At 46.0% G+C, this 230,686-nt stretch carries 178 protein-coding genes, 24 tRNA genes, 12 rRNA genes, 2 pseudogenes and 1 riboswitch; of the genes and pseudogenes, 75 read left to right on the plus strand and 141 right to left on the minus strand.

The features are described 5' to 3' along the window. Window positions 1-22: 22 nt before the first annotated feature. The 3 genes from J8Z23_RS14445 to argC form a co-directional block, all read right to left on the minus strand. A complete protein-coding gene (locus J8Z23_RS14445) occupies window positions 23-1,237 on the minus strand; it encodes an argininosuccinate synthase (RefSeq protein ID WP_017821738.1) in 1,215 nt (404 codons plus the stop codon). Window positions 1,238-1,321: 84 nt separating this feature from the next. Next, window positions 1,322-2,113 carry an acetylglutamate kinase gene (gene argB / locus J8Z23_RS14450; RefSeq protein WP_434634042.1) on the minus strand — a complete coding sequence of 264 codons (792 nt, stop codon included), beginning with the start codon at window positions 2,111-2,113 and terminating at the stop codon, window positions 1,322-1,324. 21 nt (window positions 2,114-2,134) lie between these two features. Next, a complete protein-coding gene (gene argC / locus J8Z23_RS14455; RefSeq protein ID WP_268854063.1) occupies window positions 2,135-3,139 on the minus strand; it encodes an N-acetyl-gamma-glutamyl-phosphate reductase in 1,005 nt (334 codons plus the stop codon). Between the two features lie 144 nt (window positions 3,140-3,283). Here argC and argE point away from each other — a divergent pair, with 144 nt between their 5' ends. The 3 genes from argE (at window position 3,284) to J8Z23_RS14470 (ending at window position 8,291) form a co-directional block, all read left to right on the plus strand. Next, window positions 3,284-4,420, plus strand: coding sequence for an acetylornithine deacetylase (gene argE, locus J8Z23_RS14460; protein ID WP_434634045.1), 1,137 nt, complete (start codon window positions 3,284-3,286; stop codon window positions 4,418-4,420). A gap of 272 nt (window positions 4,421-4,692) precedes the next feature. Continuing rightward, window positions 4,693-7,326, plus strand: a complete 2,634-nt coding sequence (gene ppc / locus J8Z23_RS14465; RefSeq protein ID WP_012841346.1) for a phosphoenolpyruvate carboxylase — start codon at window positions 4,693-4,695, stop codon at window positions 7,324-7,326. A 425-nt stretch (window positions 7,327-7,751) separates the two neighbouring features. Continuing rightward, window positions 7,752-8,291: a PadR family transcriptional regulator gene (locus tag J8Z23_RS14470; protein ID WP_005395734.1), complete on the plus strand. Its 540-nt coding sequence runs from the start codon at window positions 7,752-7,754 to the stop codon at window positions 8,289-8,291. Window positions 8,292-8,361: 70 nt separating this feature from the next. Here J8Z23_RS14470 and metF read toward each other — a convergent pair whose 3' ends face one another. The 3 genes from metF to J8Z23_RS14485 form a co-directional block, all read right to left on the minus strand. Next, on the minus strand, window positions 8,362-9,264 hold the full coding sequence (gene metF / locus J8Z23_RS14475; RefSeq protein ID WP_046874624.1) for a methylenetetrahydrofolate reductase: 903 nt from the start codon (window positions 9,262-9,264) through the stop codon (window positions 8,362-8,364). Between the two features lie 261 nt (window positions 9,265-9,525). After that, complete coding sequence (locus J8Z23_RS14480) at window positions 9,526-11,934, minus strand: bifunctional aspartate kinase/homoserine dehydrogenase II (RefSeq protein WP_164667092.1); 2,409 nt, start codon at window positions 11,932-11,934, stop codon at window positions 9,526-9,528. Between the two features lie 12 nt (window positions 11,935-11,946). Then, a complete protein-coding gene (locus J8Z23_RS14485; protein WP_114324092.1) occupies window positions 11,947-13,110 on the minus strand; it encodes an O-succinylhomoserine (thiol)-lyase in 1,164 nt (387 codons plus the stop codon). A 225-nt stretch (window positions 13,111-13,335) separates the two neighbouring features. Between J8Z23_RS14485 and metJ the strand changes: the two genes are divergently transcribed. After that, the gene (metJ, locus tag J8Z23_RS14490; protein ID WP_005381353.1) at window positions 13,336-13,656 is read left to right on the plus strand and encodes a met regulon transcriptional regulator MetJ; all 321 of its coding nucleotides are present in this window, start codon (window positions 13,336-13,338) and stop codon (window positions 13,654-13,656) included. Window positions 13,657-13,769: 113 nt separating this feature from the next. On the opposite strand, the gene J8Z23_RS14495 is transcribed toward metJ, so the two are convergent. The 12 genes from J8Z23_RS14495 to fkpA form a co-directional block, all read right to left on the minus strand. Then, window positions 13,770-15,047, minus strand: coding sequence for a malic enzyme-like NAD(P)-binding protein (locus J8Z23_RS14495; RefSeq protein WP_006742766.1), 1,278 nt, complete (start codon window positions 15,045-15,047; stop codon window positions 13,770-13,772). 203 nt (window positions 15,048-15,250) lie between these two features. Then, window positions 15,251-15,727 (minus strand): bacterioferritin, encoded by a 477-nt coding sequence (bfr, locus tag J8Z23_RS14500; RefSeq protein ID WP_005395745.1) that lies wholly within the window; start codon window positions 15,725-15,727, stop codon window positions 15,251-15,253. Window positions 15,728-15,828: 101 nt separating this feature from the next. Then, a complete protein-coding gene (locus J8Z23_RS14505) occupies window positions 15,829-16,017 on the minus strand; it encodes a (2Fe-2S)-binding protein (protein WP_031780493.1) in 189 nt (62 codons plus the stop codon). A 331-nt stretch (window positions 16,018-16,348) separates the two neighbouring features. Next, window positions 16,349-17,533: an elongation factor Tu gene (gene tuf, locus J8Z23_RS14510; RefSeq protein WP_012841343.1), complete on the minus strand. Its 1,185-nt coding sequence runs from the start codon at window positions 17,531-17,533 to the stop codon at window positions 16,349-16,351. A gap of 153 nt (window positions 17,534-17,686) precedes the next feature. Then, window positions 17,687-19,786, minus strand: coding sequence for an elongation factor G (fusA, locus tag J8Z23_RS14515; RefSeq protein WP_005397643.1), 2,100 nt, complete (start codon window positions 19,784-19,786; stop codon window positions 17,687-17,689). 75 nt (window positions 19,787-19,861) lie between these two features. Next, entirely contained in the window at window positions 19,862-20,332 is a 471-nt protein-coding gene (gene rpsG, locus J8Z23_RS14520; protein ID WP_005382796.1) for a 30S ribosomal protein S7, read from the minus strand. Window positions 20,333-20,433: 101 nt separating this feature from the next. After that, a complete protein-coding gene (gene rpsL / locus J8Z23_RS14525; protein ID WP_004399892.1) occupies window positions 20,434-20,808 on the minus strand; it encodes a 30S ribosomal protein S12 in 375 nt (124 codons plus the stop codon). Window positions 20,809-20,985: 177 nt separating this feature from the next. Continuing rightward, window positions 20,986-21,261, minus strand: coding sequence for a sulfurtransferase complex subunit TusB (gene tusB, locus J8Z23_RS14530; RefSeq protein ID WP_046874530.1), 276 nt, complete (start codon window positions 21,259-21,261; stop codon window positions 20,986-20,988). Between the two features lie 7 nt (window positions 21,262-21,268). After that, a complete protein-coding gene (tusC, locus tag J8Z23_RS14535; protein WP_005397648.1) occupies window positions 21,269-21,625 on the minus strand; it encodes a sulfurtransferase complex subunit TusC in 357 nt (118 codons plus the stop codon). After that, window positions 21,622-22,017, minus strand: a complete 396-nt coding sequence (gene tusD / locus J8Z23_RS14540; RefSeq protein WP_005397650.1) for a sulfurtransferase complex subunit TusD — start codon at window positions 22,015-22,017, stop codon at window positions 21,622-21,624. Before tusD ends, tusC begins: the two co-directional genes overlap by 4 nt. Beyond that, on the minus strand, window positions 22,014-22,736 hold the full coding sequence (locus tag J8Z23_RS14545; RefSeq protein ID WP_031780643.1) for a helix-turn-helix transcriptional regulator: 723 nt from the start codon (window positions 22,734-22,736) through the stop codon (window positions 22,014-22,016). Before J8Z23_RS14545 ends, tusD begins: the two co-directional genes overlap by 4 nt. Before the next feature lie 143 nt (window positions 22,737-22,879). Next, the gene (fkpA, locus tag J8Z23_RS14550; protein WP_005397659.1) at window positions 22,880-23,662 is read right to left on the minus strand and encodes an FKBP-type peptidyl-prolyl cis-trans isomerase; all 783 of its coding nucleotides are present in this window, start codon (window positions 23,660-23,662) and stop codon (window positions 22,880-22,882) included. Window positions 23,663-23,790: 128 nt separating this feature from the next. Here fkpA and J8Z23_RS14555 point away from each other — a divergent pair, with 128 nt between their 5' ends. Further along, window positions 23,791-24,777 carry a WD40 repeat domain-containing protein gene (locus J8Z23_RS14555; RefSeq protein ID WP_046874532.1) on the plus strand — a complete coding sequence of 329 codons (987 nt, stop codon included), beginning with the start codon at window positions 23,791-23,793 and terminating at the stop codon, window positions 24,775-24,777. Beyond that, window positions 24,774-25,001, plus strand: coding sequence for a SlyX family protein (locus J8Z23_RS14560; RefSeq protein ID WP_005381455.1), 228 nt, complete (start codon window positions 24,774-24,776; stop codon window positions 24,999-25,001). The genes J8Z23_RS14555 and J8Z23_RS14560 overlap by 4 nt, the downstream gene beginning before the upstream one ends. An 82-nt stretch (window positions 25,002-25,083) precedes the next feature. On the opposite strand, the gene J8Z23_RS14565 is transcribed toward J8Z23_RS14560, so the two are convergent. The 5 genes from J8Z23_RS14565 to kefG all read right to left on the minus strand — a co-directional run bounded on the left by J8Z23_RS14565 (window position 25,084) and on the right by kefG (window position 29,392). Continuing rightward, window positions 25,084-26,025: an isoaspartyl peptidase/L-asparaginase family protein gene (locus tag J8Z23_RS14565; RefSeq protein WP_134648342.1), complete on the minus strand. Its 942-nt coding sequence runs from the start codon at window positions 26,023-26,025 to the stop codon at window positions 25,084-25,086. Between the two features lie 130 nt (window positions 26,026-26,155). Further along, entirely contained in the window at window positions 26,156-26,692 is a 537-nt protein-coding gene (slyD, locus tag J8Z23_RS14570) for a peptidylprolyl isomerase (protein WP_047010415.1), read from the minus strand. A 92-nt stretch (window positions 26,693-26,784) separates the two neighbouring features. After that, entirely contained in the window at window positions 26,785-26,985 is a 201-nt protein-coding gene (locus J8Z23_RS14575) for a YheV family putative zinc ribbon protein (protein WP_005381449.1), read from the minus strand. A gap of 33 nt (window positions 26,986-27,018) precedes the next feature. Continuing rightward, window positions 27,019-28,815, minus strand: coding sequence for a glutathione-regulated potassium-efflux system protein KefB (kefB, locus tag J8Z23_RS14580; protein ID WP_046874533.1), 1,797 nt, complete (start codon window positions 28,813-28,815; stop codon window positions 27,019-27,021). After that, window positions 28,799-29,392 (minus strand): glutathione-regulated potassium-efflux system ancillary protein KefG, encoded by a 594-nt coding sequence (gene kefG, locus J8Z23_RS14585; protein ID WP_053807776.1) that lies wholly within the window; start codon window positions 29,390-29,392, stop codon window positions 28,799-28,801. Before kefG ends, kefB begins: the two co-directional genes overlap by 17 nt. A 209-nt stretch (window positions 29,393-29,601) precedes the next feature. Between kefG and J8Z23_RS14590 the strand changes: the two genes are divergently transcribed. The 6 genes from J8Z23_RS14590 (at window position 29,602) to crp (ending at window position 35,214) form a co-directional block, all read left to right on the plus strand. Beyond that, window positions 29,602-31,521, plus strand: coding sequence for an ABC transporter ATP-binding protein (locus J8Z23_RS14590; protein ID WP_085344618.1), 1,920 nt, complete (start codon window positions 29,602-29,604; stop codon window positions 31,519-31,521). Continuing rightward, complete coding sequence (locus J8Z23_RS14595) at window positions 31,518-32,006, plus strand: TIGR02444 family protein (protein WP_005397673.1); 489 nt, start codon at window positions 31,518-31,520, stop codon at window positions 32,004-32,006. Before J8Z23_RS14590 ends, J8Z23_RS14595 begins: the two co-directional genes overlap by 4 nt. An 87-nt stretch (window positions 32,007-32,093) precedes the next feature. Further along, window positions 32,094-33,101 carry a hydrolase gene (locus J8Z23_RS14600; protein WP_046874535.1) on the plus strand — a complete coding sequence of 336 codons (1,008 nt, stop codon included), beginning with the start codon at window positions 32,094-32,096 and terminating at the stop codon, window positions 33,099-33,101. Window positions 33,102-33,134: 33 nt separating this feature from the next. Then, on the plus strand, window positions 33,135-33,347 hold the full coding sequence (locus tag J8Z23_RS14605) for a YheU family protein (protein ID WP_005397677.1): 213 nt from the start codon (window positions 33,135-33,137) through the stop codon (window positions 33,345-33,347). 124 nt (window positions 33,348-33,471) lie between these two features. After that, window positions 33,472-34,341 (plus strand): phosphoribulokinase, encoded by an 870-nt coding sequence (locus tag J8Z23_RS14610; protein ID WP_005397679.1) that lies wholly within the window; start codon window positions 33,472-33,474, stop codon window positions 34,339-34,341. Between the two features lie 240 nt (window positions 34,342-34,581). Continuing rightward, window positions 34,582-35,214 (plus strand): cAMP-activated global transcriptional regulator CRP, encoded by a 633-nt coding sequence (crp, locus tag J8Z23_RS14615; RefSeq protein ID WP_005381432.1) that lies wholly within the window; start codon window positions 34,582-34,584, stop codon window positions 35,212-35,214. Window positions 35,215-35,359: 145 nt separating this feature from the next. Here crp and J8Z23_RS14620 read toward each other — a convergent pair whose 3' ends face one another. The 6 genes from J8Z23_RS14620 to J8Z23_RS14645 all read right to left on the minus strand — a co-directional run bounded on the left by J8Z23_RS14620 (window position 35,360) and on the right by J8Z23_RS14645 (window position 44,306). Continuing rightward, window positions 35,360-36,151, minus strand: coding sequence for a DUF1338 domain-containing protein (locus J8Z23_RS14620; protein ID WP_434634080.1), 792 nt, complete (start codon window positions 36,149-36,151; stop codon window positions 35,360-35,362). 249 nt (window positions 36,152-36,400) lie between these two features. Next, entirely contained in the window at window positions 36,401-37,858 is a 1,458-nt protein-coding gene (gene astD / locus J8Z23_RS14625) for a succinylglutamate-semialdehyde dehydrogenase (protein WP_434634083.1), read from the minus strand. Window positions 37,859-37,886: 28 nt separating this feature from the next. Then, window positions 37,887-38,906 carry an arginine N-succinyltransferase gene (gene astA / locus J8Z23_RS14630; RefSeq protein WP_005397686.1) on the minus strand — a complete coding sequence of 340 codons (1,020 nt, stop codon included), beginning with the start codon at window positions 38,904-38,906 and terminating at the stop codon, window positions 37,887-37,889. Window positions 38,907-39,015: 109 nt separating this feature from the next. Then, window positions 39,016-40,227 carry an aspartate aminotransferase family protein gene (locus J8Z23_RS14635; RefSeq protein ID WP_005397689.1) on the minus strand — a complete coding sequence of 404 codons (1,212 nt, stop codon included), beginning with the start codon at window positions 40,225-40,227 and terminating at the stop codon, window positions 39,016-39,018. 361 nt (window positions 40,228-40,588) lie between these two features. Further along, window positions 40,589-41,176 (minus strand): aminodeoxychorismate/anthranilate synthase component II, encoded by a 588-nt coding sequence (locus J8Z23_RS14640; protein ID WP_301640750.1) that lies wholly within the window; start codon window positions 41,174-41,176, stop codon window positions 40,589-40,591. Window positions 41,177-41,351: 175 nt separating this feature from the next. After that, complete coding sequence (locus J8Z23_RS14645; RefSeq protein ID WP_434634089.1) at window positions 41,352-44,306, minus strand: ExeM/NucH family extracellular endonuclease; 2,955 nt, start codon at window positions 44,304-44,306, stop codon at window positions 41,352-41,354. A 546-nt stretch (window positions 44,307-44,852) separates the two neighbouring features. On the opposite strand from J8Z23_RS14645, the gene J8Z23_RS14650 reads away from it, so the two are divergent. After that, a complete protein-coding gene (locus J8Z23_RS14650; protein WP_330944669.1) occupies window positions 44,853-45,227 on the plus strand; it encodes a hypothetical protein in 375 nt (124 codons plus the stop codon). 55 nt (window positions 45,228-45,282) lie between these two features. Here J8Z23_RS14650 and trpS read toward each other — a convergent pair whose 3' ends face one another. From trpS to nsrR, 5 genes are all read right to left on the minus strand, one after another. After that, window positions 45,283-46,299: a tryptophan--tRNA ligase gene (gene trpS / locus J8Z23_RS14655; RefSeq protein ID WP_005395367.1), complete on the minus strand. Its 1,017-nt coding sequence runs from the start codon at window positions 46,297-46,299 to the stop codon at window positions 45,283-45,285. 115 nt (window positions 46,300-46,414) lie between these two features. Further along, entirely contained in the window at window positions 46,415-47,101 is a 687-nt protein-coding gene (locus J8Z23_RS14660; RefSeq protein ID WP_434634093.1) for a phosphoglycolate phosphatase, read from the minus strand. 99 nt (window positions 47,102-47,200) lie between these two features. After that, window positions 47,201-47,947, minus strand: a complete 747-nt coding sequence (gene rlmB, locus J8Z23_RS14665; protein WP_005395369.1) for a 23S rRNA (guanosine(2251)-2'-O)-methyltransferase RlmB — start codon at window positions 47,945-47,947, stop codon at window positions 47,201-47,203. Between the two features lie 70 nt (window positions 47,948-48,017). Further along, entirely contained in the window at window positions 48,018-50,522 is a 2,505-nt protein-coding gene (gene rnr / locus J8Z23_RS14670) for a ribonuclease R (RefSeq protein WP_434634096.1), read from the minus strand. A gap of 115 nt (window positions 50,523-50,637) precedes the next feature. Further along, window positions 50,638-51,063 (minus strand): nitric oxide-sensing transcriptional repressor NsrR, encoded by a 426-nt coding sequence (gene nsrR / locus J8Z23_RS14675; RefSeq protein WP_005387939.1) that lies wholly within the window; start codon window positions 51,061-51,063, stop codon window positions 50,638-50,640. A gap of 156 nt (window positions 51,064-51,219) precedes the next feature. Here nsrR and hmpA point away from each other — a divergent pair, with 156 nt between their 5' ends. Continuing rightward, window positions 51,220-52,404: an NO-inducible flavohemoprotein gene (gene hmpA / locus J8Z23_RS14680; RefSeq protein ID WP_434634099.1), complete on the plus strand. Its 1,185-nt coding sequence runs from the start codon at window positions 51,220-51,222 to the stop codon at window positions 52,402-52,404. 84 nt (window positions 52,405-52,488) lie between these two features. Here the strand turns inward: hmpA and motX are convergent, their stop codons facing one another. Together motX and J8Z23_RS14690 are read right to left on the minus strand one after the other, a co-directional pair. Further along, window positions 52,489-53,124, minus strand: coding sequence for a flagellar protein MotX (motX, locus tag J8Z23_RS14685; RefSeq protein ID WP_005387944.1), 636 nt, complete (start codon window positions 53,122-53,124; stop codon window positions 52,489-52,491). 219 nt (window positions 53,125-53,343) lie between these two features. Further along, entirely contained in the window at window positions 53,344-54,660 is a 1,317-nt protein-coding gene (locus J8Z23_RS14690) for an adenylosuccinate synthase (RefSeq protein ID WP_005395372.1), read from the minus strand. 172 nt (window positions 54,661-54,832) lie between these two features. Between J8Z23_RS14690 and J8Z23_RS14695 the strand changes: the two genes are divergently transcribed. After that, window positions 54,833-55,018: a DUF2065 domain-containing protein gene (locus tag J8Z23_RS14695; RefSeq protein WP_005381383.1), complete on the plus strand. Its 186-nt coding sequence runs from the start codon at window positions 54,833-54,835 to the stop codon at window positions 55,016-55,018. 62 nt (window positions 55,019-55,080) lie between these two features. On the opposite strand, the gene hflC is transcribed toward J8Z23_RS14695, so the two are convergent. The 8 genes from hflC to tsaE form a co-directional block, all read right to left on the minus strand. Then, entirely contained in the window at window positions 55,081-56,061 is a 981-nt protein-coding gene (gene hflC, locus J8Z23_RS14700; RefSeq protein WP_005395373.1) for a protease modulator HflC, read from the minus strand. A 2-nt stretch (window positions 56,062-56,063) separates the two neighbouring features. Then, complete coding sequence (hflK, locus tag J8Z23_RS14705; RefSeq protein ID WP_005395374.1) at window positions 56,064-57,269, minus strand: FtsH protease activity modulator HflK; 1,206 nt, start codon at window positions 57,267-57,269, stop codon at window positions 56,064-56,066. Window positions 57,270-57,314: 45 nt separating this feature from the next. Beyond that, window positions 57,315-58,604 carry a ribosome rescue GTPase HflX gene (gene hflX / locus J8Z23_RS14710; protein WP_005381380.1) on the minus strand — a complete coding sequence of 430 codons (1,290 nt, stop codon included), beginning with the start codon at window positions 58,602-58,604 and terminating at the stop codon, window positions 57,315-57,317. A 38-nt stretch (window positions 58,605-58,642) separates the two neighbouring features. Beyond that, the gene (hfq, locus tag J8Z23_RS14715) at window positions 58,643-58,906 is read right to left on the minus strand and encodes an RNA chaperone Hfq (RefSeq protein ID WP_005381379.1); all 264 of its coding nucleotides are present in this window, start codon (window positions 58,904-58,906) and stop codon (window positions 58,643-58,645) included. 193 nt (window positions 58,907-59,099) lie between these two features. Continuing rightward, the gene (gene miaA / locus J8Z23_RS14720; protein WP_005395375.1) at window positions 59,100-60,032 is read right to left on the minus strand and encodes a tRNA (adenosine(37)-N6)-dimethylallyltransferase MiaA; all 933 of its coding nucleotides are present in this window, start codon (window positions 60,030-60,032) and stop codon (window positions 59,100-59,102) included. Continuing rightward, on the minus strand, window positions 60,029-62,041 hold the full coding sequence (mutL, locus tag J8Z23_RS14725; protein ID WP_301659834.1) for a DNA mismatch repair endonuclease MutL: 2,013 nt from the start codon (window positions 62,039-62,041) through the stop codon (window positions 60,029-60,031). Before mutL ends, miaA begins: the two co-directional genes overlap by 4 nt. An 18-nt stretch (window positions 62,042-62,059) precedes the next feature. Further along, window positions 62,060-63,775: a LysM peptidoglycan-binding domain-containing protein gene (locus J8Z23_RS14730; RefSeq protein WP_085344841.1), complete on the minus strand. Its 1,716-nt coding sequence runs from the start codon at window positions 63,773-63,775 to the stop codon at window positions 62,060-62,062. Beyond that, complete coding sequence (gene tsaE / locus J8Z23_RS14735) at window positions 63,769-64,233, minus strand: tRNA (adenosine(37)-N6)-threonylcarbamoyltransferase complex ATPase subunit type 1 TsaE (protein WP_005395381.1); 465 nt, start codon at window positions 64,231-64,233, stop codon at window positions 63,769-63,771. Before tsaE ends, J8Z23_RS14730 begins: the two co-directional genes overlap by 7 nt. Before the next feature lie 278 nt (window positions 64,234-64,511). On the opposite strand from tsaE, the gene queG reads away from it, so the two are divergent. Beyond that, window positions 64,512-65,639, plus strand: coding sequence for a tRNA epoxyqueuosine(34) reductase QueG (queG, locus tag J8Z23_RS14740; RefSeq protein ID WP_301659833.1), 1,128 nt, complete (start codon window positions 64,512-64,514; stop codon window positions 65,637-65,639). Between the two features lie 619 nt (window positions 65,640-66,258). On the opposite strand, the gene J8Z23_RS14745 is transcribed toward queG, so the two are convergent. From J8Z23_RS14745 to orn, 13 genes are all read right to left on the minus strand, one after another. Continuing rightward, window positions 66,259-66,335 (minus strand) — tRNA-Met (locus J8Z23_RS14745). 59 nt (window positions 66,336-66,394) lie between these two features. Then, a tRNA-Gly gene (locus J8Z23_RS14750) sits at window positions 66,395-66,470 on the minus strand. Window positions 66,471-66,505: 35 nt separating this feature from the next. Further along, window positions 66,506-66,581: transfer RNA gene (locus J8Z23_RS14755), tRNA-Gly, on the minus strand. Between the two features lie 36 nt (window positions 66,582-66,617). Then, window positions 66,618-66,693, minus strand: a tRNA-Gly gene (locus J8Z23_RS14760). A gap of 30 nt (window positions 66,694-66,723) precedes the next feature. Then, window positions 66,724-66,800 (minus strand) — tRNA-Met (locus tag J8Z23_RS14765). Window positions 66,801-66,842: 42 nt separating this feature from the next. Beyond that, a tRNA-Gly gene (locus J8Z23_RS14770) sits at window positions 66,843-66,918 on the minus strand. Window positions 66,919-66,948: 30 nt separating this feature from the next. Next, window positions 66,949-67,025 (minus strand) — tRNA-Met (locus J8Z23_RS14775). Window positions 67,026-67,067: 42 nt separating this feature from the next. Continuing rightward, window positions 67,068-67,143, minus strand: a tRNA-Gly gene (locus J8Z23_RS14780). Window positions 67,144-67,173: 30 nt separating this feature from the next. Next, a tRNA-Met gene (locus J8Z23_RS14785) sits at window positions 67,174-67,250 on the minus strand. Between the two features lie 42 nt (window positions 67,251-67,292). Beyond that, window positions 67,293-67,368 (minus strand) — tRNA-Gly (locus tag J8Z23_RS14790). Window positions 67,369-67,398: 30 nt separating this feature from the next. Beyond that, a tRNA-Met gene (locus J8Z23_RS14795) sits at window positions 67,399-67,475 on the minus strand. Between the two features lie 42 nt (window positions 67,476-67,517). Then, window positions 67,518-67,593, minus strand: a tRNA-Gly gene (locus J8Z23_RS14800). A gap of 156 nt (window positions 67,594-67,749) precedes the next feature. After that, complete coding sequence (orn, locus tag J8Z23_RS14805; protein ID WP_434634108.1) at window positions 67,750-68,295, minus strand: oligoribonuclease; 546 nt, start codon at window positions 68,293-68,295, stop codon at window positions 67,750-67,752. Between the two features lie 127 nt (window positions 68,296-68,422). Here orn and rsgA point away from each other — a divergent pair, with 127 nt between their 5' ends. From rsgA to J8Z23_RS14825, 4 genes are all read left to right on the plus strand, one after another. Further along, window positions 68,423-69,487: a small ribosomal subunit biogenesis GTPase RsgA gene (gene rsgA / locus J8Z23_RS14810; protein ID WP_109170177.1), complete on the plus strand. Its 1,065-nt coding sequence runs from the start codon at window positions 68,423-68,425 to the stop codon at window positions 69,485-69,487. Window positions 69,488-69,603: 116 nt separating this feature from the next. Continuing rightward, window positions 69,604-70,461: an archaetidylserine decarboxylase gene (asd, locus tag J8Z23_RS14815; RefSeq protein ID WP_005395389.1), complete on the plus strand. Its 858-nt coding sequence runs from the start codon at window positions 69,604-69,606 to the stop codon at window positions 70,459-70,461. A gap of 167 nt (window positions 70,462-70,628) precedes the next feature. Beyond that, window positions 70,629-72,044 carry an SLC13 family permease gene (locus J8Z23_RS14820; RefSeq protein WP_012841332.1) on the plus strand — a complete coding sequence of 472 codons (1,416 nt, stop codon included), beginning with the start codon at window positions 70,629-70,631 and terminating at the stop codon, window positions 72,042-72,044. Between the two features lie 132 nt (window positions 72,045-72,176). Beyond that, the gene (locus J8Z23_RS14825; RefSeq protein ID WP_005395397.1) at window positions 72,177-73,064 is read left to right on the plus strand and encodes a DMT family transporter; all 888 of its coding nucleotides are present in this window, start codon (window positions 72,177-72,179) and stop codon (window positions 73,062-73,064) included. Between the two features lie 82 nt (window positions 73,065-73,146). On the opposite strand, the gene gpmM is transcribed toward J8Z23_RS14825, so the two are convergent. Then, window positions 73,147-74,679, minus strand: coding sequence for a 2,3-bisphosphoglycerate-independent phosphoglycerate mutase (gpmM, locus tag J8Z23_RS14830; protein WP_005395398.1), 1,533 nt, complete (start codon window positions 74,677-74,679; stop codon window positions 73,147-73,149). A 547-nt stretch (window positions 74,680-75,226) separates the two neighbouring features. Between gpmM and J8Z23_RS14835 the strand changes: the two genes are divergently transcribed. The 5 genes from J8Z23_RS14835 to J8Z23_RS14855 all read left to right on the plus strand — a co-directional run bounded on the left by J8Z23_RS14835 (window position 75,227) and on the right by J8Z23_RS14855 (window position 79,678). Next, a complete protein-coding gene (locus J8Z23_RS14835) occupies window positions 75,227-75,661 on the plus strand; it encodes a rhodanese-like domain-containing protein (RefSeq protein WP_005395399.1) in 435 nt (144 codons plus the stop codon). Between the two features lie 247 nt (window positions 75,662-75,908). Then, window positions 75,909-76,373: a protein-export chaperone SecB gene (secB, locus tag J8Z23_RS14840; protein ID WP_005395400.1), complete on the plus strand. Its 465-nt coding sequence runs from the start codon at window positions 75,909-75,911 to the stop codon at window positions 76,371-76,373. Window positions 76,374-76,568: 195 nt separating this feature from the next. Further along, on the plus strand, window positions 76,569-77,606 hold the full coding sequence (gene gpsA, locus J8Z23_RS14845; protein ID WP_434634115.1) for an NAD(P)H-dependent glycerol-3-phosphate dehydrogenase: 1,038 nt from the start codon (window positions 76,569-76,571) through the stop codon (window positions 77,604-77,606). 78 nt (window positions 77,607-77,684) lie between these two features. Continuing rightward, window positions 77,685-78,506 (plus strand): serine O-acetyltransferase, encoded by an 822-nt coding sequence (cysE, locus tag J8Z23_RS14850; protein ID WP_005395410.1) that lies wholly within the window; start codon window positions 77,685-77,687, stop codon window positions 78,504-78,506. Between the two features lie 26 nt (window positions 78,507-78,532). Continuing rightward, window positions 78,533-79,678 carry a murein hydrolase activator EnvC family protein gene (locus tag J8Z23_RS14855; protein WP_048626686.1) on the plus strand — a complete coding sequence of 382 codons (1,146 nt, stop codon included), beginning with the start codon at window positions 78,533-78,535 and terminating at the stop codon, window positions 79,676-79,678. Window positions 79,679-79,751: 73 nt separating this feature from the next. On the opposite strand, the gene J8Z23_RS14860 is transcribed toward J8Z23_RS14855, so the two are convergent. From J8Z23_RS14860 to epmA, 4 genes are all read right to left on the minus strand, one after another. Next, on the minus strand, window positions 79,752-80,708 hold the full coding sequence (locus tag J8Z23_RS14860) for a DHH family phosphoesterase (protein WP_434634120.1): 957 nt from the start codon (window positions 80,706-80,708) through the stop codon (window positions 79,752-79,754). Between the two features lie 144 nt (window positions 80,709-80,852). Beyond that, complete coding sequence (locus J8Z23_RS14865) at window positions 80,853-81,488, minus strand: TetR/AcrR family transcriptional regulator (protein ID WP_005395413.1); 636 nt, start codon at window positions 81,486-81,488, stop codon at window positions 80,853-80,855. 21 nt (window positions 81,489-81,509) lie between these two features. Next, window positions 81,510-81,884 (minus strand): VanZ family protein, encoded by a 375-nt coding sequence (locus J8Z23_RS14870; RefSeq protein WP_012841329.1) that lies wholly within the window; start codon window positions 81,882-81,884, stop codon window positions 81,510-81,512. 9 nt (window positions 81,885-81,893) lie between these two features. Next, window positions 81,894-82,865 (minus strand): elongation factor P--(R)-beta-lysine ligase, encoded by a 972-nt coding sequence (epmA, locus tag J8Z23_RS14875; RefSeq protein WP_434634123.1) that lies wholly within the window; start codon window positions 82,863-82,865, stop codon window positions 81,894-81,896. A 435-nt stretch (window positions 82,866-83,300) separates the two neighbouring features. On the opposite strand from epmA, the gene frdA reads away from it, so the two are divergent. The 4 genes from frdA to frdD are packed head-to-tail and all read left to right on the plus strand — an operon-like array spanning window position 83,301 to window position 86,632. Beyond that, entirely contained in the window at window positions 83,301-85,100 is a 1,800-nt protein-coding gene (gene frdA / locus J8Z23_RS14880; protein ID WP_047010259.1) for a fumarate reductase (quinol) flavoprotein subunit, read from the plus strand. Continuing rightward, window positions 85,100-85,858, plus strand: a complete 759-nt coding sequence (locus J8Z23_RS14885; RefSeq protein ID WP_005381489.1) for a succinate dehydrogenase/fumarate reductase iron-sulfur subunit — start codon at window positions 85,100-85,102, stop codon at window positions 85,856-85,858. Before frdA ends, J8Z23_RS14885 begins: the two co-directional genes overlap by 1 nt. A 2-nt stretch (window positions 85,859-85,860) precedes the next feature. Beyond that, a complete protein-coding gene (frdC, locus tag J8Z23_RS14890; protein ID WP_005395419.1) occupies window positions 85,861-86,244 on the plus strand; it encodes a fumarate reductase subunit FrdC in 384 nt (127 codons plus the stop codon). Window positions 86,245-86,254: 10 nt separating this feature from the next. Beyond that, window positions 86,255-86,632 carry a fumarate reductase subunit FrdD gene (gene frdD / locus J8Z23_RS14895; protein WP_005395421.1) on the plus strand — a complete coding sequence of 126 codons (378 nt, stop codon included), beginning with the start codon at window positions 86,255-86,257 and terminating at the stop codon, window positions 86,630-86,632. Window positions 86,633-86,732: 100 nt separating this feature from the next. Here the strand turns inward: frdD and J8Z23_RS14900 are convergent, their stop codons facing one another. Further along, window positions 86,733-88,136: an SPFH domain-containing protein gene (locus tag J8Z23_RS14900; RefSeq protein ID WP_005395423.1), complete on the minus strand. Its 1,404-nt coding sequence runs from the start codon at window positions 88,134-88,136 to the stop codon at window positions 86,733-86,735. A 265-nt stretch (window positions 88,137-88,401) separates the two neighbouring features. Beyond that, the gene (gene efp, locus J8Z23_RS14905) at window positions 88,402-88,968 is read right to left on the minus strand and encodes an elongation factor P (protein ID WP_005395425.1); all 567 of its coding nucleotides are present in this window, start codon (window positions 88,966-88,968) and stop codon (window positions 88,402-88,404) included. 32 nt (window positions 88,969-89,000) lie between these two features. On the opposite strand from efp, the gene epmB reads away from it, so the two are divergent. Next, window positions 89,001-90,023 (plus strand): EF-P beta-lysylation protein EpmB, encoded by a 1,023-nt coding sequence (gene epmB / locus J8Z23_RS14910; protein WP_005381502.1) that lies wholly within the window; start codon window positions 89,001-89,003, stop codon window positions 90,021-90,023. A 95-nt stretch (window positions 90,024-90,118) separates the two neighbouring features. After that, complete coding sequence (locus J8Z23_RS14915) at window positions 90,119-90,616, plus strand: MgtC/SapB family protein (protein WP_005395427.1); 498 nt, start codon at window positions 90,119-90,121, stop codon at window positions 90,614-90,616. Window positions 90,617-90,715: 99 nt separating this feature from the next. On the opposite strand, the gene J8Z23_RS14920 is transcribed toward J8Z23_RS14915, so the two are convergent. The 3 genes from J8Z23_RS14920 to J8Z23_RS14930 all read right to left on the minus strand — a co-directional run bounded on the left by J8Z23_RS14920 (window position 90,716) and on the right by J8Z23_RS14930 (window position 93,610). After that, entirely contained in the window at window positions 90,716-91,279 is a 564-nt protein-coding gene (locus tag J8Z23_RS14920; protein WP_005395435.1) for a VC2662 family protein, read from the minus strand. 316 nt (window positions 91,280-91,595) lie between these two features. Beyond that, window positions 91,596-93,242: a chaperonin GroEL gene (gene groL, locus J8Z23_RS14925; RefSeq protein WP_005381509.1), complete on the minus strand. Its 1,647-nt coding sequence runs from the start codon at window positions 93,240-93,242 to the stop codon at window positions 91,596-91,598. 77 nt (window positions 93,243-93,319) lie between these two features. After that, window positions 93,320-93,610: a co-chaperone GroES gene (locus J8Z23_RS14930; protein WP_005381516.1), complete on the minus strand. Its 291-nt coding sequence runs from the start codon at window positions 93,608-93,610 to the stop codon at window positions 93,320-93,322. A gap of 240 nt (window positions 93,611-93,850) precedes the next feature. Here J8Z23_RS14930 and J8Z23_RS14935 point away from each other — a divergent pair, with 240 nt between their 5' ends. Continuing rightward, complete coding sequence (locus J8Z23_RS14935; RefSeq protein ID WP_434634131.1) at window positions 93,851-95,233, plus strand: MATE family efflux transporter; 1,383 nt, start codon at window positions 93,851-93,853, stop codon at window positions 95,231-95,233. A 102-nt stretch (window positions 95,234-95,335) separates the two neighbouring features. Here J8Z23_RS14935 and pfkA read toward each other — a convergent pair whose 3' ends face one another. The 3 genes from pfkA to J8Z23_RS14950 form a co-directional block, all read right to left on the minus strand. Next, window positions 95,336-96,298, minus strand: coding sequence for a 6-phosphofructokinase (gene pfkA / locus J8Z23_RS14940; RefSeq protein ID WP_005397529.1), 963 nt, complete (start codon window positions 96,296-96,298; stop codon window positions 95,336-95,338). A 284-nt stretch (window positions 96,299-96,582) separates the two neighbouring features. Beyond that, window positions 96,583-97,491, minus strand: coding sequence for a CDF family cation-efflux transporter FieF (gene fieF, locus J8Z23_RS14945; RefSeq protein WP_005397530.1), 909 nt, complete (start codon window positions 97,489-97,491; stop codon window positions 96,583-96,585). A 111-nt stretch (window positions 97,492-97,602) separates the two neighbouring features. Further along, a complete protein-coding gene (locus J8Z23_RS14950) occupies window positions 97,603-98,115 on the minus strand; it encodes a CpxP family protein (RefSeq protein WP_005397532.1) in 513 nt (170 codons plus the stop codon). A gap of 190 nt (window positions 98,116-98,305) precedes the next feature. Between J8Z23_RS14950 and J8Z23_RS14955 the strand changes: the two genes are divergently transcribed. The 4 genes from J8Z23_RS14955 (at window position 98,306) to trmL (ending at window position 101,790) form a co-directional block, all read left to right on the plus strand. Then, window positions 98,306-98,995 carry a response regulator gene (locus tag J8Z23_RS14955; RefSeq protein WP_005397534.1) on the plus strand — a complete coding sequence of 230 codons (690 nt, stop codon included), beginning with the start codon at window positions 98,306-98,308 and terminating at the stop codon, window positions 98,993-98,995. Further along, the gene (gene cpxA, locus J8Z23_RS14960; RefSeq protein WP_434634135.1) at window positions 98,995-100,389 is read left to right on the plus strand and encodes an envelope stress sensor histidine kinase CpxA; all 1,395 of its coding nucleotides are present in this window, start codon (window positions 98,995-98,997) and stop codon (window positions 100,387-100,389) included. The genes J8Z23_RS14955 and cpxA overlap by 1 nt, the downstream gene beginning before the upstream one ends. A 176-nt stretch (window positions 100,390-100,565) precedes the next feature. Next, window positions 100,566-101,174 (plus strand): superoxide dismutase, encoded by a 609-nt coding sequence (locus tag J8Z23_RS14965; RefSeq protein ID WP_301579767.1) that lies wholly within the window; start codon window positions 100,566-100,568, stop codon window positions 101,172-101,174. A 136-nt stretch (window positions 101,175-101,310) separates the two neighbouring features. Continuing rightward, window positions 101,311-101,790, plus strand: coding sequence for a tRNA (uridine(34)/cytosine(34)/5-carboxymethylaminomethyluridine(34)-2'-O)-methyltransferase TrmL (trmL, locus tag J8Z23_RS14970; protein ID WP_005382381.1), 480 nt, complete (start codon window positions 101,311-101,313; stop codon window positions 101,788-101,790). 69 nt (window positions 101,791-101,859) lie between these two features. On the opposite strand, the gene J8Z23_RS14975 is transcribed toward trmL, so the two are convergent. Continuing rightward, window positions 101,860-102,378, minus strand: coding sequence for an FxsA family protein (locus tag J8Z23_RS14975; protein WP_005397539.1), 519 nt, complete (start codon window positions 102,376-102,378; stop codon window positions 101,860-101,862). 430 nt (window positions 102,379-102,808) lie between these two features. Here J8Z23_RS14975 and aspA point away from each other — a divergent pair, with 430 nt between their 5' ends. The 4 genes from aspA (at window position 102,809) to J8Z23_RS14995 (ending at window position 108,540) form a co-directional block, all read left to right on the plus strand. After that, a complete protein-coding gene (aspA, locus tag J8Z23_RS14980; protein WP_005397540.1) occupies window positions 102,809-104,260 on the plus strand; it encodes an aspartate ammonia-lyase in 1,452 nt (483 codons plus the stop codon). Window positions 104,261-104,435: 175 nt separating this feature from the next. Continuing rightward, window positions 104,436-105,743, plus strand: a complete 1,308-nt coding sequence (locus J8Z23_RS14985) for an anaerobic C4-dicarboxylate transporter (RefSeq protein WP_005382378.1) — start codon at window positions 104,436-104,438, stop codon at window positions 105,741-105,743. Window positions 105,744-105,904: 161 nt separating this feature from the next. Then, window positions 105,905-107,716 carry a protein-disulfide reductase DsbD gene (locus tag J8Z23_RS14990; protein ID WP_395192043.1) on the plus strand — a complete coding sequence of 604 codons (1,812 nt, stop codon included), beginning with the start codon at window positions 105,905-105,907 and terminating at the stop codon, window positions 107,714-107,716. Window positions 107,717-107,910: 194 nt separating this feature from the next. Further along, window positions 107,911-108,540, plus strand: a complete 630-nt coding sequence (locus tag J8Z23_RS14995) for a response regulator (RefSeq protein ID WP_005397542.1) — start codon at window positions 107,911-107,913, stop codon at window positions 108,538-108,540. Between the two features lie 2 nt (window positions 108,541-108,542). Here J8Z23_RS14995 and J8Z23_RS15000 read toward each other — a convergent pair whose 3' ends face one another. Next, entirely contained in the window at window positions 108,543-110,288 is a 1,746-nt protein-coding gene (locus tag J8Z23_RS15000; RefSeq protein WP_047010251.1) for a potassium/proton antiporter, read from the minus strand. Between the two features lie 520 nt (window positions 110,289-110,808). Between J8Z23_RS15000 and J8Z23_RS15005 the strand changes: the two genes are divergently transcribed. The 5 genes from J8Z23_RS15005 (at window position 110,809) to J8Z23_RS15025 (ending at window position 115,533) form a co-directional block, all read left to right on the plus strand. After that, window positions 110,809-111,072, plus strand: coding sequence for a DUF4212 domain-containing protein (locus tag J8Z23_RS15005; RefSeq protein WP_005397548.1), 264 nt, complete (start codon window positions 110,809-110,811; stop codon window positions 111,070-111,072). Between the two features lie 12 nt (window positions 111,073-111,084). After that, a complete protein-coding gene (locus J8Z23_RS15010) occupies window positions 111,085-112,812 on the plus strand; it encodes a sodium:solute symporter family protein (protein ID WP_005397550.1) in 1,728 nt (575 codons plus the stop codon). Between the two features lie 256 nt (window positions 112,813-113,068). Beyond that, the gene (locus tag J8Z23_RS15015) at window positions 113,069-113,551 is read left to right on the plus strand and encodes a hypothetical protein (RefSeq protein ID WP_012841321.1); all 483 of its coding nucleotides are present in this window, start codon (window positions 113,069-113,071) and stop codon (window positions 113,549-113,551) included. Window positions 113,552-113,752: 201 nt separating this feature from the next. Beyond that, a complete protein-coding gene (locus J8Z23_RS15020) occupies window positions 113,753-114,130 on the plus strand; it encodes a hypothetical protein (protein ID WP_048626674.1) in 378 nt (125 codons plus the stop codon). A 17-nt stretch (window positions 114,131-114,147) separates the two neighbouring features. After that, entirely contained in the window at window positions 114,148-115,533 is a 1,386-nt protein-coding gene (locus tag J8Z23_RS15025; RefSeq protein WP_301659616.1) for a class II fumarate hydratase, read from the plus strand. A 94-nt stretch (window positions 115,534-115,627) separates the two neighbouring features. On the opposite strand, the gene J8Z23_RS15030 is transcribed toward J8Z23_RS15025, so the two are convergent. Both J8Z23_RS15030 and J8Z23_RS15035 read right to left on the minus strand, forming a co-directional pair. After that, window positions 115,628-119,059, minus strand: a complete 3,432-nt coding sequence (locus J8Z23_RS15030) for a hybrid sensor histidine kinase/response regulator (RefSeq protein ID WP_301613619.1) — start codon at window positions 119,057-119,059, stop codon at window positions 115,628-115,630. Window positions 119,060-119,194: 135 nt separating this feature from the next. After that, window positions 119,195-120,382, minus strand: coding sequence for a 3-phenylpropionate MFS transporter (locus J8Z23_RS15035; RefSeq protein WP_203343701.1), 1,188 nt, complete (start codon window positions 120,380-120,382; stop codon window positions 119,195-119,197). Between the two features lie 230 nt (window positions 120,383-120,612). Here J8Z23_RS15035 and J8Z23_RS15040 point away from each other — a divergent pair, with 230 nt between their 5' ends. The 11 genes from J8Z23_RS15040 to J8Z23_RS15090 all read left to right on the plus strand — a co-directional run bounded on the left by J8Z23_RS15040 (window position 120,613) and on the right by J8Z23_RS15090 (window position 131,631). Further along, on the plus strand, window positions 120,613-122,439 hold the full coding sequence (locus J8Z23_RS15040; protein WP_434634142.1) for a DUF294 nucleotidyltransferase-like domain-containing protein: 1,827 nt from the start codon (window positions 120,613-120,615) through the stop codon (window positions 122,437-122,439). A gap of 35 nt (window positions 122,440-122,474) precedes the next feature. After that, on the plus strand, window positions 122,475-123,104 hold the full coding sequence (locus J8Z23_RS15045; protein WP_005382363.1) for a 3'-5' exonuclease: 630 nt from the start codon (window positions 122,475-122,477) through the stop codon (window positions 123,102-123,104). A 237-nt stretch (window positions 123,105-123,341) separates the two neighbouring features. After that, window positions 123,342-125,294 (plus strand): acetate--CoA ligase, encoded by a 1,953-nt coding sequence (gene acs, locus J8Z23_RS15050; RefSeq protein ID WP_167426160.1) that lies wholly within the window; start codon window positions 123,342-123,344, stop codon window positions 125,292-125,294. Window positions 125,295-125,597: 303 nt separating this feature from the next. Further along, window positions 125,598-126,047 carry a type II 3-dehydroquinate dehydratase gene (aroQ, locus tag J8Z23_RS15055; protein WP_005397842.1) on the plus strand — a complete coding sequence of 150 codons (450 nt, stop codon included), beginning with the start codon at window positions 125,598-125,600 and terminating at the stop codon, window positions 126,045-126,047. A 61-nt stretch (window positions 126,048-126,108) separates the two neighbouring features. Next, window positions 126,109-126,573, plus strand: a complete 465-nt coding sequence (accB, locus tag J8Z23_RS15060; RefSeq protein ID WP_434634145.1) for an acetyl-CoA carboxylase biotin carboxyl carrier protein — start codon at window positions 126,109-126,111, stop codon at window positions 126,571-126,573. A 14-nt stretch (window positions 126,574-126,587) separates the two neighbouring features. Continuing rightward, window positions 126,588-127,931 (plus strand): acetyl-CoA carboxylase biotin carboxylase subunit, encoded by a 1,344-nt coding sequence (gene accC / locus J8Z23_RS15065; protein WP_005397839.1) that lies wholly within the window; start codon window positions 126,588-126,590, stop codon window positions 127,929-127,931. A gap of 165 nt (window positions 127,932-128,096) precedes the next feature. After that, window positions 128,097-128,984 carry a 50S ribosomal protein L11 methyltransferase gene (prmA, locus tag J8Z23_RS15070; protein WP_005382507.1) on the plus strand — a complete coding sequence of 296 codons (888 nt, stop codon included), beginning with the start codon at window positions 128,097-128,099 and terminating at the stop codon, window positions 128,982-128,984. 139 nt (window positions 128,985-129,123) lie between these two features. Further along, window positions 129,124-130,092, plus strand: a complete 969-nt coding sequence (gene dusB / locus J8Z23_RS15075; RefSeq protein WP_301657791.1) for a tRNA dihydrouridine synthase DusB — start codon at window positions 129,124-129,126, stop codon at window positions 130,090-130,092. 23 nt (window positions 130,093-130,115) lie between these two features. After that, the gene (gene fis, locus J8Z23_RS15080; protein WP_000462885.1) at window positions 130,116-130,412 is read left to right on the plus strand and encodes a DNA-binding transcriptional regulator Fis; all 297 of its coding nucleotides are present in this window, start codon (window positions 130,116-130,118) and stop codon (window positions 130,410-130,412) included. Between the two features lie 249 nt (window positions 130,413-130,661). Next, window positions 130,662-130,865 carry a helix-turn-helix transcriptional regulator gene (locus J8Z23_RS15085; protein WP_074534750.1) on the plus strand — a complete coding sequence of 68 codons (204 nt, stop codon included), beginning with the start codon at window positions 130,662-130,664 and terminating at the stop codon, window positions 130,863-130,865. A gap of 319 nt (window positions 130,866-131,184) precedes the next feature. Then, window positions 131,185-131,631, plus strand: coding sequence for a YagK/YfjJ domain-containing protein (locus tag J8Z23_RS15090; protein ID WP_375792658.1), 447 nt, complete (start codon window positions 131,185-131,187; stop codon window positions 131,629-131,631). Between the two features lie 132 nt (window positions 131,632-131,763). Here J8Z23_RS15090 and J8Z23_RS15095 read toward each other — a convergent pair whose 3' ends face one another. The 19 genes and pseudogenes from J8Z23_RS15095 to zntR all read right to left on the minus strand — a co-directional run bounded on the left by J8Z23_RS15095 (window position 131,764) and on the right by zntR (window position 155,707). Beyond that, entirely contained in the window at window positions 131,764-132,189 is a 426-nt protein-coding gene (locus J8Z23_RS15095) for a hypothetical protein (RefSeq protein WP_139309195.1), read from the minus strand. An 89-nt stretch (window positions 132,190-132,278) separates the two neighbouring features. Beyond that, window positions 132,279-133,499 (minus strand): tyrosine-type recombinase/integrase, encoded by a 1,221-nt coding sequence (locus tag J8Z23_RS15100; RefSeq protein ID WP_029855171.1) that lies wholly within the window; start codon window positions 133,497-133,499, stop codon window positions 132,279-132,281. 287 nt (window positions 133,500-133,786) lie between these two features. Beyond that, a complete protein-coding gene (locus tag J8Z23_RS15105) occupies window positions 133,787-134,944 on the minus strand; it encodes an MFS transporter (protein WP_006743001.1) in 1,158 nt (385 codons plus the stop codon). Further along, the gene (locus J8Z23_RS15110; protein WP_301659618.1) at window positions 134,941-136,512 is read right to left on the minus strand and encodes an ABC-F family ATP-binding cassette domain-containing protein; all 1,572 of its coding nucleotides are present in this window, start codon (window positions 136,510-136,512) and stop codon (window positions 134,941-134,943) included. Before J8Z23_RS15110 ends, J8Z23_RS15105 begins: the two co-directional genes overlap by 4 nt. A gap of 942 nt (window positions 136,513-137,454) precedes the next feature. Then, window positions 137,455-137,531 (minus strand) — tRNA-Asp (locus J8Z23_RS15115). Window positions 137,532-137,577: 46 nt separating this feature from the next. After that, a 5S ribosomal RNA gene (gene rrf, locus J8Z23_RS15120) occupies window positions 137,578-137,694 on the minus strand. A gap of 164 nt (window positions 137,695-137,858) precedes the next feature. After that, a 23S ribosomal RNA gene (locus tag J8Z23_RS15125) occupies window positions 137,859-140,748 on the minus strand. Between the two features lie 322 nt (window positions 140,749-141,070). After that, a tRNA-Val gene (locus J8Z23_RS15130) sits at window positions 141,071-141,146 on the minus strand. 30 nt (window positions 141,147-141,176) lie between these two features. Next, window positions 141,177-141,252 (minus strand) — tRNA-Lys (locus tag J8Z23_RS15135). 2 nt (window positions 141,253-141,254) lie between these two features. Next, window positions 141,255-141,330, minus strand: a tRNA-Glu gene (locus J8Z23_RS15140). Window positions 141,331-141,420: 90 nt separating this feature from the next. Beyond that, window positions 141,421-142,973: ribosomal RNA gene (locus J8Z23_RS15145) — 16S ribosomal RNA — on the minus strand. Between the two features lie 316 nt (window positions 142,974-143,289). Next, window positions 143,290-143,406, minus strand: a 5S ribosomal RNA gene (gene rrf, locus J8Z23_RS15150). A 164-nt stretch (window positions 143,407-143,570) separates the two neighbouring features. Next, window positions 143,571-146,460, minus strand: a 23S ribosomal RNA gene (locus J8Z23_RS15155). Between the two features lie 287 nt (window positions 146,461-146,747). Then, window positions 146,748-146,823 (minus strand) — tRNA-Glu (locus J8Z23_RS15160). 90 nt (window positions 146,824-146,913) lie between these two features. Then, window positions 146,914-148,466 (minus strand): 16S ribosomal RNA (locus J8Z23_RS15165). The 16S, 23S and 5S rRNA genes sit together here with 5 tRNA genes alongside, the layout of an rRNA operon. Window positions 148,467-149,283: 817 nt before the next feature. Next, on the minus strand, window positions 149,284-151,419 hold the full coding sequence (locus tag J8Z23_RS15170; protein WP_408681184.1) for a lysine decarboxylase CadA: 2,136 nt from the start codon (window positions 151,417-151,419) through the stop codon (window positions 149,284-149,286). A 117-nt stretch (window positions 151,420-151,536) separates the two neighbouring features. Beyond that, a pseudogene (gene cadB, locus J8Z23_RS15175) lies at window positions 151,537-152,879 on the minus strand (cadaverine/lysine antiporter). A 697-nt stretch (window positions 152,880-153,576) separates the two neighbouring features. Further along, complete coding sequence (gene cadC, locus J8Z23_RS15180) at window positions 153,577-155,145, minus strand: lysine decarboxylation/transport transcriptional activator CadC (protein ID WP_258645587.1); 1,569 nt, start codon at window positions 155,143-155,145, stop codon at window positions 153,577-153,579. A 163-nt stretch (window positions 155,146-155,308) separates the two neighbouring features. Further along, a complete protein-coding gene (zntR, locus tag J8Z23_RS15185) occupies window positions 155,309-155,707 on the minus strand; it encodes a Zn(2+)-responsive transcriptional regulator (RefSeq protein ID WP_005397290.1) in 399 nt (132 codons plus the stop codon). Between the two features lie 265 nt (window positions 155,708-155,972). Here zntR and purH point away from each other — a divergent pair, with 265 nt between their 5' ends. Both purH and purD read left to right on the plus strand, forming a co-directional pair. Then, window positions 155,973-157,565 carry a bifunctional phosphoribosylaminoimidazolecarboxamide formyltransferase/IMP cyclohydrolase gene (purH, locus tag J8Z23_RS15190; RefSeq protein ID WP_048625618.1) on the plus strand — a complete coding sequence of 531 codons (1,593 nt, stop codon included), beginning with the start codon at window positions 155,973-155,975 and terminating at the stop codon, window positions 157,563-157,565. A 294-nt stretch (window positions 157,566-157,859) separates the two neighbouring features. Next, entirely contained in the window at window positions 157,860-159,149 is a 1,290-nt protein-coding gene (gene purD, locus J8Z23_RS15195; protein WP_434634154.1) for a phosphoribosylamine--glycine ligase, read from the plus strand. A gap of 82 nt (window positions 159,150-159,231) precedes the next feature. Here the strand turns inward: purD and J8Z23_RS15200 are convergent, their stop codons facing one another. Continuing rightward, complete coding sequence (locus tag J8Z23_RS15200) at window positions 159,232-159,930, minus strand: DUF1481 domain-containing protein (RefSeq protein WP_171058463.1); 699 nt, start codon at window positions 159,928-159,930, stop codon at window positions 159,232-159,234. Between the two features lie 39 nt (window positions 159,931-159,969). Further along, window positions 159,970-160,242 (minus strand): nucleoid-associated protein HU-alpha, encoded by a 273-nt coding sequence (gene hupA / locus J8Z23_RS15205; RefSeq protein ID WP_005382524.1) that lies wholly within the window; start codon window positions 160,240-160,242, stop codon window positions 159,970-159,972. A gap of 253 nt (window positions 160,243-160,495) precedes the next feature. Between hupA and J8Z23_RS15210 the strand changes: the two genes are divergently transcribed. After that, on the plus strand, window positions 160,496-161,629 hold the full coding sequence (locus tag J8Z23_RS15210) for a hemolysin family protein (RefSeq protein ID WP_048625620.1): 1,134 nt from the start codon (window positions 160,496-160,498) through the stop codon (window positions 161,627-161,629). Window positions 161,630-161,709: 80 nt separating this feature from the next. Here the strand turns inward: J8Z23_RS15210 and J8Z23_RS15215 are convergent, their stop codons facing one another. Continuing rightward, a complete protein-coding gene (locus J8Z23_RS15215) occupies window positions 161,710-162,297 on the minus strand; it encodes a YjaG family protein (RefSeq protein ID WP_005382520.1) in 588 nt (195 codons plus the stop codon). A gap of 66 nt (window positions 162,298-162,363) precedes the next feature. Between J8Z23_RS15215 and J8Z23_RS15220 the strand changes: the two genes are divergently transcribed. Next, window positions 162,364-163,287, plus strand: coding sequence for a D-2-hydroxyacid dehydrogenase (locus J8Z23_RS15220; RefSeq protein WP_434634158.1), 924 nt, complete (start codon window positions 162,364-162,366; stop codon window positions 163,285-163,287). A 2-nt stretch (window positions 163,288-163,289) separates the two neighbouring features. Next, window positions 163,290-163,862: a uracil-DNA glycosylase family protein gene (locus J8Z23_RS15225; RefSeq protein ID WP_434634161.1), complete on the plus strand. Its 573-nt coding sequence runs from the start codon at window positions 163,290-163,292 to the stop codon at window positions 163,860-163,862. A gap of 236 nt (window positions 163,863-164,098) precedes the next feature. Here the strand turns inward: J8Z23_RS15225 and hemE are convergent, their stop codons facing one another. Next, window positions 164,099-165,166: a uroporphyrinogen decarboxylase gene (gene hemE, locus J8Z23_RS15230; protein ID WP_006743188.1), complete on the minus strand. Its 1,068-nt coding sequence runs from the start codon at window positions 165,164-165,166 to the stop codon at window positions 164,099-164,101. A 248-nt stretch (window positions 165,167-165,414) separates the two neighbouring features. Beyond that, entirely contained in the window at window positions 165,415-166,212 is a 798-nt protein-coding gene (gene nudC, locus J8Z23_RS15235) for an NAD(+) diphosphatase (protein ID WP_006743187.1), read from the minus strand. A gap of 177 nt (window positions 166,213-166,389) precedes the next feature. Here nudC and J8Z23_RS15240 point away from each other — a divergent pair, with 177 nt between their 5' ends. Next, entirely contained in the window at window positions 166,390-166,881 is a 492-nt protein-coding gene (locus tag J8Z23_RS15240; RefSeq protein WP_031780615.1) for an Rsd/AlgQ family anti-sigma factor, read from the plus strand. Between the two features lie 187 nt (window positions 166,882-167,068). Here J8Z23_RS15240 and rpoC read toward each other — a convergent pair whose 3' ends face one another. From rpoC to J8Z23_RS15305, 13 genes are all read right to left on the minus strand, one after another. Then, window positions 167,069-171,271, minus strand: coding sequence for a DNA-directed RNA polymerase subunit beta' (gene rpoC, locus J8Z23_RS15245; protein WP_005397277.1), 4,203 nt, complete (start codon window positions 171,269-171,271; stop codon window positions 167,069-167,071). A gap of 103 nt (window positions 171,272-171,374) precedes the next feature. Next, complete coding sequence (gene rpoB / locus J8Z23_RS15250) at window positions 171,375-175,403, minus strand: DNA-directed RNA polymerase subunit beta (RefSeq protein WP_005397275.1); 4,029 nt, start codon at window positions 175,401-175,403, stop codon at window positions 171,375-171,377. 252 nt (window positions 175,404-175,655) lie between these two features. After that, the gene (gene rplL, locus J8Z23_RS15255) at window positions 175,656-176,024 is read right to left on the minus strand and encodes a 50S ribosomal protein L7/L12 (RefSeq protein ID WP_005397273.1); all 369 of its coding nucleotides are present in this window, start codon (window positions 176,022-176,024) and stop codon (window positions 175,656-175,658) included. A gap of 57 nt (window positions 176,025-176,081) precedes the next feature. Beyond that, window positions 176,082-176,576: a 50S ribosomal protein L10 gene (gene rplJ, locus J8Z23_RS15260; protein WP_005397270.1), complete on the minus strand. Its 495-nt coding sequence runs from the start codon at window positions 176,574-176,576 to the stop codon at window positions 176,082-176,084. Window positions 176,577-176,869: 293 nt separating this feature from the next. Next, window positions 176,870-177,571 (minus strand): 50S ribosomal protein L1, encoded by a 702-nt coding sequence (rplA, locus tag J8Z23_RS15265; protein ID WP_005384683.1) that lies wholly within the window; start codon window positions 177,569-177,571, stop codon window positions 176,870-176,872. 4 nt (window positions 177,572-177,575) lie between these two features. Then, complete coding sequence (gene rplK / locus J8Z23_RS15270) at window positions 177,576-178,004, minus strand: 50S ribosomal protein L11 (RefSeq protein WP_005384682.1); 429 nt, start codon at window positions 178,002-178,004, stop codon at window positions 177,576-177,578. 164 nt (window positions 178,005-178,168) lie between these two features. Beyond that, on the minus strand, window positions 178,169-178,717 hold the full coding sequence (gene nusG / locus J8Z23_RS15275; protein ID WP_005384681.1) for a transcription termination/antitermination protein NusG: 549 nt from the start codon (window positions 178,715-178,717) through the stop codon (window positions 178,169-178,171). Window positions 178,718-178,730: 13 nt separating this feature from the next. Then, window positions 178,731-179,111, minus strand: coding sequence for a preprotein translocase subunit SecE (secE, locus tag J8Z23_RS15280; RefSeq protein WP_005397258.1), 381 nt, complete (start codon window positions 179,109-179,111; stop codon window positions 178,731-178,733). A 266-nt stretch (window positions 179,112-179,377) separates the two neighbouring features. Continuing rightward, window positions 179,378-180,562 (minus strand): elongation factor Tu, encoded by a 1,185-nt coding sequence (tuf, locus tag J8Z23_RS15285; protein ID WP_012841309.1) that lies wholly within the window; start codon window positions 180,560-180,562, stop codon window positions 179,378-179,380. A gap of 102 nt (window positions 180,563-180,664) precedes the next feature. Then, window positions 180,665-180,740, minus strand: a tRNA-Thr gene (locus J8Z23_RS15290). Window positions 180,741-180,753: 13 nt separating this feature from the next. Then, window positions 180,754-180,828, minus strand: a tRNA-Gly gene (locus J8Z23_RS15295). A gap of 35 nt (window positions 180,829-180,863) precedes the next feature. Continuing rightward, a tRNA-Tyr gene (locus J8Z23_RS15300) sits at window positions 180,864-180,948 on the minus strand. 36 nt (window positions 180,949-180,984) lie between these two features. Continuing rightward, a tRNA-Thr gene (locus J8Z23_RS15305) sits at window positions 180,985-181,060 on the minus strand. Window positions 181,061-181,265: 205 nt separating this feature from the next. Here J8Z23_RS15305 and coaA point away from each other — a divergent pair. After that, window positions 181,266-182,189: a type I pantothenate kinase gene (gene coaA / locus J8Z23_RS15310; RefSeq protein ID WP_005398335.1), complete on the plus strand. Its 924-nt coding sequence runs from the start codon at window positions 181,266-181,268 to the stop codon at window positions 182,187-182,189. 7 nt (window positions 182,190-182,196) lie between these two features. Here coaA and birA read toward each other — a convergent pair whose 3' ends face one another. Then, entirely contained in the window at window positions 182,197-183,162 is a 966-nt protein-coding gene (birA, locus tag J8Z23_RS15315; protein WP_053809528.1) for a bifunctional biotin--[acetyl-CoA-carboxylase] ligase/biotin operon repressor BirA, read from the minus strand. Continuing rightward, entirely contained in the window at window positions 183,159-184,202 is a 1,044-nt protein-coding gene (gene murB / locus J8Z23_RS15320) for a UDP-N-acetylmuramate dehydrogenase (RefSeq protein WP_434634175.1), read from the minus strand. The genes birA and murB overlap by 4 nt, the downstream gene beginning before the upstream one ends. A 101-nt stretch (window positions 184,203-184,303) precedes the next feature. Between murB and J8Z23_RS15325 the strand changes: the two genes are divergently transcribed. Together J8Z23_RS15325 and pssA are read left to right on the plus strand one after the other, a co-directional pair. Further along, window positions 184,304-184,735, plus strand: coding sequence for a GNAT family N-acetyltransferase (locus J8Z23_RS15325; protein WP_243328470.1), 432 nt, complete (start codon window positions 184,304-184,306; stop codon window positions 184,733-184,735). Between the two features lie 71 nt (window positions 184,736-184,806). Further along, entirely contained in the window at window positions 184,807-186,147 is a 1,341-nt protein-coding gene (gene pssA / locus J8Z23_RS15330) for a CDP-diacylglycerol--serine O-phosphatidyltransferase (RefSeq protein ID WP_031780707.1), read from the plus strand. 481 nt (window positions 186,148-186,628) lie between these two features. Here pssA and J8Z23_RS15335 read toward each other — a convergent pair. From J8Z23_RS15335 to J8Z23_RS15375, 9 genes are all read right to left on the minus strand, one after another. Further along, window positions 186,629-186,705, minus strand: a tRNA-Asp gene (locus J8Z23_RS15335). Between the two features lie 46 nt (window positions 186,706-186,751). Further along, window positions 186,752-186,868 (minus strand): 5S ribosomal RNA (gene rrf / locus J8Z23_RS15340). A gap of 164 nt (window positions 186,869-187,032) precedes the next feature. Further along, a 23S ribosomal RNA gene (locus tag J8Z23_RS15345) occupies window positions 187,033-189,922 on the minus strand. A gap of 262 nt (window positions 189,923-190,184) precedes the next feature. After that, window positions 190,185-190,260: transfer RNA gene (locus tag J8Z23_RS15350), tRNA-Ala, on the minus strand. Window positions 190,261-190,302: 42 nt separating this feature from the next. Continuing rightward, window positions 190,303-190,379, minus strand: a tRNA-Ile gene (locus tag J8Z23_RS15355). Between the two features lie 66 nt (window positions 190,380-190,445). Next, window positions 190,446-191,998 (minus strand): 16S ribosomal RNA (locus J8Z23_RS15360). Between the two features lie 316 nt (window positions 191,999-192,314). Further along, a 5S ribosomal RNA gene (gene rrf, locus J8Z23_RS15365) occupies window positions 192,315-192,431 on the minus strand. 164 nt (window positions 192,432-192,595) lie between these two features. Further along, window positions 192,596-195,485, minus strand: a 23S ribosomal RNA gene (locus J8Z23_RS15370). 295 nt (window positions 195,486-195,780) lie between these two features. Continuing rightward, window positions 195,781-197,333, minus strand: a 16S ribosomal RNA gene (locus J8Z23_RS15375). Window positions 197,334-197,888: 555 nt separating this feature from the next. On the opposite strand from J8Z23_RS15375, the gene J8Z23_RS15380 reads away from it, so the two are divergent. Further along, window positions 197,889-198,344 (plus strand): RNA-binding protein, encoded by a 456-nt coding sequence (locus J8Z23_RS15380; protein ID WP_031780357.1) that lies wholly within the window; start codon window positions 197,889-197,891, stop codon window positions 198,342-198,344. Here J8Z23_RS15380 and murI read toward each other — a convergent pair. The 3 genes from murI to btuB are packed head-to-tail and all read right to left on the minus strand — an operon-like array spanning window position 198,307 to window position 201,729. Continuing rightward, the gene (gene murI, locus J8Z23_RS15385) at window positions 198,307-199,110 is read right to left on the minus strand and encodes a glutamate racemase (RefSeq protein WP_012841305.1); all 804 of its coding nucleotides are present in this window, start codon (window positions 199,108-199,110) and stop codon (window positions 198,307-198,309) included. The genes J8Z23_RS15380 and murI overlap by 38 nt on opposite strands. 40 nt (window positions 199,111-199,150) lie before the next feature. Then, window positions 199,151-199,834, minus strand: a complete 684-nt coding sequence (locus J8Z23_RS15390; RefSeq protein WP_434634180.1) for an ATPase — start codon at window positions 199,832-199,834, stop codon at window positions 199,151-199,153. Between the two features lie 59 nt (window positions 199,835-199,893). After that, complete coding sequence (btuB, locus tag J8Z23_RS15395) at window positions 199,894-201,729, minus strand: TonB-dependent vitamin B12 receptor (protein WP_301659805.1); 1,836 nt, start codon at window positions 201,727-201,729, stop codon at window positions 199,894-199,896. 56 nt (window positions 201,730-201,785) lie between these two features. Beyond that, window positions 201,786-201,983, minus strand: a riboswitch (cobalamin riboswitch). Window positions 201,984-202,169: 186 nt separating this feature from the next. On the opposite strand from btuB, the gene trmA reads away from it, so the two are divergent. Continuing rightward, complete coding sequence (gene trmA, locus J8Z23_RS15400; protein ID WP_301659806.1) at window positions 202,170-203,279, plus strand: tRNA (uridine(54)-C5)-methyltransferase TrmA; 1,110 nt, start codon at window positions 202,170-202,172, stop codon at window positions 203,277-203,279. A 210-nt stretch (window positions 203,280-203,489) separates the two neighbouring features. Here the strand turns inward: trmA and J8Z23_RS15405 are convergent, their stop codons facing one another. Beyond that, window positions 203,490-204,431: a hypothetical protein gene (locus J8Z23_RS15405; RefSeq protein ID WP_104969916.1), complete on the minus strand. Its 942-nt coding sequence runs from the start codon at window positions 204,429-204,431 to the stop codon at window positions 203,490-203,492. A 444-nt stretch (window positions 204,432-204,875) separates the two neighbouring features. On the opposite strand from J8Z23_RS15405, the gene J8Z23_RS15410 reads away from it, so the two are divergent. Beyond that, window positions 204,876-205,520, plus strand: coding sequence for an inovirus Gp2 family protein (locus J8Z23_RS15410; protein WP_104969917.1), 645 nt, complete (start codon window positions 204,876-204,878; stop codon window positions 205,518-205,520). A 41-nt stretch (window positions 205,521-205,561) separates the two neighbouring features. Here the strand turns inward: J8Z23_RS15410 and J8Z23_RS15415 are convergent, their stop codons facing one another. Together J8Z23_RS15415 and J8Z23_RS15420 are read right to left on the minus strand one after the other, a co-directional pair. Then, a complete protein-coding gene (locus J8Z23_RS15415; RefSeq protein WP_104969918.1) occupies window positions 205,562-206,008 on the minus strand; it encodes a hypothetical protein in 447 nt (148 codons plus the stop codon). 109 nt (window positions 206,009-206,117) lie between these two features. Then, the gene (locus J8Z23_RS15420; protein WP_104969919.1) at window positions 206,118-207,107 is read right to left on the minus strand and encodes a GTPase family protein; all 990 of its coding nucleotides are present in this window, start codon (window positions 207,105-207,107) and stop codon (window positions 206,118-206,120) included. 77 nt (window positions 207,108-207,184) lie between these two features. Here J8Z23_RS15420 and J8Z23_RS15425 point away from each other — a divergent pair, with 77 nt between their 5' ends. Then, a complete protein-coding gene (locus J8Z23_RS15425) occupies window positions 207,185-207,394 on the plus strand; it encodes a helix-turn-helix transcriptional regulator (protein WP_104969920.1) in 210 nt (69 codons plus the stop codon). 58 nt (window positions 207,395-207,452) lie between these two features. Here J8Z23_RS15425 and J8Z23_RS15430 read toward each other — a convergent pair whose 3' ends face one another. From J8Z23_RS15430 to J8Z23_RS15460, 7 genes are all read right to left on the minus strand, one after another. Further along, window positions 207,453-207,884: a DUF2787 family protein gene (locus J8Z23_RS15430; protein ID WP_046874361.1), complete on the minus strand. Its 432-nt coding sequence runs from the start codon at window positions 207,882-207,884 to the stop codon at window positions 207,453-207,455. 38 nt (window positions 207,885-207,922) lie between these two features. Then, a complete protein-coding gene (locus J8Z23_RS15435) occupies window positions 207,923-208,372 on the minus strand; it encodes a DUF2787 domain-containing protein (protein ID WP_258615183.1) in 450 nt (149 codons plus the stop codon). After that, the gene (gene radC, locus J8Z23_RS15440) at window positions 208,369-208,836 is read right to left on the minus strand and encodes a RadC family protein (RefSeq protein ID WP_046874363.1); all 468 of its coding nucleotides are present in this window, start codon (window positions 208,834-208,836) and stop codon (window positions 208,369-208,371) included. The genes J8Z23_RS15435 and radC overlap by 4 nt, the downstream gene beginning before the upstream one ends. Window positions 208,837-209,090: 254 nt before the next feature. After that, a complete protein-coding gene (locus J8Z23_RS15445; RefSeq protein WP_258615185.1) occupies window positions 209,091-212,318 on the minus strand; it encodes a type I restriction endonuclease subunit R in 3,228 nt (1,075 codons plus the stop codon). Between the two features lie 16 nt (window positions 212,319-212,334). After that, window positions 212,335-213,264: a COG2958 family protein gene (locus tag J8Z23_RS15450; RefSeq protein WP_024701639.1), complete on the minus strand. Its 930-nt coding sequence runs from the start codon at window positions 213,262-213,264 to the stop codon at window positions 212,335-212,337. Then, window positions 213,264-214,625, minus strand: coding sequence for a restriction endonuclease subunit S (locus J8Z23_RS15455; RefSeq protein ID WP_434634190.1), 1,362 nt, complete (start codon window positions 214,623-214,625; stop codon window positions 213,264-213,266). The genes J8Z23_RS15450 and J8Z23_RS15455 overlap by 1 nt, the downstream gene beginning before the upstream one ends. Beyond that, window positions 214,615-216,318: a type I restriction-modification system subunit M gene (locus J8Z23_RS15460; protein WP_434634193.1), complete on the minus strand. Its 1,704-nt coding sequence runs from the start codon at window positions 216,316-216,318 to the stop codon at window positions 214,615-214,617. Before J8Z23_RS15460 ends, J8Z23_RS15455 begins: the two co-directional genes overlap by 11 nt. A 222-nt stretch (window positions 216,319-216,540) precedes the next feature. Between J8Z23_RS15460 and J8Z23_RS15465 the strand changes: the two genes are divergently transcribed. Then, window positions 216,541-217,413 (plus strand): hypothetical protein, encoded by an 873-nt coding sequence (locus J8Z23_RS15465; protein ID WP_226977480.1) that lies wholly within the window; start codon window positions 216,541-216,543, stop codon window positions 217,411-217,413. A gap of 63 nt (window positions 217,414-217,476) precedes the next feature. After that, the gene (locus J8Z23_RS15470; protein WP_104969926.1) at window positions 217,477-218,265 is read left to right on the plus strand and encodes a hypothetical protein; all 789 of its coding nucleotides are present in this window, start codon (window positions 217,477-217,479) and stop codon (window positions 218,263-218,265) included. A 172-nt stretch (window positions 218,266-218,437) separates the two neighbouring features. On the opposite strand, the gene J8Z23_RS15475 is transcribed toward J8Z23_RS15470, so the two are convergent. After that, complete coding sequence (locus J8Z23_RS15475) at window positions 218,438-220,000, minus strand: sensor domain-containing diguanylate cyclase (RefSeq protein WP_213971073.1); 1,563 nt, start codon at window positions 219,998-220,000, stop codon at window positions 218,438-218,440. Window positions 220,001-220,368: 368 nt separating this feature from the next. Between J8Z23_RS15475 and J8Z23_RS15480 the strand changes: the two genes are divergently transcribed. Continuing rightward, window positions 220,369-221,904, plus strand: a complete 1,536-nt coding sequence (locus tag J8Z23_RS15480) for a putative bifunctional diguanylate cyclase/phosphodiesterase (protein WP_104970084.1) — start codon at window positions 220,369-220,371, stop codon at window positions 221,902-221,904. A gap of 117 nt (window positions 221,905-222,021) precedes the next feature. Further along, a pseudogene (locus J8Z23_RS15485) lies at window positions 222,022-222,231 on the plus strand (IS5/IS1182 family transposase); the annotation flags it as partial. A 31-nt stretch (window positions 222,232-222,262) separates the two neighbouring features. Here the strand turns inward: J8Z23_RS15485 and J8Z23_RS15490 are convergent. The 3 genes from J8Z23_RS15490 to J8Z23_RS15500 are packed head-to-tail and all read right to left on the minus strand — an operon-like array spanning window position 222,263 to window position 226,186. Continuing rightward, window positions 222,263-223,108, minus strand: a complete 846-nt coding sequence (locus J8Z23_RS15490; RefSeq protein WP_086046846.1) for a dimethyl sulfoxide reductase anchor subunit family protein — start codon at window positions 223,106-223,108, stop codon at window positions 222,263-222,265. A gap of 1 nt (window position 223,109) precedes the next feature. Beyond that, entirely contained in the window at window positions 223,110-223,730 is a 621-nt protein-coding gene (locus tag J8Z23_RS15495) for a DMSO/selenate family reductase complex B subunit (protein WP_005393756.1), read from the minus strand. Window positions 223,731-223,741: 11 nt separating this feature from the next. Beyond that, window positions 223,742-226,186: a DmsA/YnfE/YnfF family dimethyl sulfoxide reductase gene (locus tag J8Z23_RS15500; protein ID WP_104969927.1), complete on the minus strand. Its 2,445-nt coding sequence runs from the start codon at window positions 226,184-226,186 to the stop codon at window positions 223,742-223,744. A 191-nt stretch (window positions 226,187-226,377) separates the two neighbouring features. Between J8Z23_RS15500 and J8Z23_RS15505 the strand changes: the two genes are divergently transcribed. Then, on the plus strand, window positions 226,378-226,953 hold the full coding sequence (locus J8Z23_RS15505) for a TorD/DmsD family molecular chaperone (protein ID WP_005393760.1): 576 nt from the start codon (window positions 226,378-226,380) through the stop codon (window positions 226,951-226,953). Continuing rightward, window positions 226,946-227,467, plus strand: coding sequence for a ferredoxin-type protein NapF (gene napF / locus J8Z23_RS15510; protein WP_104969928.1), 522 nt, complete (start codon window positions 226,946-226,948; stop codon window positions 227,465-227,467). Before J8Z23_RS15505 ends, napF begins: the two co-directional genes overlap by 8 nt. 585 nt (window positions 227,468-228,052) lie before the next feature. On the opposite strand, the gene J8Z23_RS15515 is transcribed toward napF, so the two are convergent. Both J8Z23_RS15515 and J8Z23_RS15520 read right to left on the minus strand, forming a co-directional pair. Continuing rightward, on the minus strand, window positions 228,053-228,964 hold the full coding sequence (locus tag J8Z23_RS15515) for a sensor domain-containing diguanylate cyclase (protein WP_192943661.1): 912 nt from the start codon (window positions 228,962-228,964) through the stop codon (window positions 228,053-228,055). A 434-nt stretch (window positions 228,965-229,398) separates the two neighbouring features. Continuing rightward, window positions 229,399-230,667 carry a tyrosine-type recombinase/integrase gene (locus J8Z23_RS15520; RefSeq protein WP_104969930.1) on the minus strand — a complete coding sequence of 423 codons (1,269 nt, stop codon included), beginning with the start codon at window positions 230,665-230,667 and terminating at the stop codon, window positions 229,399-229,401. Window positions 230,668-230,686 lie beyond the last annotated feature (19 nt).

Raw genomic sequence — 230,686 nt, forward strand, 5'->3', positions numbered from 1 at the left:
CTCAATCCGAGATGTGGAGAGATTATTTCTTCTGGCTGTTCAACGCACGGATACGGCTTGATAGCGAGTAAAGACGGATGAAACCACCCGCATGGCTTTGGTCGTAAACCTCATCTTCACCAAAAGTCGCGAACTCTTCTGAGTACAAGCTGTTGTCAGAACGTTTTTGCGTTACCGTGGCTTGGCCTTTGTAGAGCTTAACAACCACTTCACCATTCACGTCTTGCGCTAGCTCTTCTGAAGCGGCAAGGATCGACTTACATAGCGGCGTAAACCAACGACCATCGTACACAAGGTGAGACGCTTTTAGCCCCAGCTCTTCACGGAATTCGAATGATGATTTGTCTAGCACGAGCTGTTCAACGGCACGCAGCGCTTCCATCATGATGGTGCCTCCCGGTGTTTCATAGCAACCACGAGACTTCATTCCAACAAGACGGTTTTCCACGATATCGATACGGCCAACACCGTGCTTAGCGCCCTTCTCGTTTAGGTAAACCAGTGCGTTGTATGGTGTCATCGCTTCACCATCAACTTCGACCACTTCACCTTTTTCTACTTTCAGCGTGACGTATTCCGCTTCATTTGGCGCTTGCTCTGGGTCGACAGTCCACACCCAGCAGTCTTCGTTTGGTGCGTTCCACGTATCTTCTAAAACGCCGCCTTCCGTCGAAATGTGCCATGCGTTTGCATCACGTGAATAGATCTTAGTAAGAGACGCAGAGCAAGGAATATTACGCTCAGCGAGGTAATCCAAACACTCTTCACGGCTCACTAGGTCCCACTCACGCCAAGGTGCAATCACTTGTAAGTCTGGTGCTAGTGCTGCGAATGCACCTTCAAAACGTACTTGGTCGTTACCTTTACCTGTACAGCCATGACACAGAGCGTCCGCGCCCACTTTACGTGCCACTTCAACCTGCGCTTTGGCAATGATTGGACGCGCCATTGATGTACCTAGCAGGTACTTACCTTCGTAGTACGCGCCAGTTTTTAGCGTTGGGTAAATGTAGTCTGCGACCATTTCTTCTTTCAAGTCAGCGATGTAGCACTCAGAAGCACCAGAGGCTTTTGCTTTCGCTTCAATGCCTTCTAGCTCTTCGGCACCTTGACCAACATCGGCAACGAAAGCAACGACTTCACAGTCGTAGTTCTCTTTTAGCCACGGGATAATTACTGAAGTATCTAGACCGCCTGAGTATGCGACTACCACTTTATTTACGTTCACTTTGCTCATGTTTTTTCTCCAAACTTAACTGGCGCTGCGCTCGGCGGTCAGTGCCAACTACGACTTCCTAATATTGAATTCTTTTGCTGATGCTTATTGAGGCAAGAATTGCGTTCCAATACTTTCACCAGCGAATAGCTGTACTAATTTTTCTGGGTAACGCCAGGTCGCGACTTCGATAGGACGACCAAGATCATTGGCCGCCTCCAAAGCAGCTTTCACTTTGACGATCATGCCATCGGTGATCACATGTCCATCGATCAACGAGTTAGCTTGCTGCTCTGACAGGGTTTTGATCAAATGCCCTTTGCCATCGAGTACACCACTCACGTCTGATAACAGGACCAACTCCGCATCTAATGCGCCCGCAACCGCGACTGCTGCTTGATCAGCATTCACATTCATCATCTGGCCATCTTTGGTTAAACCAATTGAACTGATGATCGGCAGTGCACCTGTGTTTAGCACCGCTTGTAATAGTGCTGAGTCACCCGGTGATGCTTTGCCTACCGCGCCGAGTTCTGGGTCAAGTTCTTCAACAAGACACAAACCACCATCCGCAAGGCTAAGACCCACAGCGTTAAGACCATCCGCAATCGCTTGACCTTGAAGCAGCTTGTTTGCGGTACCTGCAAGCGCGCCTGCAATCACCGGAATTTGATCGTAAGGCGTTACGCGTAAACCGTTTTTCTTTACGGTTTCAAGCTGAAGCTTTGCCATCAACTCATCAACTAGGTAGCCACCGCCATGAACGATGGCGATTTGTCGCTGTGCCGATTTTTGGTAAGCCGCAATGGCACCAAAAAGTTGGCTTAAGGTTTGAGTGCAAGATAGAGCAGCACCGCCTAGCTTAATGACTAAAGGAGCTTGATTGGTTTGCGTCATCGCATTTCCCTCTTTCAACGACTACAGCAACGCTGTCAGTTCTGGGTAACCATAATGAATATTGAGACATTGCATCGCTTGACTTGATGCACCTTTGAGTAGATTGTCGATGGCTGAAATCACAATGATGTGTTCGCCTTGTACCTTCCAGCCGATATCGCAGAAAGGGGTATTTTCGACATCCTGAATACGTGGAATGCCATCGCCTTTTAAACGCACGGCTGGCTTTCCTAGATAAGCTTGTTCAAATGCTTGAGCGACTTGTTGCTCTGTAACGCCTGATGCTAGCTTCATCGTGATAGTGGCAAGAATGCCGCGTTTAAAGTTGCCTAAGTGCGGAGTAAAAATCACATCGCAACCTAAGTGCTGAGCAATTTCTGGTTGGTGACGATGAGTAAATACACCATAAGGTTGCAAGCTCACTTCACAGAAACTGTTCACCATAGAAGCTTTACGCCCAGCTCCGGACACACCGCTGGTCGCGTTAATGACAGGCCATTGATTGGTATCCACTAATGCATTTTCGAGTAGAGGTTTGATGGCTAACTGCGAAGCAGTCGGGTAGCAACCTGCTACAGCAACTAAGGGAGCAGTTTGAATTGATTCCTGGTTCCACTCTGCTAAGCCGTATGCAGCTTTATCTAGCCAGTTATTATGTTGATGCTCGAAGCCATAAAAGGTGTTGTAAAAACCTTCACTTTGGACGCGGAATGCCCCCGATAAATCGAATACCTGACAGCCTGCCTCCAAGAAAGTTGGGGCTAGATCGTGGCTCACCTCATGAGCCGTTGCGAAAAACACCACATCCGATTCTTGAGCGATTTGCAGTGGATCCGTTAGTGGCGAGACCGGCATATCAATGATACCTGCTAACTTACCGTGCAGCTGCGCAATATTCTTTCCTGCATCAACACTGTTGGCGGAAACGTATAAACCTGATAGCGTGAGTTGTGGGTGTTTATTAACCATTAACGCTAACTCTGCGCCGGTGTAACCGCTGGCTCCAATAATCGTGGTTTTTAGCATTGTGTGACATCCATATACTTAAAGGCTCAAATGACTATTCATATTTAATTTTTGCTTTATTTTGATTTTTTATTCATTAAATATGATTTAATATGTGTTTTACATTTTTGTGGTCTGTCTGTCAACAGGAGATTTGAAGAATCCATGCAATTACCAACTTTTCTAGAGGTCTATGAAGGACTCATCAGCACCTCTTCTATCAGCTCCACGGATCCGAGCTGGGATCAGGGCAATGCAAAAGTCATCGAAAAACTCGCATCTTGGTTTAAAGATCTGGGCTTCAACGTTGAAGTGATCGAGGTGGAGCCAGGCAAGCACAATATGATCGCGCGTATGGGAGAGGGTGAAGGCGGCCTTTTACTTGCTGGCCACAGTGATACCGTGCCATTCGATCAAGGGCGATGGAACTTTGATCCACATAAGCTGACTGAAAAAGACAATCGCTTTTACGGTTTAGGCACGGCAGACATGAAAGGCTTTTTTGCTTTTATTTACGAAGCCGTCAAAAAAGTCGACTGGAGCAAACAAACCAAGCCGCTATACGTGTTAGCCACTTGTGACGAAGAAACCACCATGTTGGGTGCACGACATTTCACCGTAAACGCCCCTTTTAAGCCGGATTACTGCATTATTGGTGAGCCTACCAGCCTCGTTCCTATTCGCGGCCACAAAGGTCATGTGGCGAATGCAATTCGGGTCACGGGTAAGTCAGGCCATTCATCCGATCCTGCCTTAGGCGTTAACGCGATTGAGATCATGCATGAAGTGATGTTTGCCATGATGCAACTGCGCGATAAATTGGTGAAAGAATACCACCACCCGGGTTTTGCCATTCCAAGCCCTACCCTAAACCTTGGACACATTCACGGCGGTGACAGCGCTAACCGTATTTGTGGTTGCTGTGAGCTGCACTATGATGTTCGCCCGCTACCAGGGATCAGCCTGGATGGCCTAGAAAATATGCTGCGCGGAGCATTAAAAGAAGTCGAAACAAAGTGGCCTGGACGCTTGGAGATAATTCCGTTACATGAACCAATTCCGGGTTACGAATGCCAACATGACCACCCATTTATCGGTGGTGTTGAAGAGATCTGCCAAACCAGTTCAGAAACCGTGAACTACTGTACTGAGGCGCCCTTCTTACAACAGCTCTGTCCAACCTTAGTTCTTGGCCCGGGTTCAATTGACCAAGCGCACCAACCGGATGAGTTTCTCTCATTTGATTTTATCGATCCCACAATTGATGTGCTTTCAAAGGCAATGGTCAAGTATTGCTGTTAATACGCGAATAAACTCAAAAGTCAGTGCAGCTCGATTGAGCTGCATCTTTTTATCTTCACAATTTAGCGCTAGCCTTAACACTTCTTTAACTTGTTATTTTGTAATTAATTTTCACTTCTTATTCTACAGCTGCCGTAAATTTGCTCTAAATCAGGAGACAGCGGAATAATTGCAAACTTAGTCTGCTTTATTTGACTATAACTGGTGCTTTTCGCTAGATTGGAGTCTTAACAAGGACAATGGATGTAGTTTTTTTACGAGGCAGGACGACAATGAACGAGAAATACGCCGCACTCAAAAGTAATGTGCGCATGTTAGGCCACTTATTGGGTAACACCATTCGCGATGCCCATGGCGAAGAAATCTTCGAGAAAGTGGAAACCATTCGTAAATTATCCAAATCAGCTCAAGCAGGAAATCAAGCAGACAGGGATAGCTTGATCGAAGAAATCAAACATTTACCTGATGAGCAACTAACGCCCGTTACCCGTGCGTTTAACCAATTTCTAAATCTCACCAATATTGCTGAGCAATACCACACGATTTCACGCCATTGTGAAGAGCACATTTGTGAACCAGACGCGATTAACTCGCTGTTTTCTAAACTGGTACAAAACGATGTGAGCAAACTGGACACTGCGCAAGCGGTTCGTGATCTGAATATTGAATTGGTATTGACGGCTCACCCAACGGAAATCACGCGTCGCACGATGATCAACAAGTTGGTCAAGATCAACGAGTGCTTATCAAAGTTGGAACTGAGTGATCTTTCTTCTAAAGAGCGCAAGAAAACCGAGCGTCGTTTAGAGCAACTGATCGCGCAAAGCTGGCATTCAGACGTAATTCGACAACAGCGCCCTACTCCGCTGGATGAAGCAAAATGGGGTTTTGCAGTCGTTGAAAACTCACTATGGGAAGCGGTGCCAGACTTCTTACGTGAAATGCACGATCGCTTGAAATCTTACTTGGGTGAAGGTTTACCAATTGATGCTCGCCCTGTGCACTTCTCTTCTTGGATGGGGGGTGACCGCGACGGTAACCCGTTCGTCACTCATAGCGTGACGCGTGAAGTATTGCTTCTGTCTCGTTGGAAAGCCGCAGATCTTTATCTCAATGACATCAATGAGTTGATCAGTGAACTGTCTATGACGGTTTCAAACGATCAAGTTCGTGAACTTGCTGGCGAAGATCAACACGAACCATACCGCGCTATCTTAAAACAGCTTCGCACCCTGTTGAATGAAACCAAAGATATTCTCGATGCTAAGATCCATGGTCAAAAACTGGCCGTTAAAGCTCCGTTGCAAAAAGTCGAGCAACTTTGGGAACCTCTGTATGCCTGTTACCAGTCGCTAAATGAATGTGGCATGGGTGTGATCGCAAATGGCTCTCTACTGGATACATTGCGCCGCGTAAAAGCATTTGGTATTCATCTTGTTCGCCTTGATATCCGCCAAGAGAGCACGCGTCATTCAGACGTATTGTCTGAATTAACCCGCTACTTAGGCATTGGTGATTACGAACAATGGAGCGAGCAAGATAAGATTGCTTTCCTAACCAACGAACTCGCATCTAAGCGTCCTCTTCTGCCTCGTGATTGGGAACCATCAGAACCTGTCAAAGAGGTTTTGGACACCTGTAAGATTATTGCAGCACAACCGCGTGAAGCATTCGGTGCCTACGTAATTTCTATGGCACGCACTGCATCGGATGTGTTAGCAGTCCACCTACTTCTGCAAGAAGCTGGCTGCCCATATCGTATGGATGTTTGCCCATTATTCGAGACACTAGACGACTTGAACAATGCAGAATCGGTCATCAAACAGCTGATGGGTATCGACCTATACCGTGGCTTTATCCAAAACCACCAAATGGTCATGATTGGTTACTCTGACTCAGCGAAAGATGCGGGTGTCATGTCTGCAGGCTGGGCTCAGTACCATGCGATGGAATCGTTAGTAAAAGTGGCGGAAGAAGAAGGTGTTGAACTGACTCTATTCCACGGTCGTGGCGGTACAGTAGGCCGCGGCGGCGCACCAGCACACGCAGCACTTCTGTCTCAACCACCAAAAAGCTTGAAAGGTGGTTTGCGCGTAACAGAACAGGGCGAGATGATCCGCTTTAAACTGGGCCTTCCAGATGTCGCCGTAAACAGTTTTAACCTTTACGCGAGCGCGATTCTAGAAGCCAACCTATTGCCACCACCAGAGCCAAAACAAGAATGGCGCGACTTAATGGAAGTGCTATCAGAAGTTAGCTGCGAGTCTTATCGCAACGTAGTTCGCGGCGAGCCTGACTTTGTGCCTTACTTCCGTCAAGCGACACCAGAGCTCGAGCTCGGTAAGTTGCCACTTGGCTCTCGTCCTGCAAAACGTAACCCGAAGGGCGGAGTGGAAAGCTTACGTGCAATCCCGTGGATCTTCTCGTGGAGCCAAAATCGTTTGGTACTTCCAGCATGGTTAGGTGCGGGTGAAGCGATTCAATACTCGATCGATAAAGGTCACCAAGCGCTGCTCGAAGAGATGTGTCGTGAATGGCCGTTCTTCTCCACTCGCCTTGGCATGCTAGAAATGGTGTACTCGAAGTGTAATATCGATATTTCTCGCTATTACGATGAGCGATTGGTGGATGAATCACTCCGTCCACTCGGTGAAAAGCTTCGCGCTCAGCTTCAAGAAGATATCAAAGCAGTACTGAATGTAGAGAACAACGAAAACTTGATGCAGCATGACCCTTGGGGACTCGAATCGATTCGCTTGCGCAACATCTACGTTGAGCCATTGAACATGCTACAAGCCGAGTTGCTATACCGTACACGCCAAACCGAAGAAGCATCTGCAAACCTAGAAGAAGCGCTAATGGTGACAATTGCTGGTATTGCAGCTGGCATGCGCAACACAGGCTAATCGCTTCATTTGTAATAAAAAAGCTGAGCAAGTGCTCAGCTTTTTTTTGGCGCTGGATAATTGCGCAACCAAAGGGCAGTTTAATAAACTATAAAAAACCCAAAAATTACCACACAAAAAGAATAAAAAACCACAAGTTAACACTATTGATTATTATGTTAGTTTTTTAGGGTAATTTTGTCCTACTATTCCACTTCATGCTTATTATTTATATACTACTTGCCTGCTGAGAGCTCATAAATCCAATCATACCTGCTCCAGCCATGATGGGACTCCCCATCTCTCTAGGTGATAAACGGCTTTAAGGTGACAGGACCAACATTGTTGGTGCTACTTATACATTAAAAAACTCAAGTGCCAGAAAGAGCACAGCTGAAAGTATAAGTAGCTTGTTTACAAGTTTATTGACCATTTGGATTGAAGACATGTCATTACCACACGTAATCTTAACTGTTCTTAGCACTCGCGACGCAACCGGTTACGATATCACTAAAGAATTCTCTGCTAGCATCGGTTACTTCTGGAAAGCAAGCCACCAACAAGTGTACCGTGAACTCAATAAAATGGCCGAGAAAGAGCTGGTTACTTGCGTATTAGAACCCCAAGAAGGCAAACCAGACCGTAAGGTTTACTCCATCACAGATGCTGGTCGCAGCGCTTTAGGAGAATGGTTTGATCAACCAACTGCACACCCGACTGTTCGTGATGAATTTTCAGCGAAATTGATGGCATGTGCCGTTCAACCATCAACACCTTTCCGTGATCAACTCGCCGAACTGGTTGAAGAGTCTCGCAAACTGGTTTCTCACTACAAAGAAATTGAAGCGGCTTACTACGCAACGCCGTCAACTTTAGACAAACAAGCTCGCCTAGAGCGTTTAACGCTTCGTCGTAACCTACTGTTACGTGAAACGTGGATCACGTGGGCTGAAGAAGTCCTAACAGAACTTGAAGTGATTGGTTAATTTCCTTTTACTTTGATACAACGAAAAAGGCTTGCCACTCGGCAAGCCTTTTGTCTTTTTGAAACCCGATTTATGCACCTACTGCAGCGCGAGGACGAACGCCTAGCGTATGACATAAAGCGTAAGTCATCTCTGCACGGTTTAGGGTGTAGAAGTGGAAATCCTTAACGCCTTCACGACTAAGTACGCGCACCATATCAATAGCTTGGCTTGCTCCCACAAGCTGACGAGTCACCGGATCATCATCCAAGCCTTCGAACTGTTTACTCATCCAGCCTGGTACTTTCACATTGTTCTGCGCAGCAAAACGAGAGGCTTGCTTAAAGTTCGACACTGGCAAAATACCAGGGACAATTTCCACATCAATTCCTGCCGCCACACAGCGATCGCGGAAACGAAGGTAAGACTCGACGTCAAAAAAGAACTGAGTAATTGCACGGTTTGCACCTGCATCTACCTTACGTTTTAGGTTCAATAAGTCAGACTGCGCACTTTTAGCTTCAGGGTGAACCTCAGGAAATGCGGCTACTGAGATATCAAAATCGTGACGTGATTTCAGCAGCTCAACCAGATCCGAGGCATACATGTCAGGCGCACCGCCACCAGGAGGAATATCACCACGCAGAGCAACGATATTTTCAATGCCATTATTCCAGTAATCATCGGCAATATTAATCAACTCTTCGCGAGTCGCATCAATACAAGTGAGGTGAGGAGCAGCAACCAATCCGGTTGTTGCTTTGATTTCTTTAATGATGGAGTGCGTTCTGTCACGCTCGCCAGAGTTCGCGCCGTAAGTCACAGAAACAAATTTAGGTTGGAGCGTTTTAAGACGGTGCACTGAATTCCAGAGTGTCTCTTCCATCTTAGCGCTGCTTGGTGGAAAAAACTCAAATGATACATTGATGTTGTCTGACAACTCAGCAATATTCTGGTTCAAGGCGTCAATATGGCCTGCGTGCGTGTATCCCATCTTACTCTCCCTGTGGCACTCCGCCACGAAAACAAATTCCTTAAATCGACGTTTAGACGTCTATATGTCTACAGAATGTATTGAATACGATTTAATGTCAACCTTGTAATTATGAATTTTTCTCAAGTTAATAATGAGGATAGTTCAAGTTATTACTTGAACGTTATTTCACCACTTATCACAAGCCGATACTTCAGTATGGCACTGAAGGCAAAATAAAAAACCCTGGTCGGGTTCCAGGGTTTTAGGTATCTCGCAACTTTAGAATAAACCGGCTAATCGGTTGAGGTCGGATTGAATCGCGCCGGCTGTCACTTCTCTTCCTGCGCCAGGCCCTCGAATAACGAGTGGGTTATCTTTGTACCACTTACTTTCAATGGCAAAAATGTTGTCGCACGGCAGTAGGTTGGCGAGCGCATGTTCACGAGATAACGCTTCTACTCCCACCGTCGCTTTACCATTTTTTTCTAAACGAGCAACGTAGCGAAGCACTTGGTCGTTTCTCTGTGCTTTTGTCAGGCGCTCTTGCAGTATTTCACTCAACAGCCCTCCGTTATCGAAGAAGTCATCGATGCTAAGTTTTCTTAATTCTTCTGGTACCAGAGATTCAACCTTAACGCTGCCCGGCTCAATATCGAGACCAGACTCTCGAGCTAAGATAACCAGCTTACGCATCACATCTGAACCATCTAAATCAGAACGAGGATCAGGCTCTGTTAAACCTTGCTGCCAAGCGAGGTCGACTAAATCATTAAATGGTACTGAGCCGTCAAATTGTTGGAATAACCATGATAACGTCCCTGAGAAAATACCCGATAGAGCAACGATCTCATCCCCACTTTCACGTAGATCTCGCACGGTATGGTTTATTGGTAACCCTGCACCAACCGTCGCGTTGTACAGCCAATAACGACCAATTTTAGCGAATGCATCTTGAACCTGATGGTAATACTGACTATCTGCCGAACCCGCCACTTTGTTAGCGGAAATCAAATGAATGCCCTGCTGCGCAATTTCTACATAGCGCTGAGCTAAGTCTTTACTCGCTGTCACATCAAGCACTACGGCTTCATCGTAATTTTTTAGCGCTCCTAATTGAGTCAACCAAGACCCATCGTTTGCTAGGCTTTCATCATCAAATCGTTCAGCAACACTTGCTGCATCAATACCTTGCTCATCGAACCAGTAGGTTTGACTATCCACGACCGCGACAAGGTCGAAGCTCATGCCATGACGTTTTTCGAGCTCACCTTTTTGAGTTGCAAATAAATTTAACCAACTAGAACCAATGTTGCCCTTGCCACATAAAGCCACCGCCACGCGCTTTTGCGCTTGGAACAACTGGCTATGAATCGTTTGAACCAACACTTCGGTATCAGTACGACGCAAAACGGCGACTAAACTCAGCCCCGACTCAGTTTCAGAAATAAATTCAACCGGAGAGTGTTTTAACTTCTGATAAAAACCAAAACAATGGTTGGCGTTTTTCGTAACGCCAGCGCCTACCGCCGCTAAGAGAGAGTAGCCTTCTTTGAGCTTAATCTCCGCTTCAACCGCAAGCTCTTGTAAGTGTTTCAGTGCGCCACCGGCAATTTCTGCGGTATACGCCAAGCGCAACGTGTGTTGATCGGGCTGTGCCTCAAATGCCAATGGCTCCAATTGCGCTCGCTGCAACGCTTGTAATACATCATTCTGTGTTTTTTCGAAGTCGTGCCCATGCATGAAAGACAGCTGCACCAATAAAACATCATCCAGCGAGGTAATAATTTTAGCGCCACGGCCAGACGCTAAGACACGCTCAATACGAGTAGAGCCCGATTCCGGCAGATAGCTACACTTGAGGTTGAGATCCATAGTACTTTGCGCCACAGGCTGAAGTGTACGACTGTGTAGGACTGGGGCGGCTAAACGGGCGAGTTCGCTGGCTTCATCCAATCGAAGTAACGGTAACAGACACGCGTCTGCCACCAAACGCGGATCGGCACTATAGACACCGGCAACGTCACTCCAAATGGTGACCGTGCTCACTTCAGCCAGAGCACCAATGACAGTTGCAGAATAGTCAGAGCCATTACGACCAAGTAAAATGGTTTCGCCCGCCTCGTTCTGAGCCATAAAGCCAGTAATTACCACACGTTTATGATTGTGTTGCGCGAGAACTTCTTTTATCAAAGGATATGAACGAGCGCGATCAACTTCAGGTTGAGTCCCGGCTTCCGCACGTAAAAACGCTCGTGCATCTTGTGCAACAGCGGGGATAGAACGTTGAGATAATAACGCGGCCAATAGGCGAGCAGACCAAACTTCTCCGTGTCCTAGTACCGCGGCTTTTTGCGCGCCAGTGAGTGGTGCTGTCAGCTCAGATAAGGTACTGAACTCATCATGCAGTAACGCTAATAGCTCTTCTTGTACTTCATTTTCCAACAAGTTTTCTATTAGCTCCGTTTGGAACTGCCTTAGGCTTTGAAGTGCTTCATGCGCGATTCGGCCATCTTTGTCTAACCCTTCCAGGAACTCAATCAAGCGGTTAGTGGTTTTTCCTGCCGCCGAGACGACCACAAGATCATTTTCCGTCGAATACTCCTTAAGAATATCCACAACGCGTAAATAGCATTCTGGGTTTGCTAAGCTACTGCCACCAAACTTATGCAGCTGACGTTGTAAAGTCATTATTATCGTCTCCTATTGTTGGGCAGCTTTAGCGAATGCTTGCTCTAAATCTGTGATGAGATCTTGTGCATCTTCCAAGCCGACAGACAAACGCAATAGTTGATGCGACACCCCCGCTTCTGCCAGTGCTTCCTCTCCCATAGCGCGATGCGTCATGGATGCCGGATGACAAATCAAGCTTTCAACTCCACCTAATGACTCAGCCAATGAAAACAGTTGGAGCTCTTTAACGAACACTTTTAACTGCTCAAACGAACCGGCAAACTCAAAGCTCAGCATAGAGCCAAAGCCCGTTTGCTGCTTTTTAGCAATGTCATGACCTGGGTGCTCCGGCAGGCTTGGATGATAAATGGTTTTAACTAACGCTTGCTTCTGGAGATAAGCCAGTACCTGCTGTGAACTCTCTTCATGCACTCGCATGCGAGCACCAAGTGTACGAATGCCTCGCAACGTCATATAACTATCGAAAGGTGTGCCAGTCGCACCAATGCAATTTCCCCACCATGCAAGCTCTTCTGCATGCGCTTCTGTTTTGGTGATGATCACGCCACCAATCACGTCTGAATGACCGTTGATGTACTTCGTTGTGGAGTGGATAACAAAATCCGCACCTAGCTCTAAAGGTTTTTGGTACACGGGTGTCAAAAAGGTATTGTCCACCGCAACTAACGCGCCGACTTGTTTCGCTTTTTCACAGGTAGCTGCAATATCCACTACGCGAACCAGAGGGTTTGACGGAGTTTCTAGCAAAATGAGTTTTGGTTTCTGTGCTAATGCTGCATCCAAAGCTTGCTCGTCTGATTGATCGACAAACTGAACCTTAAAATCGCCTTTGTTGGCTCGGGTATTAAAAAGACGATAGGTGCCGCCATAACAATCGTGAGGAGCAATAATGAGATCATCAGGGCCAAGAAAAGCGGACACCCATAAATTTAATGCCGACGTACCGCAGTTCGTGACAACCGCTCCTTTTCCAGACTCGAGTTCAGATAACGCACTTTCCAACAGTCCGCGGTTTGGATTTCCAGATCGCGTGTAATCATACTTAGGTACTTCACCAAAAGCAGGAAAACCATAGTTAGTGGAAAGATAAATAGGTGGAACGACAGCGTGATATTGGCTGTCTGATTCAATACCAGTGCGTACTGCAATGGTCGCAGGTTTGCGAGAGCTCATGGGTGTATCCTTTCACGGGTAATGACTTCTAAATAGGAATGCGCTATATCTAATGAGTAAAATAAAGTGATCAACACGCTTCCTTTGCTGTTCTGTTCACTTTACTCGTCAAAAAATGAGACGTCAACACTTCTAGACGTCTATATGTCTTTGCTTATGGCGGTAAATGCAGCTAAAATCAGCACCTAAATTATTTTTAACCGATTACATAAATGAAGGTGTGCAATGGCTGACTGGAATGGCGAATACATTAGCCCATATGCAGAGCACGGCAAAAAAAGCGAACAAGTAAAAAAAATTACCGTCTCTATCCCGCTAAAAGTTTTAAAAGTGCTAACTGATGAGCGTACTCGCCGTCAGATCAATAACTTACGCCATGCAACCAATAGTGAATTACTATGCGAAGCATTTTTGCACGCGTATACAGGTCAGCCACTTCCAACAGATGAAGACCTTCGTAAAGACCGTCCAGATGATATTCCAACAGAAGTAAAAGCACTGATGACGGAAATGGGCATCGAATTTGAGTCGTTTGACGAAGAGTAAAAAAGCGAGGCTGGAGGCTTCAGATAGCAATTCTTATCTCGAGCCAAAAGAATGATATAAAAAATGGGACGCGATTGCGTCCCATTTTTTGTACATCACATCTAATAGATATATTACTCTGCCATGTAGTTTTCAGGCATCTCGATACGAGCAACACCTGAATCAACTGCCGCCTGAGCCACAGCTTTTGCAACACGTGGTAGTAAACGTGAGTCCATTGGTTTTGGAATGATGTAGTCTGCACCAAACTCAAGCTTATCGACGCCTGCGGCCTTCAATACAGTTTCAGGTACAGGCTCTTTTGCTAGCTCACGAATCGCCTCAACGGCTGCAAGTTTCATTTCATCATTGATTTCACTTGCGCGCACATCAAGAGCACCACGGAAGATGAATGGGAAACATAATACGTTGTTTACTTGGTTCGGGTAATCACTACGGCCAGTCCCCATGATCAAATCATCACGAACAGCGTGGGCAAGTTCCGGCTTAATTTCAGGATCTGGATTCGAACATGCAAATACGATTGGCTTATCTGCCATCAGCTTCAACGCTTCCGCTGGCAATAGGTTTGGACCAGATACACCTAGGAACAGATCCGCGCCTTCAATCACATCTTCTAATGTGCGTTTGTCCGTGTTGTTTGCGAATAGCTGCTTGTATTCATTAAGATCATCACGACGAGTGTGGATCACACCTTTACGATCCAGCATGTAAATTTTTTCGCGCATTGCACCACATTTAATCAGCAGCTCCATACACGCAACAGCTGCAGCGCCAGCGCCAAGACAAACGATCGTTGAGTCTTCAAGCTTCTTACCTTGAAGTTCGATCGCGTTCAGCATGCCTGCCGCCGTTACAATCGCAGTACCGTGCTGATCATCGTGGAATACTGGTACATCACAACGCTCAATTAAACGCTTTTCAATCTCAAAGCAATCTGGTGCTTTAATATCTTCAAGGTTGATACCACCAAAGGTGTCTGCAATGCTTGCGACAGTATCAACAAATTCATCGATCGTGCGGTGCTTAACTTCAATATCAATCGAGTCAAGGCCAGCAAAACGTTTAAACAGTAACGCTTTACCTTCCATCACTGGCTTAGATGCAAGTGGACCTAGGTTACCTAGACCCAGGATAGCGGTACCGTTAGAAATAACAGCAACCATGTTGCCTTTCGCTGTGTACTTGTACACGTTATCAGGGTTTTGTGCGATTTCACGCACTGGTTCTGCAACACCAGGGCTGTAAGCAAGGGCAAGATCACCCGCCGTTTCCGCAGGCTTTGTCAATTCGACAGCAATCTTCCCTGGAGTTGGATAAGCATGGTAATCCAATGCTTTTTGGCGATGTTCTTCTTCTGGAGTGGCTGCTTGGCGATTGTCTTCAGACATGGACGTTTCTCTTTTTTATTTTTAGGTAAGGGGGCATAAATTCTATCGGATAGAAATCAAACTTCATAGGCAAGATTGCGAGCAATATCCTTAAAAAGCCGATAATAAAAGAGATTAGACCAGATAGCGGGGATAAGCACCTGATTTTCGAGTCAGGTGCTCTTTTCTTCTTACAATTGAAGTGCGCAAAATCCTGGACGTTATTACTCTTCGTCTACGTATTGCGCTTGGAGGTAGTTCTCAATGCCAGACATTTCAATCAAGCCAAGTTGCGTCTCTAGCCAGTCAACATGCTCTTCTTCATCTTCAAGAATATCTTGAAACAGATCGCGAGACACATAGTCTCGAATGTCTTCAGCATAGGCAATCGCATCTTTTAAATCTGGAATGGCGGCCATTTCAAGCTTTAAGTCACACTCGAGCATTTCTTTAGTGTCTTCACCTATCATCAACTTGCCTAAATCTTGTAGATTCGGTAAGCCCTCAAGAAACAAAATACGCTCAATCAGATGATCGGCATGTTTCATCTCATCGATAGATTCGTGATATTCCTTATCTGCTAGGTGCTTTAACCCCCAGTCCTTATACATTCGAGCATGAAGAAAATACTGATTAATAGCGATGAGCTCATTTCCGAGCACTTTATTGAGATGTTGGATGATGATTGGATCGCCTTTCATGACAAAAACCTCCTCTTTAGCTTCATTTAAATGTAGAAGCAAATGAGAAGGTGTCAAAACGCTAGGCAAATAATTACTTAATTACTGCATGCTCACAGTAATTAGCTAGCTTGTTTGAATACCGTGTAACTGGTTTCCGCTAAAATATCCTTGGCCTGTCTGATGCACTTACCACATTGGCTACCCAATGCTGTGCATTTTTTGATTCCTTTAATATCCGTTACGCCTTCATCTATCGCCAACTTCCTAATTTTCTTGTCGGAGACCCCATGGCAAAGACAAACGTACATACTCAAAAACCTATTAAATTAACCTGTAGCAACCAATATAAACAAGAATAATTCTTGTTACCAGTCGCATTGATAGGTCTGCTCAGAATATTTTGTTATATAGATTTGGTGACAGTAGGCCAAGATCAGAGAGTTAGGTGTTACGACCAAAGGTGTTGAAAAATATAGCCGGTAATATTCTGTTTTTAAATTAAAAAATTAACGTATTTCCTACGAACACTTATAACCAAATATAATTTAGATATAAAAAAGGGAAGCCTAAGCTTCCCTTTCTCGATGCGCTTTCTTCATAAAGAAGAAGAGTGCAAGATTTCGTTTAATTCGTTATGAATTAGTCGAAGATCTTAGCAACAACACCAGCACCTACTGTACGGCCACCTTCACGGATCGCGAAACGTAGACCTTCGTCCATTGCGATTGGTGCGATTAGCTCAACAGTCATCTGTACGTTGTCACCTGGCATTACCATTTCTACGCCTTCTGGTAGCTGGATGTCACCAGTTACGTCAGTTGTACGGAAGTAGAACTGTGGACGGTAGCCTTTGAAGAATGGAGTGTGACGACCACCTTCATCTTTAGACAGTACGTATACTTCTGATTCGAACTTAGTGTGTGGAGTGATTGAACCAGGCTTCGCTAGTACTTGACCACGTTCAACTTCGTCACGCTTAGTACCACGTAGAAGTGCACCAACGTTCTCACCTGCACGGCCTTCGTCTAGAAGCTTACGGAACATCTCAACACCAGTACATGTAGTAGTAGTAGTGTCTTTGATACCTACGATAGCAACTTCGTCACCTACAGTTAGGATACCACGCTCGATACGGCCAGTTACTACTGTACCACGACCTTGGATTGAGAATACGTCTTCGATAGGCATTAGGAATGGCTGATCTACCGCACGCTCTGGCTCAGGGATGTAAGTATCTAGAGCTTCAGCTAGTTCAACGATTTTCGCTTCCCACTGCTCTTCGCCGTTTAGTGCGCCTAGTGCAGAACCTTGGATAACTGGTAGGTCATCACCTGGGAAATCGTATTCAGATAGAAGTTCACGAACTTCCATTTCTACTAGTTCTAGTAGCTCTTCATCGTCAACCATGTCACATTTGTTCATGAATACGATGATGTATGGGATACCAACCTGACGGCCTAGTAGGATGTGCTCACGAGTTTGTGGCATTGGGCCATCTGTCGCAGCAACAACTAGGATACCACCGTCCATCTGTGCAGCACCAGTGATCATGTTTTTAACGTAGTCCGCGTGTCCTGGACAGTCAACGTGTGCGTAGTGACGAGTTGGAGTGTCGTACTCAACGTGAGAAGTTGCGATTGTGATACCGCGCTCACGCTCTTCTGGAGCGTTATCGATAGATGCGAAGTCTTTAGCTACACCGCCGTAAACTTTAGCAAGAGTAGTACAGATAGCTGCAGTTAGAGTTGTTTTACCGTGGTCAACGTGGCCGATAGTACCAACGTTAACGTGCGGTTTCGTACGTTCAAATTTTTCTTTAGACACGATCGTGTTCCTTCCTAGTTATGATTCGTCGTGATCATTATTGATCGACGACGCGCCAGAAATTGTTATTTTATGCGCCAACGCCCGTTAGCGCAATATTTGGACGCCCTGATCTCGCAAAAAGTCGTAAACTTTTTGTAGTTCAATCGTCAATTAGTAACCACGCTCTGCAATAATTTTATCTGCGAAGTTTTTCGGCACTTCAGCGTACTCGTGAAACTCCATAGAGTAAGACGCACGGCCTTGAGTTGCAGAACGTAGATCAGTTGCGTAACCGAACATTTCAGATAGTGGTACTTGAGCACGGATGATCTTAAGACCAGCCACACCTTCGTCCATGCCTTCAATGATACCGCGACGACGGTTTAGGTCACCAACAACGTCACCCATCCAGTCTTCCGGAGTGGTTACTTCGACATTCATCATTGGTTCTAGAATCACAGGTTGTGCTTCTAGTGCACCTTTCTTGAATGCCATCGAGCCAGCGATCTTAAACGCCATCTCGCTTGAGTCTACATCGTGGTAAGAACCATCAAATAGTGTAGCTTTAATATCTAGTACAGGGTAACCCGCTAGAACACCACTATTCATTTGTTCCTCAATACCTTTCGATACCGAACTGATGTATTCCTTAGGAATCACACCACCCACGATTTCGTCTACGAATACGAAACCTTCTCCAGGTTCAGAAGGCTCAAGTTTGACCCACACATGACCGTATTGACCACGACCACCTGATTGACGAACAAACTTACCTTCAACTTCCGCTTTACCACGAATGGTTTCACGGTAAGCAACCTGAGGTTTACCAACGTTACAATCAACGCTGAATTCACGCTTCATACGATCAACGATAATGTCTAGGTGAAGTTCACCCATACCTGAGATCAGAGTCTGACCTGATTCGTCGTCCGTTTCCACGCGGAATGATGGATCTTCCGCAGCCAGTTTACCTAGCGCGATAGCCATTTTCTCTTGGTCTGCCTTAGAACGAGGTTCTACAGCAATCTGAATAACTGGTTCAGGGAACTCCATGCGCTCTAGAATCACTTTGTGGTTCTGATCACACAGTGTGTCACCTGTTGTTACGTCTTTCAGACCGATAGCAGCAGCGATATCACCAGCGCGAACTTCTTTTACTTCTTCACGCTTATTCGCATGCATCTGAACGATACGACCGAAACGCTCTTTCTTCTCTTTTACAGAGTTGTAAACAGCGTCGCCGGAGTTTACTACACCAGAGTAAACACGCATGAACGTTAGCGTACCCACGAATGGGTCAGTCGCGATCTTAAATGCTAGCGCAGAGAATGGTTCGTTGTCGTCAGCGTGACGCTCAACTTCATTTTCTCTTTCGTCAACACCTTTAATTGCAGGTACGTCAACTGGCGATGGCAAGAACTCGATCACAGCATCTAGTACCGCTTGAACACCTTTGTTCTTAAACGCACTACCACAAGTGGCCAGTACGATTTCGTTGTTTAGTGTACGAGTACGTAGAGCTTGTTTGAGCTCAGCTTCAGTCAATTCACCTTCTTCAAGGTACTTGTCCATCAGCTCTTCGCTAGCTTCAGCAGCAGATTCAACCATGTGGTTGCGCCACTCTTCAGCAAGTTCGATCATGTCAGCTGGGATGTCTTCGTAAGTAAACGAAGTGCCTTGATCGGCTTCATTCCAGTTGATCATCTTCATCTTGATAAGGTCGATGACACCTCTGAACTCATCTTCTGCACCAACGTTCAGTTGGATTGGAACAGGGTTCGCACCAAGACGATTTTTAATTTGGTCCACAACGCGTAGGAAGTCTGCGCCCGCACGGTCCATCTTGTTTACAAATACCAAACGTGGAACGTGGTATTTGTCTGCTTGACGCCATACAGTTTCAGACTGAGGTTCAACACCAGATGAGCCACAGAACACAACCACAGCACCATCAAGTACACGAAGAGAACGCTCTACTTCGATAGTAAAGTCAACGTGTCCAGGGGTATCAATGATGTTTACGCGATGCTCAGGGAACTGTGCTTCCATACCACGCCAGAATGTAGTAGTCGCAGCGGATGTGATAGTGATACCACGTTCCTGCTCCTGCTCCATCCAGTCCATGGTTGCTGCACCATCGTGAACTTCGCCGATTTTGTGAGAAAGGCCAGTGTAGAACAGAATACGCTCAGTTGTGGTTGTTTTTCCTGCATCTACGTGAGCACAGATACCGATATTACGGTAGCGCTCAATAGGAGTTTTACGAGCCACGATTGTATCCTCTTACTAAGGTGTACCTTAGAGTATAGAAAAGTGCTGCGAGAGAACCTCGCAGCACAGAAGGTATTACCAGCGGTAATGAGCGAACGCTTTGTTTGCGTCAGCCATGCGGTGAACGTCTTCACGTTTCTTAACCGCAGTACCTTTGTTCTCAGACGCGTCTAGCATTTCAGCTGCTAGGCGTTGAGCCATAGATTTTTCACCACGCTTGCGCGCAGCTTCAACCAACCAACGCATAGCAAGTGCGTTACGGCGAACCGGACGTACTTCTACAGGTACTTGGTAAGTTGAACCACCAACACGGCGAGATTTAACCTCTACCGCAGGGCGTACGTTTTCAAGAGCTTCTTCAAAAATAGCTAAGTGGTCTTTACCAGACTTTTCAGCCATAGCATCTAGTGCAGTGTAAACGATTTTCTCTGCAGTAGATTTTTTACCGTCAACCATTAGGATGTTAACGAATTTTGCCAGCAATTCAGATTTGAATTTTGGATCTGGAAGGATCTTACGCTGACCAATGACGCGACGACGTGGCATGGATTTATCTCCGTTGTCTTCTTCAGGTTTTATCCAAAACTTTTCAGTTTTTTCAAAAAATTAAAAATAATTTAGTGTTTGGCCTTACTTAACGGAATCCATTAAGACTTAGGACGCTTCACACCGTACTTAGAACGACCTTGTTTACGGTCGTTAACGCCAGCACAGTCAAGTGCACCGCGAACAGTGTGGTAACGTACACCCGGAAGGTCTTTTACACGACCGCCACGGATTAGTACAACACTGTGCTCTTGAAGGTTGTGACCTTCACCGCCGATGTACGATGTAACTTCGAAGCCGTTTGTCAGACGTACACGACAAACTTTACGAAGTGCTGAGTTAGGTTTTTTAGGTGTAGTAGTGTAAACACGAGTACATACACCACGTTTTTGTGGGCACGCTTCTAGTGCAGGCACGTTGCTTTTAACAACTTGCTTTGCACGAGGCTTACGTACCAACTGGTTAATAGTTGCCATTAACTAGCTCCTGATTTACTTGAAAGTAAGCTTTGTGAAAAATCTATCCCCAACTACCATTGCAGTTAGGGACGCAAAATTCTATGCAGCAGTGAGAGGTGTGTCAAGAAATATACGGATCTTTTTTGTTCAATTAGGACAATTCATCCGTAAAGCTTTAGCGACAGTAAATCACGTTCAATCCCAAGTAAGCGATTTATCCTGTTTAACTGTGAGCTCAACGAAGCCTGAGTAATTCACGATCGTCAGTGATGGACTGATACGATTCGCAATACCGCGAGCGTGAATATCGCTCTCTAGCACAAATACACTGCGGTTTTTTAGGTGGGAGAACGCTTTATGCTGCGAGTTAGCAGCGTACACGGCATCTTCTATAAGTAAGATGTCATCCTGTGTACTGCATAAGGGCATGGCGTCTTCTAGAGCGGAGACCGTTTTTATAATATGTAGCATAACTTCCTCAGAACGACAGTAGCTTGCCAGCGTGTTGCAACTTATCTTTGAGCTGCTCTGAGCTTAACGCTTGAGCTTCAATGACTAAATCCGCTTGAGCCAAACCTCGCTGAGCTAATGACTCTGAGCACACAAAGACTTGTTCGATATCGTATAAATCGAAAAGCTTCAGCATCGGCGCATAATCTTTGCTCAAGATCTTACTCGGTTCTTGCCCTAGTAGAAGCTGGTAAACCCCATCTCCCATGAAAATGACGCTGATATCTTCACAGTAAGCCGACGCGGCTAACAGTGCATCCACACCTTCACGACCAGCCGCACTGCCATGCGGTGCGCTACGAAATAGATAAGTTAGCTGACTCAAAACTGTACCACTCTGTCTTGGGTTAACATCGCTTCGGCTAAGCTACCTAAGCCGGCTTGCTCAAAACCTTCCGCTAGATTGCTCTGGAGCAAACCATGTTGATTCGCTTCTTCTTCACTTACGATCCCGCGACGCAAAGCCGCAGCAACACAAGTTTCTAGACGAACACCATGCTCTTTTGCCAAAGATTGCCATGCCTTATTGAGATCAAATTCGTCGTTGGCAGGCACACTCAAAGCAGTACCATTGGTCACGCCCTCTTGATAAAAGAAAACGCTCACTAACTGATGGCCTTGCTCAATCACCGCCTTGGCGAACTGATAAGCACTGCGCGCTGACTGGCTACCATAAACAGGACCGTTCACCACCAACGTGTAAGTCAGTTTACTCACTTTTCATCGTCCTCGGTTTTACGTTGACGAATGTATAAGTAGACGGTGTGTTTTGAAATGTTAAGACGATCTGCAACGCGGTTGATGGCATCTTTAATATCGAAGATGCCTTTGTCGTACAATTCCATCACGATTTGGCGATTCTTGGTGTTGTTCGATACGGATTTATCCGCATTGATCTCTTCGATGGTGCGTTCAACAGTTTGGTCCACCAGCTCTTCTACGTCACTAGCAAAGTTAACCGAGGAAGCCGCTTCTTTTGCTTCTTGCGTTGGCATGAAAGATTGAAGGACTTGCGAGAAGGGCGCGTCCAAGTTGACGTTGATACACAACAAACCAATCACGCGATTTTCACCATTACGAATGGCAACAGTGATCGACTTCATCAACACGCCACCTTTTGCACGGGTAAAGTACGAACGTGAGAAGTTGCGCTCCGAGCCTTCGATGTCTTTTAGCATTTTAAGCGCTAAATCAGTGATCGGTGAGCCGACTTGGCGACCCGTGTTTTCACCATTAGCGATTTTAATTGCAGAGGTATTTAAGTCTTCTAGCGAGTGAAGAACGATTTCACAAAAGGGACCTATCAGGCTGGCGATACCATCAACGACCGCCTCATAAGATCTTAAAATGATTTTGTCGTGCTCGGTAAACGGCATCACGTTAACGGATTCCATTTCGAGCAACATCTCCGCGTTTATTGTTTCTGTAGTTGTCATAAGCCTTCGAGCGAAAAATCAACAAATTGGTGTAAGTTTATCAGAAAATTTGAAAATCAACCTAGCAAACTCACCAACTAGTGACCTAGAACAAAAAAGGCCCGTTAAACGGACCTTTTTCAATAACTTATCGCGGCTTATTGTTATTGCTCTGCGTTGTCGTTCTCGACTTTTAGCAGCTCAACTTCAAATACTAGCGTTGAGTTAGCAGGAATGCTTGGTGTGTCTTGATCACCGTATGCTAGCTCTGGCGGGATAACGAATTTGAATTTAGAACCCACAGGCATTAGCTGAACACCTTCTGTCCAACCTGGGATTACACGGTTAAGTGGGAATGTTGCAGGTTCACCACGATCGTAAGAGCTATCAAATTGCGTACCATCGATTAGCGTACCTTTGTAGTGTACTTGAACCGTATCAGTGTCTTTTGGCTTCTCACCTTCAGCAGGAGTAATAACTTGGTATAGAAGACCTGTATCTGTCTTCACTACGCCTTCTTGCTTCTCGAACTCAGCACGGAAATCATCGCCAGCTTTTTTTGCTTCAGCTGCTTTCTCAGCCGCTTGTGCTTGCATCTTTTCAGCAACACGCTTATCTAGAGATTCTAGTGCTGCACGTGTTTCTTCTTCATTCAATTCAGCATTGCCTTTGAAGACGTCTTCGATACCTTTTAGTACCAAGTCTTTGTTAAGATTAATGCCGATTTCGCTTGGCTTGTCGATGCTTGTGCTTAGGTAGTTAGCAAATGAAACACCGATTGCGTATGCCGCTTTATCGTCGTCGGTTTTAAAGTGAACCGCTTTACCGGTTTCTGCTTGAACTTGTTCTGCTTGAGGTGCGGCTTCTGTTTTAGTTTCTTCTTTCTGACAACCTACCGCTAGCATAACTGTTGCAGCAAGTAGCGACACTTTTAAAACTGATTTCATTAAATTCTCCCAATAATGGCTTTGCCATTGGTTGTTGTGCACAAATCTTCTATGAGACTAGTGAAGACAATCGTTATACCAATATACTAGCTATATGTCTTAAGACACAAACCGGATTATTAGATGTGATGCAAAGAATTTCTCATTTATTCCTATATTTAATTGTCATCACCACGTTAAATGGTTGCTTTTTCGCCGAGCGTGAAGTGCACCGTTGGCCGATAGAGCCTCAGGGTGCGACGAGCTTCGCACTTAGCAGAGATGGACGATTTGCTCTGCTCTATTCTCAGCAACACCATTTGATGCTGTGGGACCTAGAGCAAAATGAACAACTAGCCAACCTGGGCGAGCTCGATGCCGATGCCAACGTGGTATCCCATATTCGTATCTCAGACAATGGTCGCTATGCAGTCACAGCAAGCCAAATGAACTTCGCAGTTTGGGACTTAGGTTGGACGCAATCCGAAGGCCTTTGGTCTATTTCTGATGCGCTCATTCGCGACGTTGATATCACCAGTAACGGTGAACAAGTTCTGCTCGGGTTATCCAACGGTAAAGCAATTTACGTCAACTTAGTCACCGGACGTCGCTTGGAGTTCCTTGCGCATCGTGAAAAAGTCAATTCCGTCGCCATTTCTCCTAATGGCCGCTTCGCACTGACTGGTGGTAATGACTACAAAGCGTATTTGTGGGACACCGAAACCGGACAAGTGCTGCGGACCTTCGAACATGAACAACGGGTTGTTCGTGTTGCCCTGCAACGAGATGGCAAGTTAGCAATGACATCCGATGGCGGAAACCAAGCGGTAATTTGGGATTTAAAAACTGGACAAGAAGTCACACAGTTGAGCAGTTGGTCGCGCCAATTGATCTTTTCTACTGCGCGATTTTCTGACGACGGAACTCAGTTAGTGACAGGAACGCCTTCTGGCCGCGTTTCAATATGGGATACTCAAACCGGAAAACGGATTGGCGGATTTGAAGTGGAGCCAAAAAAAGACACTCGCCCTCCCCGTGCGGTCGTGTATGATGCAGCCTTTGATTCAAAACAACGCGTAATTACTGCTACTTCAGCAGGTATTGCCCAAGCTTGGCAGTTAGAGAACGGATCATGACAGAAAAAATCATTCAGCAATTGGAAGCACGCATTAATGACTTAGAATGTCAGCTTGCGTTCCAAGAACAGACTATTGAAGATCTGAACGGTGCCTTATCGCAGCAGCAACTGCAAATTACCAAGATGCTCGATCAGATGAAATATGTGGTAGGTAAAGTAAAAAATATGGACTCGTCGAATTTAGCCGATCCGTCAGAAGAAACCCCACCACCGCATTATTAAAATGCAGGCTCAAATAGCATAAAGCCCAGAACGTGTTCTGGGCTTTGTTGTATTGATTACTTAAGAGGCACTCAAGAGGAAGCTATTCGTCAGCGTAGATTTTGACGCTCAACTCGCCTTGAGTGTTGATGCCAGCTCGGTACATACCAGAGCTGTTCATCGCAAAGTGCAGCTCACCTTGCGCGTCAATTGCGATTAAGCCGCCTTCGCCGCCCATCTCTTTCAGTTCCCCCTGAATAATATGCTCACAAGCAGTATGAATATCTTCTTGTAAGTAACGCATCCGCGCGGCGACGTCTTCTGCGACACGTTTACGGATAAAAAACTCACCGACACCCGTAGTTGAAACTGCGACAACGCCATTTTCGGCCACCGTGCCACAGCCTATCAAAGCCGAATCCCCAACTCGATTGTATTGCTTATTCGTTACGCCACCCGTACTGGTGGCAGCGGCTAAGTTGCCTTGTTGGTCCAATGCCACCGCACCAACCGTACCGTGCTTACGGTCATCTGGATAACGAGACTCCGACAAAGCAAACTGTCCTTTCTCACGCATCGAAAGCAGTTGCTCATAACGGCGATCAGTAAAGAAGTAATCTTGCTCGGTATACTCATGGCCTTGTTCAAAAGCAAACTTCTCTGCGCCCTCACCCACCAACAACACGTGATTGCTGTTTCGCATCACGTCACGAGCGAGCTCAATTGGATTCTTGATATGACGAACGCCAGCGACCGCACCTGCGGCTTGGTTTCGACCATCCATCACAGAGGCGTCCATTTCTACCATCTCGTTGTTGGTCAGCACCGAGCCTTTACCAGCATTAAAGTTAGGCGAGTCTTCCAATACTTTTACTGCAGCAACAACCGCATCCAAAGCGTCGCCGCCTTTCTCTAGAATTTGATGGCCGGCTTTTACCGACGCTTCCAAATCAGCCAAGATCGATTGCTGAAGTTCATTGCTCATCTGTTCACGTAAAATGGTGCCTGCGCCACCATGAATCGCAATCGAGAAAGGTTTTGTCATCGCTTTTTCCATGAGTTGTTCTTTTCTTCTATGCACTACACCTTAGATAAACAAAAAGCGCAAGTTGAAACCTCAACTTGCGCTTTTCAAAGCTTTACTAGATAAGATTATCTAGTGAAGGAGCTTGTGATTAGTGAGAACCACAGCTGCCGCCGCCACAGCAGCCTTCATCATCGTGATCATGGTCATGACCACAACCACCAGCTTGATGGATATGACCGTGTTCGATCTCTTCTGCTGTTGCTTCACGTGTAGACATAACTTCTACTTCGAAAGTTAGTGTTTGACCAGCTAGCATATGGTTACCGTCAACAACCACTTCGTTGCCATCAACTTCTGTTACTTCTACAGGGATTGGACCTTGGTCAGTGTCAGCTAGGAAGCGCATGCCCACTTCGATTTGGTCAACGCCTTGGAATACGTCCGCAGGAACGCGTTGTACTAGCGCATCGTTGTGCTCGCCGTAAGCTTCTTCAGGAGCTACCGTTACTGAGAACTTGTCGCCAGCCACTTTACCTTCAAGCTCTTTTTCAAGACCAGTGATTAGGTTGTTGTGACCGTGAAGGTAATCTAGAGGCGCTTCTGCTGTTGATTGATCAACAACGACACCGTCTTCCAACATTACTTTGTATGCAAGGCTTGCAACAACGTTCTTTTCAATTTTCATACTAACTCCAGGGAGATTAATTGACTTAACCTGAATGGGGTTAAGTACTGAGATATCTGGGTGTATTATGGGGATCAATTATCGAAGTTCAATTATTCCGGCTTAAAAATTCCGATCATTTCCTGATCTGAGTGTTTATTTTTCTCTACAGATTGCGGTTTACGCTGCTCAGTAAACTCACACTCGACACACTCAACTAACTCGATATTATTTTCAATCCACCAGCGCAGGGTATCTTGCTGGCTGCAATTTGGGCAGCTAGCGCCGGCAATAAAACGTTTCTTGATTTTCACGCTATTTCCTTAGCTTGAGTCTTGGCTCAAGTACTACTTCCAATGATTAGGTGACTGATGGTCGCTCTCCATCTCACGACCAAAAATTTCTTCTAGCTCTTTGCGTGCCTCTTTCGCTCTCTGAGCCAATTTCTTATCTTCATTGTGCTGAGGCAATAAGTCCTTAAGCATAGCATTATCTAACTTACGAAAATGTGCTTCTGCCCGCTTTGCTTGATAAGGGTGCATACCAAGTTCTACGAGCGCTTGACGACCGAGATCCAATGCCCCTAAAAATGTTTCACGAGAGTAATTCTCAACACCGTGGCTCATTAACTGATACGCCTCGACACGGCTTCTTGCTCGGGCTAGCAACTTAAGTTTCGGGAAGTGCACGCGGCAGATATCAACGATGGCCATCACCTCATCAGGTGAATCGGTACAAATGACCAATGCTTCTGCTTTATCTGCGCCAGCAGCCCGCAAAAGATCAATTTGGGTAGCATCACCATAAAACACTTTGTAACCATACTTGCGCAGTAGGTGAATTTGGCTGGCATCACTTTCTAATACCGTCACTTTGATTTTATTGGCATACATTAAACGTCCGACGATCTGACCGAAACGTCCAAAGCCTGCAATGATCACACGTGGCCGACGATCCACTACTTTCGTGGTCATGCCCTCTTCTTCTTGATTCAGGGTATGAGCAAACCATTTTTTTTGTCCCATCAGCAAAAGTGGTGTCGTCACCATGGATAGACTGACCACCACCAACAGAAAAGCCACTTGCTCTTTGGATAAAATGCCCTCTTGGCTCGCTGCGGTAAATATGACAAAAGCAAACTCACCACCTTGGCTTAAAATCGCGGCCATACGGCTTCTCGCTTTGGCTCCGACACGGGCAGCTCTCGCCAATGCATACAAAACCAAGCCCTTAACCACGACCAAAGCCACCACCGCGCCCAGAATCTCTAAAGGGTGTAATGCCAATAACCCCAAATTTACCGCCATGCCAACCGCGATGAAGAACAAACCCAACAACAAACCTTTAAACGGCTCGATAGCGATTTCCAATTCATGTCGATACTCACTCTCAGCCAGCAGAACGCCGGCTAAGAAAGTCCCTAGGGCCATAGAAAGCCCGAGCTTTTGCATCACGACAGAAATCCCAAGCACGACCAATAGTGCGGCGACGGTAAAGAGCTCACGAACGCCGCTCATCACAACAAAACGAAATAGTGGACGCAATAAGAAATGACCACCAATCAACAGGGCCACCACACTGCCTAATACCGTGAAGACATCCAACCAACTACCGCCACTCTGCCCGCCAGCAAGCAAGGGCAACATTGCCAACATTGGGATCACGGCAATATCTTGAAAGAGCAATACCGCAAAACCAGACTGACCCGTTTCGGTGCCATTGAGCCCTTGCTCTTCAATCACTTTAAGAGCAATTGCCGTCGAGGACAGCGCCAACCCCATCCCAATCACCAAACTCACTTGCATGCTTACGCCGAACATACTGACGACACTGCCGAGCACGGCGGTCGTAACCACCACCTGCGCGCCGCCTAAACCTAGAATCGGTCCTCGCATTTGCCACAGTTTTTTAGGATTTAGTTCAAGGCCGATCAAGAACAGTAACAACACGACCCCAAGTTCAGCAAAGTGCAAAATAGCATCAACATCACTGATTAAGCCAAGACCCCAAGGGCCAATCAACACACCGGCAAGTAAATAACCTAAAACCGAGCCAAGTCCGAGACGCTGAGCAATCGGCACCGCGATAACCGCAGCCGAGAGAAAGACCACGCTACTTTGAAGAAACTCACTGGTTATCGCCATACTGACCTCCTTGGTCTGTTGCTTCCCAGTTTTCAAGTGGGTTGTTCAACCACCGACGATACAATTCGGCGTGCTCATACCGCTCAATATCCGAGACATTACGCGACCAATACAACACCAAAGGTTCAATCCAGTGCATTTGACACAAGGCGGCCGTCAGTTCAAACGGTTGTAAGATTTGCTGTAATGGATATTTGTTGTACCCCTTCGCGCTAAAGGCCTCTTCTTTCCCCCCCGTTGTAATCACACTGCGCCAGTATTTTCCCTCTAGCGCCGAACCTCCGCCAAAAGCAAAACCTTTGCCCAGCACTCGGTCCAACCACTCTTTTAACAGGGCTGGGCATGAATACATATAAAGCGGGTGATGAAACACGATCACATCATGCGTGAGCAACAACTCATGTTCATAATTCACATCAATAAAGAAGTCAGGGTAAACACCGTAAAGATCGTGCACAGTGACGTGCTCAAGCGACTGAGCTTTTTTAATCATCACTTGATTAGCAATCGAGTTATGTGGCTCTGGATGAGCATAAATGACCAGAACTCTTGGGAGAATAGACGGTGCAACAGCCAAATGGTCGTCCTTGTGGTTATTTTTATCCGTTATCAAATTGTTATACTTTTTTGTACAGCATAATGCAATTAAAGCGAATCAATCGACTTTTCCGGCCAATACCCCTACTATTCACCGCTAGATATATACCCAAGTGGCTTTAACAACGATTGAAACCACTTCGCTATGTAACCAAGCAACGCGCACTGCGCAAAGTGAATGAAAACTTTATGATTACCTTCTCTGATATTCAGTTACTGCGTGGCGGTAAACCTCTTTTAGACCAAGCTTCAGCGACTATCCATCCTGGCGATAAAGTCGGTCTTGTGGGCAAAAACGGCTGCGGTAAATCAACGCTATTTGCATTGCTGAAAGATGAACTGTCGATTGATGCGGGCTCATTTAGCCAACCTCAACATTGGGAACTGGCCTGGGTCGCACAGGAAACGCCAGCGCTAGAGCGCACCGCACTAGAATACGTCATTGATGGTGATCGCGAGTACCGAGCGCTCGAAACGCAGTTGGCTGAAGCGGAAGCACAAGACAACGGCACCTTGGTTGCCGAGATCCACGGTAAAATTGAAACCATCGGCGGTTATAGCATTCGCGCTCGCGCGGCAGAATTGCTCGACGGTTTAGGTTTCAGCCAAGAGCAAATGAGTTGGAGTTTGACTCAATTCTCAGGTGGTTGGCGTATGCGCCTTAACTTAGCTCAAGCGCTATTGTGCCGTTCTGACTTATTGCTACTCGATGAGCCAACCAACCACTTGGACTTAGACGCAGTTATGTGGCTTGAACGTTGGCTACAAAACTACCCAGGCACACTGATCCTGATCTCGCACGACCGTGACTTCCTTGACCCCATTGTTGGCCGTATTATTCACATCGAAAACCAACAATTGAACGAATACACGGGTAACTATTCGTCGTTCGAAAACCAACGAGCGCAAAAAATGGTGCTGCAGCAAGCGATGTTCGAGAAGCAACAGAAACAGATGTCGCACATGCAAAGCTACATCGACCGTTTCCGTTATAAAGCCTCTAAAGCACGCCAGGCTCAAAGCCGTATTAAAGCTTTGGAGCGCATGGAGAAAGTGTTACCCGCTCAATTCGATAACCCATTTAGCTTCCAATTCCGTGAGCCCGCGGCGCTGCCAAACCCAATCATGATGATGGATGAAGTATCGGCAGGCTACGGTGACAACCTGATCTTAGAGAAGATCCGCTTGAACTTGGTTCCTGGCAGTCGCATTGGTCTACTCGGCCGTAATGGCGCGGGTAAATCGACCTTGATCAAATTGCTCTCTGGTGAGCTTAACGCGCAAGGTGGCGATCTGACTTACTCACAAGGCGTAAAAATAGGTTACTTTGCCCAGCATCAATTAGAAACGTTGCACCCAGAGGAAACGCCGCTGCAACACATGATGCAGATCGCGCCGGATCAAACCGAACAACAGCTACGTGATTACCTAGGCAGCTTTGGCTTCCAAGGCGACAAAGCACTGGAGAAAGTCGCACCGTTTTCGGGTGGTGAAAAAGCCCGTTTAGTGCTGGCCTTAATTGTGTGGCAAAAGCCAAACCTGTTGCTACTTGATGAACCAACCAACCACTTGGATTTGGACATGCGTCAGGCATTGACGATGGCACTGCAAACGTTCGAAGGTGCAATGGTGATTGTTTCGCACGACCGTTACCTATTGCGTGCTACAACCGATGACTTGTACTTGGTGCACGATCGTCAAGTTGCGCCGTTCGATGGTGACTTAAACGACTACTACAAGTGGTTAACCGAGCAACAAAGAGCGGAACGCAAAGAAGCACAAGCTGCACAGCCAGCCAAAGATAGCGCCAACAGCGCGGCAGCGAAAAAAGAGCAGAAACGTCGCGATGCAGAATTTCGTAAGCAGACGGCGCCAATTCGCAAAACGCTGACACAATTAGAAAATAAAATGGATAAGTTAGGTGCAGCACTGGCCGAAGCTGAAGAACAATTGGCAGATAACTCACTGTATGAAGCCGAAAATAAAGCTAAACTTAACCAAGTGCTGGCTCTTCAAGCTTCTAGTAAGGCAGAGCTCGAAGAAATTGAAATGGAATGGATGTCTGCTCAGGAAGAACTGGAGCAGATGGAGCTAGAGTTTAATCAATGAGTAATCAACACGCTGAATACACACTCACCCTAGAACACCTTTGGCAGTTCAGTCTGCAGTTTTATGGTGTGCGAGAAGTGAAAGAAGCGTGTTTATCATTGCAGAACAATTATCACGGCAACGTGAACCTACTCCTGCTGCTCAGATGGCTCGATGAGCAGCAACTCATTTTCCAAGAAAAAGACTGGCCTCTGGTACAAAGCTGTCTGGGCCGAAGCGAAACCTTACTGCACTCTTTTCGCGACTTACGTCGCCATCTTAAGTCTCAAGTCAATGACGCTTTATATCGTGAAACCTTGCAGTTTGAGCTGCAACTAGAAAAGCAACAACAAGCGGATTTGGTGAACTGCATTAACTCGCTCACGCTGGTCAAAAATGATGGCGCCCCACTCACGCTGAGATACTGTCGTCAACTTGGTGGTGAGCATTTGCAACAGGCCTTTGCTATTCCGGTGCCAAACATTCACCCACCAAAACGCCCATAAATCTGTAGAATACCTATAATCTTTATAAAGGATTATATTAATAAGTTCTTCAACTGACACCGAAGAACCGCATAAGAGCAGTTAGGTATGACACAATTTTTCGCAGCCGCCGGGATCAAAAACCCGCATCTTCAAACGCTTTTACCGCGTTTTATTCGCAAAAAAGCGTTGTTTACGCCGATTTGGCAAACCCTCGATACATCCGATGGCGACTTTCTCGATCTCGCATGGAGCGAGGACCCAACCCAAGAACCTGCGCAAAAAAAGCCGATTTTTGTTTTATTTCATGGACTAGAAGGCTGCTTCTATAGCCCTTACGCCAATGGCCTAATGAATGCATTTGCTCAATCCGGATGGCTGTCGGTGATGATGCATTTCCGCGGTTGTAGCGGTAAGCCAAACAAGAAAGCTCGCGCCTATCATTCTGGTGAAGTGACTGACGCCCGCCACTTCTTAGAGCACCTTGAGCAACGCTTTCCTGATAACCCCAAAGTTGCGGTTGGCATTTCTCTTGGCGGTAACATGTTGGCGAATTATTTAGCCCAATACAAAGACCACCCCATTTTGAATGCGGCGACCATTATCTCAGCACCTTTAGACTTAGCAGCGTGTGCGAACCGTATTGAACAAGGCTTTTCGAAAGTGTATCGCCGTTACCTACTCTCTTCGCTCAAACGCAACGCATTGCAAAAACATCACTTGTTGCATGGCGAGCTCGCTTTGTCCTACAACTCAATAAAACGTGTCACACGATTGTATGAATTCGATGATTTGATCACGGCACCACTGCACGGTTTTAAAGACGCACAAGATTATTACGATCAATGTTCTGGCTTAAGTAAATTACAACAGATCACGCTACCGACACTGATCATTCACGCCAAAGACGATCCATTCATGACCGACGATGTGATCCCGAAATTTGTTCTGCCAGATAATATTGATTACCGTCTCTTTGAGCACGGTGGGCATGTTGGTTTCCTTACCGGTTCAGCGCTCAAGCCGAAATTTTGGTTGGAAGAAGCGCTGCCAGCGTATTACGAAAGTATTGCCGCAGATTACCTTTCTGCTGTATCCAAGCAGCGAAAGCAGTAAACTAGCCGCTCATCATAAAAGTTCGAGGTATTTATGATCATTCCATGGCAAGACATTGCGCCAGAAACATTGGAAAACTTAATTCGTGAATTCGTCTTACGTGAAGGCACGGATTACGGAACCGTCGAGGTTTCTTTGCAAGACAAAGTGGATCAAGTAAAAACTCAATTAGAAAAAGGCGAAGCGGTTATCGTGTTCTCTGAACTGCACGAAACCGTCGATATTCAGGTAAAAACAAAATTTTAGACCCTTCACATTTTACCGTACCCCACTCAATGACAAGGCATTGTTACGTGCTATAGTGGGTTATCGACCGTGCAGTAGCAGCCTACTGCACATTACAGGTAAGTAATTTTCGACAAGGTTTGTCATGTCAGCTAAACACCCAATTATTGCGGTTACTGGTTCATCCGGTGCCGGCACGACCACTACATCTGAAGCCTTCCGTAAGATGTTCAATATGATGAACGTTAAACCCGCATGGGTTGAAGGCGACAGCTTCCATCGCTTTACTCGCCCTGAAATGGATATAGAAATCCGTAAAGCGCGCGAGCAAGGTCGGCACATTAGCTACTTTGGCCCTCAAGCTAATGACTTTCCAGGATTGGAAGAGTTTTTCCGTAAATATGGTCACGATGGCGCAGGCAGCGTACGTCGCTACCTACACACCTTTGACGAGGCCGTACCTTATAATCAAATGCCTGGTACCTTCACACCGTGGCAAGACTTACCGGAGAACAGTGACGTTCTCTTCTATGAAGGCTTGCACGGCGGTGTTGTGGATGGCGATGTTAATGTCGCGCAGCATGTGGATTTCTTGATTGGTATGGTACCAATCGTAAACTTAGAGTGGATCCAAAAGTTTGTGCGTGATACTCGTGACCGCGGTCATTCACGAGAAGCAGTAATGGATTCTATCGTGCGCTCGATGGACGATTATCTTAACTACATCACGCCACAATTTTCTCGCACTCATATTAACTTTCAGCGCGTCCCAACGGTCGATACCTCCAACCCACTTAACGCGAAAGGTATCCCAAGCCTGGATGAGAGCTTTGTCGTAATTCGCTTGCGTGGGATAAAGAAAGTCGACTTCCCATATCTCCTGGCTATGATTGATGGCTCATTCATGTCACGCCACAACACGATTGTCGTGCCAGGCGGTAAGATGAGCTTTGCAATGGAGCTCATAGTTCGGCCTATCCTACAACAGCTCATCGAAACAGGGAAAATTGGCTAAAAACCTGCCTGCGAAGATGTTTACTTTTCATACCGTGATCATGTGCACAGTTTTGCTTACAAAATCTCAATCATGGCACGATTAAAATCAAGAAATCGTTTTCGAAAAAGGATACTATTTCTTACCGAAACACAAGAGAGCTTGCAGCATATAAAAAGTGCTCTTATTCTAGTAGGCCTAATTCAGGCTTAGCTAAAATATGGATAGCGCAAGCGTACCCTGCAGAGGAAGTGAGATATTATGGTTCTAGGTAAACCTCAAACCGACCCAACATTAGAGTGGTTTCTTTCACACTGTCATATTCATAAGTACCCTTCAAAGAGCACGCTAATTCACGCGGGCGAAAAGGCAGAAACTTTGTACTACATCGTTAAAGGTTCTGTTGCGGTTCTTATCAAAGACGAAGAAGGTAAGGAGATGATCCTTTCTTACCTAAACCAAGGAGACTTTATTGGTGAACTTGGTCTATTCGAGGAAGACCAAGAGCGCACAGCTTGGGTTCGTGCTAAATCTCCTTGTGAAGTTGCTGAAATTTCTTTCAAGAAATTCCGTCAGCTTATCCAAGTAAACCCAGACATCCTAATGCGCCTTTCTGCGCAGATGGCTCGTCGTCTTCAAGTAACTAGCCAAAAAGTGGGTGACCTGGCGTTCCTAGACGTAACTGGTCGTATCGCTCAGACGCTTCTGAACCTTGCAAAACAACCAGACGCAATGACTCACCCAGACGGCATGCAAATCAAGATCACTCGTCAAGAAATCGGTCAAATCGTTGGCTGTTCTCGTGAGACAGTAGGTCGTATCTTGAAGATGCTAGAAGAGCAGAACCTAATCTCTGCGCACGGTAAAACTATCGTGGTTTACGGTACTCGTTAATCTCAAACCAGAGTGACGCGAACAAAATTATAAAAGCCACCAATGGCGACATTGGTGGCTTTTTATTTGTCTTGTAACCACATTAAGCTCAGAGCAACAAAAGACTAATGAGCAAGTTGGTTAGCCGAAAGGTTAACCCTAAAAGTTAGCCATTCGTACTTTCAAAGATTTTGTCCGCTGAAGCCGCCACAAAACCTGGGTACAGCTCACCGTTTTCCATCGGGTAGCGCTTAGCAAACTCGTAAAAGCCACCAGGGATAATTTCAGTGCCTTCGCTAAAGCGAACCGCCACTTTATCCGCCATGGTCGATGATTGTTCTAGCAGCACCTCAGGAGTGCCCTTCACTTCCCCGCCGTTTTCATTAATGGTAAATCCGGCCGTACGTAAGTGATCGTTTACTTGCTTCACTTCTTCGTATTCATTGAGCTGGTTAACGCTCACCGTGAAGTGGTTTGCGCCGTAACCATGCGCCGCCAACCAAGATGCGTACTCACTTTCTTTAGCCAACGTTTGGTAGTCAGCAAAGCTTAAATCCCACAAGCGTCCACCATGTAAGAATGCGCTATCGTTCAGCTTGCCTGCATCGACTTGTGCCACCAGCTTTTTCACAATCTCTTGCAGCTCAGGTGAACACTCCTCAACTTTTAGCTCACTAATAAAGACTTTAGGTTGCTTCGGATCAGGGTGTTCATAGTGTTTAGCAACCAGCTTTTTACTTTCGAAAACGTAGTCACCACATGCCTGGTAGCCAATGGCTACAAATGGTTTAGCTAAGGTTTCGATACCAAGAGGCGCAATATTGAAGGTACGTAAAGCTATATGATCATTAATCAGAGGCTCATCTTCTTGAAGCAGCTGATGTACTTTCGCAGCAGAGGGGCAAAGACGTTGAATGTAATCTTGCCATAGCGGTTCAAATAACACATCGGGCGTCATAACGACTCCTTGTTACGAGATGTAGAGTTAAAAGGTAAGCGGAAGTTGACTGCTCGTTCACAACGAAAAGTTGTCCAGAATAATGAACGAGCAGCCATCAACCTGTGACGGTAAATGCCAGTCAGTCAACACGCTTTTCCGAGTCTTTGCTCACTTTCCGTGTTCTGCCAACGATCACTACAACCCATACCTAAATGATTCGCCGGCAAGGTGAGCCGCAATACATGGTTGCGACTCTGTTATTAAAACTTATAGCGCCACACCTGGGCTTAATGTTGCAGGCAAGATAGCCTCTTGACCTTCCATTGATGCCATCGGGTACGCACAGTAGTCTGCTGCGTAATAAGCGCTTGGACGTAGGTTACCTGACGCACCAGGGCCACCAAATGGCGCATCACCACTTGCACCTGTGAGCTGGCGGTTACGGTTCACGATCCCTGCACGAATATGGTCAACGAAGTATTCCCATTCTTGGTCGTCAGTTGAAACTAAACCAGCAGAGAGACCAAAGCGCGTGTCGTTCGCCAGTTCTACGGCTTTTTCTAGCCCTTCGTAACGCACCACTTGCAGAAGTGGACCGAAGTACTCTTCATCTGGTAGCTCAGCAATGTTCGTTACATCAATAATGCCCGGAGAAACAAACGCCGCCTCTCCTGCTTTAGCTTCAATCAAGCTTTCACCACCAAGTGATTGAAGGTTCGCTTGTGCATCGAGAATGAACTTGGCTGCGGCAACGGAGATTTGCGGCCCCATAAATGGCGCAGGCTCTGCAAATGGTTGGTCTACGCGAATATTCTTCGTCGCTTCAACCAGTTTCGTGATGAGCGCATCACCTTTCTCACCCAATGGCACGTACAAACGACGAGCACACGTACAACGTTGACCAGCACTGATAAACGCTGACTGGATGATGGTGTACACCGTGGCATCCAAATCACCGTATTTATCAGAGATCACCATCGGGTTATTACCACCCATTTCTAGTGCTAACATCTTGTCTGGTTGACCCGCAAATTGACGGTGCAATACATGCCCCGTGTTCGCGCTGCCCGTGAACAGTACGCCATCAATGCCTTTCGCATCAGCAAGCGCAATACCGGTTTCTTTCGCACCTTGGACAAGGTTGATCACGCCTTTCGGCAGACCTGCTTCTTCCCAAAGTTTCATAGCTAACTCGCCAGTCCAAGGCGTTTGCTCGGATGGCTTGAACACAACGGTGTTACCCGCTAGTAACGCAGGCACAATGTGACCATTTGGTAGGTGACCAGGGAAGTTATATGGGCCAAATACCGCCATCACGCCCAGTGGGCGATGACGTAACACAATTTGGTTGCCCGCCGCTTCACGGCTCGCTTCACCGGTGCGGTCATGGTAAGCACGAATAGAGATGGCAATTTTACCTGCCATTGCCGCTGCTTCAGTGCGCGTTTCCCAAATTGGCTTACCAGTTTCTTTGGCAATGACTTCGGCGATTTTTTCGCTGTTCTCTTTTACTTTCTCAGCAAAAGCCAACACGATCGCTTCACGCTCTGCAAATGGGCGTTTTTTCCAGTCAATAAACGCTTCACGCGCTGCAGATACCGCTTGATTCACCTGCTCTGCCGTTGCACCGTTGCCTTGCCAGATCACTTCTTGGTTGTAAGGCGACAGAGACGTAAATGCTTCACCCTGACCTTGTACCCATTCACCTGCAATCCAATGTGTCATTGTTTCTATCCTTAAATTCTGTCGTCTGTTACTGCGGAAGAAGGCGAACAAAGTCCCCTTCCTCAACCAAAAGTGCATCCGCAACGTCTGGTGCGATCATGACGCTTTGCGTTTCAGCGTCATACGCCGCTTTGGTGACTGCTGCGCGGAAGTTTTCGAACGATGAGTTGCACATCAAGAAGTCTTGCGTACTGCTATGTTGTGCAATTTTCACTTGCGCACGGAACGAGTGACGTACCGATTCAATATTGCGTAAGTCACATTCAACGGTTGGACCCGCATCGAAAATATCCACGTAGCCACGGTTAGTGAAGCCTTCACGCTCAAGCAGCTTTAATGCTGGGCGAGTATTGTCATGCACTTGACCAATGACCGCTTGCGCTTCTGGACTCAACAGGTTGATGTAGATAGGCAGCTTCGGCATTAAGTCAGCAATAAAGCCTTTCTTGCCGATACCTGTCAGGTAATCCGCAAGCGTGAAATCGATGGAGAAGAAATGCTCTTGTAACCATTGCCAGAACGGCGAGTTGCCTGCGTCGTCTGAAACACCACGCATCTCCGCAAAGATCGTTTCAGAGAAACGCTCTGGGTGCTCAGCCATCATGAGGAAACGACACTTCGACATGAGACGACCATTCAGACCTTGGCGGAATTTCTCACGCAAGAACAAGGTACAAATTTCGCTGTTACCCGTGTAGTTATTACCAAAAGTAAGCAGTTTGACGACATTATTGACGCCAAGCTTTGGTGACGAGTGCACCACTTTACTAATGTGATACGAGTAAAATGGGACATCCCAGCCGATAGATGCTTCGATTCCGGTGGTACCCGCAACCTCACCCGTTTCAGAGTCAAAGCCGACCATCAGGTAGCCTTCATCACCTGGTTCTGCCACATCTGGCTTACCAAAGCTGTACTCTGAGTGTTTGATTCGATTGGTTAACAGTTCTTCGTTAACCGGTAGAGATGTAAATCCGTGACCAGACTCCACCGCACAAGTGTGCAGCGCGTCATAATCCGACATCGCGATAGGGCGAACTACTAGCATCAATACTCCCTCCAGATGCAAGAAGATCCTAACTATATTGTAGGAACAATTCCCCCATCAGAGATCCTTGATGGGGGTGTCTGCGTTGACGTTGAAACTAATATCGCGCTTAAACTAAAGTCGCGATCGCTTTATCCAGTTTCGCCAAGCCTTCTTCAATTTCTTGTTGTGTGATAACGAGTGATGGTGTGAAACGTACGACATTGGCACCCGCAACCAATACCATGAGACCTTGTTTGCCTGCAGCGACGAGAACATCACGTGCGCGGCCTTGCCATTCTTCATTCAGTGCAGCACCAAGCAATAGGCCTTGACCGCGCACTTCTGAGAAGATGTTGTACTTAGCATTGATCTTCTCTAGACCTTCGCGGAACATCGCTTCGCGTTCTAGCACACCAGCCAACACTTCAGGCTTAGTAACTTCGTTCACAACTGCTTCTGCTACAGCACACGCGAGTGGGTTACCGCCGTATGTTGAACCGTGCGTACCGACTTTCATGTGCTCTGCTAATTTTGCAGTAGTCAGCATTGCACCGATTGGGAAACCGCCACCGAGTGATTTCGCGGTGCTTAGAATATCAGGTGTAATACCTAAACCTTGGTAAGCGTAGAAGTTACCTGTACGACCATTACCGGTTTGCACTTCATCGAAGATCAGTAGCGCGTTGTGTTTGTCACACAGCTCACGTACTGCTTGAGCAAACTCAGGCGTTGGTGGCACGATACCGCCTTCACCTTGTAGCGGCTCCATCATCACCGCACATGTGCGATCAGACATGTGTGCCTGTAGTGCTTCGATATCATTGTAAGGTAAGTGGGTAACGTCTCCAGGCTTAGGACCAAAACCGTCAGAGTAAGCCGCTTGACCACCAACCGTTACGGTAAAGAACGTACGACCGTGGAAACCTTGTTTGAATGCGATAATTTCTGATTTCTCAGCGCCATGAACGTCAGCAGCGTAACGACGTGCCAGCTTAAGTGCCGCTTCGTTCGCTTCTGCGCCAGAGTTAGCAAAGAATACGCGCTCAGCAAAGCTCACTTCTGTTAGCTTTTTCGCCAGACGAAGTGCTGGTTCGTTCGTCATCACGTTACTTAAGTGCCAAAGCTTGTTAGCTTGCTCTGTTAATGCGTTTACCATTACTGGATGACAATGGCCAAGACAGCTCACTGCAATACCACCAGCAAAGTCGATATATTCATTACCTTCCTGATCCCAAACACGTGAACCTTCACCTTTAACAGGGATCATTTCCATCGGGTTATAGCAAGGTACCATTACCTCATCGAATAAACCGCGCTCTACTTTAATTTCCGTTGTCATTGCACATTCCTTCTTGATACCGCATGCGTAGCAGATAAGCGAATTTAACCGGCTCTCTTTGCCAGCAAATAATGTTTTGCATTTAAGCTATTGCGGCATTGTATTTACATTTAATTAACCATTTCAATAGTGATTTATTCTTTTCGTTCTCGAAAGCAACTTCCATTAATCACTGCTTATGACTATTTATGCATCAAGAAAGTAAAATAGAGAAGCGATTTTTTATAAATGTTATGTAATACAGGGGATAGAAGGTTTAAAAAGACATGAATAGACAAAGAGGCCAGAATGAACCGCATAGTTTTGCAATCCACTCACCTCGGCAAAAAGATGAATGATTTGTTAAGAAAAGTGATCGCGATCAGATCGCTTTACGTGCTAAAAAGTTCGCGAGCAACTCGTGACCTTGCTCTGTTTTGATCGATTCTGGGTGAAACTGCACTGCATCAATTGGCATGGTTTTATGTTGGTAACCCATGATTTCGTCCATACTTCCATCCGGCAGCTCAGTCCATGCGGTCAGTTCAAACACATCGGGTAACGTACCGTTTTTCACCACGAGAGAGTGATAACGGGTTACGGTGAGTGGGTTATTCAGGTTTTTAAACACACTGCGACCATTGTGACGAATAGGTGACGTTTTCCCATGCATCACTTGTCGGGCGCGCACGACTTCCCCACCAAACACTTGCGCTATCGCTTGATGACCAAGGCAAACACCCAATATTGGAAGCTTACCAGCGAAGTATTCTATAGCTTGTAGAGAGATACCTGCCTCGTTTGGCGTACACGGTCCAGGTGAGATCACCAAGTGAGTTGGGTTCAACGCTTCAATCCCTTGAATGTCGATTTCATCGTTACGCACGACTTTTACGTCTGCACCAAGCTCGCAAAAGTATTGGTAGAGGTTGTAAGTGAAAGAATCGTAGTTATCGATGATCAACAACATAGAGTGTCAGCTGCTCCAATCCGTTTAGGCAAGACTTAAGAGATGATTGTCTGGTTTGCGACAATTAAGGGCGGTATTTTGCAACACCAAACTAGAAAGGCAAGTCTTTGTGCAATAAAAAGGCCAGCATCGGCTGGCCTTTGGTCTTTACAGCTGTATTTTAGGAGATAAAGGCTTAGTTGCGGCGACGTACTAAGCCAAGTCCAAGCATCGCGAGTAGCGCGCCAAAACCAAACGAACCACCATCTGAGTCCTTCGAACCTTCTGCACCCGTTTCAGTTTGCGTCATTGAGACATCACGAACAGAGCTAAACTTAACGACGTTGCCTGTCGAGTCTGTCACTTTCTCTTCTAACTGGTAATTACCTTGTTCTGGCGCTTGTTCAAACTCAATATTCACGCTGCGTGCGTCAATGTCAGTTTGAGTCAAGGTTTGGCTAGCCGAGTAAACTTTTGCACCACTGCTTGTCGCGGCCGCTTGTGTGGATGCTGTTAAGTTCACTGTCACAATATCGCCCGCAACCGCAGTTGGTGGTAGACGTACATCAATAGCTAAGTTTTCACCCGCTTTCGGTAAATCGATATCATCATCTGGCAAATCAATAGCAATAATCACTGGATCATGATCAGACGCTGAGAACGCATCTTTATACTTCGGCATGTCACCCGTGTATTTGCTGCTGTATTCAAACAAGTTACTTTCTAGGGAGTTGATGTGCCAATCTTCAATCGCCACCACCTTTTGCGCTAAACTGCTGCTTGCCAATGCATGGTCCAAGTTCCCCAACTCACCTGAATAGGTGTACGAGAACGTATCAGCGCCATGCAGCAAGGTGTTTAAATTGTGCAGACCGTAGCCTTTTTCAATCTTGGTTTTCTCTACTTGAAGCTCACCGCCACCAATGGTTGTGTAAGCGGCAGTGTAGATATCACGGCCGTATTTCTCTTGTGAGTAATCAGTGAGGGTAAGTAACGGATCTTCTTTGCCGTAAGCGTTCAAATCGCCCATAACGAGCACATCGCCATCAATATCTTTCAGCGCTTCACCAACGACTTTCGCAGCAGAAACACGGAAGTTGTTGCAGTTACCTTGCAGATCCGCGGGTTCTGAGTCTTCTACACCAGCAATCCACTCTTCAATACATTCAGAACCTTTCGATTTAAAGTGGTTCACGACCACTGAAAAATCTTCGCCAGTCTCTTTCACTGTAAAGGTCTGTAATAAGCTATGGCGTTGATATTTGTCGTATGCAGGGTTACTTTCAGTGCCCTCTTTACGAGTAATGGTGTTCTCTGCAATATGTTGCTCTGGCGTCACAATGACTTTTGCTGCTTCTTTTGGTGTTACTGCGTTAGCACGATATAAGATCGCCACCATGATCGCATCACTGCCAAAGTATTCCTCTTGGTATTTATCTTGCTCTTCGATTTCGACATACGTGTAATGATCTTCCACGTCATCAATCTCAGCGTTTAAAGCATCAACCAAGTTTTGGATAGCACTACCATCACCAAAGCCGTTGTTTTCCACTTCCATCAAGCCAATGATGTCCGCGTCCATCTTGTTCATCGCTGAAACGATTTTCGCTTGCTGGATCAAGAACTCATCAAGGTTTGTTGCGCCACGATTTTGCCCGGTTGGGTTGTCGTGCCCGCTGTCAGCAACCGAAGTGAAGTAGTTAAGAACGTTAAAGCTCGCCACTCGTAAATCAGAATCGGCTATGGCTGGCGCCGCTTTACGCGCAACGTCAAAGTCATCACCTGACGTGACAAAGTTGCTGCTATCGACTTCATTGGTCGCAATTAGGCGGTACTCGTTGTAGCTGTAAGCCACAACACCTTGCAGACCTTCGACACGAGAGCCTAGGCGAATGTGCTGCTCTGAAGAGCCATTTTGGTCAAGATCTTGTGCAAACGTTGGGAAATATGGGATTTGACCATTTGGCGCTTTGCTATCCGATTCCAAGTAAATACGGTTGGCCGCATTCTCTTTGGCAAGGGCAACCGCAGCGTCACTCTCTGCTGCATGCAATTGAGTCGGCTTAAACAACGGTGCTTCATGAGACAACATCATGTTGTTGCGTCGAGAGTCATAATCGTAAGAAAAGTTACGAGTAACGAAAAGTTCGCTAGCCGAGCTGAGCTCAACTTGCATACCTTCATGACGCTCTAGTGCATCACGTAGTGTTTCCCCTTCCTTAATCGTTAACGGAGTAACCAAAGAGGCGTTTGATGTGCCTGTTTTTACATAACTGTTTGCATCAGAAGAAAGCTGAGTGTTGCTGTAGTACTCTTGTACTTTCCCTTTCACACAAACAACATCACCGGCTTTCAGTTCTGTATCGGCAACATCAGTGTGAATAAACAAACCTTCAGATGTCTTGTCGTTGCCATCATTCTCAAGTGCTTGCAGGTAGAAGCCTTTAGTTAAGCCTGTTGTTACAGCACTGACCACACCAGTTACGAAGTGATCTTCGGTCGTGATGTAAGGGTAACCATCAATAAATGGAGAAGAAGCACCTTCACCTTGAATCTCTTGGATGGTGGTAAAGGCTGGTTCTTGTCCATCTACTTCACAAGCAAATGGCGCAGGTGGCTCAGTTGTATTTAATTCTCCTAAACCATCAATATTATCTTTAGGTAAGGCTGTCCACTGAGTGGATTGGTAGGTAGTTGAAGGTGTAAGCGCATCACTGTTACGAACTAACGTGGTGTCTTTAGCGAAATCCACGTCCCCCATCACACCTAATATATCGTGCACTTCCCCATCTTTAAGAAGTGCCAACGGATCGTCGCCATTAAAGTTCGCTACATTTTTATCAGTGTAATCCGCAACCGCCTTTATTGCTTCGCTCGCATCGCCATGAGCAAGTACATACACTTGCTTCGCTTGTAACGTTACGTCACTAAGATCAAGAGTGCTGCCCCACGAGCCGCCACCATTCGAAGATTTTGCTAATTCATAGCCTGTGAGTGTCACCGCAGTATCACCTGTATTGGCGATCTCGACCGCTTTATTATAAGCGCCGCCTTCCACATACTGGGAAATAATAATCTCTGCGTTCGCGTTTGCGCTAAGTGCACTGGCGATGGTTAGTGCGAGTATTGAGGGTTTGATTAACGTGTCCATTGTCATACCTGATATTTATGTAAATGCAAACTTAGCTCTGATCAGAGCCTACCATTTGCGTCTACTATCAGGTTTATTTATGAAATAAATAAGAATGAGCAACTAAAGCCGTGAAATGAATCACATGTGAATGTAAGAAAATATGCCAGAACATCCCATTCAAACATTTTTTGTAATAAATACAGAGCGCTATTGATAAACAAATCAAAATTTAGATTAATTACTCAGTTTATTTTTTCACTTCATGTTAAGGAGTAGAAAATACATCGCTCGTGAAGTGGCTTATTAACCAAGCTCACTTTGTTATAAATGAAAACATAATTAACCACTAATTTAGAAAGCTTTGATTTTCATTTTTATAGCCATATCTAAACTTAAGTCATCTATTATTCGCTCGGCTTTTTCTTACGCATGACCCCCATACTTCAAAATTTTCATCATTTGCTCAATAACTTCTCCTTATTCACTAGCCAAATTCATACACAAAAGATATAACACCTGCGCGAGACATTAAGATCTCATTAGCTGTAAACCCAGGAACGATAAATGAAAAAAACTCAACGCAGTGCGCTAGCTCTCTTCTTACTTGGCTTGATAACGGGATGTCAATTGACCGCCAGTGAGCCACTTCAACCTACCGCGAATCAAAACATCATCGAATCAGCCAAAAATGAGCTGGATGGAATTGAAGAGTTAGAGGTCAGTGACGAGGGTGTTATTACTTTTACCCAGCGTCTAAGAACACCAGGAACCTACTGGATCCCAGCGAGAATTAAAGAACTTAGCTACGATATATCATGCGTGCAGCTCAGTTACTTCATTGATAGAGGCATGGTGGTGAAGTCCGCCTTTTTAGGTGCTCGAGGACGTGTTGAATATTACGATATGGAACGTTGCATGAAAGACACGCCATTCCAGTAAAAAGTATAAAAAAAGCTCCACCAACGTGGAGCTTTTTGTAATCTATTCTTAGCGACTATGGGCGAGCGACAAAGCCTACCGCTTTGTATGCTTTCTTCAGCGTTTCAGCAGCGCGAGCCGATGCTTTTTCTGCACCTTGCTGCATTACCTCATCCATGTAAGCACGATCAGCGCGAATACGATGGTATTCTGCTTGAATTGGCTCCAGCATTGCTACAACCGCCTCGCCAACATCTTTCTTAAATGGGCCATACATTTCTACGCCTTTGTACTTGGCTTCGATATCTTCAAAGCTCATGCCTGTCGCCGCAGAGTAAAGTCCCATTAGGTTCGCGATACCCGCTTTGTTCTCAATATCATGGCGAATGCTTGGTGGGGTTTCGGTGTCTGTTTGCGCCTTGTTGATCTTCTTGATGATCGACTTTGGCTCTTCAAGCAGAGTAATCACGTTCTTACGGTTATCATCTGACTTCGACATTTTCTTCGTCGCGTCTTGAAGACTCATCACACGTGCATTGACTGTTGGAATGTACGGCTCAGGAACGGTAAAAATCGGACTCTCTGGTGAGTAGATGTTGTTAAAACGCGTTGCGATATCACGTGCTAACTCAAGATGCTGTTTCTGGTCGCTACCAACTGGCACTTGGTGTGCGCCGTAAAGCAAAATATCTGCTGCCATCAACACAGGGTAATCAAACAGCCCCACGTTTACGTCATTTGCGTAACGTGCCGATTTGTCTTTAAACTGAGTCATACGGCTCAGCTCACCCATTTGCGTGTAACAGTTAAGAAGCCAACCAAGTTGAGCATGCTCTGGTACGTGTGACTGAACAAATAGCGTGCTCTTCTTCGGATCAACACCAACTGCCAGACAAATTGCCAGTGCGTCTAATGTCGCTTCATGTAGGGCTTTAGGATCCTGACGAACCGTAATCGCATGAAGGTCTACTACACAGTATTGGCAATCATAATCGTCTTGCATCTGCTGCCATTGACGTAGAGCACCCAAGTAGTTACCGATACTTAGTTCACCTGACGGTTGAACACCACTCAATACAATGGGTTTGCTCATTAGAATGATTCCTTTGACTTCTTAATCTAATTAAAATGAAAAACCGTGCGGCTTTTAGCGCACGGTTTACTCAGTGTACTCATTAACAAGTATTTTGGAAGATCTTTTGTTGCCGTTATGCAGAAACAGCGACGACTTCCAGTAATTCCGCGAGGCAGTTCGCCACTACGTCAGGGTTCGAAGCTGAAATGGGCTCGCCATGGTTATAACCGTAAGTTAAACCAAATGAAGCACAACCCGCATTTTTCGCCGCCAAGATATCGTTTTTCGAATCACCAACCATCAGCATCTCTGCTGGTTTTACCTGGTGCTTTTCCATTAGCCAGTTCAGCGCCACCGGGTTTGGTTTTTTCTCTGGAAACGCGTCACCACCTAATACGTCTACGAAGTACTTGGCGATGTCATGCTGCTCTAGAATTTCTGGTACGAATTTCGAGGGCTTGTTCGTCACAATCGCCATCGTAAAACCAGCTTGGTGTAGCTCTTCAAGCGTCTCTTTTACTGTTGGGTAAAGGTGACTTAGCTTATGGCCGCTTTGCTTGTAGTATTCATCAAACAGCTCACGCGCTTTAGCACGCAGCTCATCACTCAAATCACTGCTGATGGTCATGCTTTGGCTTAATGCACGTCCAATCAATATATCTGCACCATTACCAACGTAATCACGCACCTGCTCTTCTGATACAGAAGGATAGCCTAACGCCTGAACTGCTTGATCGGCCGCTACGGCAAGATCTGGCACGCTATCAAGCAGTGTTCCATCCAGATCAAAAGCAATCAATTTAATATCTTGTTGGGTCATAAATTCCCTAGCTAAAATAACACAGGATGGTTCCCCATCCTGTGTGCTTAATCTTGATGTCACTCAGTGTCACACTCAGCGACGCTTAGTGTGCTCGCCTTATTTTTGGGCAGCCAAACGCTGACGAACCGCTTCAAACAAACAGATACCAGAAGCCACTGATACGTTCAAGCTTGATACACTGCCCGCCATAGGGATCTTAATTAAATCATCGCAGGTTTCGCGAGTAAGACGACGCATACCATCACCTTCAGCACCCATCACGATAGCAAGAGGACCAGTAAGCTTAGCTTGATAAATGTCGTGCGTAGCTTCACCAGCCGTACCCACAAACCAAATCCCTTTTTCCTGTAGCGTACGCATTGTACGTGCAAGGTTGGTTACACGAATCAAAGGCACAACCTCTGCAGCGCCACATGCTACTTTACTTACCGTTGCATTCATTGGTGCAGAACGATCTTTCGGTACGATGATCGCCGCAGCGCCTGCCGCATCTGCGTTACGCAAACACGCACCAAGGTTGTGCGGGTCCGTCACACCATCTAACACTAACAGTAGCGGTGATTCATGCTGCGCTAAGATGTCATCAATGTCGTTCTCGTTCAGCTGTTTTGCTGGTTTTACGCGAGCAATGATGCCTTGGTGATTTGCACCACGCGCTTTATCATCCAGAGTTTTACGCGTCATTTGTTGAATAGAGACACCACAAACCTGAAGATCATTTAGGATTGGCATTAGGCGATCATCTTGACGACCTTTTAAAACGTATGCCTCGATAAAACGCTCTGGTTCGCGCTCCAATACCGCTTTCACTGCGTGAATGCCGTAGATAAATTCGTTACTCATTGTTTAACCTGTTGTTCGGGTCGTATTGCCTGCGCCAGCTGAGTTTGAACTGAGCTGGCGCTTCAGCCTACTACGCTTCTTTTTTAGTGCGCTTGGTTTTCTTCGGCTTACTGTGTGGCTTTTTTTTACGTGCTTTTTTCACTTTAGGCTTCTTTTTGCCTTCGGCGTCATCACGTTTGGGGCCATTGCGCTTACTCACTGCGCCCGTTTCTTCTGGACGCTTAGTTGGCTCTATCGCAGGAACTGCGCGAGGCGCGCCACCTTCTTTCGATGAAGAGCGAGTCGCAGCGCGTTTTTTATCTTTCGCTTTGCGTTTTGCTTCCGCTGCGCGTTTCTTCGCAGTCTTACCTTCACCACGTAGCTTACGACTTGTTTCGACCAATTCAAAGTCAATTTGCTTATCATCGAGGTTAACAGCCAGTACTTTTACTTTTACTGCATCACCTAAGCGATAGATGTTACCGAAACTTTCACCAATAAGTCGTTGACCAATAGGGTCAAATTGATAGTAGTCGTTCGCAAGGGTAGAAATATGCACCAAACCATCGATGTGCAAATCCGTTAAACGTACAAAGAAGCCAAAGCTAGTGACATTAGCAATCACACCGTCTAGCTCATCACCGACGTGGTCTTGCATATATTCACACTTCAGCCAATCCGCAACATCACGTGTGGCATCGTCCGCACGGCGCTCTGTCATCGAACATTGTTCACCGTAAAAGTCCATATCATCGAACGAGTAATGGTAGCCACCCGTTGGTGTCCAGCGATCTTGATTACGACCTTCTTCTTTCGCAATCAGATACTTGATTGCGCGGTGAAGTAACAGGTCAGGGTAACGACGAATTGGCGACGTAAAGTGCGCATAGCGTTTCAGTGCCAATCCAAAGTGCCCCGCGTTATCTGCGTTGTATACCGCTTGCTTCATTGAGCGCAGCAGCATGGTTTGAATCAACTCTTGATCTTGACGCCCAGAGATTTGACGTGCGAGATCAGCATAGTCCGTTGGTGAAGGCTCTAGACCACCTTTTAGCTCAAGACCAAGTTCACTTAAGAAGTCACGGAAACCTTGCAGGCGTAATTCACCTGGAGATTCGTGGATACGATAGAGCGCAGGCTCTTTCGCTTTTTCTACCAGAGATGCCGAAGCAATGTTGGCTAAAATCATACATTCTTCGATGATCTTGTGCGCGTCATTACGAATCACTGGCTCAATGCTTTCGATTTTACGTTCCGCATTGAAGATAAACTTGGTTTCAACGGTTTCAAATTCGATTGCACCGCGTTGATCTCGTGCATCTTTCAGCACTTTGTACATCTTGTGCAGCTCTTCTAGATGAGAAACAAGCGGCTGGTAGCGCTCACGTAGTTCTTCATCCCCTTCTAGAATCGCGCTCACTTTGCTATATGTGAGACGAGCGTGCGAGTTCATCACGGCTTCGTAGTGCTTGTAGCCCGATAGTTTACCCGTCTCTGAGATGGTCATTTCGCACACCATACACAAGCGATCAACTTGTGGGTTAAGTGAACACAAACCATTTGATAGCACTTCCGGTAGCATTGGCACTACTTGCGATGGGAAGTACACCGAGTTACCACGGTTGATGGCTTCTTTATCCAGCGCAGAGTCAGGGCGAACGTAGTAACTGACGTCAGCAATCGCTACCCATAAACGCCAACCACCTTCTTTGTTCTTCTCACAGTAAACGGCATCATCAAAGTCTCGTGCGTCTTCGCCGTCAATGGTCACAAGTGGTAACTCACGTAGATCCACACGACCAACTTTGGCTTCTTCTGGTACTTCTTCGCCTAAGTTTTCGATTTGTTTATCGACGGCCTCTGGCCACTCGTGAGGAATTTGGTGTGTACGAATCGCAATTTGCGTTTCCATACCTGGTGCCATATTTTCACCAAGTACTTCAACCACTTTACCCATCATGCCACGTGAGCGTGAGCCACGATCAGTAATTTCAATCATGACCACGTTACCCATGCGTGCACCCGCTTTGTGCTCATTTGGGATCAGAATATCTTGGCTGATACGCGAGTCATCAGGGACAACATAGGAATAACCATATTCGAGGAAGAAACGACCGACGATTTGAGCATTACGCTCCTCTAACACTCGAACCAAGCGCCCTTCACGACGACCGCGCTTGCTGTTGTCTGTAGGTTGCACTAAAACAAAGTCACCGTGGATGATGTTCTTCATTTGATGGTGCGGTAACAGAATATCATCATCCTTGCCGACGCTGCCTTCTGGACGCACCCAACCGTGGCCATCACGATGACCAATCACGTAACCTTTCACCATTTCAAGTTTTTCAGGCAATGCGTAGCACTGACGGCGGGTAAACACCAGTTGACCATCTCGCTCCATCGCACGTAGCCGACGACGCAACCCTTCGTATTGCTCTTCGCCCTCAAGCTTTAGTGCCTCAAACAAGTCATTGCGATTCATTGGAACGCCCGCTTGCTCTAGAAACTCGATGATAAACTCTCGGCTTGGAATTGGATTTTCGTAATTTTTGGATTCACGATCTGCAAAAGGATCGTTTGGAATATTGTCTGACATAGGCACGCCTATCTAGCAAGGAAGGTATATGGCTAGTATATCTGAGTCTCTCGATAAGCTACAGAATTGCTTTGAAAAAAGAATGATCGAGATCGACTCTAGACGTGCAAATGAGTTAAGGACGAGCCAGTAAGATCAACAACTCAGAATTGTCGCTAAGCAAGGATTCGATCGTGCAATCATCCAGCTCCGCCAAGAAGGCACTTTTTGCTTTTGCCAATTTATCTTTGAGGCGACAGGCAGGGGTAATATGGCAAAAATCTACGCCGCAATTGACCAAATCTAACGGCTCTAAATCTCGCACGACACCACCTACTGTGATTTCAGAAGCAGGTTTCATCAGCCGAATACCACCGTTTTTTCCACGCACGGTGTGGACATAACCTAGCTGCCCTAAACGGTTGATAACTTTGACCATATGGTTACGTGACACACCAAATAAATCCGTCACTTCAGTGATATTAGTTAACTCATCTTCCGGCAACGAAGCCAAGAAAATTAAGGTTCTCAACGCATAATCAGTAAAGCTCGTTAACTGCATATTCTCTCCCAAAGTGCGACTCAATAACTCGCTGGTGACACTAAAACGCCAAACTGAGCTATCGATAAAAGTGTAAATCTTTTCTTGATCGAAAGATACATTTGAGATACAACTTTAAACATGCATTATAAATACAACTTAAAGTAGGAAGCCCATATGCTCAGCAATCAAACCATCGAGATCGTCAAAGCGACCGCACCACTTATCGCCGAAACGGGACCAAAACTGACCGCGCACTTTTATGAACGTATGTTTACTCATAACCCTGAGTTGAAAGATATTTTTAACATGAGTAACCAGCGTAACGGCGATCAGCGTGAAGCGCTATTCAACGCCATCTGCGCCTATGCTGCCAATATTGAAAATTTGCCAGCCCTACTTGGCGCAGTAGAAAAAATTGCGCATAAACACACGAGCTTTTTGATCACAGAAGATCAGTACCAAATCGTTGGTAAACACTTACTTGCGACGATTGATGAGTTGTTTAATCCAGGTCAGGAAGTGTTGGATGCTTGGGCTGAGGCTTACGGCGTACTTGCGAATGTATTTATTCAGCGCGAAGAACAAATTTACCAACAAAATGAAGCTTTGGAAGGCGGCTGGCGCGGTCTACGCGAATTTGAATTAGTCGATAAACAAATCGAGAGCGAACACATTTGCAGCTTTGTGTTTAAGCCAACCGATGGCCAAAAAGTGGCACCGTATAAACCGGGACAATATCTTGGCATCTATATCAACAGTGACCAGTTAGAAAACCAAGAAATTCGCCAATATAGCCTATCTTCTGCGGTCCAAGAGAACACCTACCGTATCTCAGTAAAACGTGAAGAAGGCGGAAAAGTGTCGAACTACCTGCACGATAACCTGAACATTGGCGAAAAAGTGCAGCTTGTGGCCCCTGCCGGTGATTTCTTTATGGATGCCGAACCACAAACACCCGTTGTTCTAATTTCTGCTGGTGTGGGACTTACTCCAACGCTGTCAATGCTAGAAAGTCTCTCAGCACATCAAGCACCTGTAACTTGGGTTCATGCAACCGAAAATGGCCAACAGCATGCTTTCAAGCAACACGTGAACCAACTAGTCGCGGCGAAAGAAAACATGAACGCGCTCGTTTGGTATAACCAACCAACGGCAGAAGACAAGCTAGGTGAAGACTTCCACTTCACGGGCTTTGTCAATCTGTATGAAATTGAAGCTGCATTAAAGCAAGATAACGTGCAGGTGTACTTCTGTGGCCCTGTAGGATTTATGCAGCACGTAGCGAAACAGCTATTAGAACTTGGCGTACCAGAAGAGCAATTCCATTACGAATGCTTCGGTCCACACAAAGTCGTTTAATCGCTCAAGATTACTCTTCGGGAAAACAACAAAGCCCACATTATGTGGGCTTTGTTGTATGAAGTTGTTTGCCTTGATAGGAGGTTACCAAAAGGTGTCTCGCCGTTTGGCTCGAGCAATAACGTTTTGTGGCATGCGCTGCTCAAGGCCATTTCTCAATACAGTGATACGCTTATGCTGCCGCTTATCTGCTGTGACAGAGTTATATAACCAACGATACGCATCTTCGTAATCAAGTGGGCTGCCGTAATCACGCAGGAGCAATTCGGCTAAATGAATACGCGCATTTAGGTTTCCCATTGAGGCGGCTTCTCGCAAGTAAGGAATTGCTCGTTCTTTATCTTGCTGCACTAAAGTGCCACGCGAATAGTATCGGCCAATCTGCTCTAGCGCGGCAGGTAATCCCTGATGTGCTGCATTTTCGATGTAGTAAAGGCCCAGTTCGACATCTTGCTCGACACACACACCCCACGCCAACATGTCGCCGTACAGAAATTCATAAGCGGGCAAGTTAATTCGAGTCGCACGAGCAACGATATCCTCCACCAGCTGGCAGTTATCAGCGCGCACACGTTGTAAGTGCTTATTTTGCTCAATAAGCTTTATCAGCTCTGCTTCGGTGTAGATAGGAACTGGCGCCCCCACATCAGCAACATTGGCTTTCGCTGTGGTAGCTACCAAGGTCAATAACAGTGAAGCAGCCACTGTTCGTAACTTCATAAACGTACTCTTTAAGGTATCTAAGAAACCAAAGATCGATGAAGGATCTCCTCTGCTTGATAACCTTATCGGCAAAAGCCAGTTAAGCTTTAGACAATTTTTGCCTCTGACTTAGACTCAGCGGCAAAAATTTGCCATATGAGAATCACTGCCGTTTTTTGTTCAGATACAAAAAAGCCGACCAGAAGGTCGGCTTTTGCAATCTTTAACGACTATCAATTAAGCTTCGAATGGATGAACCTTGATGATAGTTTCGTTACGGTCAGGACCTGTTGAAATGATATCTACAGGCACACCTGTTAGCTCTTCAATACGCTTGATGTAGTTAAGAGCCGCTTGTGGTAGATCTTCTAGCGCTTTAGCACCGAATGTGTTCTCAGACCAACCAGGCATAGTTTCGTAGATTGGCGTCGCTTTTTCGAATGCTTCAGCAGCCATCGGAGAAACTTCTAGCACAGAGCCATCTTCCATCTTGTAACCAGTACAGATTTTTAGCTCTTCTAGACCATCTAGTACGTCTAGTTTAGTTAGACAAAAACCAGATACAGAGTTGATTTGGATTGCACGACGCATAGCAACAGCATCGAACCAACCAGTACGACGTAGACGACCAGTTGTCGCACCGAACTCGTGGCCAACTTCACCTAAATGCTTACCAATTGGATCTTGCTTATCTAGACCGTCGTATAGTTCAGTCGGGAATGGACCTGCACCAACGCGAGTACAGTACGCTTTCGCGATACCCAAGATGTAACCGATGTGACGAGGACCAAAACCTGAACCTGCAGCAACACCACCAGCAGTCGTGTTAGAAGACGTTACGTATGGGTAAGTACCGTGGTCGATATCAAGTAGCGTACCTTGTGCACCTTCGAACATGATCTTATCGCCGCGCTTACGTGCTGCGTCTAGTTCGTCAGTTACGTCGATAACCATTGAAGTAAGTAGCTCTGCGTAGCCTTTTGCTTCTTCAAGCACCGCTTCGTAGCTTACTGGTTCCGCTTTGTAGAAGTTAACGAGTTGGAAGTTATGGAACTCCATGACTTCTTTTAGCTTCTCAGCGAACGATTCCATATCGAATAGGTCGCCAACGCGTAGACCTCGACGAGCAACTTTATCTTCGTATGCTGGACCGATACCACGACCTGTTGTACCGATAGCTTTTTTACCGCGAGCGATTTCGCGAGCTTGGTCCATTGCAACGTGGTAAGGAAGAATTAGCGGACATGCTTCAGAAATGAAAAGACGCTCGCGTACTGGAATACCGCGCTCTTCAAGAGGTTTCATTTCTTTAAGTAGAGCTTCAGGTGATAGTACAACACCGTTACCGATAACACATTTTACGTTATCGCGAAGGATACCTGATGGAATTAAGTGAAGAACGGTTTTTTCACCGTCAATTACGAGAGTATGACCTGCGTTGTGACCGCCTTGGTAGCGTACCACGTATTTTGCATCTTCAGTTAAAAGGTCTACGATTTTACCTTTACCTTCGTCACCCCATTGGGTGCCTAGAACGACTACGTTATTTCCCATCTTTCCAAGTCTGATTGCTAGTTAAAAATGGATTCTAGCACCGAATCACGCTTCTTGCAGTCATTTTTTGTTCACAGAGTTGCTACCAGAATGTCATCTTGCTGCTTTGCTCATTTTGAAATCAGCATATCACTGATAGTATTTAGTTTTCTTTATTCGACTGGAAAGCGGTATGTCTGAATCCATATGGTTGGCGATTGGGCTCGTCTTGATCGTGGAAGGCATTGGACCACTCATTGCTCCAAACGGTTGGCGGAATATGGTGGCTCAATTAAGTGAACAGCCCAACAATCAGCTACGACGCATCGGTGGCTGCCTAGTAGTTGCTGGAGCCGTAATCGCCATAATGATGAGCTAGCACTTAGCATCAGATACAAAAAAGGCTCCCTAAGGAGCCTTTTGTTTCATTTGACGCTGAGATTATTTCTCCATGCCGCCCTTCGACTGGTTCATGTATTGGAAGAACTCACTCTTCGGATCAAGTACCAGGATATCGCTCTTAGAGCTGAAGGACTTCTCATACGCACGTAGCGAACGTAGGAAGCTAAAGAATTCAGGGTCTTTGTTGTATGCTTCAGCATAAATCTTCGCTGCTTCTGCATCCGCTTCACCTCGTGTTACACGAGCAGTCTTATCAGCTTCAGCTAGAATGGTTGCCACTTCTAGCTCAGCTTGAGCACGAATAACTTCCGCTTTCTCACGACCTTGAGAACGGTGCTTACGAGCTACAGACTCACGCTCTGCACGCATACGACGGTAGATAGACTCACTGATTTCATCAGGCAGGTTGATTTTCTTCATGCGGAAATCAACAACACGAACACCCAAGTCTTTCATCGCGCTTTCACGCGTGTCTTTCAATACTTCAGACATAATTAGGTCACGTTCACCATCAATCTCAAGCGCTTCACGTGCCGCTTCAGTTGCGACAACATCTGCACTTGCATCTTCTGGTAGTACATCATCGTTACGTGGACCAGATACAATCTGTTTGATTTCACGAGCACCGATTTCAGAACGAAGCACATCCGTTACTTTACGCTCAAGTAGTGCCTCCGCCGTTAGCGAATTACCACCGCCTGTCGCTAGGTAGTAACGACCAAAGTCTTCAATACGCCACTTCACGTAGGTATCAATAATAACGTCTTTTTTCTCAGACGTTACGAAACGGTCTGCACGGCCATCCATCGTTTGGATACGTGCATCAAGTTGTTTCACACGGTCAAACAGAGGCATCTTGAAATGCAAACCAGGCTCGTAAATTCGAGTGATGTCGTTGTTGTCTTTAAGAACACGACCAAATCGAACCACGATACCGCGCTCACCTTCAGGAATCACAAACAAAGACATCAACATTAATGCCAGTGCGATTACCAATACAGGGATCATTAACTTACGCATTCTTAGTATCTCCCTTGACGTGAACCTGTTGAACGAGACTGCGTGTTCGAAGTGTCTTCTTGTGTACGCTCAGACTCCAGTTGAATTTGATCGTAGGTTGAAGATGACTTCGATTTACGTTTGGTGTCTGCCTGACCTTCTTGGCCCGCCAACTTATCGATTGGAAGGTACAGAAGATTGCCGCTTGATTCAGAGTCAATCAACACTTTCGAAGTGCTTGAGTACACTTCTTCCATTGCGTCAATGTACAGACGATCACGCGTTACACCTGGTGCTGCTTGGTATTCTGGTAGTAGTTTTTCGAACTGTGCTACCTGACCAAGAGCCTCGTTCGTGACACGCTCATTGTAACCTTGTGCTTCTTTCTTCAAACGTTCAGCACGACCCGTTGCCTTCGGCAAGATTTCGTTCTTGTATGCTTCAGCTTCACGGATGAAACGCTCTTCATCCTCACGAGCTGCGATTGCATCATCAAACGCATCTTTCACTTGCTCTGGTGGACGCGCAGACTGGAAGTTTACGTCAACAAGTACCAGCCCCATATCATAGCTATCAATGATTTGGTTCAGTGTTTCTTGCGTAGTTTGACGAATTTGCTGACGACCACTGGTTAGAATGCTATCCATCAATGAGTCACCAATTACTGCACGTAGTGCAGAATCCGTTGCTTGACGCAAGCTATCGTCTGCATTGGTTACACGGTACAAGTATTTGTACGGGTCAGTCACTCGGTACTGAACATCCATCGCGACTGTTACGACGTTTTCATCTTTAGTCAGCATTAGACCAGATGCACGTAGTGAACGAATCGCTTGTACGTTTACCGCTTCGTATTCATCAATAAAACGAGGGCGCCAGTTAAGGCCTGGGTCTACGATACGATCGTATTTACCTAAACGCAGCACAACACCACGCTCTGCTTCACCGATGGTGTAAAAACCAGCGAAGAACCAAACTGCAACAGCAATAAGAGCAATCACGCCAAAGCCAATTGCACTACCACCACCGCCGCCGATTGGAGAACCACCGCCGCCTTTTTTACCAAACTTGCCACCCAGTTTTTGACTCAGTTTATTGAACACTTCATCTAAATCTGGCGGACCTTGATCTCGGCCACCAGGACGCTGGCCACCACGATTATTATTACCCCAAGGGTCATTATCGCGGCCATTGTTGCCGTTGTTATTTCCAGGCTCATTCCACGCCATTAGAAAGCTCCATCATTTGATATGACGTTATACTGTAGCAGTCCTTTAAGTGACTATAAAGCCAGTCAAAACTGCCCCTTCTCTTTTTTCAAGTCTAGACCAATCTACTTGCTGCATTCGAATATCGATCAACAAGTTACCATCCTGGTCATATTCCTCACGTTGAATACACTTCATTTGGAAGAAGGTACTACGGAATCGTCCTTGATACTGTGGAGGAATTCGCAACTGATGCTCGACCATTTGTGACGCCAGACGTTCCGTCAGTGCCTCAAACAGGACATCAATGCCCAACCCATCCATTGCTGAAACCCAAACTGCGCGAGGTACGCCTTCCTCGTCTCGTTCTATACGTGGTTTCTGCGAATCTAGATTGTCGATTTTGTTCATGACAACCAGAGTCGGCACTTCATGTGCGTCGATCTCTTCTAGTACTTCATGAACAGCTTGAATATTCTCACGAAAACGCTCATCACTGGCATCAACAACATGTAACAAAATGTCAGCTTCTTGCGTTTCCTGCAAGGTTGCCTTGAAGGCCGCAACCAAGTCGTGAGGCAAATGTCGAATAAAACCAACCGTGTCTGCCAAAATGGCAGGCCCAACATCTGCTAACTCTATCTTACGTAAAGTCGGGTCCAAAGTAGCAAATAGTTGATCAGCGGCATACACGCCAGCTTCTGTAATACGGTTGAAGAGTGTCGACTTACCCGCGTTGGTGTAACCCACAAGTGAAACCGTTGGGATTTCAGCTCGATTTCGGGCGCGGCGCCCTTGTTCACGCTGCTTCGCTACTTTGTCTAAGCGTCGCAGGATGGCTTTGATTCTGTCACGCAATAAGCGACGGTCGGTTTCCAGCTGGGTTTCACCCGGGCCACGTAAACCGATACCCCCTTTCTGCCTTTCAAGGTGCGTCCAACCACGAATCAAACGAGTAGAGATATGACGAAGTTGAGCCAGCTCTACCTGTAGCTTACCTTCGTGTGTTCGAGCTCGTTGAGCAAAGATATCGAGAATAAGACCAGTGCGGTCGAGAACTCGACATTGGCACAGTGCTTCGAGGTTACGTTCTTGGGCAGGAGAGAGGGCGTGATTAAAAATCACAATTTCGGCACCTGTCGACTGTACCGCAGTAGCAATCTCTTGGGCCTTACCCTCTCCGACATAGTATTTCGGGTGTGGGGATTGACGACTACCAGTTACCACTTGTAGCGCCTCTACCCCAGCAGAAGAAACCAGCATTTCGAACTCAGCCAGATCTTCCCATTCACCTTCTTGCGTGAAGTTGATATGAACAAGTACGGCTCGCTCACCGGATTCATAACGGTCAAACAAGCAATCAACTCCTTATTTTAAAAATACTCGATGAAGAATTAATCTTCTGATTTCTCTTGTGGACGCTCACCTTGTGGACGTTCACCGCTGTGATGGCTCACTGGACGAGCCGGCACAACTGTTGAGATCGCGTGCTTGTACACCATTTGGTTAACAGTATTCTTCAGCAGGATCACAAATTGATCGAACGATTCGATCTGACCTTGTAGTTTAATACCATTCACAAGGTAGATAGATACCGGGATACGCTCACGACGTAGCGCGTTTAGAAATGGGTCTTGTAGAGATTGCCCCTTAGCCATTTTATTTTCCTTATTTAATTTGTAGTTGTAATTATTTAGCTAGTGGTGCAATGCAAAAGATACTGCTTTTGCATCTGAGCTAAACGAATCAAAAATGCACTCTAAGTAATTAGCAGCATAGTATAAAAACCGCCAACAACAGATCCTTTGAGAGTGCGTTCACGCAAAAACGATCACATTATACACAGCTATGTCAATCAGATGCTATTGCTTCCGACATCGTTTCTAATGCCTGTTCAATGTTCTCGCTATCCAACCAAGTTAAGTCATCCCAGCTGCGTAACCAGGTGATTTGACGCTTGGCCAATTGACGAGTCGCGCATACGCCACGAAATACTGCTTCGTCACGTGTACACTCCCCATCTAAATACTCCCACATCTGTCGGTAACCGACGCATCGTATGGAAGGAAGATCGGGGTGAAGATCTTTTCGCGAATGTAGCGCTTTCATTTCTTCTTCAAAGCCCGCTTCCATCATCTTTTCGAAACGAAGTTCAATTCGACGGTGAAGTTCTGCCCTATCCTTGGGAGCTATTGCAAACTGCTTGACTCGGTATGGCAGGCTTTCACCTTTCGTTTGAGTCAATTCAGTCAAAGTTTTACCTGAAATACGAAAAACTTCCAATGCCCGAGATAAACGTTGGGGATCATTGGGATGGATTCTCGCTGCTGACACAGGATCAACCTCTTTGAGTTCATCGTGCAACACTGACCAACCTTTAGTCAATGCTTCTTGTTCAATTTGCTGACGAATTTCAGGATTTGCAGCAGGAAGTGGGGATAAACCTTCAAGTAGCGCCTTATAATACAGCATTGTCCCACCCACTAAGAGTGGAATTTTTCCTTCTGCAACAATATCATCCATCGCTTTCAATGCATCACGACGAAAGTCGGCTACAGAGTAAGATTCGCTCGGATCCAAAATATCAATCAAGCGATGAGGCGCTAAACTTAACTCTTTTTCATCCGGTTTCGCCGTACCGATATCCATCCCTTTATAGATCAAAGCAGAATCAACACTGATGATCTCAACCGGGAACTTTTGACGAAGACGAATCGCCAACTCAGTTTTGCCTGATGCAGTTGGCCCCATTAAAAATAGCGCCAAAGGTAGTTTATCTGTCATGGTTTTAATTTGGCTATCGTGGCAGAGAAATCAACAGCGGATACAAATTTTGTATCTTCTAATGGCAATTGACCATCTCTTAGCTGTTCAAGTTCCGCAATAATTTGAATTGCTTCAGAAAAAGTATAATGACTCTTCACTGTCGTGACCTGCAATGCGAGCCAATCTATCAACTCAGACAGCATCTGAGCCGTTGCTATACCTTCCTTCACACAAGATTGCGCGTAAGATAACAGATCTGGTACTAGATTTTGTAAGTTTTGTTGACGTAGCGGCGCGGGAACGCCCATCACCATTAAGGCTTGCTCATTTCTCGCTTTCAATTGAATGCCAAGTAACGCCAAATCTTGTTGATAATCTCGAGCCAGCTTCACTAACTCGGCCTCTAACTTAATAGAAAGAGGAACGAGTAGAGGCTGTGCTTTAAGCGCGCCATCGCTTGGAGTGAGCTGACCTTTTACACGATAAAATTCCGCTCTAGGTAACGAGACTAACGCCGCCCCACTGTCACTGCTCATCAAAACAAATTGCTCATCGACCATCACTAGCGCTTTGCCTAATGCATTAATCGATGGAAGTGATGCATGCGAAGTTGCCTTTTGGGGCACTATCGGCGTTACGGGTTGAGACTCAAACTCGGGCGTTTTCAACAACTCGTGATAAGCGCGCACTTCTTGCTTGCTTGGTGCTGGCTCAACATGGTGCTCTTTATTGTGATTCGGCTTTGGTGCGGGTTTGGACTCCACCCAATCATTACGTTTGAATGACTCAACTACGCGCGCCTCTCGCACGGAGGTTTCACAAGGACCGCTATTACGAGGCTTCACTTCATAATCACTGCGTCCAGGATAAGCCGGTGCACTTTCTATCGCTTGATAAACACGCTCTGGAACTGCTGAAGATGCTGGCCTTTGCACTTTTTCAGGCTCAGGCGAATGCTCAACCTCTTCGGACTCAGTCGGTTCCACACGATGAAATGCGGATTCATTAACCTGTGGTTTATCAATCACGGCGCTTTGCGCAAGTGCATCCGCCAAAGCTTGATAGATGAAATCATGCACTAAGCGAGCTTGGTGAAAGCGCACTTCATGCTTAGCGGGGTGAACATTCACATCCACTTGGTGCGGGTCTAACTCAATAAAGAGCACATAGGCAGCGAACTGATCTGGCTTTAAGCTCATTTCATAGCTTTGACGAATCGCGTGATTGATTAATTTGTCACGCATCATTCGGCCATTCACATAGCAATACTGTAAATCGCTTTGCTGCCTTGCTCCCTCTGGAGTGGTAATCCAACCATGTAGCTTTAACCCTTGATGCTCAAGCTCGATTCTGAGCATATGCCGCACAAACGCATTACCGCAGACAGCTGCAATACGTTTTTCGGTTTGAAGCTGATTTTTCGCCGCGCGATATTGACGGATGATCTTGCCGTTATGACGCACATTGATGGTGACATCAAAGCGACTTAACGCAATGCGTTTCAATAACTCATCAATATGAGCAAATTCGGTTTTCTCCGTACGAAGAAATTTGCGACGCGCTGGAGTATTAAAAAATAAATCCAACACCTCAACAGTCGTACCAATCGGGTGCGCTGCAGGCTTAAGCTTCACCTGCATATCACGCCCTTCGGAGTAGGCACTCCAGGCTTCTTCTTGTGCCGCAGGACGCGATGTGAGCGTCAAACGCGAGACTGAGCTAATACTGGCTAACGCTTCACCGCGAAAACCTAGACTCATGATGGCTTCAAGATCATCCAAGGTATGTATCTTAGATGTAGCATGACGACTGAGCGCTAAGCCGAGTTCATCTTTCGCGATACCTTTGCCGTTATCACGAACACGAATCAGCTTTGCGCCTCCTTTCTCGATATCAATATCGATTCGAGTTGCGCCAGAATCAAGACTATTTTCAACCAGTTCTTTAATCACAGAGGCGGGTCTTTCGACCACTTCCCCTGCTGCGATTTGGTTTGCAAGTCTAGCTGGCAAAATTTTAATCGTCATAATGAGTTAAAAGCTCACCTACTTGTTTGGAATGATAAGAACTTGCCCAACCGCCAGCTGATCAGAGCGTAAGTTGTTCGCTTTACGAATGCTCGAAACGCTGACGCCGTATTTGGACGCTATTTTACCAAGGTATTCACCTCGAGAAACTTTGTGCTTACGGATCGGCTTGTCTTTGACAGCAACGGTTATCTTCAACTTTTGTCCTACCCACAAGGTATCTGACTTCAAGTTGTTCTCACGGCGGATATCTGAAACCTTCACTTTATAGTGACTCGCGATCTTACCTAAGAACTCACCTGACTTAACCTTGTGAATAATGGTTTCTGTCTCAACAGTAATCGGTTTACTTGGCACTTTAATCGTGCCAGCAGAAGGGATTTTGAGCTTCTGACCAATTGCCAACCCAGTCGACTTCAAGTTGTTTGCCGACATCAGCGCTTTAGAGCTAAGCCCATATTTATTCGCAATCACCGATAACGACTCGCCACGTTTTACGGTATGCACCATTGGCTTCGCTGAAGGCGAGAATACCGTACCCTCTGGTGGATTATCTTTTAAGTACTTAACGACCGCCTTGGTGATCGCCTGAGCTAACTTATCTTGGTGCGCTCGTTGAAACAGCAACCGCTCTTCTGTTGGGTTAGAAATAAAGCCCGTTTCCACTAATACAGACGGAATCTGCGGAGAGCGTAAAACAGCAAGGCTAGTATTAATCGGTTTGGTGTTATGCAGGTGCGCAACACGCCCCATCTCACCAAGGATTTCTGTTGCCAGCTTATACCCTTCTTTTTGTGAATGACTAAACTGCAAGTCCAACAAAGTTTGGTTCACGTTACGATCTTTGGTCTTAGTGAAGAACGCATTACCCGAACCACCTAATATTTCAGATTGTTTCTCATGGTTCTCAACCCAGCGAGCAATTTCAGTATTTGCACGACGGGTATTCAGTACGAAAACCGAACCTCCGCGAGGCTTCGGTGAGGTAAACGCATCAGCGTGAATGGAAATCAGTAAGTGCGCATCATTTTCACGGGCAATGGCCACACGACGGTTTAGATTCACAAAGTAATCTCCGGTACGTGTCATACGCGTTTTAATCCCAGGCGTAGCATCAAGCTGAGCGGCGATTTTTCGTGAAATACTTAATACTGCATCTTTTTCATACTTACGGCGTGAAGGGCCAATAGAGCCAGGATCTTCACCACCGTGACCAGGGTCGATAACGATCAAGACTTCTTGAGCTCTTTGTACTGAACTCATGTCTTTACTGGTCGCCGCAGGCTTGCTCGGTTTAGAAGCTGAAGTCGATGCTTTCTTACCGTGCGGCAGGTCAATCACCAAACGGTGACCATATTGCCCGCCAGGTGTTGGGCTTAATTTAAACAATTCTGCTTGAACGCTCTTTTTCAGTTCAAACACCAAACGGTAGGTGCCCTTCTCTGGCGGAGAGCTTTTTCGAACTAGCTTTAAAACCGGGCTGTCCGTAACAGTAACAGGCAGTTTGGCCTGCATGGTCGTGCTTTTTAAATCCACGACAAGACGATCCGGTCCGGATAAAGAGAAATAGGAATAGTCAGCTTCCGAGCCTAAATCGATGACAACACGCGTTTCATCAGGAGAAGGCCAAACTCGAAAACTCTTAACGACGTTAGCAAATGCTAAATTGGGGATGAGAAGGAGAAAAGTGGCGACAAACGTCGCCACTACTCTAAAATTTGAAAAACTCAACATAGCTCCAATCGACTGAGTAACTGCACACCATAATCATTATTAGCTGTTAGTTCGGCTACACGCTGCTCACCTTGGTAGCGAATGTTCACATCAAGATCCGGTTGTGGCAACAAACCATGCCCTTTTTCAGGCCATTCAACCAAGCAAATTGCATCATCTGTGAAGTAATCTCGAATCCCCATGAACTCAAGCTCTTCAGGATCCGCAAGACGATAAAGATCGAAATGGTACACTTGCCACTGATCCAACTGATACGGTTCGACTAGAGTATAAGTTGGGCTTTTCACGTTACCTTGATGGCCAAGAGCACGGACAAAACCACGACTAAAGGTTGTTTTACCTGCACCCAAATCACCATGCAGATAAATTGTGGTTTGTTGCGAACAAAGGTGAGCCAGAGCGGTACCTAGTGCAACCGTTTCGTGCTCATCTTTTAAATTGAATTGTTTCGTGCTCATTGATGCTTCTCTAACTAATGATCGTTGACTATATAAAAATCAAAAGAACAGGAATAGTAAACCGTGTTGGTTTTGAGAGACAAGCTTTCAAATGTCATATGTGCGAAAAAAGTATCCAAGGAACGGTATCTTAATCACCTTAGTATCGACCTAGATTTAGAATATATGCAAATGACTTCAATAAGCAGTATTCACAAGCATCAAAAACGTCCCTAACTGGGTAGCACCAAAGCCAGAGATCCGTTAAGATCCGCCCCCCTTTTATTCCGGTGGTTAGCATGAACTACGAACAACTCGCACAACAAATCAAAATTTGGGGAAAAGAGCTCGGCTTCCAAAAAGTTGGGATCTGCGACGTTGATCTGAGTGAGCATGAAGCCGCCCTGCAAAAATGGCTCGATGCAGGCTATCACGGCTCAATGGACTGGATGGCTCGTCACGGTATGATGCGAGCTAGACCCAATGAGCTACTCCCGGGAACCGTTCGTGTGATCAGCGTTCGGATGGACTACCTACCACCAGAAGCACAATTCGCTTCAAACCTAGCGAATAAAAATCATGCCTATATTAGTCGCTATGCATTAGGGCGTGATTATCACAAGCTCGTCAGAAAACAACTGAATAAACTTGGCAAACTTATTGAACAAGAAGTTGGTCAGTATGGTTACCGACCTTTCGTCGACTCCGCACCAATATTGGAGCGACCACTTGCCCAAAAAGCAGGCTTAGGCTGGACAGGGAAACATTCCCTGATTTTAGATCAAGACTGTGGCTCGTGGTTCTTTTTAGGCGAGTTACTTATCGACTTGCCACTTCCCGTTGACGAGCCAAGCGTTGATCAGTGCGGTAAATGCAAAGCATGCATTACCTCATGCCCAACACAAGCCATCGTTGAAGACAAAGTTGTTGATGCTAGACGCTGCATCTCTTACCTCACCATCGAGTTCGATGGCGTGATCCCTGAAGAGTTTCGCAAGCCAATGGGTAACCGCATTTATGGCTGTGATGACTGCCAATTGGTTTGCCCATGGAATCGCTACGCCGACATAACGGAGCAGAGTGATTTCCATCGTCGCGATAGTTTCAAAAACCCGGATCTCGTAGACATGTTTAACTGGGATGAAACGACTTTTCTAAAAAATATGGAAGGCTCCGCTATTCGTCGCATTGGTCATATACAGTGGCTGCGTAATATTGCTGTCGCACTTGGTAATGCAGAATACAGTCAACGAGTCATTGATGCGTTAGAAAGTCGACAAGGTGAAAATAAATTACTTGATGAACACATCAAATGGGCTTTGGCCGAGCAACTGAATCAACTCCCCATTGAGAATAAATCATCTACAGAGACGAAAAAGCAGCGCTTAATAAGAATAGTCGAGAAGGGGCTACCAAGAGACGCATAGTGCGTAGTCTATATGCAAGAGATTGAAAGCACTTTTACATGTTCAATTCATGACCTTGTTCTCAATTTTGTAATGTGGAAAAAAATTTGAGATTCAAGAAAAACAAGCTAGCAGAAAAAAGTTAAACACAGCTTGGAGAAATGACTAGGATCAAAAAAATACCAGTTAATGATCGTATTTTAACGTATCCGATCCGACAAAAAACTTATTTTTCTCTTATTTAACAAAGACTTAATCAATATTTCGTTATTATTTCGACTTTCCTTCAGCGAAAAGATCTTTCTTCTCCATCGCAAAAAGTCAAGCTAAAAACACTTTATCAACTAACTTATCCACAGAACGACGTATGTGGATAACTCTGTTAATTAAAGTAGATAAAACATGCAGAACCTCATCATGCTTGTACGCCAGCCGATTCATATCGTGTTTTAAACACAAACGAAATCGTCCGACATCATATGATGCGGATAAAATTTAGTTTTTGGGGATTCATGCTTCGCAGCATTATGAAAAGAGCGATGTGATTGGTTGCGAGAAGCAGGAATTGAATCAAGCGGCGCATCCGTCGACGACTTAGGATTGTGCTAATAAATAAGCATTCAATCTATCGTCTTGTATTTGGTTGCGGGGGCCGGATTTGAACCGACGACCTTCGGGTTATGAGCCCGACGAGCTACCAAGCTGCTCCACCCCGCGTCCGAGTGCTTCATCTTTGTTGATGATGAAGGCTTTGCTTTCATTTATAAAAAAGAAACTGGAGCGACACACGAGGTTCGAACTCGTGACCTCAACCTTGGCAAGGTTGCGCTCTACCAACTGAGCTAGTGTCGCTTTTGTCACCGTTAAGCACGATGAAGGCTATATATTGGAGCGACACACGAGGTTCGAACTCGTGACCTCAACCTTGGCAAGGTTGCGCTCTACCAACTGAGCTAGTGTCGCATTTCGTCACCGTTAAGCACGATGAGGGCTATATATTGGAGCGACACACGAGGTTCGAACTCGTGACCTCAACCTTGGCAAGGTTGCGCTCTACCAACTGAGCTAGTGTCGCATATTAACAGCAGTCGCTATTAATGGAATTTGGTTGCGGGGGCCGGATTTGAACCGACGACCTTCGGGTTATGAGCCCGACGAGCTACCAAGCTGCTCCACCCCGCGTCCGAATTGTGTCACCGTTAAGTACGGTGAGAACTATGAAACTGGAGCGACACACGAGGTTCGAACTCGTGACCTCAACCTTGGCAAGGTTGCGCTCTACCAACTGAGCTAGTGTCGCATATCAACAGCAGTCGCTATTGATAGAATTTGGTTGCGGGGGCCGGATTTGAACCGACGACCTTCGGGTTATGAGCCCGACGAGCTACCAAGCTGCTCCACCCCGCGTCCGAATTGTGTCACCGTTAAGTACCGTGAGAACTATGAAACTGGAGCGACACACGAGGTTCGAACTCGTGACCTCAACCTTGGCAAGGTTGCGCTCTACCAACTGAGCTAGTGTCGCATATCAACAGCAGTCGCTATTGATAGAATTTGGTTGCGGGGGCCGGATTTGAACCGACGACCTTCGGGTTATGAGCCCGACGAGCTACCAAGCTGCTCCACCCCGCGTCCGTATTGTGTCACCGTTAAGTACCGTGAGAACTATAAAACTGGAGCGACACACGAGGTTCGAACTCGTGACCTCAACCTTGGCAAGGTTGCGCTCTACCAACTGAGCTAGTGTCGCATATCAACAGCAGTCGCTATTAATAGAATTTGGTTGCGGGGGCCGGATTTGAACCGACGACCTTCGGGTTATGAGCCCGACGAGCTACCAAGCTGCTCCACCCCGCGTCCGTATTGTGTCACCGTTAAGTACCGTGAGAACTATGAAACTGGAGCGACACACGAGGTTCGAACTCGTGACCTCAACCTTGGCAAGGTTGCGCTCTACCAACTGAGCTAGTGTCGCATCAACAACGTTTCCGCTGTTTAGGGCTGCGAATTATAAGAGCATTTTTTTGTGATGCAAGTCCTTCCTTCAAAAAAACTTTATTTTTTTACTGAACGATGAAAAAGCAATCAAAAGCGATATAAATTACAACAATTTGGATCGCAACCTTAACAGTTAAATCTTGAAAATAGTACCACGATAGTACTTAAGTTCTGCAATCGACTCGCGAATGTCGTCCAAGGCCAAATGTGTTCCCTGTTTTGTGAACCCATTTAATACTTCAGGTTGCCAACGACGCGCCAATTCTTTAAGAGTGCTGACGTCAACATATCGGTAATGAAAGAACTCTTCTAATTCCGGCATGTGTTTGTACAAGAAGCGACGATCCTGCCCAATGCTGTTACCACATATTGGCGACGCCCCTTTCGGCACCCATTTTTCTAAGAATTCAATGGTTTGTTCGACCGCATCTTGTTCTGAGATTTTACTGTTGCGAACGCGTTCCACCAAGCCGCTTGCCGTATGCGTATTGGTGCACCAATCGTCCATTTTCGCTAGCTCTTCTTCCGGCTGATGAATCGCTAATACTGGACCTTCAGCCAAAATATTTAGCTCGCTATCCGTGACAATAGAAGCAATTTCAATGATTTTGTGCGTTTCAGGATCAAGCCCTGTCATCTCTAAATCAACCCAAATTAGGTTTTGATCGCTAAAGGACATGGTTACGCCGCCTATTTGTTTATCGATAAAAGAGGTACTATACCTCAAAATACGGGAAACACGATACTCACTCAGAGCCAAGATCACGGCTCAACCATTTGAGTAAATTCACATAAAGTACAGAATTGTGGCAAAGAAGAAAAAGTTAACCAAAGGTCAAGTGCGACGCGTACGCAGCAACCAACAAAAGCGTTTAAAAAAGCAAGAAGAGTCCATCCAGTGGGATGAAAACATGCTAGGCGCAAGCAAACAAGGTCTCGTGATCACTCGTTTTGGCCAGCACGCGGATATTGAAGACCTTGAAACAGGCGAGATTCAACGCTGTAACCTTCGCCGTGGTATCGAATCTTTAGTGTCTGGCGATCGAGTTTTATGGCGCGAAGGCTTGGAGTCTATGGCTGGCATTTCTGGCGTTGTTGAAGCGGTAGAACCTCGTTCTTCAGTGCTCACTCGGCCAGATTACTACGATGGCCTAAAGCCCGTAGCTGCCAATATTGATCAAATGGTCATTGTCTCCTCGGTACTGCCCGAGCTATCACTGAATATTATTGACCGTTACCTCGTAGCATCAGAAACACTGAATATCGCACCATTGCTGATCTTAAACAAAGTCGATCTTCTAGAAGCCGATGATCGTGCAATGTATGAAGAATGGCTCAAAGAATATGAACGCATTGGCTATAAAGTGCTTCTGGTCAGCAAGAAATCTGGAGAAGGCATTGCTGAACTAGAAACTCTGCTGCGTGACCGAATTAATATCTTTGTTGGTCAATCAGGCGTAGGGAAATCCAGCTTAGTCAACGCGTTAATGCCGGAACTAGAGAGCGAAGTGGAAGAAGGCGAAGTTTCCGAGAACTCAGGTTTAGGCCAACACACCACGACAGCAGCGCGCTTGTATCATATTCCGACGGGTGGCGACTTGATCGACTCGCCTGGAGTGCGTGAATTTGGGCTTTGGCATTTGGAAGCAGAAGAAGTAACGAAAGCATTCGTTGAATTCCGACCATACTTAGGCGGTTGTAAGTTCCGAGATTGTAAGCACAATGACGACCCTGGCTGCCTTCTACGTGAAGCTGTTGAGAAAGGGGAAATCAACGAAACTCGCTTTGAAAACTACCATCGCATTTTGGAAAGCATGGTTGAAAACAAAGCAAACCGTCAGTATTCACGCAATAAGAAAGCCGATCTGTAATTAAGTTAAGACTGTAACTGTGTAAAAAGTCTTCACCTAATACTGACAAGCAAATTAAATTTCAGTAACATCACGCGCCCTAAAGCGCGAATCTAACAGAAGTATCGGAATTAAAGATGGACAAGTTTAAAGTTGGATTGCAGTACTGGATCCCACAACACGGCCTCACTCGCCTAATGGGTAAACTGGCTTCAGCAAAAGCTGGCGGTCTAACAACAGCAGTTATTCGTTGGTTTATCAAACAATACAATGTGAACATGGATGAGGCGAAGCACTCAGATCCTAAGCATTTTAAAACGTTCAACGAGTTTTTCGTTCGTGAGCTAAAAGAGGGCGCACGCCCAATTTCTGAAGGCGAAAACGTCATCACTCACCCAGCCGACGCTTGTGTTAGCCAATTTGGCCCTATTGAAGATGGTCAACTTATCCAAGCAAAAGGTCATCACTTCTCAGCGCAAGAACTGCTGGGCGGTGACGCGAATTTAGCAAACGAATTTAAAGATGGATCTTTTGCCACGCTGTACCTGTCTCCGCGCGATTACCATCGTGTACACATGCCGTGTGACGGCACACTGCGCCAAATGATTTACGTGCCTGGTGACCTGTTCTCGGTAAACCCACTTACGGCAGAAAACGTTCCAAATCTATTCGCACGTAACGAGCGTGTGGTGTGTATCTTTGACACTGAGTTTGGTCCAATGGCACAAGTGCTTGTTGGTGCGACAATTGTTGGCAGCATTGAGCAAGTGTGGGCAGGCACGATCACTCCGCCTCGTGGCAATACTGTCTACAAATGGGATTACCCAGCTGAGGGTGACAAGGCCGTGATCTTGAAAAAAGGCGAAGAGATGGGCCGCTTCAAACTGGGTTCTACTGTTATTAACCTGTTTGCCAAAGACGCGATTGAGTTTGACGCAAGCATGGAAAACGGTAAGCCAACCGTAATGGGCACACCTTACGCCTTGAAAAAATAAGCAAAACCCCGTTAAAAGAGCCCTTTCTCAAGGGCTCTTTTTATTGATAAAAAGCAAAATTCCGTTCAAAATTTAGCCTCTATTTCTCAAACTCATACCTGCCTCTAAGACCTTCATTCCACAATCAATTATCCTGCGCTTAGGATGAATATTTAGAGGGGCAGCCAATGCCAAAGATGAGTGTAAACACGCTGGCGAAATTGCTGGTGTGCTTTTTAATTCCGCTCGGTGTTTTGATGATGCCGATTGATGCTATTCCTATTGATGATCTTACTTTAATTCAGCATCGCCTGTTGGCTATTTTTCTTCTTGCTGCCCTACTTTGGGTTCTTGAGCCGGTCCCCGTTTTTGCTACGTCCATTCTTATTATCGCTCTTGAACTGATCATGATATCGGATAAAGGTTTGCATCTATTTCGCAATCCACCAGCGGGGCATGATTTGGGAGAGTTAATTGCTTACACCGATATTTTCTCTGCCTTCTCTTCACCGATCATTATTCTTTTTATGGGTGGGTTTGCCCTCGCCATCGCGGCTTCCAAATACGAACTCGACAACAATCTCGCCCGAGTGCTACTAAAACCATTCGGCACACAACCTAAGTTCATCATGCTGGGTTTGATGCTCATTACCGCCGTTTTTTCAATGTTCATGTCCAACACTGCCACGACTGTTATGATGTTGGCGCTGCTTGGTCCAATCGTCGCTTCTGCACCTAAAGGGGATTTAGGGATTAAAGCGCTGGTGCTGTGCATTCCAATTGCCGCGAATACTGGCGGCATTGCAACTCCGATAGGTACGCCACCTAACGCAATAGCGCTCCAATACCTCACCGGAGAAAACGCCATAGACTTCCTATCCTGGATGACAATGGGCCTACCATTTGTGCTGATACAACTCACTGTTGCTTGGTTTTTGTTGCAGAAGCTGTTTCCGTCCAGCGAACCAGAAATGAAACTAAAGCTGGATGGTACGTTCAAAAAGAGCTGGCGCGCGATCGTCGTCTACATCACTTTTGCACTAACCATTGTGCTTTGGATGACGACAAAAGTGCACGGCATGAACACGTATGTTGTTGCGATTATCCCGCTGGCGGTGTTCACGTTAACGGGCATTATGGGAAAAGAAGAACTCAAGCTGATTAACTGGGATGTTTTATGGCTGGTTGCCGGTGGTATCGCAATTGGTATTGCCTTAGACAAAACAGGCTTAGCCGAAGCATTAGCACACGCCATTGATTACAGCTTACTATCACCATTTGCCGTTGTCTTTGCCCTATCGGTCGTATGTTGGTTAATGGCGAACTTTATGTCTAATACCGCAACGGCAAACTTATTAATGCCTATTGCTGCCGCTATTGGTACATCCATGCCAAGCCTTATTGCGGTTGGTGGCCTACAAGGTTTACTGGTTGTCGTCGCATTCTCCGCATCACTTGGCATGATCTTACCGGTTTCCACGCCACCAAACTCTTTGGCTTATTCAACAGGCCTAATCGAGAGCAAAGACATGGCGAAAGTGGGGCTGATTCTTGGTTTGATTGGTCTATTTATCGTGTATGGCGCAGTTCTGGTGCTGTTTTAATCGATAAGCTCCGTGACAGAGCTTGTTGTCATGGAGCTGTTCGCCAGCTATTACCCTCACAGAGCAGCTTTTACATCCATTAAATTTCGTGCATATTAAGACTCCTCAAATCTACAAGGACGTCGACACATCATGGGTTACGAATGGCTTGCTTTATGTGCCGCTTTTCTGTGGGCAGTTTCTAGCCTTATTTCTGTCATTCCTGCACAACACCTAGGCGCTTTTTCTTACAGCCGCTGGCGCATGGGCTGTACGGCCGTAATCTTATCAACAATGGCCTGGATAACTGGCGGCTGGTTAACGGTTTCTTGGGAACATGTAACGCCAATGATGGCGTCGGGTCTGATTGGAATTTTCATCGGTGATACCGCTCTGTTTGCGTGCTTGAATCGTATGGGACCAAGACAAGCCGGACTACTGTTTTCCTGCCATGCGGTATTCTCTGCCATTTTGGGCTACTTCTTATTTAGTGAAGTCATGACCACAATAGAACTACTGGGCGCATCCTTGGTATTTAGCGGCGTAGTGATGGCGATATTCTTTGGTCGAAGAGGCCAAGTGAATAACGTCTTGGAAGAAATTAAAGGTAACATCTGGGTGGGCATTGGACTTGGCTTAACCGCAGCAATGTGCCAAGCATTGGGCGGCATCATCGCCAAGCCAGTAATGCAAACCAGCATTGACCCCGTTGCGGCTTCTGCTATTCGAATGATCAGTGCATTTTTCGCCCACAGCATGTTGTTAGTTCTGGGGGTCAAAGTCGCTCGCTCGACGCAACACATTACTTGGCGAGTATTTGGTATTACTGCGCTTAACGGTTTCTTGGCGATGGCCGTCGGCATGACGCTGATCTTATACGCACTGCAAGAAGGAAATGTAGGTATGGTTGCACTGCTATCTTCAACCACGCCAATTATGTTGCTACCACTGCTCTGGATTTACACTAAACGCCGACCAAATCGATTTGCATGGTTGGGCGCAGCCCTAGCTGTGATTGGTGCTGGCATTTTGGTTCAATAACCTTACAGACCAGCCCTTGTTGCCAAATACAAAAAAGCCCGAGTTTAAACTCGGGCTTTTGTCATTCTGAGTTGTCAGTTAATTATTTAACTAGCACTTCACCCGTCATTTCTGCTGGGATTTCTAGACCCGCTAGAGAAAGCATGGTTGGTGCAAGGTCAGACAGTTTGCCGCCTTCTTTGAACTCAACCGCTTTATCACCTACGTAAATAAGAGGAACCGGTAGGTTAGTGTGCGCTGTGTGAGTACCACCCGTTTCTGGGTCAACCATCATTTCTGCGTTACCGTGGTCCGCAGTGATCAGTAGCTGACCGCCAACTTCTTTGATTGCTTCAACTACTTTGCCAACACTTTCATCTAGCGCTTCGATTGCTTTCTCTGCTGCTTCGTAAACGCCAGTGTGACCAACCATATCTGCGTTCGGGTAGTTACAGATGATAGTGTCGAACTTACCAGACTTGATCGCCGCAACCAGTTTCTCTGTAAGCTCAGGGGAGCTCATTTCTGGCTGAAGGTCGTAAGTGGCTACTTTTGGAGAAGCAACAAGCTGGCGCTCTTCGCCTTCAAATTCGTTTTCAACACCGCCGTTGAAGAAAAACGTTACGTGCGCGTATTTCTCTGTTTCAGAGATACGTAGCTGAGTTTGACCTTGCTTAGACAGCCACTCACCGTACGTGTTTTCTAGAGACGCTGGTGGGAATGCGATTGCTAGAGGGATATCTGCCGCGTATTGAGTCAACATAACGAAGTTAACTGCCGGGAATACCGCACGCTCAAAACCATCAAAGTCAGGCACGAATGCGCGAGTGATTTGACGAGCACGGTCAGCACGGTAGTTCATGAAGATAACCGCATCACCGTCTTGCATGATTGCGTCTTCTTCGCCTTCCGCTTTAATTGCTGTCGCTTTCACGAACTCATCGTTCTCTTCACGAGCGTAAGCGGCTTCTAGACCAGCAACGGCGGTTTCTGCTGTAAACTCAGCTTTCGCTTGAGTCAGAAGATCGTAAGCCACTTGAACGCGATCCCAGTTGTTGTCACGGTCCATAGCGTAGTAGCGACCTACTAGAGAAGCAACACGACCTTTACCTAGTTTCGCGAATAGATCTTGGAAACGTTGTAGCGAGTTTTCAGCACTACGTGGTGGCGTGTCACGACCGTCTAGGAAACAGTGTAGGTAGATTTTCTCAGCGCCACGAGCCGCTGCCATTTCAACCGCTGCGTAGATATGGTCTTCATGAGAGTGTACGCCACCTGGAGACATCAGACCCATGATGTGTACCGCTTTCTCTGCTTTAACAGCAGCATCAACTGCTTCAACAAGCGCTGGTGTTTCAGCGAACTCACCGTCAGCGATCGATTTAGTGATACGAGTTAGATCTTGGTATACAACGCGACCTGCGCCAATGTTAGTGTGACCAACTTCTGAGTTACCCATTTGACCATCAGGAAGGCCAACATCCATGCCTGAAGCAGAGATTAGAGTGTGTGGGTTATTCGCAATCAGAGCATCCATTACTGGTGTTTTCGCATTCGCAATTGCGTTACTTGCTGTGTCTTCACGGTAACCGTAACCGTCAAGGATAACTAGAGCCAGTGGCTTCTTAGCTGACATAGTGATGACCTCATCAAATTTAAGTAACTTTTGGCGTAGGGCCTCGCTGCCCTATCTAACCTTGAAACAAAACTAGCGTAATTTTACTACACTTTTTAACCAAAACTGTAGGTTAAGATCAAATAATGTTTGCGATTTATTGTTGCTATCTTACAAGTTAAGCGAACAACGAGTCAGTGCCGACAAACGTGTTCCACAAGCATAGTCATTCCTAATACGCTTTGTACACCCCAGTCTAGGTTCGGTTTTCTTACGCTTCTGATTCTTGTTTTTGCACCTGAAACAGCGCTTATTTAACGCATGATCGAACAAGATTGGTTAGTACCTATTGTTCGCTTTTTTCGGTAAAACAAAAGTCACCTAAGTCGATAAATCCAATAGGCAAAAACAATCAAGCTACCATAGTCCAAGGCACGGATGGCAATAACATAAAGGGTTTATAGAGATCTCAATTATTCGTTAGAAAATTTTAACCCTCTCGCCTAAGAGGCTTAACCCCGCTATACTCCTGCTTTATTTTTCCGCCAACAGCGTAAGAGCTCAAGACATGCAAGAGTACATTGAATTTTTCCAACAGAACATGATTCTATCTTTGGTTTGGGTAGGTCTTCTTGTCGCCTTTATCATGAACATCGTGAAGTCAGCGACGGCCGCATACAAAGAAATCAACGTAAACCAACTGACTCATCTTATGAACCGTGAAAACGGCGTTGTAGTGGATATCCGCACAAAGGACGAGTTCAAAAAAGGTCATATCACCGACTCACTTCACATTTTACCGTCAGATATCAAAGCGGGTAACTTTGGTAGCCTTGAAAACCACAAATCAGACCCAATCATTGTGGTATGCAAGACAGGGCAAAACGCTCAAGAAAGCGCGAACCTATTAGTAAAAGCAGGCTTTGAAAAAGTAAGCCTACTGAAGAACGGCTTGATAGCATGGAACGAAGCGAACCTGCCTTTAGTACGTGGTAAAAAGTAATACCCGGCAGCTTCGATAACGTGGCAGAGGCAAAAGACAAGGTACGCATTCAAGCGTGTTTTTGCCAAGCTTCGTGGATAATAAACTGAGCAAATTGAAAGCAGTTGAAGCATTAAGTTGTGACGCTTTGCACGTAATACACGCTTCATCTAGTCAAGGTAGATTGGCTCAGTTAGTCTCGGGACATACCAGTTTTCTGAGTTTAGACGTTTCTAGGCTCTACAAATATTTATTTAAGGATTAAAAAATGGCTGAAGCAGCACCTCAAGAAGCACAACAAAACTTCGCAATTCAACGCATCTTCCTAAAAGACGTTTCTTTCGAAGCGCCAAACTCTCCAGTAATCTTCCAAAAAGAATGGAACCCAGACGTTAAACTAGACCTAGACACTCAAAGCCGTGAGCTTGGTGAAGGCGTTTACGAAGTTGTTCTACGTCTAACCGTTACTGTGAAGAACGAAGAAGAGACAGCGTTCCTATGTGAAGTTCAACAAGGTGGTATCTTCACTGCTGAGCAAATGGAAGCAGGCCAACTTGCACATTGCCTAGGCGCATTCTGCCCGAACATCCTATTCCCATACGCTCGTGAAACTATCTCAAGCCTAGTGGTTAAAGGTACGTTCCCTCAACTGAACCTAGCGCCAGTTAACTTCGACGCGCTATTCATGAACTACCTACAACAGCAAGCTCAACAAGGCGAAGCTGAAGCGTAATTCACGTTTTGTAAGTGACGAATAGCCTGAGTGCTGACGTCACCGACTCTAATAAAATGCACAGAGCGTCTACCATCCGATGCAATGTGCATTTTTTATTTCTGACAAAAGTTCCTAGTTCCTAATCGCCAGAAGGCGTAAAATTTGACGATTAGGAACTAGATTCTACTAGTAGAAAGACAATTAGGCGGTAGCATGACACAAGCAAATACAAACAATGCTTACGGTAAAGACATCGCAATGACGGTGATTGGCGCAGGTTCATACGGTACCTCTCTGGCGATCTCACTCGCTCGTAACGGCGCGAACGTAGTCCTTTGGGGACACGAGCCTGAGCACATGGCACGTTTAGAAGCGGATCGCGCGAACCACGCTTTCTTACCTGACGTTGATTTCCCTGAAAGCTTGATCATTGAATCGGATTTAGAAAAAGCCGTACAAGCAAGCCGAGATTTATTGGTTGTGGTTCCAAGCCATGTTTTTGGCATCGTGCTGAACAGCTGTAAGCCTTTCTTACGTGAAGACTCTCGTATCTGCTGGGCAACCAAAGGTCTTGAGCCAGAAACGGGGCGTCTGCTGAAAGACGTCGCTTATGACATTATCGGTGAAAACTACTCACTGGCTGTATTGTCTGGCCCAACGTTCGCCAAAGAGCTCGCGATGGGCATGCCTACTGCAATTTCAGTTGCGTCTCCTGATTCTGAATTTGTCGCTGACCTACAAGAAAAAATCCACTGCAGCAAAACCTTCCGCGTGTACGCCAATAGTGACTTTATCGGCATGCAATTGGGCGGTGCGGTGAAAAACGTTATCGCAATTGGTGCGGGTATGTCTGACGGCATCGGCTTTGGAGCCAACGCGCGTACTGCATTGATTACTCGTGGTTTGGCCGAAATGAGTCGTCTTGGTGCTGCGCTTGGTGCAAAACCAGAAACCTTCATGGGTATGGCTGGTTTGGGCGACCTTGTCCTAACGTGTACCGACAATCAATCACGCAACCGCCGCTTTGGTTTAGCGCTAGGTCAAGGTAAAGACGTCGACACGGCACAAGAAGAAATTGGCCAAGTCGTAGAAGGCTACCGCAACACGAAAGAAGTATGGATGCTCTCTCAACGCATGGGCGTTGAGATGCCAATTGTTGATCAAATTTATCAAGTATTGTATCAAGGGAAGGATGCACGCCTGGCAGCGCAAGATTTACTTGCTCGTGACAAAAAAGCCGAAGGAAAGTAGCACTCTACGCCCCTTCGCACCTCATCTGAGAAGAATAGAAGTTGTCGGGTCACGGAAGAACCACTCAGGATATTGAGAATGAAACACTGCGAAAAACAAAAAGTCTGGAACAGAATTGTCTCAGAAGCCCGCGAAATGTCAGAGCAAGAGCCAATGCTGGCCAGCTTTTATCATGCCACCATCATCAAGCATGAAAGTTTCTGTGCCGCGCTCAGCTACATTTTGGCAAACAAGTTAAACACGGCATCGATGCCAGCAATGGCAGTACGTGAAGTGGTAGAAGAAGCGTTCTCTGCCGACCCAACCATTACCGATTGTGCCGCTTGTGACATTTGTGCCACGGTTAATCGCGACCCTGCAGTTTCGATGTACTCTATGCCGCTGCTGTACTTAAAGGGCTACCACGCTCTGCAAGGCTACCGCGTGGCAAACTGGCTATGGAAGCAAGGGCGCCATGCACTGGCCACCTACCTGCAAAACCAAATTTCGGTTGCGTGTCAGGTAGACATTCACCCGGCAGCACGCATTGGTAGCGGCATCATGCTCGACCACGCAACGGGAATCGTCATCGGTGAAACTGCAGTTATCGATAATGACGTCTCAATTCTACAAGACGTTACCTTAGGCGGTACGGGTAAAGAGTGCGGCGATCGTCACCCGAAAATCCGTGAAGGTGTGATGATTGGTGCAGGTGCAAAAATTCTTGGCAATATCGAAGTGGGCGAAGGCGCGAAAATCGGCTCTTGCTCTGTGGTATTGCAAGCAGTACCACCACACACAACTGTGGCGGGGGTTCCTGCGAAAATCGTCGGTCGTCCAAAAACGGACAAACCTTCTCTCGATATGGATCAAGGCTTTAATGGTAAATCACAAAGCTTTATCCATGGGGATGGTATTTAATCGTCAACAAACCTTTTGACAACAACGTGGTAGGTAAATCTCAAGTGCGAAAACAAAATCACCCTGTTCTACGCTCGGCTATTTTATTAACTTGTGCTTTATCTGCCACATATCCCCTCGCCTCTTCTGCCGCTAGTCAACAAGAGCTCAAAGGCGTATCAAGTGAGATAAGCCGTCAACGCAAATCTCTCTCGTCCCAAGAAAAGCAACTCAATGAGCTACAAAAATCGCTCAAAGAGCAAGAACTTGGCATTTCTAAACTTGAGCGCGAAATAAGACAAACCAAATCTGAGCTGGCACAAGCAGACAAAAACATAGACAAGCTAGAAGAGAAAATTGCCTTGCAAGAAGCGCAGCGCCAAGAGCAAGAGGAAGAGCTCAAACAGTTGCTGCAAACGTATTACGTGACCGAACGAGCAAAAGCCAATGGGCACTTGTTGAACCAAGGTGTGGAAGAAGACCGCATGAGTCAATACTTCCAGCACTTAGCCAAAGCGCGTGCGGAAGTGATTGATGCAATCACCAAAACCACTCAAGAATTGGCACACAACAAAAACCAGCTTGAGCTAGAAAAAGAGCAAATCGAGACGTTACTCAAACAGCAATCTGAGAAACGTACTGCGCTGGCAAGTACACAATCCAAACGTAAGCAAACCCTGAATAAAATTCAGAGCAGTATCAAGAACGATAAACGCTACCTTGCTGAACTGCAGCGCAACGAAACACGCCTAAAAGCCGAGATCGCCAAAGCGGCTAAGCGTAATGCCGTGCCAATGGATGGACTGGGCAAACAGCGCGGTAAACTGCCATGGCCACTCAAAGGTCGTGTATTACACAACTTCGGTACTCGCCAAACCGGGCAAGTAAACTGGAAGGGAATGGTGCTTGCGGCCAATTACGGTCAACAAGTGAAAGCCGTTTACCCTGGTACTGTCGTATTTGCTGAGTATTTACGCGGTTATGGCTTAGTGGTATTGCTTGACCACGGCAAAGGTGACATGACGCTCTACGGCTACAACCAAGCGTTGACGAAAAAAGAAGGCGATCGCGTGACCGCTGGCGAAGTGATCGCTCTTGCGGGTGATACTGGCGGGCAAGATCGCGCATCACTCTACTTCGAAATTCGCCGCAACAGTGAAGCGCAAAACCCGAAATCTTGGTTGAAGCGCTAATTATCTGACTCATCGACTTATAATAAAAAAGGAGCCACTCGGCTCCTTTTTTGTATTCATATTTTGGCAAATGCTATGCGTAGTACGTTTCTACCGCATCAATAAAAGCACTTACATCATCTTTACTTAAGGCGTTGATGCCTGCCGCCGCTTCTCGGCCGCCACCAGTTGGAAACTGCCCACAAACGGCAACGGCGCCTTGTTTGTTGTTCAACGGGGCACGTAGAGAGACCGTGTAAGTGCCATCTGCATTTTCGGTGAGTACTGCATGAGCAGAATCTGGGTTTTGATTTGCCAGCCAGTTGCCATACACACCGCTGATTCGACGTGATGCGGCCGTGTTTGGTAGTTCGAACACCTTTAGCTTACCGCTCTCATGCGTGGCAGGCACTGCCAGAGCGGCATCCATATCTTGTTGGTAAGCAGACTGCAGTTGGTAGTAAGGCGAAGTTTTATCTTCAATTACATCAAATGGCGACGTGTACTTCAGCAAGGCTTGGTACAAATCCGCTGGATGGAAATGTAAGTCATCCACTTTCGAGCCGTAACCGTTGTAATTAATCAAAGTGCCCAGCTCTTTAAGCTGCGCTTTCTGCTCGTGTGACAATCCGACCTTGTCAGCCAATTCATCCGCTTTCGCGATCATGTTATCGCCATAAGCCGCCGTAATCGCCCATGTGTGAAAACGTCCATTTAGCAATTGATCGACAATCAACGCCGTACACATATTGGCATCGAGATCGATGTGCGCATCCAAGTTGCCATGCTGAGGAATATCACCCGCCTTATGGTGATCGGCGTAAAACACGTGCGCGCCTTGAGCCAATGCTTGCTCTAGGCCTACCATGTTCTTTTCCATCGAAATGTCTAACACCGTTAGCTCATCACCCGCTTGCACGTCTACTTTTTCCATCAGCTTGATGTGGCGCTTTACACCAGTAATTAACTGAGCCTCGATAGGATCAGCCAAGCGTAATTGTAGAAGCGCAATGATGCCATCAGCATCGCCATTAAAAATGTCGTAATTCATGGAGCGATAGTTCCTTTATCGAAAGTCATATCCCAGAGAGGGCTGAACGGTATGAGGACTATTGTGCGTGGCATATTTGACAAGTCAACTCGAGCCACGACTCGAAAATGAGAGTGACTCTCGAAATATTAAGCAGTTTGACGTTTAACTGTGTAGATTGCTGACTGCATCTTCCAGTAACAGTAGCTGCTCTAACCCCTGCTCAGTTGCTAATGGCTTAACGACATTAAGCATCTGCAACATCCCTTGCTTCACCATTTGCTCAGTGATGCTGGTTTTCGAAGCCATTGCAGATTGATACGCCAACCAGCTACACGCAATCAAATGCAACGTACACACCAGTGACTTCAACTGCTGTTGATCAACATTAAGCAGCTTCAGCGATACAAACTCTTGCATGATCGCAATGAGGTTCGCTTGCAGCTTTTCTTGCACATCGATGTACTGCTCATGTAACTGCTCATCTCGTGACAAGATCTCAGGTAGATTCGCGTAGAAAAAGCGGTATTTCCACATTAGCGTAAAGATGGAATCTAGGTAGCTCTTCAGCATAGTCAGGCTTTCTTGTGAGCCTTGAATAGGGGTAAATCTTTCTAAAAGTTCTGCTGAATAAAGCGCAAAGATCTCACGAACGATTTCTTGCTTATTACGGAAGTGGTAATACAGATTACCTGGGCTAATTTCGATGTGATCGGCAATGTGATTGGTGGTGATGTTGCGTTCACCATGTTGGTTGAACAACTCCAGTGCCGCGTAGACGATTTTGTCGCGCGTTTTCATTGTTATCGTGTTCCCTCTTCATTAACGAATCGAGTATAGCGACTTCACCAACCTAGGTCGATAGAGGCTCCAAATACGGTAACATAACAGACCAGTTAGAATACCCGTTGAGTTGGCGACAAGGTCTAACCAAGAGGTTTGTCTTCCGACATACCCTTGTAGCCATTCGATGACAGCACTAAATAATAAGATACTAATCGCCACCGCCCAACGCTGACGCCAACGCCACACGCAAAAGCAACCTAAAAACGCAAATCCGCTGTACGCCATGGCGTGCTGCATTTTATCAAGATACGCAATGTTGCCCCAGTCTTGCAACTCGCCCGAGCTCAACGATAAGTAAGCGATCAGTATTGCGTAGCTGAGAATGACCAAACGTGCAGCAGCCAAGTTCATTGAATATCCTTATGCGACTGGGAATGGAAAAGCCGTCACTTGATCAATGTGGTCACAGCCGAGCGCTAGCATGATCAAACGATCGATGCCTAACGCAACACCCGCACAATCTGGCAACCCTGCCTCCAATGCGGAGATCAAATGATAGTCGATTGGCTGCGGTTTTAAACCCATGTCGAGACGCTTCGCGTTATCTTGCTCAAAACGCGCCAGTTGCTCTTTCGGGTTATCGAGCTCATGGAACCCATTTGCCAGCTCAATTCCCTTAAAATACACCTCAAAGCGATCCGCAACACGATGGTCTTGAGGATTGATTTTCGCAAGCGCCGCCTGTGATGCCGGGAAGTCGTACACAAAAGCAGGCACATCCTGACCAATTTTGTGTTCGACTCCCACGCTAAATAGCAATTGCAGTAACGTATCGCGATCTTCTTCAGGCTCTGCAATGTCACTCAAACCCAGCTTGCTTGCTGCCGCTTTCAGCTCCGTCATCGAGCCTTCTAGTGGGCACACACCCAACACATCAATGAAGGCTTGTTGATACGTCATGCGCTGCGCTGCGCCACACTTCAATACCAGTTGCAACAGATCATCCATTTCATCCATCAATTTATGATGGTCAAAGCCAACGCGATACCACTCCAACATCGTGAATTCTGGATTGTGGTAACGACCATTTTCTTCGTTACGAAATGCTTTGTTGATTTGATAAATACAACCGCTGCCAGCCGCCAGCAGGCGCTTCATGTGGAATTCAGGGCTGGTCATAAAGAACAGCTTGCTACCATCGGCGTAACCCGGGCCAACAAACTCGGTTTGGAAAGTATGCAAATGAATGTCGGTCACGGTTGCGTGACTCATGGCTGGCGTGTCGACTTCCATCACCTGTCGATCAGCGAAGAATTGGCGAATCGACGCGATTAACGTCGCACGTTGACGAAGTTGGTCAATGGAAGCAGTAGGTTGCCAGTTGGTTTGCATAACAAGTCTCTCAAACTTTAATTCAGCGAGGAAAGTCTCATTCTACATGCTTTTTACTCTTCAAGAAGAGAGGAATATCCCTTCTTCTTTTTACTAACGTGCTCGCCTATTTGAGGCAAGTATTACTCGTGCCGCAGCACAAAAAACACTCAGTTAAAATCCTATTATCCATGCGGTTAATGTCACGCAACACAGGTTTAACATCCCTAATGTTAATGCTTGAGGGCCAAAACCTCGATGCCGTGATAGCAGTCACATAACCTATAAATTCTATGCCCTTAAGTGCATTACCGAAGCAAAAACCCAATTACATCAATTTTTCTGCCATGTGGCTCATCTACACTAACCCTACTACTTTTGGGGAGTTCTTTTTAAAGAGTGCCTCGTAATGACAATAACAAGCGGATTTCCGCAATCACACACTGGAGGATAACTGTGCAAATTATCACCACAGATATCGCAGTCATCGGCGCAGGCGGCGCTGGTCTTCGTACTGCTATTGCAGCGGCTGAAGCAAACCCAGACTTAGAAGTCGCTCTGATTTCTAAAGTTTATCCAATGCGCTCCCACACGGTCGCTGCAGAGGGTGGCTCAGCAGCAGTTATCAAGGATGAAGATAGCTTAGACAACCACTTCAACGACACTGTTGGCGGTGGTGACTGGCTATGTGAACAGGACGTTGTTGAATACTTTGTAGAGAACGCGACTCGCGAAATGATCCAAATGGAGCAATGGGGTTGCCCATGGAGTCGCAAAGAGAACGGTGAAGTCAACGTACGCCGCTTTGGTGGTATGAAGGTTGAACGTACTTGGTTCGCTGCAGATAAAACTGGCTTCCACATGCTTCATACGCTATTCCAGACATCCATGAAGTACAGCAACATCAAACGCTTTGATGAATACTTTGTGGTGGATCTGCTTGTTGATGAAGGCGAAGTTCAAGGTCTGATTGCTATTCACATGTCTGAAGGCGAGCTTGTTACTATCAAAGCAAAATCTGTTGTTCTAGCAACAGGTGGCGCGGGTCGTGTTTACCACTGTAACACCAATGGCGGTATCGTAACGGGCGATGGTATGGCAATGGCTTACCGTCACGGCGTTCCTCTACGTGATATGGAATTCGTTCAATACCACCCAACAGGTCTTCCTGGTACAGGTATCCTGATGACGGAAGGTTGTCGTGGTGAAGGCGGTATCATCGTTAACAAGAACGGCTACCGTTACCTACAAGATTACGGCATGGGCCCTGAAACTCCAGTTGGCCAACCAAAGAACAAATACATGGAACTGGGTCCTCGTGACAAAGTTTCTCAAGCTTTCTGGCACGAACAACAGAAAGGCAACACCATCAAACACCCACTGGGTGACGTGGTGCACCTAGACCTTCGCCACCTAGGTGAAGAGTACCTACAAGAGCGTCTACCATTCATCTGTGAGCTAGCAAAAGCTTACGTGAACGTAGACCCTGCAAAAGAGCCAATTCCAATTCGTCCAACGGTTCACTATACCATGGGTGGTATCGAGACAAACGGCGGCTGTGAAACTCGCATTAAAGGTCTATTCGCGGTTGGTGAATGTGCGTCTGTTGGTCTTCACGGTGCAAACCGTCTAGGTTCTAACTCACTGGCTGAGTTTGTGGTATTTGGTCGCGTAGCGGGTGAAAACGCAGTGAAACGCGCTGAAGAATTCAAAGGTTGGAACGAGTCTGCAATCGATGCTCAAGTGAAAGCAGTTGAAGAGCGCATCGCCAAACTGATGAACCAAGAAGGTGATGAGAACTGGGCAAACATCCGTACTGAAATGGGTCATACCATGGAAGCGGGTTGTGGTATCTACCGTCAAGAAGATTTGATGCAAGAAACCATTAACAAGATCACCGAACTAAAAGAACGCTACAAACGCATCAGCATTAAAGACAAAGGCAAAGTGTTTAACACTGATCTTCTGTACGCAATTGAAGTGGGTTACGGCCTAGAAGTCGCAGAAGCGATGGTTCACTCTGCGATTCTACGTAAAGAATCTCGCGGTGCGCACCAACGTCTGGACGACGGTTGTACAGAACGTGATGACGTGAACTTCCTAAAACACTCACTTGCTTTCTACAAACCAGATTCAGCGCCAAGTATCGATTACAGCAATGTGACTATCACTAAGTCACAACCAAAAGCTCGTCTATACGGTGAAGCAGCAGAAAAAGCCGCAGCTGAAGAGAAGAACGCAGAGGAGCAAGCATAATGTCAGCAAATCGCATTCAAAAAGTAGACATTCTGCGTTATGACCCAGAAAAAGATGCAGAACCATACAAGCAAACATTCGAAGTGCCATTCGATGAAACCATGTCTGTGCTTGACGCACTGGGCTACATTAAAGATCACCTAGACAAAGATCTGTCTTACCGTTGGTCTTGCCGTATGGCGATCTGTGGTTCTTGCGGCATCATGGTGAACAACGTACCGAAGCTTGCTTGTAAGAGCTTCCTACGTGATTACCCAGACGGTGTGACTATCGAGCCTCTAGCAAACTTCCCAATCGAAAAAGACTTGATTGTTGATATGACACCGTTCATCGAACGTCTTGAAGCGATCAAACCATACATCATTGGTAACGACCGTAAACCAGAAGACGGTACGAACTTGCAAACGCCAGAGCAAATGGCGAAATACAAGCAGTTCGCTGGTTGTATCAACTGCGGTCTATGCTACGCGGCGTGTCCTCAGTTTGGTCTAAACCCTGAGTTCATCGGTCCTGCGGCACTAACGCTAGCACACCGCTACAACCTAGACAGCCGTGACAACGGTAAAGATGAGCGCATGAAGCTTATCAACGGTGAAAACGGTGCTTGGGGTTGTACGTTTGTTGGTTACTGTTCTGAAGTTTGTCCGAAGAACGTTGACCCAGCAGCGGCAGTAAACCAAGGCAAAGTGGAGTCTTCTATGGACTTCGTGATTGCTATGTTGAAACCTGATGGTTCACCAAAGAAAGTGGAGGCATAAGGATGAGCAATCGTAAACCTTACGTTCGTGAAGTAAAACGCACTTGGTGGAAGAACCATCCTTTCTACCGCTTCTACATGCTACGTGAAGCGACTGTGCTGCCTTTGATCCTATTCACTCTGTTCCTAACTTTCGGTTTAGGTTGCTTGGTGAAAGGCCCTGAAGCATGGCAAGGTTGGTTGGATTTTATGGCAAACCCAATCGTAGTCGCAATCAACATCGTTGCGCTGCTAGGTAGCCTATTCCACGCTCAAACTTTCTTCAGCATGATGCCACAAGTAATGCCAATTCGTTTGAAAGGCAAACTGGTGGACAAGAAAATCATCGTATTGACTCAGTGGGCCGCGGTTGCGTTCATCTCACTGATCGTTCTCATCGTGGTGTAAGGAGCTGAGCATGAAACCGAATTATAGTGTAAACACATCACCAAAACGTTCTGATGAGCCAATCTGGTGGGGTCTATTTGGTGCTGGCGGTACTTGGTTCGCTATGATTACGCCAATCACGGTATTGGTACTGGGTATCTTGGTCCCACTAGGCGTGATTGATGCAGAAGCGATGAGCTACGAGCGTGTCTCCGAATTCGCAACCAGTATCATCGGTGCGCTATTCATCATTGGCACCCTAGCTCTACCAATGTGGCATGCGATGCACCGTGTACACCACGGCATGCACGACCTTAAATTCCACACTGGTGTGATAGGTAAAATTGCATGCTATGCATTTGCAGGCCTCATTACTGCACTAGCCGTTATCTTTATCTTCATGATTTAAGATACTGACTAAAAAGAAAAGCTGGCTCTATGCCAGCTTTTTTATTGCTTTGGGTTACCCATGATCTTTTTGCTTTTTAAGCTTTTGACCACCCATGATCTTATTGCTGTATGACCTTCTTCGTTTGGTCCATAAGACCCAGAGCACCAAAACCAGTAATCACATCTAGGTTTGTTTTCAAGCCCGTTTCTTCGCTACCACCAATGTAGTTTTGTGGCATCTGAACTTGGAAGTTTTGCAAGTTGTTGTACAACGAGTTCGCTACGTCTCGATTCAACTCTGCCAAGTAAACTTCACGGTTTGCCCCTAACGCCGAGTACTTCGCTTTTAGGACTTCAGATTCTGCACGACCTTTCGCCAATATCGCTTTCGCTTCAAACTCAGCAGAAAGTGCGTTCGCCTTTTGAATGGCTAAGTTAGCCTCTGCGATAGCTAGCTCTTTCTCCTTCTCGACTTCAGCAAGTCGTTTGGTTTTTTCCACTTCAACGATTTCACGCTCTGCAATCTGACGTGCAACTTCCACTTCTTTTTGCTGAGCAATAATAGCGAGTTCTTTACCACGCTGAGCGTCTTGCACTTCACGTGTTCGTTGAATCTCTTTGCGTAACTGCTCGGTCTCTGCTTGTGCTTTTGACGTTTCTTGCTCCTGAATCGCGCGAATACGATCCGCCACTAAACGCTTTTTATCCGCCAATAGCTGATCTAACTGCTTTTCTGGCTGTGGATCACCAATGGTCACCTGCGTCACTTGAATGCCGTATTGTTGTAACGGGTTGTCTTGACGAATTGGTTGCCCGGTTTTATCTACAACTGGCACCGTTTTCCAAACCAGTTGATTGGTACGCTGTAATTGGTTCGCATTGGCCTGATTCGCCCCAACAGGCGCAAGATCCAACTCTTCCACTTCAACCTGACGTCGCTCTGTTAGATAAATCCCCTCTCGCAACTGATCGCCAAGTTTCGATTTGAACTGGTTCAAACCACCTTGGAAAAACTCTTCACCCGTGTATTGGGTTGCGGTAATCACCGTTACGTTACGTGCGTTCTTTACAAGCAGCGCATCGATCAAGTTACTGTTGTTGCGGAACTCTTTGTGCATTTTCTTCACCGCTTCAGGGTCATTACTGAGCTTAAAGCGGAATGTTACGGGGATCTGACCAATGTAGGTGTCGGCAAATCGAACCTGAATCGCATCAAGACGTTGATAAAAATCTTCGCCCTTGCTGTTACCGAATGACACAGTGATCACTTGGTCATACTTGGTGATTTTGGACAGAAATGGCATGCGAAAATGAATGCCAGGTTCAGTAAACACATCCAACTCACCAGTGATATTGTTCTGATGCACGTAGCTGTAACCTGCATCGGTCATCAGCACAGAGCTATTAATCGTTAAGCCTATTGCCAACAGCGGTACGCCAAACACCGCAGCTTTCAATCCTTTGTGTAGTAACTGACGTCTTTCTTCCACCTTTAAACCCCTTCCTAAGCCTCTGCTTTCCATTTTGTTCTCCTTTTTGGATTGTTACTGAGTTAAATCGATAAAAATCAGATTGCTATGCAACTCAACAACAAGAACTAATGTATCAAAATGTTACATTAAGGAATAATCGACAGATTCATGAAATAAATAAGATTTTTACGAATAATACAAAATCATCGAAAATTTGCGGAGGATATCGATTTTCTATGCAGGGACATTCAAGAGAGAATTACAGGCAATAAAAAAGGCCGCCGAAGCGACCTTTCAAACAATCAATCTAAAGTGCTTACTTCACACGGCCTACGTATTCAGCCGTACGAGTATCAACGCGAATCACTTCACCAATTGAGATGAACAGAGGAACACGAACAACAGCGCCAGTTGATAGCGTAGCTGGTTTACCGCCAGTACCTTGAGTATCACCTTTCAGGCCTGGATCTGTGTCTACCACTTCTAGCTCAACGAAGTTTGGTGGAGTAACAGTAATTGGGTTACCGTTCCAAAGTGTGATCATACAAGTGTTGTTTTCTACCAACCACTTAGCGTTGTCACCTACCGCTTTTGCGTCTGCTGCGATCTGTTCAAACGTTTCACTGTTCATAAAGTGGTAGAATTCGCCGTCTGAATATAGATAATCTAGGTCGATATCCATTACGTCTGCCACTTCACAAGTGTCACCAGACTTGAATGTTTTCTCTAGCACTTTACCAGAAAGAAGTTTACGAATTTTAACGCGGTTGAACGCTTGGCCTTTACCTGGTTTAACGTATTCGTTTTCCAGAATTACACAAGGCTCGTTATCAAGCATTAACTTAAGACCGCCTTTAAATTCATTGGTGCTAACTGTAGCCATTTTTTCCTCTTACATTCTTAGAGCTAAATTCAATGCCGCACATAATAACCCGAAAAGTCGAATCTGTTGAGCAAAACTGGCTCAAACAGTTGGCGAATGGGATCTCTGATCCTGCAAAATTGCTCGAAATACTGGAAATTGATCCTTCACCGTGGCAAGACGGGTTTGCCGCGCGCAAGCTGTTTGCACAGCGTGTACCGCAAAGTTTTGTCGATAGGATGGAGAAAGGCAACCCTAAAGACCCTCTTTTACGTCAGGTTTTACCATTAAGTGACGAATTTGAAGTACATCCGGGCTATTCCAACGATCCGTTAGAAGAGCAGGATAATGAAGTCCCTGGTCTGCTACACAAGTATCGCAACCGCGCCTTAATGATCGTCAAAGGTGGCTGCGCGGTAAATTGCCGTTACTGTTTTCGTCGTCACTTCCCTTATCAAGAAAATAAAAGCGGGAAACAAGCATGGACAAAGTGCTTAGAGTACATGGCGCAGCAACCAGAGTTGAACGAAGTCATCTTCTCTGGTGGTGACCCATTAATGGCAAAAGACGATGAGATTCATTGGCTTTTAGAGCACATTGCTCACATACCTCACATCAAACGTCTGCGTATTCATAGCCGTTTACCTGTGGTGATTCCCGCTCGAGTCACTGATGAACTATGCCAACTGCTGCAAGCATCAAGGTTGCAAATCATCCTCGTGACTCACATCAACCATGCCAACGAAATCAATGACGAATTTGCTGAACAGATGTTCAAGCTCAAAAGAGCAGGCGTTACGCTTCTAAACCAAGGCGTTCTGCTGAAAGGCGTGAATGATTCGGTAGAAGCTCAAGTGGCGTTAAGTGAAGCCTTATTTGACGCGGGTATCTTGCCTTATTACCTCCACGTGCTTGATAAGGTGCAAGGCGCGGCGCACTACTTTATTTCGGACGAAGAAGCAAAAGCCATTATGCGTGGACTCATCACGCGTGTATCGGGTTATCTGGTACCAAAACTGACACGAGAAATTGGTGGCAGGCCAAGTAAAACGCCATTGGATTTGCATTTAGAATAGGTCCTGACGCTCAATTAAATTTGTCGTCACGACCGTTCCTTTTTGTTCGCTTTGCACGGTAAGTCTATGCATACTCCGCTCTTTTGGAGGTCAAGATGCATACAGCACTCGAACAAATTTTCGATCTTGGCCCATTCAGCTGGCCTGCCCTACTATGCTGTGCCATTAATGGGCTAATGATCGGTATCGAACGCCAAACTCGTGGTAAACCTGTTGGCATTCGCACGGCAATTCTTATTATTTCAGGCACTTACCTGTTTATGTCGATGGCAGTATCGTTATCGCCAAATACACTCGATCAAGCACGCGTGCTTGGTCAGATTATTACTGGCGTCGGCTTCTTGGGGGCAGGGGTGATGATGACACTCGATGGAAAAATCCACGGCGTAACATCCGCAGCGGTTATTTGGGTACTGGCAGGATTAGGGTTGATGATCGGTTTGGGTTATTTAACGCAGTCGGTGGTCATTACCCTACTGGCTTTAACGGTGTTGCTGGGCGTGGATAAAGCAGAAAACCACATCAAAGCATTGCGCCGAGGGGTTCACCAAAGAATTCAACAACGCAAAACCTCATCCCGCTTAATTAAATAGTTAACGCGCCGATAACTCGCTTCACCCCATCAGTAATTAAAAAGCCCTCGACGAATATCGAGGGCTTTCGGTATCTAAAGATTCTGACTTGCTCAGGGATTATTTAGCGAAGTTGATGAGTGGGAAACACTTGAAGAAACCGTTATCCGCACAGTTCAAAAGACCAATTTGTACGCCATCAATTTGATCGGTCATGTTGAAGAAGCCAAACTGGAAGTTAGACTTTTTAGAGATACTCGCTAAGCCTACATCCGCCATGGTGTAGCCTTCAGAATAGTTCACCGCGCTCCAGTTCAAGCCTTTTACATTGTTCGTAATGTTGACAGCACCCAAGTTAACACCCGTCGTCTGACCTTGGTTCCAGTTAACTAAGCCTAAAGACGCACCTTTCATTTCTTGGTTTACCTTTGCTGCACCAAAAAACAGACCGAAGTTCACACCTGTCGTACGATCCGTTTCTGACATACCAAGCAGTGAAAAGTCGACACCTTTAACCTCATTCACCTGTCCATGCAACACGGCTAAACGAACACCACCAACTGACGAGTTAGAAGGTGCGTTTGTGTTGTCGATAGTAGAGAACATCACAGGTGTACTGTCAGCAAGAGCAACTGGTGATGCGATAGCGGCTGCAACCGCCAATGACGTCATAAGCTTTTTCATTTTCATCTCCATGATGGGAAGCAACAATTTACAACATAGTGTAATGTTCAGATTTTGCGCTATCCACGTTCAAAAAGTGTTAGCGGTAGGTCAGATTTAACCATCTGACTCAAAAGAAAAAATTTTATCGCTTCTATTTTCATGTTTTTCCACTGACATTTCTTGAACTCGCCTCTCACAATCGAAGCCACATCAGAATGCTATATTTCTCGGATAACGCACATAAAAAAGTCGAGGCAAATGCCTCGACTTTTAAAGGTTTGGTCGGTTATCTTTCCGCTATAAGGATTCCCTTAGAGCAAAGAGATAAGCTGGCTTACATCATTCCACCCATACCGCCCATGCCACCCATGCCGCCCATGTCAGGCATCGCTGGTGCGTCTTTTTGCGGTAGGTCAGTAACCATTGCTTCAGTCGTGATCATCAGACCCGCAACCGATGCTGCGAACTGTAGCGCAGAACGAGTTACTTTCGTTGGGTCTAGAATACCCATCTCTAGCATGTCGCCGTATTCGCCTGTTGCCGCGTTGTAACCGTAAGAGCCTTCACCCGCTTTCACGTTGTTCGCAACCACTGAGTCTTCCTCACCTGCGTTCTTCGTGATTTGACGGATTGGCGCTTCCATTGCACGTAGTGCAACGCGGATACCAACGTTTTGCTCTTCGTTGTCACCCGTTAGGTGAGCAATCTTAGATGCCGCGCGGATAAGTGCAACACCACCACCAGCAACAACACCTTCTTCAACCGCTGCACGAGTTGCGGCTAGCGCATCTTCTACACGGTCTTTCTTCTCTTTCATTTCAACTTCAGTTGCTGCACCAACTTTGATTACTGCAACACCGCCAGCCAGTTTCGCTACGCGCTCTTGTAGTTTCTCTTTGTCGTAGTCTGAAGTTGCGTCTTCGATTTGTTGACGAATTTGAGCTACGCGGCCAGAGATCATCTCTTCTTCACCGATACCATCGATGATAGTCGTGTTTTCTTTCGTGATAGAAACACGCTTCGCTTGACCTAGATCTTCTAGTGCTACTTTTTCAAGCTCTAGACCGATTTCTTCAGAAATCACAGTACCGCCAGTTAGGATAGCGATGTCTTGTAGCATTGCTTTACGACGGTCACCGAAGCCAGGTGCTTTCACTGCTGCAACTTTCACGATGCCACGCATGTTGTTGACAACCAATGTTGCTAGCGCTTCGCCTTCTACATCTTCTGCGATGATAAGCAGTGGACGAGACGCTTTCGCTACAGCTTCTAGCGTTGGAAGAAGTTCACGAATGTTTGAGATCTTCTTATCAACTAGCAGAATGAATGGGTTTTCTAGATCAACACTGCCTGATTCTTGGTTGTTGATGAAGTAAGGAGATAGGTAACCGCGGTCGAACTGCATACCTTCTACTACGTCTAGCTCATCTTGTAGCGCCTGACCTTCTTCAACAGTGATAACGCCATCACGGCCCACACGCTCCATTGCTTCAGCAATGATGTTACCTACGCTTGCGTCTGAGTTTGCAGAGATAGTACCAACCTGTGCGATCGCTTTCGTGTCGTTACATTCAACAGAAAGCTCTTTTAGTTGCTCTACTGCTGCTGCTACTGCTTTGTCGATACCGCGCTTAAGGTCCATTGGGTTCATACCCGCTGCGACTGCTTTTAGACCTTCGTTTACGATAGATTGTGCTAGTACTGTTGCTGTTGTTGTACCGTCACCTGCCGCGTCGTTTGCTTTAGACGCAACTTCTTTAACCATTTGTGCGCCCATGTTCTGGAATTTATCTTCCAGTTCAATTTCACGCGCTACTGATACACCATCTTTCGTGATAGTCGGTGCACCAAAAGATTTGTCTAGAACGACATTACGTCCTTTAGGACCCAGTGTTACTTTTACTGCGTCAGCCAGAACGTTTACACCCTCTAGCATTTTTACTCGTGCGTCATTACCAAATTTAACGTCTTTAGCAGCCATCTTTGATTTCCTTTCTAAAATTCTTTGTGTGTAATTTCGTAATTGAATCTGAGCAAAAAATTACTCAATGATTGCTATTATTCAACGATCGCCATGATGTCGTTTTCAGACATGACAAGCACTTCTTTACCGTCGATTTTTTCAGTTTTTGTACCGTAACCTTCAGCGAAGATAACAGTATCACCAACTTTAACGTCCAGCGGCAGTACTGTGCCGTTTTCTAGGATGCGGCCTTTACCCACAGCTAGAACAACACCGCGAGTTGATTTTTCTGCAGCAGAACCAGTCAGAACGATGCCACCAGCAGACTTAGATTCAACTTCTTTACGTTCAACGATAACTCGGTCATGTAATGGACGAATGTTCATCGGTCGTCTCTCCTGAAAATTTCCATGTTTATTTGATAATTGTCCTTAGGGACTGTAGCCCCAGACACGTGATCCCTATATAAGGGGTCGAAGCAGCGATCCCAAGGGGGTGGCACAAAATTTTTGTGACTTAGTTAAAATAACGAACAACTAAGCAACGGTTTGCGTTCGAAATGCTCACTCGCCCAGCATCTCGCTTTCTTGTATCCTTGCAGTTTGCTCACCACATAGTTGTCATACATGCAGGAAAATAACAAGCTGGAACCCCAAGCGACCGATAAGCATGGTTTGTTGACCGCACCCATTCCTGAAACGCTGCGGAAAATGACCGTCCCCATGACCATGGGCATGATCGCGATTTTGATGTTTAACTTGGTGGACACGTTTTTTATCTCGTTGCTTGGTACTCAAGCGCTAGCGGCGATCAGCTACACCTTCCCTGTAACCTTTGCGGTTAACTGCATCACGATGGGGATAGGGATGGGTCTATCGACCAATATTGGTCGCTTACTTGGACAAGGTCACGCCCCACAAGCCGCTCGGTTTACCACCCACGGTTTGTTGTTAGCGGTGTTACTCGTGGCTATCGCCTCTTCGATTGGCTTTGCCACTATTGCACCACTGTTCCGCTTTCTTGGCGCAGCCGACGACCTAATTCCACTCATCGAAGAGTACATGCAGGTGTGGTATCCCACCATTCCATTGTTGGTGATCCCAATGGCGGGCAATAGCGCGATACGAGCATCTGGGGATACAAAAACACCTGCCAAAATCATGATGTTGGCGGGCTTGATTAACGGCATGCTCGATCCACTACTGATCTTCGGACTTGGCCCATTCCCCGAGCTTGGCATCCAAGGGGCGGCAATAGCCAGTGCTTTTAGCTGGTTAGGTGCACTATGTGGCTCATTCTATGTGCTAGTTAAACGCGAAAAGTTGCTCGCTCAACCCCAATGGTCCTTGCTGAAACAAGATTGGCAGCAAACTTTAAAAATCGGCACTCCTGCCGCACTGTCGAACGCGATGAATCCATTGTCCGGTGCCATTCTGATGATGCTGTTATCCAACCACGGTACGGCAGCAGTTGCGGCTTACGGTGCGGCGCAGCGTATTGAGTCTATTTTGATCCTAGTCTTGATGTCTCTGACCTCAGCACTCACGCCATTCATGGCACAAAACTTAGGGGCGAAAAACCCTCAACGCGCCTTTTCCGGCTTATTTATCAGCATGCGTTTTGCGGTCGTGTTCCAAGGGTTTATCTTCTTGATGATGGTGCCATTGAGTATTCCTCTAGCGGCGTTATTCTCGCAGGAAGAAGCGGTAAAAAATCTGCTGTGGCATTACCTGCTTGTGGTGCCGTTCAGTTATGGTTTTCAAGGCATTGTGATGATGTTAATCAGTGGTTTGAATGCGATGCACAAACCATTACGAGCATTTCAATGGAGCTTTATGCGTCTGTTCGTGTTTACCCTGCCATCAGCATGGATCGGAAGCCAGATTTACAGTATTGAAGGCTTGTTTATAGGTATCGCTGTGGGGAATACGTTAGGTGGCCTACTTGGCTATATGTTTGCACTGCGCGAACGTAAATTGACGCTCATTGAACAGAGCAGCGCTTCGTAAGATTTTGTCGATTCTGTCCGATGCGTCACTTCCTTTTGCTGATACTCAAATACAAAAAAACCGCGGAAAACCGCGGTTTTTCTTTATCTATTTCAAACTTGCTTAGAACAGTTCTTCAGCAACTTTGTATAGATCGTTGCGTACTGGACGCTTCATGTTTTCGATCGCGTCGATGATGTCGTGGTGAACAAGTTGCTCTTTCACGATACCGACACAACGACCACCATGACCTTCGATCAATAGGTGAACAGCGTAGTTACCCATACGAGATGCTAGTACGCGGTCAAATGCCGTTGGACGACCACCACGTTGGATGTGACCAAGTACTGTTGCACGAGTTTCACGACCTGTCGCCGCTTCGATGTCACGAGCCAGTTCATTGGCATCCATCATTAGCTCAGTCAACGCGATGATTGCGTGTTTCTTACCTTTTGCGATGCCGTCTTGGATGTTGCTGATCAGCTTGTCTTTGTCTAGACCAGTTTCTGGTGTGATGATGTACTCACAACCACCCGCGATTGCAGACATCAGAGTTAGGTCACCACAGTGACGACCCATGATTTCTACAATTGAAATACGTTGGTGAGATGAAGAAGTATCACGTAGACGGTCGATCGCATCGATAACTGTGTTTAGTGCACTTAGGTAGCCCACTGTGTAGTCAGTACCAGCGATATCGTTGTCGATTGTGCCTGGTAGACCGATACATGGGTAACCCATTTCAGTCAGTTTCTTCGCACCCATGTACGAACCGTCACCACCGATCACGACTAGTGCATCGATACCATGCTTTTTCAGGTTCTCAATCGCTTTTTCACGCACTTCCACTTCTTTAAATTCAGGGAAACGTGCAGAACCTAGGAACGTACCACCTTTGTTGATCACATCTGAAACGCTAGAACGATCTAGCTTCTCGATGCGGCCTTCGTATAGGCCTAGGTAGCCGTCGTACACACCGAATACTTCCAATCCCTCGGATAGTGCTGTACGTACTACGCCGCGTATCGCCGCGTTCATACCAGGTGCGTCACCGCCACTTGTTAAAACACCGATCTTCTTAATCATGCTCACCCTCGATCTTTGGCAATCAATTATTTAATTTTCTTTTAGGCCCCTTGTTACCAAGCAACCTGCATAATCCAGAACTGTGCGTTATGTTACATTTCCTCTACAGGATTACCAATGAAAACGCACTTTTTTATGTAACTTTTCTACTTATGTAAGAGTATTACAGTTTCTCTATGAAACTTTGTTGATTCACATCAGGATCACGAATCTTAATAAGTATTGATGGAAAGATAGTCAATAAGTGCCTGTTTGTCGTCAGGCACTTATGGATTTTTCGAGCCCTACCAATCTTGCGCTTTTTGCTCTTTCTCTGGCCCAAAAACGACAGACAATGGATCTTGATGGATCAAAACATCCGCATCAGGAAACAAAGCTAAAAGGTTTTCCTCAACTTTATCGGCAATATAGTGCGCTTCGATTAAACGTAAGTTATCGTCTAGCTCCAAGTGCAACTGAATAAAGCGTGTCGGCCCTGACATGCGGGTGCGCAGTTGATGAACCCCAAGAACCCCTTTCACATTCAAACATTCATTACGGATTTGCTCCAATTCGGAATCCGGCAGCTTTCGGTCTAATAACGTCTGAATCGCTTCGCTGACCATTTTGAAGGCGCTGTAAAGAATGAAGACACCAATGCCAATCGCAAACACCGCATCCGCTTGCGTCACGCCAAAGTAGCTGAGTCCCAGAGCCACCATGATCGCAGCGTTCATATACAAATCAGTCTGATAATGCAGAGAATCCGCCGCGATTGCTTGGCTCCCTGTCACGCGTACCACATGTTTTTGGAACATCACCAAGCCAAGTGTGACCACTATCGCAAACAGCGATACATAAACACCGAGCTCCGGCGCATGCAGTGCGTGTGGGCGGAAAAATCGGTCAATCCCGTTCAGGATCAAAAACACCGCCGACCCCGAAATAAACATCGCCTGAGCCAAGGCCGCTAAAGACTCAGCTTTACCATGCCCAAACGTATGTTCGCGATCTGCTGGTTGTAAGGCATAACGGACAACAACGAGATTTACCACCGACGCGGCGATATCCAACATTGAGTCGATCAGTGATGCCAATAGGCTAACTGAGCCGGTCACCCACCACGTGATGACTTTTACAATCAAGAGAAGAGTCGCCACAATAGTTGCAGTCCAAGCTGCGGTCGTCACTAAACGTGCATATTGCTGTTTCATAATCAAAGAGTTAACTCAAACCATACGTTGAGTATATTGAATGCCCATGAAATAACCAGATCAAAAAGAGGCAACCAATGGCTGCCTCTTTATATAACATCAATTCATGACTTAATTATTGCGGTATTTTTCCATGCGCTTATGCATTCTGTCGCCACACTCTTGCATGCGTTCATTTTGCAACTTCACAAACTCTGCTTTTTGTTCTGGCGTTAATACGCTCAGCATTTGGTGCTTTCTTTCTAGCATTTGCACACGGTGCTCAGTTTGGCGTTCAACCATTTCCTTTGCTAATGCGGTCGCTTGTGCTTCATCAAAACTATCCGCTAGTAAGAGTGACTGCATTTTTGCGTGGTGTGCTTGTCGCTCAGCCATACGAGCTTCGCGATTTTCAGAATATTTGCCTTTCATCTGTGCGCGGTTTGCTTCACGGAAAGACTTAAGCTGATCTTTTTGAGCATCCGTCAAATTCAAATCACGCATAATGCCGCGGTCCATTCCCATGCCACATTCATCACGCGGGCCTTGATGATGGTTTTTACCACCGTAAGCGAATGCGCTTGCTGCGCCGAGAGTAAGAGGTAGAACAACAGCAGCTAACACAAGTTTTTTTGCAGATTTCATAATTTGATTCCTTACACAGGTGAGTGATTCTTCTGAGCTGTTCTCACAGCGCTTGAGTATAGAATACGACCCACTAGGTAAAGCGACGTATAGGGAGCGTAAAGAATCGTAAAGAGTGATTTTTACCCTCTTCGCAGCACATCATTCCAATGTAATATTAAGCTATCGGTAACTTACTATAGGTGCCCCCATGGCAAACATTCTTTTAATTGATGACGATATCGAGCTAACCAGCTTATTAAAAGAAGTACTCAGTTTCGAAGGATTTGACGTCAGCGAAGCAAATGATGGCGAAGCAGGCTTAGCTGCGGTCAATGATAAGATTGATTTGATTTTGTTGGATGTCATGATGCCGAAGCTAAATGGCATGGAAACCCTTAAACGCTTGCGTGAAAACTGGGAAACTCCTGTCTTGATGCTGACCGCTAAAGGGGAAGAAATTGACCGCGTGATCGGTTTAGAGCTAGGCGCGGATGATTATTTACCGAAACCTTTTAGCGACCGTGAACTGTTAGCACGTATTCGTGCGATCTTACGCCGTACCAGCAGCACACAGAAAAACACCAAAAACAGCGATTGCATTGAGTATCAAGAGCTCCGTCTTTACCCAGGTAAACAAGAAGCATACTGCGATCAACAGTTGCTCGATCTCACAGCAACCGAGTTTGCTCTGTTGACCCACTTTGTGCAAAACCCAGGACAAGTGCTAACTAAAGAGACATTGAGCCTAGATGTGCTTGGTAAACGACTCGCCGCTTTTGATCGCGCGATCGATATGCATGTTTCGAACTTACGTAAAAAATTACCAGATCAGAGCAATGGCAAGCCGCGAATCAAAACCCTGCGTGGTCGTGGCTATATGCTGCTTGAGGAGGATTAATGCGCCTATCACGCATCAAACTGCCAAACATCAATAGCTTGTATGGACGCATCTTTGCCATTTTTTGGTTCACTATGTTATTGGTGTTGATAGCCGTGCTATCACTGCCACATTTGGACCCTCGCAAAGCTCGCGACATTCCAGAAGAGCACTATAAACGTATGGTAGAAATGCGTGACGCAATCCAACAAAAATACCGTCAGCAAACTGATTTAGGTCGAATACTATTTCGTATCGAGGGTAACCGTCACGGTAAGCATGACCCTCGTCCGCGCGTATTTTTTTCTGACTACAGCGGTAATGTTCTTACGACAGAAAAACGCAGTAATTTCCAATTACGTGCCATGCAAAACTTTGTCACCAGTATCGAAGATTACAACCAGCCAAAGCAGAAACTGTATGGTCGATACATGATTGCAGGTCCAATCCCGATAACTTTGGCTGGCTCCGATATCTTGATGTATGTGGGCTTCAAGTGGAATGAGCCACCACCACTACTCTTGCGTCTGTTTGATCACCCATTCCAGCTGTTGCTCGCGGTCATGCTGGTTAGTACACCATTGCTGTTATGGCTTGCCTGGGCACTAAGTCAGCCAGCGCGTCGTCTTGAAGCCGCCGCTCAACGTGTGGCGAAAGGCGAATTTGTCACAGACCCAAATTTAGAAAAAGGCACGGCAGAGTTTCGTCAGGCTGGCAGCAGCTTCAACCAGATGGTCGAGGCGGTTAATCAAATGATTTCAGGACAACAACGCCTGCTATCCGATATCTCTCACGAGCTGCGCTCACCTTTAACTCGTCTACGCATGGCAAGCGCATTAGCAACGCGTAAACAAGGCGAAAGCCCAGAACTGACTCGTATCGATACCGAAGCGCAGCGCCTGGAACAGATGATCAGCGAATTGCTTGAACTGTCTCGCATGCAGGCGAACAGCCATATGACTCGCGAAACGCAGCCACTGGAAAGTTTGTGGGAAGAGATCATTAAAGATGCGCAGTTTGAAGCTGAGCAAATGGGTAAGCACCTACACTATTCTGAACTGCCAAAACGAAGTATCTCCGGCAATCCTAAACTGCTGATGAGTGCGGTGGAAAACATCGTTCGTAACGCCATTTATTACGGGAAAGATGAGGTGCAAATCGACATCAAGGCCGATGATGATACGCTGCATATCACGGTTGATGACAATGGCGAGGGCGTTCCTGAAGAAGAATTAGCCGCGATTTTTCGTCCGTTCTATCGCGTTTCAACGGCCCGCGATCGCCACTCCGGCGGCACGGGTCTCGGCCTAACCATTACCGAAAGTGCCATCCGCCAGCACAGTGGAACGATCGTCGCCAGTCGAAGTCCGTTAGGCGGATTGCGCATGAGTATCACCTTACCTATCAATCGTTAACTTCAAGCCGATGAGCTAACAGTAAGCCACACCCTATTTCTAGAGTGAGAGATTCACGGCTTCATCTTCACTTTAGAAATTGGGTGGGAACGCCTTCGAATACCCTTACAAAGATCAAAGTTGATAATAATTATCGTTAGCATTAAAGTGAATTTTCCAATTAAGGAGGATTTACTATGTCACATACATTTCCCGCTCTGCCTTACCCGTACGATTCACTAGAGCCGTACATCGACGCGAAAACCATGGAAGTGCACTACAGCAAACATCACAAGACTTATTTCGATAAGTTCGTAAGTGCCGTTGAAGGGAGCGAGCTCGAAACTCAGTCGCTAGACGAGATCTTTGACAATATCTCTAAGCTCAGCTCTGCAGTGCGTAATAATGGCGGCGGCTACTACAACCACATCATTTATTGGAATTGCATGTCTCCAAACGGTGGCGGTGAGCCTCAAGGCGCACTTGCTCAGGCAATTAACGATAAATTTGGTAGCTTTGCGCAATTTAAAGAAGCGTTTGCCCAAGCCGCGATTAATACCTTTGGGTCTGGCTTTGCATGGCTGATCGTAAAAGATGGTGAGATTCACATTACGTCCACCAGCAATCAAGATAACCCTCTGATGGACGTAGTGGATGTACGCGGCGAGCCAATTCTCGCTCTTGACGTGTGGGAGCACGCGTATTACATCAGCTACCAAAACCGTCGTCCAGAATACATTGACGCATGGTGGAACGTCGTCAACTGGCGAGCGGTTGAAGAAAATTACGCTCACGCTCTATTATAAAGAGCATCGATACTTACGGTATTAACGTCCGCGCTAATGCCTGCTCTCATACCCAGGTCAATCTTGCTGAATCTCGCATATCTTGGTGACTTGGGTATATACTGCCCCTCTATTTGACCAACTCTATTTCAATACCATGTTTGATATCGCTTTATACGAACCAGAAATCGCGCCGAACACCGGCAACATCATTCGACTTTGTGCCAACTGCGGTGCAAACCTTCACTTAATTGAACCTCTGGGTTTCGATCTTGAAGAGAAGAAAGTCCGCCGCGCTGGTTTGGATTACCATGATTTAGCTCGCGTAACGCGTCATAAGAACTATCAAGCATTCTTAGAATATTTAGAGAAAGAGAAACAAGGTAACTACCGATTGTTTGCCTGCACCACCAAAACCACAGGTCACCACGTTGATGCACAATACCAAGCAGGTGACGTATTGATGTTTGGTCCAGAAACTCGTGGCTTGCCTGCTGAAATCATCGATAGCTTGCCAATGGAGCAGCGTATCCGCATTCCAATGATGCCAGATGCGCGCAGCCTAAACCTTTCGAACGCCGTTGCGATCATTGCTTTTGAAGCATGGCGTCAAATGGGGTTTGAAGGCGCGTTGTAAGCACCACGATTTTCAGACACAAAAAAGGGCGCTCGTGCGCCCTTTTGTTTTCTTTACTCTCTGACTCAATCAGTTGAGCTTGTTGCGATCATCATCGTCTTTACGCTCGTATTCCCCTTCAAAGGTATTGCCATCGTCTGACTGGGAATCAAATGGGTCACGGCGGAACGGGTCTTGCTCAAATGGCCCTTGGTTAGAGAAACCACCTTGGAAGCCACCACCATGCATGGTTTTCACCACCATTTTACTCATCAAGTATTTGGCAATCGCGGCGCGTGGAGCAGGAAGCAACACCAGCATACCAAGAGCATCGGTCATAAAGCCCGGTGTTAACAGCAGCACGCCAGCCACCGCTAGCATTACGCCTTCAAAAATTTGCTGTGCTGGAATTTCACCTTGTTCCAGACGCCCCTGCACAGACATCAGAGTTTGGATGCCTTGGCTGCGCACCAACGATGCACCGACAAATGCCGTGATTAATACTAATGCGATAGTCGGCCACAAACCTAAAAAGCCGCCCACCTGAATAAATAAGCCGATTTCAATGATCGGGACAAAAATAAACGCCAATAATAAGATAGGAAACACACGCCCTCCTTTGTTTAATTCAGTGTAATGGTAAAAGCGGACTAAGCTCAAACGAATCGTTGTAAAAAAGCGTGTTCATACTGGTCTCTTCTTACTCAGAAAAAGCGGTAGTGGAGTGTTTCATTCAATTGCATACCGATTTTTTCGTGCTTTTAAAGTGCTAATTTCGAACTCTAAAAACCCATGTTTGTCGAGGAAAATCGAGTACCCATAAAGGGTTATTAATAACCCGTTCATACTTTGCAAATTATTGACTCATGAAAAACGAAAAAGGTGATCTAGTTACTATTTTTATGCGCTAGGTGCAGTATCATGTGCCACATAAGTCAGGACGGATTTTCCAGCCAAAAATTCTGATGAATGGATTCTAGATTGCAGAAATGGCTAATAAATAACTTTATTATCAGAATTATCATCTAAGGATCCTGCTATGGCTACCCTATCTGATGCTCCAAAAACAGCAAACCCAGCCACTCGTATTGAAGAAGATCTATTAGGTCAACGTCATGTCCCTGCAGATGCGTACTACGGTATTCATACGCTACGTGCGATCGAGAACTTCAACATCTCTAATATGACCATCTCTGACGTACCAGAATTTGTACGCGGCATGGTAATGACCAAAAAAGCAGCGGCGTTGGCAAACAAAGAACTTGGTGCGATTCCAAAAGACGTTGCAAACTACATCATCGAAGCGTGTGATTTGATCCTAGAAACTGGCAAGTGCATGGATCAGTTCCCATCAGACGTATTCCAAGGTGGTGCGGGCACTTCAGTGAACATGAACACGAACGAAGTGATCGCAAACGTTGCGCTTGAGCTAATGGGTAAAGAGAAAGGTCAATACGAATTTGTTAACCCAAATGACCACGTAAACAAGAGCCAATCAACCAACTGTGCGTACCCAACGGGTTTCCGTATCGCGGTTTACAACAGCGTACACAAACTAATGGAAGCAATTGAGTACCTAAAAGGCGCATTCGAACTTAAAGCAATTGAGTTTAAAGATGTACTGAAAATGGGTCGTACTCAGCTACAAGACGCGGTACCGATGACTGTAGGTCAAGAGTTCCACGCTTGGGCAGTAACACTAAACGAAGAGATTCGTGCTCTAGATTACACCTCTAAACTACTCCTAGAAATCAACCTAGGCGCAACCGCAATCGGTACAGGTCTAAATACACCGACTGGCTACCAAGCCCTTGCAGTAAAACACCTAGCGGAAGTAACAGGCCTTGACGTTGTAGCGGCAGAAGACCTTATCGAAGCGACTTCTGACTGTGGCGCATACGTAATGACGCACAGTGCACTAAAACGTCTAGCGGTGAAACTATCGAAGATCTGTAACGACCTTCGTCTACTTTCTTCTGGCCCTCGCGCAGGTCTAAATGAATTGAACCTACCTGAAATGCAAGCAGGTTCTTCAATCATGCCAGCAAAAGTAAACCCAGTTATCCCAGAAGTAGTAAACCAAGTTTGCTTTAAAGTTCTAGGTAACGACAACACGGTTTCTTTCGCAGCAGAAGGCGGTCAGCTACAGCTAAACGTAATGGAACCAGTTATCGCACAAAGCATGTTTGAGTCTATCTCTCTACTACACAATGCGTGTGTGAACCTACGTGATAAATGTATCGACGGCATCACAGTCAATAAAGAGACTTGTGAAAACTACGTTTACAACTCAATCGGTATCGTCACTTACCTAAACCCATACATCGGCCACCACGAAGGTGACATCGTAGGTAAGATTTGTGCGGAAACCGGTAAGAGTGTTCGCGAAGTTGTGCTAGAGCGCGGTCTGCTAACCGCAGAAGAGCTTGATGAAATCTTGTCAGTAGAAAACTTCATGCATCCTACTTACAAAGCGAAACGCTACGAGTAATAACTAATTCGAAGGGGGCCACTCAGGCCCCTTTTTTAGGCTCTCATACGGTTAACCACATTTTTTATATGCTTTTATTGCCATTAGGCCACTGGGTTCTAATTCTCTGAGCATTTACTCCTGTTCCTGAGTGTTCAAAAAATCAGAATCAAATAAAAACTAAAGAGGTATCAATATGGTCATGGTCGAACTCTTCGTGGTTCTGCTCTTCATCTATTTGGGGGCAAGAATCGGTGGTATCGGCATTGGTTTTGCCGGTGGTGCTGGGGTCATTGCGTTGTCTTTGATCTTGGGCGTACCAACAAGCCAAGCTTACATTCCAGTTGACGTAATTTTGATCATCATGTCGGTCATCACGGCCATCGCAGCAATGCAAGTGGCTGGTGGTTTAGACTGGATGGTGCAAGTTGCTGAAAACTTTTTGCGCAAGCATCCTGAGCGCATCACCTTTTATGCGCCTATCGTAACTTACCTAATGACATTAATGGCGGGTACTGGCCACACGGCATTCTCTACTTTGCCAGTAATTGCAGAAGTCGCGAAAGGTCAAGGTGTGCGCCCTTCTCGTCCTCTGTCTATTGCGGTTGTCGCATCGCAAATCGCGATCACTGCCTCGCCAATCTCAGCGGCTGTTGTAGCGTTTGCGGCAATGCTGCACCCATTTGGCGTTGACTACCTAACACTACTAGCAATCTGTATCCCAACGACGTTCATCGCGTGCATGATCGGTGCGTTCGTGGCGAACTTCATGGGCTGTGAGCTAAAAGACGATGCTGAATACCAAGAGCGTCTAGAAAAAGGCTTAATCAAGCTAAATACAGAAGCAAAACGCGAAATCCTACCAACAGCGAAGAAAGCTACCTTCATCTTCCTAGGCGCAATCGCATTCGTAGTGTGTTACGCAGCAGCAATTTCTGGCTCTGTTGGCCTTATCGAGAACCCTGCTCTAGGTCGTAACGAAGCTATCATGACGGTAATGCTAGCAGCCGCGGCAGCTATCGTAATGAGCTGTAAAATCGACGCTGGCAAAATCCCAGCCGCAGCAACATTCCGCTCTGGTATGACAGCGTGTGTGTGTGTTCTTGGTGTGGCATGGCTAGGTTCTACCTTCGTTAACGCGCACGTTGACGGCATCAAAGAAGTGGCTGGTGCGCTACTAGCAGACTATCCATGGATGCTAGCACTTGTTCTATTCTTCGCGTCTATGCTGCTTTACTCTCAAGGTGCAACCACGGTTGCGCTAATGCCAGCAGCACTTGCTATCGGTGTAGCACCACTAACCGCCGTTGCGTCTTTCGCAGCAGTAAGTGCGCTATTCGTACTGCCAACTTACCCAACGCTACTTGCGGCGGTTGAGATGGATGACACGGGTTCGACGCGTATCGGTAAATACGTATTTAATCACCCGTTCTTCGTACCTGGTGTGGTAACCATTGCATCTGCGGTAGCACTTGGCTTCGCATTCGGTGGTCTACTGATCTAGTGGAAACAGAGTCTTACTCGGGGAGCTTCGGCTCCCTTTTTTATTGCCTGTCGTCTTGAATTATGCTCAATAAATCTTCATTTTCATGAAACTTATTGACTCGCCTCCGGGTCTGATTGAGTTACACTAACGGCAATTATCTAAGATGAATTGACTCTTTTATGCGCGCATTACTTTCCGTTTTACTCTTAGGGCTTATTACCTTTTCCACTCCGTCTTTGGCCTTGTTCGGCAAAGACCAGTTTACCAATAGCCAGAACAACAGTTTTGGTAGCAGCAGCGACAGCTTTGTTCCGGTCGATCAGGCATTTCCGTTTAATTTCTACCAGCAAGACGACAAATTGATGCTCGATTGGCAGGTACGCGATGGTTATTACCTGTATCAAGAGCGTTTATCTGTGTCTGGTGAGAACATCTCACTGGGCGAACTGCAAATGGAAAACGGCACGCCACATAAAGATGAATTCTTTGGTGATGTGCATATCTATACCACACCACTATTTGTCAATATCCCACTGAGTAATTGGCAAGAGGGCGCACGTGTCATTGTGCAATATCAAGGCTGTGCGAAAGCGGGCTTCTGCTACCCACCAGAAACACGTGAGATTCCAATCAGTGCGTTTTCTTCATCCAATTCCGACACCGTAGCACCGACTGCCAAGGCACCAGCGACAGAACAAGCACAGCCAACAACAAAATCAACCACCACTTCAGTACCAGTCAGTGAGCAAGATAGCTTAGCCGCGAATCTAGCCGACAAGTGGTGGACGCCGTTGTTGTTTTTGGCACTTGGTGTGGGTCTAGCATTTACCCCTTGTGTACTGCCGATGTATCCCATTCTCACCAGCATCGTGCTTGGTAGCGGCAAACTGAGCCAACGTCGTGCGCTTGGTTTGTCATTTGTTTACGTACAAGGCATGGCGCTGACTTACACGCTGCTCGGCCTTGTAGTGGCGTCTGCGGGCATGCAGTTCCAAGCGGCGATGCAACACCCTTATGTGCTGATTGGTTTGAGTGTACTGTTCATCGCATTAGCTATGTCGATGTTTGGTCTGTATTCATTGCAGTTACCAAGCAGCGTGCAAACGTGGCTGAATAACTTAAGTAACAAGCAGCAAGGTGGTAGCAGTGCTGGCGTGTTTGCAATGGGGGCAATATCTGGCTTGGTTTGTTCTCCGTGTACTACCGCCCCACTCTCTGGTGCGCTGCTTTACGTCGCACAAAGTGGCGACTTACTCACCGGTGGGGTCGCCCTTTACGCGCTGGCGATGGGCATGGGTATTCCGTTGATCCTTGTAGCGGTATTTGGCAACAAGTTGCTACCAAAAGCCGGCGGTTGGATGGACCGCGTGAAAACGCTGTTCGGCTTTATTCTGCTTGCTGCGCCTATCTTCTTGTTGGAACGCATCATGCCAGAAATGTGGTCAACAATTCTGTGGTCAACACTGGGCATCGCTGCCTTTGGTTGGCTGTATCATGTGAAAAACAGCTTGGAGTTTGGTGGCTGGAAACAAAGCGCCGTTGGCATCATCGCCGTATTGGGTTTGCTCGCGTCAGCACAGCCAGTATTAAATTACTGGTTTGGTAATAACGCAACGCAAGCTCAACAAACTTCCGTAAGCTTTACACGCATTGCCAATGTTGCAGAGTTGGAAGAACAACTAGCGCTAGCCAAAGCAGCTGGCAAACCTGTGATGCTCGACTTCTACGCCGATTGGTGTGTGGCGTGTAAAGAGTTTGAAAAGTACACCTTCCATGATCCAAACGTCGAAGCCAAGCTAAAAGACTTTGTTCTTTTGCAAGCTGATGTAACCAAGAACCAAGTGCAAGATATTGAGTTACTCAAACACATGAACGTACTTGGCTTGCCAACCATCGAGTTCTGGGATGCGAATGGCGAGCACATTTCAAACGCACGTTTAACCGGCTTTATGCAAGCCGAGCCTTTCTTAGAGCACATCCAACAATTCTGATCATCAGATATTCAAACGCCAGTGATGACCACTGGCGTTTTTTATTACCCAGATTTGAATGAGAAAATTGCGCTTATATGCAATTTTCCTAATAAAAGTCGATTTGGTTCAGACTTTTAGCGAATAAATATTGTCCACTCTCTCAAAGCTGGACAATAATAAATTTAACGAAATAGTCAAAAGTGTTTAACGTCATGGATTCGACCTACACCATCATCATTGCAGATGATCACCCACTCTTCCGTAATGCCTTGTTTCAATCTATCCACATGGCTATCAGTGGGGCAAATTTGCTTGAAGCGGACTCACTCGACGCACTACTGGCTTTGTTAGAGCGAGAAGAAGAGCCAGATTTGGTGCTATTGGATCTCAAAATGCCAGGAGCAAATGGTATGTCTGGCTTGATTCACTTGCGAGCAGAACACCCAGACTTACCAATCGTCGTCGTCTCGGCTAGTGAAGAGCCAGCGATCGTGACACAAGTGAAAAGCCATGGTGCGTTTGGTTTTATTCCGAAATCGAGCGATATGCGCGAATTGGTGAATGCGCTCAATCAAGTGCTCAATGGCGACCCGTATTTTCCTGAAGGGCTGATCACCAATAACGCGGCATGTAATGACTTAGCGGAGAAGATTGCCGCGCTAACGCCACAGCAATATAAGGTGTTGGGGATGTTGTCAGATGGCTTACTGAACAAACAAATCGCCTACGAATTGAATGTTTCAGAAGCCACCATCAAAGCGCATATGACGGCGATTTTCCGCAAGCTCGGCGTAAAAAACCGCACACAAGCCGTCATCATGCTAACGGAGATGAACGACTAGACTCACTCCTCGTCAGCGAGCAGGCTTTGCTCGCTTGGCAACCGGATACCTACTTTGGTGACTTGTTGGTCAACGACATCGGCAATGATCCATTGCAAGCCTTGCCACTCGAATTGGTCCCCTAACACTGGTGTACTCCCCAATTGTTCTTCTACAAGGTTTCTCAAGCTTTTATCGAGTGACTCATCGCCCAAGTTCAGGCCATACATCATCGCAATATCGGCAAGGTTCACTTCAATATCTAGGAAGAAATCACCAAAGAATCGTGCCAATGACGCTTTCTCAGGCGCTTCACTGAATAGCAAGCTCAGAGCATCCAAATCCTTTTCTTGCGCCAACACACACAAGGTATCGTCTTCTTCGAGGCGCGTGCTGCCTGACGGATGCAATAACGCTTTATTGCGAAATACTGCGGCGATGCGCGTTCCATCCGGCATCGAAAGACTACGCAATGGTTCACCAATACACCATTTATCCGCTTTAAGCTTATAGATAAACAGTTCCCACTCACTAGTAGGGTAAATCTCCACACCAGTGCGTGAAATTGGCTCAGGTTTAGAAGGCAGCTCTACCTTCGCCAGAGACATCGCTTTAGTCAATGTGCCACCTTGTACAATCAAAGAGACCATTACCACGAAAAACGCCAAATTGAAGTACAACTGCGCATCTGGCAATCCTGCCATCATTGGAAATACCGCCAGAATGATTGGGACAGCACCGCGCAAGCCCACCCAAGAAACAAACCACTTTTCACGTGGTGTGAAACTCTTGAATGGCAGTAAACCGATCCAAACCGAGATTGGACGGGCAAATAAAATCATCCCAAAGGCCAGCGCCAAACCAGGCAACGCAATAGAGAGCAAGTTGGAAGGCGTAACCAATAAACCAAGCACGAGGAACATACCGATTTGAGCTAGCCACGTCATGCCATCTAGCACATGAAGAATGGAATGGCGGCTGCGTGTTGGACGATTACCTAGCAGTAAACCAACCAGATAAATTGACAGAATACCGCTGCCACCTAATGCATTAGATAAAGCGAAAATCAGCAAGCCACCACTGACGGTTAAAATCGAATATAAGCCATCCGGCAGTTGATTACGATTGATGACCTTCCACAAAATCCAGCCACCAGCAAAACCGAGTAAAGCGCCAATACCAAACTGCTTAAGAAAACTGAGCGCCAAAAAGCCCACACTCAAATCTGCATCTGGGTTCGCTAAAATAGCAATCAGAGTAACAGTCAGAAACACCGCCATAGGATCATTGGTGCCGGATTCAATTTCCAGCGTTGAGCCAACACGTTCGTTAAGACTACGACCTTTGAGTAGAGAAAAAACCGCGGCGGCATCAGTGGAGCCGACAATCGCACCAACTAATATACCTTGCAGCAAGTCTAAGTCGAATAACCACGTTGCCATCAGCCCGGTCAAAATAGTGGTGATCGCAACGCCAAATGTTGCCAAGGACACCGAAGGCCATAATGCCACCCTAAAGCTGGCAACCCGTGTTCTCATACCACCATCGAGCAAAATGATGGCTAATGCGAGGTTACTGACCAAGTAAGCGATCGAAAAATTATCAAATAAAATACCGCCTAAACCGTCTTCCCCCGCCAGCATTCCAACGGCTAAAAATACCAAAAGAATTGGGATTCCCAACTTAGAGGAAACTGGGCTTAAAAGAACGCTAAGTGCGATTAACAACGCACCTATAAGAAAAAAACTATTAATGGTGTCTGCGTCCATTCTCACCCTCCCTTAATGAAAAACGATATGCTTGTGATGAGCTAAGGCGACTTCGTTAATAAGTTAATGCCTTAATCTGCCTCCTCCTTAAACCGTCCCAAAGCGCGAGGTTGTACGAGAATGACTCAGTTATATTACTTTATTGTGCGCTAAAACGGTGATTTGGTACGAAAACTTTATGTAAATAAATTACTTGTGAATTTTTCACGCCAATTTTTTCGCTGATTGATAAAAAGAAGAACGCAGAATGTTTCTGTTAAGGATCGCTAAAATCAATGAAGAAAAAATTAATCACGTCTCTTATTCGTGCTTTTTATCATTTTTCTCCTTAGACCTTTGGCTAATTTAACAGCTTTTTAACATTAACAAATAACCCTAACTATTCTCTAAGCGCCCATATCACGGGAGTTTTTTATTTTTTATACCCCGACTAAAGTTGAAAAGAGTTCTTGCCAACACCTTGCTAATGTACATGTTGAAACATTTTTTTAACAACAATACCAATCGTAAGGAGACGGCAATGGCATTTGAAAGCGAAGAAAGAGCCAAAGCCTATTGGGACAAAAACGTGAAGCTCATGATTGGCCTTATGGTCATCTGGTTCGTAGTGTCTTTCGGCTGCGGCATTTTATTTGTCGACGTACTTAATCAATTTCAATTAGGTGGATACAAACTTGGTTTCTGGTTTGCTCAGCAAGGCTCCATCTACACCTTCCTAGGTATTATTTTCTATTACGCATGGAAGATGCGCCAAATCGACCGTGAATTCGGCGTAGATGAGTAAGGAGTAACTCAGATGGATTTGAAAACTATTACCTACCTGGTTGTTGGTGCAACCTTCGTCCTCTACATCGGTATTGCGATCTGGGCGCGTGCGGGGTCAACCAAAGAGTTCTATGTCGCAGGTGGCGGGGTCAACCCAATCGCTAACGGTATGGCAACCGCTGCTGACTGGATGTCGGCGGCATCGTTCATCTCAATGGCGGGTCTGATTGCCTTTATGGGTTACGGCGGCTCCGTATTCCTAATGGGTTGGACGGGTGGTTACGTACTGCTTGCACTGTTGCTCGCCCCTTATCTACGTAAGTTTGGTAAGTTTACGGTGCCAGAGTTTGTTGGTGAACGCTTCTACTCGAACACGGCACGTATCGTGGCGGTTATCTGTCTTATCATCGCATCGGTCACTTATGTTATCGGCCAGATGAAAGGCGTTGGCGTTGCCTTCGGTCGCTTCCTAGAAGTTGATTACTCAACAGGCCTACTGATTGGTATGTGTATTGTATTCATGTACGCAGTACTTGGCGGCATGAAAGGCATCACATACACGCAGATTGCTCAATATTGCGTACTCATTCTTGCTTACACTATCCCTGCAATCTTTATCTCTCTGCAACTTACAGGTAACCCGCTACCTCAGATTGGCCTCGGGAGTACCATTCAAGGCACCGATGTTTATCTGCTCGATAGGCTCGACCAAGTGGTGACCGAACTCGGCTTTAGTGAGTACACTACGCAGGTTCGCGGTAGCACACTAAACATGTTCGTTTACACCATGTCATTGATGATCGGTACTGCAGGTCTACCACACGTTATCATCCGTTTCTTTACAGTACCTAAGGTGCGTGATGCGCGTACTTCTGCAGGCTGGGCACTTGTGTTCATCGCTATTCTATACACAACGGCGCCAGCAGTATCAGCAATGGCTCGTCTAAACCTAATGGATACCGTCAACCCTGCGCCTGGTCAGCACCTTGCGTATGATGAGCGCCCTGATTGGTTCAAGAACTGGGAAACAACAGGTCTATTAGGCTTTGATGATAAGAATGGCGATGGCCTGATCGAGTACACCTCAAACCCTGACACCAATGAATTGCGAGTTGACCGTGACATCATGGTACTAGCAAACCCAGAAATCGCTAAGCTACCAAACTGGGTCATTGCACTCGTTGCCGCTGGTGGTCTCGCTGCAGCACTATCCACAGCTGCGGGTCTGTTGCTCGCTATTTCGTCGGCGATTTCCCATGACTTAATCAAAGGGGTTATAAATCCGAACATATCCGAGAAGAAGGAGCTGCTTGCCAGCCGAATCTCGATGGCGGTGGCAATCGCAGCCGCAGGCTATCTCGGATTGAATCCTCCTGGCTTTGCCGCTGGTACGGTGGCGCTCGCCTTTGGTCTTGCTGCGTCATCCATCTTCCCTGCGTTGATGATGGGTATCTTCAGCAAAGGCATCAATAAAGAAGGCGCAATCGCCGGTATGATTGCTGGTATCAGTATCACACTGTTCTACGTATTCCAGCACAAAGGCATCCTATTCGTTGCTGACTGGAAATATCTAGAAAGCTGGGGAACCAACTGGTTCCTAGGTATTGAGCCAAACGCGTTTGGTGCTATCGGCGCACTATTTAACTTCATCGTGGCATTCGCGGTATCGAAAGTTACGGCGGAAACACCTCAAGAAGTTAAAGATCTTGTTGAACACGTTCGTGTCCCTGTTGGTGCAGGCGATGCCGTGGATCACTAAAATATAACGCAAGCCACAAAAGCCCCACTTGGGGCTTTTTTATTCACCTAACTTATTCTAATAATTAGATTCCCTGAGCCGTAGCAAGGAAGCACACGAATGGCATTGGTTATATGTTCGGGGAACGCAGAAACAATCGTTTAGAACAAGGCAAAGATTGCAGCAAGCTAGTTGCTCTACCTTCAAAATCATTAACGAAGTTATTAGTGATTTTAGCCAGTAAAAATGAACAGATAATTGATGGAATTAGTATTTTATGTTCAAAAACAAGCACTTTATTCTCGCACTGCTGATTGCGCCGATTCTTTCTTTGATCGCCTACTTCGGCACCGATATGGCACTCAGCGAGAAACCCCACGCGGCACAAGAAGGGGAAACTTACAAACTCGCGAGTAAGTCTAACTGTCGTTACACCAGTGGACTGTGTGACATGGAAAATGGCGACTTTAAAGTGAAGTTTCGTTCAGAACAGCTCACGAAAAATGGCTTAGAATTGTCACTCAATGCCGCCTATCCACTCGAAGGGGTCAAAGTTTCCATCGTTAATGACGAAGAGAAAAATGCTCAGCCGATTGATATGAAGCCCGCCGATCAGGCTGGAAAAAGTTGGTACATTACCTTACCAAGACCAGCATCCGCAGAAAGTTGGTTAAGAGTCGTCATTCAATCTGGAGGCACACTTTATTACGGCGAAACACAAACCGCGTTTGTGAAGTACGAAACCTTATTTACAGAGTAATGGCCACAGATAAAGACACCGATATCCAAAACGTCGATACCTCATTGTCACCTCAGGACTAAATAATTCCCTCTCTGCCGACGCTTTTACGTCGGCTTTTGTTTCCGTAAGTCTTTCTTCAACAACCTCTTACTCTAAAAAGGGTTGCCAACCCACCACTTAATTGATAATAATTATCATTACATTAAACGAGAGGTGGTTATGGACAACAAACGGGACATCTTTAACGCATTTTTTAAAGCACAAGATAGATTCCTTCTCGCCGCACCACACGGCTTTGAGCCAGACGTAATTCATGACTATATTCATTGGGGAATGGTGTTGTCTTCCTGCTATGAACACGGTGCCGATGAAGAAAATCTATTGTTGTGTGAGCTGTTTTTGCGTCAGGTTTATTTCCATCTACTAGACGCAATTCAAGACTCCACTCGCAGTTGCATCTTCCGTCGTGTCTGTCTCGATTCTATCCATACGCCATTATTCTGTCTCAAACGCTATTACTATCAGTTTGAACAAGGCGACGTGAAATTTCTCGCATTACAACAACAATTACGCCTGATTCAAATCTCACTCGATTAACCAAAAGGATCCCTACCATGAGCACCGAATTCCGCATAGAAACTGACAGTATGGGCGAAGTGAAAGTCCCAGCAGATGCACTCTACCAAGCCCAAACTCAGCGCGCCGTCGATAACTTCTCATTCAGTCAACATAAGATGCCATCTGGTTTCATCCAAGCGTTGGCACACATCAAGCAGACTGCGGCACTCACCAACGCACAATTAGGGCTGCTTGAAGGTGATATCGCTAATGCGATTGCTGACGCAGCTCAGGCGATTATCGAGGGCAATCATATTGAGCAATTTCCAATTGACGTATTTCAAACCGGTTCAGGCACCAGCTCAAATATGAATGCGAATGAAGTGATTGCAACACTGGCCTCCCAGCATCTAGGCGGCACTGTCAGCCCTAATGATCACGTCAACATGGGACAAAGCAGTAACGATGTGGTGCCAACCGCAATTCAAGTTAGCGCAGCATTAGCCATTGAAAAACAGCTCTTTCCGGCCTTGTCACACCTCAGCCAAACACTAGAGTCTAAGCAGCAAGCACTGAAAGATGTTGTAAAAACCGGGCGCACTCACTTAATGGACGCGATGCCTATTACCTTTGCTCAAGAGCTTGGCGGTTGGCAGTTCCAAATCGAGCACGCAAAACAAGCGATTGAGCAAGCACTGCCAGCGGTAAAAGCCTTAGCCCAAGGTGGTACGGCGGTTGGCACAGGGATCAATGCCGATCCACGCTTTGCGGACTTATTCGCCAGCAACCTGACACAATCGACTCGTATTCAGTTCACAGCCAGTGATAATTTCTTTTTCAATTTAAGCAGCCAAGATGCGATCGTCGCTCTATCGGGACAGCTCAAAACAGCAGCAGTTGCGATCATGAAGATCGCAAACGATCTTCGCTGGATGAATTCAGGCCCATTGGCTGGTTTAGGTGAGATTGAATTACAAGGCTTGCAACCGGGTTCTTCCATCATGCCTGGCAAAGTAAACCCTGTGATCCCAGAAGCCGCAGCTATGGCATCAGCGCAAGTCATTGGTAATGACACCACGATTACCGTCGCGGGCCAAGCAGGCAACTTCCAACTAAACGTCATGCTACCTGTCATTGCTCATAATATATTGGAGAGCATCGAGTTGCTCGCTAACAGCGCAACGGCTTTAGCTGATAAAGCCATTGCAACATTCGAAGTTCGTCAAGATAACTTGGATGTAGCGCTCGCCAAAAACCCAATTTTGGTCACGGCCCTCAACCCGGTCATTGGCTACCTGAAAGCGGCAGAAATCGCGAAGAAAGCCTATAAGCAGGGTCGTGCGATTATTGATGTCGCGGAAGAAGAAACCGATTTAGATAGAGCCACGTTAGAACGATTGCTTAATCCCGCAAAACTCACCCAAGGTGGTGTTGCGGAATAAGCGGCAAACTCAGCCTACAAACCAAAATAAGATTACAAACACAGAGACCTCCATTCGGAGGTCTCTTTTATAGCAACGCTAAAACACTCTAAATCTATGCGACGCGGTTGAGCACCGAACGCAATTTAAGCGGCTTAACTGGCTTCGCAATAAAGCTGAACCCATTTGCCTTGATGCCATCAAGCATATCATCGGTGCGATCCGCGCTGATGATGACACCTTCAAAGCAGCTGCCTAGTCTCAAGCGACATTGCTGTAGCACTTCCAAGCCAGTACGACCATCATCAAGTCGGTAATCGGAAAAAATCACGTCCGGAATCCAACCATCCTCGAGAGCTTGTAGACTTTCTACCAAATCGGTCGCCACTCGCGTATCGCAGCCCCATCGAGACAGTAAGTTTTCCATACCGACTAAAATATCGGGCTCATTATCCACACATAGAATTCTTAGATGACCAAGTTCAGACTGGTTACTTGTCGTGACTTGAACTGGGTGCGGCTGCACATGATCGGCTTTATCAAGCGTGATAGAAAAGACACTGCCTTTCCCAACCCAAGAACGCATCGAAATTTCATGCCCGAGCACTTGAGCAATTCCCTTGGAAATCGCCAAACCAAGCCCGAGACCTTGGTCGGAACGAACTTGAGTTCCGCGATTAAACTCTTCAAAGATCTCTTGCTGCTTCTCTTCTTCAATACCTACACCGTTGTCCCACACATCAATACGCACTCGCCCTTTTACCCTGCGAACACCGAGCGCCACTTTGCCATTCGGGTTATAACGAAACGCATTGGTCAGGAAGTTTTGTACCACACGGCGCAGCAGTTTGGGATCCGATTTAACCATGAGTGAGGATGGAATCATGGTGAATGCTATACCTTGTTGCTTGGCTAATGCGCTGAACTCCGCATTCAAATTCGACAACACATCGTTTAACGCAAAACCGTGCACATTGACTTCCAGCTTGCCCGACTCCAAGCGCGAGATATCCAGCAAATCTCCTATCAGGTCTTCGGCCGCCTCTAAAGCACTCTCAATGTGAGCCGACAGCTTTTTAGCTTCGCTGTCTTTAGCTACTTCCGACAATGAAGAAGCGAACAGGCGCGCAGCGTTGAGTGGCTGCATCAAGTCATGGCTTACTGCCGCCAAGAACCGTGATTTGGACTTCGATTCCAAATCGGAGCGTTGCGTCGCTGCCACCAGCTGCTTGTTAAGTTGTTCTAATTCCCGAGTCCGCAGACGCACCCTTTCTTCCAATGTCTCGTTGGCGTCTTTCAGCGCTTGCTCTGCATCACGGAATACGGTGATGTCGGTAAAGCTCATCACAAAGCCACCACCTGGCATTGGGTTACCTTGTACCTCAATCACGCGACCATCAGGACGAACCCGAGAAGAGGTGTGCCGAGTCCCTTGCTCAAGGTGATAAACGCGACGACGGACGTGGTCATCAGGATCGCCTGGTCCACATAAACCTTGCTCTGCATTGTGCCGAATCACATCCGCAATCGGTCGCCCAACTTGGATCAAGCCTGGCGGAAATTCAAAGAGTTCTAAGTAGCGTTGGTTCCAAGCCACCAAGCGTAATTGCTTGTCGACCACCGCAATACCTTGGCCGATATGTTCAATCGCCCCCTGAAGTAGGCCTCGGCTAAAATCGTACAGTTCAGAGGCTTCATCGACGATAGTCGCCACCTCTTCAAGCTGCATGTTTCTTCCTTGCAGGGCAGAGGTAAGTACTAACTTAGCAGAAGAAGCACCGAATACCCCGGCTAATACACGTTCGGTATGTCGAATCAGAGAAGATGGCGCTTGCTGATTCGGCATTAGCTCTTCTCGTTGCTGGCTCCAATACGCTTGAAAAGCCGCTTTTACTCGCGTTCGCCCAACAAACCTAGACGCTAACATTTCTAGTTCAGCAACCGTAACACGACTCTGGTATAGGCTCATGTTTTCGCTTTCAGGCAGTGGCGTACCAACGAATGACGCCGATTGTAAGCGCTCACTTAGGCTTGGTCGTGTAGTCATAGAAACCACGACAAAACACACTGCATTGGCGACCACGCTGAGGATCATCCCCCAATCTGAAATCGCAATGTCAAAGCCAGCCAATACCTCTGGTGGGGTGATCAACCAAATCAAAAAGTTGTTACTGGCATTCCCGGCAAGCATGTCCGTTTGGCTCATTAACGTAATCAGCCAAATGGTAAAGCCTACCGCCAAGCCAACATACACACCTTTCTTATTCCCTTGACGCCAGTACATACCGCCCACCAGCGCAGGCGCGAATTGCGTGATCGCCGCAAATGAGAGAAAGCCGATCGCTGAGAGTGAGTGAATGGTATCTAACGCTTGATAAAAACCCCAAGCGCCAATTAGTAGGACTAAAATCAGACCACGGCGGATCCGCAGTAATAATTCAGAGAAGTGATGATGGTTACGCTGCGTCAATCGCATGCGACGCAACAGTAGTGGCATAACCAAGTCGTTCGATACCATGATCGCTAAGGCAATCGTCGACACGATAACCATGCCACTGGCCGCCGAAGTGCCGCCTAAAAATGCAAGCAAAGCGATTTCACTCGCCCCTACCGACATCGGCACACTGATCACATAAGTATCAGGCGAAGCACCACTCAACAACCCTTGCCCTACCCACGCAATAGGTAAAACAAAAATCCCCATCAAGATCAGATAAATGGGAAACAACCAACGAGCAACATGCAAATCTTGCGCGCGTTCATTTTCCACTACCATCGTATGGAATTGTCGTGGAAGACAAACAATCGCCAGCATCGTGAGTACGGTATGAATCAATATGGTAGGGATGTTTGGTGACTGATACGTCTGTGTGGCAACGTCAACTAAGCTCAAATTCTCGGTGTTCATCGCCAACCAAACAATGAATACACCGACTACTAAAAACGCCAACAGTTTGATAATCGATTCGAAGGCAATCGCCATCATCATCCCACGATGGTGTTCCGTGTTATCAATGTGCCGGGTACCAAATAGCATGGTAAAAATTGCCAGTGCGACCACGACAAACCACGACACGCTATCGTTTTGATAACCAAAATCGGTAGCCAGTTCTGGGGCAATGATTTCTAGCCCCATGGTGATACCACGCAACTGCAAAGCGATGTACGGCAAAATTCCCGCAACCGCAATGAGTGTAACGACTACGGCCAAACCTTGAGATTTGCCGTAACGAGCTCCGATAAAATCAGCAATCGACGTGATGTGTTCCCGTTTAGCAATCAAAATAAGCCGAGCTAAAACGCGCCATCCGATGGTAAACACTAAAATGGGGGCAATATAGATGGGCAAGAAAGACCAAGGGTTACTGCTGGCCTGCCCGACCGTGCCGTAGAAGGTCCACGATGTACAGTACACCGCAATGGAAAGGCTATAAATCCACGGCCGCCAGCGTGCTAACCACCTTTTCTGAATGTCGCCGTACCACGCGATGATAAATAAGGCTCCCAAATACGCCAAAGAAACGGGAACCACCAGCCATCCTTGCATCCGATATCCTTTCTTGCCTTTCTTGCCGTTTTAAAGCAAGAGAATAAAAAAAACCTCTCCATTAGGGAGAGGTTTCATTTAACACTGCTTTCACAACGGAGACAAAGCTTAGTTTTTAACCTTCGTCACAGAAGTCTAATTCTGTGTTTCCAGTGACTTGTCTGATACATCGACCACATGATGTGGCTCTTGTGGTTCGAGCTTGATGAACAGTGCCAATAACCCCATCGCGGCCATGCCCCAGAACACAAGTGCTCCCCAGTGCTCATAACCCCAACCGCTCAACACGGTCATCAGTGCGATGAATGCGCCTAGCGGAATCGCGTTATACAATGCTTGCAGCGCCACTATCTTATTCTCTTCCGAGTTTTGGATATATTGAATCGCAGCAATGTGTGCCGTTGCGAAGGTCACACCATGCAATAATTGAACAATCACCAAAGCAACAATCGACGTTGTCGATGCCGTAATGCCCCAACGCATCATCACACCAACGGCAGCAACAACAAATAACGCACGCATTGACCAACCGACAAATAAACGCTTGCTCAGCGCAAACACTGCCACTTCGGCTGCAACACCCAAGCTCCACAGATAGCCAATCACATCTTCCGAATGACCTGCGGCTTTCCAGTGAATAGCGCTAAAACCGTAGTAAGCCGCATGACTGCCCTGAATTAATGACACCAACACTAAGAATTTAAGTATCGGCTTGTCTGTCAAAAGAGCACTCAGTTTTGGACGCTCCGCGCTTTGCCCATCAAGCGTAACGGGCATCGGGTTAGTCATACGCATTGAAAATAGCAACGAAACTAATACCCCGGCCATCGCCGTGTACAAGATCATATCAGAGCCAAATTCAGCCACCAGATAACCCACGGCCGTCGAACCCGCGATAAAGGCGATCGAGCCCCATAAGCGCGTACGGCCGTAGTCGAGCATTTTCAGACGAGCGTAGTAGTTTGCCATCGCATCCGATAATGGAACAATCGGTCCACAACAGAGGTTAAATAGCACCGTCGCTAACGCCATTAACCAAAAACTGCCACCTGTAAAAAAGTGAAATCCAACAAAAAGGAGGGCAGCGAAACTCAACCAACGTAAAGCAGGCATAAGGTGTTCAACTTTGTGCACTCGTGGGGTGATCACGATATTGGCGACACAACGTGTCGCAAGACCTAACCCAACTAGCAAACCGATGTCGGTTGAAGAGACACCTTGCTCCTTAAACCAAAGTGACCAAAATGGCAGATATACGCCATACGCAAAGAAGAATCCGAGAAAGTACTGGGAAATCCAGCCATACGGAGAAGGTTTCAACATTACTAATATCCTAAAACGGGAACATCAACGTTCGAACCGGGAATTATGGATCGCTATGCGTATTATAAAAAGGGAAGAATAGGCAACTTATCGTTTCCTCGATGGAATACTAACTTTGCGACATTGGCCATCTTAAAGCGAAATCATCGTGATTTAGACCAAAGTCGTCTGGCTTCCGGTAGGAAATTTGTCAGACTTAGAGAGTGTTCCTTCCATCATTGGGTGTTCTCATGCCTGACAAATTTAACATGCAATCTCCACCGTTCGACCGCTTAACCGAAGCACAACAGACACGACTGCGCTCGTCTCTGGACGTTGCCTACTATCGAGCTCGAGATGTAATTTTATCTTGCGGACAGAAGAACCCTCACTTGCATATTCTGATCAAAGGCGCGGTAGAAGAGCGCTCCCAAGATCAGCAGGAAGTGTTCGCGCATTATTCCAACGACGATATGTTTGATGTGCGCTCGTTACTTGAAGACAACGTACGTCATCAATACATCGCACTTGAAGACACGCTCTCCTATCTGCTACCGAAAGACGTCTTTCTGGCGCTTTACAACGAGAATGGTCAGTTTGCGGCCTATTTCGATAACAATTTATCAAAGCGACAAGAACTCATCGAAGCCGCTCACCAACAACAAAACTTGGCAGAGTTTATCCTCACCAAAGTGGACCGCAGCATTTATCACCCACCGATGATCCTTGAGCCAGACACGCCGATTAACGAGGTGACGCATACCCTAAAAGCAAATGGGATTGATGCTGCACTTGTCAAACTCAATGATGACGATCCGCGATTAGAAAAATGGCCTTCGGCTCATCCATACGCCATCGTGACGCGCACCAACATGCTGCACTCCGTGATGTTAGATGGCTGCGCACTCAATACCCCTGTTGGTGATATCGCCACCTTTCCTGTCTATCACGTTGATGATGGTGACTTTTTGTTCAATGCCATGATCACCATGACCCGAAATCGAATGAAGCGTCTCATGGTATGTGATGGCAACCAAGCCGTCGGCATGCTGGATATGACCCAAATTCTCAGCGCGTTCTCTACCCACTCTCACGTGTTAACGCTCAGTATTGCCAGAGCAAGCAGTGTGGAAGAGCTCGCATTAGCCTCAAACCGCCAACGTCAATTGGTCGAGAGCTTATTGAGAAACGGCATCCGCACTCGCTTTATCATGGAGCTGATTTCCGCCGTGAACGAGCAAATTATCGAAAAAGCGTTCGAGTTAGTGGTTCCACCAGCCTTGCACGATCATTGCTGCTTAATCGTGCTCGGCTCAGAAGGTCGAGGAGAACAAATTCTCAAGACAGACCAAGACAATGCTCTAATTATTCAAGATGGTTTGGAATGGCCTCATTGCGAACAAGTGATGCAATCCTTCACGCACACTCTACAACAGCTCGGCTACCCACTCTGCCCGGGTAAAGTCATGGTCAACAACCCGAAATGGGTCAAAACGCAGCAAGAGTGGATAAACACCTTAGACCGCTGGATAGCCAAAGCCGAACCACAACAAATCATGGACTTAGCCATTTTCAGTGACGCCCATGCTGTTGCGGGAAATCGCGAACTGCTGGCTCCAATCGCGACCCACCTTCGCGACACAATGAAAGATCGCATGTTGATACTGTCTGACTTTACTCGTCCTGCCTTGCAGTTTTCTGTGCCCCTAACTCTGTTTGGCAACGTAAAAAGTGCTAAGGACGGATTAGATATTAAACGCGGCGGCATTTTCCCAATTGTGCACGGCATTCGCACCTTGTCTTTGGAATATGCCATTGAGGAGAAGAACACGTTTGAGCGCATTGAAGCACTTCGAAAAAAACGCATCTTAGAGCCTGAAACGGCAGATAACCTCAACGAAGCACTGAAATTGTTCTTTAAGGTTCGTCTTAATCAACAACTCAAAAAGCAAGAAGCATTAAATAACATTGATATTAAACAACTGGATAGAACCGAGCGTGACTTACTTCGCCACAGCTTACATGTAGTGAAAAAATTTAAGCAATTTTTAGGCTTCCACTATCAAATTCGTGATTAACCATGATTTTCATAAATCATACAGAGGCGTAGGCAATGAACTGGTTACAACGCAAATACTGGCACTACAAACTGAAAGGATCTCCTTATCAGTCGCTTTTTTGCACGCCCGATAAAACGGAATACGTTTCTCTCGACTGCGAAACCACCAGCCTTGATCCAAATCGTGCCGAGTTGGTGACCATTGCGGCCACGAAGATCATCGACAACCGCATCATCACTAGTCAGCCATTTGAAGTCCGCTTACGCGCGCCGCAATCGCTCGATTCTGGCTCAGTCAAAATTCATCGAATTCGCCACCAAGACTTAGTCGACGGGATTAGCGAAAAAGAGGCGCTGCTCGAGCTGCTCGACTTCATCGGCAACCGACCACTTGTCGGTTATCACATTCGTTACGATAAAAAGATCTTAGATCTTGCTTGTCTGAGGCAACTTGGCTTTCCACTTCCTAACCCGCTCATCGAGGTCAGTCAGATTTATCACGACAAGCTGGAAAGACATTTGCCGAATGCCTATTTCGACTTAAGTCTGGATGCGATTTGTAAACACCTCGAACTTCCTATCCAAGATAAACACGACGCTTTACAAGATGCGATTTCTGCCGCTTTGGTCTTTGTTCGCTTAACGAAAGGCGATTTGCCCAACCTAACCGCGCCGTATACATAAAAATCAGTTGACCTAGCTCCCAGAAATACTTTTGTTTCAGCGATTTCACGGCGCTTCCTTCACTCTCATCCTAAAGTCTAATTGTGGAAATACGCGCAGTGACTGACAGTTATAAGCACAACGTCGTCATTACCACGACCAAGTTATTTAGAACCAAAAAACAGCCCTACAAAAACATATTCAAAATCTTATCTAGATTGGTGTAAGGCCGAGAAATAAGGCACAAGGAGAGAAGCCATGAGCGAAGCCCACGTTTATCCGGTAAAAGAAAATATTAAAACTCATACACACGCGGATAATGATACTTACTTAGCCATGTATCAGCAGTCGGTAACCGATCCAGAGGGCTTCTGGAACGAACACGGCAAAATCGTTGATTGGATCAAACCTTTCACCAAAGTAAAAAGCACCTCTTTCGATACTGGTCATGTCGACATTCGTTGGTTTGAAGACGGCACGCTGAACGTCTCGGCGAACTGTATTGACCGTCATCTCGCAGAACACGGGGATAACGTCGCCATCATTTGGGAAGGCGATGATCCAGCCGACGACAAAACACTCACTTTCAACGAACTACACAAAGAAGTGTGTAAGTTCTCCAACGCATTGAAAGAGCAAGGCGTACGCAAGGGCGACGTGGTATGTCTATACATGCCAATGGTGCCAGAAGCCGCAGTGGCTATGCTCGCTTGTACCCGCATCGGTGCGGTTCATACCGTTGTATTTGGCGGTTTCTCACCAGAAGCTCTCTCTGGCCGTATCATCGACTCTGACGCTAAAGTCGTGATCACCGCTGATGAAGGCGTGCGCGGCGGGCGTGCCGTTCCACTGAAAAAGAACGTGGACGAAGCACTAACTAACCCAGACGTAAAAACCATCAATAAAGTGTTGGTGCTTAAACGTACAGGTGGTGATGTCGAATGGCATGAACACCGTGATGTTTGGTGGCACGAAGCAACAGCTAACGTTTCTGACGTTTGCCCACCAGAAGAAATGAAAGCCGAAGATCCGCTCTTCATCCTTTACACTTCAGGTTCAACAGGCAAACCTAAAGGTGTACTACACACAACAGGTGGTTACCTCGTCTACGCGGCGATGACCTTCAAATATGTGTTCGATTACCAACCAGGCGAAACCTTCTGGTGTACCGCGGACGTGGGTTGGATTACCGGTCACACTTACCTAATCTACGGTCCACTTGCAAATGGGGCGAAGACCATCTTATTCGAAGGTGTACCAAACTACCCAAGCACAAGCCGAATGAGTGAAGTGGTTGATAAACACCAAGTCAACATTCTATACACCGCCCCAACCGCGATTCGTGCGCTAATGGCAAAAGGTGATGAAGCGGTTGCAGGCACATCTCGTTCAAGCCTGCGCATCATGGGCTCAGTGGGCGAACCAATCAACCCAGAAGCGTGGGAGTGGTACTACAAAACGATTGGTAACGAGAACTCACCTATCGTCGATACTTGGTGGCAAACGGAAACTGGCGGCATCTTGATTGCGCCACTACCGGGGGCAACCGATCTAAAACCAGGCTCTGCGACTCGCCCATTCTTCGGCGTCCAGCCTGCTCTTGTCGATAATATGGGCAACATTCTTGAAGATACCGTTGCTGAAGGTAACTTGGTTATCCTTGATTCTTGGCCAGGCCAGATGCGCACGGTTTACGGCGACCATGAGCGCTTTGAACAGACCTACTTCTCAACCTTTAAGGGGATGTACTTCACCAGTGATGGTGCGCGTCGTGACGAAGACGGCTACTACTGGATCACAGGCCGTGTTGATGACGTACTAAACGTGTCGGGTCACCGTATGGGTACCGCTGAAATTGAATCAGCGCTAGTGGCGCACCACAAGATTGCAGAAGCGGCGATTGTTGGTATTCCACATGACATCAAGGGCCAAGCTATCTACGCTTACATTACATTGAACGATGGTGAATTCCCGTCAGCAGAGCTGCACAAAGAAGTTAAAGATTGGGTGCGTAAAGAGATTGGTCCAATCGCGACACCAGATGTACTGCACTGGACGGATTCCTTACCGAAGACTCGCTCTGGTAAGATCATGCGTCGAATCCTGCGTAAGATTGCAACGGGCGATACAAGCAACCTCGGAGACACATCAACGCTTGCCGATCCGAGCGTGGTAGACAAACTTATCGCAGAGAAAGCAGAATTGGCATAAATTCAACCAACTGTTTTAAAAGCACTTTAAAAACCGCCATCACTCATGGCGGTTTTTTGCTTGTGCGCACAAATTAGCCGCACAAAGAACATGGCAATTATGTTGTTTTTGTTAACTTGGTTACAGAAACGAAGGTGGCTATTAGGAGATTAGACCAGTAAATTGCTGCTAATTGCTATGAATTAGCTATAATCTTGGTCGATTTTTTAAAATTTGCTCGGTTTTAACAAAAAAATCGTGCTGAACTATCGTATATTTGGGAATATAAACGTTCCACTCACGATAAGGGAAGATAGCAACATAATGTCTGCAAAGTCACGGATTCTTGTTCTAAACGGACCAAATCTTAACCTATTGGGTCTGCGCGAACCGACACACTATGGTCACAGCACCTTAGCACAAGTTGTGGATGCTCTTACGAAGCAAGCTCATAACGCAGGGGTGGAACTGGAACACCTACAATCAAATCGTGAGTACGAACTGATTGAAGCCATTCATGCTGCTTATGGCAAGATTGACTTCATCATCATCAATCCAGCGGCTTTCACTCATACCAGTGTGGCACTGCGAGATGCATTACTTGGCGTCGCCATCCCATTTATTGAGGTGCACTTATCAAATGTGCACGCACGTGAACCATTTCGTCATCACTCTTATCTGTCAGATAAAGCAGAAGGCGTGATTTGCGGTTTAGGCGCACAAGGTTATGAATTCGCTCTGTCTGCCGCGATTAATAAGCTACAGGCAAAGTAACCCTAACACTCTGCAACCCCACGAGGGTTGTCTTAATCACAAGATAAAAGAGAAAGAAAAGATGGATATTCGTAAAATCAAGAAGCTAATTGAGTTAGTTGAAGAGTCTGGCATTGCTGAGCTAGAGATTTCTGAAGGTGAAGAGTCAGTACGCATCAGTCGTCACGGCACTGCAGCCCCTCAAGCACCAGTTCACTACGCAGCAGCTCCAGTAGCGGCACCTGCTCCAGCAGCAGCGGCACCAGCAGCAGAAGCGCCAGCAGCAGAAGCTCCAGCAGCTGCAACGCCTGCAGGTCACCAAGTTCTTTCTCCAATGGTTGGTACTTTCTACCGTTCTCCAAGCCCAGACTCTAAAGCATTCGTAGAAGTGGGTCAGAAAGTAAATGCTGGCGATACGCTATGTATTGTTGAAGCAATGAAAATGATGAACCAAATCGAAGCGGACAAATCTGGCGTTGTTACAGCGATCCTAGCTGAAGACGGCCAACCAGTTGAATTCGACCAACCTCTTGTTGTAATCGAATAAGCGGGGCTTGCCTTATGCTAGACAAAGTAGTCATCGCGAACCGAGGTGAAATTGCACTTCGTATTCTTCGCGCTTGTAAAGAATTAGGTATTAAGACCGTCGCTGTTCACTCGACAGCTGACCGCGATCTTAAGCACGTACTACTCGCAGACGAAACCGTGTGTATCGGCCCTGCTCGTGGTATCGACAGCTACCTAAATATCCCACGAATTATTTCTGCAGCAGAAGTAACAGGGGCCGTTGCCATTCACCCTGGTTACGGCTTCTTGTCAGAAAACGCAGACTTCGCTGAGCAAGTTGAGCGCAGTGGTTTCATCTTCGTTGGTCCCAAAGCAGACACTATCCGCCTGATGGGTGACAAAGTGTCGGCGATCAACGCAATGAAGAAAGCTGGCGTTCCTTGTGTACCTGGCTCTGACGGTCCTCTGGACAACGACGAAGAGAAAAACAAGGCGTTTGCTAAACGCATTGGTTATCCAGTCATCATCAAAGCGTCTGGTGGCGGCGGTGGCCGTGGTATGCGTGTCGTTCGCGCAGAAAAAGACCTAATCCAAGCGATTGCAATGACGCGCGCTGAAGCAAAAGCAGCGTTCAACAACGATATGGTTTACATGGAGAAATTCCTAGAAAACCCTCGTCACGTTGAAGTACAAGTTATCGCTGACGGTCAAGGCGGCGCAATCCACCTTGGTGAACGTGATTGTTCAATGCAACGTCGTCACCAAAAAGTAGTGGAAGAAGCTCCAGCACCAGGTATCACTGAAGAGATGCGTAAGTACATCGGTGAACGTTGTACTCGTGCATGTATCGAAATTGGCTACCGCGGCGCAGGTACGTTCGAATTCCTATACGAGAACGGTGAATTCTACTTCATCGAAATGAACACTCGTATTCAGGTAGAACACCCAGTAACAGAAATGGTTACCGGCATCGACCTAATCAAAGAACAGCTTCGCGTTGCGGCGGGTCAACCTCTGTCATTCACTCAAGATGACATTAAGATCCGTGGCCATGCGATTGAGTGCCGTATCAACGCAGAAGACCCAGAACGCTTCCTACCATCTCCAGGTAAGATAGAGCGTTTCCACGCGCCTGGTGGCATGGGTGTGCGTTGGGAATCACACATCTACTCTGGTTACACAGTACCGCCTCATTACGATTCAATGATTGGTAAGCTAATCACGTACGGTGAAAACCGTGATGTGGCGATTGCGCGCATGAAGAATGCTCTGGGTGAGATGATCATCGAAGGCATCAAAACCAACGTGCCACTGCAATTCTCCATTATGAATGACGAAAACTTCCAGCATGGTGGTGCAAACATCCACTACCTAGAGAAGAAGCTCGGCTTACAATAAGCCTAAGCAAACGTCTTAAAAAATGCCCACACCCGTGGGCATTTTTGTTTTGTATGGACTCTAAGCATTCAACAAATACGTAGGCTTATTTGGGTATATACTCAAACAAATCGTAGAGTTCTGGTAAACTCTGCGCCACTTCATTCACTTTAAGAGCAAAAACCAATGCCTTGGATTCAAATCAAACTCAACGCGACCAATGAAAACGCTGAGCAAATCGGCGATATGCTAATGGAAGAGACTGGCGCGCTGTCTGTTACATTCTTAGACGCGCAGGATACACCTGTATTCGAACCTCTACCTGGCGAAACTCGCTTATGGGGCGATACTGACATTCTGGCACTGTATGATGCAGAAGCAGACACTAACTTCATCATCGACCAAATTAAAGCGAGCAATATGCTGGCTGACAATTTTGCTTACAAAGTAGAACAGCTTGAAGATAAAGACTGGGAACGCGAATGGATGGAAAACTTCCACCCAATGAAATTTGGTGAACGCCTATGGATTTGTCCAAGCTGGCGCGACATTCCAGATCCTGACGCTGTTAATGTTATGTTGGATCCTGGCCTTGCATTCGGTACGGGTACTCACCCTACAACAGCACTTTGTCTTGAGTGGCTAGAAAGCATGGACTTAAGCGGTAAGACCGTTATCGACTTCGGTTGTGGCTCTGGCATTCTGGCGATCGCGGCGATCAAACTGGGCGCTGAAAAAGTGATAGGGATCGACATTGATCCTCAAGCACTGCTTGCTTCGAAAGACAACGCAGAGCGTAACGGCGTTGCCGACAAACTAGAAGTTTACTTACCGCAAAATCAACCTGAAGGTCTCGTCGCTGACGTCGTTGTGGCCAACATCCTTGCGGGACCTTTACGTGAACTTGCACCTATCATCAAAGGGCTAGTTAAGCCAAATGGCGACCTTGCAATGTCTGGAGTATTAGACACGCAAGCCGAAGATGTTGCGAACTATTACCGTGACGAGCTTCACATTGACCCGATTGTTGAGCAAAGTGAATGGTGTCGCATCTCTGGTCGTAAGCAAGGCTAGACAAGGTTTTCAGAGCTAATTGTTTGAAATTCATACAATTTACAAAAACAATTTGTAAATGCTCAAATATTAGTCTTTTCACGCAGTGAAAAAATGCGTAAAATGCGCGCCCTTGCTGGTACAGAACTGTGATGACGTTTTGAAAATCGGAAACTATCAACTTAAGAACAATCTAATCGTAGCCCCTATGGCTGGTGTAACGGATAGACCGTTTCGCGAGTTGTGTCTTCGCTATGGTGCGGGAATGGCCGTCAGTGAAATGATGTCTGCTAACCCGAAACTATGGGGAACGTCAAAGTCGAAACAGCGCATGGTACACGAGGGCGAATCGGGCATTCGCTCTGTACAGATTGCGGGTTCCGATCCACAGCTTATGGCGGACGCAGCTCAATTCAGTGTTGAGAACGGTGCACAAATCATCGACATCAACATGGGCTGCCCGGCAAAAAAAGTGAATAAGAAGCTAGCGGGCTCTGCTCTGCTTCAATACCCAAACATTATCGAAGAGATTTTGAAAGCGGTCGTGAATGCAGTGGACGTTCCTGTAACGTTAAAGACTCGAACTGGCTGGGATACAGACAACAAGAACTGTGTCCAGATCGCTAAATTAGCCGAAGACTGCGGCATCCAAGCTCTTGCTCTGCATGGCAGAACGAAAGCTTGTATGTACAAAGGTGAGGCCGAATACGACAGCATTAAAGCGGTAAAAGAGGCGATTTCAATTCCGGTTATCGCGAACGGTGATATCGATAGCCCGGAGAAAGCCAAATTTGTACTGGAGTACACCGGTGCGGACGCTTTAATGATTGGACGCCCTGCCCAGGGTCGTCCTTGGATTTTCCAGGAAATCCATCACTATTTGGAAAACGGCACCACAATGGGTGAGCTTCCTACTGAGGAAGTGAAAACCATTATGCTTGGTCATGTGAATGCTCTACATGAATTTTATGGAGAGTACTTAGGCCCACGTATCGCGCGTAAGCACGTAGGGTGGTACCTAAAAGAGCATGAACAGGCAAGTGAGTTTCGCCGTACCTTCAACGCTATCGACGCAGCTCCGCTGCAAATTGAGGCGTTAGAAGGTTATTTTGATAACGTTGCATCATAATTAAGAGAAGAGCTAGACCGAATATGTTCGAACAAAATCTGACTTCAGAAGCATTAACAGTAACTACAGTAACGTCACAAGACCAGATTACTCAGAAGCCTTTACGTGACTCTGTTAAAGCGTCTCTTAAAAACTACCTTGCTCAACTAAACGGCCAGGAAGTAACAGAACTATACGAATTAGTTCTAGCTGAAGTTGAACAGCCACTATTAGATACTATCATGCAGTACACTCGCGGTAACCAAACTCGCGCGGCAACTATGATGGGTATCAACCGCGGTACTCTTCGCAAAAAACTTAAGAAATACGGCATGAACTAATTAAGTTTCACATCTCATTGATATTAAAGCCAACATTCGTAATGAATATTGGCTTTTCTCTTTTAAAACCCACAAAAAAACCCAACTACGTCAAACCACTTTCGTATAGCTTTTACTAAATCTAATCTCCTGCACAGCTATGTGCTTAAAGTTTTTTCATATGAGCTTTACTAAGATTAAATGAGAACTTCACCAAACAATTCTCAATGGCAACGTATAGATCCTCAACACGCACAAAGAGGAAAATATATGCACACCTTAGTAAACAAACCATTTGATAGATTACTAACCGTCAAAGAAGTATCAGCAATCATGGGACGCTCCCCTAAGACGCTCTGGCGCTGGTGGAAAGTAGAAAAACGATTCCCTGTACCAATCAAGTCAAGAAATCGTGCTCTAGGCTGGAGAGAGAGCCAGATAGAGCACTTCTTGAGCCAACATAGCAGTGATTAACCGCGGGTTGCTGTTGCTAAAATTATGTCCGAAATTGAGAACATTAAGCTAGTTTTATCAATGACAAGTTAGTCATCAAAGCCTGAAAGCACATAACATTAAACCGAAATAGGTGTGGGGTATTTATTAATATCCCTACCTTGCTTTTCACTTCCATTGGTTTAGAAGCAATCAAGAAACGTCAGCAGCCATGAGCCAATATACAAATAACCCATATATTTCAATCGATGGTATGCATTGGGAAGTTAACGTGGGAGCTAAGTGCCAGTATTTTATAAACCAAACTCGATTAAAGGCGATGATCCGCCAACTAAACCTCATGCAAGAAGCCTATGCTCGAGTTATCTGTATTTCATTTCAACTACATCTACCTGAAGGGGCGTATTCTGATGATAACAAATGTATAAGTAATTTCTTCCGGCACAGCAAGACACTACTAACACGAACTCACAAGCTCAAAAAAATTGGCTACTGCTGGGCAAGGGAGAGAAGTAAATCAAGTCAGCAACACTATCATATATGGCTCTTTCTTGAGGGTAGAAAAGTTCAATCTTCACACCGCATCATCGAGTTCTTAAAGAGTCAATGGAAAGAAATAACCATTGAAGGGAAACTAAGCGTTCCTGAACATTGTTACTACAAACTACATCGAGACAATATTCAACTCAAACGTGAGATCATCTACAGGCTGTCTTACCTTACTAAAGAGCGCTCTAAAGAAACAATCCACCAGCTAAAGAAGTATGGGTGTAGCAGACTATTGTAATTTTTATATATGTCAGTGGATCTAAATTACTAAGATTTCTATTTCTCAGGTGAGCATGTCGCCAGATGAGTATCTAGCTGTAGGGGGAGATAGGGTAGCCAACACCTTAGCTACCCTTGTACAGTGCAGTTTTTAATATGTATTGATGAGCTTACTTTCACCTTTGTACATTACAAATTCATCCGAAACCATACCATCTATAGAGGTGTTGTAGCTTTTATGTATAACACCATTATCTTGGCTAAAGTAGAAATTCGATGTTCCTCGTACATAGCCCCCATAACTGTTTTTGGCTTGATAAGTTGCTAAATAACACCAAGACGCCGAACCAGTAACATATGAGTATAGGTTACCTGTAAGCCAACACTTGTATTCACTGACAATTTTAAAGTTTTTCAAACTGTCAGGATCTTTTAAGCCCTCTCTAACTAAATTCATTAAGATCTCTTTATTAGCCTCAAGATCTAGCTTGATACCATGATCCATATCCTTGGGTGTAGACTGACATCCAACTAGCAACATCGATGACGACACCATAAGCGAAATCCAATACTTCACTGCAATTCAATCCTATTTAGTAAAATGATGGCGCAAAGATACATGCCGCGAAGTAAAGCATCAATTTTTTAATATGAAGTTTTGCTCACCTATTCACCTACAGCAGGTATAGATATATTTACAACATTATCTTGAACTTCCATTTCTAAAAGCTTGCTAAACCAGAGGTTTAAAGCTCTCCTTTTCTTTTCCAAGTGTTGTGATCGGTTGTAAATCCCCATCGTTCCTCCTAAAGCATGACCTAACATTTGCTCTACGATATAGGGTTCTACCCCCAAGTCGTTTAGCATTGTCGTGAAAGTCCTGCGAATATCATGGAGCGTCCAACTGTGTTCATGATTTAGCTTTTTCCAAAGCTTACCACCGAAACTAGAAACAGCTTCAGGGCGCTTTACATCTCCCAGAAGGTAGTCATTTGAACCACTATTTATTAGTAATTTAATGTAGCCAGCTACCTGTTCAGGGATTGGGCGCTGAATGGCGTTGCCTGTTTTGCTTTTATGCTTGGGAACTGTCCAAATTAAACTTTCCAAATCCCACTCATCAACCGTAGATAATCTAATTTCCTGCGTCCTGCACCCAAAAAGAATCAGTAGGTAAAACAGGTGTCTGTAATAAGGAGGGTTCTTTTCGTTTGAGGTCCACTTCCATACATCATGAAGTTCTTCCCACTCTAAAACCCTATCTCGCTTGTATTGCTTCTCACCTACATCTACCACGTTTAGATCATCGAGTGCGTGAGATACGGCAAAGTGCCTTACTCGACAGAATTTCAATGCTTGCTTGGCATTCTGAAGGATATAGCCTGATGCTTTGGGGGCGGCACGATGATAAGTACCATTAGTAATCGCATCAAAAACTTCAACCCAGTGCCTTGTCTCACATAGCTCTAATGGCAAGTGTCCTATTAATGGGTATACGTGCCTTTCAAATTGCGATCGGTGCTTATGGTAATTCTTACGACGCTTTTCAGCATAGTTCACCAACCAATACTCCAGAGCACCTTTGACTGTTACAACATCAATAGATTTTCTTTTTTCTAAATCTTTATGCAACTTAGGGTCTGTCCCCTTAGCAAGAATCTCATTGTACTTCCTAACCTTAGAGCGCGCTTCCAGTAGGCTCAAATTAGGATATTTCCCTAAAGCCAAATCTCTCGGTTTTCCGTTGTAGCGATAACGGTACACAAAAGACAAGACACCTGTTTTACGATGATAAACATACAAGCCATCACGATCTGACAACTTAATCGGTGACCTCGTATGCTCCTTTCCAAGCATGGATTTGAGTTTTGAATCAGTTATAGCCATATCAAAATCGTATCGAAATAATTTACTAAACTATACACACACCAAATAAAACCCACAATACAACCCAAAAATCTTTGAGAAAAACCAACACTAATTGAGAACAACCAAGAAAAACCCAGAACAAAATAAACAAAAAAACAATCAGTTAAAAACAAAATCGAGAAAACAAAAGATTAAATGAGATATAAAGATTGATAATACGGCATGAACTAAGACCGGCTTTCAAAAAGTATTTGGAACAAGCCGTTACCTTTTTAGGTAACGGCTTTTCTTTATCTACAAAAATACTACGAATAACGCTCACTTTGTTCAGCATTACCAACTGGCTTTAATATAACTACCGCTGAGCCAAACAATAACAAAGCCACGACAGCGACCCATTCATGACCTACAGAATAAGCAAAGCCCGCCAAGGCAGACCAAATCGCGACACCAAAGTGCATCATACTCATTCCAGAAGACATCAGCACACCTCGATGTTCATCAGATAAGCTTGCTATATGTGCTTGTAACGCCGGAGAGCCTACCCCTCCAGCAAGAGACCAGAGCACTAGAGCTGGAAGATAAGCGGTCACCGTACTCATCTCATTTGAGAACACCCATGCACTGCAAGGTATGCACACCATTAAAGCCACTCGCATAACGGCTCGAGAGCTACCAAGCCAACGGCAAGCTCTCCCCACGCACATATTTCCAACCACACTCACGATCCCTAGAGCAGCATAAATAGCGCCCACCCAACCGAGCGCCAACTCGCTGGTATCTCGAATATGAAGGCCTATCAGGTTAAATACACCAATACCTCCCCCTAGGCCTAAACACATCGCTAGAATCGCCCTCAACGCGCCTGGAAGATGAATGACGTCTGTGATAGGCGGCAGAGTATCTAATGCCTTTGACTCATCATGCTTGTTGTTCATGAACACTACGCTCATGGCACCGACAAGAAGAGCCGCAACGCCCAAAATAATAAAAGCGGCACGCCATGATAAAAGCTGGGTCAACAATGCTCCGAGCGCCGGGCTGGTTATCATACCCAGCGTTAATCCCGCCTGAACCATCACAATTTGACGCATCGCTCTATTACCCTTCGCGTCTCCCGCCAACGCGAATGCAATTGGCAACATGCCTGCACTTGCAATACCTGTGATCACTCGACTTGCAATCGCAAGTTCAAAATCATGAACTATGCCCGTCGTAATAGACGCAACCCCAAATACGAAGCAAGCAGGCAACATGATACGAATACGCCCAACCCGGTCTGATAAACGTCCCAGGTAAGGAGCACAAATTGCTATAGCTAAACTATATGCCGTAATAAATAACGTAACCTGACTCGGTTGAACACTTAAATCATTTCCGATAGGTTCAAGAATAGATCCAAGCATCAACTCATCAGCACCAACAAGAAAAGCAACGAGAAATAGGATCATGGACTGCATCATAGCTCCACCTCCTGTTCTGTTTCCGATTCAGCACAAGTGAGCAACGAAATGTCTAAAACTCTGTCGGGCCAAGATTGTAAAAACGCCTTCTCATGAGATACCACAATCACGCTACCAGAAAAGCGCTGGAGAGCTTCTTTAAGCGCATTTTTACTGCTGCTATCCAAATGTGTCGTTGGCTCGTCCAATAGCAAAACATTGCATTTCTGGACTGATAAACAACAAAGTTTCACGCGAGTTTGCTCACCTCCACTTAATGTATCTAGGTGGCGCTGCGTCTTATCTCCGGTGACCCCAAAGCGAGCTAATAGCTTGCGTGATTCTTTGCTTGATATCGTTGGATCACAAGAGCATAGCTCCTGCTCAGGCGTGTGCTGAGGGTGACGCCAAGACAAATCTTGAGAAAAATACCCAATCATTGCACCTTTTGCCAATACCACCTCACCAGAGAGCGGCTCGATCTCCCCCATAAGGGTTTTAATTAAAGTCGACTTACCTACGCCGTTAAAACCAGAAACGACCAACTTCTCCCCGCGCGCTAACGTGATATCAAGCGCAGGAAGCAGAGGCTGCTGATAACCTATCATCAACGCTTTTGCGTCAATCACATACTGTTGCCCAATAGGCTGGTGAGCAAAGTCAAACATCGATACTTTCTCTATACAATTCAGTTGAATACGTTCGATTTTATCCAGTTTTTTCTTGCGTCCCTTAGCAAGACTCGCGTTAACTCCAGCGCCATTTTTGGCAATAAATTGCTCTAACTTTCGAATTTCATTTTGCTGAGCCTTATATTGCTTTTCTAACAAAGCACCGTCGTGATGCTTTTGCTGCATTGCTTTGACATAAGTGCCGCTGTATTTTCGGACCGTTTGATAATCAATATCACAAATACTGGTCGCTACTTGATTAAGGAAGTCAATATCATGAGAAACCAGTAAAACAGTGCCAGTGTAATCGTTGAGAAACGTGACCAACCATTCAATGTGCAGAGCATCAAGATAGTTTGTCGGCTCGTCGAGAATTAACACATCGGGGTTGCGGAGTAACAACCTCCCTAAAAGGACCTTGTGTCTTTGACCACCACTTAGCGAGACAAGCGGTGTATCTAAGCCAAATTGATAAATGCCAAGACCTACAGCAACTTGTTCAATTTTGGTATCAATTGCATAGAAGTCTTCATCTTCTAAATATGCCTGTAGTCGGGCGACTTGGCTTAAAAGAGATGTAGAGTGAGACTCGGTCATCGCCTGATACAAAGTCCAAAGCTTCTGCTCGGCAGCGTATAAGTTCTCAAAAGCACTCTTTAAGCATTCATAAACCGTCAGCGCATTATCCATCTTAAAATGTTGCTCTAAATACCCCACCTCAAGGTTTGGTAACCAGTCAATGCAGCCCTTATCTGCAGATAATTCACCGGTAAGCAGTTTTAATAAGGTGCTTTTTCCAACGCCATTCGCTCCAGTGATACCTATTTTCTCTCCCACGTTAATTCGAAATGTCGCGTTGTTATATAAACTCTTATCAGCGATCTGATAAGACAAATTTTTAACTTGTAAAATACTCATGTTTTTAACCAAATAAAAAGGGCCGGTGATCAATACCGGCCCTTATTTCAATACTGGATAATGCTTTGTAGCTGCTTAACAGATACAAAAAGGCCGATGATGAAATATCACCGGCCATCTCTTCTCTTTTATCAGGTGTACAAACGCCTGCGTATAACTTCAGCGAAGTTACTCACGCATAAACACCTGATGAAGATTAATTTAAGACTCCGAGCAACACTTCATCGCGTTTTTTGCACGGAGTTCAGCCTTCTTACAAAGCTTTTAAACAAGAGATATAACATGGTTTACTGTCGAAAAAACATTCAATGTGAAGCGTACACCTTTAGAATAAAAAGTACCAGATAATTATTAAAACTATCGTGACTTAGACGAAGATCCACTGAAAGAAGACCTTTCCTCAGTCAATGTGCTAGGTGAACGACTTACTCAGCAAGCACAGCTATGAGAGCAGCTATACCGCTCATGTTATACGAACGTAGTGGTGGCCTTGTAGGTTAGAGAGGTTTAGAGGGAAGAAGTAGCGAATATCCTTTAAGGCAGGCACTGGCTTAAATAGATCTACAAACAGAATCCATGTTCGGAAAGTTTTAAATGCGCTGAGTTTATTTTAATGAGCGCCTGTGGCTAAATCAAAACATCTAAAGCAGAGAAATCTCCCCCCGAAAATAACATAACCTAGTGAATAAACTTTCCAGGTAATAATAAAGGAAGCTTTGGTAAGTAAGCACAAGGGCTCAAAACTAGCGCTCGAGACTGGGACCCGGTTCAGTAGAAACAGCACAGAATTGCGCATCAACTCGTTATGACAAGGCTTAGAAAGCATAGCGAAGAGGGAAGCCTGCCTCTCGATGCAAGGTTTCAATATGGAAATGAGGTTAAGGTAAGTCGGGTAACCAAAACAAAAAAAACCCCAGTCTTTCGACTGAGGCTTAATATAAGTGGCGGAGTGGACGGGACTCGAACCCGCGACCCCCGGCGTGACAGGCCGGTATTCTAACCAACTGAACTACCACTCCGCAGTGGTATCACTCGCTTGTAATCAGCAAGTGTCCAAAATTTAAAGCCTGGCGATGTCCTACTCTCACATGGGGAAGCCCCACACTACCATCGGCGCTATTTCGTTTCACTTCTGAGTTCGGCATGGAAATCAGGTGGGTCCAAAACGCTATGGTCGCCAAGCAAATTCTTTATCAATTTGCTCGCAAATTCAAACGCACTTTAGTGCGGCCCTTTAGGGTGAGATTTGCTTGCAAATCGAATAATTCGGAAAGCTGTTTCTTAATTCTCGTTACTACACATTCAATGTTCTTTCATTGAGTCCATCAAAACCCCTTGGGTGTTGTATGGTTAAGCCTCACGGGCAATTAGTACAGGTTAGCTCAACGCCTCACAACGCTTACACACCCTGCCTATCAACGTCGTAGTCTACGACAACCCTTTAGGATACTTAAAGTATCAGGGAGAACTCATCTCAAGGCTCGCTTCCCGCTTAGATGCTTTCAGCGGTTATCGATCCCGAACTTAGCTACCGGGCAATGCGTCTGGCGACACAACCCGAACACCAGAGGTTCGTCCACTCCGGTCCTCTCGTACTAGGAGCAGCCCCTTTCAATTCTCCAACGCCCACGGCAGATAGGGACCGAACTGTCTCACGACGTTCTAAACCCAGCTCGCGTACCACTTTAAATGGCGAACAGCCATACCCTTGGGACCGACTTCAGCCCCAGGATGTGATGAGCCGACATCGAGGTGCCAAACACCGCCGTCGATATGAACTCTTGGGCGGTATCAGCCTGTTATCCCCGGAGTACCTTTTATCCGTTGAGCGATGGCCCTTCCATTCAGAACCACCGGATCACTATGACCTGCTTTCGCACCTGCTCGAATTGTCATTCTCGCAGTCAAGCGGGCTTATGCCATTGCACTAACCTCACGATGTCCAACCGTGATTAGCCCACCTTCGTGCTCCTCCGTTACGCTTTGGGAGGAGACCGCCCCAGTCAAACTACCCACCAGGCACTGTCCGCAACCCCGATAAGGGGTCGACGTTAGAACATCAACACTACAAGGGTGGTATTTCAAGGACGGCTCCACGCAATCTAGCGACTGCGCTTCAAAGCCTCCCACCTATCCTACACATGTAGGGTCAATGTTCAGTGCCAAGCTGTAGTAAAGGTTCACGGGGTCTTTCCGTCTAGCCGCGGGTACACTGCATCTTCACAGCGATTTCAATTTCACTGAGTCTCGGGTGGAGACAGCGTGGCCATCATTACGCCATTCGTGCAGGTCGGAACTTACCCGACAAGGAATTTCGCTACCTTAGGACCGTTATAGTTACGGCCGCCGTTTACCGGGGCTTCGATCAAGAGCTTCGACCGAAGTCTAACCCCATCAATTAACCTTCCGGCACCGGGCAGGCGTCACACCGTATACGTCATCTTGCGATTTTGCACAGTGCTGTGTTTTTAATAAACAGTTGCAGCCACCTGGTATCTGCGACTCTCAATAGCTCCATCCGCGAGGGACTTCACCGTCGAGAGCGTACCTTCTCCCGAAGTTACGGTACCATTTTGCCTAGTTCCTTCACCCGAGTTCTCTCAAGCGCCTTGGTATTCTCTACCCGACCACCTGTGTCGGTTTGGGGTACGATTCCTTACAATCTGAAGCTTAGAGGCTTTTCCTGGAAGCATGGCATCAATGACTTCACATCCGTAGATGCTCGACGTCGTGTCTCAGCCTTAAAGAGAGCCGGATTTACCTAACTCTCAAGCCTACGCACTTGAACCTGGACAACCGTCGCCAGGCCCACCTAGCCTTCTCCGTCCCCCCATCGCAATTGTAAGAAGTACGGGAATATTAACCCGTTTCCCATCGACTACGCCTTTCGGCCTCGCCTTAGGGGTCGACTTACCCTGCCCCGATTAACGTTGGACAGGAACCCTTGGTCTTCCGGCGAGGAGGTTTTTCACCCCCTTTATCGTTACTCATGTCAGCATTCGCACTTCTGATACGTCCAGCATGCGTTACCACACACCTTCAACCGCTTACAGAACGCTCCCCTACCCAATGTGCAAAAGCACATTGCCGCAGCTTCGGTTTACTACTTAGCCCCGTTACATCTTCCGCGCAGGCCGACTCGACCAGTGAGCTATTACGCTTTCTTTAAATGATGGCTGCTTCTAAGCCAACATCCTGGCTGTCTGAGCCTTCCCACATCGTTTCCCACTTAGTAGTAATTTGGGACCTTAGCTGGCGGTCTGGGTTGTTTCCCTCTCCACGACGGACGTTAGCACCCGCCGTGTGTCTCCCGGATAGTACTTACTGGTATTCGGAGTTTGCAAAGGGTTGGTAAGTCGGGATGACCCCCTAGCCTTAACAGTGCTCTACCCCCAGTAGTATTCGTCCGAGGCGCTACCTAAATAGCTTTCGGGGAGAACCAGCTATCTCCAGGTTTGATTGGCCTTTCACCCCTAGCCACAAGTCATCCGCTAATTTTTCAACATTAGTCGGTTCGGTCCTCCAGTTGATGTTACTCAACCTTCAACCTGCCCATGGCTAGATCACCTGGTTTCGGGTCTATATCCAGAGACTGAACGCCCAGTTAAGACTCGGTTTCCCTACGGCTCCCCTAGATGGTTAACCTTGCCACTGAATATAAGTCGCTGACCCATTATACAAAAGGTACGCAGTCACAGGACAAGCCTGCTCCTACTGCTTGTACGTACACGGTTTCAGGTTCTATTTCACTCCCCTCACAGGGGTTCTTTTCGCCTTTCCCTCACGGTACTGGTTCACTATCGGTCAGTCAGTAGTATTTAGCCTTGGAGGATGGTCCCCCCATATTCAGACAGGATATCACGTGTCCCGCCCTACTCGATTTCACTGAATATGCGTCGTCAGTTACGGGGCTATCACCCTGTATCGCCAAGCTTTCCAGCTTGTTCACCTAACGCCTATAAAGCTTAAGGGCTAGTCCAATTTCGCTCGCCGCTACTTTCGGAATCTCGGTTGATTTCTTTTCCTCGGGGTACTTAGATGTTTCAGTTCCCCCGGTTCGCCTCGTTATGCTATGTATTCACATAACGATACTTACTTATGTAAGTGGGTTTCCCCATTCGGAAATCCCAGACTCAAGTGGTTTTTACTACCTAATCTGGGCTTATCGCAAGTTAATACGTCCTTCATCGCCTCTGACTGCCAAGGCATCCACCGTGTACGCTTAGTCACTTAACCATACAACCCGAAGGAGTTTCGAGTTGATTTTCAAATCACCAAAGTTGTCTCTCATTATTTGAATGAGCGAGAGACATTCGATTTTGCCGGACTCAAATTCCAAGAACACTTGAATGTGTTTTTAGTTGTATTCATAAATGAATACTTTGAGAACTTTACAAACAACAATAAATTGTTGTTTTGTCAGCTTTCCAAATTGTTAAAGAGCTATGTTTCTTCACAAGGAAGTTACATTTTCTAAAGACTTTCAGAGTCAAAAATGCCAACCAGTATCAATTGCTTGTTCTGGTTTGGATGTTTTATTCCAAAAATACTTAGAGAATGGTGGGCGATACCGGGCTCGAACCAGTGACCCCCTGCTTGTAAGGCAGGTGCTCTCCCAACTGAGCTAATCGCCCACATAAGTTTTAATTCTTCGTGGAGAAGAATGGTGGGTCGTGCAGGATTCGAACCTGCGACCAATTGATTAAAAGTCAACTGCTCTACCAACTGAGCTAACGACCCAATGGTATCCCGTAGGGGAGTCGAACCCCTGTTACCGCCGTGAAAGGGCGGTGTCCTAGGCCTCTAGACGAACGGGACACTAAGTTGAACATCTTGGGGGATGTTCTATCTCTTAAACTTCATAAACCATATCAATCTGTGTGAACACTCATCGCAATAATCATCGTATAAGGAGGTGATCCAGCGCCAGGTTCCCCTAGCGCTACCTTGTTACGACTTCACCCCAGTCATGAACCACAAAGTGGTAAGCGTCCCCCCGAAGGTTAAACTACCTACTTCTTTTGCAGCCCACTCCCATGGTGTGACGGGCGGTGTGTACAAGGCCCGGGAACGTATTCACCGTGGCATTCTGATCCACGATTACTAGCGATTCCGACTTCATGGAGTCGAGTTGCAGACTCCAATCCGGACTACGACGCACTTTTTGGGATTCGCTCACTCTCGCAAGTTGGCCGCCCTCTGTATGCGCCATTGTAGCACGTGTGTAGCCCTACTCGTAAGGGCCATGATGACTTGACGTCGTCCCCACCTTCCTCCGGTTTATCACCGGCAGTCTCCCTGGAGTTCCCGACATTACTCGCTGGCAAACAAGGATAAGGGTTGCGCTCGTTGCGGGACTTAACCCAACATTTCACAACACGAGCTGACGACAGCCATGCAGCACCTGTCTCAGAGTTCCCGAAGGCACCAATCCATCTCTGGAAAGTTCTCTGGATGTCAAGAGTAGGTAAGGTTCTTCGCGTTGCATCGAATTAAACCACATGCTCCACCGCTTGTGCGGGCCCCCGTCAATTCATTTGAGTTTTAATCTTGCGACCGTACTCCCCAGGCGGTCTACTTAACGCGTTAGCTCCGAAAGCCACGGCTCAAGGCCACAACCTCCAAGTAGACATCGTTTACGGCGTGGACTACCAGGGTATCTAATCCTGTTTGCTCCCCACGCTTTCGCATCTGAGTGTCAGTATCTGTCCAGGGGGCCGCCTTCGCCACCGGTATTCCTTCAGATCTCTACGCATTTCACCGCTACACCTGAAATTCTACCCCCCTCTACAGTACTCTAGTCTGCCAGTTTCAAATGCTATTCCGAGGTTGAGCCCCGGGCTTTCACATCTGACTTAACAAACCACCTGCATGCGCTTTACGCCCAGTAATTCCGATTAACGCTCGCACCCTCCGTATTACCGCGGCTGCTGGCACGGAGTTAGCCGGTGCTTCTTCTGTCGCTAACGTCAAACGATGCCGCTATTAACGACAACGCCTTCCTCACGACTGAAAGTACTTTACAACCCGAAGGCCTTCTTCATACACGCGGCATGGCTGCATCAGGCTTGCGCCCATTGTGCAATATTCCCCACTGCTGCCTCCCGTAGGAGTCTGGACCGTGTCTCAGTTCCAGTGTGGCTGATCATCCTCTCAGACCAGCTAGGGATCGTCGCCTTGGTGAGCCCTTACCTCACCAACTAGCTAATCCCACCTAGGCATATCCTGACGCGAGAGGCCCGAAGGTCCCCCTCTTTGGCCCGTAGGCATCATGCGGTATTAGCCATCGTTTCCAATGGTTATCCCCCACATCAGGGCAATTTCCTAGGCATTACTCACCCGTCCGCCGCTCGACGCCGTTATCGTTCCCCGAAGGTTCAGATAACTCGTTTCCGCTCGACTTGCATGTGTTAGGCCTGCCGCCAGCGTTCAATCTGAGCCATGATCAAACTCTTCAATTTAAGATTTTGTTCGGCTCAATGAATACTGAACATTACATAAAGTAATGTTTGAATTGACTGTGCTGAATCCGAAGATTCAATGGTCACTTCGTTTCATTGAAACCTAATTTGAAACCGAAGTTTCTAATTGGATTATCATCAACGAGTGCCCACACAGATTGATAGGTCTATATTGTTAAAGAGCTTGGCTTTCAGTGCCTTAGCACTTAAGCGAGGTGCGTATAATACGCTTTCCACTTTGAAAGTCAACATAAAACTCTAAAAAGATTAGAACTTTATGGTGACTTGCTTAAATCTTAAGCAAGTGCAAAATAAAGCCTGGCGATGTCCTACTCTCACATGGGGAAGCCCCACACTACCATCGGCGCTATTTCGTTTCACTTCTGAGTTCGGCATGGAAATCAGGTGGGTCCAAAACGCTATGGTCGCCAAGCAAATTCTTTATCAATTTGCTCGCAAATTCAAACGCACTTTAGTGCGGCCCTTTAGGGTGAGATTTGCTTGCAAATCGAATAATTCGGAAAGCTGTTTCTTAATTCTCGTTACTACACATTCAATGTTCTTTCATTGAGTCCATCAAAACCCCTTGGGTGTTGTATGGTTAAGCCTCACGGGCAATTAGTACAGGTTAGCTCAACGCCTCACAACGCTTACACACCCTGCCTATCAACGTCGTAGTCTACGACAACCCTTTAGGATACTTAAAGTATCAGGGAGAACTCATCTCAAGGCTCGCTTCCCGCTTAGATGCTTTCAGCGGTTATCGATCCCGAACTTAGCTACCGGGCAATGCGTCTGGCGACACAACCCGAACACCAGAGGTTCGTCCACTCCGGTCCTCTCGTACTAGGAGCAGCCCCTTTCAATTCTCCAACGCCCACGGCAGATAGGGACCGAACTGTCTCACGACGTTCTAAACCCAGCTCGCGTACCACTTTAAATGGCGAACAGCCATACCCTTGGGACCGACTTCAGCCCCAGGATGTGATGAGCCGACATCGAGGTGCCAAACACCGCCGTCGATATGAACTCTTGGGCGGTATCAGCCTGTTATCCCCGGAGTACCTTTTATCCGTTGAGCGATGGCCCTTCCATTCAGAACCACCGGATCACTATGACCTGCTTTCGCACCTGCTCGAATTGTCATTCTCGCAGTCAAGCGGGCTTATGCCATTGCACTAACCTCACGATGTCCAACCGTGATTAGCCCACCTTCGTGCTCCTCCGTTACGCTTTGGGAGGAGACCGCCCCAGTCAAACTACCCACCAGGCACTGTCCGCAACCCCGATAAGGGGTCGACGTTAGAACATCAACACTACAAGGGTGGTATTTCAAGGACGGCTCCACGCAATCTAGCGACTGCGCTTCAAAGCCTCCCACCTATCCTACACATGTAGGGTCAATGTTCAGTGCCAAGCTGTAGTAAAGGTTCACGGGGTCTTTCCGTCTAGCCGCGGGTACACTGCATCTTCACAGCGATTTCAATTTCACTGAGTCTCGGGTGGAGACAGCGTGGCCATCATTACGCCATTCGTGCAGGTCGGAACTTACCCGACAAGGAATTTCGCTACCTTAGGACCGTTATAGTTACGGCCGCCGTTTACCGGGGCTTCGATCAAGAGCTTCGACCGAAGTCTAACCCCATCAATTAACCTTCCGGCACCGGGCAGGCGTCACACCGTATACGTCATCTTGCGATTTTGCACAGTGCTGTGTTTTTAATAAACAGTTGCAGCCACCTGGTATCTGCGACTCTCAATAGCTCCATCCGCGAGGGACTTCACCGTCGAGAGCGTACCTTCTCCCGAAGTTACGGTACCATTTTGCCTAGTTCCTTCACCCGAGTTCTCTCAAGCGCCTTGGTATTCTCTACCCGACCACCTGTGTCGGTTTGGGGTACGATTCCTTACAATCTGAAGCTTAGAGGCTTTTCCTGGAAGCATGGCATCAATGACTTCACATCCGTAGATGCTCGACGTCGTGTCTCAGCCTTAGAAAGAGCCGGATTTACCTAACTCTTAAGCCTACGCACTTGAACCTGGACAACCGTCGCCAGGCCCACCTAGCCTTCTCCGTCCCCCCATCGCAATTGTAAGAAGTACGGGAATATTAACCCGTTTCCCATCGACTACGCCTTTCGGCCTCGCCTTAGGGGTCGACTTACCCTGCCCCGATTAACGTTGGACAGGAACCCTTGGTCTTCCGGCGAGGAGGTTTTTCACCCCCTTTATCGTTACTCATGTCAGCATTCGCACTTCTGATACGTCCAGCATGCGTTACCACACACCTTCAACCGCTTACAGAACGCTCCCCTACCCAATGTGCAAAAGCACATTGCCGCAGCTTCGGTTTACTACTTAGCCCCGTTACATCTTCCGCGCAGGCCGACTCGACCAGTGAGCTATTACGCTTTCTTTAAATGATGGCTGCTTCTAAGCCAACATCCTGGCTGTCTGAGCCTTCCCACATCGTTTCCCACTTAGTAGTAATTTGGGACCTTAGCTGGCGGTCTGGGTTGTTTCCCTCTCCACGACGGACGTTAGCACCCGCCGTGTGTCTCCCGGATAGTACTTACTGGTATTCGGAGTTTGCAAAGGGTTGGTAAGTCGGGATGACCCCCTAGCCTTAACAGTGCTCTACCCCCAGTAGTATTCGTCCGAGGCGCTACCTAAATAGCTTTCGGGGAGAACCAGCTATCTCCAGGTTTGATTGGCCTTTCACCCCTAGCCACAAGTCATCCGCTAATTTTTCAACATTAGTCGGTTCGGTCCTCCAGTTGATGTTACTCAACCTTCAACCTGCCCATGGCTAGATCACCTGGTTTCGGGTCTATATCCAGAGACTGAACGCCCAGTTAAGACTCGGTTTCCCTACGGCTCCCCTAGATGGTTAACCTTGCCACTGAATATAAGTCGCTGACCCATTATACAAAAGGTACGCAGTCACAGGACAAGCCTGCTCCTACTGCTTGTACGTACACGGTTTCAGGTTCTATTTCACTCCCCTCACAGGGGTTCTTTTCGCCTTTCCCTCACGGTACTGGTTCACTATCGGTCAGTCAGTAGTATTTAGCCTTGGAGGATGGTCCCCCCATATTCAGACAGGATATCACGTGTCCCGCCCTACTCGATTTCACTGAATATGCGTCGTCAGTTACGGGGCTATCACCCTGTATCGCCAAGCTTTCCAGCTTGTTCACCTAACGCCTATAAAGCTTAAGGGCTAGTCCAATTTCGCTCGCCGCTACTTTCGGAATCTCGGTTGATTTCTTTTCCTCGGGGTACTTAGATGTTTCAGTTCCCCCGGTTCGCCTCGTTATGCTATGTATTCACATAACGATACTTACTTATGTAAGTGGGTTTCCCCATTCGGAAATCCCAGACTCAAGTGGTTTTTACTACCTAATCTGGGCTTATCGCAAGTTAATACGTCCTTCATCGCCTCTGACTGCCAAGGCATCCACCGTGTACGCTTAGTCACTTAACCATACAACCCGAAGGAGTTTCGAGTTGATGTTCAAATCACCAAAGTTGTCTCTCATTATTTGAATGAGCGAGAGACATTTCGATTTTGCCGGACTCAAATATGTTTTGCTTTCGCAAAACCCAAGAACACTTGAATGTGTTTTTAGTTGTATTCAAATACATGAATACTTTGAGAACTTTACAAACAAACATAAAGTTTGTTTTGTCAGCTTTCCAAATTGTTAAAGAGCTAATCACTTCTAATGAAGTAACCATTTTTAAAAGCACTATCGCTAATGCGCTTAAAGATGGTATCCCGTAGGGGAGTCGAACCCCTGTTACCGCCGTGAAAGGGCGGTGTCCTAGGCCTCTAGACGAACGGGACACTAAGTTGAACATCTTGGGGGATGTTCTATCTCTTAAACTTCATAAACCATATCAATCTGTGTGGACACTCATCGCAATAATCATCGTATAAGGAGGTGATCCAGCGCCAGGTTCCCCTAGCGCTACCTTGTTACGACTTCACCCCAGTCATGAACCACAAAGTGGTAAGCGTCCCCCCGAAGGTTAAACTACCTACTTCTTTTGCAGCCCACTCCCATGGTGTGACGGGCGGTGTGTACAAGGCCCGGGAACGTATTCACCGTGGCATTCTGATCCACGATTACTAGCGATTCCGACTTCATGGAGTCGAGTTGCAGACTCCAATCCGGACTACGACGCACTTTTTGGGATTCGCTCACTTTCGCAAGTTGGCCGCCCTCTGTATGCGCCATTGTAGCACGTGTGTAGCCCTACTCGTAAGGGCCATGATGACTTGACGTCGTCCCCACCTTCCTCCGGTTTATCACCGGCAGTCTCCCTGGAGTTCCCGACATTACTCGCTGGCAAACAAGGATAAGGGTTGCGCTCGTTGCGGGACTTAACCCAACATTTCACAACACGAGCTGACGACAGCCATGCAGCACCTGTCTCAGAGTTCCCGAAGGCACCAATCCATCTCTGGAAAGTTCTCTGGATGTCAAGAGTAGGTAAGGTTCTTCGCGTTGCATCGAATTAAACCACATGCTCCACCGCTTGTGCGGGCCCCCGTCAATTCATTTGAGTTTTAATCTTGCGACCGTACTCCCCAGGCGGTCTACTTAACGCGTTAGCTCCGAAAGCCACGGCTCAAGGCCACAACCTCCAAGTAGACATCGTTTACGGCGTGGACTACCAGGGTATCTAATCCTGTTTGCTCCCCACGCTTTCGCATCTGAGTGTCAGTATCTGTCCAGGGGGCCGCCTTCGCCACCGGTATTCCTTCAGATCTCTACGCATTTCACCGCTACACCTGAAATTCTACCCCCCTCTACAGTACTCTAGTCTGCCAGTTTCAAATGCTATTCCGAGGTTGAGCCCCGGGCTTTCACATCTGACTTAACAAACCACCTGCATGCGCTTTACGCCCAGTAATTCCGATTAACGCTCGCACCCTCCGTATTACCGCGGCTGCTGGCACGGAGTTAGCCGGTGCTTCTTCTGTCGCTAACGTCAAATAATGCAGCTATTAACTACACTACCTTCCTCACGACTGAAAGTACTTTACAACCCGAAGGCCTTCTTCATACACGCGGCATGGCTGCATCAGGCTTGCGCCCATTGTGCAATATTCCCCACTGCTGCCTCCCGTAGGAGTCTGGACCGTGTCTCAGTTCCAGTGTGGCTGATCATCCTCTCAGACCAGCTAGGGATCGTCGCCTTGGTGAGCCCTTACCTCACCAACTAGCTAATCCCACCTAGGCATATCCTGACGCGAGAGGCCCGAAGGTCCCCCTCTTTGGCCCGTAGGCATCATGCGGTATTAGCCATCGTTTCCAATGGTTATCCCCCACATCAGGGCAATTTCCTAGGCATTACTCACCCGTCCGCCGCTCGACGCCGTTATCGTTCCCCGAAGGTTCAGATAACTCGTTTCCGCTCGACTTGCATGTGTTAAGCCTGCCGCCAGCGTTCAATCTGAGCCATGATCAAACTCTTCAATTTAAGATTTTGTTCGGCTCAATGAATACTGAACATTACATAAGTAATGTTTGAATTGACTGTGCTGAATCTTTCGATTCAATGGTCACTTCGTTTCATTGAAACCTAATTTGATACCGAAGTATCTAATTGGATTATCATCAACGAGTGCCCACACAGATTGATAGGTCTATATTGTTAAAGAGCTTTTCTAACTTATCCAGCAACTTAGTTGCTCGTCGTTAGGGGTGCGTATCTTACTCCGCACCGTGAGAGAGTCAAGCATTTTTTCAAATTTCTTTTTCTCTCACTCCCGACTCGCTGTGTGACTTTCGTCTCACTCCGTGTCGGTGGATGCGCAGTATAGGGAGTTGATAAATTAGTACAAGCGTTTTTTGCAAAAAAACTCTCAACCGAACAAATAACGAGCACTCCGCATAGATACTCAACGATCTTGTCTAATATTCCGGGTTGTAGAGGATCTTTTCATGATGAAACACCTGACTTCTGCATTAAAAGACCGCCGATTTCTTGGTAATTTCGATCGCTGATCTTATCTCTCTTGGTTCTTTTTTCTCTTTCTACCTATATAAAGACGAAAAAAAAGAGCAGAACGATGACGAACTGCTCTTTGGTCTTTGCTTTTTACTTGGGATACTTCAGGTGAAGTCTTGGAAATTGCTTCTTCTGTATAGAAGAAAAGATCAGAGCATCCTTGCCCTTCTCTTTTACGACAGATTAGCTAGGGGTATATCTAAATGTCGTGGTTGTTCGATGACACATTGAGCTCGTAAGAGTGGAGCATGCTTGCATTCCCAATGGCGTCATCTTCGAGAGGAACTTAGTTCTTCAATACTTTTACGGTGTAGCTACCATCTTTTTGTTGGTACAGACCGTGGATGTCGGTTTCGAAACCTGGGTAATGCGCACCGATTTCACAAAGCATCTCTAGGAACTCCAGCACAGGGCGAGACTCTTGAGTCACCATTTCACCAGGAAGTACTAGTGGCACACCTGGAGGGTAAGGAAGGATCATGTTCGCACTTACGCGGCCAACCATTTCTTCCAGTTTGATTTCTTCTACGTTACCGCGAAGCTCTTCTTGCCATGCTGCGTGTGGTGTTACTTTCATTTCTGGAAGTACATCGAACGCTTTGTACATTAGCTCTGGTAGATTGTATTTCTTAGTTAGGTCGTGAATTGCTTGTGCTAGTTCTTGAACGCGCATGCCTTCATAGAAGCTTGGGTCTTCGTTATATAGTGAAGGTAGGAAGCTCTTGATGGTTAGGTTCAAGTCATAGCCACGTTTAAATTCAGTCAGACCGCGTAGCAATTGCATTGCTTTTGATTTGTCGATACCGATTGAGAATAGGAACAACAAGTTGTATGGGCCTGTTTTCTCAACCACGATGCCGCGCTCGTCTAGGAATTTAGCCACCAGCGAAGCAGGAATACCTGACTCTTCTAGTTCGCCTTCTTTATTCATCCCCGGAGTCAGTAGCGTTACTTTGATTGGGTCAAGATACATGTGGTTGTCATCCATGTTCTTGAAGCCGTGCCATGTATCGCTAGGGTCTAGTTTCCAACATTCTGTGGTATCGATGTTTTCTGGTTGCCATACATCGAAAAACCAGCTGTCACTTTCTGCTTCTAGGCGTTTGATCTCTTTACGGAAGCGAATTGCGCGATCGATAGAGTCTTGCATCAACTTCTTACCAGTGTTGCCGCGCATCATTGCCGCTGCAGTTTCAGTAGAAGCAACAATGCCGTACTGAGGTGAAGTTGAAGTGTGCATCATGAATGCTTCGTTGAAAGATTCTTTATCAAAGTCACCTTTCACGTGAATCATTGAAGCTTGTGAGAACGCTGCCAACAGTTTGTGTGTTGATTGTGTTTCGTAGAACACTTTGCCTGGCATCGCTTCACCACTCATACCACATTTACCTTCGTAAATTGGGTTGAAGTTAGTGTAAGGCACCCAAGCACTGTCGAAGTGGATGTGTTTACAGTCTAGCGACTCTTTGATGAATTGTGTGTTGTACAACAGACCATCGTAAGTTGAGTTAGTCACTACTGCGTAACTTGGCGCTGTTGCACCTGGTGTTTTCGCCACTTTCTCTGCAATGACATCGCGGCTGAATTCGCTTTGTGGAATACCACCAAGGATGCCGTATGCGTTACGGGTTGGGCGGAAGTAGATTGGAGTAACGTCACTCATCATCATTAGGTGAGTCAGAGATTTGTGACAGTTACGGTCAATCAGTACTGTGCTGCCCGCAGGCGCTGAGTACATACCTACGATTTTGTTCGATGTAGACGTACCGTTCGTTACGATGTAAGAGCTGTCTGCATTGAATGTACGTGCGATGTATTCTTCTGCATCTTTATGTGGACCTGAGTGGTCTAGTAGAGAACCTAACTCCGGCATTGAGATTGATACGTCCGCTTTAAATGTGTTTGGACCGTAAAAATCGTAGAAGATACTACCAGCAGGGCTTTTCTGGAATGCAGTACCACCCATGTGACCTGGAGTACAGAAGGTGTATTTACCTTCTTCTACGTATTTGAATAGCGCTTTAGTGAATGGAGGCATGATGGCATCTTTGTATGCCTCAGTCGCTTGGTTGATTTTGATAGCGATGTCGTCAGCCATACCTAAAGCGTACTCGAAGAAGCTCACGTTTAGACGTAGGTCTGTTAGTGAAATGTCTAGAGTAGACTGTTCGTTAGCGAATGCGTGAACAGGCAGTTTTTCGTTGATTTGACTGATACGTTCACATAGCTCTAGTGAGTATTTATCCCAGTCGAACAGCACACCGCAAATGCGTGGGTTCATCTCAATCATTTTGATCAAGTCTTTATCATCTACTGGGTAAACCACTTCGTAGCCCGCTTTCTCAAGAGCAGCGTGAAGTTGACGAACTGGCTCTTCTTTAAAGAACACACCCATGTGGTTCAAGATAGCGAATATATTCATTTGGACATCTCCAAGGCGAATGAGGGCGCTCTTTGCCATTTACAGGCAATGAGTAAAGGTGAGCGCCGCGTGAATTTGGGTTTTATGGGCAGGCACCGAAGTGCCAGCGTTTGGGGATTAGTTGCTTGCTTGGGCAGGCATATCGTCAGCGTGCATTTTCACGTACTGAGCAAGACCTGCTTTTTTGCTGTAGAACATCAAGATAACGAGAGACACGATGAAGGTTGCTGTGAGCGTACCGCCTTCTGCACCCGCTAGTGCGATGAAGCAGAACAGACAAGCCACACCAGAGAACAGCATTACGAAGCCGTTGCGTGTTGTCATACCTTCGAAGCGAATCAAGTTAATGCTTGAGTAGAAGTAAGGCAGCATAGTTAGTAGAACTGCATCAGTCGTTAGCTGGTTGAACAGGTCTGATGCGTGTGCTGTTTTAGAGCTGAAGAACATCAGTACAACCATTAATGCTGTCATCTTGATTGACGCAAGAATTAGACCTTTCTTAGGCACACCGTTTTTGTCAGTTTCGCCGTAGATTTTAGGGAAGTTGCCATCGCTTGCTGCACGTTTACCAGCCTCGCCCACCAGCATCATCCAAGAACCTAGCGAAGTGAAACATGCTAGTGCTGTGAATGCTGATACGAATGGTGCTGTCCAGCTACCGAATAGCTCAGTGGTTGCCAATGCAAATGGCGCACCTGATGCCGCAACTTCAGAAGCAGGGAACATGCCGCTGATCATTTGAGTTGATAGGATGTAAATCACACCTGCGATACCAGTACCCAGCATGGTTGCTAGCGGTACAGTACGTTTAGGGTTTTCTACCATACCTGTCGATACTGCTGCTGATTCCACACCAACGAATGACCATAGACAGATAAGGACCGCAGTCACAATCGCATGGCTATCAGTACCCGCAGATACGTTCCAGTTTTGGCTGTATAGCGCAGTGTCGAAGTGCGTCCAACCAAATAGAGCGGTACCAACAACTGGAATTAGGATTAGAACAAGACCAAGCGTACATAGACGGCTTACCCAGCTACCACCAAGTAGGTTGACGAAAGTGAATATCCATACCGATGCAATCGTCGCAATACCTGCTGGGATTGGGTCATTAAGCACAGGGAAGAATACTGAAAGGTAAGAAACACCTGTAATAGCAATAGCTAGGTTACCAATCCAGTTCGCGTGGTAATAAAGCACGCCCGTTTGGAAACCAAAGCTGGGGAAACTTCGCCCGCATAAGCGATAGGACCACCTTCTTGAGGGTTTTTGGTTGCCAGACGAGCGTAAACAAACGCAAGGCTCAGTGCACCGATCAAACAGATCAGCCAGCTGAAAATTGAAACAGAGCCTACTGAAGCGAGGCTAGAAGGTAACAGTGCAATACCACTACCCATCATGTTACCGGCGACTACACCCGTACAGGCAATTAGGCCGATTTTTTTCGCATTCGATGACATAACATCTCCAAATCTATTCTACTCAAGTCAACGTGACTCAAACTGAACGGTTATTAGCGAGATGCTATGAAGTAGATACCTGCTCGACCTCGCTAAATTTCGAAGTGAAGACTACGCCCAAAAATCGGGAAAAAAATAAACTTGGCGTTATCAATAAAATGATTAGTTAATCAACATCAAGTTGAGATAAACATGATAAACACAAAAATATAAAGCCATATTATTCATGCAGTTATAAGAAAAACATCAAACCTTCTACCGACAGATAAACTCTCATCAACTCGTTGGTAATCGCGATAAAAGTTATCAACCTCTATCAACTTCCCCATCCCGAAGGGTTAATTCCCTGAACTGTTGATTCCATAAATCTCTCCCTGATCGCGCTTTTTGACCCACATCAATATTCATCTCGCCTGCAAGAAAGCATCAGAATCATTCTCGCCACATAACTCAGCCAGACACTCCATACAATCAATAGAGATAGAGATAGAGATAGAGATAGAGATAGAGATAGAGATAGAGATAGAGATAGAGATAGAGAAGAAAACCGGATATGTCTTCCCGTTGCAAGCTTGCGTTGTTAGCTCCTTCGTAAGTCATTACCCCACCGCCCACCCTTTTCACTTTTCGACAGCTACAAAAAAGCCCCTCACCGAAATGAGGGGCTAGTATTAAACTGACGTAGAGTGCGAGAGAATTAAAGCATTCGAACGACAGAAGGGTGAACGGCGCGATACATGGCGTAATCAATCGCCTTCATGTTACTTGGGAAGACCAAGTTTTCGCACAGCAGGTACGTCTCAACCGACGTATCAATATAGAAAGCTTCGCTGTAAGACTCACTGGCCAAATCCAGATCACCATCCAATTCAGCGTGCTTACCACGAATCAGATAAGAAAGCACCGAATCACGTAACCTCAAAGCCTGCCCAAGATGCTGCTTGGCTGAAGCCATGTCACCAATGATGGTTTCGTGCAGGGCTAAAGCTTCATAAATTCGCGGTTGAATTGGCCCAACCATCATTTTCACGTTAGTTTCTAGTGCGTCACTCAACTGCTGCACTCGCCCTTTCTTCAACTCCTGTGAAAAATCGAGCACCTTCTGCACGTGGTAAGCAATTAATAACTCTGCCTGAACGTAAGCGTTATCTGGCTCAATTTCTAAAATGTTTTCCATCAAGTTGACGCCTTGGCGAAACTGCTTGGCATCCGAGACATTGAGATAATGGTTAGCTTGAACAAACAGCTCCAAAGCATCTGGGTTAATTGGCATTCCCGCCACCAGCATCGTGGATTTCAGCTTGGCATCCGGTACTTTCAGGACTTGCATCAAGTCTAACGACGCTTGTTGAAGCACTGTCTTTAAATGGCTGCTGGTTAACGCGTATTGACGACTAAACAACACCTTTTCAGATGAGTTATTCCGATATTCCACCTCTAAAAAGCTGCCACCCTCATTTTCACGAACCCGCACCACAACCGATTTGCCCGGCACAATACCCGAAGTAAACGACGTCTTCTTTAGCATGACTCGGTAATCGCTCACTTGAGCAATGTCGGACATCAACTTTTGGGCAAACCCGTCTGCCAAGTCGTAGCTTAACCCTTCGCTCGTGAAGTTATCTTGAAACTTGAATTCGATAAGGTGAGTATCGATGGCTTGAGTAATACGCACTTCCGATTGCTTGTAGGTAAACACACCCATCACCACAACCAAAACACTGATCCAGATGAAGTTCATGATCCCCAGGCGCCACGGACTGATTTTATTTTTTTTCGGAGGGGCCTTTTTCTCTTTAGACATCTCACAGACCGCGCGAGTCAGAGGGCCTGCAGGAAAGGTGACGGCAGGTGCGATAGGTGGAGTCTCTTCTTCTGGTTCATCAACAATAGGAGGAAGACTTTCTGAATCACAATGACGACTTGCGAGGAATTCCTCGAGTGTCATTGGGGTCACATTCGCCACCAGCTTGTAACCACGTTTCGGCACTGTAATGACGTAGCTGGTATTTTCTTCCCGACCGTCACGCAGTAATTTACGTAACTCAAAAATGGACTGAGTCACCACTTGATCGGTCACAATCGCCCCTGCCCAAACGTATTGGATCAATTCCTCACGATTGAACACCTCATTCGCATGCTCCGCTAGGAAATGCAGAAGATTAATTAAGCGTGGCTCAACAGTAACTTCCCTATCTTGTCGATACAGCTTATTTTCATCAACGCTTAAAACCCAGTCATTGATTTGAAAATAGACTCCAACCATGTATGAAAACTCTCGTATCTACAGACAGCGCTACGGCAGGAATCAAACAATGGTCAATTCCTACAGGTAACTAAAGGCGAGATTATAGGTGGGAAAACGGCGTGCACCTAGAAAAGCAAGCCGCCAAAAATGCAAACTTAAGTTAAGTGATGCAGAAATGAGACTACTCAAGTGCTGCAAGGATAGAACAATGAGTAGCATCATCGTCCGTATGACCGCAGCAAGCATCATTGATCTTCTTCAAAGCTCGACGAATTTTCGTTAGCTCGTTAATTTTTCCATCAATCAGCTCTAACTTAGCAGAAGTAATAGCTTTAACCTCTGCACAGCTGTGTTCTGTTGCTTCTAGTTTGATTTCTAGTAGCTCTTTAATCTCATCCAGGCTCAGGCCCAGCTCTTTACCTTTAAGGATGAAGTGTACCTGCTTTTGATTCTCTTCATTATAGAGACGATAACCTGATTCACTTCGACCTGCGGGCTTTATCAGCGCGTTTTTCTCATAAAAACGCAGCGTATCTGCCGTCACACCACAACGTTTTGCCAGTTCACCTATCTGAAACATAACTTTCCCTATTAACTATCTCGTTACTTTTAAAGCTAAAGAACCTCTTTTTCACAATTATTTTTGAGATGCCAAACGATTGCGCGAGCTTTTTTGTAATAAATTGGTTAGAATACGCGCCATCAAATGTGGAGACTGTTTTCTAACCAGAAAACATCCGGCAAAGGTCTTTACCAAAACTGGCCAATATTTTACCCCAAGAGGTAAAAACAAGTTCATTTTTGGCAAACATCTTTAACTCCGTGAATTTGAGGAAAATGGAAGCATGAATAACGCTCGTCCTATTCGCCGTGCGCTTATCAGCGTATCAGACAAAACAGGTATTGTTGAGTTTGCACAAGCTCTTGCTGAGCGCGGTGTCGATATCCTATCTACTGGTGGTACAGCACGCCTACTTGCCGAACAAGGCATCGCAGTAACAGAAGTCTCTGACTACACAGGTTTCCCAGAAATGATGGACGGCCGCGTTAAAACGCTTCACCCGAAAGTTCACGGTGGTGTGCTTGGTCGTCGTGGTCAAGATGACGACGTGATGGCAAAACATGGCATCAATCCAATCGACATGGTCGTTGTTAACCTATACCCATTCGCAGAAACCGTTGCAAAAGAAGGCTGTACACTAGCTGACGCGGTTGAAAACATCGATATCGGCGGCCCAACGATGGTTCGCTCTGCAGCGAAAAATCACAAAGACGTGACTATCGTTGTGAACGCTCATGATTACGATCGCGTTATCGCTGAAATGGACGCGAACGAGAAATCTCTAACACTAGAGACTCGTTTCGACCTTGCTATCGCAGCATTCGAGCACACTGCTGCTTACGATGGCATGATCGCAAACTACTTCGGCACTATGGTTCCATCTTACGGTGAGAACAAAGAAGGTGATGAAGAGTCTAAATTCCCACGTACTTTCAACCAGCAATTCGAGAAGAAGCAAGACATGCGCTACGGTGAGAACAGCCACCAAGCAGCTGCATTCTACGTTGAAGCAAACCCACAAGAAGCGTCTGTTTCTACTGCTCGCCAAATCCAAGGTAAAGCCCTCTCTTACAACAACATTGCAGACACGGACGCAGCACTTGAGTGTGTGAAAGAGTTCAACGAACCTGCATGTGTAATCGTAAAACACGCCAACCCATGTGGCGTTGCGCTAGGTAAAGACATCCTCGAAGCGTACAACCGCGCTTACCAAACTGACCCAACGTCAGCGTTCGGCGGCATCATTGCATTCAACCAAGAGCTAGATGCAAAAACGGCTAGCGCTATCGTTGAGCGTCAATTCGTTGAAGTGATTATCGCACCTTCTGTTTCAGCGGAAGCGATTGAAGTGGTTGCAGCGAAGAAAAACGTTCGCCTACTTGAGTGTGGTGAGTGGACAACTAAAACAACAGACTTTGACGTTAAACGCGTTAACGGCGGCCTGCTAGTTCAAGACCGTGACCAAGGTATGGTTAGTCTGGATGACCTTAAAGTGGTCTCTAAGCGTCAACCTACAGAAGAAGAGCTAAAAGACGCCCTATTCTGCTGGAAAGTAGCGAAATACGTGAAATCTAACGCGATCGTTTACGCGAAAGGCGACATGACTATCGGTGTAGGCGCAGGCCAAATGAGCCGCGTTTACTCAGCGAAAATTGCCGGCATCAAAGCCGCAGATGAAGGCTTAGAAGTTGCCGGTAGCGTAATGGCATCTGACGCTTTCTTCCCATTCCGCGACGGTATCGATGCCGCAGCAGAAGCCGGCATTAAGTGCGTAATTCAGCCAGGTGGCTCTATGCGTGACGACGAAGTTATCGCAGCAGCAGATGAGCACGGCATGGCGATGATCTTCACGGGTATGCGTCACTTCCGCCACTAATTTCCTCTTCGTATTTGGCACTGTGGCGTCGTTAGCTGCTTTCGCCCACCCCGGTCACATAGCGAGCTATGCTCCCGGGGATGGGCTCAATTGCTGCCTAGCCACATCACCAACTACTTTGAGCAAGACTTATTTAATTTAGCTAATTTGAAATACTCTTAGTTTTAGAAATTTTCATTTTAGAGCAAAGCCATATTGATAAGGTCAAGGAGAGCTCGCGGAGTTTATAAGTATAAATGAGCAAGCTCGACGCAGAGATTAGCAATATGGCGCAGCTATCAAAGGATAAATAAAATGAATGTACTTATCATTGGTTCAGGCGGTCGTGAACATGCGCTAGGCTGGAAAGCAGCGCAAAACCCAAATGTTGAGACTATTTTCATTGCTCCAGGCAACGCAGGTACGGCACTAGAGCCAAAACTAGAGAACGTAAACATCGATGTAGAAGACATCGCTGGCCTTGTTGCTTTCGCCAAAGAGAAGGTAATTGAACTGACTATCGTTGGCCCAGAAGCACCATTGGTTATTGGTGTGGTTGATGCGTTCCGCGAAGCGGGCTTACCAATCTTTGGCCCTACCCAAGCCGCAGCGCAGCTTGAAGGCTCTAAAGCGTTTACTAAAGACTTCCTTGCTCGTCACCAAATCCCAACCGGTGCTTACGCAAACTTCACAGAAATTGAACCAGCGCTTGCTTACGTGCGTGAGCAAGGTGCGCCGATTGTGGTGAAAGCCGACGGCCTTGCGGCTGGTAAAGGCGTGATTGTGGCAATGACGCTAGAAGAAGCCGAAGACGCAATCAAAGACATGCTAGCAGGCAACGCATTTGGTGACGCAGGCAGCCGCGTGGTTATCGAAGAGTTCCTCGATGGTGAAGAAGCAAGCTTCATCGTGATGGTGGATGGTGAGAACGTTCTGCCAATGGCCACCAGCCAAGATCACAAACGCGTAGGTGACAAAGATACAGGTCCTAACACTGGTGGCATGGGCGCGTACTCGCCAGCTCCTGTGGTCACACCAGAAATTCACAACCGCATCATGGAAGAAGTCATTTACCCAACGGTACGTGGCATGGCTTCTGAAGGTAACCCATACACAGGTTTCCTATACGCGGGTCTGATGATCGACAAAGATGGCACTCCGAAAGTGATCGAGTACAACTGCCGCTTCGGTGATCCAGAGACACAACCAATCATGATGCGTATGGAATCGGATCTGGTTGATCTTTGCTTGGCTGCGATTGACCAAAAACTGGATCAAGTGGAATCAAAATGGGATCCACGTGCGTCGATTGGTATCGTACTCGCAGCCAGTGGTTACCCAGCAGCGTACAACAAAGGCGATGTGATCTCTGGTCTGCCTCAAGTTGAAATTGAAGGCGAGAAAGTCTTCCACGCGGGTACAGAAAATAAAGATGGCAACATCGTAACAAACGGCGGTCGTGTTCTTTGTGCAACCGCACTTGGCAATAGCGTATCAGAAGCGCAGCAACGCGCTTACGAGCTTGCAAAACAGATCAGTTGGGACGGCATGTTCCATCGCAGTGACATCGGCTACCGTGCGATTGCACGTGAGCAAGAAAAATAAAAACAACTTAAGTTGGCTAAAAAACAAAAGGCGCATTCAGCGCCTTTTTTATTACTCTGTCAGTTAGTAAGTCTCACCAAGCTTACTCAGCGAGTAATGCTGGTCGTGGTACACAATCAAAGTCATCATCATTGAGCATCAACAGTTCATCAACCGTTGCTTTAGTTCGTGACTGCTTGCCGACAAAAGCCACGTAACTGTCTACAGATGAGAGACGCTCGATAATAAATTTTGGCAACGTCTGATTAAACTCGAGTGTCGAGAACGCTCTACCTTTGCAGGTTTCAAACGATTGGCCATTCCAATAACCTTGAATGAGGCTCTGACTGTTACGAGACTGCGCCTTAACCGACGCCACTACATCATTCGCTTCTGTCTTGTAACGTTCTAATTGTTCATGCTGAAGTGGTAAGACTTTACGATTAACGCGATATTGTTGGTAAACCGCTTCGCCATCTTTATTAAAACGGATGTGGATTTGAAAAGGCACCAACTCTTGCTTGGTATCAGCTTGCTCACCTTTTCGAATCAACTCTCGAAGCTCACCTTCATCCCAACGGTAGTCACTTTGAAACCAGCCATTATCCCCCATCGTTACGTAGTCCGCAGCCGTACTCACGCGAGTGAGTTTCTCGGTCATCCAGTACAAGCTACTTGCGTCTCCAGCAACTTTGCCGCCAGAGAAGTGAGTGAATTGTTCTAAATTAGGAGTTTCAACCGACGAACAGCCAAAAAGGGTAAAGCTAGATAAGAGAAGTGAAGCGAGTAGATGTTTTTTCATGAAGTTGCACCGAGGCAGGATACCTCGGTGCATTCTAACTTAGTTTACTGATTCTTTCAGCGCTTTACCTGCTACGAATGCAGGTACGTTAGCTGCTGCGATTTGAATCTCGTCACCAGTCTTAGGGTTACGACCAGTACGTGCAGCGCGGTGGTTTACTTTGAATGTACCAAAACCAATTAGTTGAACTTGGTCACCCTCTTTAAGTGCACCAGTTACACCATCAAGAGTCGCTTCAAGAGCAGCTTTTGCTTGTGCTTTTGATAGGTCTGCTTTCTCTGCGATAAAGTCGATTAATTGGGTCTTGTTCATTAGGTTTCCCTTCTCATAGGTTATCGAATTCGTCTCACTCTAAAACATAAATGCCCCATCTGGCAAAGGTTTGTAAGCGATCTTTCGATTTTCTGACGTACTTTTAGCCATAATATGAGTAATAACTCACAATTTGTTACCACATACCCCCTGAAAACCCTTGCTTTCCAAGGTATTTGGACCAATTTATAAGGCACTTTTGCGGTTATAATAGCTGCAAATAACCACTATCAAACTACATTCAAGGGCAACTATGCTGCTGTTATCCATTTATATCTCTATTGCAATCGGCATTTCGTTTATCTGTTCGGTGCTGGAGGCGGTACTGCTGAGTATCAGTCCGAGCTACATTGCGCAGCTCAATCAACAGGGGCATCCCGCAGCTGGGCAACTGGCTAAGCTAAAATCAGATATCGACCGGCCATTGGCATCCATTCTAACTCTAAATACCATCGCTCATACCATCGGCGCGGCCACTGCTGGTGCACAAGCTGCGGTGGTATTTGGTAGCGAAGCGTTAGGTATCTTTTCGGCAGTGCTCACACTGGCGATCTTGGTGCTTTCAGAAATCGTACCGAAAACAATTGGCGCAACTTACTGGCGTCAATTGGCGCCAACCGCGGCAGTCGCATTACGTTGGATGGTATGGGCGCTAACGCCATTCGTATGGTTTTCAGAGCAAATCACCAAGCGTCTTGCTCGTAACCACGAAGCTCCGAAAATGCGTGATGAACTGTCTGCAATGGCGATTCTGGCACGTGAAAGCGGTGAATTTGCCGAGGGTGAATCAAAAATCTTAAGCAACCTGCTGGGCATCCAAGATGTACCTGTAACGCAGGTTATGACGCCACGTCCTGTGGTATTCCGTATCGATGCCACGATGACCATCAATGAGTTCCTAGAAAAACACAAGGATACGCCTTTCTCACGCCCATTGGTTTATAGCGAGCAGAAAGACAACATCATTGGTTTTGTGCACCGCCTTGAGTTGTTCAAACTCCAACAATCAGGTTGTGGACAGAAACAACTGGGAGCAATCATGCGCCCGATTCAAGTGGTGCTAAACAACACGACTTTACCGAAAGTGTTTGACCAAATGATGACTCATCGCCTACAGCTAGCCCTTGTCGTTGACGAATACGGTACTGTGCAAGGCTTGGTGACGTTGGAGGATATTTTTGAACACCTCGTGGGTGAAGAAATCATCGATGAAGCGGATAAAAGTACCGACATGCAAGAGCTGGCTTACCAACGCTGGGAAAGCTGGAAAGAAATGCACGGCGTAATCGAAAGCCGCGATGATGATGAAGAAGAGGAAGAACTGGAGAAGCATCACAAGGAGCCAGAAACTCAAGAAGTGACAAAACCAGACTCTAAAGAATCGTAATCAGCATTGGGCATAACAGCTCAAACGCCGCAAACAAAAAGGCATCCATTTAGGATGCCTTTTTTCTATCTATTCAACGATTAAAGTGCGATACCGATGTTGCTCACACCTTCTTCACGTAACTCTTCACGTAAATCTTTAATCAAGCTGATGTCACGCTCTACCGCTTCACGCAGTGGACGGAAAATAGCCCACTGCACGTCCCATTCTTCACATACGGCTTCATTTTCTTTCTGATTGTCGTTGGTGATTGGCTCTGCACCTTGCGCTTGCTCTAGATCAGCAACGGTTTGTACCGACTGTTGGCTCACTTTAAGCATTGAATCGAAAAGGTAGTCGCGGTCCAATAGGCCATGCAGTAACGTAGACAAACCCTGACACGCGTCCATCGCTGGATAAACCCCGTAAAAATCGAACTCATCCGCACTTGGGAACAACTCTTCTAACTTCTCTAATTGACGTTCGAAGTTAATTTTCGCGTTCTTAACTGTCAAAATTTCCCATACACTATCAAGAATCGCTCGGTAAGCACGCGGGTCAGCAAATTCTGTGTTCTCACAAAACATCGCATAGTTTGGATACATGCGTTCACATAGACACGCCATAAAGGTAATTTGTTGCCAAGGTTCTAGTTTTTCTAAACGAACCTGAAGAGGATTCTTAAGCATAGTCACTCAATCATTGAAGAAAAAAACAGCGAAAGTGTACTTGATTCATCACAGGGAAAAAAGTTAATGCCGCATTCAAATCAGATTTTCCTGCTCTCAGAGCATCGTGACACCTACGAAACGTTATTGACGGAGAGAAAGCTACCAGATCTGAGCATCACTGATAAGCCAGAGGAAGCTCAAATAGTTCTTGCCGATCCGCCATTACTATCCAATAGATTAGACGAGTTTTCACAGCTTGGGTGGGTACAATCGACATTCGCCGGCGTCAATGCACTAATGCTACCTAACCTTCGTCAGGACTACACCCTGACCAATGTTCGAGGCATCTTTGGCCCACTGATTGCCGAATATGTGCTGGGGTACAGTATTGCCCATTACCGCCACTTCAACCGATACCACCAGCAACAACAAAACAAACGATGGCAGCCTCATCTCTATACATCATTACAAAGTAAAACCATGGTGATTCTCGGTACTGGTAGCATTGGGTGTTATTTGGGCAACGCAGCTAAAGCAATGGGAATAAAAACCATCGGTATGAACCGCACAGGTATTCCGACCTCAGGTGGTGAATTTAATCAGACCTTTCATATCAGTGAACTAAGTAAGGCATTTGAACAAGCCGACATTGTTGTGAATACCCTACCAAGTACACCGGAGACGCAACAGTTACTTAATCGTCAAACACTCAGCCATCTAAACAAGGCGTTATTATTCAACGTAGGTCGTGGCGACGTACTGGATGAGGCAGGGTTGCTCTTCGCTCTGAAAAACCGTTGGGTAGAACACGCCTTCTTAGATGTGTTTGAGCAAGAACCGTTATCGGTAGAACATCCGTTTTGGAAACTACCGCAAGTCACCATCACTCCACACATTGCTGCGCTGAGTTTTCCCGAGCAAGTCATCGAGATTTTTGCTGAGAACTATCTACGCTGGCGCGATGGGTTTTCATTAAATTATCAAGTGGATTTCGAAAAGGGTTACTAAGAATGTCGTTAGACGAGCTATTGCAGCAAGTGAGGGCCTGTCAGATTTGCGCGGATGATTTACCTTTGGGTGCAAACCCTGTCGTACAAGCCGCAAAAGACGCACGCATCCTAATCATCGGACAAGCGCCGGGGACGCGTGTGCACAAAACCTCGATACCTTGGAATGACCCAAGTGGTGATCGATTACGCCAATGGCTCGATATCGACAAAGACGTTTTCTACGACCCAAATAAAATTGCCATTGTCCCAATGGGCTTCTGTTATCCAGGCAAAGGGAGCTCTGGTGATTTACCGCCTCGTAAAGAATGTGCGCCCACTTGGCATAAAAAGATTCTTGAGCAGCTGCCCAATATAGAGCTCACTCTACTAATTGGTCAGTACTCGCAGCAGTACTATCTCACTAACAAACCAAAGACGCTCACGCAAACTGTTCAGCAATGGCAAGATTGGGAACCGGACTTTATCCCGCTCCCTCACCCATCTCCACGCAATACATTGTGGTTAAAGAAGAATCCTTGGTTTGAATCTGACGTCGTGCCATACCTTAAAAAACGCGTTCACTCGATGCTTTAGGTTACCCATGATCTAATTACTTTTTTATCTGTACAAGAAAATGAGCACACAAAAAAAACCGCTAAGCTATTGTTTATAATGAGATTAAAAATAAGCGTACAGACTAAATAGTAATTAGATCATAGTAGGCCAAATACTACTAGAGCTGTACAGCCTTGAGTTTCAGATAAAAAATTGAATTTTAGGTAAAAAAATACCGGCACTGAATGCCGGCATTTGATTTCAAAAAATCTAACTTACTTGTGGTATGGCTTAGATAACTCGTGTACCGCTTCCACAAATACGCCTGCGTTTTCTGGCGGTACATCCAAGTGGATACCATGGCCTAGGTTGAACACATGACCAGTACCCGTATCACCAAAGCCTTCTAGGATATCCGCTACTTCTTCGCGGATACGCTCTGGTGAAGCGTAAAGCATGGATGGGTCCATGTTACCTTGCAGCGCCACTTTATCACCGATACGTGCCTTCGCGTCTGCAATGTTGATTGTCCAGTCTAGGCCAACCGCATCACAGCCCGTTGCTGCGATTTGCTCAAGCCACATACCGCCATTCTTAGTGAACAGTGTGACTGGCACGCGACGACCATCGTTTTCACGAATCAGACCATCTACAATCTTGTGCATGTATTGCAGTGAGAACAGGTTGTAGTCACGAGGCGTCAGTACGCCACCCCATGTGTCAAATACCATTACCGATTGCGCACCCGCTTTAATTTGCGCGTTTAAGTACTCGATAACGCTGTCTGCCAGCTTATCTAGAAGTAAGTGCAGAGTTTGTGGTTCCGCGTACATCATTTTCTTGATCTTGGTGAAGGCTTTAGAACTGCCACCTTCGATCATGTACGTAGCAAGAGTCCACGGGCTACCAGAGAAGCCAATTAACGGCACTTCACCCTTAAGGTCTTTACGGATCTGACGTACTGCGTTCATTACATATTGCAGTTCACCTTCTGGATCTGGCAAACCAATTTTTTCCACGTCAGCTTTGCATGTAATTGGGTTATCAAAAACAGGTCCTTCACCCGCAGCAAAACGCAAACCAAGCCCCATGGCATCTGGAATCGTTAAGATGTCCGAGAATAAGATCGCAGCATCAAGAGGAAAACGGCGTAATGGTTGAAGTGTCACTTCGGATGCTAATTCTGCATTTCGACACAAAGACATGAAATCACCCGCTTCTGCACGAGTCGCTTTGTATTCTGGTAGGTAACGACCTGCCTGGCGCATCATCCATACTGGCGTGTAATCTACAGGCTCTTTTAAAAGCGCACGCAGATAACGATCATTTTTTAATTCAGTCATTCCGTAATTCCAACTGTTAGGCTTTCTGTGAAAGGGGGTATTCTATCACTGATTTAAGTCCAATAGCTGTGTGCTTTGCAACCTGGATCAAGTTATTAACTTTTAAATCAATGCTTAATTTGCACCCAATCGGTATCAGTGTTAAAAATTTGTTCGCTAGCGAAAACTACAATTATAAACTGAGTACCCAGTACTCAGCATCTCATAACGACATCTTACTTACCCCCTCCCTCTCGGAGGGTTTTTTTTTATCTATTTATCAGATAATTAGAGTCAATATCTTGTAGCGTTTGTTCGATAAGCGCTCTTGCAATCGTTCCTTTAGGCGCAACAGGCGGCATCTCGTCAATACCAAACCATTGTGCATCAGATAACTCAGTGTAGTCTGGACTTAACTCTCCCGATTCATAGTCAGCTAAAAATCCCATCATCATACTCGATGGGAAAGCCCAAGGCTGGCTGCCAAAGTAACGAATATTTTTAACGAGAATTCCCGTTTCTTCATGAATTTCTCGAGCCACACACTCTTCTAATGTCTCACCGACTTCTAAGAAGCCAGCAATAACCGTATACATACCATTTCGATGCCTTGGATGTTGGGCTAATAAGATCTGATTTTCTTTACGTACAGCAACGATAATACACGGAAATATTCGAGGATAATGGAGGGTACGGCATTCGCCACACTGCATAGCTAGCTGGTTATTATTAAGAAAGTTTCTTCCACCGCACTGTGGGCAAAAACGCAGACTTTGCGTCATGTGCCCATACTGAACCGCTTTACTTAACAACATAAATAATGGCTCAGGAAAATGCAGGCAGTCACGCAGTGAGACTAATGGTAGATCATGCTCCAAATCAGACAAATTAAGCCACATGACGGGCGAACCAGAATACTCACCAATGGGTCTTGCACTCACTTCAGGCAGTGATAACTGCTCTGCAGACCCGAAAGGCACAGCACCATCCACCAGCCAAATTTCACTTCCTGCAACAACACACCAGTATGCATTTATCGCGCGGTTAACATCACCTTTTCTTAACATTACACCATCCCTTTGCTTGAAGTTCGTTCATTTTACTGGCAATCTAATTTCATACTAGAGTTTGTCGTTAAGTAAATTCGCACTCTAAATTCTAGTAAGGACAAGAGTTTGTAATAACTTTACTAACTTTGCTTTGCAAAGGATACGTTCGCCAACAGGCGATCAGATCATGAGGGCATGGTCATGCTAAAAAAATTCAAACAAACACAAGACCAGTGGGGTGGCTCAAGTGATGTCATTGATCACTGGTTAGAGACAAGACAATCCCTGATTGTTGAATATTGTAAGCTTGCAGCACTGCAACCTTGTTCGAAAACCAATGTTATTGAACTCCCATCTCCTTCCGAATTGCAGGATTTCTGTCAGCATCTCGTTGATTACATCTCCGAGGGCCATTTTAAAATCTATGACATGGTTATGGATCGCTGGAAAGCGACTGGCTTTGTCGTGACCAATGAGATCAATCAAACTTATGGCCAAATAGTCCTGACAACTGAACCACTATTGAACTTTAACGATAAGTACTCAGAAGTTACTGAAGATGATGAATTAGATGATTTCGATTCTGATATGTGTCTCATTGGCGAAATTCTTGAGACTCGATTTGAAGTCGAGGACTATCTGATACAGCAGATCGCAGAAAGTCTGTCTATGCCCCCAGGGGCTTAGTGTTTGCGAATATTCAGAGACTGAAGGATAGAAAAGACTGACGATCATCGTCGGTCTTTTTTGTTTCTAGCCTTATCACTATTACCTTCTCTAAGAACCCTCTCGAAGAAAAAGGCAGGATAAAAACTAAAAAGGCACCCGAAGGTGCCTTTTTTCTTAAGCTTCTAACGATTACTCGTTAAATGGCTTACTCTTCAGAAGAGAAACCAGCGTTTAGAAGTGCCGCTAGGTTGTCCGTTGCTTGCTCAGCAGAAGGACCATCTTGCGCTTCAGAACGTTTAGCTTGACGCTCTTGGTGGTATGCGAAACCAGTACCAGCTGGGATCAGACGACCAACAATTACGTTCTCTTTCAGACCACGTAGGTCATCACGCTTACCAGAAACCGCTGCTTCTGTTAGTACGCGAGTTGTCTCCTGGAACGATGCCGCAGAGATGAACGACTCAGTCGCTAGAGATGCTTTAGTGATACCTAGTAGTTCACGTTCGAAACGTGCAGGCTCTTTGCCTTCAGCTTCTAGGTTACGGTTAGCAATCTTAACTTGTGAGTACTCAATCTGCTCACCAGGTAGGAACTCAGAGTCACCAGAGTGAGTAATAGTACACTTACGTAGCATCTGACGAACGATAGTTTCAATGTGCTTATCGTTAATCTTAACGCCTTGTAGACGGTAAACTTCCTGTACTTCGTTAGCAATGTACTGCGTTACCGCGTGTACGCCACGTAGACGTAGGATGTCGTGTGGAGACTCTGGACCATCTGCGATCACGTCACCACGTTCAACTTTTTCACCTTCGAATACGTTCAACTGACGATGCTTAGGAATCATCTCTTCGTAAGCTTCACCGCTTTCACGTGTGATCACTAAGCGACGTTTACCTTTGGTCTCTTTACCGAAGCTCACAGTACCTGTGTGCTCAGCAAGGATTGCAGGCTCTTTCGGCTTACGTGCTTCAAATAGGTCAGCAACTCGTGGAAGACCACCGGTGATATCTTTGTTACCGCCAGACTTCTGAGGAATACGTGCTAGTGTCGCACCAACACCTACTGCTGCGCCATCTTCGATGTTCACAATCGCTTTACCAGGTAGGAAGTAGTGAGCTGGCATATCAGTACCAGGGATCATTACATCGTTACCTTGCTCGTCAACAAGTTTGATAGCTGGACGCATATCTTTACCTGCTGAAGGGCGAGCTGCTGGGTCAGTTACTTCGCTTGAAGATAGACCAGTTAGGTCATCAGTTTGACGAGATACTGTTACGCCGTCGATCATATCTACAAACTGGATTCGACCTGCTACCTCAGTAATGATAGGTAGTGTGTGCGCTTCCCAGTTTGCAACTGTTTCGCCAGCTTGAACTGTATCGCCATCGCCTTTGCTTAGTAGCGTACCGTAAGGCAGTTTGTGTTTCTCTTTCGTACGACCAAACTCATCAATAATAGTTAGCTCTGTCGCACGAGAAGTGATAACGATCTTACCGTCATCTGCTAGTACAGATTTAGCGTTGTGTAGCTTGATAGAACCGTTGTTCTTAACTTGAACACTGTTCTCTGCCGCTGCTGTCGATGCCGCACCACCGATGTGGAACGTACGCATGGTAAGCTGTGTACCTGGTTCACCGATAGACTGAGCAGCGATAACACCTACTGCTTCACCTTGGTTCACTAGGTGGCCACGTGCTAGGTCACGACCGTAACACTGTGCACAACAACCGAAGTCAGAATCACACGTTACTACAGAGCGCACTTTCATGCTGTCTACTGAGTTCTCTTCCATGATTTGACACCACTTCTCATCGATCAGGGTGTTACGTGGAATAAGAACGTCTTCAGTGCCAGGTTTTAGTACGTCTTCAGCAACAACACGACCAAGAGCAAGCTCAGAAAGTGCAACTTTAACATCACCACCCTCGATGTGAGGCATCATGTCAACACCTTCGTGAGTGCCACAGTCATGTTCAGTTACAACAACGTCTTGAGCAACGTCTACTAGACGACGAGTTAGGTAACCCGAGTTCGCTGTTTTCAGTGCCGTATCCGCAAGACCCTTACGAGCACCGTGCGTTGAGATAAAGTACTGAAGTACGTTTAGACCTTCTTTAAAGTTCGCCGTGATCGGCGTTTCGATGATTGAACCATCTGGGCGCGCCATCAGACCACGCATACCCGCAAGCTGACGAATCTGTGCTGCAGAACCACGAGCGCCCGAGTCCGCCATCATGTAGATGCTGTTGAATGACTCTTGCTGTTCCTCTTCACCGTCACGGTTAACTACCGTTTCAGATGAAAGGTTTTCCATCATTGCTTTCGCAACACGGTCGTTGGTCGATGCCCAGATATCGATAACTTTGTTGTAGCGTTCGCCCGCAGTAACAAGACCTGATTGGTACTGTTCCTGGATTTCACGTACTTCTTCTTCCGCTTCTGCGATTTCAGTGTACTTAGCTGCTGGTACAACCATATCGTCGATACCAACAGATACACCAGAAAGTGCCGCGTATGCGAAACCGGTGTACATGATTTGGTCAGCGAAGATTACAGTGTCTTTCAGACCTAGTTTACGGTACGCCTCGTTAAGTAGGTTAGAGATTTGCTTCTTACCTAGCTTTTGGTTAACGATGCTGTACGGTAGACCAGCTGGCACGATTTGCCATAGCATTGCACGACCAACAGTGGTGTCTACCATCTTGGTTTCTGTAGTGCTGTTGCCGTCTTCGTCTACAACGGTTTCTGTAATACGTACTTTAACGCGTGCGTGAAGCTCAGCTTGTTTAGTGCGGTATGCTTTCTCAGCCTCTTCTGGGCCAGAAAGGTACATGCCTTCACCTTTCACGTTGATCTTTTCACGAGTCATGTAGTACAGACCCAATACAACGTCCTGAGAAGGTACGATGATCGGATCACCTGACGCTGGCGACAGAATGTTGTTTGTCGACATCATCAGAGTACGAGCTTCAAGCTGTGCCTCTAGAGTTAGAGGTACGTGAACCGCCATTTGGTCACCATCGAAGTCCGCGTTGTACGCCGCACATACAAGTGGGTGTAGCTGAATCGCTTTACCTTCGATTAGTACTGGTTCGAACGCCTGGATACCGAGACGGTGAAGTGTCGGTGCACGGTTCAATAGTACTGGGTGTTCACGGATTACTTCGTCTAGGATATCCCAAACGACCGCTTCTTCACGCTCTACCATTTTCTTAGCAGCTTTGATTGTAGTCGCAAGACCACGAGTCTCTAGCTTGCTGTAGATGAATGGTTTGAATAGCTCAAGTGCCATCTTCTTAGGAAGACCACACTGGTGTAGACGAAGGTATGGACCTACTGTGATTACAGAACGGCCAGAGTAGTCTACACGTTTACCTAGAAGGTTCTGACGGAAACGACCTTGTTTACCCTTGATCATATCAGCAAGAGATTTCAGAGGACGCTTGTTAGAACCTGTGATCGCACGACCACGACGACCGTTATCTAGTAGCGCATCAACAGACTCTTGCAGCATACGTTTTTCGTTACGTACGATGATGTCCGGAGCAGCTAGCTCTAGAAGACGCTTCAAACGGTTGTTACGGTTGATCACACGACGGTATAGATCGTTAAGATCAGAAGTCGCAAAGCGACCGCCATCTAGAGGTACTAGAGGACGTAGATCTGGCGGAAGTACTGGAAGTACTGTTAGGATCATCCACTCTGGGTTGTTACCCGATGCGATGAACGCTTCTACCAGCTTAAGACGCTTAGTTACTTTCTTACGCTTAGTTTCAGAGTTTGTTGTCTCTAACTCTTCACGCATTTGTTCTGCTTCAGCGTGCATATCCATAGAACCTAGTAGGTCCTTGATAGCTTCCGCACCCATCTTAGCAGTGAACTCGTCGCCCCACTCTTCTAGACGATCTAGATACTCTTCTTCCGTAAGCATCTGACCTTTTTCTAGATCAGTCATACCTGGTTCTGTTACTACGTACATTTCGAAGTAAAGAACACGTTCGATATCACGTAGAGGGATATCCATCAGTAGACCGATACGAGACGGTAGCGATTTTAGGAACCAGATGTGAGCTACTGGTGAAGCCAGTTCAATGTGGCCCATACGGTCACGACGAACTTTAGTTTGTGTAACTTCTACACCACACTTCTCACAGATAACACCACGGTGCTTCAGGCGCTTGTACTTACCACAAAGACATTCGTAGTCTTTAACTGGACCAAAGATACGCGCACAGAACAGACCATCGCGTTCAGGTTTGAACGTACGATAGTTGATCGTTTCAGGTTTTTTAACTTCACCAAAAGACCATGAACGGATCATGTCTGGTGAAGATAGACCGATTTTGATTGCATCAAATTCTTCGGTCTTATGCTGTGCTTTTAGAAAGTTTAATAAGTCTTTCACAATCAGCTCCTGTAAGGAGTTAAAAGGAGCTCACTCGCTAAAGTGAGCACCTTCTTCCAAATAATCGCTTTGATTCTCTCGACTTTCATCAAGAGAGAAAGGATTACTCTTCGTCTTCTAGCTCGATGTTGATACCTAGCGAGCGGATCTCTTTCAACAGTACGTTGAACGATTCTGGCATGCCAGGTTCCATGCTGTGGTTACCGTCTACGATGTTCTTGTACATCTTAGTACGGCCGTTAACGTCATCCGACTTAACCGTTAGCATTTCTTGTAGCGTGTAAGCAGCACCGTATGCTTCTAGTGCCCATACTTCCATCTCACCGAAACGCTGACCACCGAACTGAGCTTTACCACCTAGTGGCTGCTGAGTTACTAGGCTGTACGAACCAGTTGAACGAGCGTGCATCTTGTCATCAACAAGGTGGTTCAGTTTCAGCATGTACATGTAACCAACAGTTACAGGACGCTCAAACGCATCACCTGTGCGACCATCAAATAGCGTTAGCTGACCTGATGTTGGTAGATCTGCTAGCTCAAGAAGTGCTTTGATTGACTCTTCTGGAGCACCATCAAATACAGGAGTCGCGATTGGTAGACCGCCACGCAAGTTCTTGATCAGAGTACGTACTTCATCATCAGATAGAGAAGCAATGTCTACTTTCTGGCGAGTGTCGCCTAGGTCGTAAACTTTTTGTAGGAACTCACGGAATTTCGCTAGTTCTTGCTGCTCTTTAACCATCTGGTTGATCTTGTCACCGATACCTTTCGCTGCCAGACCTAAGTGTACTTCTAGGATCTGACCGATGTTCATACGCGAAGGTACACCCAGTGGGTTAAGTACGATGTCTACAGGCTGACCTTTTTCATCGTATGGCATGTCTTCAACAGGGTTGATCTTAGAGATTACACCCTTGTTACCGTGACGACCCGCCATCTTATCACCAGGCTGAATGCGACGTTTAACCGCTAGGTAAACCTTAACGATCTTCAGTACGCCAGGTGCTAAATCATCACCTTGAGTGATCTTACGACGCTTAGTTTCGAACTTCTTATCGAAGTCAGCTTTTAGCTCGTCCCACTGCTCAGCAAGTTGCTCAAGCTGAGTTTGTAGTGCGTCATCTTCTAGCGTTAGCTCTAGCCACTTCTTACGATCAGTCGTGTCTAGTTTCGCTTCAGAGTAACCGCCTTCAATCAATACAGCTTTAACACGGTTTAGAAGGCCGCCCTCAAGAATCTGGAATTCTTCAGTTAGGTCTTTCTTCGCTTCTTTAAGCTGCATCTGTTCGATTTCAAGCGCACGCTTGTCTTTCTCTACGCCATCGCGAGTGAAGACTTGAACGTCGATGATCGTACCTGATACAGAGTTAGGTACACGTAGTGAAGTATCTTTAACATCAGATGCTTTTTCACCGAAGATAGCACGTAGTAGCTTCTCTTCAGGCGTTAGCTGAGTTTCACCTTTAGGTGTTACTTTACCAACTAGGATGTCGCCACCCTTAACTTCAGCACCGATGTAAACGATACCTGACTCGTCTAGTTTAGACAGAGCAGATTCACCTACGTTTGGAATATCAGCTGTAATCTCTTCAGAGCCCAGCTTAGTATCACGCGCCACACAAGTAAGTTCTTGAATGTGGATTGTCGTGAAGCGGTCTTCTTGAACTACGCGCTCAGATACTAAGATCGAGTCTTCGAAGTTGTAACCGTTCCAAGGCATGAACGCGATACGCATGTTTTGACCAAGCGCTAGCTCACCTAGGTCTGTCGAAGGACCATCAGCAAGCACGTCACCGCGTGATACAGGTTCACCTGGCATCACACATGGGCGTTGGTTAATACATGTGTTCTGGTTAGAACGTGTGTATTTAGTCAGGTTGTAGATATCGATACCAGCTTCACCTGGTACTAGCTCTTCTTCGTTTACTTTAACAACGATACGAGAAGCATCTACTGACTGGATTACACCACCACGTTTCGCAACTGCAGTTACACCGGAGTCAACGGCTACGTTACGTTCAATACCAGTACCAACAAGCGGTTTGTCAGCTTTCAGTGTCGGAACTGCCTGACGTTGCATGTTCGCACCCATCAATGCACGGTTCGCATCATCGTGTTCTAGGAACGGGATAAGCGATGCAGCGATAGATACAACCTGGTTTGTCGCAACGTCCATGTACTGAGCGTGCTCACGAGGGTGTAGACCAGATTCACCTTTCTGACGAGCTGTGATCAGCTCATCTGCAAAAGTACCATCTTCGTTTAGCTTAGCGTTCGCCTGAGCGATAACAAATTGGCCTTCTTCGATTGCAGACAGGTAATCTACTTCGTCTGTTACTACGCCATCTACAACGCGACGGTATGGTGTCTCTAGGAAACCGTACTCGTTACAACGCGCAAACGCAGATAGAGAGTTGATCAGACCGATGTTTGGACCTTCAGGCGTTTCGATAGGACATAGACGACCGTAGTGCGTTACGTGTACGTCACGTACTTCGAAGCCAGCACGTTCACGAGTTAGACCGCCAGGACCCAATGCAGAAATACGACGCTTGTGCGTTACTTCTGATAGCGGGTTGTTTTGGTCCATGAACTGTGAAAGCTGTGAAGAGCCAAAGAATTCTTTAACTGCCGCAGAAATTGGCTTCGCGTTGATCAAGTCTTGAGGCATGATTGCGTCAAGATCGCCTAGGCTTAGACGCTCTTTAACTGCACGCTCAACACGTACTAGACCTACACGGAACTGGTTCTCAGCCATTTCGCCTACAGAACGGATACGACGGTTGCCTAGGTGGTCGATATCGTCCACTTCGCCCTTACCGTTACGGATCGCGATCAGCTTCTTCATCACTTCGATGATATCAGTTTCATCTAGTGTGCCTTGCTCTTGAGCATCTTCACGGCCGATAGAGCTGTTGAACTTCATACGACCAACAGTCGATAGATCGTAACGCTCTTCAGAGAAGAATAGGCTTTCGAATAGAGCTTCTGCAGCTTCTTTTGTTGGCGGCTCACCAGGGCGCATCATGCGGTAGATTTCTACCAATGCAGAAATACGATCAACCGTGCTGTCGATACGTAGTGTTTCTGACATGAATGGACCGTGGTCTAGATCGTTCGTAAATAGAACTTCTAGCGCTTTGTGGCCAGCCTGAGATAGGTTCGCTAGTGCTTCCAGGCTGATTTCCTGGTTAGCGTTAACAATGATCTCGCCAGTTGCTTCATTGATGTAATCTTTTGATGCAACTTTACCTACGATGTACTCAACTGGTACTTCGATGTGATCAACACCATCTTTTTCTAGTTGGCGGATATGACGAGCTGTTACGCGACGACCTTGCTCAACGTAAACTTTACCATTCGCTTCGATGTCGAATGACGCAGTTTCACCACGTAGACGATCTGGGACCAACTCCATCAATAGAGTTTGGTCTTTCACTTCGAAGTTCACTTTCTCGAAGAAGAGATCTAGGATTTCTTCTGTCGACTTACCTAGTGCACGAAGAATGATCGATGCTGGTAGCTTACGACGGCGGTCGATACGAACGTACAAGTTATCCTTAGGATCAAACTCGAAATCAAGCCATGAACCACGGTAAGGAATAACACGCGCGTTGTATAAAACTTTACCTGAAGAGTGGGTCTTACCCTTATCGCTGTCGAAGAACACGCCTGGGCTTCGGTGCAGCTGGGATACGATAACCCTCTCGGTACCGTTAATTACGAAGGTACCATTATCTGTCATGAGTGGAATTTCACCCATGTAGACTTCTTGTTCTTTAATGTCTTTTACAGTACCTGCTGGCGCGTCTTTATCAAAGATAACTAGGCGTAGTTTTACACGTAGTGGCTTTGAGTAAGTTACACCGCGGATTTGACATTCTTTAACGTCAAAAACTGGCTCACCAAGACGGTAGCTAACGTATTGCAGCTCAGAATTGCCGTTGTAGCTCTGAATCGGGAATACAGAACGGAAAGCGGCTTCAAGACCGTATTGACCTTCAGGATCCTGTTCGATGAATTTGTCGAACGAATCGAGCTGGATCGATAGCAGGTATGGAATGTCCAAAACTTGTGGACGAGTACCAAAGTCCTTACGGATGCGCTTTTTCTCGGTATAAGAGTAAACCATGGGGTTCCTCAGCTCGCTGATAAGTGACCCAAACTGTCCGCCCGCTCCTAGTTACTTAAGGGGGGTAAGGGACAGTGACTAATATAGCTGTTTACTGTAGTGACATTTCATTTCGTAAGAATGAAATGTTTTTTGCATGGATATCAGGCGCTTAAACAGCGGGAAAATTCGCCTATACCCTACAGCGCAAAAAGGCCGGTGGTTAAAAAACCACCAGCCAATTAGCCGTTAGGCTAAGAAACTATGCAATAATTACTTAACAGCAACAGTTGCACCAGCTTCTTCTAGCTGAGCTTTAAGAGCTTCAGCTTCTGCTTTCTCAACACCTTCTTTAAGAGGTGCTGGAGCGCCGTCTACAAGAGCTTTAGCTTCTTTAAGACCTAGGCCAGTTGCGCCACGTACTGCTTTGATTACAGCAACTTTGTTACCGCCAGCAGCTTCTAGGATTACGTCGAATTCAGTTTGCTCAGCAGCAGCTTCGCCGCCAGCAGCGCCGCCAGCTACAACAGCAGCAGCAGCAGAAACACCGAATTTCTCTTCCATTGCTTCGATTAGTTCAACAACTTGCATTACAGACATTTCTGCAACTGCGTCTAGGATTTGCTCGTTAGTAATAGACATAACAATTCTCTTTTAAGTCAACAATAAGTTTATTAAGCAACCAGTAAAAAGCAAGGCTTATGCCGCTGCTTCTTGTTTTTGATCGCGGATAGCTGCGATAGTACGCGCCAGCTTGCCAGCCGAAGCTTCTTTCATGCACATCATTAGGCGTGCAATTGCTTCGTCGTAAGTTGGTAGTGTTGCTAGTACTTCAGCGTCAGTTAAAGCGCCTTCATAAGCAGCAGCTTTGATCTCGAAATCTTTGTTCTCTTTAGCGAAGTCTTTGAAAAGACGCGCTGCAGCACCTGGGTGCTCATTAGAGAATGCGATTAGTGTAGGACCAGTGAAAGTGTCAGTTAGACACTCGTACTCAGTACCTTCAACCGCACGACGAGCAAGAGTGTTACGAACAACTCTCATGTAAACGCCAGCTTCACGAGCTTGTTTACGTAGAGAAGTCATCGCGCCAACTTGAACGCCACGAGAATCAGCTACAACTGCAGAAAGTGCACCACTGGCAGCTTCGTTGACTTCAGCAACAATTGCTTTTTTGTCTTGAAGGTTTAAAGCCATCTTGGATTTACTCCTGGTTGTCGTTACACCACTCACTATCATCACGACAGTGAGAGCTATTGAGGTGCTTCCCCAGAAGAAAGTTAACTATATTACATAGAGCTTTCTGTCAGTTCGGGCACCATCTACGTAGGATAATTAAGTTTGCTTTTACACAAACACCTACGGTCTTGGACGGAGACTGGGTCTTAATTCATTTCGAACTAGGAGACAGTTCAAAGAACCAAAGTTCAGCCCCAACCACAAATATTAGGCGCAAAATTATACACTAATTTTGCGCCTAAGCAAATAAATTATGCTTGAGTGTTCAGGCTAGCCTGATCAACAGCAACACCAGCACCCATAGTAGTAGAGATGCTTACTTTCTTCAGGAAAGTACCTTTCGCTGAAGATGGCTTAGCTTTCTTCAGAGCAACTAGAAGTGCTTCTAGGTTCTCTTTGATCTGCTCAGCAGAGAAGTTTGCTTTACCGATAGTAGTGTGGATGATACCGTTTTTGTCGTTACGGTAACGAACCTGACCAGCTTTAGCGTTTTTAACCGCTTCAGCAACGTTAGGAGTTACAGTACCAACTTTAGGGTTTGGCATAAGACCGCGAGGACCTAGGATAGTACCTAGTTGACCTACAACGCGCATTGCATCTGGAGAAGCAACAACTACGTCAAAGTTCATTTCGCCTTTCTTAACTTGCTCAGCAAGATCTTCCATACCTACGATGTCTGCGCCAGCTTCTTTAGCTGCTTCAGCGTTAGCACCTTGAGTGAACACTGCAACGCGGATTTCGCGGCCAGTACCGTGAGGTAGTACAGTTGCACCACGTACGTTCTGGTCAGATTTACGAGCATCAATGCCTAGGTTAACAGCAACGTCTACAGACTCAACGAATTTCGCAGTCGCTAGTTCTTGAAGAAGAGCTACAGCTTCGTTGATTTCGTATTCTTTAGTTACGTCAACTTTTTCGCGGATTACGCGCATGCGCTTAGTTAGTTTTGCCATCTTATTAACCCTCTACCACTAGGCCCATTGAACGAGCAGTACCAGCGATAGAACGCTTCATCGCTTCGATGTCAGCACCAGTCATATCAGCAGCTTTAGTTTCTGCGATTTCTTGGATTTGAGCGTCAGTTACAGTACCAACTTTTTCAGTGTTTGGACGACCTGAACCAGACTTAACGCCAGCAGCTTTCTTAAGAAGAACAGCAGCAGGTGGAGTCTTAGTTACGAACGTGAAAGAACGGTCGCTGTATACTGTGATAACTACTGGAGTTGGTAGACCTTTCTCAATAGATTCTGTTTTTGCGTTGAACGCTTTACAGAATTCCATGATGTTCACACCGTGTTGACCTAGTGCAGGACCTACTGGTGGACTAGGGTTAGCCATACCAGCAGCAACTTGTAGCTTGATGTAAGCTTCAACTTTCTTAGCCATGATAATTCCTAAGTTTGGGTACAAACGCTAATCGCGGATCAGCTCCCCGTTTGTGTAAGAAACTTTTTACTTCACTTGAAGTAAAAAGGCGCGAAATTATAGTCATAATCCGCGCCTTATACAACCCTAAAAAGGTGATTTTTTATACTCTTTAACGAAGAGTCTTAGTCCAGCTTTTCAACCTGACCAAATTCAAGCTCAACTGGTGTCGCACGACCAAAGATCGAGACAGACACTTTCAGGCGGCTTTTCTCGTAATCCACTTCTTCAACAGTACCGTTGAAGTCAGCAAATGGACCTTCGTTAACACGTACCACTTCACCCGCTTCGTACATTGTACGCGGACGAGGCGCTTCACTCGCTTTCTCAAGACGATTAAGAATCGCGTCAGCCTCTTTATCCGTGATAGGTGCCGGACGGTCTGAGGTACCACCAATGAAGCCCATGACACGCGGCACACTGCGTACTAGGTGCCATGATTCATCGTTCATAATCATCTGAACAAGGACGTAACCTGGGAAGAACTTACGCTCAGATTTGCGACGCTGACCCGCGCGCATTTCTACTACTTCTTCAGTAGGAACAAGTACTTCACCGAATAGCTCTTCCATGCCGTGCATTTTGATATGCTCGCGCAGAGATTGAGCTACACGACCTTCAAATCCAGAGAAGGCTTGAACCACATACCAGCGTTTTTTTGGAGCTTCACTCATGAATAAAAACCCTCTATACCCCAGTTGCTAGAGCTACTAGACGAACCATAATTCCGTCAATACCCCATAGCACTAGAGCCATTACAATACTTACAGCTAAAACGATCAGTGTTGTTTGCATGGTTTCTTGGCGAGTAGGCCAAACAACTTTACGTACTTCCATACGCGATTCTTTTGCAAAACTGATCGCTGCTTTACCTTTAGTCGTTGTTGCTGCAACGCCTAAGGCAGCTGCAATAAGAACAACAACGCCTGCAGCACGAACCACTACAGACATTTCACCATACAGGTAATTACCCACAACAGCGGCAGCTGCCAATACGAAAGCGGCTAACCACTTAAACGTATCTGCTGCGTTTGAGCTATCAGGAGTTTCAGCATTATTTGCTTTCATAAAACCAACCTGTTACAAGTCTTAATATAGACGACAACAACCCCGCTGTTGCAGGGCAAACTCCATATCGCTGAAAAAATCAGCGTACTCTTCTTAAGATTAAGCATCTTTGCTTAATCTTGCTCTGCGCCCAACCCACTTCTGAACAAGAAAACAGCAAAAATAATGTTGAGTGCAGAAAAAGGGCATCAAATGATGCCCTTTTTGCTACTGGTTCGTCAAATCTAATTCAAGATTTTCCGAAAGCATCGCTAATTCGCTATGAATTAGTCGAAGATCTTAGCAACAACACCAGCACCTACTGTACGGCCACCTTCACGGATCGCGAAACGTAGACCTTCGTCCATTGCGATTGGTGCGATTAGCTCAACAGTCATCTGTACGTTGTCACCTGGCATTACCATTTCTACGCCTTCTGGTAGCTGGATGTCACCAGTTACGTCAGTTGTACGGAAGTAGAACTGTGGACGGTAGCCTTTGAAGAATGGAGTGTGACGACCACCTTCATCTTTAGACAGTACGTATACTTCTGATTCGAACTTAGTGTGTGGGGTGATTGAACCAGGCTTAGCTAGTACTTGACCACGTTCAACTTCGTCACGCTTAGTACCACGTAGAAGTGCACCAACGTTCTCACCTGCACGGCCTTCGTCTAGAAGCTTACGGAACATCTCTACACCAGTACATGTTGTAGTAGTTGTTTCCTTGATACCTACGATAGCAACTTCGTCACCTACAGTTAGGATACCACGCTCGATACGACCAGTTACTACTGTACCACGACCTTGGATTGAGAATACGTCTTCGATAGGCATTAGGAATGGCTGATCTACCGCACGCTCTGGCTCAGGGATGTAAGTATCTAGAGCTTCAGCTAGTTCAACGATTTTCGCTTCCCACTGCTCTTCGCCGTTTAGTGCGCCTAGTGCAGAACCTTGGATAACTGGTAGGTCATCACCTGGGAAGTCGTATTCAGATAGAAGTTCACGAACTTCCATTTCTACTAGTTCTAGTAGCTCTTCATCGTCAACCATGTCACATTTGTTCATGAATACGATGATGTATGGGATACCAACCTGACGGCCTAGTAGGATGTGCTCACGAGTTTGTGGCATTGGGCCATCTGTCGCAGCAACAACTAGGATACCACCGTCCATCTGTGCAGCACCAGTGATCATGTTTTTAACGTAGTCCGCGTGTCCTGGACAGTCAACGTGTGCGTAGTGACGAGTTGGAGTGTCGTACTCAACGTGAGAAGTTGCGATTGTGATACCGCGCTCACGCTCTTCTGGAGCGTTATCGATAGATGCGAAGTCTTTAGCTACACCGCCGTAAACTTTAGCAAGAGTAGTACAGATAGCTGCAGTTAGAGTTGTTTTACCGTGGTCAACGTGGCCGATAGTACCAACGTTAACGTGCGGTTTCGTACGTTCAAATTTTTCTTTAGACATGAGTGGTCCCTCTAGGTACGGATTTAGGTGGCCCAAATTGACCACGCAACCAAAAAAAGATAATTGGTAAATCTAATATCAAAAGGAAATAAACTTGAGAGCTGGTGCTGATAGGCAGACTCGAACTGCCGACCTCATCCTTACCAAGGATGCGCTCTACCACCTGAGCTATATCAGCACTCAAATTAGAGTGGAGCGGGCAGCGGGAATCGAACCCGCATCATCAGCTTGGAAGGCTGAGGTAATAGCCATTATACGATGCCCGCAACACGTAACTCTGAGAGCTATTTCCTAAAGAATATGGTGGAGGGGGACGGATTCGAACCATCGAAGGCAGTGCCGGCAGATTTACAGTCTGCTCCCTTTGGCCACTCGGGAACCCCTCCAAATTTTCAAGCCATTCAGACTACTAAAGGAAAGAATGGTGCCGACTACCGGAATCGAACTGGTGACCTACTGATTACAAGTCAGTTGCTCTACCTACTGAGCTAAGTCGGCATAAGTGGTGCGCATTCTATTGAATGATTTTCGAGGTTGCAATAGTAATTTTAAAAAAAATCATAAAATTCGATTTTTTAGATTCGTTTGCTGCAAATTCGTACAAACTTGGCTTTTTTAAAGTAAACTTCGACCTTTGTCGTTTGCTTTGAAGTTCGCTTGATGTATGTTCTTGCTTCTACTAAACCAAGGATAAAAGAGACCCATGAGTCCATTTTTGTCATTTGACCGTGCAAACTGGGCCGAGTTAAGAAACTCTGTACCGATGACACTTTCTGAAGACGACTTGACTGCGCTTCAGGGCATTAATGAAAACCTAACCATGGAGGAAGCGGTAGAAATCTACCTTCCTTTGTCTCGTCTTTTGAATCTGTACGTCCAAGCCCGTCAAAGCCGCAACTCTGTATTACAACAATTCTTGAATACGGAAGAACATGCCCCTCCTTTTGTGATTGGTATCGCCGGCAGTGTCGCTGTAGGCAAAAGTACGACAGCTCGTATTCTGACCGCATTGCTTTCTCGTTGGGAGAATCATCCCAAAGTGTCCTTGGTCACTACAGATGGCTTTCTATATCCGAAAAAGGTACTAGAAGAACGCGGTATCATGCATCGTAAAGGGTTTCCTGAGTCCTATGATATCAAACGTTTAGTTGAGTTTATGTCTGACGTTAAAGCGGGTAAGCCGGATCTTGAAGTACCTATTTACTCCCACATCACGTATGACATTACGGACGAACTAAGAAAAGTTGATAGACCGGATGTTCTTATCATTGAAGGTTTAAACGTTCTACAAAGTGGAATGGATTATCCGCATGATCCACATCGCGTCTTTGTCTCTGATTTTTTGGACTTTTCGATCTATGTCGATGCTGAAACAGAGACAATTGAACAGTGGTATGTGGAACGATTTTTAAAGTTTCGCCAAGGGGCTTTTACTAAACCCGGTTCTTATTTTAGTCACTACACGCAACTGTCAGTCGATGAAGCAAAGCAAAAAGCGAAACAAATTTGGCATGATATTAATGGGCTCAACTTGGAGCTAAATATTCTTCCCACCCGAGAAAGAGCCCATTTGATTCTACACAAAGGCGTCAACCACTTGGTTGATAAGGTGTCTTTACGAAAGTAATTGAACGTCAATCGCTTTTACGCAACGAGATTTCCCCACCAATGTAAGTCTCTAGCCCTTGCGAGGTTTCGAGTAATATCCCGCCTTGATGATCGATGCCGCGTACGACGCCGTGCACCTCTCTAGGTCCGATGAGCAGCTTGACTTGACGATTGAGAAAGTTATCTAATCGATTCCAACGTTCGACAAAGCTGGTAAGCCCTTTCAGTTCATACTCGATAAGTGCGGAATTCCAATGCTTGATAAGCGTCGTCGCTAGGACATTTCTATCGATCACGAGACTCTCGTTTACCTGATTCAATGTTGTCCATGGTTGATCAATCTCAGGTTGCTCATCAGGCATTCCAATATTGAGCCCCATCCCAATCACAAGATGAGCAGCACCACCGGCCTGCCCTGACATCTCCACTAAGATTCCTGCCAGTTTTTTATCTTGATAATACAGGTCATTTGGCCACTTGAGTTTAACGCCTTGTATGCCCATTTCTTCTAGTGCTTCCACTGCAGCAATACCAATAACAAGGCTTAAGCCCATTGCCGCGGCCATTCCCGCATCTAATCGCCAGTACATGGATAGGTATAAGTTAGAGCCAAATGGAGAGATCCATTGTCTACCGCGGCGACCACGTCCTTGTGCTTGATACTCAGCTATACAAACACGGCCCTTTTCTGACTCTGCAACTCTATCAAGCAAATACTGGTTGGTTGAGTTAATCACAGGAACAAGCTCAACAAGTGACTCCGCACTAGCAGTAAGGAGAGCTTCATCTAACAACTGCAATGGTGATGCCAACTGGTAACCGCGCCCTTGCACTCGATAAATATCAATGCCCCACTCACTAAGACCTTTAATATGCTTAGCTATTGCCGCTCTGGATACATTCAGGGCTTCGCCCAGCGCCTCTCCAGAATGAAACTCGCCGTTACTTAATGACTTTAAGATATGAAGTTTCGTAGAGTGATCTTTTCTCATTTTAACGCCTCGATCTGAGCCAGGTTGGTTTCCCCGGTACGGTTCAGAAATCGAACTTCATGCTCAAGTTCTATTTGGTATTTATCCCACACTGCCTGCTTCACTAGGGAAGCAAGTGCGACAACATCATCGGCACTGCAGTTGTCCATGTTGGTCAAAACCAAGGCTTGCATAGGGTTGACCTGTGCACCATGCACAGACTTCCCCTTTAATCCGCACTGATCAATCAGCCAACCAGCCGCGACTTTCATTCCGCCAGGAGTTGGATAGGCCACGATATTAGTATGTTGCTTCATGAGCCGATCATAATGATCTTGAGTGATCACTGGGTTTTTAAAGAAACTCCCTGCGTTACCTACTTTGGCTGGATCCGGCAGTTTCTCCGTTCGCACTTGGCAAACTCGCTCGAAGATTGTTGCTGGGCTAAGTTGTTCTTCCGGAATATCTTTTAAAGGACCATATTGATTAATCGGTTGCCATTGCTTAGCCAACTTAAGCCCTAGTGCGGTAATAAAGCACTTTTCATGCAAAGCGTGTTTAAAAATGGAGTCTCGGTAGCCAAAGTCACAGTCTCTGGCGCTCATTCTTCTATTTTCAAACGTAGTTAGATCAAGAACATCCACGTAGTCACAAATGTCTTTTAGCTCTAGCCCATAGGCTCCAATGTTTTGAATAGGAGCCGAGCCTGCACAGCCAGGGATCAGGGCTAGGTTTTCTAACCCACCAATTCCCTGACTCACACACCAGGAAACCAACTCAGGCCAGTCTTCACCACCTGCAATATGCAATAGGTATTGGTCATCCGTTTCCGTCACATGTTTACCCATGATTCGATTAACGATCACTAACCCGTCAAAATGCTCAGTGAAAAGAACATTACTTCCTTTACCTAAAAAAAGTTTCGGTAAATGGGTGAATCTCGGGTCTTGAAATAGTTGGGTAACCTCCTCGAGCGACTCGATGGTTGCTAAATAGGAACACGACTGTTCAATCCCAAAAGTATGGTAAGCCTTAAGGCTTGCATTTGTTTTAATTTGCATAGTAGGTTTGCAACGTCAGATAAGATTCTCTTAAACTGTCGACATTCTACATTAGTTATCTTTTAACCGCAGTGACAATACCTGACTCATTAATCATAGAAGTGTTAAATCCTATCAAGCTCCCTCTCATTAAGAGGTTGTACAAAGCGCATTACCCTTCGGGTCGAGCCAAAAAGGATGAACTGATCATTACAGCGAGCCATAAAGGTGAAATCGTTGCGTTACTACGCTTAAAAACCGTAGATAGATCTCGATTGCTGACGGGAATGCTGGTCATTCCAACACTTAGGGGAACTGGCATTGGAAAAGAACTACTAACTCATTGTAAAAAAAATGTTTTCACTGATGGCGATTATTGCTTCGCGTTTACACATCTCGAATCCTATTATTCCAAGCATGGATTCAAAACCATTGATTGCTCTGAGCTACCACACCCGCTAAAAATGGCATTTCAACGCTATGTAGATAGCGGTAAAGATCTCATTCCAATGCAATTCATCTCTTCAACGACATCAAAACGCGCGCTTTTGTAGCCAGGTAAATCATATCTTTGATAAAATGGCAGGTTCGCAATATTGCACTAAACTAAGGTACTCATACCGATATGATAGTAAGTAGGAATCCATTCGAACAGTTGCCAAGTCTCGCTGTCAATCCGGAAGACTTTGATGTTCTGTATTCAGCAGAATCATTCAGGACTCGTCTTTTGGATGCAATCAGCAAAGCAACGTCGCGAATTTACCTAGTCGCTCTATATCTGGAAGATGATGAAGCTGGACGTGAAATTCTCACTGCGCTTTATGAAGCGAAACAGCGTAATCCTGGGTTGGACATCAATATCTGTGTCGACTGGCATCGAGCGCAGCGTGGCCTGATTGGTGCGGAAACATCTGAGGGTAATTCTGCGCTTTACAAAGCGTATGCCAATAAGTACCAACACCCGATCCCTGTCTATGGTATACCTGTGCGTGGCAGAGAGGTTTTTGGGGTACTGCATTTAAAAGGCTTCATTGTCGATGATACTGTCATCTACAGTGGGGCAAGCTTAAATAACGTTTACCTGCACTATCACGAACGCTATCGCTTTGATCGTTACCATGTGATTCGACATGAGTCTTTAGCTAATTCAATGGTGCAATTCATTCAGGAAGAGATGATTGCTCACCCAGCTGTCAATGATCTTGCTGGAAAAGATAAGCCAGAAACCAAAGAAATTAAGTCGGCGATTCGTCAACTGAGAGCTTCACTTGCTCAAGCTAATTATCAGTTTGAAGACCAACCTGCAACAGAGGAAAGTGTAAAAATCACCCCGCTAGTTGGTCTAGGCAAACGCCGCAATCTGCTCAATCAACAGATTGTAAAGTTACTAGCGGCCGCCCAAAACGAAATCTTTATCTGTACGCCTTACTTTAACTTCCCTAAAGCGCTGCATCGTGAAGTGAAGCGAGCTATGAAACGCGGTGTGAAAGTAACTATTGTTGTGGGCGACAAGACAGCAAACGACTTTTATATTGCCCCTGAGGAAGACTTTAAAACCATTGGCGGACTTCCATATCTGTATGAAGTAAACCTACGCCGCTTTGCGAAAGCAAATGAAGCGAATATCGCTGCGCGTAAACTGTCAATTCACCTCTGGAAGCATGACAATAATAGCTTCCATCTCAAAGGCATTTGGGTTGATAAACGCTATATGCTACTGACGGGGAATAACTTAAATCCTCGGGCTTGGTCACTTGATCTAGAAAATGGACTTCTCATCCAAGACAATTATGCGAAACTCACTGATAAGTTCGAAGATGAGGTTTCGCGTATCCTTGAGCATACCCATCTTATCTGTACTTATAAACAGTTAGAAAAAGTGGAAGATTATCCGATAGGGGTGCAGCGGTTAGTAAGAAAAATAACCCGCCTAAAAGCAGATGGGGTTTTAAAACGCATCCTGTAAGCATAATTAACTTCAAAGCTCAGCATTTTCCTGCTGGGCTTTTTTATTATTCCTAGCTCCAACAGCTTAATACTCTATTAGACCTCTATATTAGTAGACTTCAGTAAATAAGCTTGCGAGACGCAACGTAACCCCAAACGCAACAACCTAGAATCTAGAAAGGCAATACATGCGTAAGTGGCTAGGTGCTTAATAACTCAGTCTTTCGATCTTACTCTTTCTTACACTACGCTACTGAATAAGCTTTCTAACTCGTAATTAAGGGGAGCTTTAATGAGTCAGCACAGGGGCTCAAAACTAGCCCTCGAGACTGGGACCCCGCACAGAATTGCGCAACACCTCGTCATGGCAGGGCTTAGAAAGCATAGCGAGAGAAGAGCCTGCCTCTCGATGCAAGGTTTCAATATGGAAATGAGGTTAAGGTAAGTCGGGTAACCAAAACGAAAAAAGCCCCAGTCTTTCGACTGAGGCTTAATATAAGTGGCGGAGTGGACGGGACTCGAACCCGCGACCCCCGGCGTGACAGGCCGGTATTCTAACCAACTGAACTACCACTCCGCAGTGGTATCACTCGCTTGTAATCAGTAAGTGTCCAAAATTTAAAGCCTGGCGATGTCCTACTCTCACATGGGGAAGCCCCACACTACCATCGGCGCTATTTCGTTTCACTTCTGAGTTCGGCATGGAAATCAGGTGGGTCCAAAACGCTATGGTCGCCAAGCAAATTCTTTATCAATTTGCTCGCAAATTCAAACGCACTTTAGTGCGGCCCTTTAGGGTGAGATTTGCTTGCAAATCGAATAATTCGGAAAGCTGTTTCTTAATTCTCGTTACTACACATTCAATGTTCTTTCATTGAGTCCATCAAAACCCCTTGGGTGTTGTATGGTTAAGCCTCACGGGCAATTAGTACAGGTTAGCTCAACGCCTCACAACGCTTACACACCCTGCCTATCAACGTCGTAGTCTACGACAACCCTTTAGGATACTTAAAGTATCAGGGAGAACTCATCTCAAGGCTCGCTTCCCGCTTAGATGCTTTCAGCGGTTATCGATCCCGAACTTAGCTACCGGGCAATGCGTCTGGCGACACAACCCGAACACCAGAGGTTCGTCCACTCCGGTCCTCTCGTACTAGGAGCAGCCCCTTTCAATTCTCCAACGCCCACGGCAGATAGGGACCGAACTGTCTCACGACGTTCTAAACCCAGCTCGCGTACCACTTTAAATGGCGAACAGCCATACCCTTGGGACCGACTTCAGCCCCAGGATGTGATGAGCCGACATCGAGGTGCCAAACACCGCCGTCGATATGAACTCTTGGGCGGTATCAGCCTGTTATCCCCGGAGTACCTTTTATCCGTTGAGCGATGGCCCTTCCATTCAGAACCACCGGATCACTATGACCTGCTTTCGCACCTGCTCGAATTGTCATTCTCGCAGTCAAGCGGGCTTATGCCATTGCACTAACCTCACGATGTCCAACCGTGATTAGCCCACCTTCGTGCTCCTCCGTTACGCTTTGGGAGGAGACCGCCCCAGTCAAACTACCCACCAGGCACTGTCCGCAACCCCGATAAGGGGTCGACGTTAGAACATCAACACTACAAGGGTGGTATTTCAAGGACGGCTCCACGCAATCTAGCGACTGCGCTTCAAAGCCTCCCACCTATCCTACACATGTAGGGTCAATGTTCAGTGCCAAGCTGTAGTAAAGGTTCACGGGGTCTTTCCGTCTAGCCGCGGGTACACTGCATCTTCACAGCGATTTCAATTTCACTGAGTCTCGGGTGGAGACAGCGTGGCCATCATTACGCCATTCGTGCAGGTCGGAACTTACCCGACAAGGAATTTCGCTACCTTAGGACCGTTATAGTTACGGCCGCCGTTTACCGGGGCTTCGATCAAGAGCTTCGACCGAAGTCTAACCCCATCAATTAACCTTCCGGCACCGGGCAGGCGTCACACCGTATACGTCATCTTGCGATTTTGCACAGTGCTGTGTTTTTAATAAACAGTTGCAGCCACCTGGTATCTGCGACTCTCAATAGCTCCATCCGCGAGGGACTTCACCGTCGAGAGCGTACCTTCTCCCGAAGTTACGGTACCATTTTGCCTAGTTCCTTCACCCGAGTTCTCTCAAGCGCCTTGGTATTCTCTACCCGACCACCTGTGTCGGTTTGGGGTACGATTCCTTACAATCTGAAGCTTAGAGGCTTTTCCTGGAAGCATGGCATCAATGACTTCACATCCGTAGATGCTCGACGTCGTGTCTCAGCCTTAGAAAGAGCCGGATTTACCTAACTCTTAAGCCTACGCACTTGAACCTGGACAACCGTCGCCAGGCCCACCTAGCCTTCTCCGTCCCCCCATCGCAATTGTAAGAAGTACGGGAATATTAACCCGTTTCCCATCGACTACGCCTTTCGGCCTCGCCTTAGGGGTCGACTTACCCTGCCCCGATTAACGTTGGACAGGAACCCTTGGTCTTCCGGCGAGGAGGTTTTTCACCCCCTTTATCGTTACTCATGTCAGCATTCGCACTTCTGATACGTCCAGCATGCGTTACCACACACCTTCAACCGCTTACAGAACGCTCCCCTACCCAATGTGCAAAAGCACATTGCCGCAGCTTCGGTTTACTACTTAGCCCCGTTACATCTTCCGCGCAGGCCGACTCGACCAGTGAGCTATTACGCTTTCTTTAAATGATGGCTGCTTCTAAGCCAACATCCTGGCTGTCTGAGCCTTCCCACATCGTTTCCCACTTAGTAGTAATTTGGGACCTTAGCTGGCGGTCTGGGTTGTTTCCCTCTCCACGACGGACGTTAGCACCCGCCGTGTGTCTCCCGGATAGTACTTACTGGTATTCGGAGTTTGCAAAGGGTTGGTAAGTCGGGATGACCCCCTAGCCTTAACAGTGCTCTACCCCCAGTAGTATTCGTCCGAGGCGCTACCTAAATAGCTTTCGGGGAGAACCAGCTATCTCCAGGTTTGATTGGCCTTTCACCCCTAGCCACAAGTCATCCGCTAATTTTTCAACATTAGTCGGTTCGGTCCTCCAGTTGATGTTACTCAACCTTCAACCTGCCCATGGCTAGATCACCTGGTTTCGGGTCTATATCCAGAGACTGAACGCCCAGTTAAGACTCGGTTTCCCTACGGCTCCCCTAGATGGTTAACCTTGCCACTGAATATAAGTCGCTGACCCATTATACAAAAGGTACGCAGTCACAGGACAAGCCTGCTCCTACTGCTTGTACGTACACGGTTTCAGGTTCTATTTCACTCCCCTCACAGGGGTTCTTTTCGCCTTTCCCTCACGGTACTGGTTCACTATCGGTCAGTCAGTAGTATTTAGCCTTGGAGGATGGTCCCCCCATATTCAGACAGGATATCACGTGTCCCGCCCTACTCGATTTCACTGAATATGCGTCGTCAGTTACGGGGCTATCACCCTGTATCGCCAAGCTTTCCAGCTTGTTCACCTAACGCCTATAAAGCTTAAGGGCTAGTCCAATTTCGCTCGCCGCTACTTTCGGAATCTCGGTTGATTTCTTTTCCTCGGGGTACTTAGATGTTTCAGTTCCCCCGGTTCGCCTCGTTATGCTATGTATTCACATAACGATACTTACTTATGTAAGTGGGTTTCCCCATTCGGAAATCCCAGACTCAAGTGGTTTTTACTACCTAATCTGGGCTTATCGCAAGTTAATACGTCCTTCATCGCCTCTGACTGCCAAGGCATCCACCGTGTACGCTTAGTCACTTAACCATACAACCCGAAGGAGTTTCGAGTTGATGTTCAAATCACCAAAGTTGTCTCTCATTATTTGAATGAGCGAGAGACATTCGATTTTGCCGTACTCAAATTCCAAGAACACTTGAATGTGTTTTTAGTTGTATTCCATAAGGAATACTTTGAGAACTTTACAAACAACAATAAATTGTTGTTTTGTCAGCTTTCCAAATTGTTAAAGAGCGAGATTTTCTGATGAAAACCATTTTTAAAAGCACTCATTGAATGCGCTTAAAGATGGTGGAGCTATGCGGGATCGAACCGCAGACCTCCTGCGTGCAAGGCAGGCGCTCTCCCAGCTGAGCTATAGCCCCATCAAGGTGTCGATACTGTCGCCAATTTCTTGGAAAAGAAATTGGTGGGTCTGAGTGGACTCGAACCACCGACCTCTCGCTTATCAGGCGAACGCTCTAACCACCTGAGCTACAGACCCAGTATCGTCTCTTTACTTTATAAACCGTATCAATCTGTGTGAACACTCATCGCAATAATCATCGTATAAGGAGGTGATCCAGCGCCAGGTTCCCCTAGCGCTACCTTGTTACGACTTCACCCCAGTCATGAACCACAAAGTGGTAAGCGTCCCCCCGAAGGTTAAACTACCTACTTCTTTTGCAGCCCACTCCCATGGTGTGACGGGCGGTGTGTACAAGGCCCGGGAACGTATTCACCGTGGCATTCTGATCCACGATTACTAGCGATTCCGACTTCATGGAGTCGAGTTGCAGACTCCAATCCGGACTACGACGCACTTTTTGGGATTCGCTCACTCTCGCAAGTTGGCCGCCCTCTGTATGCGCCATTGTAGCACGTGTGTAGCCCTACTCGTAAGGGCCATGATGACTTGACGTCGTCCCCACCTTCCTCCGGTTTATCACCGGCAGTCTCCCTGGAGTTCCCGACATTACTCGCTGGCAAACAAGGATAAGGGTTGCGCTCGTTGCGGGACTTAACCCAACATTTCACAACACGAGCTGACGACAGCCATGCAGCACCTGTCTCAGAGTTCCCGAAGGCACCAATCCATCTCTGGAAAGTTCTCTGGATGTCAAGAGTAGGTAAGGTTCTTCGCGTTGCATCGAATTAAACCACATGCTCCACCGCTTGTGCGGGCCCCCGTCAATTCATTTGAGTTTTAATCTTGCGACCGTACTCCCCAGGCGGTCTACTTAACGCGTTAGCTCCGAAAGCCACGGCTCAAGGCCACAACCTCCAAGTAGACATCGTTTACGGCGTGGACTACCAGGGTATCTAATCCTGTTTGCTCCCCACGCTTTCGCATCTGAGTGTCAGTATCTGTCCAGGGGGCCGCCTTCGCCACCGGTATTCCTTCAGATCTCTACGCATTTCACCGCTACACCTGAAATTCTACCCCCCTCTACAGTACTCTAGTCTGCCAGTTTCAAATGCTATTCCGAGGTTGAGCCCCGGGCTTTCACATCTGACTTAACAAACCACCTGCATGCGCTTTACGCCCAGTAATTCCGATTAACGCTCGCACCCTCCGTATTACCGCGGCTGCTGGCACGGAGTTAGCCGGTGCTTCTTCTGTCGCTAACGTCAAACGATGCCGCTATTAACGACAACGCCTTCCTCACGACTGAAAGTACTTTACAACCCGAAGGCCTTCTTCATACACGCGGCATGGCTGCATCAGGCTTGCGCCCATTGTGCAATATTCCCCACTGCTGCCTCCCGTAGGAGTCTGGACCGTGTCTCAGTTCCAGTGTGGCTGATCATCCTCTCAGACCAGCTAGGGATCGTCGCCTTGGTGAGCCCTTACCTCACCAACTAGCTAATCCCACCTAGGCATATCCTGACGCGAGAGGCCCGAAGGTCCCCCTCTTTGGCCCGTAGGCATCATGCGGTATTAGCCATCGTTTCCAATGGTTATCCCCCACATCAGGGCAATTTCCTAGGCATTACTCACCCGTCCGCCGCTCGACGCCGTTATCGTTCCCCGAAGGTTCAGATAACTCGTTTCCGCTCGACTTGCATGTGTTAGGCCTGCCGCCAGCGTTCAATCTGAGCCATGATCAAACTCTTCAATTTAAGATTTTGTTCGGCTCAATGAATACTGAACATTACATAAAGTAATGTTTGAATTGACTGTGCTGAATCCGAAGATTCAATGGTCACTTCGTTTCATTGAAACCTAATTTGAAACCGAAGTTTCTAATTGGATTATCATCAACGAGTGCCCACACAGATTGATAGGTCTATATTGTTAAAGAGCTTGGCTTTCAGTGCCTTAGCACTTAAGCGAGGTGCGTATAATACGCTTTCCACTTTGAAAGTCAACATAAAACTCTAAAAAGATTAGAACTTTATGGTGACTTGCTTAAATCTTAAGCAAGTGCAAAATAAAGCCTGGCGATGTCCTACTCTCACATGGGGAAGCCCCACACTACCATCGGCGCTATTTCGTTTCACTTCTGAGTTCGGCATGGAAATCAGGTGGGTCCAAAACGCTATGGTCGCCAAGCAAATTCTTTATCAATTTGCTCGCAAATTCAAACGCACTTTAGTGCGGCCCTTTAGGGTGAGATTTGCTTGCAAATCGAATAATTCGGAAAGCTGTTTCTTAATTCTCGTTACTACACATTCAATGTTCTTTCATTGAGTCCATCAAAACCCCTTGGGTGTTGTATGGTTAAGCCTCACGGGCAATTAGTACAGGTTAGCTCAACGCCTCACAACGCTTACACACCCTGCCTATCAACGTCGTAGTCTACGACAACCCTTTAGGATACTTAAAGTATCAGGGAGAACTCATCTCAAGGCTCGCTTCCCGCTTAGATGCTTTCAGCGGTTATCGATCCCGAACTTAGCTACCGGGCAATGCGTCTGGCGACACAACCCGAACACCAGAGGTTCGTCCACTCCGGTCCTCTCGTACTAGGAGCAGCCCCTTTCAATTCTCCAACGCCCACGGCAGATAGGGACCGAACTGTCTCACGACGTTCTAAACCCAGCTCGCGTACCACTTTAAATGGCGAACAGCCATACCCTTGGGACCGACTTCAGCCCCAGGATGTGATGAGCCGACATCGAGGTGCCAAACACCGCCGTCGATATGAACTCTTGGGCGGTATCAGCCTGTTATCCCCGGAGTACCTTTTATCCGTTGAGCGATGGCCCTTCCATTCAGAACCACCGGATCACTATGACCTGCTTTCGCACCTGCTCGAATTGTCATTCTCGCAGTCAAGCGGGCTTATGCCATTGCACTAACCTCACGATGTCCAACCGTGATTAGCCCACCTTCGTGCTCCTCCGTTACGCTTTGGGAGGAGACCGCCCCAGTCAAACTACCCACCAGGCACTGTCCGCAACCCCGATGAGGGGTCGACGTTAGAACATCAACACTACAAGGGTGGTATTTCAAGGACGGCTCCACGCAATCTAGCGACTGCGCTTCAAAGCCTCCCACCTATCCTACACATGTAGGGTCAATGTTCAGTGCCAAGCTGTAGTAAAGGTTCACGGGGTCTTTCCGTCTAGCCGCGGGTACACTGCATCTTCACAGCGATTTCAATTTCACTGAGTCTCGGGTGGAGACAGCGTGGCCATCATTACGCCATTCGTGCAGGTCGGAACTTACCCGACAAGGAATTTCGCTACCTTAGGACCGTTATAGTTACGGCCGCCGTTTACCGGGGCTTCGATCAAGAGCTTCGACCGAAGTCTAACCCCATCAATTAACCTTCCGGCACCGGGCAGGCGTCACACCGTATACGTCATCTTGCGATTTTGCACAGTGCTGTGTTTTTAATAAACAGTTGCAGCCACCTGGTATCTGCGACTCTCAATAGCTCCATCCGCGAGGGACTTCACCGTCGAGAGCGTACCTTCTCCCGAAGTTACGGTACCATTTTGCCTAGTTCCTTCACCCGAGTTCTCTCAAGCGCCTTGGTATTCTCTACCCGACCACCTGTGTCGGTTTGGGGTACGATTCCTTACAATCTGAAGCTTAGAGGCTTTTCCTGGAAGCATGGCATCAATGACTTCACATCCGTAGATGCTCGACGTCGTGTCTCAGCCTTAGAAAGAGCCGGATTTACCTAACTCTTAAGCCTACGCACTTGAACCTGGACAACCGTCGCCAGGCCCACCTAGCCTTCTCCGTCCCCCCATCGCAATTGTAAGAAGTACGGGAATATTAACCCGTTTCCCATCGACTACGCCTTTCGGCCTCGCCTTAGGGGTCGACTTACCCTGCCCCGATTAACGTTGGACAGGAACCCTTGGTCTTCCGGCGAGGAGGTTTTTCACCCCCTTTATCGTTACTCATGTCAGCATTCGCACTTCTGATACGTCCAGCATGCGTTACCACACACCTTCAACCGCTTACAGAACGCTCCCCTACCCAATATACAAAAGTATATTGCCGCAGCTTCGGTTTACTACTTAGCCCCGTTACATCTTCCGCGCAGGCCGACTCGACCAGTGAGCTATTACGCTTTCTTTAAATGATGGCTGCTTCTAAGCCAACATCCTGGCTGTCTGAGCCTTCCCACATCGTTTCCCACTTAGTAGTAATTTGGGACCTTAGCTGGCGGTCTGGGTTGTTTCCCTCTCCACGACGGACGTTAGCACCCGCCGTGTGTCTCCCGGATAGTACTTACTGGTATTCGGAGTTTGCAAAGGGTTGGTAAGTCGGGATGACCCCCTAGCCTTAACAGTGCTCTACCCCCAGTAGTATTCGTCCGAGGCGCTACCTAAATAGCTTTCGGGGAGAACCAGCTATCTCCAGGTTTGATTGGCCTTTCACCCCTAGCCACAAGTCATCCGCTAATTTTTCAACATTAGTCGGTTCGGTCCTCCAGTTGATGTTACTCAACCTTCAACCTGCCCATGGCTAGATCACCTGGTTTCGGGTCTATATCCAGAGACTGAACGCCCAGTTAAGACTCGGTTTCCCTACGGCTCCCCTAGATGGTTAACCTTGCCACTGAATATAAGTCGCTGACCCATTATACAAAAGGTACGCAGTCACAGGACAAGCCTGCTCCTACTGCTTGTACGTACACGGTTTCAGGTTCTATTTCACTCCCCTCACAGGGGTTCTTTTCGCCTTTCCCTCACGGTACTGGTTCACTATCGGTCAGTCAGTAGTATTTAGCCTTGGAGGATGGTCCCCCCATATTCAGACAGGATATCACGTGTCCCGCCCTACTCGATTTCACTGAATATGCGTCGTCAGTTACGGGGCTATCACCCTGTATCGCCAAGCTTTCCAGCTTGTTCACCTAACGCCTATAAAGCTTAAGGGCTAGTCCAATTTCGCTCGCCGCTACTTTCGGAATCTCGGTTGATTTCTTTTCCTCGGGGTACTTAGATGTTTCAGTTCCCCCGGTTCGCCTCGTTATGCTATGTATTCACATAACGATACTTACTTATGTAAGTGGGTTTCCCCATTCGGAAATCCCAGACTCAAGTGGTTTTTACTACCTAATCTGGGCTTATCGCAAGTTAATACGTCCTTCATCGCCTCTGACTGCCAAGGCATCCACCGTGTACGCTTAGTCACTTAACCATACAACCCGAAGGAGTTTCGAATTGATGTTAAACAACCAAAGTTGTCTCTCATTATTTGAATGAGCGAGAGACATTCGATTTTGCCGGACTCAAATATGTTTTGCTTTCGCAAAACCCAAGAACACTTGAATGTGTTTTTAGTTGTATTCCATAAGGAATACTTTGAGAACTTTACAAACAACAATAAATTGTTGTTTTGTCAGCTTTCCAAATTGTTAAAGAGCAATAACAGCTCGAAGCTTTCGCTTCAAAACCATCAATCTGTGTGAACACTCATCGCAATAATCATCGTATAAGGAGGTGATCCAGCGCCAGGTTCCCCTAGCGCTACCTTGTTACGACTTCACCCCAGTCATGAACCACAAAGTGGTAAGCGTCCCCCCGAAGGTTAAACTACCTACTTCTTTTGCAGCCCACTCCCATGGTGTGACGGGCGGTGTGTACAAGGCCCGGGAACGTATTCACCGTGGCATTCTGATCCACGATTACTAGCGATTCCGACTTCATGGAGTCGAGTTGCAGACTCCAATCCGGACTACGACGCACTTTTTGGGATTCGCTCACTCTCGCAAGTTGGCCGCCCTCTGTATGCGCCATTGTAGCACGTGTGTAGCCCTACTCGTAAGGGCCATGATGACTTGACGTCGTCCCCACCTTCCTCCGGTTTATCACCGGCAGTCTCCCTGGAGTTCCCGACATTACTCGCTGGCAAACAAGGATAAGGGTTGCGCTCGTTGCGGGACTTAACCCAACATTTCACAACACGAGCTGACGACAGCCATGCAGCACCTGTCTCAGAGTTCCCGAAGGCACCAATCCATCTCTGGAAAGTTCTCTGGATGTCAAGAGTAGGTAAGGTTCTTCGCGTTGCATCGAATTAAACCACATGCTCCACCGCTTGTGCGGGCCCCCGTCAATTCATTTGAGTTTTAATCTTGCGACCGTACTCCCCAGGCGGTCTACTTAACGCGTTAGCTCCGAAAGCCACGGCTCAAGGCCACAACCTCCAAGTAGACATCGTTTACGGCGTGGACTACCAGGGTATCTAATCCTGTTTGCTCCCCACGCTTTCGCATCTGAGTGTCAGTATCTGTCCAGGGGGCCGCCTTCGCCACCGGTATTCCTTCAGATCTCTACGCATTTCACCGCTACACCTGAAATTCTACCCCCCTCTACAGTACTCTAGTCTGCCAGTTTCAAATGCTATTCCGAGGTTGAGCCCCGGGCTTTCACATCTGACTTAACAAACCACCTGCATGCGCTTTACGCCCAGTAATTCCGATTAACGCTCGCACCCTCCGTATTACCGCGGCTGCTGGCACGGAGTTAGCCGGTGCTTCTTCTGTCGCTAACGTCAAACAACGCCGCTATTAACGACGCCGCCTTCCTCACGACTGAAAGTACTTTACAACCCGAAGGCCTTCTTCATACACGCGGCATGGCTGCATCAGGCTTGCGCCCATTGTGCAATATTCCCCACTGCTGCCTCCCGTAGGAGTCTGGACCGTGTCTCAGTTCCAGTGTGGCTGATCATCCTCTCAGACCAGCTAGGGATCGTCGCCTTGGTGAGCCCTTACCTCACCAACTAGCTAATCCCACCTAGGCATATCCTGACGCGAGAGGCCCGAAGGTCCCCCTCTTTGGCCCGTAGGCATCATGCGGTATTAGCCATCGTTTCCAATGGTTATCCCCCACATCAGGGCAATTTCCTAGGCATTACTCACCCGTCCGCCGCTCGACGCCGTTATCGTTCCCCGAAGGTTCAGATAACTCGTTTCCGCTCGACTTGCATGTGTTAGGCCTGCCGCCAGCGTTCAATCTGAGCCATGATCAAACTCTTCAATTTAAGATTTTGTTCGGCTCAATGAATACTGAACATTACATAAAGTAATGTTTGAATTGACTGTGCTGAATCCGAAGATTCAATGGTCACTTCGTTTCATTGAAACCTAATTTGAAACCGAAGTTTCTAATTGGATTATCATCAACGAGTGCCCACACAGATTGATAGGTTTATATTTTTAAAGAGCTTTTCTAACTTATCCAGCAACTTAGTTGCTCGTCGTTAGGGGTGCGTATCTTACTCCGCACCGTGAGAGAGTCAAGCATTTTTTTCAAATTTCTTTTTCTCTCACTTCCGACTCGCTGTGTGACTTTCGTCTCACTCCGTGTCGGTGGATGCGCAGTATAGGGAGTTGAGAAATTAGTACAAGCGTTTTTTGCAAAAAAACTTTCAACAGGTTATTAGTTAGCCAAAAGCGTGATATTTGCATATTTCTTCGTCACATTTGAGACATATCACAGCAATTGGTTGGAAAAACACCAACCATATACGTAAGATTCATGTGTCTATTCTGTTAATGGACAATCGATCTCTTTATCACTATGTGTAGTAATTAAAATGACGTCTAAAAAAAATCTGATTTTATGTGCTGGGCTGGCCGTCGTTGGGGGAATCGTCTTCTCTCAAGTCACCATCCCACCAGCCTTGAGTTTTCTCATTGGTGTTATCGCTACTGCTTTTTTATTTTCATTTTCTAGCCAGACACCTTCTATTCAATCAACAGACTCGGATCCATCAACTAAAACTCTGTATGTCGGCAACCTTCCTTATAAGGCCAATGAGAGTCACGTTCGCGATTTGTTTGCTGAATATGGACAGGTCTATGCAGTACGCTTAATGAAAGATAAGCGCACTGGAAAAAGAAGAGGGTTTGGTTTTGTCGTGATGGCTGCGGCAGATGCCAAGCCAGCTATCGCTAAACTTAATGAAAAGGAATATATGGAGAGAACGCTAAAAGTGAGAATTGCGAACGATCCTAAACACCCGGATGGTGGTAAACCAGAACAGGATTAAAACCTAGCTCCTTTAAACAAATGTTCAGTGCATCTTCCTGCCAAGGAGTTGCACTGGCATAAATCGACTTACTTCCCTCTTCCGTATCCTCAATTTCATCACTTAATAGTAATGCTTTTACTCGACGTGCAATGGCTGCACCCGAATCAATTAAAGTAACGTCCTCACCCAAAGCTTGATGAATTTCCTCTTTGATTAAAGGGAAGTGAGTACAACCGAGCACCGCAACGTCTACTTTATCGCGAAGCGGAAGCAGGATTTTTGTCAGTTCGTCTAGAGAAACGCTGTTGCCTCGCAACTTCTCTTCGGCCATATCCACCAAGCGAGTGGATCCCAACAGCTCAACTGGTTTGCCTTGCGCAAAGTCTCGTATTAACTCGTGAGTATATTGGCGTGTGACTGTCGCCGGCGTGGCGATCAGCCCCACCCCTTTTGATGCTAAAAGCGATGCGGGTTTAATCGCAGGGACAACACCAACAACGGGAATAGATAAATTTTCGCGTAGGGAAGGAAGCACTATGGTGCTTGCCGTATTACAAGCAATGACAACAATGTCGACTTGGTGTTCTTCGACTAATGAAGAGACCAGTTGGTTAACTCGTGAAATGAGTACAGCCTGATCGAGCTCACCATAAGGGTAAGCCTGATTATCGAATAAGTATAAGTAGTCAAGCTGCGGCAATAGGCGATGTATCTCTTGGAATACAGAAAGACCACCAACACCAGAGTCAAAAACTAGGACTTTTTTCTTACTTGCTACTCGCACGAGCCTTACCTAAAGAACAGAAACGTTGCGATCATACTGCTTAGATTTGTTTTGGCAATGCTTTAGCATGGTATCTTTGATGGCTGAATCTATCTCCAGATTCTACATCTCGCTTCGTCAGCTCGATATGCCCTTGAAAAGACGGCGAAGACGTGACCAGTGTGTGAAATTCACCATTTTCCCCACAGGGAGCAATTTGACTTGGTAATGACTCTATTAGGACTTTGTCATACCAGCTACCACACCACTCTGGAGGGAGAACACTTCCGTCGATGGTGATCAACATAGTTTGAATACCACGCTCTATGATTTCCATCGCTAGCTTTTCGCTGCTCTCCCCTAATAGAGGAAAGACGCACTCCCAACCAGCAGGTTCAATATAGCTGCGTCGATACTCGGCAATGCCATTGCAAAACATATCGCCAAATGCGACAGCTTCTATATTCAGACCACTACTTTGTAATGCATTAACGATGGTCGATTGATAAATGTCGTTACTTGGAAAGACTTCAGGTAGCTCGATAGTAATGAGCGGAAGCGCAAGTAAGTCGGCTTGCATTTGTACGACTTCAAGCGGAGTTGCTTGGAAAGGGACTTCTTTCCCTACGTAAGTCGTGTACAAACCGACAACTTGATAATTTGGATTCTCGTTAAGGCGCTCAAGCGTTAATGTCGAATCTTTACCGCTGGACCAACTGATCACCACTTGCTTAGGTTTCGTCATTCGATTTTCCATCACAAAATATTAAAAACCGCCCGAAGGCGGTTTGTGTTCATTCACGATTAGAATTCGTAGCCAACGTTTAGATAGTACGCTCGCTCTGCGGCAGGGTAACCTTTTGCCATCTCATACTCTTCATCAAATAGATTATCGATACGAGCGCTAATAGAGGTCGACTCATTCGGATAGTAAGTCACAGCCGTATCAATCAACGAGTAAGAAGAAAGCGTGATATCTTGTGAAGGCCAAGTGCTGTAATCCACATCTGGACGCTTACCTACGTACTGATAGCTAACCGACCAGTCCACTTTATCGAAGCTCACTAAAGCGTTCCACTTATACATTTCTTTAGCACGGCGCTGCAACTGATGCCCTTTATCATCTTCAGCATCTTTGTAATCCGCACTCAACTGGTGCTGCACAATCCCTGTATCAAACTCAGCAACAAGCTCCACACCTTGGATATGTGTTTCACCATCGACATTCAAATATTTGTATGTGGTTGGATGGTAATCGATAAGATTCGTGATTTTATAGTCATAACCCGTGACGGACCAAAAAACGCCTTGGACATCACCGCTGAATGCTAGCTCCCAAGCATCTGAATCTTCCGGCTTCAGATCTTTCTCACCGTATGTTGGGTCATACTGTTGATATAGGTTTGGAGCCTTAAACGCAGTACCAAAAGAAGCTTTAACCCCAAACTCTGGCACAAACTGGTAACCAGCCGCTAAGCTGTAAGTGAACTCACTACCGTATTCTTCGTTATCATCCAAACGAGCACTGCCCTCAAGCATTGCTTTATCAATACTGGTGGTTGCCATACCAAACAGAGCGCCATTGGTACGATCAAACGTTTTATTCGCACTCTTGTCTTTATAAGATTCGTTGCGCCAATCAATACCACCAGCAAACGTCGTATTGTTGTTTAGCAAGTAACTGTTGGTCCACTGGACATTTTGCTGCTCAAGTTCATCTTCAGTACCTGAGTGTTTGCCTTTTACTTGCTCATAGTTCCAAGACTTCTGTTTCTGTGCCGTTACTTGTAGTTCTGACATCACATTATCAGACTGATACTTACCGCCCAGAGTGACAGAAAGATCGTCTTTTTCTGCTTCGTAGTAACCGCGACTGCCGTAGCTGCTGTCATATTGATAAACATTTTCGTAAGCACGTAGGTTACCAAATACAGACCACTGGTCATTGAAGTTATGCACGTAACCTAGCAGACCATTCTTTGTATCAAAGCCATGGCGATCGCCGTCATTAACTCCAGGTACAGGACGAACGTTATAACCATCATCACTTTCACTACCAAGCGCGATATTCAGCTGGCCGCTCTCTGTGACTTTAATGCCAGATGCCACACTCAATTCTTGGTAATCTAAGCTACCTAAACCTGCGCTTAACTTCGTTCCTTCTTCGTCAGCACGCGCAATGGTGATGATATTGATCACGCCACCAATCGCTTCTGAACCATAAAGTGACGCACGCGCACCACGCACGTACTCAATCCGTTGAACGTAAGTAAGTGGGATTTGGTTAAAGTCCACAGCGCCCTTCGCTGCTCGTGCAAAACGTACGCCATCAACCAGTACTAAAACTTGGTCGGAACTGGTTCCACGAACAAATAAAGACGCTAACTGACCACGGCCACCATTTTGTGAAACTTGAATCCCCGTAAGACGACGCAATACATCTGGTAGGGTTTTCGCTTGAATGCGATCGATGTCTTGTCGAGTAACCACTTCGACATCTGCCAACGTACGGCTTTCGGCTTGCTCAAAACGGTTTGCAGTAACAACGATGGTTTCGTCAGTAGAGGTTTCTTGGGCCTGTAGATAAGAGACAGGTGAAAGCAGCGATGCCAAAGTGATCGCCAGTGCGGATTTTCTCATTGTATTGTCCTAAATCGCGTAATTCCTTCCGAGCCCTGTCGTCATGACAGTCCAGTGCTGTGGCTCAGTTGCTGGCAGGTATTCGGACTCAAGAGCACGGGTGTACCGCCTACTTGCTCGACTTCCCACATAAACTAATGCAGTGTCTGATGAGCGTTCGTTCTCTTTTACCGCTGCGCGTCAGTTCTGGATTCACACCAGATTCCCATTTCAGCCATCTAGATTGCTAGATAGCACCAGCTTGAGGCAAATATTATTCAGCTATTGATTATTTGTCCAGCCAATATTGCCCTTACAAGTTGTAACGTTTTGATTGATTTTGCTTTCTACTCTGTCTGTACGCACTATCTTTAAATCAATTCCAGTACAAAACTGGACATCCTATTGAGATTGAATAAAATCTGCGCTCTTAAATTGAATGCACCATAAAAGGTAAGATCATGGCTACTCTTGATGTAAATCCACAACGCTACCAAGAACAACTGGCTGAAAAAGTCGAACGTCTCACGGATATGTTCGCGCCATACAACATGCCAGAACTGGAAGTGTTTGAATCACCAGAGCAGCACTACCGCATGCGTGCTGAGTTCCGTGTTTGGCATGAAGGCGAAGATCTTTACTACATCATGTTCAACCAAGAAACTCGTGAGAAATACCGAGTTGACCAATTCCCTGCAGCAAGCCGTCTGATCAACGACCTGATGCCGCTATTGGTTGAAGCGATGAAAGACAACGACTCGCTACGTCGTAAACTGTTCCAGGTGGATTTCCTATCGACGCTAAATGGTGAGATTCTGGTTTCACTCCTTTACCATCGCCAACTTGATGAAGAGTGGATTGAAAACGCGAAAGCCCTTAAACAGCGCTTAAATGATGAAGGCTTCAACCTAAACATCATTGGTCGTGCTCGTAAGATGAAGATTGTCCTAGACCGCGACTACGTGATCGAGAAGCTCGATGTAAATGGTCAGAGCTACATCTACCAACAAGTTGAGAACAGCTTCACTCAGCCGAACGGCAAAGTCGCAGAGAAGATGCTGGAATGGGCGGTCGACTGCACCCAAGAAAGCACTGGCGACCTACTAGAACTTTACTGTGGTAACGGTAACTTCTCGCTGGCGCTGGCACAGAATTTCGACCGCGTCCTGGCAACTGAGCTAGCTAAACCATCGGTTGTATCTGCACAGTACAACATCGCTGCCAATAAGATTGATAACGTACAAATCTTACGTCTATCAGCAGAGGAATTTACTCAAGCGATCGAAGGTAAGCGTGAATTCCGTCGTCTACAAGATGCAGGTGTGGATCTGAAGAGCTACAACTGCAACACGATTTTTGTCGATCCACCACGTGCTGGGATGGATGTCGATACTTGTAAAATGGTGCAAGGTTACGAGCGCATCATGTACATCTCTTGTAACCCTGAGACTCTAAAAGAGAACTTGGACATTCTATGCGAAACACACAACGTGACGCGTTTTGCTCTGTTTGACCAATTCCCTTATACCCACCACATGGAAGCAGGTGTACTGCTAGAGCGCATTAAGTAAGGGATTAAACGGCTTTTAATTGTAGCAAAAATCACTCTGGGTACGGCTTGGGGTACGGGAGCATCTAAAATGCTCGATTGCTATGATTGGATTTGATGTCAACGCCACCAGCTTTGCTCGTGGCGTTTTTGTTTCGGACATAACTAAAATCAGAAATCAGTACGCGCTCATTTTCATAACCAATCCGTTCTGAGAACTAAAACATCTAGGCTATTTTTTAGTTTGCTTGGTGTACTCCTGCTCGATGAGATACTCAATAAGTTTGTTTTTCTTCATATCAAGTGCTTTAGACAGGTGATCAATTTTCTTTTGCAGAGACTCCTCCATCTCAAAACTGTAGGCCTTAACCTTTTTAAGCTTGTTCTTCTCTCTATGCTTATATTGATTCCATGAAAGATTCAGTTTATGAACGTACACACTTTTGCCAACAATGTACTCCTCACCTGAGGTATTTATTGAAAACTGAGAGCTTTGGTCCCAAAAAAAGAACGATATCGCTAACGATAAGCTATGCGCTTTTGCACTAACAGGAATCTCAATGGGTAGAAAAATGCCGTCATTCTCTAGCCTACTTTCTGTCCATTGAGCCCTGTCTCTATTGTCTTCCAAAGTTAGTTTGAAGAATGCTGATTGCCTAAACTCAAGATATCTCCTCTTGAGAGCATACAACAATTCTTTCTGTGATTTTGCATCAACTTTATTTTCTGAAAACAAGTAATGTAAATAAAGAATAGTATGCATCTTTGACTTAGAGTTATTCTCACGAAAGCTCGGCACTGTAATAGTAGTGATACGACCTAAGTGACTGTTAGCGAAAACCGTCTTGAAATCCATGTTCAGATTCCTGTTTAACAGCTTAGTGTTATTGGTCTTGCAACGAAAACCGAGCAGCATGAAGTACCAGACAAAATAACATGTCTCGTAATCTCTAAAATCAATCCATTCATATTCACTCAAAGCGACATTACTTTCTGCAAAGCGGTTTCTTTTTTGCTTGAGATCTTCGACTTTACCCTTCCTAACCGCATCTTTCGCAATGTCTATTCTTAAGTCGATGTCATCCTGATTACTTACAATGTTTAGCTCAAAGCTCACATCAAAAAGAAACCTAGGGTCACTATCTACATTTATATTTTCGACAACACCAGCCATTTATTACTCAGTAATTTTAAAGTATTTATTAGGTATTTTTTAAATGTTTTTAAGGTGTTTTTCAAGTATAAATATGAAAGAAGATCCACCGCCAAACCTAGCTTTAGCAAGGTTATCATAGCCTTTTCATTGAGAAATCACTGAGATTAGACCTGTTCTTATGTGACAGCGTAAGCTCAGGCATGACGTGATTGGCAAAATGACATCGTTTGATGTCTGTTTTTTTGAAAAGGAAAGAGGCGTTTCGCCAAACTGATGGGTAGTTTTTATCAGAGTAACTTTTGCAAGTTTTGAAGCCACTGGAAGCCTTGTTGAACAAAGATACGTGGCTGGAGGAATGGAGTGAAAGACTGTCGGTAATAATAGTATTTATATGAATCTTATCTAATTAATTACAACAACCTATCTACCTATTGAGAACACTAACCAATAGGAATGATAGAAATGAACAATTATCTTGAACATACAGAAAGACTCACCATTGATGATATGGACTTACCGGTATACTCCAAGAAAGGACCTCTAATACCTTCCTGCCTTTTAGCTATTAAAAGCACTTTTGATAGGGCTCTAGACCAATACCCTCGAACGTTGTTTCTTCGTTTCGATTTGAGATATCCCCAAGGCTTTTCAAGCGAGAAAGTATCAAGTAAGCAGATCACAAAATTTCAAGAATCCTTCAAAGCGATTATGTATGCTTACCTAAAACGTAAGACGCACAACCGCCACTCTAAGCCACGATTTATCTGGTGCAAAGAGGCCGTCAAATCAGAGCATCCACACTATCACGTTGCTGTGTTACTAAATGGTGATGTTTTTCAAGGAATGGGGCCTTACAATGATGTTACGGGAGAATACGTTTCAGGGATGATTGCTAAAGCTTGGGCAAGTGCAACTGGTCTTTCGGTTGAACAAGTAAGTAGTGCGGTTCATTTTGCTGAGAACGGCACGTGTGAAATCAATAAGAGGTGCGATAAAGAGCTCTATGAGAATCAATACAATCAAGCCTTTTACCGTGTTAGTTACTTTGCTAAAAAAGAAAGCAAACTACCTGGGAACGGAAGAAGCTTCGGTTACAGTCGCTATTGAGTTTACAAAAAAAAGAAAGGCCCCTGTGGCCTTTCAGTTGTTTAATCCGCATTAAAGCGGTAACTCCCTTCACTAGAGTGAATGTCAATTTGTAGGACTCTACAGGGCATTGTAGTGACATAACCAGTAGACTCTCCGTACTTCAAATCCACTTCGGGATAAGGAAGCCATTTCACACCATTAGACTTGTTGTTACTGGAGGGCTTTTTGTAATCAGGGTTGCTCATGTTTTTGAGTAACTCTTCAGATTGGCTGTACTTATTCTTGTTGACGGTAATCTTTGGTGTTTCTGGTCTAGCGACTTCACAGTTACCTCGGTTAACTTCGATCCCGAAGACAGTCGAGTAGTCAAAGAGGGACGTTACATATATTTTCGTCTTTGGTCCCCATCGGGTGTTGATGTCTTTGTATTCGACTTTGTAGCCCTCAGCAGACGCAGTAAAGGTCATAAGCAGTGTTAGTGCTGCGGTAATTACAATAGGTTTCATGAGAGATATCCTTTATCTATTATTCAATGAGTTGATATTAAAAGGTGGTTGCGACAACTTATGTCGAAGAGAGGTTGGCTTTGAGAGATGTAACCGTAGTGGCGCTTATCTACCAGCCAAAGAGATAGCGTAAACTGCCTAAGCATGCCCCTAGTGCACCGCCTATAATTTTGCCCAGGTGCTTACCTGTCGTGCCAAACACACTTCCTATCTCTTCACCGTATTGCGCACCTTGAGTCGTCGTGTCGAAGATTGCCTCCCACAAACTAAGACTGGTTTTTTTGTTGTAATCACTGGCATCGTTGTCTTTCCAATTCTCATGTCGAGGGGAAAGCGTGCGATTCGCCAGTAAGACCCGTTTATTTTTTGGTAAACGTTCAACAATCAAATACAGCAACTTGGAAAGGTTATAGGGCCGTTGCTTGGCCAATCCATCACAGTGCCCCGCAACGTAGTAGACGGGCTTTAGATAAACCCCTGTTGCACGCAATACGCGTCGATGAACCGAGCGCACCATGGTTTCAAGATAAGTTTTAGACACGGATGTCGGTGTATTGCTTTCGTAGTTCCAGGCTTGATTTCCTTTTAACGCATTATCGGCTTGATTAATGGCGATGATTAAACGGTGCTGTGCGTCTTCGCCTAATGCAGGAATAAGCACATCGTTAATCAAGCCGATAGGTGTACCTAAATCGCGTGAGCTACCATCAAGAATCACAAGTACCAAGTCAATCACGAAACGGTTCTGCTCATCTCTCGCTCTCAGCGTATTTTTCAATAAGCGGGCATGGCGCTTGTCTTCTTCGATACCATCCCCCAGACCAGGACTATCCCAAAGAATAAGATTGTTCAGACGATATTGCGTAACACCCTGAGTGTGCGGCTCACAACTGATTCCCACCTCTGCAACACTCATGTCAAAGAGAGCGTTAATCGTTGAGCTTTTTCCTGCTCCGGTGGCTCCTGTAATGAGAATGTTGAGCTCGGTGGCTCTCATTTGTTTGAGGTTATCGAGTAACTTGGTGCGAGTACATTCATTGAGGGATGCCTGGCGTATCTCGCTTTCAAGCGTAGTGAAAAGATCGTGCTGTTCGGACATAAGCGCTCCTTAGTTAGCGTCCGGAAAAATTACAACTAGCTACCTCCTTATGACGAACAAATCATGAGGACAGAAAAATGAGACTAATTCGACTAAAAGAAGTGCTGGATAATACAGGTTTGAGCCGTGCGTACATGTACAAGCTCATGGCTGAGGGTAAGTTCCCTAAATCGGTATCACTGGGCTTTCGCAGCGTGGCTTGGGTAGAAAGCGAGGTCCAAGACTGGATATTAGAAAGAGTGACAGAGCGAGATGAACAGTTGGGATTACCACAACCAGAAGTTTGATTGATTCTTTGGTGGAGATATAAAGCAGCAGGTTAAAGCTTAGCTAGATTGATAAAAGTTAATGAGAAATCTGAATGTCGTCGTAACACTCCCATTCGACGTACTGAAGAAAGTTTTGCTCCCACATTTGATACAGCTCATCGATGCCTGGAGAGCGAATGCTTTGCCATCCCGTGGCGACGGTAAAAGCGACTTGATTGCCAAAGTCAAAATCAATGCATCGCTCTAACTCCGGATAATAGCTCCCCATATACGCAAAATCGGTAATGTAGAGAATATCAACCGTTTTACCATTCACAATGTTGAGGCCAATCTCAACCGGATGATATCCCCCTTCTTCCGCGCTATAGCTTTTGTCTCGAAAATGGATAGAGAGGGCATGGCTGGTGGACTGTGTTGATTCCATTGAGGCATGACAATGTTGGTTTAATAACGCCAGAAGCTTATTAGAAACAGGCAGCACTGACGGCGTAAAATTCAGTATAGACATGGCTAGATCTCCTAAAAGTGGCCGAGGTTAAAATGTGATCATGAGTGGTGTTCATCGAAGGTTTGAATCATCGATAACTGAATGTCATCAAAGAGGGACTGAGTAAGGTGTCGAGAGAGCACGTTCAGCCATGTATCTAACAGCGCTTTCACTTGCGGGTGTGCGAGACTTGCAGCACCGCTATCTGGTTGATAACACCAAAGATTGAAGAGATGAAAGTAGAGTTCAGGCTCCATCTCACTCGGTTTATTTTCCGAATAAGAAAAACTCGCTAAGCAGACGACCTGCCAATCTTCACTGGCCGATGTTCGACGAAATTGAATTTCAATAGGATGCAGCCCCTGCCCCGTCTGGTAATAGCGTTTTTGTCGACAGTTCAGGACCATACGTTGAGCTTGTTGAGGAATCGAATAACGTTGGATTATCAAAAGCAATGCTTGATGAAAGCTATCCTGCAATTCCAGTTCACCCGATATTTTCTGGATCATAGTAGCCCCCTTTCTGCAAAAGAGATGGCGCTATCACCAACCACGATATGATCAAGAACTCGAATGTCCACCAGCGCTAAAGCCTCTTTGAGCCTTTGCGTAATTTGTTTATCGGCTTGGGAAGGTGTGGCATCACCAGAAGGGTGATTGTGAGCAAAGATGAGTGCGGCGGCATTGATTTTTAAAGCCGCTTTGAGGACTTCTCGGGGATAAACACTTGCCGAATCAATTGTGCCAAAGAAGAGCTCTTCAAAAGCAATAAGGCGATGCTGATTATCTAGAAACATCACCGCAAACACCTCTCTTTCATGGTGTTTTAATTTGCAAGATAAATAGGTTTTTGTTGCTTCGGGATTGCAATATTGTTCGCCTCGGAGAGCCCGTGTGGCAAGGATTTCAGCGGCCGCGTCGAGCACCTTATCTGCTGTAACAGGACCATCAAAATAGTAGTTATTTTCGCGCATAAAAAGCTCCTAAAAATGAAACCGTTGAGGTATGCACGAAGATAATATCTATCTGAAATAAATTTACTTATTACTACGAGGAATGAGATGGTCAGTTTGAGATAAAAGTGCGGCAACCTATTATCTCGTATCGTTGCTGATTAAGAGAGAAATATGATCAACGATTTCTTTTTGAAAGGGTTTTCATTTATACATCATGGAAGTTATGCCTAGATATGACAAAGCAAGGCTCTCAGGCCTTGCCTTTCATTTAATCATGCCGCATACCACCCGTCAGCCAGCACTTCTGCTTGATCCAGAACCAGCTTAATCGCCTCTTCAGCCGCATCAGGTGGATATTTCCAGCGACGCAATAAACGGCGTACAAGGTTGCGCATCCGTGCACGCACGCTTTCTCGTTTCTGCCAATCTACCGTAGCGGACTTACGCAGTTGGTGCGTGAGTTCAATGGCGAGTTGACGCAGGTTGTCATCGCCGAGGGTTCGCACAGAAGCTTCGTTGGTGACCAATGCACGGTAAAACGCAATTTCATCAGTGGAAAGCCCCAGCTTTTCCATCATCTCAGCGTCAGCTTGCATCTCTTTAGCCCACTGTATCAGCTCTTCAATCACCTGCGCGGTTTCAATGTTGCGATTATGGTATTTCTGCAAAGTCAACATAATCCGGTCGGAGTATTTTTTCTCCTGCACCACATCGTTTTTCATTCTTGCTTTCACTTCGTCGCGCAGCAGTTTTTCTAGCAGCTCAACAGCTAAATTCTTCTCTTTCATATTGGCAACATCTTCCAAGAACTCAGGAGAGAGCAAGCCAATATTCGGTTTATCTAAACCAACCGTTTTAAAGATATCATCCACACCATCGGCAACAACCGCGTTATTCAGGATCTGGCGCAAAGCTGAATTACGGAGTTCATCGCTGCGTTTGGTATCAACCGTAGAGTGTTTTAAGAATGCGGTCTTAATAGCTCCGTAAAAGGCTATTTCGTTCTTATAACCATCAACTTCATCCAAAGTATTACACAGAGAAAAGGCTTTCATAAGCGCTGCCATGACATCAAGAAAACGGCGTTTGCCATCACGAACTTCTTCGCCTTTGCTGTTGCGGTGTGAGAGACCAGAGATATGGTTCACGGCTCCCGGAAGCAGTTGCAGTGGTTTGGTTTCAAAACCTGGACGATAGTTGAAGATGTCACCATCAACAGGCGTGGCAAACATACCGCGAATTACGTCGATTTTTTCCATAAAGACTGCGAAAGCTTCAGCGGTATCAACGGTTGGCTTTCCCTTACCTTGGCTATTGGTATAGGTCTTCAGTGCGTTTTTAAGCTCATTGGCAATACCAATATAGTCAACAACCAAACCTCCGGGTTTATCCTTAAACACGCGGTTCACACGCGCTATCGCCTGCATCAGGTTATGACCTTTCATTGGCTTGTCGATATACATGGTATGACAACAAGGCGCATCAAAACCTGTTAACCACATATCGCGCACAATAACCAATTGCAATTCGTCATCGGTATCTTTGTAACGTTTCTCGAACAGCTTCTTTGTCTTTTTATCATGGATATGAGGCTGCATTTTAGCTTTGTCTGCGGCACTGCCTGTCATGACGATTTTGATCGCGCCTTTGTTTGGATCTTCGTTATGCCATTCGGGTTTGATAGCCACGATGGCATCGTATAAATCGACACAAATCTCGCGACTCATGGCAACGATCATCGCTTTGCCCGGAAAGGTTTCACAGCGAGTCGTAAAATGCTCAACCAAATCTTGAGCAACCTGCTGGATTCTTGGCTCCGCACCAACGAGTTTTTCGAGAGCTGACCACTGTGATTTTATTTTCTCACGACTTTCTGTTTCTTCATCTTCGCCAATTTCCTCTTCGACCTGATCGTTCAGCGCTTCGATTTCATCTTGATTAATATCGAGCTTGGCTAAGCGAGATTCGTAATATATCGGCACAGTTGCACCATCATCGACCGCATCTTGAATATCGTAGATAGAGACATAGTCACCAAACACACCGCGAGTATCTTTATCGTCCATCGATATCGGTGTACCTGTAAAACCAATGAAAGCGGCATTTGGCAGCGCGTCACGCATGTATTTGGAGTAACCATAAACATAACGCTGATCAATCACATTGCCATTCTCGTCTTTGACATCAACAAGGCGAGCTTTATTGCCGTACTGGCTGCGGTGAGCCTCATCGGAAACTACCACGATATTCGAGCGCTCAGAAAGGACAGGATGTGCCATTTCTTCATCGAGCAGCGCAAACTTTTGTACGGTTGTGAAGATGATGCCACCGGATTGACGATTGAGCAGTAAATCGCGTAATGAATCACGATCTTCTGCCTGCTGAGGAATCTGTTTTAGCGTTTCTTGCGCCATGGTGAAGGTGTTAAATAGCTGGCCATCTAGGTCATTACGGTCAGTCACCACTACTAAGGTTGGGTTATTCATTTCTGGTTGTTGCAGCAATTTACTTGCGTAACAGACCATCGAAATGCTTTTTCCACTTCCTTGAGTATGCCAAACCACGCCCGCTTTTTTACTTCCGGGCACCACGGTATTGGCGTAATTTGCCCGTGGCTCAGTAATTTGGTCAGACGTTGTGGCAGCCGTGACGGTTGCCTTAACAGCAGCTCGGACTGCATGGAATTGGTGATAACCTGCGATTTTTTTGATGATCTTGTCGCCATCATTTTCGAACAATACGAAGTAGCGAATGTAATCGAGCAGCAATTCTGGCTTAAAGAAGCCACGCACCATGGTTTCTAATTGGAATTCGAGTAGTGGCTTGTCGTCTTCACTCTCTATCGTCTTCCATGGCAAGAAACGTTCTTTATTAGCCGTTAACGAGCCGACTCGTGCCGTCCATCCATCTGAAATGACCAGCGCTTCATTGAACACAAAGAGATCAGCGATTTCTTCTTTATAAGTTTGAATTTGATTGTAAGCATTCCAAATATCGGCGTGATCATCGGCTGGGTTTTTCAGCTCTATCACTGCCAAAGGCAAGCCATTGATAAAGACAATCACATCTGGCCTGCGATTGACCTTGGTGCCTGTAATGGTGAACTGATTGACCACTAAGAATTCGTTATTCTCGCGGTTCTCAAAATCAATTAATCGAACATGAGTATGCTTGGTCACCCATTGTTCTTGCTCCATTACTGAGTATTCAACAGGCACACCTTCGATTAAATATTGGTGAAAGAGTTTGTTGTTTTTAATCAGTACAGGCGTTTGCGGTGTGGCAACGATTTTCGCTACTTCGATTAAGGTGTCACTGGGCACATTTGGGTTTAAGGTTTCCAAGGCAGAGACTAAACGCGCCTGTAGCGTGACTTGCTGATAGTTTTCACGTTCAGGCGTATCACCATCTGGTGCGATGTCATAGCCATTTTGGTATTGGTAGCCTAGCTCTTTAAACCAATCGAGGCATTGTTGTTCTAGTTGCTCTTCAGTAATCATTAAGCCTTTATCCTTATTATTTATTCCATGCGCTCTTAATCAACCGTCCGGTTTGGTTATAAATGCCAACCTGCTCAATGTAATGGTGGAAATCCCTATTTTCAGAGACGATTCGGTTTGCAGATTGCCAATCCACGTTGACTCTCTCTTGAGCTGGAATGAGTATTTGGCTATCAAACAAAGATTCAGTATCCAGAATCAGCACGCCAATCCCGTGCAAGCTCGACAACATTTGCAGCTCACCCTCAACGTCGCTATTTAAACCTGTGGCAACAAGGTAGCCGAAATTGGCCCAACTCGAATTCGATACGGCTTGGAAAAAGTATTTTCGTACGTTGCCTTTAGTAAGATGTTTCTTCACTTCAAAAGACCAAAGTCGAACCGAGCTATGATTCCCACTGCGCACACAGCTTCTCACAATTTCATCCCAACCTTGGTCGAGCGGCTCTAGCGCCACCACATCCGGATGTAACCAGTGATTGCCACCGTTGCCATGAGAGTTTTTAGATTTACGCTCGTCAATACGCTGACAGTAAAGGCCCAGATCCTTGCTAAGGTACTCAATCAACATTGGGTAGAGATCGTGTTCGCTTAAGCTTTGCGGCACGAGAGGCGTATCGATGTCTGATTCATCTGCATCGCTAAGATCATCTTCCTGATGAGCAGGTGTAGGCTTCTGCTCCCAGTAATAAACCCGAGGTCTTGGTTTGTCACGAGTGGCGACATTAGGACAAACGATTTTCGCTCTTTCAGTACGTTCCCCACCAATTTCTGCCGCGAGCTGGGCGATAAGCTTGTCTTCGGTGTTGTATCGAGGGTTTGCTTGCTTCTCAGCGATTTCTTCTGGATATCGAAGCACAAATTCTTTGGCTAAATCCCGAGCAGTAAACTTCTTGTCGGGGTTCGCCTTGAGCGTTTCGATAATCATTTCTACTCGGGTTGCCATTATTCGACCTCTGCTAATTCTTGAGCTTGTCCTAACTCGATTTCGCCGGAAAGCAATTTAGGAAGTAAGATGTCGCGCAGGTTGGTTAACTCAACATTTTCTTTCTCGTTACAAGCAATCTTTTGTTTGAGTGACTGAACCAAAGCAGAGAACTTCTCTACAAGAGCTACAGGGGGTAATGCAACAGTACAAAAAGTAAATGCATCCTTTGGCATTGCTAGGACGGTTGTACCAGTGGCAAAGCCTTCAGCTCTAAATCTAAAGCTAGGTCTCTGTAGGCTATAAAAAACAAAATACTTCCACACATCTTCTGGGTACTGTTTTTTAAATGAAGTAGAAAACGTGTGATGTGTTGTTAAGTATTCTTCTCCCCCTAGTTCAGGAACTAGAATCGCACTACCAAGAATAACTCTGTCTTGAGTCATATCTGTATTTGCGATAACTAGCTGACCAGCTTTAACAACATGACGAGGTTTGTAGTCACCGCTGTAATACTTAACCTTCTCATATCTAAATTTGCCATTACCACCAAAGTTACCAAGGTTTATAAGTGGAACATCACTTTTGTCTTGTGATAAGAATTTTCCTTTATAAGACAAGCCTTTGTTCACTGAAAATATTGAATCTAGAGGCTCTACATCCCACCCAACTGGCACCAAACCCAACTCAGACTCAACGAGCTTTTCGGGGAATAGCGAGGCTGTGGCTTCATCCATGCCCTCTGGGAGTTGACCGTTCATTTTGGCTTTGACCGGATCGAAATCGACAAACCATGATTTGAAGATGGCTTGTGCCATTTCTTCTAGAGTTTGGTTCATCTTTGAATTCACTGAAACTTTGTCGTCTAAACACTTTAATATTTTCGCTATCTTTTTTTGTATATCGATTGGCGGTAGTGGAAGTGTTAAACGAGTAATCATGTCGTTATTTAAGCTGGCTCTAGTTGATAAAGTAGAGAAGGCCAGCATATTGGTTCTGAAACGAGGGCTTCGGAAATAATAACCAACGAACTCTGGGTGAACCTCATGAGGCGTCCCCTCTTTTGGACGTAGGCGCTTAGTAAATCCGTTAAATGTGGCGTTCTTGTAATCTTTAAGCGCTACACTACTCATACCAAGCTCATGCATTGTTTCGCTCGTTCGTGTAAGAAATACGTCCCCACGCTTTATTGAGCCATTAGCTCGCTCCTTTTCGGATGACTCAACCAACTGTGACAGTTCTTCAGGAACAAAATAGTTGCCAAAGACTTCTTTAAAACTCAAGAATGGAAATCCACTACCAAAAGCACTAGCTGGCTTAGATAAGCCTGAGCGAATATCATAGATGTCGGCTAAGGAAATCTCTGGCCAATTACAAGTCATAGCCCAACCCCGCTAGGTTCTTCTTGATCTCTGCTTCTAGCGTTGTTGACTCTGCAAACTGTTGACTCAATTTTGAGGTTAACGTCGCCATTTTTTCGGCAAAAGGGACTCCATCATCTTCTTCATCTGCCGCACCAACGTAACGTCCCGGAGTGAGCACAAAATCGTGTTTCTTAATCTCTTCCAAAGTTGCGGATTTGCAGAAGCCTGCTTGGTCTTCATAAGCGATACCATTTACTTCCGCACCCGTTTTCCATGCATGGTATAGGTCAGCGACTTTCTGGATATCATCACGAGTGAAATCACGAAGTACGCGGTCTTTCATATAGCCAAGGTTACGCGCATCTATGAATAGCACCTCGCCTTTGCGATCACGCAGTTTACGACCTGATTTATCAGTACGTGCTTTCTTGTTTTTGGTTAAGAACCAGATACAAGCAGGGATCTGAGTGTTGGTAAACAGTTGTCCCGGAAGCGCAACCATGCATTCCACCAAATCGTTCTCGACCAGGGCAGCACGAATTTCGCCTTCGTTATTGGTGTTTGAACTCATCGAGCCATTGGCTAGTAGCAAGGCTTGAGAACCATCCGGCGCAAGGTGGTAAAGCATGTGCTGCATCCAAGCAAAGTTAGCGTTACCTGAAGGAGGTGTACCATATACCCAGCGCGGATCGTTGTCATCGACACCTGTATTCCACTCTTTCATGTTGAAAGGCGGGTTAGCCATGATGAAATCGGCACGTAAATCTGGATGTTGGTCATTGGTATAGGTACTGGCAGGCTCCTTACCAAAATCATAATCCAAGCCACGGATTGCCATGTTCATCGCAGCAAGCTGCCATGTGGTGTAGTTATACTCTTGACCGTAAATCGAGATTCGTTGCTTTTGCGTAAGCGGGTCAATCTCTTTTTGGTTAGCGCGGCGTTCAATAAATTTCTCTGATTGCACAAAGAAACCGCCGGAACCCATTGCAGGGTCATACACTCGGCCTTCAAACGGTTCAATCATCTCAACAATCAGCGAAACGATTGATGCAGGCGTGTAGAACTGGCCGCCTTTCTTACCTTCAGCAAGCGCAAATTGGCCTAAGAAGTATTCGTAAATATGACCAAGAATATCTTTGCTGTTAAGCGACTTATGATTGAATGGAATGGTCGCGATTAGGTTAATCAGCTCATTAAGTTTTGCCTGATCAATTTTTAGCGATGCGTAGTGCTTGTTGAGAACACCTTTTAGTTTCTGGTTGTCGCGCTCAATGCCTTCCAGCGCATTATCAATCAGGTGACCAACAGACGTAATCTTCTTCGTCTGACCATCAATAACCAAATCGGCACCACCAATGACCATCGGGCCATTGTCTTGCAGGAACTTCCAGCGAGATTCTGTCGGCAGCCAAAACACGTTTTTCTCTTTGTAGTAATCGCGCTGTTCCAGCTCAATCGCGATTTCCTGTTCAAGTTCTTCAGCCGTGTAACCTTCAGGATCGAGGAAGTACTCGTGATCAGGGTTGGCAAAGTCTTGTTTTAGCTCTTCTTGGCGCAGCATGAAGGCGTCAGACACGTATTTAACGAAAATTAAGCCAAGCACCGCATGTTTGTATTGAGAGGCATCGAGTGACGCACGGAGTTTGTCTGCGGCTGTCCAGAGTTTGCTTTCAAGATCTTTGAGGAATAGTTGTTCTTGTTCGTTCATTACGGGTTTCTTGAGTTCGAAAAATTAGCCTTATGATATCAGTAACTCAGTAGATGTCTTTGAGTTCTGCCTTACTTGACAATATTCTTTATAAACTAAAATGCATATTTTTGTCATTAAGCAGAAACGACTTAAGTTTCCGTCAGAATCGTCAGACTTCTTATTGATGGGAGTATATATTAACGCAACTAAATGCATTTTAAGATGGATGATATATCTGCTATGACTAATCAGAATATTTCAAAAGAAGAACTTCAAGAACTAGAATACGAAAGACTAGAGCTACTGAACGACTTTAAAGAGCAGTTGGCAGTGTTCTGTGATTACCTAAAGGTTGACTTAGACCAGCAAGCAACCTTGAAATCACTAGACACCGCAACAGCACTCACGCTTTCCTCTCCACGTTATATTCCTGCACGAAAGGGAATGTTAAACAGCTCAGCTCAAGGCTATTTAAGATTAAAATTGGTTGAGAAAGTCAAATCAACCGCTTCAGACATTGTTAAGGCGCTGGCCAACAAAATTGCAGACTCTTCCCAAAAACTGCCATGCAACGACATTGCACTTAAAGGTTCCGCCGATTCCATCGCCTCTAAGCTGACTCAACGCTACTTGTTTGGTCATGTACGCTTTTACGACATTGAACCAATTCCAGAAGTCCCGACATTGAGGAACAAAGACTTAAGCGCTTTATGTGAACGTCACCTTCTCGATCGAGTAAAGGAGCATTATACGTCTCAGTACCACCGCTACAGATTATGGGACGGAAGAGCCATTGCTCTATTTTCTAGCTACCTGTTTGATGTTAAAAGTGAAGAACATCATTTCTTCGATTCTAAGAACTTAATTCATCTTCTGGATAACGACCCAGAGCCAATCAACAAAGAATGGTTTAAAGAAGAATGCATCGAGTGTTGGGAAGCGCTTTATGCAGATGGCCCAAGTTATTCGTATACCGAACTTGCCTATCCTGATGAGAGTGGTGTCATTTTTGAAGAGTACGTACCACTAGTCATGGTAAGTGAAGATGTATGGGATTCGCTTTATGAGCGCTATAAAAACAAACTGAAAGAACGTGTAGAGTTCGCCCAATAACTCTTGTGTCTTACCTCTCATCAAATTAAGAAAATAACCGTCAATAATAGGAACAAAGAGAAAATGACCGCGACAATTTCAGTCAGTAAAAGTGCGATATTTGAGCTAATCATGGCTGGTTTAGAGGCTTATGCGATAAAGCACGAAGGCAGCAAATCAGTCTCCATAGAGACAGCGGCCCACCTTTGGGGATATGCGAATAAAGCCCACCCATTTAAATGTACGATAAATCATGTTTCTGTTGAAACATCAGCTAAAAGAAAACGCTCTTCAGTTGAATGGAACCCACTCTCTCTTTCAATAAAAAAAGATATCGCTAAAGTTTTCGGCGAGGATTATCAATACATTGGAACGGCTCATTCTCATCCCTACTTACGCGAAGAGGTCATTGACGCAGCAACGATTAGAAGCAATAAACTGTACGAGCTATCTTCTTCGGATCACTGGTGTGAGCTTGCGCGTCCTGAAATACAGGTTGCAGGAAGATCATACAGTGTGGCAATGATATTAACGGTTCACTCTATGCTAAAAGCCAACAATCGAATGGATGGGATTTATGGTGAAGCACCGCTTATTGAATTTTCACTAGGAAATATCAAATGCTGGTTATATGGTCGAGTATTTGAGCACAAACTTAAGTCATCTTTAACGGACGAAGAACAACGCAGCTTTGAGCGCTATCAGCTGGATATTAACGATTTCTCAGACGATGAAACTCTCGCAGTGCCTGTAGAAACCATCTTAGAAAGCGACATCGCTCTTGATGTATTATGTGAAAGTTTTGGTCGGCTGAAATTTGAAGGGAATAACTCAACATATCACTCGGCTGACGATGCTGAGGGCAGATGGTAAAGAAACGAAGCAGAAGTCTCGTGAAATAACTACCTCTAGCCACCTATCAAAACTAATTCGCCCCGACTTCTGTTCTTCAAAATACTTGAAATCAGGTATTAGGAAGGAGCAATGACCTTCCTAATACTTAAGCACTGCGCATAATGGGGCTATATCATTAATTTCAGGCCTCTCACTTGAAGAGATCGAGTTCGGTGCGATTCCTACCATTATGTTTAGCTTGATAAAGAGCATCATCGGCACGTTTAAGAGTCGCGCTAATCGGCTCATCTTCTGCTGACCAATGAGACACGCCGATAGAAATCGTAACATGCTCTACGGCATCAAACTTGTTTAATGCAATAGATTTACGAATTCTCTCGGCAACGAGTTTAGCCTGATGTATGTCCGTTTTGACTAAGAAAACGATAAACTCTTCGCCACCAGAGCGGCAAACAATATCAACTTCTCGTGCCTGAGCCTTGAGCATACTTGCCACACTGACTAATAAATCATCGCCGACATCATGACCAAAGCTATCATTCACTTTTTTAAAGTAATCAAGATCCAAAGCTAGCACAGAAAATGGAGTTTTTTGTGCTCGCAAGGTATCAATCGCCTTACCTAGACCTCTGCGGTTCAGTAGCCCAGTCATGGGATCAGTTAAAGTATCTAGGTGCAGCTGATCAATAGTGCTGGATACAATATTGAACGTGCTGAGAAATGAACGTTTCAAGTATGACGCTTCAAAATACCAAGGCTTCACTTCATTTAAGTCTTGCTTGGTAGAGTTATGGCTTTCAAAACTTTTGACTACACTGGCTAATTGCCATAAAGGTTTCGATATAAAAATCGAAGAAACCCAAATAATCAAAAATATAAGAACACTAATTGGGAGTGACTCTATAAACATATGCCACATTTGATCGTCAAGCATAGACAAAACGAGCTCTTCTGGCTTCTCAGCAATAATCCCCCAGCCAGCATGTTTTACGGGCGCGTATCCAGAGAGCATGTCAACGCTTTGGGAGTTAACGATAGCTTGTCCCCCTTCCTCACCACGACTTACCGCTCTTATTGCTTCGTTATTAGTAATAACTTCTCCAATTCGTTGCGGATCAGGGTGATAAATCAACGTCTGATGCTTATCGACAACATACAAATATGACCCATCTTTGTAACTATGCTGTCCAAGAATTGTCCTTAATATATTTTTTTGATCGAGGTAGATGGTTCCCGCAACATAGCCTAAGTAATCGCCGTTTTCAGAAAAGATAGGATACGACATGCTTGTCAAATAGTTACCAGCAGGGGATACAAATGGATTCGTGATAAGTGGAGTTTTCGCATTTAGAGACTGTAACGCGCTTTCTTCAGTTAATTGAACACCTTTCACTTCAATAGTTTCTGGTGAAACCGATATGATGACCCCGTCCGCATTCACAATTACGACAGAGTTGAAAGAGTCGGTTTGAGTTCGCAATCGATTTACCTCTTGCTGCAATACAAGCGGCTCAAGCATTCTACGGCTGATTATCGATGCGCTGTACTCTAGTTGGGATAAAGCAGAATCAATAAAAGTATCCGTCATCTCCGCCATTTTAACGGCATATACACGGTTGGACTCTATGGTATTGTTAACTACCAGCTCATGCTGAACTCTATATATGGAGTGAAAAGTATTAAGAAGAGTGACTAGTACACTGAACACACTTAGGCACAGAATTAACTTTCTCAGATTTAACTTATCCCTCATCTGTTTCATTTCCTCCATATACTCCATAAGTTAAATCATCCATTTTTTCATTAGATATAAAAGACATTGCCACTCACAGCTCTATACTAACTCAAAGACTTAATCAGACCTTTGAATACTCTGCATGAAACATCACTCCTTACTTAGAGTTATCTTGAGCTAAACCCCATAGAGAGTAACTCCAAGACGTGACTAGCCAACATACGTTAAAACGCCAAAATAGCCTTAACAGTCTGTGATTAATGCTCGATGTAACATTTTAAACACTTTAGTGATGTGTCACTAGATTGATATGCAATGTAATGATAATTTACTTATATAAGTATGACCTTACTCATGGGCAGTACACGGATAATACTGTGGTCAGTATGAAAAGAAATATAAAATCCTCCACTAAGTTCGTTTTTACTTACTTTGTGTTTGCGTCGCTATGGGTTTGGTTCTCAGATAAAGCAGTAGAACTCCTATCGAGCAATCCACAAGTCTATACCTTGGTTCAATCACTGAAGGGAATGTTATTTATAGTGGTCACATCTTTATTGCTGTGGGGACTGGTAAAAAAGAACAATCGAGAACTTGAACAAGCGAATGACATTGACTCTGTAACAGGTTTACACAGCCCTTTGGTATTTTTTCGCTACCTAGAACAAAAAATCCAAAGTGCCAAAGAAGATGAACACTACGTTCTTTTTCTTCTTGATATTGATAACTTTAAACCCATAGCCGATCGCCTCGGTTTTATGAAAAGTAGTCAGTTTCTAAAGGATATCGCACAATCTATTGACTCTCATACGGTCTTTCCTCTTCTCTCATCACGAATACACTCTGATGGGTTTGCTTGTTTAGTACGAATGCATGATGAAAACCAAATAGCTCTGCACTTAGCTCGCGTTCAAAAGCAGTTTAATCAACATGCAAAAAATCATGAAATTGATGTGACATGCTCTATTGGTGTGGCCTTCTACCCGTATGATGGAGAGAGTGTCAAGCAACTCATGTCATCGGCAAAATATGCTCTAGCTCAGGCAAAAAAAACAAAAAATACTATCCGATACCACGACAAAAAACTCGCTGAAGAAGATTTCCAAAAACAACGCATGATTATAGAGTTGCGTCATGCGATTCAAGAAGAGCAAATACAGATAGTCTTTCAACCAAAATATCGCCTAAAAGACAAGAGAATGACGGGAGTTGAAGTGCTATCTCGCTGGACCCACTCTCAATACGGAGATATACCTCCATCAGTATTTGTCACGCTGGCAGAAGAAAATAATCTTAGTAGCGCTTTAACGAAGCTAGTAATCAAGCAAGCATCAAAGCAACTTAAAGAAGCTCAGCTCCTAGGCCGTGTCATCCAAAGCGTATCTGTAAATATTTCAGCGACTGAGCTAAATAGCACTGAGGGTATTCATCAAATTGAGTATCAGCTAAATCAAGACACTGAACTTTCAAAGTACCTATGCCTTGAAATCACAGAGACAGCCACACTTAAGAATATAGAAAAATGTGCAAGCCTAGTAAAAAAAATGAAAAGGTCTGGTGTAGCGTTCTCTATCGATGACTTTGGGGTCGGTTATACCTCATTTGGAATTTTCAATAGACTCGACGTCGATGAAATCAAGATAGATCGTAGTTTCATCAAAGATATTGCGGTTGATTATCGTTCAAGAGCGATCACTTCAGGCATTATCGACATTGCAAAAGGGTTCGGAATTCAAGTCGTTGCGGAAGGAGTAGAAACCGATCACCAGTTACGAATTCTTGAAGAGTTAGGCTGTGAACAAGCCCAAGGTTTCTATCTAAGCCACCCAATACCTGTTGAAGAATTAAAAGAGAAATTAAATATAACTTCGCAAGACAATAAAGTTGATTTCATTGCAGTGTCTAGCAGGCCCAAAAACTGAAGGAGCGTTGTTTTTAAATACACAGCAATCCCATTTATAGGAAGTAAATGTTTTTATCGTAGGCAGAGGCTAGGAAAATGAAGCTCTGAAAGCATATATATGTTTAAAGTTGAGGCAAGCCTCACTCCCAAAAGGAACGATGGTCAGGATGTAGATAAAAAATGTGTAGATTGGTGCTTATATACATACCGACATCAAGTTGAGAATGCCTTCGCAAGGATTAAGCACTCTCTGTCAATACCAACCAAATATGGCAAGTTAGAAAGAAAATACGCCAGCATGGTATCACTGGCGTTTACTATGATGTTGCTACCGATGTATTGCTGAGAACAATATGTACAGCAAAGCTCAACACGCCCTAGAAACCCACCGTCATGTGTAAGCTGTAAAACAGGCCACGTCCTATCAACTCAGACGCTAAGATCAACACCAGCGCTACGGTTAAGTTAACTGGGTTGACACTCGACTTATTGATCATCGGTAACACCCAAATGAGTAGACCAGCCAGCAGAAGAGCCACTTGCACACTCAAATAACCGCCAAGTCCATCCACCAGTTCAGAAGCTTTAATAATTGAACTTTGTACTTCACTCACAAGGTTCATTTTGCCCACCGTCACGACCAAGCTAATCGCAACCGCAACAACAGCCAACATCACAATGTTTCGATCCACAGTGAAGCGGCTATCCTTGGCAGATACGATCACCAGCTGCGAGAGCAACAAACCACCGACCACCATTGTCATCACAAAGCTTAGCGGTGTGTAAATGTTAAACCAGGTTGGAACGGTATTGATCATGTACACATTCACCATGGAATACATAAAGATACAACCCAGAACCATCGCGCCAATCATTAAGATTTTTTGAACTGCTGCACCGCCTTTATTCAGTACTGATAGCAACCACTGTAGCCCACCAACAACGAAGAACGCAGCGCCAAAGAACACTTCATTTGACAGCCACGCTGAACCTAGCTGGTTAAATGAGTTAAATGCGCGGAGCGGAGAACCTAAATGGGTGATCGAGAACAGAAAGCCCAATCCCATGATCGCCCACAGAGCAAACATCGGCACTTTGTAACTGTTGATTTTTGCTTCATCAAAACCCATGGCCAACGCACGCGCGCTAACGAGTAAGTAACCACCGACGGCCGTTTGCGCCAGCACCGTAAAGAAGATTAAAGAATACTCATGGAAAATCATCTTAAACCTCCTTAGGGTTTGCTAAGTAGCCAGTTGTATCGCCCGTTGGCTTAGCATTCTTGTTCAACTTAATCACAATATTGGGCAAAGTCAGGTGTGAAGAAGGTAGTGGCGCAACATCAGCGGTTGTACCGTATTTCTCACGTAATACCTGGATTTCCCCAAATTCCAACGCACGCAGCGGACAAGATTCAACACACATTGGTTGCTTACCATCAGCCACGCGCTCGTAGCACCCATCGCACTTAGTCATATGGCCTTTCTCTTTGCTAAACTGAGGCGCGCCATACGGACACGCGTTGCTACAGTGCTGACAGCCAATACAAACCTCTTCGTTTACCACCACCAAACCATCTTCTTGGCGTTTGTGCATCGCGCCTGACGGACACACTTTCACGCAAGCTGGATTTGAGCAGTGATTACACGCGATGGACAAATAGTAAGAGAACACATCATTTTGAATCCACGTATCTCCATCTTGGACAAAGCCGCCGCCAGCGTATTCATACACACGACGATAATTACGCTTCACGTCCAAGTCCCGATAGTCTTTACAAGCAAGCTGGCAAGTTTTACAACCTGTGCATTTACTTGAATCTATGTAAAAGCCGTATTGTTTCATCTTTACCTACCTTATGCTTTGTTCGCCAATTTGATATCAACCAGATTGGAGTGTTGCGGATTACCCTTAGCGAGTGGACTTGGTCGCTGAGTCGTTAACACGTTAATCGAGCCAGCATGATCGACTTTTTGTCCATCGGGTGCATACCAAGCGCCTTCACCTAGCGCGACTACGTGAGGCAAGATACGTGGTGTCACTTTGGCGGGAATCCACACTTCGCCGCGATCATTAAAAATACTCACCATGTCGCCATTTTTGATGCCACGGGCCTCTGCATCGATCGGATTAATCCATACTTCCTGACGTGCCGCCGCTTTAAGCAATGCCACATTGCCATAAGTAGAGTGGCAGCGAGCTTTAAAGTGGAATCCCGTCAGTTGCAATGGGTACTTGGCTGTTAGTGGGTCATTGTGTCCCTCAAACGAATCCACATAGATAGGTAGTGGATGAATAACTTCATCTTCTTTTAGCGTCCACTCTTTGGCAATGTTCGCTAGTGTTTCAGAGTAAATTTCAATCTTGCCACTTGGGGTTGAAAGGGGATTGGCTTCAGGATCATTACGAAAATCTTGATAAGCGATGTAATCACGCTGATATTGACGCTTATAAATGCCCAACTCTTTCATCTCTTCAAAGGTTGGTAGAGATGGGTCTTGCTTGCGGGTTTCCGCATACAAATGCTCAACCCACTCTTGCTGTGTTCGCCCTTCAGTAAACTCTTTCTCTACTCCCATCCGTTTGGCGATTTCAGAGCACATTTCGTAGATACTTTTTGCTTCGAACTGAGGCTCAATCGCTTTCTGGGCGTAGATGAAATAAGGCGCATTCGATGCTTTGCCGTCCATTGCCCAGTCATCTTGTTCAGAAGTGGTTAAATCCGGCAGGATAATATCGGCGTACTTAGCAGAAGAAGTCATGTGATTGTCGATCACTACAATCATTTCACACGCTTTATCGTCTTGTAAGATTTCATGAGTTTTGTTGATCTCGGCATGCTGGTTAACCAAGCAGTTACCCGCGTAGTTCCAAATCATCTTGATCGGATTCGCTAAGCGCTCTGCACCTCTCACACCATCGGTTTTGTCTGTCATTTCATGGTGGCGATAAATTGCATCCGTCCACAAGAACATCGAGATAGAGGTTTTTACTGGATTAGGAACCGTTGGGAAACGCACAAACGGAATATTGATATCACTCTCACGAGCACCAGTTGAACCACCAGATACACCTACCGAGCCAGTCAGTAGAGACAGCATAGCAATAGCGCGCGATGCCAATTCACCGTTCGCCGTGCGTTGCAACCCCCAGCCTTGGTGAATGGCACATGGTTTGTTTGCGCCCATTTCTCGGCCCAGCTTAATAATGGTGTCGACAGGAATCCCTGTGATCTTTGAAGCCCATTGCGGCGTTTTTTCTACCCCATCGTCACCCAAGCCTAAGATGTATGACTTGTAGTCGCTGTTTTTTGGTGCGGACGCTGGCAGGGTTTTCTCATCGTAGCCGATGCAATATTTATCGAGGAAAGCCTGATCGACATAGTTCTCCGTGATAAGCACATGCGCTAAGCCTGCTACTAATGCCGCATCAGTAGAAGGACGAATTGGGATCCATTGGTCTTCACGCCCGCCTGCGGTATCGGTGTAACGAGGGTCAATAATAATGGTTCTAACGTTGGACTTATTTTTACTCTCGACATAGTGATGGATCAAACCACCACCAGACATCCGAGTCTCAGCAGGGTTATTACCAAACTGGATATTAAGCTTTGCGTTGGCCAAATCAGAAAACGAGTTGTTCATCGCCCAGCCGCCGTAGGTATGACTGAGGCCTTCCGCAATTTGCGCTGTGGAGTAATCGCCGTAGTGATTTAAATAGCCACCGCATAAATTCATTAAACGAGCAATCAATGTGGATGCTGGTGGCCATGACTTAGTCACTGTCCCGCCAAGCGTGCCCGTACCGTAGTTCAAATAAATTGCGTCGTTGCCGTAGTCTTTGATTAGCCGTTGCATCGTCTTGGCAACTTCATCGTAAGCTTCTTCCCAACTGATGCGCTTAAACTTACCTTCACCACGCTTACCTACCCGTTTCATTGGGTACTTCAATCGGTCTGGGTTATATACCCGGCGGCGCATAGAACGGCCACGTAAGCATGCTTTTACTTGAGGACTGTCACCAAATACGTCTCCACCGGTATTATCGGTTTCAACATATTTGATCTCACCATTTTGTACATGCATGCGGAGCGGGCAGCGTGAACCACAGTTTACTGTGCATGCACTCCAAACAACTTTCTCGTCACTTGTTACTGATTCTACCGCGCGTGCAGGGCTAGACTTAAATGGTAAGCTAATACCGCTGGCTAACGCCGCTGCACTACCTATCGCAGAACTCGCTTTAATGAATCCGCGACGAGTCAGATTCATCAAGTCAGATTGCTGTTTATTCTTCGTCATAATTGGATGCCTTAACATTGCTTGCACATACCACTTTAGGGTTAAATTCGTGCTATTAAAATGATGAGAGCACCCACTATTGATATAAATCAAAGTGAATATTAATTTAATTTTAAATTATCAATTTTGTGATTAAACTTGGCGTGAATATGAAAGAATAGAAACACACATTGTTAAGCTAATTTATTGAAATGAAAACGATTATCTATACACTAAAGATATTAGGCACACTGTTCTATCACAAACGCGGCAAGTCAGAATCGGTTGAGCTGGTACGCTCTTTAGTGACAGAAAATGTCCTTCAAGCAGAAACGTTGCACGCACTCACTTCTTTAACGGACGAACAGCTAGAACGTGATTTCAGCGTGCTATTTGAAGGAATGGGCAGTATGCCAGTCCCACCTTGGGGATCGGTATATTTAGACAAAGAACAGGTATTGTTCGGCGACTCAAACACGCAATATCGGTTATTTTTACAACAGCACGGTATCGAGTTAGATTCAGGCCAACGTGAACCAGAAGATCAGTTCGGATTAATGCTGTTAGCCTGCGCATACTTTCTCGAACAAGACCAAATACAAGCAGCATGTGAGCTACTCGGAGAGCATTTAATGCCTTGGGGATCAACCTACCTTGAGCAGCTCAGAGACATAGCGCCAAATCCGTTTTATCAGCGGTTAGCAGTAGACGTCTCGAAATGGCTAAACGCATTGATTCAACAACAACACATTGAAGTAGTGAAAAAGAAGATCTATTTGGATGAGTGAATCTATCAATACTAATCGACGAGGCTTTCTGAGTCGCTTCAGCCAACCAGTAAAACGGGCTCAGCAAGCAGAAATAACACCGCGCCCCGTAGCACGCCCACCTCACGCGGTGGATGAGGCGTTGTTTGTGCGTCTTTGCGACGGCTGTGGTGAATGCCTCAAAGTTTGCCCAAACAGTGTCATAGAGCTCGATGCTCAACTGGCGCAGCTCAATCTCGATTACAACCAATGCAGTTTATGTAGCGAGTGTGTCAAAGCCTGCCCTAGCGATGCGCTGCATGCTTCTGTACCACTAGACATCAACTTGCGTCCAGACTTTACGCAAAGCTGCGACAATTATCTTCAGACGGAATGCCAGCAATGTGCCTCTGCCTGCCCACAGCATGCCATCTCCGTTCAAGATGATGAACTACCACACATAAACAACGAACTCTGCAATGGTTGCGGGCAATGTCGTATTAGTTGTTATTCAAACGCGATTTTAATGAAGCTGTATAACAAACACTATAGATGAAGTGCATCAAGTGACTTCCTTAACTCTACGTCCTCTACCGAAAGGGCTTTGATGTGATGGACGCACTTCACTTCTTGTACTGTTGTACCGAACTAATGGTACAACCAATAAAACAGAACTAAGGAGCGCTTGTCCCAAACAGCATGCTGTGGAGGATTGCTGAACTGCCGACGACGAGCATCATTAATTGAGCGCGTTACTCAATACTGGTGTGATGCTAGACAACTTGTTCTATCGAGGAGAAACAGCTCCCCCTGAAACGGTTTTCAGTGCTTGATGTTTACTTTTGCTTTTTGTTTTTTTCTGCTTCAATTTTGCTAGTAGCTTAACTGCTTCAGCCCTAGTCAAGTGAGGTTCATTTTTAAGCAGCTTCTCTAGTTTTCTCTCTATACGACTGACCACAACTCAAATCACCTACGGTATCTTAGTTCATCAGTCAAACTACTAAAACTTTCGAGTAGATACCATACTCTTTGCAAATCGCTTTGTCCCATTGTGAGTTACGACACCAGCAGATTCGCAGTACGACCTAGTTGTCCTAACCTGTGGGTTTGTAAGGTCAAGCATGAGTTGCGACACTTTAGTTCAGTCTAAATCTTCTTTGCTCGCGCTTTTCTCGTAGTACATATTCTCATCGGCTTTAGTTATCGCTGACTCTAGGGAAAAGTCTGCTCCTTCAATAATATACTTACCTATTGACGTACCTACCTGCACCTTACCTTTGCCGATATTTATTGGACCAGCGAGTGCACTCTCAATTCTCGACATCACCTCTTCCGTGTAGTATTCGGCTTCTCTATTGCTACTCCCAACGCTCCCTAAAAATACGACAAACTCATCTCCGCCATACCTTGATACTAGGTCGGAAGCCCTCACACTACTTTTCATACGTTCACTTACTTCACGTAATATGTGATCGCCTACTGTATGGCCATGATCATCATTAATTTTTTTGAAATCGTTCAAGTCAATAAATAGCAAAGCAGAAAAAGTGTTTTCACTTATCCTCTTTTTTAGGTCTCGTTGTACGCTTTCGATGAGTCCACGCCTGTTGAGAAGTTTAGTTAATTCATCCATTCGAGCTTGCTGGTATGCCTTCTTTTCGAGTTCCTTTTGCTTTGTAATATCAGTCGAAATACCTAAGATAGCTACAACCTCATTAGAGGATTCGGAGCTATAAATTGGTGATTTCATCTCAAGATAAATCCGTTGCTTACCATTTGCATCATTAATGAAAACCTCTTCCCTAGTCGTTTCTCCCTTGATGACCTTAGCATCAATATGCTTTATGAACTCAACAGTATCCTCTGGTAAAAAATCCGAATCTCTTATTTGACCCAGTTTTTTATTATCAATTCTCATTAACTGCAGGCTTAGGTTATTTGCATAGATATATCTGGATTGCGTATCTTTGATGAACACATATGTCTCGAGATGATCAAGAGATTCAATAAGATCATTAAGATTAACTCCCAACCTTCCTAATTGAAGATACATTATGGCCTCCAGCATGCAGCAAAATATTTTATGTTTATGATAATTTTTTGTTATGTTTATTGGTATCACATTTGAGAATGTTGATTTTAGCAATACTAAAGAGATATTAAACATACCACTCAATAGTAGTATCAACGCACCGTCAATGTGAGGGACTTTTTGGAGTAGTTATTTGATCTATATGACAGTCAACGTTTTGATGAAGGTTAACCCTAAGCTCGTTTAGTTGGAGAGATGATAGTGGATGTTGCCGATGGACAGGAGAAAGGAGCATACGAAAAATCTCAGCGAGTTATGCATTCTCTCTATCGTCTTCCAAAAGACTTCCCCATTCATGAAGCCCACATAGTCAAAGAGCCACGATTAAATTTCGCTCAGATAAAGAGTAACACCCCCTAACTAGTAAGAATAATCTCTAAGAATTTTACAAATGCTTAGGCAAACTTCATCGACTCTAGAGGAATGACATTGCTTGTATCTAACGCTTGCAACTTCTCTCCCCATGCTTGCAGTACCACTAACTGCTCTTCAAGGTAGTCGTGATGGTTATATACCCGCAACATACCTGGTAGCTGGTGACCAACCGTCTTTTCAATCGCCACGATATCCAGCCCCATTTCGCTACAACGGCTGATAAAGGTGCGGCGCAGATCGTGTGGCGAAAAACGCTCAAAATCTTCCGGTAAATTACGTTTGATTAGCGCACGTACTGCTGCGGGTTCTTGAAGTTTGTCATCCATAAGCTGAGGCCAAACAAGTTTCCATTTGCTTGGTACATTCTCACGCTGCTCTTTAAGAAGTTCCAGTAGGTAATCGCTTAATGGTACTTTTCGGCTCTCCTGACTCTTGGTGTGACGTTCTTTTGAACTGGCTGGCAACAACCATACCTTCTCTTGCAAATCTACCTCACTCCAACGCATTTCAAGCACAGCACTAATACGTTGCCCACACCCGAGCAAAAACTGCATTAGACGCACGTTTGAGGGCTCTGTACGCCAAGAAGGCAAGCTTGTTAGCAATGTTTTCAATTCTGAAAAGCTCAAATTGCGTTTTGTGACCTTAGAACCACCACCGACATCCTTGGATTTCAAATGTGGTGCAGGGTGTGCCCCAATCATATTCAAAGCTAGCGCATGGTTGATCACCTGATTGATAATTCTATGGCATGCACTAATCGCACCCGCTTTTCGCTGTCCATTCTCATCAACCTTTGCATCAAATACTTTATTAAGATCATGAATTCTCAACTCTTCTAGTTTGATGTGACCAAGAAATGGTTTGATATCCCGGCTATAGGTTGCCCTCGCTTGTTCTCCTCGTAGCTGCTTGGACAAACGCTTCTCGTCAAAACTGGCAAAAGCATCATCAAAAGTTTTTGCTTCCTCTTGCTCGCGCTGTTCACGTGCCAGTTCCTGCTTCGGATTTTTATTGTTTTCCAGCCAGCTACGGTAACGCCCCGCTTCTGTTCGAGCCTGTTCAAGTGTCATCCCCGTTTCCGGTTTCAACTTAACATACCGCCCCATGGTGATTTTTTCGTGTTTGTTACCAGCCTGAAAGCGAAAGATCCAAGTCATCGTGCCCGTTGGTCGAACGCGAATATTCAATCCTTCGATTTTCTTATCTGGAATTAAATATTCCTTGCCTTGTGGCTTCAATGCTTTCAGCGTGGCATTCGTACTAATTTTATCGACTGGCTTGATCATGACTGAAAAACCTCTGTAT

Source organism: Vibrio sp. SCSIO 43086 (assembly GCF_051132235.1).
In the GTDB taxonomy this organism is placed as follows: domain Bacteria; phylum Pseudomonadota; class Gammaproteobacteria; order Enterobacterales; family Vibrionaceae; genus Vibrio; species Vibrio diabolicus.

Coding starts and splice junctions, on each gene's coding strand:
- efp (WP_005395425.1), bottom strand. CDS start 88,968: ATGGCTACAGTTAGCACCAATGAATTTAAAGGCGGTCTTAAGTTAATG.
- J8Z23_RS14470 (WP_005395734.1), top strand. CDS start 7,752: ATGTCATTACCACACGTAATCTTAACTGTTCTTAGCACTCGCGACGCA.
- J8Z23_RS15390 (WP_434634180.1), bottom strand. CDS start 199,834: ATGACGAAACCTAAGCAAGTGGTGATCAGTTGGTCCAGCGGTAAAGAT.
- J8Z23_RS14885 (WP_005381489.1), top strand. CDS start 85,100: ATGTCAGCAAATCGCATTCAAAAAGTAGACATTCTGCGTTATGACCCA.
- J8Z23_RS14645 (WP_434634089.1), bottom strand. CDS start 44,306: ATGGACACGTTAATCAAACCCTCAATACTCGCACTAACCATCGCCAGT.
- J8Z23_RS14485 (WP_114324092.1), bottom strand. CDS start 13,110: ATGAGCTCTCGCAAACCTGCGACCATTGCAGTACGCACTGGTATTGAA.
- J8Z23_RS15220 (WP_434634158.1), top strand. CDS start 162,364: ATGCCGCATTCAAATCAGATTTTCCTGCTCTCAGAGCATCGTGACACC.
- rpsL (WP_004399892.1), bottom strand. CDS start 20,808: ATGGCAACTATTAACCAGTTGGTACGTAAGCCTCGTGCAAAGCAAGTT.
- J8Z23_RS15040 (WP_434634142.1), top strand. CDS start 120,613: ATGCCTGACAAATTTAACATGCAATCTCCACCGTTCGACCGCTTAACC.
- pfkA (WP_005397529.1), bottom strand. CDS start 96,298: ATGATTAAGAAGATCGGTGTTTTAACAAGTGGCGGTGACGCACCTGGT.
- rplA (WP_005384683.1), bottom strand. CDS start 177,571: ATGGCAAAACTAACTAAGCGCATGCGCGTAATCCGCGAAAAAGTTGAC.
- J8Z23_RS14900 (WP_005395423.1), bottom strand. CDS start 88,136: ATGGAAAGCAGAGGCTTAGGAAGGGGTTTAAAGGTGGAAGAAAGACGT.
- cysE (WP_005395410.1), top strand. CDS start 77,685: ATGAAACACTGCGAAAAACAAAAAGTCTGGAACAGAATTGTCTCAGAA.
- cadC (WP_258645587.1), bottom strand. CDS start 155,145: ATGGTTGGAGTCTATTTTCAAATCAATGACTGGGTTTTAAGCGTTGAT.
- J8Z23_RS15435 (WP_258615183.1), bottom strand. CDS start 208,372: ATGATCCAGAAAATATCGGGTGAACTGGAATTGCAGGATAGCTTTCAT.
- hflC (WP_005395373.1), bottom strand. CDS start 56,061: ATGCGTAAGTTAATGATCCCTGTATTGGTAATCGCACTGGCATTAATG.
- J8Z23_RS14590 (WP_085344618.1), top strand. CDS start 29,602: ATGATTACCTTCTCTGATATTCAGTTACTGCGTGGCGGTAAACCTCTT.
- J8Z23_RS15410 (WP_104969917.1), top strand. CDS start 204,876: ATGAACAATTATCTTGAACATACAGAAAGACTCACCATTGATGATATG.
- trmL (WP_005382381.1), top strand. CDS start 101,311: ATGTTTGATATCGCTTTATACGAACCAGAAATCGCGCCGAACACCGGC.
- metF (WP_046874624.1), bottom strand. CDS start 9,264: ATGGGATACACGCACGCAGGCCATATTGACGCCTTGAACCAGAATATT.
- motX (WP_005387944.1), bottom strand. CDS start 53,124: ATGAAGTTACGAACAGTGGCTGCTTCACTGTTATTGACCTTGGTAGCT.
- J8Z23_RS14480 (WP_164667092.1), bottom strand. CDS start 11,934: ATGACTTTACAACGTCAGCTGCATAAGTTTGGTGGCAGTAGCTTAGCA.
- J8Z23_RS14600 (WP_046874535.1), top strand. CDS start 32,094: ATGACACAATTTTTCGCAGCCGCCGGGATCAAAAACCCGCATCTTCAA.
- purH (WP_048625618.1), top strand. CDS start 155,973: ATGAATAACGCTCGTCCTATTCGCCGTGCGCTTATCAGCGTATCAGAC.
- trmA (WP_301659806.1), top strand. CDS start 202,170: ATGGCTACTCTTGATGTAAATCCACAACGCTACCAAGAACAACTGGCT.
- tuf (WP_012841309.1), bottom strand. CDS start 180,562: ATGTCTAAAGAAAAATTTGAACGTACGAAACCGCACGTTAACGTTGGT.
- J8Z23_RS14920 (WP_005395435.1), bottom strand. CDS start 91,279: ATGAAAAAGCTTATGACGTCATTGGCGGTTGCAGCCGCTATCGCATCA.
- radC (WP_046874363.1), bottom strand. CDS start 208,836: ATGCGCGAAAATAACTACTATTTTGATGGTCCTGTTACAGCAGATAAG.
- J8Z23_RS14985 (WP_005382378.1), top strand. CDS start 104,436: ATGGTCATGGTCGAACTCTTCGTGGTTCTGCTCTTCATCTATTTGGGG.
- J8Z23_RS14605 (WP_005397677.1), top strand. CDS start 33,135: ATGATCATTCCATGGCAAGACATTGCGCCAGAAACATTGGAAAACTTA.
- J8Z23_RS15045 (WP_005382363.1), top strand. CDS start 122,475: ATGAACTGGTTACAACGCAAATACTGGCACTACAAACTGAAAGGATCT.
- J8Z23_RS14555 (WP_046874532.1), top strand. CDS start 23,791: ATGCAAAGAATTTCTCATTTATTCCTATATTTAATTGTCATCACCACG.
- orn (WP_434634108.1), bottom strand. CDS start 68,295: ATGTCCTTTAGCGATCAAAACCTAATTTGGGTTGATTTAGAGATGACA.
- J8Z23_RS15090 (WP_375792658.1), top strand. CDS start 131,185: ATGCAAGAAGCCTATGCTCGAGTTATCTGTATTTCATTTCAACTACAT.
- rpsG (WP_005382796.1), bottom strand. CDS start 20,332: ATGCCACGTCGTCGCGTCATTGGTCAGCGTAAGATCCTTCCAGATCCA.
- tsaE (WP_005395381.1), bottom strand. CDS start 64,233: ATGAGCACGAAACAATTCAATTTAAAAGATGAGCACGAAACGGTTGCA.
- J8Z23_RS14560 (WP_005381455.1), top strand. CDS start 24,774: ATGACAGAAAAAATCATTCAGCAATTGGAAGCACGCATTAATGACTTA.
- secE (WP_005397258.1), bottom strand. CDS start 179,111: ATGAAAGCAAATAATGCTGAAACTCCTGATAGCTCAAACGCAGCAGAT.
- J8Z23_RS15470 (WP_104969926.1), top strand. CDS start 217,477: ATGACCGCGACAATTTCAGTCAGTAAAAGTGCGATATTTGAGCTAATC.
- metJ (WP_005381353.1), top strand. CDS start 13,336: ATGGCTGACTGGAATGGCGAATACATTAGCCCATATGCAGAGCACGGC.
- J8Z23_RS15515 (WP_192943661.1), bottom strand. CDS start 228,964: ATGTATCTTCAATTAGGAAGGTTGGGAGTTAATCTTAATGATCTTATT.
- J8Z23_RS15215 (WP_005382520.1), bottom strand. CDS start 162,297: ATGCTTAAGAATCCTCTTCAGGTTCGTTTAGAAAAACTAGAACCTTGG.
- J8Z23_RS15000 (WP_047010251.1), bottom strand. CDS start 110,288: ATGGACGCAGACACCATTAATAGTTTTTTTCTTATAGGTGCGTTGTTA.
- J8Z23_RS15010 (WP_005397550.1), top strand. CDS start 111,085: ATGGATTTGAAAACTATTACCTACCTGGTTGTTGGTGCAACCTTCGTC.
- J8Z23_RS15085 (WP_074534750.1), top strand. CDS start 130,662: ATGCACACCTTAGTAAACAAACCATTTGATAGATTACTAACCGTCAAA.
- nusG (WP_005384681.1), bottom strand. CDS start 178,717: ATGAGTGAAGCTCCAAAAAAACGCTGGTATGTGGTTCAAGCCTTCTCT.
- J8Z23_RS14835 (WP_005395399.1), top strand. CDS start 75,227: ATGCAAGAGTACATTGAATTTTTCCAACAGAACATGATTCTATCTTTG.
- hupA (WP_005382524.1), bottom strand. CDS start 160,242: ATGAACAAGACCCAATTAATCGACTTTATCGCAGAGAAAGCAGACCTA.
- J8Z23_RS14610 (WP_005397679.1), top strand. CDS start 33,472: ATGTCAGCTAAACACCCAATTATTGCGGTTACTGGTTCATCCGGTGCC.
- J8Z23_RS15100 (WP_029855171.1), bottom strand. CDS start 133,499: ATGGCTATAACTGATTCAAAACTCAAATCCATGCTTGGAAAGGAGCAT.
- ppc (WP_012841346.1), top strand. CDS start 4,693: ATGAACGAGAAATACGCCGCACTCAAAAGTAATGTGCGCATGTTAGGC.
- nudC (WP_006743187.1), bottom strand. CDS start 166,212: ATGTTAAGAAAAGGTGATGTTAACCGCGCGATAAATGCATACTGGTGT.
- argB (WP_434634042.1), bottom strand. CDS start 2,113: ATGACGCAAACCAATCAAGCTCCTTTAGTCATTAAGCTAGGCGGTGCT.
- J8Z23_RS15475 (WP_213971073.1), bottom strand. CDS start 220,000: ATGAGGGATAAGTTAAATCTGAGAAAGTTAATTCTGTGCCTAAGTGTG.
- rpoB (WP_005397275.1), bottom strand. CDS start 175,403: ATGGTTTACTCTTATACCGAGAAAAAGCGCATCCGTAAGGACTTTGGT.
- hflK (WP_005395374.1), bottom strand. CDS start 57,269: ATGGCGTGGAATGAGCCTGGAAATAACAACGGCAACAATGGCCGCGAT.
- aroQ (WP_005397842.1), top strand. CDS start 125,598: ATGTCTGCAAAGTCACGGATTCTTGTTCTAAACGGACCAAATCTTAAC.
- aspA (WP_005397540.1), top strand. CDS start 102,809: ATGGCTACCCTATCTGATGCTCCAAAAACAGCAAACCCAGCCACTCGT.
- J8Z23_RS15020 (WP_048626674.1), top strand. CDS start 113,753: ATGGACAACAAACGGGACATCTTTAACGCATTTTTTAAAGCACAAGAT.
- hfq (WP_005381379.1), bottom strand. CDS start 58,906: ATGGCTAAGGGGCAATCTCTACAAGACCCATTTCTAAACGCGCTACGT.
- frdD (WP_005395421.1), top strand. CDS start 86,255: ATGAAACCGAATTATAGTGTAAACACATCACCAAAACGTTCTGATGAG.
- secB (WP_005395400.1), top strand. CDS start 75,909: ATGGCTGAAGCAGCACCTCAAGAAGCACAACAAAACTTCGCAATTCAA.
- bfr (WP_005395745.1), bottom strand. CDS start 15,727: ATGAAAGGCGATCCAATCATCATCCAACATCTCAATAAAGTGCTCGGA.
- coaA (WP_005398335.1), top strand. CDS start 181,266: ATGAGTCCATTTTTGTCATTTGACCGTGCAAACTGGGCCGAGTTAAGA.
- birA (WP_053809528.1), bottom strand. CDS start 183,162: ATGAGAAAAGATCACTCTACGAAACTTCATATCTTAAAGTCATTAAGT.
- J8Z23_RS15450 (WP_024701639.1), bottom strand. CDS start 213,264: ATGGCAACCCGAGTAGAAATGATTATCGAAACGCTCAAGGCGAACCCC.
- J8Z23_RS14915 (WP_005395427.1), top strand. CDS start 90,119: ATGCATACAGCACTCGAACAAATTTTCGATCTTGGCCCATTCAGCTGG.
- J8Z23_RS15035 (WP_203343701.1), bottom strand. CDS start 120,382: ATGTTGAAACCTTCTCCGTATGGCTGGATTTCCCAGTACTTTCTCGGA.
- J8Z23_RS15225 (WP_434634161.1), top strand. CDS start 163,290: ATGTCGTTAGACGAGCTATTGCAGCAAGTGAGGGCCTGTCAGATTTGC.
- J8Z23_RS14965 (WP_301579767.1), top strand. CDS start 100,566: ATGTCACATACATTTCCCGCTCTGCCTTACCCGTACGATTCACTAGAG.
- fieF (WP_005397530.1), bottom strand. CDS start 97,491: ATGAAACAGCAATATGCACGTTTAGTGACGACCGCAGCTTGGACTGCA.
- J8Z23_RS15495 (WP_005393756.1), bottom strand. CDS start 223,730: ATGAAACAATACGGCTTTTACATAGATTCAAGTAAATGCACAGGTTGT.
- mutL (WP_301659834.1), bottom strand. CDS start 62,041: ATGACGATTAAAATTTTGCCAGCTAGACTTGCAAACCAAATCGCAGCA.
- hmpA (WP_434634099.1), top strand. CDS start 51,220: ATGCTCAGCAATCAAACCATCGAGATCGTCAAAGCGACCGCACCACTT.
- J8Z23_RS14695 (WP_005381383.1), top strand. CDS start 54,833: ATGTCTGAATCCATATGGTTGGCGATTGGGCTCGTCTTGATCGTGGAA.
- J8Z23_RS14565 (WP_134648342.1), bottom strand. CDS start 26,025: ATGACAAAACCTTTCTCGATTGCGATTCATGGTGGCGCAGGCACCATT.
- pssA (WP_031780707.1), top strand. CDS start 184,807: ATGATAGTAAGTAGGAATCCATTCGAACAGTTGCCAAGTCTCGCTGTC.
- J8Z23_RS14995 (WP_005397542.1), top strand. CDS start 107,911: ATGGATTCGACCTACACCATCATCATTGCAGATGATCACCCACTCTTC.
- J8Z23_RS15405 (WP_104969916.1), bottom strand. CDS start 204,431: ATGGCTGGTGTTGTCGAAAATATAAATGTAGATAGTGACCCTAGGTTT.
- J8Z23_RS15445 (WP_258615185.1), bottom strand. CDS start 212,318: ATGATTACTGAAGAGCAACTAGAACAACAATGCCTCGATTGGTTTAAA.
- argE (WP_434634045.1), top strand. CDS start 3,284: ATGCAATTACCAACTTTTCTAGAGGTCTATGAAGGACTCATCAGCACC.
- astA (WP_005397686.1), bottom strand. CDS start 38,906: ATGCTAGTAGTTCGCCCTATCGCGATGTCGGATTATGACGCGCTGCAC.
- J8Z23_RS15170 (WP_408681184.1), bottom strand. CDS start 151,419: ATGAATATATTCGCTATCTTGAACCACATGGGTGTGTTCTTTAAAGAA.
- napF (WP_104969928.1), top strand. CDS start 226,946: ATGAGTGAATCTATCAATACTAATCGACGAGGCTTTCTGAGTCGCTTC.
- J8Z23_RS15200 (WP_171058463.1), bottom strand. CDS start 159,930: ATGAAAAAACATCTACTCGCTTCACTTCTCTTATCTAGCTTTACCCTT.
- rlmB (WP_005395369.1), bottom strand. CDS start 47,947: ATGAGTAACGAATTTATCTACGGCATTCACGCAGTGAAAGCGGTATTG.
- J8Z23_RS14545 (WP_031780643.1), bottom strand. CDS start 22,736: ATGACAACTACAGAAACAATAAACGCGGAGATGTTGCTCGAAATGGAA.
- J8Z23_RS14690 (WP_005395372.1), bottom strand. CDS start 54,660: ATGGGAAATAACGTAGTCGTTCTAGGCACCCAATGGGGTGACGAAGGT.
- J8Z23_RS14650 (WP_330944669.1), top strand. CDS start 44,853: ATGAAAAAAACTCAACGCAGTGCGCTAGCTCTCTTCTTACTTGGCTTG.
- cpxA (WP_434634135.1), top strand. CDS start 98,995: ATGCGCCTATCACGCATCAAACTGCCAAACATCAATAGCTTGTATGGA.
- J8Z23_RS15015 (WP_012841321.1), top strand. CDS start 113,069: ATGTTCAAAAACAAGCACTTTATTCTCGCACTGCTGATTGCGCCGATT.
- J8Z23_RS14930 (WP_005381516.1), bottom strand. CDS start 93,610: ATGAACATTCGTCCATTACATGACCGAGTTATCGTTGAACGTAAAGAA.
- J8Z23_RS15505 (WP_005393760.1), top strand. CDS start 226,378: ATGAAAACGATTATCTATACACTAAAGATATTAGGCACACTGTTCTAT.
- J8Z23_RS15415 (WP_104969918.1), bottom strand. CDS start 206,008: ATGAAACCTATTGTAATTACCGCAGCACTAACACTGCTTATGACCTTT.
- trpS (WP_005395367.1), bottom strand. CDS start 46,299: ATGAGCAAACCCATTGTATTGAGTGGTGTTCAACCGTCAGGTGAACTA.
- astD (WP_434634083.1), bottom strand. CDS start 37,858: ATGACACATTGGATTGCAGGTGAATGGGTACAAGGTCAGGGTGAAGCA.
- J8Z23_RS15420 (WP_104969919.1), bottom strand. CDS start 207,107: ATGTCCGAACAGCACGATCTTTTCACTACGCTTGAAAGCGAGATACGC.
- nsrR (WP_005387939.1), bottom strand. CDS start 51,063: ATGCAGTTAACGAGCTTTACTGATTATGCGTTGAGAACCTTAATTTTC.
- epmA (WP_434634123.1), bottom strand. CDS start 82,865: ATGCAAACCAACTGGCAACCTACTGCTTCCATTGACCAACTTCGTCAA.
- tusB (WP_046874530.1), bottom strand. CDS start 21,261: ATGCTACATATTATAAAAACGGTCTCCGCTCTAGAAGACGCCATGCCC.
- J8Z23_RS14595 (WP_005397673.1), top strand. CDS start 31,518: ATGAGTAATCAACACGCTGAATACACACTCACCCTAGAACACCTTTGG.
- prmA (WP_005382507.1), top strand. CDS start 128,097: ATGCCTTGGATTCAAATCAAACTCAACGCGACCAATGAAAACGCTGAG.
- kefB (WP_046874533.1), bottom strand. CDS start 28,815: ATGGCGATAACCAGTGAGTTTCTTCAAAGTAGCGTGGTCTTTCTCTCG.
- slyD (WP_047010415.1), bottom strand. CDS start 26,692: ATGAAAATTGAAAAGAACGTTGTTGCAAGCCTTGCATACAAAGTAATG.
- J8Z23_RS14495 (WP_006742766.1), bottom strand. CDS start 15,047: ATGTCTGAAGACAATCGCCAAGCAGCCACTCCAGAAGAAGAACATCGC.
- gpmM (WP_005395398.1), bottom strand. CDS start 74,679: ATGTCAGCTAAGAAGCCACTGGCTCTAGTTATCCTTGACGGTTACGGT.
- groL (WP_005381509.1), bottom strand. CDS start 93,242: ATGGCTGCTAAAGACGTTAAATTTGGTAATGACGCACGAGTAAAAATG.
- gpsA (WP_434634115.1), top strand. CDS start 76,569: ATGACACAAGCAAATACAAACAATGCTTACGGTAAAGACATCGCAATG.
- purD (WP_434634154.1), top strand. CDS start 157,860: ATGAATGTACTTATCATTGGTTCAGGCGGTCGTGAACATGCGCTAGGC.
- J8Z23_RS14730 (WP_085344841.1), bottom strand. CDS start 63,775: ATGTTGAGTTTTTCAAATTTTAGAGTAGTGGCGACGTTTGTCGCCACT.
- rplL (WP_005397273.1), bottom strand. CDS start 176,024: ATGTCTATTACTAACGAGCAAATCCTAGACGCAGTTGCAGAAATGTCT.
- J8Z23_RS15520 (WP_104969930.1), bottom strand. CDS start 230,667: ATGATCAAGCCAGTCGATAAAATTAGTACGAATGCCACGCTGAAAGCA.
- J8Z23_RS15030 (WP_301613619.1), bottom strand. CDS start 119,059: ATGCAAGGATGGCTGGTGGTTCCCGTTTCTTTGGCGTATTTGGGAGCC.
- J8Z23_RS14950 (WP_005397532.1), bottom strand. CDS start 98,115: ATGAAATCTGCAAAAAAACTTGTGTTAGCTGCTGTTGTTCTACCTCTT.
- J8Z23_RS14635 (WP_005397689.1), bottom strand. CDS start 40,227: ATGACAACGGAAATTAAAGTAGAGCGCGGTTTATTCGATGAGGTAATG.
- accB (WP_434634145.1), top strand. CDS start 126,109: ATGGATATTCGTAAAATCAAGAAGCTAATTGAGTTAGTTGAAGAGTCT.
- J8Z23_RS15455 (WP_434634190.1), bottom strand. CDS start 214,625: ATGACTTGTAATTGGCCAGAGATTTCCTTAGCCGACATCTATGATATT.
- J8Z23_RS15490 (WP_086046846.1), bottom strand. CDS start 223,108: ATGATTTTCCATGAGTATTCTTTAATCTTCTTTACGGTGCTGGCGCAA.
- J8Z23_RS15480 (WP_104970084.1), top strand. CDS start 220,369: ATGAAAAGAAATATAAAATCCTCCACTAAGTTCGTTTTTACTTACTTT.
- rnr (WP_434634096.1), bottom strand. CDS start 50,522: ATGTCAGACAATATTCCAAACGATCCTTTTGCAGATCGTGAATCCAAA.
- J8Z23_RS15025 (WP_301659616.1), top strand. CDS start 114,148: ATGAGCACCGAATTCCGCATAGAAACTGACAGTATGGGCGAAGTGAAA.
- fkpA (WP_005397659.1), bottom strand. CDS start 23,662: ATGAAATCAGTTTTAAAAGTGTCGCTACTTGCTGCAACAGTTATGCTA.
- zntR (WP_005397290.1), bottom strand. CDS start 155,707: ATGTTTCAGATAGGTGAACTGGCAAAACGTTGTGGTGTGACGGCAGAT.
- accC (WP_005397839.1), top strand. CDS start 126,588: ATGCTAGACAAAGTAGTCATCGCGAACCGAGGTGAAATTGCACTTCGT.
- J8Z23_RS14660 (WP_434634093.1), bottom strand. CDS start 47,101: ATGACCCAACAAGATATTAAATTGATTGCTTTTGATCTGGATGGAACA.
- J8Z23_RS14955 (WP_005397534.1), top strand. CDS start 98,306: ATGGCAAACATTCTTTTAATTGATGACGATATCGAGCTAACCAGCTTA.
- J8Z23_RS14445 (WP_017821738.1), bottom strand. CDS start 1,237: ATGAGCAAAGTGAACGTAAATAAAGTGGTAGTCGCATACTCAGGCGGT.
- J8Z23_RS15460 (WP_434634193.1), bottom strand. CDS start 216,318: ATGAACGAACAAGAACAACTATTCCTCAAAGATCTTGAAAGCAAACTC.
- murB (WP_434634175.1), bottom strand. CDS start 184,202: ATGCAAATTAAAACAAATGCAAGCCTTAAGGCTTACCATACTTTTGGG.
- J8Z23_RS15380 (WP_031780357.1), top strand. CDS start 197,889: ATGACGTCTAAAAAAAATCTGATTTTATGTGCTGGGCTGGCCGTCGTT.
- fis (WP_000462885.1), top strand. CDS start 130,116: ATGTTCGAACAAAATCTGACTTCAGAAGCATTAACAGTAACTACAGTA.
- J8Z23_RS15110 (WP_301659618.1), bottom strand. CDS start 136,512: ATGAGTATTTTACAAGTTAAAAATTTGTCTTATCAGATCGCTGATAAG.
- J8Z23_RS14990 (WP_395192043.1), top strand. CDS start 105,905: ATGCGCGCATTACTTTCCGTTTTACTCTTAGGGCTTATTACCTTTTCC.
- rplK (WP_005384682.1), bottom strand. CDS start 178,004: ATGGCTAAGAAAGTTGAAGCTTACATCAAGCTACAAGTTGCTGCTGGT.
- J8Z23_RS15210 (WP_048625620.1), top strand. CDS start 160,496: ATGCTGCTGTTATCCATTTATATCTCTATTGCAATCGGCATTTCGTTT.
- queG (WP_301659833.1), top strand. CDS start 64,512: ATGAACTACGAACAACTCGCACAACAAATCAAAATTTGGGGAAAAGAG.
- J8Z23_RS15500 (WP_104969927.1), bottom strand. CDS start 226,186: ATGACGAAGAATAAACAGCAATCTGACTTGATGAATCTGACTCGTCGC.
- frdC (WP_005395419.1), top strand. CDS start 85,861: ATGAGCAATCGTAAACCTTACGTTCGTGAAGTAAAACGCACTTGGTGG.
- J8Z23_RS15430 (WP_046874361.1), bottom strand. CDS start 207,884: ATGTCTATACTGAATTTTACGCCGTCAGTGCTGCCTGTTTCTAATAAG.
- asd (WP_005395389.1), top strand. CDS start 69,604: ATGGACAAGTTTAAAGTTGGATTGCAGTACTGGATCCCACAACACGGC.
- J8Z23_RS14620 (WP_434634080.1), bottom strand. CDS start 36,151: ATGACGCCCGATGTGTTATTTGAACCGCTATGGCAAGATTACATTCAA.
- J8Z23_RS14935 (WP_434634131.1), top strand. CDS start 93,851: ATGCAGGAAAATAACAAGCTGGAACCCCAAGCGACCGATAAGCATGGT.
- rplJ (WP_005397270.1), bottom strand. CDS start 176,576: ATGGCTTTAAACCTTCAAGACAAAAAAGCAATTGTTGCTGAAGTCAAC.
- epmB (WP_005381502.1), top strand. CDS start 89,001: ATGCCGCACATAATAACCCGAAAAGTCGAATCTGTTGAGCAAAACTGG.
- J8Z23_RS15425 (WP_104969920.1), top strand. CDS start 207,185: ATGAGACTAATTCGACTAAAAGAAGTGCTGGATAATACAGGTTTGAGC.
- J8Z23_RS14820 (WP_012841332.1), top strand. CDS start 70,629: ATGCCAAAGATGAGTGTAAACACGCTGGCGAAATTGCTGGTGTGCTTT.
- J8Z23_RS14870 (WP_012841329.1), bottom strand. CDS start 81,884: ATGAACTTGGCTGCTGCACGTTTGGTCATTCTCAGCTACGCAATACTG.
- J8Z23_RS15240 (WP_031780615.1), top strand. CDS start 166,390: ATGGTCATGCTAAAAAAATTCAAACAAACACAAGACCAGTGGGGTGGC.
- argC (WP_268854063.1), bottom strand. CDS start 3,139: ATGCTAAAAACCACGATTATTGGAGCCAGCGGTTACACCGGCGCAGAG.
- J8Z23_RS14505 (WP_031780493.1), bottom strand. CDS start 16,017: ATGTACGTTTGTCTTTGCCATGGGGTCTCCGACAAGAAAATTAGGAAG.
- miaA (WP_005395375.1), bottom strand. CDS start 60,032: ATGACAGATAAACTACCTTTGGCGCTATTTTTAATGGGGCCAACTGCA.
- J8Z23_RS14640 (WP_301640750.1), bottom strand. CDS start 41,176: ATGTTGTTGATCATCGATAACTACGATTCTTTCACTTACAACCTCTAC.
- J8Z23_RS15105 (WP_006743001.1), bottom strand. CDS start 134,944: ATGATGCAGTCCATGATCCTATTTCTCGTTGCTTTTCTTGTTGGTGCT.
- crp (WP_005381432.1), top strand. CDS start 34,582: ATGGTTCTAGGTAAACCTCAAACCGACCCAACATTAGAGTGGTTTCTT.
- btuB (WP_301659805.1), bottom strand. CDS start 201,729: ATGAGAAAATCCGCACTGGCGATCACTTTGGCATCGCTGCTTTCACCT.
- hemE (WP_006743188.1), bottom strand. CDS start 165,166: ATGACTGAATTAAAAAATGATCGTTATCTGCGTGCGCTTTTAAAAGAG.
- J8Z23_RS15465 (WP_226977480.1), top strand. CDS start 216,541: ATGACTAATCAGAATATTTCAAAAGAAGAACTTCAAGAACTAGAATAC.
- J8Z23_RS14860 (WP_434634120.1), bottom strand. CDS start 80,708: ATGAATTACGACATTTTTAATGGCGATGCTGATGGCATCATTGCGCTT.
- J8Z23_RS15005 (WP_005397548.1), top strand. CDS start 110,809: ATGGCATTTGAAAGCGAAGAAAGAGCCAAAGCCTATTGGGACAAAAAC.
- acs (WP_167426160.1), top strand. CDS start 123,342: ATGAGCGAAGCCCACGTTTATCCGGTAAAAGAAAATATTAAAACTCAT.
- J8Z23_RS14865 (WP_005395413.1), bottom strand. CDS start 81,488: ATGAAAACGCGCGACAAAATCGTCTACGCGGCACTGGAGTTGTTCAAC.
- J8Z23_RS14825 (WP_005395397.1), top strand. CDS start 72,177: ATGGGTTACGAATGGCTTGCTTTATGTGCCGCTTTTCTGTGGGCAGTT.